The organism is Lysinibacillus sp. LK3 (assembly GCF_001043675.1).
Lineage (GTDB): Bacteria > Bacillota > Bacilli > Bacillales_A > Planococcaceae > Lysinibacillus > Lysinibacillus capsici.
The window spans coordinates 57,672-288,357 of sequence record NZ_LDUJ01000014.1; the positions used below are offsets into that span (position 1 = coordinate 57,672).

Annotated in this window: 233 protein-coding genes, 2 pseudogenes, 3 riboswitches and 2 other annotated features (2 of these 240 only partly in view); of the genes and pseudogenes, 181 read left to right on the forward strand and 54 right to left on the reverse strand. The window is 37.4% G+C overall.

Features of this window, described 5'->3' with window-relative positions:
* From ruvX to mtnN, 11 genes are all read left to right on the forward strand, one after another.
* Positions 1 to 339: the 3' portion of a Holliday junction resolvase RuvX gene (ruvX, locus tag VK91_RS08235; protein ID WP_004226840.1), read on the forward strand. 78 nt of this gene lie to the left of the window's left edge; only the last 339 of its 417 coding nucleotides appear in the window; its start codon lies off the left edge, out of view; the stop codon is at positions 337 to 339.
* A gap of 18 nt (positions 340 to 357) precedes the next feature.
* Entirely contained in the window at positions 358 to 666 is a 309-nt protein-coding gene (locus VK91_RS08240; protein ID WP_004226842.1) for a DUF1292 domain-containing protein, read from the forward strand.
* Between the two features lie 344 nt (positions 667 to 1,010).
* A complete protein-coding gene (locus tag VK91_RS08245) occupies positions 1,011 to 1,538 on the forward strand; it encodes a DUF1292 domain-containing protein (protein WP_048392142.1) in 528 nt (175 codons plus the stop codon).
* A gap of 149 nt (positions 1,539 to 1,687) precedes the next feature.
* Positions 1,688 to 2,815 (forward strand): endolytic transglycosylase MltG, encoded by a 1,128-nt coding sequence (gene mltG, locus VK91_RS08250; RefSeq protein ID WP_048392143.1) that lies wholly within the window; start codon positions 1,688 to 1,690, stop codon positions 2,813 to 2,815.
* A 286-nt stretch (positions 2,816 to 3,101) separates the two neighbouring features.
* Positions 3,102 to 3,734, forward strand: a complete 633-nt coding sequence (locus tag VK91_RS08255) for an O-methyltransferase (RefSeq protein ID WP_048392144.1) — start codon at positions 3,102 to 3,104, stop codon at positions 3,732 to 3,734.
* Between the two features lie 5 nt (positions 3,735 to 3,739).
* Positions 3,740 to 4,672: a peptidase U32 family protein gene (locus VK91_RS08260; protein ID WP_048392145.1), complete on the forward strand. Its 933-nt coding sequence runs from the start codon at positions 3,740 to 3,742 to the stop codon at positions 4,670 to 4,672.
* Positions 4,673 to 4,686: 14 nt separating this feature from the next.
* A complete protein-coding gene (locus VK91_RS08265; protein ID WP_048392146.1) occupies positions 4,687 to 5,967 on the forward strand; it encodes a U32 family peptidase in 1,281 nt (426 codons plus the stop codon).
* Positions 5,967 to 6,605, forward strand: coding sequence for a uridine kinase (gene udk, locus VK91_RS08270; protein ID WP_004226858.1), 639 nt, complete (start codon positions 5,967 to 5,969; stop codon positions 6,603 to 6,605). Before VK91_RS08265 ends, udk begins: the two co-directional genes overlap by 1 nt.
* A 175-nt stretch (positions 6,606 to 6,780) precedes the next feature.
* Positions 6,781 to 7,269 (forward strand): transcription elongation factor GreA, encoded by a 489-nt coding sequence (greA, locus tag VK91_RS08275; protein ID WP_016994160.1) that lies wholly within the window; start codon positions 6,781 to 6,783, stop codon positions 7,267 to 7,269.
* A gap of 143 nt (positions 7,270 to 7,412) precedes the next feature.
* Complete coding sequence (locus VK91_RS08280; RefSeq protein WP_048392147.1) at positions 7,413 to 8,072, forward strand: YrrS family protein; 660 nt, start codon at positions 7,413 to 7,415, stop codon at positions 8,070 to 8,072.
* A gap of 60 nt (positions 8,073 to 8,132) precedes the next feature.
* Positions 8,133 to 8,825 carry a 5'-methylthioadenosine/S-adenosylhomocysteine nucleosidase gene (mtnN, locus tag VK91_RS08285; protein WP_016994157.1) on the forward strand — a complete coding sequence of 231 codons (693 nt, stop codon included), beginning with the start codon at positions 8,133 to 8,135 and terminating at the stop codon, positions 8,823 to 8,825.
* 330 nt (positions 8,826 to 9,155) lie between these two features.
* On the opposite strand, the gene sigK is transcribed toward mtnN, so the two are convergent.
* On the reverse strand, positions 9,156 to 9,863 hold the full coding sequence (gene sigK, locus VK91_RS08295) for an RNA polymerase sporulation sigma factor SigK (protein ID WP_004226867.1): 708 nt from the start codon (positions 9,861 to 9,863) through the stop codon (positions 9,156 to 9,158).
* Between the two features lie 86 nt (positions 9,864 to 9,949).
* Complete coding sequence (pssA, locus tag VK91_RS08300; protein WP_048392670.1) at positions 9,950 to 10,450, reverse strand: CDP-diacylglycerol--serine O-phosphatidyltransferase; 501 nt, start codon at positions 10,448 to 10,450, stop codon at positions 9,950 to 9,952.
* A gap of 136 nt (positions 10,451 to 10,586) precedes the next feature.
* Between pssA and VK91_RS08305 the strand changes: the two genes are divergently transcribed.
* From VK91_RS08305 to VK91_RS08360, 12 genes are all read left to right on the forward strand, one after another.
* The gene (locus VK91_RS08305) at positions 10,587 to 11,369 is read left to right on the forward strand and encodes a phosphatidylserine decarboxylase (protein ID WP_048392148.1); all 783 of its coding nucleotides are present in this window, start codon (positions 10,587 to 10,589) and stop codon (positions 11,367 to 11,369) included.
* A 36-nt stretch (positions 11,370 to 11,405) separates the two neighbouring features.
* Positions 11,406 to 11,927 (forward strand): YqeG family HAD IIIA-type phosphatase, encoded by a 522-nt coding sequence (locus VK91_RS08310; RefSeq protein WP_016994153.1) that lies wholly within the window; start codon positions 11,406 to 11,408, stop codon positions 11,925 to 11,927.
* Complete coding sequence (gene yqeH, locus VK91_RS08315; protein WP_048392149.1) at positions 11,924 to 13,027, forward strand: ribosome biogenesis GTPase YqeH; 1,104 nt, start codon at positions 11,924 to 11,926, stop codon at positions 13,025 to 13,027. Before VK91_RS08310 ends, yqeH begins: the two co-directional genes overlap by 4 nt.
* Positions 13,028 to 13,059: 32 nt before the next feature.
* Positions 13,060 to 13,890, forward strand: a complete 831-nt coding sequence (gene aroE / locus VK91_RS08320) for a shikimate dehydrogenase (protein WP_048392150.1) — start codon at positions 13,060 to 13,062, stop codon at positions 13,888 to 13,890.
* 5 nt (positions 13,891 to 13,895) lie between these two features.
* Positions 13,896 to 14,198: a ribosome assembly RNA-binding protein YhbY gene (gene yhbY / locus VK91_RS08325; protein WP_048392151.1), complete on the forward strand. Its 303-nt coding sequence runs from the start codon at positions 13,896 to 13,898 to the stop codon at positions 14,196 to 14,198.
* Between the two features lie 9 nt (positions 14,199 to 14,207).
* Positions 14,208 to 14,798: a nicotinate-nucleotide adenylyltransferase gene (locus tag VK91_RS08330; RefSeq protein ID WP_048392152.1), complete on the forward strand. Its 591-nt coding sequence runs from the start codon at positions 14,208 to 14,210 to the stop codon at positions 14,796 to 14,798.
* Complete coding sequence (yqeK, locus tag VK91_RS08335) at positions 14,767 to 15,339, forward strand: bis(5'-nucleosyl)-tetraphosphatase (symmetrical) YqeK (protein WP_048392153.1); 573 nt, start codon at positions 14,767 to 14,769, stop codon at positions 15,337 to 15,339. The genes VK91_RS08330 and yqeK overlap by 32 nt, the downstream gene beginning before the upstream one ends.
* On the forward strand, positions 15,336 to 15,680 hold the full coding sequence (rsfS, locus tag VK91_RS08340) for a ribosome silencing factor (RefSeq protein WP_004226890.1): 345 nt from the start codon (positions 15,336 to 15,338) through the stop codon (positions 15,678 to 15,680). The genes yqeK and rsfS overlap by 4 nt, the downstream gene beginning before the upstream one ends.
* A complete protein-coding gene (locus VK91_RS08345; protein WP_048392154.1) occupies positions 15,681 to 16,418 on the forward strand; it encodes a class I SAM-dependent methyltransferase in 738 nt (245 codons plus the stop codon).
* A 279-nt stretch (positions 16,419 to 16,697) separates the two neighbouring features.
* Positions 16,698 to 17,324: a helix-hairpin-helix domain-containing protein gene (locus VK91_RS08350; RefSeq protein ID WP_048392155.1), complete on the forward strand. Its 627-nt coding sequence runs from the start codon at positions 16,698 to 16,700 to the stop codon at positions 17,322 to 17,324.
* A gap of 105 nt (positions 17,325 to 17,429) precedes the next feature.
* Positions 17,430 to 17,999 (forward strand): ComE operon protein 2, encoded by a 570-nt coding sequence (locus tag VK91_RS08355; protein ID WP_004226897.1) that lies wholly within the window; start codon positions 17,430 to 17,432, stop codon positions 17,997 to 17,999.
* A 14-nt stretch (positions 18,000 to 18,013) separates the two neighbouring features.
* Positions 18,014 to 20,290, forward strand: coding sequence for a DNA internalization-related competence protein ComEC/Rec2 (locus tag VK91_RS08360; RefSeq protein WP_048392156.1), 2,277 nt, complete (start codon positions 18,014 to 18,016; stop codon positions 20,288 to 20,290).
* 28 nt (positions 20,291 to 20,318) lie between these two features.
* Here VK91_RS08360 and VK91_RS22410 read toward each other — a convergent pair whose 3' ends face one another.
* On the reverse strand, positions 20,319 to 20,456 hold the full coding sequence (locus VK91_RS22410; RefSeq protein WP_004226902.1) for a YqzM family protein: 138 nt from the start codon (positions 20,454 to 20,456) through the stop codon (positions 20,319 to 20,321).
* Between the two features lie 165 nt (positions 20,457 to 20,621).
* Here VK91_RS22410 and holA point away from each other — a divergent pair, with 165 nt between their 5' ends.
* Entirely contained in the window at positions 20,622 to 21,632 is a 1,011-nt protein-coding gene (holA, locus tag VK91_RS08370) for a DNA polymerase III subunit delta (protein ID WP_048392157.1), read from the forward strand.
* 95 nt (positions 21,633 to 21,727) lie between these two features.
* On the opposite strand, the gene rpsT is transcribed toward holA, so the two are convergent.
* Positions 21,728 to 21,976, reverse strand: coding sequence for a 30S ribosomal protein S20 (rpsT, locus tag VK91_RS08375; RefSeq protein ID WP_004226906.1), 249 nt, complete (start codon positions 21,974 to 21,976; stop codon positions 21,728 to 21,730).
* 163 nt (positions 21,977 to 22,139) lie between these two features.
* On the opposite strand from rpsT, the gene gpr reads away from it, so the two are divergent.
* From gpr to lepA, 4 genes are all read left to right on the forward strand, one after another.
* Positions 22,140 to 23,156, forward strand: a complete 1,017-nt coding sequence (gene gpr / locus VK91_RS08380; RefSeq protein WP_048392158.1) for a GPR endopeptidase — start codon at positions 22,140 to 22,142, stop codon at positions 23,154 to 23,156.
* Positions 23,157 to 23,276: 120 nt separating this feature from the next.
* Positions 23,277 to 24,131 (forward strand): stage II sporulation protein P, encoded by an 855-nt coding sequence (spoIIP, locus tag VK91_RS08385; RefSeq protein WP_225340378.1) that lies wholly within the window; start codon positions 23,277 to 23,279, stop codon positions 24,129 to 24,131.
* Positions 24,132 to 24,724: 593 nt separating this feature from the next.
* Positions 24,725 to 26,620, forward strand: coding sequence for an acyltransferase family protein (locus VK91_RS08390; RefSeq protein ID WP_048392159.1), 1,896 nt, complete (start codon positions 24,725 to 24,727; stop codon positions 26,618 to 26,620).
* A 509-nt stretch (positions 26,621 to 27,129) separates the two neighbouring features.
* Positions 27,130 to 28,956 (forward strand): translation elongation factor 4, encoded by a 1,827-nt coding sequence (gene lepA, locus VK91_RS08395; RefSeq protein ID WP_004226914.1) that lies wholly within the window; start codon positions 27,130 to 27,132, stop codon positions 28,954 to 28,956.
* A 108-nt stretch (positions 28,957 to 29,064) separates the two neighbouring features.
* On the opposite strand, the pseudogene VK91_RS23045 reads toward lepA, so the two are convergent.
* A pseudogene (locus VK91_RS23045) lies at positions 29,065 to 29,637 on the reverse strand (site-specific integrase).
* A 337-nt stretch (positions 29,638 to 29,974) separates the two neighbouring features.
* Here VK91_RS23045 and VK91_RS08400 point away from each other — a divergent pair.
* The 5 genes and pseudogenes from VK91_RS08400 (at position 29,975) to VK91_RS08420 (ending at position 34,690) form a co-directional block, all read left to right on the forward strand.
* Positions 29,975 to 30,448, forward strand: a complete 474-nt coding sequence (locus tag VK91_RS08400; RefSeq protein ID WP_048392160.1) for a hypothetical protein — start codon at positions 29,975 to 29,977, stop codon at positions 30,446 to 30,448.
* Between the two features lie 453 nt (positions 30,449 to 30,901).
* Complete coding sequence (locus tag VK91_RS08405; RefSeq protein ID WP_048392161.1) at positions 30,902 to 31,618, forward strand: hypothetical protein; 717 nt, start codon at positions 30,902 to 30,904, stop codon at positions 31,616 to 31,618.
* Positions 31,619 to 32,476: 858 nt separating this feature from the next.
* Positions 32,477 to 32,736: pseudogene (locus tag VK91_RS08410) on the forward strand (hypothetical protein).
* Between the two features lie 485 nt (positions 32,737 to 33,221).
* Entirely contained in the window at positions 33,222 to 33,611 is a 390-nt protein-coding gene (locus VK91_RS08415; RefSeq protein ID WP_036076271.1) for a tautomerase family protein, read from the forward strand.
* Between the two features lie 215 nt (positions 33,612 to 33,826).
* Positions 33,827 to 34,690, forward strand: coding sequence for a GH25 family lysozyme (locus VK91_RS08420; RefSeq protein ID WP_048392162.1), 864 nt, complete (start codon positions 33,827 to 33,829; stop codon positions 34,688 to 34,690).
* Positions 34,691 to 34,821: 131 nt separating this feature from the next.
* Here VK91_RS08420 and VK91_RS23200 read toward each other — a convergent pair whose 3' ends face one another.
* From VK91_RS23200 to VK91_RS08430, 3 genes are all read right to left on the reverse strand, one after another.
* Positions 34,822 to 34,956 carry a hypothetical protein gene (locus VK91_RS23200; protein ID WP_004226973.1) on the reverse strand — a complete coding sequence of 45 codons (135 nt, stop codon included), beginning with the start codon at positions 34,954 to 34,956 and terminating at the stop codon, positions 34,822 to 34,824.
* Positions 34,957 to 35,312: 356 nt separating this feature from the next.
* A complete protein-coding gene (locus VK91_RS08425; RefSeq protein WP_048392163.1) occupies positions 35,313 to 35,858 on the reverse strand; it encodes a GNAT family N-acetyltransferase in 546 nt (181 codons plus the stop codon).
* Positions 35,859 to 35,871: 13 nt separating this feature from the next.
* Entirely contained in the window at positions 35,872 to 36,207 is a 336-nt protein-coding gene (locus tag VK91_RS08430; protein WP_048392164.1) for a hypothetical protein, read from the reverse strand.
* Positions 36,208 to 36,356: 149 nt separating this feature from the next.
* Here VK91_RS08430 and VK91_RS08435 point away from each other — a divergent pair, with 149 nt between their 5' ends.
* From VK91_RS08435 to VK91_RS08465, 7 genes are all read left to right on the forward strand, one after another.
* Positions 36,357 to 37,109: an SMI1/KNR4 family protein gene (locus tag VK91_RS08435; protein WP_048392165.1), complete on the forward strand. Its 753-nt coding sequence runs from the start codon at positions 36,357 to 36,359 to the stop codon at positions 37,107 to 37,109.
* A gap of 58 nt (positions 37,110 to 37,167) precedes the next feature.
* Positions 37,168 to 37,506, forward strand: coding sequence for a cupin domain-containing protein (locus tag VK91_RS08440; RefSeq protein ID WP_048392166.1), 339 nt, complete (start codon positions 37,168 to 37,170; stop codon positions 37,504 to 37,506).
* Positions 37,507 to 37,591: 85 nt separating this feature from the next.
* Positions 37,592 to 38,275 (forward strand): VOC family protein, encoded by a 684-nt coding sequence (locus VK91_RS08445; protein ID WP_048392167.1) that lies wholly within the window; start codon positions 37,592 to 37,594, stop codon positions 38,273 to 38,275.
* A 69-nt stretch (positions 38,276 to 38,344) separates the two neighbouring features.
* A complete protein-coding gene (locus VK91_RS08450) occupies positions 38,345 to 38,755 on the forward strand; it encodes a GNAT family N-acetyltransferase (protein WP_036076278.1) in 411 nt (136 codons plus the stop codon).
* Positions 38,756 to 38,773: 18 nt separating this feature from the next.
* The gene (locus VK91_RS08455) at positions 38,774 to 39,763 is read left to right on the forward strand and encodes a zinc-dependent alcohol dehydrogenase family protein (protein ID WP_048392168.1); all 990 of its coding nucleotides are present in this window, start codon (positions 38,774 to 38,776) and stop codon (positions 39,761 to 39,763) included.
* 266 nt (positions 39,764 to 40,029) lie between these two features.
* On the forward strand, positions 40,030 to 41,052 hold the full coding sequence (locus VK91_RS08460) for a DUF1835 domain-containing protein (protein WP_048392169.1): 1,023 nt from the start codon (positions 40,030 to 40,032) through the stop codon (positions 41,050 to 41,052).
* 50 nt (positions 41,053 to 41,102) lie between these two features.
* Positions 41,103 to 41,531: a GatB/YqeY domain-containing protein gene (locus VK91_RS08465; protein ID WP_048392170.1), complete on the forward strand. Its 429-nt coding sequence runs from the start codon at positions 41,103 to 41,105 to the stop codon at positions 41,529 to 41,531.
* A gap of 80 nt (positions 41,532 to 41,611) precedes the next feature.
* Here VK91_RS08465 and VK91_RS08470 read toward each other — a convergent pair whose 3' ends face one another.
* The 5 genes from VK91_RS08470 to VK91_RS08490 form a co-directional block, all read right to left on the reverse strand.
* Entirely contained in the window at positions 41,612 to 43,309 is a 1,698-nt protein-coding gene (locus VK91_RS08470; RefSeq protein ID WP_048392171.1) for a methyl-accepting chemotaxis protein, read from the reverse strand.
* The gene (locus VK91_RS08475; RefSeq protein WP_048392172.1) at positions 43,293 to 44,936 is read right to left on the reverse strand and encodes a pyridoxal-dependent decarboxylase; all 1,644 of its coding nucleotides are present in this window, start codon (positions 44,934 to 44,936) and stop codon (positions 43,293 to 43,295) included. The genes VK91_RS08470 and VK91_RS08475 overlap by 17 nt, the downstream gene beginning before the upstream one ends.
* Before the next feature lie 336 nt (positions 44,937 to 45,272).
* Positions 45,273 to 46,415 carry an FAD-dependent monooxygenase gene (locus tag VK91_RS08480; RefSeq protein ID WP_048392173.1) on the reverse strand — a complete coding sequence of 381 codons (1,143 nt, stop codon included), beginning with the start codon at positions 46,413 to 46,415 and terminating at the stop codon, positions 45,273 to 45,275.
* Positions 46,416 to 46,437: 22 nt separating this feature from the next.
* Positions 46,438 to 47,025, reverse strand: coding sequence for a TetR/AcrR family transcriptional regulator (locus VK91_RS08485; RefSeq protein WP_048392174.1), 588 nt, complete (start codon positions 47,023 to 47,025; stop codon positions 46,438 to 46,440).
* 132 nt (positions 47,026 to 47,157) lie between these two features.
* A complete protein-coding gene (locus VK91_RS08490; protein ID WP_048392175.1) occupies positions 47,158 to 47,865 on the reverse strand; it encodes a polysaccharide deacetylase family protein in 708 nt (235 codons plus the stop codon).
* A 142-nt stretch (positions 47,866 to 48,007) separates the two neighbouring features.
* Between VK91_RS08490 and VK91_RS08495 the strand changes: the two genes are divergently transcribed.
* The 13 genes from VK91_RS08495 (at position 48,008) to VK91_RS08555 (ending at position 63,253) form a co-directional block, all read left to right on the forward strand.
* Positions 48,008 to 49,207: a DHH family phosphoesterase gene (locus tag VK91_RS08495; RefSeq protein WP_048392176.1), complete on the forward strand. Its 1,200-nt coding sequence runs from the start codon at positions 48,008 to 48,010 to the stop codon at positions 49,205 to 49,207.
* A gap of 103 nt (positions 49,208 to 49,310) precedes the next feature.
* The gene (locus VK91_RS08500; RefSeq protein ID WP_048392177.1) at positions 49,311 to 50,159 is read left to right on the forward strand and encodes a DUF4179 domain-containing protein; all 849 of its coding nucleotides are present in this window, start codon (positions 49,311 to 49,313) and stop codon (positions 50,157 to 50,159) included.
* Between the two features lie 85 nt (positions 50,160 to 50,244).
* Complete coding sequence (gene chrA, locus VK91_RS08505; RefSeq protein ID WP_082148129.1) at positions 50,245 to 51,408, forward strand: chromate efflux transporter; 1,164 nt, start codon at positions 50,245 to 50,247, stop codon at positions 51,406 to 51,408.
* 172 nt (positions 51,409 to 51,580) lie between these two features.
* Entirely contained in the window at positions 51,581 to 52,726 is a 1,146-nt protein-coding gene (hemW, locus tag VK91_RS08510) for a radical SAM family heme chaperone HemW (protein ID WP_048392178.1), read from the forward strand.
* A gap of 89 nt (positions 52,727 to 52,815) precedes the next feature.
* Positions 52,816 to 53,844 carry a heat-inducible transcriptional repressor HrcA gene (hrcA, locus tag VK91_RS08515; protein ID WP_004227036.1) on the forward strand — a complete coding sequence of 343 codons (1,029 nt, stop codon included), beginning with the start codon at positions 52,816 to 52,818 and terminating at the stop codon, positions 53,842 to 53,844.
* A gap of 17 nt (positions 53,845 to 53,861) precedes the next feature.
* Positions 53,862 to 54,434, forward strand: coding sequence for a nucleotide exchange factor GrpE (gene grpE, locus VK91_RS08520; RefSeq protein WP_004227038.1), 573 nt, complete (start codon positions 53,862 to 53,864; stop codon positions 54,432 to 54,434).
* A gap of 75 nt (positions 54,435 to 54,509) precedes the next feature.
* On the forward strand, positions 54,510 to 56,351 hold the full coding sequence (gene dnaK, locus VK91_RS08525) for a molecular chaperone DnaK (protein WP_048392179.1): 1,842 nt from the start codon (positions 54,510 to 54,512) through the stop codon (positions 56,349 to 56,351).
* Positions 56,352 to 56,584: 233 nt separating this feature from the next.
* Positions 56,585 to 57,703 carry a molecular chaperone DnaJ gene (dnaJ, locus tag VK91_RS08530; RefSeq protein WP_048392180.1) on the forward strand — a complete coding sequence of 373 codons (1,119 nt, stop codon included), beginning with the start codon at positions 56,585 to 56,587 and terminating at the stop codon, positions 57,701 to 57,703.
* Between the two features lie 21 nt (positions 57,704 to 57,724).
* Positions 57,725 to 58,666 (forward strand): 50S ribosomal protein L11 methyltransferase, encoded by a 942-nt coding sequence (gene prmA / locus VK91_RS08535; RefSeq protein ID WP_004227050.1) that lies wholly within the window; start codon positions 57,725 to 57,727, stop codon positions 58,664 to 58,666.
* 81 nt (positions 58,667 to 58,747) lie between these two features.
* Positions 58,748 to 59,485 (forward strand): 16S rRNA (uracil(1498)-N(3))-methyltransferase, encoded by a 738-nt coding sequence (locus tag VK91_RS08540; protein ID WP_048392181.1) that lies wholly within the window; start codon positions 58,748 to 58,750, stop codon positions 59,483 to 59,485.
* Between the two features lie 279 nt (positions 59,486 to 59,764).
* The gene (locus tag VK91_RS08545; RefSeq protein ID WP_048392182.1) at positions 59,765 to 60,565 is read left to right on the forward strand and encodes a CsxC family protein; all 801 of its coding nucleotides are present in this window, start codon (positions 59,765 to 59,767) and stop codon (positions 60,563 to 60,565) included.
* A gap of 309 nt (positions 60,566 to 60,874) precedes the next feature.
* Entirely contained in the window at positions 60,875 to 62,356 is a 1,482-nt protein-coding gene (locus VK91_RS08550; protein ID WP_048392183.1) for a BC_2427 family protein, read from the forward strand.
* Between the two features lie 129 nt (positions 62,357 to 62,485).
* On the forward strand, positions 62,486 to 63,253 hold the full coding sequence (locus VK91_RS08555; protein ID WP_048392184.1) for a CsxC family protein: 768 nt from the start codon (positions 62,486 to 62,488) through the stop codon (positions 63,251 to 63,253).
* Positions 63,254 to 63,469: 216 nt separating this feature from the next.
* On the opposite strand, the gene mtaB is transcribed toward VK91_RS08555, so the two are convergent.
* Positions 63,470 to 64,819 (reverse strand): tRNA (N(6)-L-threonylcarbamoyladenosine(37)-C(2))-methylthiotransferase MtaB, encoded by a 1,350-nt coding sequence (mtaB, locus tag VK91_RS08560; RefSeq protein WP_048392185.1) that lies wholly within the window; start codon positions 64,817 to 64,819, stop codon positions 63,470 to 63,472.
* Positions 64,820 to 65,132: 313 nt separating this feature from the next.
* Here mtaB and deoC point away from each other — a divergent pair, with 313 nt between their 5' ends.
* The 4 genes from deoC (at position 65,133) to VK91_RS08580 (ending at position 67,017) form a co-directional block, all read left to right on the forward strand.
* The gene (gene deoC, locus VK91_RS08565) at positions 65,133 to 65,804 is read left to right on the forward strand and encodes a deoxyribose-phosphate aldolase (RefSeq protein ID WP_048392186.1); all 672 of its coding nucleotides are present in this window, start codon (positions 65,133 to 65,135) and stop codon (positions 65,802 to 65,804) included.
* A gap of 135 nt (positions 65,805 to 65,939) precedes the next feature.
* Complete coding sequence (locus VK91_RS08570; RefSeq protein ID WP_004227061.1) at positions 65,940 to 66,167, forward strand: spore coat associated protein CotJA; 228 nt, start codon at positions 65,940 to 65,942, stop codon at positions 66,165 to 66,167.
* The gene (locus VK91_RS08575; RefSeq protein WP_016994107.1) at positions 66,160 to 66,423 is read left to right on the forward strand and encodes a spore coat protein CotJB; all 264 of its coding nucleotides are present in this window, start codon (positions 66,160 to 66,162) and stop codon (positions 66,421 to 66,423) included. Before VK91_RS08570 ends, VK91_RS08575 begins: the two co-directional genes overlap by 8 nt.
* A 24-nt stretch (positions 66,424 to 66,447) precedes the next feature.
* Positions 66,448 to 67,017, forward strand: a complete 570-nt coding sequence (locus tag VK91_RS08580; RefSeq protein ID WP_004227065.1) for a manganese catalase family protein — start codon at positions 66,448 to 66,450, stop codon at positions 67,015 to 67,017.
* Positions 67,018 to 67,068: 51 nt separating this feature from the next.
* Here the strand turns inward: VK91_RS08580 and VK91_RS08585 are convergent, their stop codons facing one another.
* Positions 67,069 to 67,725: a TrkA family potassium uptake protein gene (locus VK91_RS08585; RefSeq protein ID WP_004227067.1), complete on the reverse strand. Its 657-nt coding sequence runs from the start codon at positions 67,723 to 67,725 to the stop codon at positions 67,069 to 67,071.
* A 25-nt stretch (positions 67,726 to 67,750) separates the two neighbouring features.
* Entirely contained in the window at positions 67,751 to 69,088 is a 1,338-nt protein-coding gene (locus tag VK91_RS08590; RefSeq protein ID WP_048392187.1) for a TrkH family potassium uptake protein, read from the reverse strand.
* Positions 69,089 to 69,204: 116 nt separating this feature from the next.
* Positions 69,205 to 69,346: riboswitch (cyclic di-AMP (ydaO/yuaA leader) on the reverse strand.
* 252 nt (positions 69,347 to 69,598) lie between these two features.
* On the opposite strand from VK91_RS08590, the gene rpsU reads away from it, so the two are divergent.
* The 13 genes from rpsU to recO all read left to right on the forward strand — a co-directional run bounded on the left by rpsU (position 69,599) and on the right by recO (position 80,858).
* Positions 69,599 to 69,772, forward strand: coding sequence for a 30S ribosomal protein S21 (gene rpsU, locus VK91_RS08595; protein ID WP_004227078.1), 174 nt, complete (start codon positions 69,599 to 69,601; stop codon positions 69,770 to 69,772).
* 312 nt (positions 69,773 to 70,084) lie between these two features.
* Complete coding sequence (locus VK91_RS08600; protein ID WP_048392188.1) at positions 70,085 to 71,413, forward strand: nodulation protein NfeD; 1,329 nt, start codon at positions 70,085 to 70,087, stop codon at positions 71,411 to 71,413.
* Between the two features lie 3 nt (positions 71,414 to 71,416).
* Positions 71,417 to 72,421, forward strand: a complete 1,005-nt coding sequence (floA, locus tag VK91_RS08605; protein WP_016994103.1) for a flotillin-like protein FloA — start codon at positions 71,417 to 71,419, stop codon at positions 72,419 to 72,421.
* A gap of 25 nt (positions 72,422 to 72,446) precedes the next feature.
* Positions 72,447 to 72,923 (forward strand): hypothetical protein, encoded by a 477-nt coding sequence (locus VK91_RS08610; protein WP_048392189.1) that lies wholly within the window; start codon positions 72,447 to 72,449, stop codon positions 72,921 to 72,923.
* 54 nt (positions 72,924 to 72,977) lie between these two features.
* Complete coding sequence (locus tag VK91_RS08615) at positions 72,978 to 73,238, forward strand: hypothetical protein (RefSeq protein WP_048392190.1); 261 nt, start codon at positions 72,978 to 72,980, stop codon at positions 73,236 to 73,238.
* A complete protein-coding gene (locus VK91_RS08620; protein ID WP_048392191.1) occupies positions 73,228 to 74,340 on the forward strand; it encodes a sporulation protein YqfD in 1,113 nt (370 codons plus the stop codon). Before VK91_RS08615 ends, VK91_RS08620 begins: the two co-directional genes overlap by 11 nt.
* Before the next feature lie 2 nt (positions 74,341 to 74,342).
* Complete coding sequence (locus VK91_RS08625) at positions 74,343 to 75,299, forward strand: PhoH family protein (RefSeq protein ID WP_016994096.1); 957 nt, start codon at positions 74,343 to 74,345, stop codon at positions 75,297 to 75,299.
* A gap of 224 nt (positions 75,300 to 75,523) precedes the next feature.
* Positions 75,524 to 77,644 (forward strand): HD family phosphohydrolase, encoded by a 2,121-nt coding sequence (locus VK91_RS08630; RefSeq protein ID WP_004227107.1) that lies wholly within the window; start codon positions 75,524 to 75,526, stop codon positions 77,642 to 77,644.
* 8 nt (positions 77,645 to 77,652) lie between these two features.
* Positions 77,653 to 78,126 carry an rRNA maturation RNase YbeY gene (gene ybeY, locus VK91_RS08635; protein WP_048392192.1) on the forward strand — a complete coding sequence of 158 codons (474 nt, stop codon included), beginning with the start codon at positions 77,653 to 77,655 and terminating at the stop codon, positions 78,124 to 78,126.
* Positions 78,127 to 78,477, forward strand: a complete 351-nt coding sequence (locus VK91_RS08640) for a diacylglycerol kinase family protein (protein ID WP_048392193.1) — start codon at positions 78,127 to 78,129, stop codon at positions 78,475 to 78,477.
* A gap of 59 nt (positions 78,478 to 78,536) precedes the next feature.
* Positions 78,537 to 78,950 (forward strand): cytidine deaminase, encoded by a 414-nt coding sequence (locus tag VK91_RS08645; protein WP_081011012.1) that lies wholly within the window; start codon positions 78,537 to 78,539, stop codon positions 78,948 to 78,950.
* On the forward strand, positions 78,937 to 79,854 hold the full coding sequence (gene era / locus VK91_RS08650) for a GTPase Era (protein ID WP_004227129.1): 918 nt from the start codon (positions 78,937 to 78,939) through the stop codon (positions 79,852 to 79,854). Before VK91_RS08645 ends, era begins: the two co-directional genes overlap by 14 nt.
* Before the next feature lie 218 nt (positions 79,855 to 80,072).
* Positions 80,073 to 80,858 (forward strand): DNA repair protein RecO, encoded by a 786-nt coding sequence (gene recO, locus VK91_RS08655; RefSeq protein WP_048392194.1) that lies wholly within the window; start codon positions 80,073 to 80,075, stop codon positions 80,856 to 80,858.
* Between the two features lie 24 nt (positions 80,859 to 80,882).
* On the opposite strand, the gene VK91_RS08660 is transcribed toward recO, so the two are convergent.
* Entirely contained in the window at positions 80,883 to 82,283 is a 1,401-nt protein-coding gene (locus tag VK91_RS08660; RefSeq protein WP_048392195.1) for an S-layer homology domain-containing protein, read from the reverse strand.
* An 838-nt stretch (positions 82,284 to 83,121) separates the two neighbouring features.
* Here VK91_RS08660 and VK91_RS08665 point away from each other — a divergent pair.
* Entirely contained in the window at positions 83,122 to 84,840 is a 1,719-nt protein-coding gene (locus tag VK91_RS08665) for an HD-GYP domain-containing protein (RefSeq protein ID WP_048392675.1), read from the forward strand.
* Positions 84,841 to 84,885: 45 nt separating this feature from the next.
* Here VK91_RS08665 and VK91_RS08670 read toward each other — a convergent pair whose 3' ends face one another.
* The gene (locus VK91_RS08670) at positions 84,886 to 86,271 is read right to left on the reverse strand and encodes a glycine--tRNA ligase (RefSeq protein WP_048392196.1); all 1,386 of its coding nucleotides are present in this window, start codon (positions 86,269 to 86,271) and stop codon (positions 84,886 to 84,888) included.
* 427 nt (positions 86,272 to 86,698) lie between these two features.
* Here VK91_RS08670 and VK91_RS08675 point away from each other — a divergent pair, with 427 nt between their 5' ends.
* The 11 genes from VK91_RS08675 to VK91_RS08725 all read left to right on the forward strand — a co-directional run bounded on the left by VK91_RS08675 (position 86,699) and on the right by VK91_RS08725 (position 96,329).
* Entirely contained in the window at positions 86,699 to 87,331 is a 633-nt protein-coding gene (locus tag VK91_RS08675) for a helix-turn-helix transcriptional regulator (RefSeq protein ID WP_004227151.1), read from the forward strand.
* Between the two features lie 15 nt (positions 87,332 to 87,346).
* Positions 87,347 to 88,159 carry a pyruvate, water dikinase regulatory protein gene (locus VK91_RS08680; RefSeq protein ID WP_004227157.1) on the forward strand — a complete coding sequence of 271 codons (813 nt, stop codon included), beginning with the start codon at positions 87,347 to 87,349 and terminating at the stop codon, positions 88,157 to 88,159.
* 206 nt (positions 88,160 to 88,365) lie between these two features.
* On the forward strand, positions 88,366 to 90,198 hold the full coding sequence (dnaG, locus tag VK91_RS08685; protein WP_082148142.1) for a DNA primase: 1,833 nt from the start codon (positions 88,366 to 88,368) through the stop codon (positions 90,196 to 90,198).
* Positions 90,199 to 90,230: 32 nt separating this feature from the next.
* The gene (gene rpoD, locus VK91_RS08690) at positions 90,231 to 91,358 is read left to right on the forward strand and encodes an RNA polymerase sigma factor RpoD (RefSeq protein ID WP_004227165.1); all 1,128 of its coding nucleotides are present in this window, start codon (positions 90,231 to 90,233) and stop codon (positions 91,356 to 91,358) included.
* Between the two features lie 245 nt (positions 91,359 to 91,603).
* On the forward strand, positions 91,604 to 92,170 hold the full coding sequence (locus VK91_RS08695; RefSeq protein WP_004227167.1) for a hypothetical protein: 567 nt from the start codon (positions 91,604 to 91,606) through the stop codon (positions 92,168 to 92,170).
* A gap of 462 nt (positions 92,171 to 92,632) precedes the next feature.
* A complete protein-coding gene (gene cccA / locus VK91_RS08700) occupies positions 92,633 to 92,995 on the forward strand; it encodes a cytochrome c550 (RefSeq protein WP_016993532.1) in 363 nt (120 codons plus the stop codon).
* Positions 92,996 to 93,159: 164 nt separating this feature from the next.
* Positions 93,160 to 93,852, forward strand: coding sequence for a tRNA (adenine(22)-N(1))-methyltransferase TrmK (locus VK91_RS08705; RefSeq protein WP_048392198.1), 693 nt, complete (start codon positions 93,160 to 93,162; stop codon positions 93,850 to 93,852).
* 1 nt (position 93,853) lies between these two features.
* Positions 93,854 to 94,975 (forward strand): Nif3-like dinuclear metal center hexameric protein, encoded by a 1,122-nt coding sequence (locus VK91_RS08710; RefSeq protein ID WP_048392199.1) that lies wholly within the window; start codon positions 93,854 to 93,856, stop codon positions 94,973 to 94,975.
* Between the two features lie 14 nt (positions 94,976 to 94,989).
* A complete protein-coding gene (locus tag VK91_RS08715) occupies positions 94,990 to 95,214 on the forward strand; it encodes a hypothetical protein (RefSeq protein WP_048392200.1) in 225 nt (74 codons plus the stop codon).
* A gap of 112 nt (positions 95,215 to 95,326) precedes the next feature.
* On the forward strand, positions 95,327 to 95,575 hold the full coding sequence (locus VK91_RS08720) for a DUF2164 domain-containing protein (protein ID WP_048392201.1): 249 nt from the start codon (positions 95,327 to 95,329) through the stop codon (positions 95,573 to 95,575).
* 214 nt (positions 95,576 to 95,789) lie between these two features.
* Entirely contained in the window at positions 95,790 to 96,329 is a 540-nt protein-coding gene (locus VK91_RS08725; RefSeq protein ID WP_048392202.1) for an NADPH-dependent FMN reductase, read from the forward strand.
* Positions 96,330 to 96,394: 65 nt separating this feature from the next.
* Here the strand turns inward: VK91_RS08725 and VK91_RS08730 are convergent, their stop codons facing one another.
* Complete coding sequence (locus VK91_RS08730; protein ID WP_048392203.1) at positions 96,395 to 96,574, reverse strand: hypothetical protein; 180 nt, start codon at positions 96,572 to 96,574, stop codon at positions 96,395 to 96,397.
* A gap of 261 nt (positions 96,575 to 96,835) precedes the next feature.
* On the opposite strand from VK91_RS08730, the gene VK91_RS08735 reads away from it, so the two are divergent.
* Positions 96,836 to 97,462 (forward strand): hypothetical protein, encoded by a 627-nt coding sequence (locus VK91_RS08735; protein WP_048392204.1) that lies wholly within the window; start codon positions 96,836 to 96,838, stop codon positions 97,460 to 97,462.
* 73 nt (positions 97,463 to 97,535) lie between these two features.
* Here VK91_RS08735 and VK91_RS08740 read toward each other — a convergent pair whose 3' ends face one another.
* From VK91_RS08740 to VK91_RS08750, 3 genes are all read right to left on the reverse strand, one after another.
* On the reverse strand, positions 97,536 to 98,072 hold the full coding sequence (locus VK91_RS08740; protein ID WP_048392205.1) for a hypothetical protein: 537 nt from the start codon (positions 98,070 to 98,072) through the stop codon (positions 97,536 to 97,538).
* 154 nt (positions 98,073 to 98,226) lie between these two features.
* Entirely contained in the window at positions 98,227 to 99,486 is a 1,260-nt protein-coding gene (locus VK91_RS08745; RefSeq protein ID WP_048392206.1) for a dicarboxylate/amino acid:cation symporter, read from the reverse strand.
* 262 nt (positions 99,487 to 99,748) lie between these two features.
* The gene (locus VK91_RS08750) at positions 99,749 to 100,798 is read right to left on the reverse strand and encodes a TRAP transporter substrate-binding protein (RefSeq protein ID WP_048392207.1); all 1,050 of its coding nucleotides are present in this window, start codon (positions 100,796 to 100,798) and stop codon (positions 99,749 to 99,751) included.
* Positions 100,799 to 100,948: 150 nt separating this feature from the next.
* Between VK91_RS08750 and VK91_RS08755 the strand changes: the two genes are divergently transcribed.
* A complete protein-coding gene (locus VK91_RS08755) occupies positions 100,949 to 102,490 on the forward strand; it encodes a sensor histidine kinase (RefSeq protein ID WP_167444839.1) in 1,542 nt (513 codons plus the stop codon).
* A 17-nt stretch (positions 102,491 to 102,507) separates the two neighbouring features.
* Positions 102,508 to 103,209: a response regulator gene (locus VK91_RS08760; RefSeq protein ID WP_016993520.1), complete on the forward strand. Its 702-nt coding sequence runs from the start codon at positions 102,508 to 102,510 to the stop codon at positions 103,207 to 103,209.
* 47 nt (positions 103,210 to 103,256) lie between these two features.
* Here VK91_RS08760 and VK91_RS08765 read toward each other — a convergent pair whose 3' ends face one another.
* From VK91_RS08765 to VK91_RS08780, 4 genes are all read right to left on the reverse strand, one after another.
* On the reverse strand, positions 103,257 to 104,225 hold the full coding sequence (locus VK91_RS08765) for a 4-hydroxy-3-methylbut-2-enyl diphosphate reductase (protein WP_048392210.1): 969 nt from the start codon (positions 104,223 to 104,225) through the stop codon (positions 103,257 to 103,259).
* 76 nt (positions 104,226 to 104,301) lie between these two features.
* Positions 104,302 to 104,796: a VrrA/YqfQ family protein gene (gene vrrA / locus VK91_RS08770; RefSeq protein WP_004227219.1), complete on the reverse strand. Its 495-nt coding sequence runs from the start codon at positions 104,794 to 104,796 to the stop codon at positions 104,302 to 104,304.
* 161 nt (positions 104,797 to 104,957) lie between these two features.
* Positions 104,958 to 105,665, reverse strand: coding sequence for a response regulator transcription factor (locus VK91_RS08775; protein WP_004227221.1), 708 nt, complete (start codon positions 105,663 to 105,665; stop codon positions 104,958 to 104,960).
* A complete protein-coding gene (locus tag VK91_RS08780; protein ID WP_048392211.1) occupies positions 105,658 to 108,363 on the reverse strand; it encodes a sensor histidine kinase KdpD in 2,706 nt (901 codons plus the stop codon). The genes VK91_RS08775 and VK91_RS08780 overlap by 8 nt, the downstream gene beginning before the upstream one ends.
* Positions 108,364 to 108,736: 373 nt before the next feature.
* Here VK91_RS08780 and kdpA point away from each other — a divergent pair, with 373 nt between their 5' ends.
* Genes kdpA through kdpC form a run of 3 tightly spaced genes read left to right on the forward strand, consistent with a single transcriptional unit; the run spans position 108,737 to position 113,166 of the window.
* Positions 108,737 to 110,431 (forward strand): potassium-transporting ATPase subunit KdpA, encoded by a 1,695-nt coding sequence (gene kdpA / locus VK91_RS08785; protein WP_048392212.1) that lies wholly within the window; start codon positions 108,737 to 108,739, stop codon positions 110,429 to 110,431.
* Positions 110,432 to 110,446: 15 nt separating this feature from the next.
* On the forward strand, positions 110,447 to 112,510 hold the full coding sequence (gene kdpB, locus VK91_RS08790; protein ID WP_048392213.1) for a potassium-transporting ATPase subunit KdpB: 2,064 nt from the start codon (positions 110,447 to 110,449) through the stop codon (positions 112,508 to 112,510).
* A gap of 11 nt (positions 112,511 to 112,521) precedes the next feature.
* Complete coding sequence (gene kdpC, locus VK91_RS08795; RefSeq protein ID WP_048392214.1) at positions 112,522 to 113,166, forward strand: potassium-transporting ATPase subunit KdpC; 645 nt, start codon at positions 112,522 to 112,524, stop codon at positions 113,164 to 113,166.
* A gap of 50 nt (positions 113,167 to 113,216) precedes the next feature.
* Here the strand turns inward: kdpC and VK91_RS08800 are convergent, their stop codons facing one another.
* Positions 113,217 to 114,272, reverse strand: a complete 1,056-nt coding sequence (locus VK91_RS08800) for a 2,3-butanediol dehydrogenase (RefSeq protein ID WP_048392215.1) — start codon at positions 114,270 to 114,272, stop codon at positions 113,217 to 113,219.
* A gap of 293 nt (positions 114,273 to 114,565) precedes the next feature.
* On the opposite strand from VK91_RS08800, the gene VK91_RS08805 reads away from it, so the two are divergent.
* Entirely contained in the window at positions 114,566 to 115,867 is a 1,302-nt protein-coding gene (locus tag VK91_RS08805) for a DEAD/DEAH box helicase (protein WP_048392216.1), read from the forward strand.
* A 12-nt stretch (positions 115,868 to 115,879) separates the two neighbouring features.
* Positions 115,880 to 116,773 (forward strand): deoxyribonuclease IV, encoded by an 894-nt coding sequence (locus VK91_RS08810; RefSeq protein WP_048392217.1) that lies wholly within the window; start codon positions 115,880 to 115,882, stop codon positions 116,771 to 116,773.
* A 44-nt stretch (positions 116,774 to 116,817) separates the two neighbouring features.
* Here the strand turns inward: VK91_RS08810 and VK91_RS08815 are convergent, their stop codons facing one another.
* Positions 116,818 to 117,054: a Nif11 family protein gene (locus tag VK91_RS08815; RefSeq protein ID WP_004227236.1), complete on the reverse strand. Its 237-nt coding sequence runs from the start codon at positions 117,052 to 117,054 to the stop codon at positions 116,818 to 116,820.
* Positions 117,055 to 117,219: 165 nt separating this feature from the next.
* Here VK91_RS08815 and VK91_RS08820 point away from each other — a divergent pair, with 165 nt between their 5' ends.
* From VK91_RS08820 to VK91_RS08830, 3 genes are read left to right on the forward strand one after another with little or no spacing between them, the layout of a single operon-like run.
* Positions 117,220 to 117,966 (forward strand): metal ABC transporter ATP-binding protein, encoded by a 747-nt coding sequence (locus VK91_RS08820; protein ID WP_048392218.1) that lies wholly within the window; start codon positions 117,220 to 117,222, stop codon positions 117,964 to 117,966.
* Positions 117,967 to 117,979: 13 nt separating this feature from the next.
* Positions 117,980 to 118,843 (forward strand): metal ABC transporter permease, encoded by an 864-nt coding sequence (locus VK91_RS08825; protein ID WP_048392219.1) that lies wholly within the window; start codon positions 117,980 to 117,982, stop codon positions 118,841 to 118,843.
* Positions 118,840 to 119,268 (forward strand): Fur family transcriptional regulator, encoded by a 429-nt coding sequence (locus tag VK91_RS08830; RefSeq protein ID WP_048392220.1) that lies wholly within the window; start codon positions 118,840 to 118,842, stop codon positions 119,266 to 119,268. The genes VK91_RS08825 and VK91_RS08830 overlap by 4 nt, the downstream gene beginning before the upstream one ends.
* Positions 119,269 to 119,331: 63 nt before the next feature.
* On the opposite strand, the gene VK91_RS08835 is transcribed toward VK91_RS08830, so the two are convergent.
* Both VK91_RS08835 and serC read right to left on the reverse strand, forming a co-directional pair.
* Entirely contained in the window at positions 119,332 to 119,715 is a 384-nt protein-coding gene (locus VK91_RS08835; RefSeq protein WP_048392221.1) for a hypothetical protein, read from the reverse strand.
* Between the two features lie 279 nt (positions 119,716 to 119,994).
* Complete coding sequence (serC, locus tag VK91_RS08840; RefSeq protein ID WP_048392222.1) at positions 119,995 to 121,083, reverse strand: 3-phosphoserine/phosphohydroxythreonine transaminase; 1,089 nt, start codon at positions 121,081 to 121,083, stop codon at positions 119,995 to 119,997.
* Between the two features lie 395 nt (positions 121,084 to 121,478).
* Between serC and VK91_RS08845 the strand changes: the two genes are divergently transcribed.
* The 6 genes from VK91_RS08845 (at position 121,479) to VK91_RS22425 (ending at position 128,928) form a co-directional block, all read left to right on the forward strand.
* Positions 121,479 to 122,015 (forward strand): hydrolase, encoded by a 537-nt coding sequence (locus tag VK91_RS08845; protein ID WP_048392223.1) that lies wholly within the window; start codon positions 121,479 to 121,481, stop codon positions 122,013 to 122,015.
* 275 nt (positions 122,016 to 122,290) lie between these two features.
* Positions 122,291 to 123,349, forward strand: coding sequence for a hypothetical protein (locus VK91_RS08850; RefSeq protein ID WP_048392224.1), 1,059 nt, complete (start codon positions 122,291 to 122,293; stop codon positions 123,347 to 123,349).
* A complete protein-coding gene (locus tag VK91_RS08855) occupies positions 123,330 to 124,187 on the forward strand; it encodes a diguanylate cyclase domain-containing protein (protein ID WP_048392225.1) in 858 nt (285 codons plus the stop codon). Before VK91_RS08850 ends, VK91_RS08855 begins: the two co-directional genes overlap by 20 nt.
* Positions 124,177 to 125,622 carry a DUF2334 domain-containing protein gene (locus VK91_RS08860; RefSeq protein ID WP_048392226.1) on the forward strand — a complete coding sequence of 482 codons (1,446 nt, stop codon included), beginning with the start codon at positions 124,177 to 124,179 and terminating at the stop codon, positions 125,620 to 125,622. Before VK91_RS08855 ends, VK91_RS08860 begins: the two co-directional genes overlap by 11 nt.
* On the forward strand, positions 125,615 to 126,886 hold the full coding sequence (locus tag VK91_RS08865; protein ID WP_048392227.1) for a glycosyltransferase: 1,272 nt from the start codon (positions 125,615 to 125,617) through the stop codon (positions 126,884 to 126,886). The genes VK91_RS08860 and VK91_RS08865 overlap by 8 nt, the downstream gene beginning before the upstream one ends.
* A complete protein-coding gene (locus tag VK91_RS22425; protein ID WP_082148130.1) occupies positions 126,886 to 128,928 on the forward strand; it encodes a cellulose biosynthesis cyclic di-GMP-binding regulatory protein BcsB in 2,043 nt (680 codons plus the stop codon). The genes VK91_RS08865 and VK91_RS22425 overlap by 1 nt, the downstream gene beginning before the upstream one ends.
* A 32-nt stretch (positions 128,929 to 128,960) precedes the next feature.
* Here the strand turns inward: VK91_RS22425 and VK91_RS08875 are convergent, their stop codons facing one another.
* Together VK91_RS08875 and VK91_RS08880 are read right to left on the reverse strand one after the other, a co-directional pair.
* Positions 128,961 to 129,470 carry a PCYCGC motif-containing (lipo)protein gene (locus VK91_RS08875; protein WP_048392228.1) on the reverse strand — a complete coding sequence of 170 codons (510 nt, stop codon included), beginning with the start codon at positions 129,468 to 129,470 and terminating at the stop codon, positions 128,961 to 128,963.
* Positions 129,471 to 129,549: 79 nt separating this feature from the next.
* A complete protein-coding gene (locus VK91_RS08880; protein WP_048392229.1) occupies positions 129,550 to 131,844 on the reverse strand; it encodes a YhgE/Pip domain-containing protein in 2,295 nt (764 codons plus the stop codon).
* A gap of 195 nt (positions 131,845 to 132,039) precedes the next feature.
* On the opposite strand from VK91_RS08880, the gene VK91_RS08885 reads away from it, so the two are divergent.
* The 5 genes from VK91_RS08885 (at position 132,040) to cyoE (ending at position 135,961) form a co-directional block, all read left to right on the forward strand.
* Positions 132,040 to 132,519: a co-chaperone YbbN gene (locus VK91_RS08885; RefSeq protein WP_048392230.1), complete on the forward strand. Its 480-nt coding sequence runs from the start codon at positions 132,040 to 132,042 to the stop codon at positions 132,517 to 132,519.
* A gap of 100 nt (positions 132,520 to 132,619) precedes the next feature.
* Entirely contained in the window at positions 132,620 to 133,321 is a 702-nt protein-coding gene (locus tag VK91_RS08890) for an O-linked GlcNAc transferase (protein WP_048392231.1), read from the forward strand.
* A 137-nt stretch (positions 133,322 to 133,458) separates the two neighbouring features.
* Positions 133,459 to 134,016 carry a hypothetical protein gene (locus VK91_RS08895; protein WP_048392232.1) on the forward strand — a complete coding sequence of 186 codons (558 nt, stop codon included), beginning with the start codon at positions 133,459 to 133,461 and terminating at the stop codon, positions 134,014 to 134,016.
* 38 nt (positions 134,017 to 134,054) lie between these two features.
* Positions 134,055 to 134,708 (forward strand): alpha/beta hydrolase, encoded by a 654-nt coding sequence (locus tag VK91_RS08900; RefSeq protein WP_048392233.1) that lies wholly within the window; start codon positions 134,055 to 134,057, stop codon positions 134,706 to 134,708.
* A 302-nt stretch (positions 134,709 to 135,010) separates the two neighbouring features.
* Positions 135,011 to 135,961, forward strand: coding sequence for a heme o synthase (gene cyoE, locus VK91_RS08905; RefSeq protein WP_048392234.1), 951 nt, complete (start codon positions 135,011 to 135,013; stop codon positions 135,959 to 135,961).
* 69 nt (positions 135,962 to 136,030) lie between these two features.
* Here cyoE and VK91_RS08910 read toward each other — a convergent pair whose 3' ends face one another.
* From VK91_RS08910 to VK91_RS08935, 6 genes are all read right to left on the reverse strand, one after another.
* Complete coding sequence (locus tag VK91_RS08910) at positions 136,031 to 136,765, reverse strand: metallophosphoesterase (protein ID WP_048392235.1); 735 nt, start codon at positions 136,763 to 136,765, stop codon at positions 136,031 to 136,033.
* A gap of 260 nt (positions 136,766 to 137,025) precedes the next feature.
* Positions 137,026 to 137,475 carry a helix-turn-helix transcriptional regulator gene (locus VK91_RS08915; protein ID WP_009370152.1) on the reverse strand — a complete coding sequence of 150 codons (450 nt, stop codon included), beginning with the start codon at positions 137,473 to 137,475 and terminating at the stop codon, positions 137,026 to 137,028.
* Between the two features lie 138 nt (positions 137,476 to 137,613).
* Positions 137,614 to 138,018, reverse strand: coding sequence for a hypothetical protein (locus VK91_RS08920; RefSeq protein WP_004227282.1), 405 nt, complete (start codon positions 138,016 to 138,018; stop codon positions 137,614 to 137,616).
* A 90-nt stretch (positions 138,019 to 138,108) separates the two neighbouring features.
* Positions 138,109 to 139,443, reverse strand: a complete 1,335-nt coding sequence (locus tag VK91_RS08925; protein ID WP_048392236.1) for a hemolysin family protein — start codon at positions 139,441 to 139,443, stop codon at positions 138,109 to 138,111.
* A 32-nt stretch (positions 139,444 to 139,475) separates the two neighbouring features.
* Positions 139,476 to 139,880: a MerR family transcriptional regulator gene (locus VK91_RS08930; protein WP_369700618.1), complete on the reverse strand. Its 405-nt coding sequence runs from the start codon at positions 139,878 to 139,880 to the stop codon at positions 139,476 to 139,478.
* A gap of 152 nt (positions 139,881 to 140,032) precedes the next feature.
* Entirely contained in the window at positions 140,033 to 140,518 is a 486-nt protein-coding gene (locus tag VK91_RS08935) for a hypothetical protein (RefSeq protein WP_231595623.1), read from the reverse strand.
* 198 nt (positions 140,519 to 140,716) lie between these two features.
* On the opposite strand from VK91_RS08935, the gene VK91_RS23205 reads away from it, so the two are divergent.
* On the forward strand, positions 140,717 to 140,845 hold the full coding sequence (locus VK91_RS23205) for a hypothetical protein (protein WP_255349862.1): 129 nt from the start codon (positions 140,717 to 140,719) through the stop codon (positions 140,843 to 140,845).
* A gap of 757 nt (positions 140,846 to 141,602) precedes the next feature.
* Positions 141,603 to 143,690, forward strand: coding sequence for a methyl-accepting chemotaxis protein (locus tag VK91_RS08945; RefSeq protein ID WP_048392240.1), 2,088 nt, complete (start codon positions 141,603 to 141,605; stop codon positions 143,688 to 143,690).
* Positions 143,691 to 143,750: 60 nt separating this feature from the next.
* Here VK91_RS08945 and VK91_RS08950 read toward each other — a convergent pair whose 3' ends face one another.
* The 4 genes from VK91_RS08950 to VK91_RS08965 form a co-directional block, all read right to left on the reverse strand.
* Entirely contained in the window at positions 143,751 to 144,323 is a 573-nt protein-coding gene (locus VK91_RS08950) for a nucleotidase (protein WP_048392241.1), read from the reverse strand.
* A 12-nt stretch (positions 144,324 to 144,335) separates the two neighbouring features.
* Positions 144,336 to 145,451: a flavodoxin-dependent (E)-4-hydroxy-3-methylbut-2-enyl-diphosphate synthase gene (gene ispG, locus VK91_RS08955; protein WP_004230987.1), complete on the reverse strand. Its 1,116-nt coding sequence runs from the start codon at positions 145,449 to 145,451 to the stop codon at positions 144,336 to 144,338.
* Between the two features lie 96 nt (positions 145,452 to 145,547).
* Positions 145,548 to 145,892 (reverse strand): hypothetical protein, encoded by a 345-nt coding sequence (locus VK91_RS08960; RefSeq protein ID WP_004230996.1) that lies wholly within the window; start codon positions 145,890 to 145,892, stop codon positions 145,548 to 145,550.
* Positions 145,893 to 145,944: 52 nt separating this feature from the next.
* The gene (locus VK91_RS08965; RefSeq protein WP_048392242.1) at positions 145,945 to 146,463 is read right to left on the reverse strand and encodes a DUF1189 family protein; all 519 of its coding nucleotides are present in this window, start codon (positions 146,461 to 146,463) and stop codon (positions 145,945 to 145,947) included.
* A 194-nt stretch (positions 146,464 to 146,657) separates the two neighbouring features.
* Between VK91_RS08965 and VK91_RS08970 the strand changes: the two genes are divergently transcribed.
* The 4 genes from VK91_RS08970 (at position 146,658) to VK91_RS08985 (ending at position 152,097) form a co-directional block, all read left to right on the forward strand.
* Entirely contained in the window at positions 146,658 to 148,289 is a 1,632-nt protein-coding gene (locus VK91_RS08970; protein WP_048392243.1) for a Na/Pi cotransporter family protein, read from the forward strand.
* 62 nt (positions 148,290 to 148,351) lie between these two features.
* Positions 148,352 to 148,831 (forward strand): DUF456 domain-containing protein, encoded by a 480-nt coding sequence (locus tag VK91_RS08975; protein ID WP_004230999.1) that lies wholly within the window; start codon positions 148,352 to 148,354, stop codon positions 148,829 to 148,831.
* A gap of 175 nt (positions 148,832 to 149,006) precedes the next feature.
* Entirely contained in the window at positions 149,007 to 149,612 is a 606-nt protein-coding gene (locus VK91_RS08980; RefSeq protein WP_016995356.1) for a superoxide dismutase, read from the forward strand.
* Between the two features lie 280 nt (positions 149,613 to 149,892).
* Positions 149,893 to 152,097 carry a penicillin-binding protein 2 gene (locus VK91_RS08985; RefSeq protein WP_048392244.1) on the forward strand — a complete coding sequence of 735 codons (2,205 nt, stop codon included), beginning with the start codon at positions 149,893 to 149,895 and terminating at the stop codon, positions 152,095 to 152,097.
* Positions 152,098 to 152,437: 340 nt separating this feature from the next.
* Here the strand turns inward: VK91_RS08985 and VK91_RS08990 are convergent, their stop codons facing one another.
* Positions 152,438 to 152,629, reverse strand: a complete 192-nt coding sequence (locus VK91_RS08990; RefSeq protein WP_009370174.1) for a hypothetical protein — start codon at positions 152,627 to 152,629, stop codon at positions 152,438 to 152,440.
* 243 nt (positions 152,630 to 152,872) lie between these two features.
* On the opposite strand from VK91_RS08990, the gene VK91_RS08995 reads away from it, so the two are divergent.
* The 9 genes from VK91_RS08995 to VK91_RS09035 all read left to right on the forward strand — a co-directional run bounded on the left by VK91_RS08995 (position 152,873) and on the right by VK91_RS09035 (position 161,799).
* Complete coding sequence (locus VK91_RS08995; protein ID WP_004231003.1) at positions 152,873 to 153,847, forward strand: PstS family phosphate ABC transporter substrate-binding protein; 975 nt, start codon at positions 152,873 to 152,875, stop codon at positions 153,845 to 153,847.
* Positions 153,848 to 153,911: 64 nt separating this feature from the next.
* The gene (gene pstC, locus VK91_RS09000; RefSeq protein WP_048392245.1) at positions 153,912 to 154,859 is read left to right on the forward strand and encodes a phosphate ABC transporter permease subunit PstC; all 948 of its coding nucleotides are present in this window, start codon (positions 153,912 to 153,914) and stop codon (positions 154,857 to 154,859) included.
* 1 nt (position 154,860) lies between these two features.
* Positions 154,861 to 155,739 (forward strand): phosphate ABC transporter permease PstA, encoded by an 879-nt coding sequence (pstA, locus tag VK91_RS09005; protein WP_048392246.1) that lies wholly within the window; start codon positions 154,861 to 154,863, stop codon positions 155,737 to 155,739.
* Between the two features lie 12 nt (positions 155,740 to 155,751).
* Positions 155,752 to 156,585 carry a phosphate ABC transporter ATP-binding protein PstB gene (gene pstB / locus VK91_RS09010; protein WP_048392247.1) on the forward strand — a complete coding sequence of 278 codons (834 nt, stop codon included), beginning with the start codon at positions 155,752 to 155,754 and terminating at the stop codon, positions 156,583 to 156,585.
* Between the two features lie 13 nt (positions 156,586 to 156,598).
* Entirely contained in the window at positions 156,599 to 157,258 is a 660-nt protein-coding gene (phoU, locus tag VK91_RS09015; protein ID WP_048392248.1) for a phosphate signaling complex protein PhoU, read from the forward strand.
* 177 nt (positions 157,259 to 157,435) lie between these two features.
* Positions 157,436 to 158,308, forward strand: a complete 873-nt coding sequence (locus VK91_RS09020) for a hypothetical protein (RefSeq protein WP_048392249.1) — start codon at positions 157,436 to 157,438, stop codon at positions 158,306 to 158,308.
* Between the two features lie 77 nt (positions 158,309 to 158,385).
* Positions 158,386 to 159,456: a mechanosensitive ion channel family protein gene (locus VK91_RS09025; protein ID WP_048392250.1), complete on the forward strand. Its 1,071-nt coding sequence runs from the start codon at positions 158,386 to 158,388 to the stop codon at positions 159,454 to 159,456.
* A gap of 39 nt (positions 159,457 to 159,495) precedes the next feature.
* Positions 159,496 to 159,706, forward strand: a binding site (T-box leader).
* A 138-nt stretch (positions 159,707 to 159,844) separates the two neighbouring features.
* Positions 159,845 to 161,230: an anthranilate synthase component I gene (gene trpE, locus VK91_RS09030; protein ID WP_048392251.1), complete on the forward strand. Its 1,386-nt coding sequence runs from the start codon at positions 159,845 to 159,847 to the stop codon at positions 161,228 to 161,230.
* A complete protein-coding gene (locus tag VK91_RS09035) occupies positions 161,227 to 161,799 on the forward strand; it encodes an aminodeoxychorismate/anthranilate synthase component II (protein ID WP_048392252.1) in 573 nt (190 codons plus the stop codon). The genes trpE and VK91_RS09035 overlap by 4 nt, the downstream gene beginning before the upstream one ends.
* 46 nt (positions 161,800 to 161,845) lie before the next feature.
* Here the strand turns inward: VK91_RS09035 and VK91_RS09040 are convergent, their stop codons facing one another.
* Positions 161,846 to 162,328: a hypothetical protein gene (locus VK91_RS09040; RefSeq protein WP_048392679.1), complete on the reverse strand. Its 483-nt coding sequence runs from the start codon at positions 162,326 to 162,328 to the stop codon at positions 161,846 to 161,848.
* Positions 162,329 to 162,331: 3 nt separating this feature from the next.
* Positions 162,332 to 162,784 (reverse strand): hypothetical protein, encoded by a 453-nt coding sequence (locus VK91_RS09045; protein WP_231595624.1) that lies wholly within the window; start codon positions 162,782 to 162,784, stop codon positions 162,332 to 162,334.
* A gap of 150 nt (positions 162,785 to 162,934) precedes the next feature.
* Here VK91_RS09045 and rpmG point away from each other — a divergent pair, with 150 nt between their 5' ends.
* From rpmG to tyrS, 5 genes are all read left to right on the forward strand, one after another.
* The gene (gene rpmG, locus VK91_RS22430; RefSeq protein ID WP_008408521.1) at positions 162,935 to 163,084 is read left to right on the forward strand and encodes a 50S ribosomal protein L33; all 150 of its coding nucleotides are present in this window, start codon (positions 162,935 to 162,937) and stop codon (positions 163,082 to 163,084) included.
* Between the two features lie 112 nt (positions 163,085 to 163,196).
* A complete protein-coding gene (locus VK91_RS09050) occupies positions 163,197 to 163,790 on the forward strand; it encodes a 5-formyltetrahydrofolate cyclo-ligase (RefSeq protein WP_048392254.1) in 594 nt (197 codons plus the stop codon).
* Positions 163,783 to 163,992 carry a YqgQ family protein gene (locus VK91_RS09055; protein WP_004231021.1) on the forward strand — a complete coding sequence of 70 codons (210 nt, stop codon included), beginning with the start codon at positions 163,783 to 163,785 and terminating at the stop codon, positions 163,990 to 163,992. Before VK91_RS09050 ends, VK91_RS09055 begins: the two co-directional genes overlap by 8 nt.
* A gap of 280 nt (positions 163,993 to 164,272) precedes the next feature.
* The gene (locus VK91_RS09060) at positions 164,273 to 166,168 is read left to right on the forward strand and encodes an LTA synthase family protein (protein ID WP_048392681.1); all 1,896 of its coding nucleotides are present in this window, start codon (positions 164,273 to 164,275) and stop codon (positions 166,166 to 166,168) included.
* Positions 166,169 to 166,423: 255 nt separating this feature from the next.
* Positions 166,424 to 166,665: a binding site (T-box leader), on the forward strand.
* Between the two features lie 140 nt (positions 166,666 to 166,805).
* A complete protein-coding gene (gene tyrS / locus VK91_RS09065; RefSeq protein WP_048392255.1) occupies positions 166,806 to 168,020 on the forward strand; it encodes a tyrosine--tRNA ligase in 1,215 nt (404 codons plus the stop codon).
* Between the two features lie 54 nt (positions 168,021 to 168,074).
* Here tyrS and VK91_RS09070 read toward each other — a convergent pair whose 3' ends face one another.
* Entirely contained in the window at positions 168,075 to 168,254 is a 180-nt protein-coding gene (locus VK91_RS09070; protein ID WP_004231029.1) for a DUF2759 domain-containing protein, read from the reverse strand.
* Positions 168,255 to 168,423: 169 nt separating this feature from the next.
* On the opposite strand from VK91_RS09070, the gene VK91_RS09075 reads away from it, so the two are divergent.
* Positions 168,424 to 169,068: an MBL fold metallo-hydrolase gene (locus tag VK91_RS09075; protein WP_048392256.1), complete on the forward strand. Its 645-nt coding sequence runs from the start codon at positions 168,424 to 168,426 to the stop codon at positions 169,066 to 169,068.
* Positions 169,069 to 169,143: 75 nt separating this feature from the next.
* Here the strand turns inward: VK91_RS09075 and VK91_RS09080 are convergent, their stop codons facing one another.
* On the reverse strand, positions 169,144 to 169,386 hold the full coding sequence (locus VK91_RS09080) for a DUF2626 family protein (protein WP_004231035.1): 243 nt from the start codon (positions 169,384 to 169,386) through the stop codon (positions 169,144 to 169,146).
* 117 nt (positions 169,387 to 169,503) lie between these two features.
* Complete coding sequence (locus tag VK91_RS09085; RefSeq protein ID WP_048392257.1) at positions 169,504 to 170,214, reverse strand: metalloregulator ArsR/SmtB family transcription factor; 711 nt, start codon at positions 170,212 to 170,214, stop codon at positions 169,504 to 169,506.
* Positions 170,215 to 170,541: 327 nt separating this feature from the next.
* On the opposite strand from VK91_RS09085, the gene comGA reads away from it, so the two are divergent.
* The 21 genes from comGA to VK91_RS09190 all read left to right on the forward strand — a co-directional run bounded on the left by comGA (position 170,542) and on the right by VK91_RS09190 (position 193,138).
* A complete protein-coding gene (gene comGA, locus VK91_RS09090) occupies positions 170,542 to 171,561 on the forward strand; it encodes a competence type IV pilus ATPase ComGA (RefSeq protein ID WP_048392258.1) in 1,020 nt (339 codons plus the stop codon).
* The gene (comGB, locus tag VK91_RS09095; RefSeq protein WP_048392259.1) at positions 171,536 to 172,609 is read left to right on the forward strand and encodes a competence type IV pilus assembly protein ComGB; all 1,074 of its coding nucleotides are present in this window, start codon (positions 171,536 to 171,538) and stop codon (positions 172,607 to 172,609) included. The genes comGA and comGB overlap by 26 nt, the downstream gene beginning before the upstream one ends.
* Positions 172,610 to 172,619: 10 nt before the next feature.
* The gene (gene comGC, locus VK91_RS09100) at positions 172,620 to 172,958 is read left to right on the forward strand and encodes a competence type IV pilus major pilin ComGC (RefSeq protein ID WP_048392260.1); all 339 of its coding nucleotides are present in this window, start codon (positions 172,620 to 172,622) and stop codon (positions 172,956 to 172,958) included.
* Entirely contained in the window at positions 172,958 to 173,395 is a 438-nt protein-coding gene (comGD, locus tag VK91_RS09105) for a competence type IV pilus minor pilin ComGD (protein WP_048392261.1), read from the forward strand. The genes comGC and comGD overlap by 1 nt, the downstream gene beginning before the upstream one ends.
* Complete coding sequence (locus tag VK91_RS09110) at positions 173,388 to 173,705, forward strand: hypothetical protein (RefSeq protein WP_048392262.1); 318 nt, start codon at positions 173,388 to 173,390, stop codon at positions 173,703 to 173,705. Before comGD ends, VK91_RS09110 begins: the two co-directional genes overlap by 8 nt.
* Positions 173,698 to 174,123, forward strand: a complete 426-nt coding sequence (gene comGF / locus VK91_RS09115) for a competence type IV pilus minor pilin ComGF (protein ID WP_048392263.1) — start codon at positions 173,698 to 173,700, stop codon at positions 174,121 to 174,123. The genes VK91_RS09110 and comGF overlap by 8 nt, the downstream gene beginning before the upstream one ends.
* Before the next feature lie 16 nt (positions 174,124 to 174,139).
* On the forward strand, positions 174,140 to 174,301 hold the full coding sequence (locus tag VK91_RS09120; protein ID WP_225340350.1) for a hypothetical protein: 162 nt from the start codon (positions 174,140 to 174,142) through the stop codon (positions 174,299 to 174,301).
* 20 nt (positions 174,302 to 174,321) lie between these two features.
* On the forward strand, positions 174,322 to 174,837 hold the full coding sequence (locus VK91_RS09125; protein ID WP_004231053.1) for a shikimate kinase: 516 nt from the start codon (positions 174,322 to 174,324) through the stop codon (positions 174,835 to 174,837).
* Between the two features lie 144 nt (positions 174,838 to 174,981).
* Positions 174,982 to 175,074: riboswitch (glycine riboswitch) on the forward strand.
* 248 nt (positions 175,075 to 175,322) lie between these two features.
* A complete protein-coding gene (gcvT, locus tag VK91_RS09130; RefSeq protein ID WP_048392264.1) occupies positions 175,323 to 176,426 on the forward strand; it encodes a glycine cleavage system aminomethyltransferase GcvT in 1,104 nt (367 codons plus the stop codon).
* Positions 176,427 to 176,451: 25 nt separating this feature from the next.
* Positions 176,452 to 177,798, forward strand: a complete 1,347-nt coding sequence (gene gcvPA, locus VK91_RS09135) for an aminomethyl-transferring glycine dehydrogenase subunit GcvPA (RefSeq protein ID WP_004231057.1) — start codon at positions 176,452 to 176,454, stop codon at positions 177,796 to 177,798.
* Positions 177,791 to 179,254, forward strand: coding sequence for an aminomethyl-transferring glycine dehydrogenase subunit GcvPB (gene gcvPB, locus VK91_RS09140; RefSeq protein WP_048392265.1), 1,464 nt, complete (start codon positions 177,791 to 177,793; stop codon positions 179,252 to 179,254). Before gcvPA ends, gcvPB begins: the two co-directional genes overlap by 8 nt.
* A 398-nt stretch (positions 179,255 to 179,652) precedes the next feature.
* Positions 179,653 to 180,420, forward strand: a complete 768-nt coding sequence (locus tag VK91_RS09145; RefSeq protein WP_048392266.1) for a macro domain-containing protein — start codon at positions 179,653 to 179,655, stop codon at positions 180,418 to 180,420.
* A 30-nt stretch (positions 180,421 to 180,450) separates the two neighbouring features.
* Positions 180,451 to 181,398: an ADP-ribosylglycohydrolase family protein gene (locus tag VK91_RS09150; protein ID WP_048392267.1), complete on the forward strand. Its 948-nt coding sequence runs from the start codon at positions 180,451 to 180,453 to the stop codon at positions 181,396 to 181,398.
* Between the two features lie 29 nt (positions 181,399 to 181,427).
* Complete coding sequence (locus tag VK91_RS09155) at positions 181,428 to 181,811, forward strand: SMI1/KNR4 family protein (RefSeq protein ID WP_048392268.1); 384 nt, start codon at positions 181,428 to 181,430, stop codon at positions 181,809 to 181,811.
* 278 nt (positions 181,812 to 182,089) lie between these two features.
* Entirely contained in the window at positions 182,090 to 182,248 is a 159-nt protein-coding gene (gene comX, locus VK91_RS09160; RefSeq protein ID WP_048392269.1) for a competence pheromone ComX, read from the forward strand.
* A 50-nt stretch (positions 182,249 to 182,298) separates the two neighbouring features.
* Positions 182,299 to 184,578, forward strand: a complete 2,280-nt coding sequence (locus tag VK91_RS09165; RefSeq protein ID WP_048392683.1) for an ATP-binding protein — start codon at positions 182,299 to 182,301, stop codon at positions 184,576 to 184,578.
* A gap of 264 nt (positions 184,579 to 184,842) precedes the next feature.
* Positions 184,843 to 187,692, forward strand: coding sequence for a hypothetical protein (locus VK91_RS09170; protein WP_048392270.1), 2,850 nt, complete (start codon positions 184,843 to 184,845; stop codon positions 187,690 to 187,692).
* Between the two features lie 153 nt (positions 187,693 to 187,845).
* On the forward strand, positions 187,846 to 189,147 hold the full coding sequence (locus VK91_RS09175) for a hypothetical protein (protein WP_048392271.1): 1,302 nt from the start codon (positions 187,846 to 187,848) through the stop codon (positions 189,145 to 189,147).
* Between the two features lie 300 nt (positions 189,148 to 189,447).
* Complete coding sequence (locus VK91_RS09180) at positions 189,448 to 190,668, forward strand: MFS transporter (protein ID WP_048392272.1); 1,221 nt, start codon at positions 189,448 to 189,450, stop codon at positions 190,666 to 190,668.
* Between the two features lie 19 nt (positions 190,669 to 190,687).
* Positions 190,688 to 192,103, forward strand: a complete 1,416-nt coding sequence (locus VK91_RS09185) for a M20 family metallopeptidase (RefSeq protein ID WP_048392273.1) — start codon at positions 190,688 to 190,690, stop codon at positions 192,101 to 192,103.
* A gap of 69 nt (positions 192,104 to 192,172) precedes the next feature.
* Entirely contained in the window at positions 192,173 to 193,138 is a 966-nt protein-coding gene (locus VK91_RS09190) for a glutaminase (RefSeq protein ID WP_048392274.1), read from the forward strand.
* A 33-nt stretch (positions 193,139 to 193,171) separates the two neighbouring features.
* On the opposite strand, the gene VK91_RS09195 is transcribed toward VK91_RS09190, so the two are convergent.
* Both VK91_RS09195 and VK91_RS09200 read right to left on the reverse strand, forming a co-directional pair.
* Complete coding sequence (locus VK91_RS09195) at positions 193,172 to 194,509, reverse strand: amino acid permease (RefSeq protein WP_048392275.1); 1,338 nt, start codon at positions 194,507 to 194,509, stop codon at positions 193,172 to 193,174.
* 152 nt (positions 194,510 to 194,661) lie between these two features.
* Positions 194,662 to 194,738: riboswitch (glycine riboswitch) on the reverse strand.
* Between the two features lie 524 nt (positions 194,739 to 195,262).
* Positions 195,263 to 195,649, reverse strand: coding sequence for a rhodanese-like domain-containing protein (locus VK91_RS09200; RefSeq protein ID WP_004231073.1), 387 nt, complete (start codon positions 195,647 to 195,649; stop codon positions 195,263 to 195,265).
* Between the two features lie 263 nt (positions 195,650 to 195,912).
* Between VK91_RS09200 and VK91_RS09205 the strand changes: the two genes are divergently transcribed.
* From VK91_RS09205 to VK91_RS09250, 9 genes are all read left to right on the forward strand, one after another.
* A complete protein-coding gene (locus VK91_RS09205) occupies positions 195,913 to 196,692 on the forward strand; it encodes a biotin/lipoate A/B protein ligase family protein (protein WP_081010955.1) in 780 nt (259 codons plus the stop codon).
* A 200-nt stretch (positions 196,693 to 196,892) separates the two neighbouring features.
* Positions 196,893 to 199,463 (forward strand): vitamin B12-dependent ribonucleotide reductase, encoded by a 2,571-nt coding sequence (locus tag VK91_RS09210; RefSeq protein WP_048392276.1) that lies wholly within the window; start codon positions 196,893 to 196,895, stop codon positions 199,461 to 199,463.
* Between the two features lie 143 nt (positions 199,464 to 199,606).
* Positions 199,607 to 200,392 (forward strand): Nif3-like dinuclear metal center hexameric protein, encoded by a 786-nt coding sequence (locus VK91_RS09215; RefSeq protein WP_048392277.1) that lies wholly within the window; start codon positions 199,607 to 199,609, stop codon positions 200,390 to 200,392.
* Positions 200,389 to 200,865: a hypothetical protein gene (locus tag VK91_RS09220; protein WP_048392278.1), complete on the forward strand. Its 477-nt coding sequence runs from the start codon at positions 200,389 to 200,391 to the stop codon at positions 200,863 to 200,865. The genes VK91_RS09215 and VK91_RS09220 overlap by 4 nt, the downstream gene beginning before the upstream one ends.
* A gap of 1,133 nt (positions 200,866 to 201,998) precedes the next feature.
* Positions 201,999 to 202,925 carry an alpha/beta hydrolase fold domain-containing protein gene (locus VK91_RS09230; RefSeq protein WP_048392280.1) on the forward strand — a complete coding sequence of 309 codons (927 nt, stop codon included), beginning with the start codon at positions 201,999 to 202,001 and terminating at the stop codon, positions 202,923 to 202,925.
* A gap of 423 nt (positions 202,926 to 203,348) precedes the next feature.
* A complete protein-coding gene (locus VK91_RS09235) occupies positions 203,349 to 203,789 on the forward strand; it encodes a LytTR family DNA-binding domain-containing protein (RefSeq protein ID WP_048392281.1) in 441 nt (146 codons plus the stop codon).
* Positions 203,790 to 203,799: 10 nt separating this feature from the next.
* Positions 203,800 to 204,267, forward strand: a complete 468-nt coding sequence (locus tag VK91_RS09240; protein ID WP_048392282.1) for a DUF3021 domain-containing protein — start codon at positions 203,800 to 203,802, stop codon at positions 204,265 to 204,267.
* Positions 204,260 to 204,982, forward strand: coding sequence for an ABC transporter ATP-binding protein (locus VK91_RS09245; protein ID WP_048392283.1), 723 nt, complete (start codon positions 204,260 to 204,262; stop codon positions 204,980 to 204,982). The genes VK91_RS09240 and VK91_RS09245 overlap by 8 nt, the downstream gene beginning before the upstream one ends.
* Positions 204,979 to 205,713, forward strand: coding sequence for an ABC transporter permease (locus VK91_RS09250; protein WP_048392284.1), 735 nt, complete (start codon positions 204,979 to 204,981; stop codon positions 205,711 to 205,713). Before VK91_RS09245 ends, VK91_RS09250 begins: the two co-directional genes overlap by 4 nt.
* A gap of 36 nt (positions 205,714 to 205,749) precedes the next feature.
* On the opposite strand, the gene VK91_RS09255 is transcribed toward VK91_RS09250, so the two are convergent.
* Positions 205,750 to 206,721 carry a DUF1385 domain-containing protein gene (locus VK91_RS09255; RefSeq protein ID WP_048392285.1) on the reverse strand — a complete coding sequence of 324 codons (972 nt, stop codon included), beginning with the start codon at positions 206,719 to 206,721 and terminating at the stop codon, positions 205,750 to 205,752.
* A gap of 112 nt (positions 206,722 to 206,833) precedes the next feature.
* On the opposite strand from VK91_RS09255, the gene VK91_RS09260 reads away from it, so the two are divergent.
* The 13 genes from VK91_RS09260 to accC all read left to right on the forward strand — a co-directional run bounded on the left by VK91_RS09260 (position 206,834) and on the right by accC (position 215,535).
* Positions 206,834 to 207,259 carry a hypothetical protein gene (locus VK91_RS09260; RefSeq protein WP_048392286.1) on the forward strand — a complete coding sequence of 142 codons (426 nt, stop codon included), beginning with the start codon at positions 206,834 to 206,836 and terminating at the stop codon, positions 207,257 to 207,259.
* Positions 207,260 to 207,381: 122 nt separating this feature from the next.
* On the forward strand, positions 207,382 to 207,816 hold the full coding sequence (gene aroQ / locus VK91_RS09265; RefSeq protein ID WP_004231111.1) for a type II 3-dehydroquinate dehydratase: 435 nt from the start codon (positions 207,382 to 207,384) through the stop codon (positions 207,814 to 207,816).
* 2 nt (positions 207,817 to 207,818) lie between these two features.
* A complete protein-coding gene (locus VK91_RS09270; protein WP_081010950.1) occupies positions 207,819 to 208,880 on the forward strand; it encodes a Xaa-Pro peptidase family protein in 1,062 nt (353 codons plus the stop codon).
* Between the two features lie 17 nt (positions 208,881 to 208,897).
* The gene (gene efp, locus VK91_RS09275; RefSeq protein ID WP_004231115.1) at positions 208,898 to 209,455 is read left to right on the forward strand and encodes an elongation factor P; all 558 of its coding nucleotides are present in this window, start codon (positions 208,898 to 208,900) and stop codon (positions 209,453 to 209,455) included.
* 194 nt (positions 209,456 to 209,649) lie between these two features.
* Entirely contained in the window at positions 209,650 to 210,657 is a 1,008-nt protein-coding gene (locus tag VK91_RS09280; protein WP_048392287.1) for a nitronate monooxygenase family protein, read from the forward strand.
* A gap of 90 nt (positions 210,658 to 210,747) precedes the next feature.
* Positions 210,748 to 210,957, forward strand: coding sequence for a hypothetical protein (locus VK91_RS09285; RefSeq protein WP_012295089.1), 210 nt, complete (start codon positions 210,748 to 210,750; stop codon positions 210,955 to 210,957).
* A gap of 5 nt (positions 210,958 to 210,962) precedes the next feature.
* Positions 210,963 to 211,340: a hypothetical protein gene (locus tag VK91_RS09290; RefSeq protein ID WP_016994741.1), complete on the forward strand. Its 378-nt coding sequence runs from the start codon at positions 210,963 to 210,965 to the stop codon at positions 211,338 to 211,340.
* A 12-nt stretch (positions 211,341 to 211,352) separates the two neighbouring features.
* Entirely contained in the window at positions 211,353 to 212,264 is a 912-nt protein-coding gene (locus VK91_RS09295; protein ID WP_004231121.1) for a stage III sporulation protein AE, read from the forward strand.
* 1 nt (position 212,265) lies between these two features.
* Entirely contained in the window at positions 212,266 to 212,409 is a 144-nt protein-coding gene (locus VK91_RS22840; protein WP_004231124.1) for a hypothetical protein, read from the forward strand.
* A 62-nt stretch (positions 212,410 to 212,471) separates the two neighbouring features.
* A complete protein-coding gene (locus VK91_RS09300; RefSeq protein WP_048392288.1) occupies positions 212,472 to 212,891 on the forward strand; it encodes a hypothetical protein in 420 nt (139 codons plus the stop codon).
* Positions 212,892 to 213,446 (forward strand): SpoIIIAH-like family protein, encoded by a 555-nt coding sequence (locus VK91_RS09305; RefSeq protein WP_004231131.1) that lies wholly within the window; start codon positions 212,892 to 212,894, stop codon positions 213,444 to 213,446.
* Between the two features lie 200 nt (positions 213,447 to 213,646).
* Positions 213,647 to 214,153, forward strand: coding sequence for an acetyl-CoA carboxylase biotin carboxyl carrier protein (gene accB, locus VK91_RS09310; RefSeq protein ID WP_004231133.1), 507 nt, complete (start codon positions 213,647 to 213,649; stop codon positions 214,151 to 214,153).
* 14 nt (positions 214,154 to 214,167) lie between these two features.
* Entirely contained in the window at positions 214,168 to 215,535 is a 1,368-nt protein-coding gene (gene accC / locus VK91_RS09315; protein WP_004231135.1) for an acetyl-CoA carboxylase biotin carboxylase subunit, read from the forward strand.
* Positions 215,536 to 215,711: 176 nt separating this feature from the next.
* Here the strand turns inward: accC and VK91_RS09320 are convergent, their stop codons facing one another.
* Positions 215,712 to 216,119 carry a hypothetical protein gene (locus VK91_RS09320; RefSeq protein ID WP_048392289.1) on the reverse strand — a complete coding sequence of 136 codons (408 nt, stop codon included), beginning with the start codon at positions 216,117 to 216,119 and terminating at the stop codon, positions 215,712 to 215,714.
* A 103-nt stretch (positions 216,120 to 216,222) separates the two neighbouring features.
* Here VK91_RS09320 and VK91_RS09325 point away from each other — a divergent pair, with 103 nt between their 5' ends.
* Entirely contained in the window at positions 216,223 to 216,549 is a 327-nt protein-coding gene (locus VK91_RS09325) for a nucleoside triphosphate pyrophosphohydrolase (RefSeq protein ID WP_048392290.1), read from the forward strand.
* A 111-nt stretch (positions 216,550 to 216,660) separates the two neighbouring features.
* Positions 216,661 to 217,071 (forward strand): Asp23/Gls24 family envelope stress response protein, encoded by a 411-nt coding sequence (locus VK91_RS09330; protein WP_004231142.1) that lies wholly within the window; start codon positions 216,661 to 216,663, stop codon positions 217,069 to 217,071.
* A 96-nt stretch (positions 217,072 to 217,167) separates the two neighbouring features.
* On the opposite strand, the gene VK91_RS09335 is transcribed toward VK91_RS09330, so the two are convergent.
* Entirely contained in the window at positions 217,168 to 218,337 is a 1,170-nt protein-coding gene (locus VK91_RS09335; protein WP_048392291.1) for an MFS transporter, read from the reverse strand.
* A gap of 126 nt (positions 218,338 to 218,463) precedes the next feature.
* Positions 218,464 to 219,366 (reverse strand): MerR family transcriptional regulator, encoded by a 903-nt coding sequence (locus VK91_RS09340; protein WP_048392292.1) that lies wholly within the window; start codon positions 219,364 to 219,366, stop codon positions 218,464 to 218,466.
* Between the two features lie 385 nt (positions 219,367 to 219,751).
* On the opposite strand from VK91_RS09340, the gene nusB reads away from it, so the two are divergent.
* The 11 genes from nusB to VK91_RS09395 all read left to right on the forward strand — a co-directional run.
* Entirely contained in the window at positions 219,752 to 220,135 is a 384-nt protein-coding gene (nusB, locus tag VK91_RS09345) for a transcription antitermination factor NusB (protein WP_004231146.1), read from the forward strand.
* Positions 220,136 to 220,166: 31 nt separating this feature from the next.
* Complete coding sequence (folD, locus tag VK91_RS09350; protein WP_048392293.1) at positions 220,167 to 221,021, forward strand: bifunctional methylenetetrahydrofolate dehydrogenase/methenyltetrahydrofolate cyclohydrolase FolD; 855 nt, start codon at positions 220,167 to 220,169, stop codon at positions 221,019 to 221,021.
* Between the two features lie 129 nt (positions 221,022 to 221,150).
* Entirely contained in the window at positions 221,151 to 221,966 is an 816-nt protein-coding gene (locus VK91_RS09355) for an undecaprenyl-diphosphate phosphatase (protein ID WP_048392294.1), read from the forward strand.
* Between the two features lie 230 nt (positions 221,967 to 222,196).
* On the forward strand, positions 222,197 to 223,555 hold the full coding sequence (xseA, locus tag VK91_RS09360) for an exodeoxyribonuclease VII large subunit (RefSeq protein ID WP_048392295.1): 1,359 nt from the start codon (positions 222,197 to 222,199) through the stop codon (positions 223,553 to 223,555).
* A complete protein-coding gene (xseB, locus tag VK91_RS09365) occupies positions 223,552 to 223,785 on the forward strand; it encodes an exodeoxyribonuclease VII small subunit (RefSeq protein ID WP_008179899.1) in 234 nt (77 codons plus the stop codon). Before xseA ends, xseB begins: the two co-directional genes overlap by 4 nt.
* A 3-nt stretch (positions 223,786 to 223,788) precedes the next feature.
* Positions 223,789 to 224,670, forward strand: a complete 882-nt coding sequence (locus tag VK91_RS09370) for a polyprenyl synthetase family protein (protein ID WP_048392296.1) — start codon at positions 223,789 to 223,791, stop codon at positions 224,668 to 224,670.
* Between the two features lie 163 nt (positions 224,671 to 224,833).
* On the forward strand, positions 224,834 to 226,735 hold the full coding sequence (dxs, locus tag VK91_RS09375) for a 1-deoxy-D-xylulose-5-phosphate synthase (RefSeq protein ID WP_048392297.1): 1,902 nt from the start codon (positions 224,834 to 224,836) through the stop codon (positions 226,733 to 226,735).
* Positions 226,735 to 227,553 carry a TlyA family RNA methyltransferase gene (locus VK91_RS09380; RefSeq protein ID WP_048392298.1) on the forward strand — a complete coding sequence of 273 codons (819 nt, stop codon included), beginning with the start codon at positions 226,735 to 226,737 and terminating at the stop codon, positions 227,551 to 227,553. The genes dxs and VK91_RS09380 overlap by 1 nt, the downstream gene beginning before the upstream one ends.
* A 100-nt stretch (positions 227,554 to 227,653) precedes the next feature.
* A complete protein-coding gene (gene ahrC / locus VK91_RS09385) occupies positions 227,654 to 228,103 on the forward strand; it encodes a transcriptional regulator AhrC/ArgR (RefSeq protein ID WP_004231170.1) in 450 nt (149 codons plus the stop codon).
* A 33-nt stretch (positions 228,104 to 228,136) separates the two neighbouring features.
* Complete coding sequence (gene recN, locus VK91_RS09390; RefSeq protein WP_048392299.1) at positions 228,137 to 229,828, forward strand: DNA repair protein RecN; 1,692 nt, start codon at positions 228,137 to 228,139, stop codon at positions 229,826 to 229,828.
* 122 nt (positions 229,829 to 229,950) lie between these two features.
* Positions 229,951 to 230,686, forward strand: partial view of a SpoIVB peptidase S55 domain-containing protein gene (locus tag VK91_RS09395; RefSeq protein WP_048392300.1) — the 5' portion only. 212 nt of this gene lie beyond the right edge of the window; 736 of the gene's 948 nt are visible here — the first part of the coding sequence; its start codon is at positions 229,951 to 229,953; the stop codon falls past the right edge of the window.

Below are 230,686 nucleotides of genomic sequence, written 5' to 3' on the forward strand. Positions count from 1 at the left end.
GGTATTGAAACCGTAAAAATTGATGAAGCTAATGGTGAGTTCGGTATTGACCGTATCGCTGAGCTAGTAAAGGAATATACTATAACAGAATTTGTTGTAGGTTTTCCAAAAAACATGAATAATACGGTTGGACCGCGTGGAGAGGCTTCTGAGAACTATAAAAAGCTATTAGAAGAGCATTTCTCACTACCGGTCAAATTATGGGATGAACGTTTAACGACGATGGCTGCTGAACGTATGCTGATCGAAGCGGACGTGAGTCGCAAAAAGCGCAAGCAGGTCATTGATAAAATGGCAGCTGTGATGATTTTACAAGGCTACTTAGATAGCAAAAATTAATTGATGAGGTGACTATGCATGGCACACGAGCATAACCATGAAGAAGAACTACATGTTCAACACATTACAGTGATTGACGAAAACGGAAACGAGCAGCTTTGTGAAGTGATTCACGTTCATGAATCTCCAGAGTTTGGCAAATCATATGTGTTTTACTCAATGGTAGGCGCAGAGGAAGATGAAGATGGCTCAGTTGAAATCTTTGTATCTTCATTTGTACCATCTGAAAATGGTGAAGATGGTGAATTAACACCAATCGAAACTGAAGCAGAGTGGGATATGGTAGAGGACGTTTTAAACGCTTTAGAGGATGAAAACGAAGACTAATCTTCTAACTCAAAGCTTGGAACAAGGATCGCAGCTTGCAGTCCTTGTTCCTTTTTTATTGAAGCTTTTCTAATGTAGAAGGATTGTTAAATTGAAGAATGAATGCATTGTAGATGTGTGAATTTGATCCACAATTGTTGGGAAACGTTCATAAAGTTTGTGGATTCGCTTAGAAATAGAGTGTAACCGCTCCAAGCCCCACTCCAAACATCGAGAACCTGCTCAAAGGTAGAGAAGAAATGCAGGGAAAACTTGCTCAAAATACGAGAAGCTATTCTAAAGTGTCTAACCTCAAAAAAACGATTTAATAAATGACATCAAATTGTCATAAAGGAGGAAACAGAATGAATGAAGAAACGCAAGAATTTATGATCATTGGGAAAGATGGTAAGGAACAGCAGTGTCGTGTGGTCTTTACCTTTGATGCGGAGGACAAGTCCTATGTGTTATTTTCCCTTCTAGATGAAACCGGTCAAGAAATTCCAGGAGACCTTTCCGCGATGACTTTTGATTATGATGACAATACAGGTGAGATGACAAATTTACAGCCTGTTGAAACAGATGCCGAATGGGAAATGATTAATGAAGTGGTGTTAACATTACTTGATGAATTTGAAGAAGAACCACAGCTAATTACTGTGACAGACGAAGAAGGAAAAGATCAAGTGTGCGAAGTCATTCATACATTTTCATCTGAGCAATTCGGTAAATCGTATGTATTATATGTGCCAGCAACAGATGAACCGATTGATGAGCGTGATATTTTTGCAGCCCAATATATAGCTGGAAATGAAGGCCAGATTGAAGAGTTATACCCGATTGAGTCAGATGAAGAATGGGAATTTGTAGAAGAAGTATTAAACACTTTATAGGATAAACTATTTCTAGAATGCTCAAAAATCTGCTAACGAAAGTTGTTGGCAGATTTTTTACATATGTAATTTCTCCTGAATTGTCGATTTCTGTTTGTCGTGAAAGTTGATTTCTAGTATGATATTGAATAGTGATAGGGGGGAAACCCGTGGATAACGGTTCAAAAAAACAAGAAATGTTTTCAAAAATGCAAGAAAGAAAATCTGAGGTAAAAATGGTGAGAAAAATCGTCGCAATTATTGCCATTGTTTTCGTACTAATAATTGGAGTTGTTGGTTTATTTGGGTACAATTATGTAAAAGGTGCTTTAAAACCATTAGACCCTAATGCAACGAAAACAATTGCAGTAGAAGTACCAATTGGCTCTAGTTTGTCCTCCATTTCAACACTACTAGAGAAAAAAGGTGTCATAAAAGATGCACGTGTTTTTAAATACTATGCAAAATTTAAAAATGAATCACAATTTCAAGCGGGAAATTATGATTTAACACAGGCAATGACATTTGATGAACTCATTGAAAGCTTGAAAACAGGGAAGGTATATCGTAAGCCTGTCTTTACGATGACAGTCCCAGAAGGCTTAACACTTGAACAAATTGGGAAAGTGATTGAAAAGAAAACACCGTACACACAAAAAGAATTTATGGATCTTGTGACGAGTGACACATTTGTTCAGCAAATGATGGCTAATTATCCTGAGCTAGTTACAGAGGCTGTTTTAGCTGACAATATTCGCTATGACTTAGAGGGCTATTTATATCCAGCTACGTATTCTTATTATGAAGAAAAACCATCTTTACAAGCGATTGTAGAAGAGATGATAGCAGCCATGAACAATGTAGTGAAGAACTACAGTGATGTATTAGCTGAAAAACAAATGTCCGTACATCAGCTGTTAACATTTGCGTCATTATTGGAAGAAGAAGCGACTGCTCAAACGGATCGAGAGACTATTGCAAGTGTCTTCTATAATCGAATCAATGAAGGGATGCCACTCCAAACAGACCCAACCGTGCTCTATGCACTGGGTGATCACAAGGATCGTGTTCTATATGAAGATTTAGAAGTGGATAATGCCTATAACACTTACAAAAATAAAGGTCTACCACCTGGTCCAATAGCAGGTGCAGGTAAAACTTCGATTGAGGCATCATTAAATCCAAGTCAAACAGATTATTTCTACTTCCTAGCAGATAAAGAGGGTGTCAACCACTTCTCAAAAACCTATGATGAGCATTTGCAGAAGGTAGAAAAATATTTACGAAAAGAAGAGTAAACGTATAGGAAGAACAAAAATCATATAGCAAACAGATGGATAGAAGGAAAGAAAAATAGCTTTCCTTCTATTTTCATGCTATTATAAAGTGTGATTTTTGATCAATCCGTTCATTTATGCGGGACAAATATGCGTGGTGGCAATTGTTTGAGCATATCGAAGCAATTGCTCATTTTTGTATGGCAAAGTACCAAGACATCACGTTTGGTCTTTTTCTTTTTGTTGATAAATGATGAAGTACAGACAACGGCAAACGCTCGTTGCCTTTTAAATGAGGGTGGAAACAATGGAATTATCAGATGCATATATACAATCATTTATACAGCCACGTAATGAATTGCTTTTAGAAATGGAAGCATTTGCGGAGGAGCATCACGTACCGATCATGCAGCTAGCAGGTATTGATGCATTAAATCAACTTTTGCGTATTCAAAATCCGTCAAAAATTTTAGAGATAGGTACAGCAATTGGTTACTCTGCTATTCGTATGGCAGAGGCATTGCCTTATGTCCAAATTGTTACAATTGAACGTGATCAAGATCGTGTAGCAAGGGCAAAAGCCTATATTAAACGGTCGACTGTATCAGATCGAATTACGGTCATTGAGGGTGACGCTTTAGAAGTGGATGACGAGTCCATTAACACAACATTCGATGCGGTCTTTATTGATGCTGCAAAGGGACAATACCAACGCTTTTTTGAAAAATATGCACCTTTAGTAAAATCAGGTGGGGTATTGTATATCGATAATATGTACATGCATGGTTTGTCTGATTTAGAGTTGAAGGATGTTCCACGTCGTAAGCGAACAATGATTCGCAATTTAAAAAACTTCACGGATTGGATTATGCAGCACCCAGATTATACAAGTGCTTTTTTACCAGTCGGTGATGGTTTATTACTATGTTTGAAGAGGTGACTACTATGAAAAAACCAGAATTGCTTGTGACACCACAATCATTAGAACATATAAAAGCACTTTTAGCCGCTGGAGCAGATGCTTTTGTTATTGGTGAACAACAATTTGGTCTACGTCTAGCAGGAGAGTTCTCCGTTGAAGAAGTAGAAGAAGCGACAAAGCTTATTCACGAAGCGGGTAAAAAGGTATATGTTGCAGTCAATGCACTTTTCCATAATGAGAAGCTAGAGGCACTTGCTGATTATTTAAAAGAAATGCAACGGATCGGTGTGGACCGTTTAATCTACGGTGATCCAGCGGTTCTCATTATTCGCAGAGAGCAAGGTGTTACGATTCCGTTACATTGGAATCCAGAAACGACAGCTACAAACTGGTTTACGGCTAATTACTGGGGGAAACGTGGTGCAACGCGTGCCGTGTTAGCGCGTGAGCTTTCTCTTGATGAAGTATTAGAAATTAAAGAAAATACCGAAATGGAAATTGAAGTACAAGTACATGGCATGACATGTATGTTCCAATCAAAACGCCCATTACTCGGCCATTATTTCTTATATCAAGATAAAGTAATGGCTATTGAAAATCGCCAGGAAAATCGTAATATGTTCCTACATGATGATGAACGAAATAATAAATATCCAATATATGAAGATGTAAATGGTACACATATTTTCAGTCCAAATGATATGTGTATTATTGATGAACTAGGCGAATTATTTGAAGGTGGCATCGATGCTCTGAAAATTGAAGGTGTACTTCAAACGCCAGATTATGTAGTCGCGGTAACAGAAGCTTATCGAAAAGCGATCGATACGTATTTTGACGAATCAGAAGAGGCATATGAAGAAATAAAAGACGATTTATTAGCAAAAATTGAAGATATTCAACCAGCTATTAGACCATTAGATACAGGCTTTATCTTCAAGGAAACAGTTTACTAGGAGGGGACAATAACATGGCATTAGCGTTAGAGCAAAATGACAAAATCCGTGAGATTGTCAACGGTAAACGTGTCATTACTAAAAAACCAGAGCTACTTGCACCAGCTGGTAGCTTAGAGAAATTAAAAATAGCTGTCCATTACGGAGCAGATGCTGTATTTATCGGTGGGCGAGAGTTTGGTCTACGATCGAATGCGGATAACTTTTCAATTGAAGAGATGCGTGAAGGTGTAGAATTTGCCAATCAATATGGTGCGAAAATATATGTAACAACAAATATTTTTGCCCACAATGAAAATATGGATGGCTTAGAGCGTTATTTAAAGGATATTGAATCAGTGGGCGTAACTGGTATTATTGTAGCAGACCCGCTCATTATTGAAACATGTCGTACAGCAGCACCTAAGCTTGAAATTCACCTTTCTACTCAGCAATCATTGTCCAACTGGAAGGCCGTGCAGTACTGGAAAGAAGAAGGTTTACATCGTGTTGTATTAGCACGTGAAGTGGGCGGAGAAGAAATGAAGCTGATGAAGGAAAAGGTCGACATTGAAATTGAGGCCTTTGTTCATGGAGCAATGTGTATTGCCTACTCTGGTCGTTGCGTTCTTTCTAATCATATGACGGCTCGTGACTCAAACCGAGGGGGATGCTGCCAATCATGCCGTTGGGACTATGATCTATATGAATTAGAAGATGGGGAAGAAAAAGCACTTTTCGATGAGAGCCATGCACCATTTGCGATGAGTCCAAAAGATTTAAAATTAATTGAAGCGATTCCTCATATGATTGAGCTAGGTATCGACTCATTAAAAGTTGAAGGTCGTATGAAATCCATTCACTATGTAGCGACAGTTGTTTCTGTGTACCGTAAAGTGATTGATGCTTATTGTGCAGATCCTGATAACTTTAAAATTAAACGTGAATGGCTAGAGGAATTAGACAAATGTGCTAACCGTGATACAGCTGAAGCATTCTTCCATGATGCACCTGGCTTTGAGGAGCAGATGTTTGGTGTGCATGGTCGTAAAACAACCTATGAATTTGCTGGACTTATTTTAGAGCATGATCCAGAGACAAAAATAGTGACAATGCAACAGCGTAATTATTTTAAACCTGGTGACGAAGTAGAATTCTTTGGTCCTGAAATTGAGAATTTCAGTTTAACAATGGGTGAAATTTGGGACGAGGATGGCAATAGCCTAGATGCAGCTCGTCATCCATTACAAATTGTAAAATTTAAATGTGATACACCATTGAAGCCGCATAACATGATGCGAAAGGAGAATAACTAATGGCAGTGAAGCGCCCTGTTGTCATCGGAATCGCAGGTGGCTCATGCTCGGGAAAAACGAGTGTGACGCGCGCCATTTATGATGTTTTCCGTGAGCATTCTGTTGTGGTAATTGAACAAGATTTTTATTATAAGGATCAAAGTCATTTAACATTTGAAGAACGTTTAGGAACTAACTATGATCATCCGTTAGCTTTCGATAATGATTTATTAATTGAGCACATAAAAAAGTTGCTAGTGCGTCAACCAATTGAAAAACCTGTGTATGATTATGTCCAGCATACAAGGGCAGAAGAAGTTATACATGTTGAACCAGTAGATGTTATTATACTAGAAGGTATTCTAGTCCTTGAGGATGCTGATTTACGTGATTTAATGGATATTAAATTATTTGTGGATACAGATTCAGATTTACGTATTATTCGCCGTATTATGCGTGATATTAAAGAGCGTGGACGTACAACGGATTCGGTGATTGAGCAGTATTTATCAGCGGTTCGACCGATGCATAATTTATTTATTGAACCAACAAAACGTTATGCTGATATCATTATTCCTGAAGGTGGGGATAATGAGGTGGCGATTGATTTAATGGTAACGAAAATTAAAACTATTCTTGAAACCGACAACGTATTGTAATAAGATAGAGTGGTATTGACAATATTTACATGCATATTTTGAAAAAGCATGCATACTATTAGGTCAAAGCGTAATTTGAAAACGTTTAAAAATAATAAAATTCGATTAAATGCATCTTCCGTGCATTTAGTCGAGTTTTATGTTTTTATATTGAAGAAACAAGGAGTGAAGGACTTTGGCAAATGAAAAACAGTACCCTATGACAGCTGAGGGAAAACGTAAATTAGAAGAAGAATTAGTAAAATTAGAAACTGAAACACGAAAAGAAATCGTTGAACGCATTAAAATAGCACGTGATTTTGGAGATCTTTCTGAAAACGCTGAGTACGATTCTGCTAAAGAAGAACAAGCCTTTTTAGAAGGTCGTATTTCAACATTAAAATCAATGATTCGCAATGCAGTGATTATTTCTGAAGACGAGACAGATAACAGTGTAGTATCACTAGGGAAAACGGTTACATTCGTAGAAATCATCAATGGTAAGCCATCAACAGATGAAGAATCTTATACAATTGTTGGTTCTGCTGAGGCAGATCCTATGGAATTCCGTATTTCGAATGAATCACCGATTGCAAAAGGTCTACTTGGTCGTGCTGAAGGTGAAGAGGTTGTCGTTCAAACACCTGGCGGCGAAATGAAAGTGAAAATTGTCTCAATTAAATAATATGTATATGTACAAGCAGTTAGCCTTTGGCTGACTGCTTGTACCATTTTTAGCGTGATAACTATGTAGTAAAATAGTGAGTAGAATTATTTTGCAAGTGCTGTCGAACTTGATAGAATATTGCCTAGAGAGGGGGAGACATTATGAGTGAACGACAAACTCGAAGTGGTCGTCATTTGCAGCCATCTCGTAATAAAAAGCTAGATAAACTATTGAATGTTCTAATTGGTGTTGTGGTTGTACTCATTATTATCACAGCAACCTATGTGTTTAAATGGCAAGATGATGCAGATCAAGCAGTGAAAGAGGAACCCGTTCAAGAAGAACAGAGCGGTGATGATGAAAAAGAAGTAGAAAAAGAACCGACGGATGAAGAAAAAGAAGATCTTGCTGTAGAAGAAGATAAACCTTCAGAAGAAGAATCAGAACCTGAGACATCCCAGGAAGAACAAGGCACAGCAGAAGAATCAGCATCAGATAATCCTATTGTTGAGAAGGTCATCACGAATAAAAATTGGCAACCAACACCTACAACTCAAACAGGTCAGCATGTGTCTTCATATGACGACACGTCTGTAGACTGGGCTGAGAAAGTAGCAACAGTATCTACTGTGACAGGTATTGACCAAAGCAATATGATCATCTGGCGTATGCAAAATAATGGTGGTCCTAATTCATCCATTGCAACTGTTTCGACCAATGATAAATCTCAAATGTATCGTGTAAGCATGGAATGGGTTGATAATGAAGGGTGGAAGCCTGTGAAGCTAGAGCAACTAAATACATTAGAAGGCGCCTATTGACGAAAATCACTCTTTTGATTATTTTTAATAGAGTTGATAAAAGAAGGGAAGTAACAGTACATGAAAATTGCAGTAATTGGCGCAATGGAAGAGGAAGTGGAGCTTCTAAGAGCAGCATTAGACGATGCACACAGCACAACGATTGCAGGTAGTGAGTATACAACAGGAACTTTTGAAGGCAAGGAAGTCGTATTATTAAAAAGCGGTATTGGTAAAGTAAATGCTGCTATGTCTACGACAATTCTTTTACATGAGTTTAAACCAGATGTTGTCATTAATACAGGCTCTGCAGGTGGATATGATGAAGCTCTTGAGGTAGGCGCTGTCGTTATTTCTGATGAAGTTCGTCACCACGATGTGGATGTCACAATCTTTGGCTATGAAATTGGACAAATGGCTGGGATGCCAGCAGCATATAAATCAGATGAGAAATTGATGAAGGTAGCTGAGGAGGCTGTAAAGGCAGTTGGAGAGCACCAGTATGGCGTTGGTTTAATTTGCTCTGGGGATGCTTTTATGAATGATCCTGAACGTGTAGAGGCTGTTCGTCGCCATTTCCCTCAAATGAAAGCTGTAGAGATGGAAGCGGCTGCAGTTGCACAAGTTTGTTATCAATTTGCTACACCTTTTGTAGTCATTCGTGCATTATCAGATATTGCAGGTAAAGAATCGAATATTAGCTTTGATGAATTTTTACCAGTTGCTGCAAAACATTCGACACAAGTCGTATTAAAAGCAATTTCCTCACTATAAACTACACAGAATGGTCAAAATGTGTGGTTTATTCTGTGAGAAAAATCACAGTTGATACAAAAAACTAATGCTACACTGACATTAATAAATCTCTTCATAATAGAATGGGAGGCATTCATGATGTTATTTTTAACAGCAGGTGTAGTGATTATTACAACTTTAATAGGTACGTTGATTTCAGCAGAACTCTCTGAATCAGCACACTAGTATGACGGGAAAGCTCCTTTGCGACATAGTCATGTCGCAGGGGAGCTTTTTATATGCCATGAAATAGGCATATTCTTCCGTCATTGAAGGATTGAATTTTTTTCATAACCATTTTACAATATATTATTCAATAGTTTTTTGGTCTCGTTTATATAGTTGATAGAGTTTAATAAGTGCCCGTTTTTCAATGCGAGATACATAGCTACGTGAAATATTTAAGCGTGCTGCAATTTCCTTTTGCGTAAGTGCATCCTGTTGATTTAAGCCATAACGGAGTGTCACAATTTCGAGCTCACGTTCATCGAGCATATGCAAATAGTGGTATAGTTGTGCTACATGCTCTTTATGCTCTAGCTTCTCTGTGGCACTTTCTTCATCACACTGAAGTAAATCGCGAATTTGCAGTGCGTTCCCATCTTTATCAGTTCCAATCGGCTCAAATAGCGAAACGTCTTTTTGCACTTTCTTTTGGGTGCGTAGATGCATTAAAATCTCATTTTCAATGCAACGAGCTGCATATGTGGCAAGTCTAGTTTTTTTATCAGGGGTATAGCTCTCAACGGCTTTCATTAGTCCAATTGTTCCAATAGAAATATAATCATCGAGTTGCTCATGTTTTGGATGGAATTTTTTAACGACATGTGCGACAAGCCTCATATTACGTTCTATTAGATCAAGACGCGCCTGCTCATCGCCACCTAAAAATCGTTCAATACAAGCAGCTTCCTCTTCTTTTGAAAAGGGTTTATGGAATGTTTGCCCCTTTAAATAGCCAAGCAACGCAGGGATTTCAAGCCATAACTGCAACATCGATGTAAAAATTCCGCTCATTGAATGATTTCATCCTTTCCCCATTTTTCGACAGTATATGTTTAAAAGCCGTGGGAAATGAAAAAAGTGCAACAGCAAATGTGCTGTTACACTTTTTTTAACGTAAATGTACTAATCATGAGTAAAGCTAAAATGGGGAAAAGGAAAAGATAAAATGCCGGATGGAACGTATAAGCTGCGAAATACGTTAAAGTTAAGAACGTACCTGCGGCTGTAATTGGTAAACCTGTGAAATAACCGTTCGCTTCGCTAATATTGAAGCGAGCTAAACGCATCGCGCCACAGACGATAAATAATACGGCCATCATCATGCCGACAAAACCAAAATCAACTAGAACAACTTCATACATTAATAATGCAGGCGCCACACCAAATGATATAATATCACTCATAGAATCTAATTGTTTACCTAATTCTGACACTTGTCCGAGCGCTCTCGCTACCTTACCATCGTAGCGATCAAGAAGAGCTGCTATAAAGATAAACAAGACACTATAGCTATAGTATTCATGTAGAGTGGCCATAATAGCCGCGCCTCCAAAGGACATATTACTAATTGTTATGAAGTTAGCTGCGTGCGATTTCATTTTCTTAACCGTGGTATCCACCAACTTGTGATAAAAAAACAAGGGGGATCACTCCTTTGCACTTAAGATATTGTACCATTATACTTCGAATGCGAAAAAATTGACAGTCTAAATTAATGGATAGGGGTTTTACTGTATGAAAGAAAAACTATATCAACGCTTGATAGAACTAACGAATGGTAAGCAATCTTCCCATCTTTTGCAGACAATAGCAAAAGCGAAGTGGAGTAAACGTATAATACCAAGCTACATGAAGTTATACGATATTAACCTTGAAGAAGTTTCAAAAAAACAACAACAATTTTCATGTTTACATGATTTTTTTACAAGAGAACTTATTGAAGAAGCTCGACCTATTGAAAAAAATCCAACTGTCTATGCCAGCCCAGTGGACGCAAAAGTGGAATCCTTTGGACGTATTGAATGGGATATGACATTTCTTGTGAAGGGTAAGCCTTATGCATTACAAGATTTACTCGGCAATACAGAACGAGCTGCACAATATGCAGACGGACATTTTATTGTTTTTTATTTAAGTCCTGCTGATTACCATCGTATCCATAGCCCGATAGATGGAGAAGTCTTACGACAATATACACTTGGTCAGAAATCTTATCCTGTGAATCAGTTAGGTCTTACATACGGTAAAAAACCAATTTCTCATAATTATCGTTTAGTGACTGAGCTGAAAGCAGCAAATAATCAGCATGTTGCATTTATCAAAGTAGGTGCAACCTTTGTGAATTCCATTGTACTTACCAATACAACAACGAAATGGCAGAAAGGGCAGGAAGTTGGTTATTTCTCATTTGGTTCCACTGTTGTGATGCTGTTTGAAAAGGATACAATTAAATTTACGGATAATGTTGTAAAAGGAAGCCCAATTCGAATGGGTGAAGCCTTTGCAAATATGCTATAATGGTCGAATAATACGTTAAGATTAGGGGTCGCTATTTTGTATAATTTTTTATTACCGAACGAATTTGTGACGAATATTTTTGAAATTACGCCGGAAAAGTTACAAGAATTAGGGATTAGAGGAATCATTACGGATTTAGATAATACGCTTGTTGAATGGGATCGTCCAGATGCAACAGAAGAGCTAATCATTTGGTTACGCATTATGAAAGAATCAGGTATTCGTGTTATTATTGCGTCAAATAACAAGGAAGCTCGTGTAAAGCATTTTGCTGAGCCGTTAGGTATCCCTTATATTCACAAGGCGAAAAAGCCACTTCGTAATGCTTTTTATAATGCACTGATTCAACTAGGCTTACGTCCAAATGAAGTAGTAATGGTAGGAGATCAACTCCTTACGGATGTAATGGGCGCAAATCGCTTAGGCTTACACACAGTGCTCGTGAAGCCTGTTGCACAATCAGATGGGCTTGTAACAAAATTGAATCGTTTCATTGAACGTCGCGTATTTAATGATTTGAAACGAAAAGGAATTATAACTTGGGAGGAACAAGAATGATTGAAATGCCAAATTGTATTGGCTGTGGTACAACAATTCAAACAGAAGATAAAACAGCAGTTGGGTATGCACCCCCATCATCATTAGAAAAGGATGTGGTCATTTGCCAGCGTTGCTTCCGTTTGAAAAATTACAATGAAATTCAACCAGTATCGTTAACAGATGACGATTTTTTACGTATTTTAAATGGTCTTGGCACACAGCAAGGCTTAATCGTAAAAATTGTTGATATATTTGATTTTAATGGAAGCTGGCTACCTGGGCTTCATCGTTTTGTAGGGAAGAATCCTGTCCTATTGATTGCCAACAAAGCTGATTTATTACCAAAGTCTGTGAAGCCAAAAAAAGTTATCAACTGGCTGAAACGTGAAGCAAAGGCTCTTGGACTACAGCCTGTCGATGTCCTATTAGTCAGTGCCCATAAAGGCAAAGGGATGGCAGAAGCAATGGAAGCCATCGATGAATATCGTAAAGGACAAAATGTATATGTTGTTGGCTGTACAAATGTTGGGAAATCTACGTTCATTAACCGAATTATTAAGCAGGCAACAGGTGAGGGTGAAGTGATTACAACCTCACATTTCCCAGGTACTACTTTAGACATGATTGATATTCCATTGGATGATGGTAGTGCATTATATGATACGCCAGGTATTATTAATCATCATCAAATGGCTCATCATATTGATGCCAGTGAATTAAAATATATTATGCCGAAAAAAGAAATTAAGCCGAAAGTCTATCAACAAAATGCTGGGCAAACTCTATTTATTGGTGCATTAGCAAGATTTGATTTTATTCAGGGTGATCGTTCTGCCTTTATCATCCATGTGGCAAATGATTTACCAATTCATCGTACAAAGCTTGAGAAGGCAGATGCGTTATATGAAGAGCATAAAGGAGAATTATTGGCACCCCCAACTGCGGACTTTATTGACCAGTTACCGCCATTGGTTCGTCACGAATTTTCCATCAAAGAAGCGAAAACAGATGTAGTATTTTCTGGGCTTGGCTGGATTACCGTTCAACATGCGAATGTAGTAGTAGCAGCTTACGCACCAAAAGGTGTACAAGTTTCAATTCGTCCTTCGCTGATCTAAATGGAGGACATAGTAGAGAGAGGGACTAGGAAATGAAGAAATGGTTTGCAGTTATGGGTGATCCAATTGAACATTCAAAATCACCTGCCATGCACAATGCTTGGTTTGAGGACATGTCAATTGATGCGACATATATTCCTTTACATGTAACGCCTGATCAATTAGAATCTGCTGTTGCTGGTTTGAAGACATTAGGGGCAAGTGGCTGGAACGTGACCATTCCTCATAAAACAGCAATCATTCCGTATCTAGACGAGCTAGATGAGCTGGCACAAAAAATGGGCGCAGTGAATACAGTCGTACGAACAACAGAAGGAAAGCTGAAAGGCTATAATACAGATGGTATTGGATTTGTTCGATCACTGGAAGAAGCCGTTGGGGTTTCTCATAAAGACAAGCCTGTATTACTTGTTGGTGCTGGAGGTGCTGCTCGAGGCATTGCCTTTGCTATGCAGCAACAAGGCTATCGTCATGTAACCATCGCCAATCGTACGGTGACGAATGCACAAATGATTATTGATGAAATGGGTATGGGACGTGCCATTTCATTACAACAAGCGGAAGAAACGCTAGCTGATTTCAGCATTATTGTGCAAATGACATCAGCTGGCCTTTCCACGGGCAATTTTTCAATACCATTTTCATTAGATCGGCTGATGAAAGAAGCAATTGTTGCGGATATTGTGTATAATCCATTAATGACGCCTTTTTTACAAGCGGCTGAAGAAAAAGGAGCAACGATTGTCACTGGCTTAGGAATGTTTGTCCATCAAGGAGCCATCGCTTTTGAACACTGGTTAGGAAACTATCCAAATACAAATTCAATGATTGCGCAACTGAAGGCGCAATTAGGAGGAAACTAATTTTTATGTTAACAGGTAAACAGAAACGTTTTTTACGTGCAGAAGCACACCATTTAACACCTATTTTCCAAGTGGGAAAAGGTGGCGTTAATGATGAAATGACAAAGCAAATTCGCGAGGCATTAGAAGTACGTGAATTGATTAAAGTACGTATTTTAGATAACTGTGAAGAGGATAAACATGAAGTCGCAGAAGCATTAGCCACAGGCGCTCATGCGGAGCTTGTCCAATTAATCGGTCTGACAGTTGTTTTATATAAAGAGTCCCGCAATCATAAAAAGATTGTATTACCAAAAGTAACGAAATAAGGTGAGACGATGAAAAGGGTCGGTTTACTTGGAGGTACATTTAACCCACCACATATGGGTCATCTTTTAATGGCAAATGAAGTATTTCATGCGCTAGAACTTGATGAAATCCGCTTTATGCCTAATGCCATCCCACCACATAAGAATGCACGTTTTGATGCTAGTAATGTTGAACGACTTGAAATGGTAAAACGTGCGATTCGTCCATTTCCTTATTTTTCAGTAGAGTCGTATGAGCTTGAGAAGGGTGGCGTATCCTATTCCTATGAGACACTTTCTGCATTGTGTAGAAGAGAGCCGAATGTGAAATTTTACTTTATCATCGGTGGCGATATGATTGATTCGCTACATACATGGCATTGTATAGATGATTTAGTGAAACTTGTTCAGTTTGTCGGAGTAAAGCGTCCAGGGACAGCCGCGGCAACAGAGTACCCTATACGTATGGTGGAAATACCTCAAATCGATTTATCGTCCACACTGATTCGTGAACGCCTGGCTACAGGAGGAACGGTGACATTTCTACTACCAGAAGCTGTAGAGACGTTCATACGAGAGGAAGGTCTTTATGGAACGCGAACAGTATTTAGCGGCGATTAAGCCAAGAATGCCTGAAAAACGTTATATTCATACAGTCGGAGTGATGGAAACGGCCATCAACCTAGCTCATAAATATGGCGAGGACGTAAAAAAAGCTGAAACAGCAGCTATCCTCCATGATATTGCTAAATATGCTGATATTGAGTGGATGGAGAATATCGTTCGTGATGAAAAATTAGATGAAAGACTAATTGGATGGGGTAGTGAATTACTACATGGTCCAGTAGGTGCATATATAGCACAAAGTGAGTTTGGTATCACAGACGAAGAGCTGTTGAATGCTATTCGTTTCCATACAACTGGGCGGGCTAATATGAGCCGTTTAGAAAAAATTATTTTTGTCGCAGATATGATTGAACCGAACCGTCGATTTGATGGAGTTGATCGTCTGCGCAAAAAAGCACAAAAAAATTTGGATAAGGCGATGAGTGCATGTGTACGCCATACTTTGGCATTTTTAATTGACACAAAGCAGCCGATTTATCCTTTATCTATAGAATGTTATAACGATATGATGAACAGAGAGGATAGTGAAGGATGACTTCAACTTTATTACAAGCAGCGTACAAAGCAATTGACGACAAACATGGTGAGGATATTGTCGTTTTAAATATGCAAGGAATTTCCCTTTTAGCAGATTATTTTATCATTGCTCATGGTAACTCAGATCGCCAAGTGCAAGCCATTGCACGCGAATTACAGGATGTAGCTGAACAACAAGGCTATGAAATTCGCCGTGTCGAAGGATTTGATGGAGCTCGTTGGGTACTAGTTGACCTAGGCGATGTTGTGGCACATGTATTCCATAAGGATGAGCGTGCTTATTATAATTTAGAGCGTCTTTGGGGCGATGCACCGCAACTAGACATGCCAGAGGCCTAAGTGAGTTACGAACGCTTTGCTCATGTCTATGATGAGCTGCAAACGGATATTCCTTACAATCTTTATGTAGATTGGGTTGTACAGCATGCACCAAGCAGCCAGTACCCAAAACTGTTGGATATTGGTTGTGGCACTGGTGTACTTAGCTTGTTATTTGCAAAGTCTGGTTATCAAGTCAGTGGAATCGATTTATCAGAAGAGATGCTGTCCATTGCCGCAGAACGCTTTGCTGGTGCAGGCTACCATGCACCATTATACTGTATGTCTATGGTCGAACTAGATGGCTTTGAGGAAATCGATGTTGTCACAATCACAATTGATTCCTTGAATTATGTGGTAGAGGAGCACTCTGTTTATACGACATTAGAACGTATCTATACGTCGTTGCGTGATGGAGGTCAGCTGTTTTTTGATGTTCACTCGTTATTTAAAATGAATGAGATTTTTTTAGATGGTCCGTTCACGTATGATGATGGTGACATTAGTTATATATGGCATACGGAGCCTGCCGACTTTGAACATTCGGTTATTCATCAAATGACCTTTTATGTACGAGATGACGCAAGTGAATTATATGAACGCTTTGATGAGGAGCACGTGCAACGTACTTACACTATCGAGCAGTATATGGCTTGGTTGCATGCCATCGGTTTTAGTCATGTGGAAATTACAGCAGACTTTACAGATGAGGCACCTGACGAGGAAAGTGAACGCATTTTTATTCGTGCGCTGAAATAAAGAAAAGGGAGCTACACTGTGTAATACGCAGTGTGGCTTTTTTGATGGATAGAAAAGCTAAAGTAGTGGATAGAAAGATTAAAGTAGCGGATAGAACACTTGAACAGGCGGATAAAGAGGCTAAATTGTCGGATAAAACTGGATATAACTAAGAAGATAGCTCTCTTCAACAGGTAAATTGAAACTTCTGACGTTTTTTTATCATTTTCAACCACCCATCCATAGTGTAAGATATATATAACTCCATATGATGACCTTTCGCAAGGAAAGGATGGTACTGTGCTACAATCTTTATGGCAAAAGTACAAAAAAAGTATGTTATTCCCCAGCATACTAGTCGTCAGTGGACTTTGTTACTTCTATTTTTCGAGTTCTGACTCTTCACCTCCCCAAGAAGAGCTCATCGAAACAATCCAACCTATTGAAGAAAAAAATTTGAGTGAATCTGCTGAGGAAGCGGTTATGCAGCAGGTATTTGTGGAAATAAAGGGTGCTGTAATGTATCCAGGCGTTTATGAACTTGAGCAAGACCAACGTATAAAAGATGTTGTACAGCTTGCTGGTGGCTATACAGAGGATGCTGACACACAATTTATCAATCATGCCCAAAAGGTACAGGATGAAATGGTAATCTATATTCCTCTCAAAGGCGAACAGCTAGAGGAAGGAGCCTCTTCTCTGTTAACGCTACCTACTGAGACTAATAAGGAGCAAAAGATTAATATCAATAAAGCTGATGTAGCAACGTTAGCAACATTGCCAGGAATCGGTCCTTCTAAAGCACAAAGTATCCTTACGTATCGAGAGGAAAATGGGCAGTTTCAAACCATAGATGACTTAAAAAATGTTAGTGGTATTGGTGATAAAACATTTGAAAAGCTAAAGGATGCGATTACTGTAAAGTAATGCTTTTACAGGATGGTATATTGACGCCCCTTTTCTAAAAGGGCTACACTGTAGTAGAAAAGCAAGAGAAAGTTAATTAGTTAGACAATTTTTGGAGGTAGTCATATGGAGCGAATTACTTGGGATCAATTTTTTATGGCACAAAGCCATTTACTCGCATTACGTAGCACATGTACAAGACTAGCTGTAGGAGCAACTGTTGTACGGGACAAACGCATCATTGCAGGTGGTTATAACGGTTCCATTACAGGGGACGAGCATTGTATCGAAAAAGGGTGCTATGTGGTTGATAATCATTGCGTCCGTACCGTGCATGCTGAAATGAATGCCTTACTGCAATGTGCTAAATATGGAACACCGACAAAAGGTGCTGATTTGTATGTAACACATTTTCCATGTTTACCATGTACAAAATCTATCATTCAAGCTGGCATAGAACGTGTGTATTACGCAACGGATTATAAAAATAATCCATATGCACAGGAGTTATTTGCAAAAGCTGGAGTGGAAGTAGTTCATGTACCCTTTGATGAACGTAAAATTGATTTTTTACGAGATGACAAACTAGCTTTGTATACAGAAATGCTGCACGAGCTTCGCGAGAGTGGGGTATCTGCTGAAAAATTGCTCCCATATGAACAGAAGGTGAGTGCATTATTTGGCATCAAGCTTTAAAGCATAGATGGATTATGGTAGCTCTTGCTGTATTGATAGCTGCTATTGCAGTATACAAATCAGCATGGCTACTCATTTTTTTACTGCTACTAGTCCTGTGGCTCACCATAAAAGGTGAGTCACGTTTTCTTGCAATTTTTGTGCTAACTAGTGGTCTACTAACTTATTTTTTCCTTTCTATCAATCATCTGACGGAACCTTCCCCTTTACCGTCAACCTTCCCTATAACTTGGTCAAGTGACTATAAAATAAACGGGCAAAAACTCCGTGGGTTTGCTACAACAACAAATGGCCAAAAACTTTACGTAGTTTATACCTTTTCCTCGGAACAAGAGAAAAATTTTTATGAAAATACCTCATTAACTGGAATGACGTATTCTGCAAAAGGTGAACTCGTGACTCCCTCTCCATCTGCCCATGCTTATGCCTTTTCCATGTCAAACTATTTAACGAGCAAAGGAGCAACAGGCGTTGTTGAAATCACGAATTGGCATTATGTAGGAAAACGAACCTCCATCTTCACTATTCTTGCCGAAGTAAGACACAATATGAAAAAGCATATAGAGAGGACTTTTCCAAAATCACTTGTAGCAGAGGCTCAAGCACTTTTAATAGGGGTGCAAGATCAGATGGAGGATGAACTGCAGCGTGCCTATCAAAAGCTTGGTATTACCCATTTATTTGCAATTTCTGGGCTACATGTCGCGCTGATGTCTTGGCTCTTTTTTGAAGGATTACTTAGAATAAGAGTTCGCAAGGAAATGGCTACTGTCGTGCTATTGATCCTCTTACCGGTTTATGGAGTCATTGCAGGGGGAGCACCTTCCGTATGGCGTGCTGTTTCTGTAGTAGAATTGATGATGTTACTGCGCTTTTTTAAGTGGGTTCTTTCGATCGATGATGCATTAGCTATTAGCTTTATAGGCTTTGTTTTGCTTGAGCCAGGTGTTATTTTCCAAATTGGTTTCCAGCTATCCTATTTAGCAACCGCTAGTCTTCTTTATTCTGGTATTATTTTTAAGCAGACAAGAACTTGGCTAGGTCGTTCTTTTTTTATCACATTCGTGTGCCAACTGCTCGTTTACCCACTATTACTCCATCATTTTTATGAATTATCTTTATCCTCGTTTTTTGTCAATATTGTTTTTGTTCCACTGTTTTCCTTTATTATATTACCCTTTAACATGATTGCCTTTGTGCTATCTTATCTTTCTTTACCACTTGCTAATGTCCTATTTGCTGGCTATGAACCACTACGTAATTGGCTGACCGAAGTAATCTTTTATATGCAAGAGCTTCCTTGGCAATTATGGTCACCAGGCAAACCATCTATTTGGCTGAGTTGCGTGGCGATGATAAGTGTTTTAGTAAGCTTCTATTATTTGGAAATAAAAAGGTTCAGGAAAGCTATTTTGATCCTTGTCATCCCTGTTATTTGGATTCATTTGGCACCCATGTTGTATAACGAAACAAAGATTACCTTCTTAAATGTAGGGCAAGGAGATAGTATTGTCATTGAATTGCCTTTTAGACGGGCTGTCTATGTTATAGATACAGGTGGAGTATTGCGCTTTGAGCAGGCATCGTGGAAGAAAGCAGATAGTCCATATGAGGTAGGGAAGCAAGTTGTCGTCCCATTTTTAAAAGGCAAGGGAATACGAACTATCGATATTTTTATTGCTTCGCATGCAGACGCAGATCATATTGAAGGAGCAGAGGAAGTCTTACAAGAGATTAACATGAAGGAAATACACGTTACACCTGGTTCATTGAATGAGCCTTTAATGGATGATTTATTGCGAGAAGCAAATAAGCGACATATTCCTATTAAAGAAAAAATGAAGGGGACATCGTGGCATGTAGGGGATACAGATTTTTATTACTTATGGCCTGATGACGCCTTGTATGAGGGAAATGATGATTCTCTTGTCCTGTACATGCAGCAAAAGGCGTTTACAGCGTTATTTACAGGGGATTTGGAGCAATATGGCGAACAACAGCTGATCAAGCGTTATGGACCTTTATTGGCCAATCTCACATTGCTGAAGGCAGGGCATCATGGGAGTAAGACATCAAGCACAGAAGCTTTTGTCGAGCTGCTACAGCCCCAATTAACGGTTTTTAGTGCAGGTCTCCATAATCGTTATGGTCATCCACATGAAGAAGTAGTACAACGTTTTGTCAGTAGAGATTTAGTGACATGGACAACAGGGGTGAATGGATCAATCGAAATACGTATTCGTGATAATCGCTGGTCCGTTAGCGTAAATGAAAAGGGCCTTGTCCAATGACCAAGGCCCTTCTCCTGCATAAGTCCAATTACTGTGATACAAATTCTACTATAGTTGCAATAATAAACATAAGCGTGAAAACGCCAAATGATACACCGAAGCCAACACCAGAATCGATGGCATCGTTACGTCGACATTGTATGTTTTTTCCTTCAAATGGATTCATTGTTATCCCTCCAATTCTGTTATTTATTATAAGACAACATGGTCATAAAAGCTATATCGAAAAGGTGATTTCCCCGTCTGGCAAGGAATCGACACAATTCGGTCAAAGACACAAAGGACTATGAAATCATGTATACTAATAGTATTGCTAGATGGAGGGGAAATTATGATTTCAACGGTTTGGAATACAATAAAAAAAGGTGAGCTTGCACCAGTATATTTGCTTGTTGGTGAAGAAAGCTATTTTATAGATGAAACCATTAAACGTTTAAAAGAGGCATTGGGTCCAGAAGAAGATCTGGAGATGTCGACATTTGATTTAGAAGAAGTACCAGTAGATGCAGTCATGGATGAAGCAGATACCATTCCTTTTTTCTCAGAACGTAAGCTTATTATTGCTAAAAATGCTTCATTTTTAAAAGCAACCGAGAAAGGGAAGGAAAAAATCGATCATGATGTGAAACGATTGGAAACATGGTTGTCGAATCCTTCTGATTTTTCCGTAACGGTTTTTATTGCTCCTTATGAAAAATTGGATGAGCGCAAAAAAGTGACTAAAATGATGAAAGAGCATGCATTATTTGTACAAGCAGAAACACCAAAAGAGCAGGATTTAGCCGTATGGATTCAAGGCATTGTCAAAACACAAGGTAATAGCATTACACAAGATGCTATTGAATTGCTTGTTACAATGGTCGGAGCCAACATGCTACAATTACAGATGGAAATTGACAAGCTAACCCTTTATTTAGGTGATGGTGGCGAAATTACAACTTCTTTAGTGGAGGATTTGGTGGCAAAAACATTAGAGCAAGATGCCTTTAAAATGCTTAACGCATATTTGGCAAATGACTCTGTCGGAGCCTTGTCTATCTATCATGATTTATTGCGACAAAAACAAGAACCTATTATGTTAGTGGGCTTGCTAGCATCCAATGTTCGTACCATGTCAAATGTTTTTTATTTATTGAAAAAAGGTTATCACCCTCAACAAATCGCTAAAAATTTAAAAATTCATCCGTATCGCGTCAAACTTATGATTGAGCAACGGCATCGGCCTTCAGAAGAAAATTTGCTACGGGCATTATATCAATTAGCAGAGGTTGATTTACAGCTAAAATCGTCTGGTGGAAATCGAGAGCGCTATCTAGAGCTATTTTTATTGCGCCAACTATAGGCAAAGAAAGCTGTCCAATAAGGGCAGCTTTTTATGTTCTCTATAAAATTAAAAAGATCAGCTACTCCTAATAGAGTATCTGATCCTTTAAACAATTACGCTTTTTTAGCAAGGCGAGACTTTTTACGAGCCGCCGCGTTTTTGTGGATAAGTCCTTTTGAAGCTGCTTTATCTAAAGATTTGAAAGCTGCTTGTAAAAGTTCTTGTTTGTTTTCAGCGTTAGCAGCAACAGCGTTTTCAGCTTTTTTCACTGTAGTACGCATTGCAGATTTAGCTTGAGAATTAGCAATGTTAGCTTTTTCGTTAACTTTTACGCGTTTAATCGCAGATTTAATGTTTGGCATATATTTCACCTCCTAAATTAGGTACGAGATGATATCTTCTCATTGATTTCTTGTGTCAATACAACAAAAATCATTTTAACAAACGCTTGGCCAAATTGCAATAGATAAATGCAAAGAATATTTACTTGACAGTTTGAACAAACTACAGCTTGAGGTGAACTGTATGCAAAATTTTAATTGGCAACGAACAGATTTAATCGATGAATCAGAAGAGGTAGTTGTCCATCAGACCAAAGAGCAAAAAGAAAAGCTTGAACAATCAAGTGGCATTCAAATTGAAGATCGGAATGCTGGTAGAGTAAAAATTACAGATGTTCTTGTAGATGCTGAAGGGGAAAAGCAAATTGGTAAAAAAGAAGGGCAGTATATTACCCTTTCTGTCCCGACACTAACATTAGAAGATCAAGAAGGCTTTGCACAACTTGAAAAAGAATTGCTTGTAAATTTCAAAAAAATGCATGACGCACTTTCTTGGCAAGAAGACGATAAAATTTTAATAGTCGGTTTAGGAAATCGCACTATAACACCCGATGCAATAGGTCCATATTTAATTGACCATTTGCATAGTTTAGATGTCATTGATGAAAAATTTGTCATGTATGCTCCTGGTGTAACAGGACAAACAGGCTACGAAACAGGTGAGTTTGTGGCTGCTATTGCTGAACGTTTGCAACCGAAATTAATCATTGTAGTAGATGCACTTGCTACAAGAGCGAGTAATCGACTCTGTAAAACGATTCAATTAACAGATACAGGCATACATCCAGGTTCAGGAGTAGGCAATCAACGGCAAGAGATTTCCTATGAGATGCTTGGCATTCCCGTAACAGCAATAGGGATCCCTACTGTAGTAGATGCACCTGTATTAATTGCGGATGCGGTAGAAACTATGCTACGTTCGATAGCTGCTCGTGTGGCTGAACGCAGTAAACCGTCATCAAAGCTTTCATTATCCTCATGGCAACCAGATATCAACAAGGAACTGGATATGACATTAGTACAACCTATATTTGGAGAATGGGCGACATGGACGAAGGAGGAGCGGCAGCAGCTGTTTGAGGAAACCTTCGCTGGCTCACACACACAACTGATGGTTACACCAAAAGAAGCAGACTATTGGATTGATCGCTATGCAAAATTAGTGGCTTCTATGCTAATGAATTGGGCAAGTGATTTATAAAATAATGAAGAAACAACGCAAAGAGTAGTCCTTCTAAAACACGCTTATTTATGCGTAAAACAAGAAATTTATTTTCGTTCTAATTAACATCCCCCCTCCATACGATATGGGGAGGAGGGTGTGACTTTGCTAAAAAAACTACAATGGTCATTTGGTATATTATTGTTCTTTTTCGTATTACCTGTCATTGCTGGGCAACTTCCGTTCAACAAGCAAGCATCGACTCCGATCAAACAATCAGAAGATAAGCAAGTCGTGTTTGCTGCTACCAATTTAGCTGAACAAAGTGTACTGGAACAAACGAAAGAACCTGAACCAGATCAAGCCCTAGACCCGGACCCATTTAAAGTGTTAGTGTTATTTACCCATACGCATGAAGCATATGAACCTATGGTGAAAGCAGTGAGTGGTAAGGTAGCGACTTCTCATGAAACGGTCAATATTATGAGCCTGAAGGATAAGATTGTGAATCATTTTAATGTAAATGGTTTAAAGACGGATGTTCTTGATGTAGATATTATGAAGAAATTACAAGAAGAAGGTAAAGGCTATCATGAATCTTATAATGTGATGAGGCCATATTTAAGTAAGCATTTAGAAACAAATAATTATGATTTAATAGTTGATTTACATCGTGACTCATTAAAACATGATCTTACAACGATCTCATATAATGGGGAAAATTATGCGAAAATCGCTATTGTTGTTGGGGCAGAACATGCTAATTACCGCTGGAATACAGCCTATGCTGAAAGTTTATCATCCACACTAAACGCCATTGTTCCGAAAATTTCCAAAGGTGTTATTTCTAAAAGTGGTGATGGGGTTGATGGGCGATACAATCAGGATTTAGCAAAGCAAATGATGATTATTGAGATTGGTGGAATTGGTAATACTGAGGAAGAGGTTAATCGTACGATTGCTGTAATTGGTAAGGCAATATCAAAAGCGTTTGTCAATGATTCAACAAAATAGACCAATCATATTAAAAAGTGGGACTCTTGTGGGCTCACTTTTTTAATATTGTATGATAATAAAATTTCCAGAAATAATTCTCATTAATTGTCTTTCCATTGCTCCATTCTTGTCTTATAATTTTCAAGTTGGCTCGCGAATTTCATGATAAAACGTTAAATGAAGGCATATGCAAATAAAGCAAACTTACTTTTGGAGTATATACCATTTTTGGGAATGCCTCTATAGCAAATATACATATGATTTTTTAGAAGACTAAAAATGATAACGTTTCATTTTTCTCTCAAACTTTTATCGTATTTCAATCGTCAAACATATAAGTGAATAAGCAAAAATAATAGAGAGGGGATGGTTATCAATCCAAAAGGTTCTATTACGTGACAACAGGTTTTATCTTGATGCAGAAGGGAATACCTTCAAAAAGCGATACTCCTTGTAGCATTTGGATGTAACTAACATCATTTAACCAAAGCCGTGTGCGGTTATTACAGATTGTGACAGCGCTTTTAGATTGACTTCTACTTTGTACAGCTAGAAAAAACCAACACATTATACCGAAACGAAATTGAGAGATTATTGAAGGAAGGAATAGTATGTCAGGCAAGTCATTAAATCATCGTTATATTCCTGGACTAGACGGGATTCGAGCATTGGCTGTATTAGCAGTTATTGCTTATCATTTTAACTTCAGTTGGGCTAGAGGTGGCTTTTTAGGAGTAGATATCTTCTTTGTATTATCGGGCTATTTAATCACCTCTACCATCTTACCTTTAAAGGGCAATCAATTAACAGTCAGCTTAAAGAAATTTTGGGTGGGACGATTTAGAAGGCTACTACCAGCTGCCTACGTTATGATTGTTACATCATTTGTTTGGGCAATGCTCTTTCATAAAGAGCTTCTCCATACTTTGCGCGGGGATGCATTGTCCTCCATTTTTTATTCAAGTAATTGGTGGTTCATTTTTCATAAACTCTCTTATTTTGATAGTTTCGGTTCTCCATCACCTTTAAAAAACCTATGGTCATTAGCTATTGAAGAACAATTTTACTTGATATGGCCATTGCTCTTAATGATTGGACTTTTTGTTGTTAAAAAACAAAATAAACTAGCAAATATCATCTTTTGTGGTGCCCTTTGTTCAGCATTCGTAATGGCGTTACTCTATCAGCCAGGCGCTGATCCTAGTCGTGTTTATTATGGAACGGACACACGTTGTTTTGAATTATTAATAGGCTGTTGGCTAGCACTCGTTTGGCCAATGAAAAGATTATCTTCTCAAAAATTATCAGCGAACCATGTGAAGAAACTAAATACGATGAGTTTCATTGCACTTACTATTTTTTTAGTAAGCATAGTGTATGTGGATGAATATCAATCCTTTCTTTATAGAGGAGGCATGTTTTTATTTTGCTTGAATGCTGCTGTTTTGATTGCATGTATTTCTCATCCAGTCAGCATACTAGGAAAAATATTAGCATGGAAGCCATTAAGTTGGATAGGCTCTCGTTCCTACGGCATTTATCTATGGCATTATCCTGTCATGGTTTTAGGGACACCTATTCATGAAATTGGAAATCCTTCCTATTGGCGAATATTCCTGCAGCTTTTACTAATCCTGATGATTGCAGAGCTATCCTATCGCTTCATTGAAATGCCCATCCGGAAAGAAGGGTTCCGAGTCTATTGTCAAAAATATCTGATTTGTAATAAAAACAAGTGGGGAAGCCTTACTTTTCCACGAAAAATATCAACGGTTATGGTTCCTCTTTTTCTGCTTGTATTTTTCACAGGCATGACAGGTGTAGTGGGTGAAAGTCAGCAAAACCCATCTAAAACGCTGCCAACAACGATAAAAATTAATGGCGAAGAGCCTACAGCCAATCTGAACAAGCAGGACAAACAAGCTGAAGCCTCTACCGACAAGCCTTCTCAAAGTAAGGATGAGGGAGTAGAGGATGTTCAAAAGATAGAAACACCTAAGCAAGAAGAAAATAACACCATTATAGAGCCTGAAAAGGATGAGTTTTATCGTGGCATACTAGCCATTGGTGACTCCCTAATGATTGATATTGCACCGAGCTTACATAATATGTATCCGACTATTACAATCGATGGAAAAATAGGCCGTCAAGTTTCGCAAGCTGTAAAACTTGCACCAAATTATGCAAGTTTTAATCAACCTAATCATGCTGTCATTCTACAATTGGGGACAAATGGTTATTTTACGACTGACCAAATGGATGCACTCCTTGAAGCTTTTTCAAATGCCGATATTTATCTAGTGAATACACGTGTGCCGCGATCTTGGGAAGCAAAGGTGAATGAAGCTTTACTGCAAAAAGCACAGGAACATGAGCGAATAACACTAATTGACTGGCATGCAGCAGCAATCAATCACCCTGAATACTTTGCCCCTGACGGTGTACATTTAGAGAAAAAAGGGATAGAAGTTTTAACAAAGCTCATTCAACAAGCCTTAAATAAATAAAATAAAAAAGGTCAGTATACACAGTTTTGTCTGCGTAGCTGACTTTTTCTATATCTTAGAAAGGGAGCTATTTGCTCTACCTCTATTAGTTGTTCCTGTATGGTAAGCTTGATATTTGATCTGTTCCATTATATGGAAGATGGTGCGATGTCCATTCTTTCTTTTACTAATCATAGTTTAGGTTTATAAAAATGGGATTGTGTTCACGCTTTTTAGCAATATGGATGATGATATCTTTTGGAGATAGCGTGCTTTTCTTGGTTGATCAGGCGAAGATTCATCCATCGAACCTCTCCTCATGTCGAGTAGACGCATTTTCATTTCAACTGCTACACATCGAGTACTACTATAGCTGATTTGTCTGCATTTATATACTTAATACTGTAAAATTTAAAAACGACATGAAACACTGAAAGTATTGATATTATAGGCTTTCAAGTCTAGTTGCTGTTGTACTTTGCGTTATGTTCATAGTATAATTCATTATAGTTTAATTAGGAGTGGAAAAGATGAACCGAGAAGCACGTTTAAAACGACAAGAGAATATACGAAATTTCTCTATTATTGCACATATTGACCATGGGAAATCAACGCTTGCTGACCGTATTTTAGAGCAAACAAAATCTTTAACTTCCCGTGAGATGAAGGCACAGCTCCTCGACTCAATGGATTTAGAGCGTGAGCGAGGCATTACAATTAAGTTAAATGCAGTTCAATTAAAGTACGAAGCAAAAGACGGCGAAGTGTATACATTTCATTTAATCGACACACCAGGACACGTCGATTTCACATATGAAGTATCACGTAGTTTAGCTGCTTGTGAGGGTGCCATATTAGTTGTGGACGCAGCACAAGGTATTGAAGCACAAACACTAGCAAATGTTTACTTAGCACTTGACAATGATTTAGAAATTTTACCTGTAATCAATAAAATTGATTTACCTGCAGCTGACCCTGAACGTGTACGTCAAGAAGTAGAAGACGTTATTGGATTAGATGCATCTGAAGCAGTATTAGCGTCTGCGAAAGCAGGTATTGGTATCGAGGATATTTTAGAGCAAATCGTAGAGAAGGTACCAGCGCCAACTGGTGATCCAGATGCACCACTACAAGCTTTAATTTTTGACTCTGTTTATGATGCTTATAAAGGTGTTATCATTTCGATTCGTGTCATCAATGGTACTGTCAAGCCTGGCGATAAAATTCGTATGATGGCAACAGGTGCGGAATTCGAAGTTATTGAAGTTGGGGTACATACACCAAAAGTTGTGCCACAGGCTGAGTTAACAGTGGGTGATGTAGGTTATTTAACCGCATCTATCAAAAATGTAGGGGACACACGTGTAGGGGATACTGTAACCTATGCAAATCGTCCTGCAGCTGAGCCATTAGCTGGTTATCGCCGTTTGAACCCAATGGTCTACTGTGGTTTGTATCCAATTGATACAGCCAAATACAACGATTTACGTGAAGCGTTAGAAAAGCTAGAGTTAAATGATTCTGCTCTACAATATGAGCCAGAGACATCGCAAGCACTTGGTTTTGGTTTCCGCTGTGGATTCTTAGGATTACTACATATGGAAATTATTCAGGAGCGTATTGAGCGTGAATTTAATATCGACTTAATTACAACAGCACCTTCCGTAATTTACAATGTTCATATGACAGATGGTACTGAGCTGAAAGTCGATAACCCTTCCTTTATGCCAGACCCGCAAAAAATCGATCGTGTCGAGGAACCATATGTGAAAGCAACAATCATGGTACCAAATGATTATGTGGGAGCGGTTATGGAACTTTGTCAAATGAAGCGTGGTAATTTCATGACGATGGATTATATTGATACATCGCGTGTAAGTATTATTTATGAAATGCCATTATCAGAAATTGTCTATGATTTCTTTGACTATTTAAAATCAAATACAAAGGGCTATGCATCATTTGACTATGAACTTATTGGTTACCAGCCATCGAAATTAGTGAAAATGGATATTTTATTAAATGGTGAGCAAGTCGATGCCCTAAGCTTTATCGTACACCGTGACTTTGCCTACGATCGAGGTAAAATCATCGTAGAAAAATTAAAAGAATTAATCCCACGCCAACAATTTGAAGTACCAATTCAAGCAGCAGTTGGACAAAAAATCGTGGCGCGTTCAACAATTAAAGCCATCCGTAAAAACGTATTAGCGAAATGTTATGGTGGAGATATTTCCCGTAAACGAAAACTTCTTGATAAACAAAAAGAAGGTAAAAAACGTATGAAACAAGTAGGCTCAGTCGAAGTCCCTCAAGAGGCATTCATGGCTGTGCTGAAGATGGATGATTCGAAGTAATATTGATATAACAGGGTTTATAGGGGTTTTTAATAATTGATTTTATATCAATTTGGTGGGGTTCCCCACCAATTCCCCACCATAAAAAATAAAATAGAAATTCTTTTCTTATATATCTTGAGCAAATGAGTCAAAGATGTTCGCAGCATCTCTAGCCATTTTCTCAGTGAGGTGGACATAGCGATCTTCTGTTACAGTAGCTCGACTATGTCCTAATCTTTTTTGTCCTGTTTTAACAGGTGTACCATTTTCGATTAAAGTTGTAGCATGTGTGTGGCGTAAGGAATGATAGTTAAAACTAATATTTAACTTTTCGCTTATTTTTCTAGTATTATATTTAATTACACTTGGCGTACAATGTTCGCCATTTTTTTTTTACATACATAATCATGTTCAGAATCCTTTTGATAAAACTTACTATATTTTAAATTGATTTTCTATTTGTGCTTTTTTAATACGTTTTAGCATTTCTGCGAGCATATTACCAAATGGAATTGTTCGATAACCAGCCTTTGATTTTGGAGGTCTAGGTTGCCATTGTGCTTTCCCATTTTCATCTTTAATACCAACTAATTGTTGTTCAACCTCCAATGTCATTTCTTCAAAATTTATGTGTTTCCATTCAAGTCCACAAACTCCTCCTACACGCAACCCGCAGTGGAAATGGAGATTTAAAAGGATTAGAAATTATCATTGCACAACGTAGCGCTTAACAGTAGGGGCCGGTTACCTTAATTGGTAATGGTTTTTTTTTACAAACATAGAATCAAATTATGCAGTCCTACTTAATAAAAATACTGATGTTATCGATACAGTATATAATCAAAAAGAAAAGAAATTGAAATGGTTAAAAAGCAATTGGCAGTACCAAGGAGATATTAAGTAAAAAAAGCACTACGGGAGATCCAGTATAAAGGTAATTCATATATAACATTACAACAATCCATGGTATAGTCACTGTGGATTGTTGTAATTTAGTTAATATAACTATTGCTAATAGTGTAAAGGGGTTTAAATTATGGCTTTATTAAAAGATTATAGTGATCAACCTAATTGTGAAGTTGAAATAAATTTAATTTTAGTTAATGAATCTAGTGTGAAATTTAATATTCTATTTCGATCAGGTCATAGTTTTCCTGAAATAAGTTCTGAAATAGTTTGTATGAGAAGAGACTTTTTTAAATTATTAGAAGATCTAAGACAAATTGATACTAAACATCTAAGTATGTTAGAGGTCCATGATCCTGGTTTATGTATTTATCATATCCCACTATTTGGTTCTTATTATTACCCTGGAAATGGTTTTCTTCAAGTACCTGAACATGAAAGAGACGAATGGGAACCTTATTATAGACTAATTTTTGTGTTAGATGCAGGGGAGAGAAATAATCATAGTGCATCAGAAACTGGGCCTGCACTATGTTTAAAAGTGAAAATGGAGCAAATTAACGAATTTGTAGAGACCTTAATATCAGAGGCAAATAGATTTTGAGTTTATAATAAAATCAATGTAGTAGGATATTTAACTAATAGAACATAATAAAGCCTTTAATATAAAAGTTGAATAATTTTTAATCAGTGACCAAAATAAAGACCAGGCGCTCATTTGAACTGCACCTCCAATTGTTGTATGTGTCTAACAATTGGGGTGCAGTTCAAATGGGTGGTCTTAAATTTTTCCCCATCAAACCTAGAGCAAGGCTGGGGAGCGGTCTAATATGAAGTCTAATCATGCATTTCATATAAAAGAAACCCCATATAAAAAACGTTCAGTACCTTTTTATAATTGATTAAATATAAGTGATAGTCTTCCAAAAAATATAAATAGACCTAATTTGGAGAATTGGCTTTTATAATAAATGGAAATAGTTATCCAAATAAACTTTATTTGAGGTATTATTAAAAGAGTTCGAACAAAATTGAACTAGAGGGAGGAGTATGTAATATGAAAATACAAAGCGTTATTATAACAATTGTCGCACTTTTATTTGTAATTATTGCAGGGTGTAGTTCAGAGACAGAAGAAGAGTCTATGGGCGAAGTTGAAAAGGAAATTCATACGCAAGAACTAGTAGAGTCTATGTTCAGTGAGGACAGCCTGGAGGCAGCGAAAGAAAGAATAGAGGAACGGGGCGGCTCAGTTTATATGATTCCACCACCTGAGCATACTGCTATCGGAGAAAATCAATCAACTGTAGTAGAACTTAAAGAGTCGGACATTTTAGACGGAGAAGATTCTAGTTTTGAAAATTATGACAACGTAGGAGAAATACGTCTTGATACGTTAGAGCTGGACTCTACTTTTGAGGAGCAAGATACATATATTAATGTCATGCTTACAGAATTAGGAATGGAGAAAGCTTATTATGCAATGCGTAAAACTTTATTGTGGACAGCCGGTAATCCTCCAGATGGACTCGAAAAACATAGTGATGGCACTCTATCTTTTTATCTAAGTAAATACTCTGAGCTTATAAATTGTCACTTTCAGAGCGCTAACCCTGACGTGAAAGAAAAAATTATCAGAAACATGCAGAACGCTTATAAAAACAATACACCTATAATTGTCTATGGAGAATTTGAGGAGTTTCTAGACGAAGAAGGATACTCTGGCTATCGTCTTATCATACATCGAATAGGCTTTAAAGAGGTCATAAATTAATAAAAGAATTTGATAAAAATCTTGAATTATTCATGGAAATGATGTTTAGAAACCTGCCAATTAAGACCACTCTGTTATGGGGGCTTGAATGTTTTCTTCCACCTTCATGTCACAGTGTTCAGAGCCTACTAAGAGATAAAGAAAAATATAATGAGCATTTCTGCGAGCTTATGAAAATGGTAATCGGTAATATGATAAATGCATATAAAAAAGAGGAACTTCGGAATAAAATTTGGTGCTTCCTTTGATTCCAAAACAACCATTATTTAACTATTCAAAATGGTATAATACATACACAACGTAGTAATTAGTCATAATAATGCCCAGTTACTTGTTTTTATTGAGTACTTGGGCATTTTTTGTTTTGGCTACTATCCTCTGCTTTTTTTCAGAAAGTTTACAGTGAATGTTTTCGAAGGTCTCGAATCTCCTACTTTTAATTAAGTTATTTTTCCTTACTTTTTTCTTTTTCAATTTTTCTAAATAATAAATAAACTATTGAAATTATCATATAAAGTATGACAAAATTTAGAAGCACGCTATTTTCACTTTTACTGGCTATATATACGTATAACCCTATTACCACCGCTAATATGAATGATTTGTTTATTGAAATCATATTACTTCCACCTTTTCTCAATATTAGAAATAATTTTATAGTACTTTCATATAATTTTATATTAATAGCCCTTTGTAATTGCAATCTATTCAATTTTTAGAAAAATCAAATTATTAGCGAAGTGCAATTTAAAGATTTTACGAAACGCTCCGTAGCTACTTGCTTTGAAATATGGAATTCAAAATCCCTAACAATACATTCATCTAGATTATTTCTATTACTATGTAGGAGTTTATGACATGACTATTAAATGGAACAGAGAAGAAATACTTTTCGATACTCTATATGAAGCTGACACCCGGGCAGATTCAATTGCAAATGAAATATATGGAAAAATTTACAACGGATATGATACTCCAGATTACAAAATAGCCTATTCGCTGCTTTTAGATCAGCTTCTATAAAAGAGTGTAGAGTTTATACAGAAAATAGTATTGAAGGTAGATATAAAGTTTGGGTATTTTTGAAATTGAATAGTAATGATGAGGTGCTTATTTAATATTGAGTAGTTAATTTTTAGTAATTTAAGGTTCTTCCTTTTCATTTATTTAAATGTAGTGGTGTAGAAACTAACGAAGCAACAGTATGTCCTGAGCTTCTCTCACTCTCTCTTTCATTTCCTGGAGCTTTAAGGTATATAGGCACCCACAACTTCAAAAGTTAGTTTGTCATCAACAATAATATATTTTATATCTATTTCTTTATCAGATTGGAACAACAGAATGTGTACTATTTGGATAACTGTTTCTACCTGAGCTTGCAGCGTATTGCAGTTAATTATGGTCACAGTTAAGTAGAGTTATTACTTTGGGATTGTTGGTTTAAATAGTTCACATTTGTTTCATGAATAGATTGGGTGATTGTTTAAATGAAACCAAGCATAGAATTAGCTTGATGGTCATGTTGAAGAATTTTATAATATCGTTATAGAACAGTATTTGGTAGTTGAGTTTAGATTAGTAAGTCAAGAAAGGTGAGAGGTCGTTGGGACAAATTAAAATTTATGGTGTTAAGGGAAGGTTAAATCCCATTAAGGAAACATTATCGAATATTATCCATTCTTGTATGGTGGACGCACTTGAATATCCATTAGATAAGAAATTTCATCGCTTTTTTCCTATGGACAAAGAGGATTTTTATTTTGCAAGTGAAAGAACTGAATCATATACAATAATAGAAATTAGTATGTTTGAAGGTAGAACGATTCAAGCTAAAAAACAATTAGTAAAGCTACTATTTGAACGCATAAATAACAAATTAAATATTTCACCTCAAGATGTTGAAATTACAATTTTTGAAACGCCTAAACATAATTGGGGAATAAGAGGGTTACCTGGGGATGAATTAGCACTTAATTACAAAGTAAATATTTGATATAAAGCTGCTAATTTTTTAGAGTTAATTCGACTATGTGAAATGTGCTCTGTCTTATTAATTATCTGACCACTAAAAATCGGTAAATGAAGAACCTATAAGGACTAAAATAATCTACATAACTTTATTTAATGAATGATTCTAAATAATGCTTGAAGCAATGGGTTTGTCGCTATTCACAATTTATTTACTATTTTTAGGGAGGAGAAAATTGTATGAGTTATATCATAGACATTTCACATCATCAAGGAGATATTGATTGGTCTGAAGCGGTTAAAGATGTTGATTTGGCTATCATCCGCACTCAATATGGTACAAGCACAATTGACCGTAAATACGTTCAAAATATAGAAGCTTGTATGAAGTACAAGGTACCTTTTGGTGTTTATATTTATGTTACCTTTAAAAATGGTACTGAGGCATTGGAACAAGCAAAAGACTTCTATAACAGAGCAAAAAACTATAATCCGCTATTTTATGTTGTAGATATCGAAGAAAGCTTTGGTGCTAGTGTCCAAAATATCGTACAAGGCACACAGGTGTTTATTGATTATTTAAAAAGTAAGGCTGTAAAAGTCGGGCTATATACAGGCCATCATTTTTACAAACCTTATCTGATGGATACCGTTAAAAATTATGATTTCCTGTGGATTCCTCGCTATAGTGGCTCTAGCTCACCTGGACTAAAGCCAAACTTTGCCTGTGACTTATGGCAGTACACAGACAAAGGGATTGTAGCAGGTATTAAAGGAACTGTAGATTTAAACCAATTAAATGGATCTAAGTCTTTATCCTGGTTCACAGATACTGATAAGAAGAAGGAAATATCATTGTCTCAGTATGAAGAATTAAAGAAAGAAAATAAACAACTAAAACAGGAACTTACTGAAATGAAAGAGTTATTAGTTGGGATAAAATCAAATGCTATGGTATCACCAGCACATAAAGAAGATTGGGAGTGGGCCATTGAAGAGGGAGTTATACGAGGCGATGGCAAGTGTATGAATCCTACAGATCCACTCACAAGACAACAAATGGCAACGATGCTCAAACGTTTCTATGATAAATTTATTAAATAATAGCATTTTCTCGCCCATAAGTACCTGAGAACTAGCAGCAAAATATTTAGCCTAATATTGAGTGTATTCGTCATAAAAGGAATCACTATTTATAGTGATTCCTTTTATAGTGCGACCAACCTGTTTGAAATTTAGTGAAACAATAGGAAAAACTTGGCTAATAAAAAAATGGGGACTCCTACAATTATTACGCCTGCAAAGAAATAACAAAACAACATAAAAACATCGAAAACCGCACCAGCTAAATCATCAATGAATTTTAACATTTCATTCCCCTCCAAACATAATAAGTATTAGCATTTATAATCTCTTTATTGCTTATCAATCATCATCCTGATCCAAAGTCTTTTTTAGAGTCTTATCCCACATATCGAGAGTCCCGTAAATTGTTATTAGGATATTTTCACCAGATGGTAACACTTGAAAGCTAAGTGGAAATCATACTGAGTATTCATTGTAATTTGTCATACCCTAAACCACGAACCTTATGTGTAATTCCTAATAACACCCTGTAAATCATTTGGGAAAGTGTTTTATATTGTATGCATAAAGCATGTTATTGACTAAAGATTTGTTTTTTACATTGAGGTTCTTGTGTAATCTGATAGAGCATTTTTTACTTCTATATTCGAAATGGTAGTGTTCGTTTCCATATCATATGGTGACTATTTGCTCCCCAATAGTTTTCAAGGACAAAATCAGGCTGTCCAAATTTCTTCTGCCAGATCATTTGCGCTTGTTTATATCCACTATCTAAACAAAAACTAGGAACCCTTCGATTTTCTAACGTTAGGAGCATTTTCTGTAGTAGCATGGTGCCGATCCCACGATTTTGATAGTTAGGATGAACAAAAACGGTACCGATTTCTAGACAATTGAATAGTTCCTCTTTGATCGTTTGTTGAATGATTTCGTTGGCTGCACCGCATTCGATAGTGCCTATTATGTCATTGGTTTCATCATTTAAAGCTAACCAGAAAAATCTTTTTTTGCCCTGGCTTTCTAAGTCCATTGCTACATACTGTTTTTTCGTTTCCCATTCATCCTGTTGATCGTCCACTAGCTCGGCAATTCCTTCTTTTTTATAAGTATCCCGAATGACAAGATCAAAGAATTCGTGTAACGCCTGGATGTCCGACTGTTCTGGACGTCTAATAAGTAATTTCATGATTGCTTGCTCCTTATAATGGATGTCGATGGTGGTTTAGTAGGGATCGAGCTCGTTGCACATCCACATCTAGTAAGTCATTTATATCTTGCTGTACTGCGGTCAATCGATCAAGTGCCAGCTGTAACCAATGATCGGAGGCATCATATTTTTCAGCGTGCCATAGCAACTCTCCATAACAAATGGCAGCACGAATAAATGTGATATGGTCATTCAGCAGATTTGCCAAATGGGTGGCTTGTTTGAGACATACTTCCCCTTGTTTTACCTTGCCATAATCTAAATAGCGAAGTGCTTTCAAAAATTCCGTGTTGGCTTGCTGTAATATCTGTTCATTCGCATGTTGCATGACAGATCGCTCCCATCCGTTATTTTTGTTCACGTTATGCATACTACCAGTCTATTTTAATGATTATAACATGTTCCCCTTATTTGGTTAATGATGGGGTATGTTAAAATGCAAGAAAGACACTTGGTCATCAAAAGGAGAGAATTCCATTGAAAGATTTAGAAAAGAAAGTCGATGCAGTATTACAGCAAATGCGTGATTTTATTGATGAGCTTCAGGAGCGGGAGTCAGCCTATCCCATGGTTTTTTATCATCACTCAGAAAAGGATATTAGCCAATTTGTGGATGGTAGGTGGTCATTGCCAGCAGAGTATGTTTATTTTTTGAGACATTATGTTGTTGAAAGGGTTACATGGGCTACAGGTGATTATATTAATCTAAATATCTATGGCGCAAGAGATTTAATACGTGGGCAGGAGGGCTATAATTATAATCCAGTGACAGATGAGATGATTGAGGATTGGCCACATGATTATTTAGTCATTGCAACAGATGAAGGCGATCCCTATTGTTTGGATCTATCAAGAGGTGATACGGCTGTTTTTACCGCTCCCCATGGGACAGGCAATTGGCATTTTTCAATGGCTTATGACAATTTAATTTTGTTCCTTGAAAGTGTACTGATTCCACCTAGTTTAGAAGAAATGTTGCCTGAAGAAAGTTCTGTAGCATACTATGAACTAACTATTACTGGGGACGGAAAAGATAAACTAAAGACATTATTGTTGCTAAAAAAATTATTATCTTATGATTATTCACAAGCGAGAAAGGCTTTAGAACAGCCTCCGCTAGTAATTTATAGGGGAGTTGAAGCAGGTGCCTTAAAGTTAGAAGCCGAGTTACAGGCTATCCGTGCAGATTTTCAAAAAAGGAAAATTAGCTTAGCTGAATTTATTGAATGAGGGAAATTAACAAGAATGATGGATATCCCTCCTCTAAAGCAGGAAAGGAAGTGTAAGGATGAAAATTAACAAAGCATTAGCACAACACTATCAATGGGGTGCACAGTGTGATGGCTGGCATCTTGTACAAAATAGGGAGCTTAGTGTGATACATGAGCGGATGCCTGCTCAAACAGCTGAGGTAAATCATTATCACCATCATGCACAGCAGTTTTTCTTTGTTCTTTCAGGCACAGCTACAATAGAACTGAATGACCAAAGAATTGAGTTAAAGCAACATGACGGAATTGAAGTACCACCAAATTTACCACATCAAATGCGAAACGATTCACAAGAAGATGTTGAATTCCTCGTGATATCGCAGCCAAATAGCAGGGGAGACCGAGAGCTGCTTTAACTATACGAAAGTAAACTCATTCTTTTGCATGAAGCCATTCTTATCAGCTACTTGTATAGTAGGGAGTGTAAAGGGGTGCTTAAAGATGAAGATTACGAAGGTAAAATTATATGTCCATGATATGCAAAAAATGGAGCAGTTTTATGTTGATCTGTTAGGTTTTACATTGTTAGAAAGAACAGCTGACTATTTTACAATAGCCGTGGGAGAAAGCAGGTTGACATTTGAAAAGATGCCTTCTAAAATGCCAAAGCAGTATCATTTTGCATTAAATATTCCTAGTAACTTATTTCAACAGGCAAAGATTTGGGCAGAAGAGCATGTAGGCTTGCTGGATTCAGAGGGGCAGGATGAAGTCTATTTTGAGTTTTTAAAAGCATATGCATGCTATTTCTACGATCCAGAAGGCAATATAGTAGAGCTTATTGCAAGACAGGAAATAAATCCGAAACATGCTGAAGTTAATTTTTCTGTAGAGCAAGTGTTACATATTGGAGAAATCAATTTAACGTCAGATGACATTCAAACAATTGCTGAAAAATTAAAGAAGTATGCTATAAACCCTATAGCAAACAAGGAAATTCAACTGGATGGCCTTAATTTTCTAGGAAACTATGAAGACGGAGCCAATATCCTATTAGGACCGAGTGGACGTCTGTGGTATTTTTCTGATAAGAAAGCAGTTATCAGCCCGATTAGTATTGAAATAGACGAAGCTTTACAATTAAATATGGATGAAGAAGGGCAATTAAAGCTTCTGCAACTCTAACATCATAAACTTATTGTTGATTAAATATGTGTTATTTTGTATATTTATTCAAAACAAGGAGGGTGTTATATGTATATAATCAAAGAAACAAATCCGACGATAGACTCGTATAAAGCATTGCACCAAACAACTGGCTGGAATGCAAAAGGGCAGTATACGTATGAACAATTATACAAGGCTATTTGTAATAGCTGGTTCAGTACATCTATATATGATGAAGGCAATCTAATTGGCTATGGACGTATTATCTCTGATGGTATCTATCAAACATTTATCTGTGATGTGATGGTGCACCCTGATTATCAACGAAAAGGAGTTGGCACAATGGTGATGGATGCTCTTTTAGAGCAATGTCAGAAAGAAAATATAAAATGGGTTCAATTATTTTGTGCCAAAGGTAAACAACCTTTCTATCAGAAGCTTGGATTTAAGGAACGTGAAATAGATGCTCCTGGTATGATGTTGTTCTATACAGAATGAATAAAGGAGCTAGAATCGTTGAAAGCAAAATGCCTAAAAATTTATGAATTTGGAAATCCGCAAGAGGTTGTAAGGCTAGAGAATAAAACAATCGAGCCTCCTCAAGGTCAAGAAATTCTTGTTCGCATGCTAGCCAGACCGATTAATCCCTCAGATTTAATACCAATATGGGGGAAATATGCTCATAGAATCACTTTACCAACCATCCCTGGCTATGAGGGAGTAGGAATAATAGAAGCTGTTGGACCGCTTGTTTCACCAAGGCTTATTGGTCAGCGCGTATTACCGTTACGGGGAGAGGGAACTTGGCAGGAAGTAGTGAAAACGCAAGCAGATTTTGCAGTGACTATTCCTGACACGATGAATGATTTTACAGCATCACAAATGTATATTAATCCAATTACAGCCTTCGTAACATGCTCAGAGGTACTTAATTTACAATCAAACGATGTCTTATTAGTAAATGCTTGTGGCTCTGCCATTGGACATCTCTATGCTCAACTTGCGAAATTGCTAGGCTATCAACTTATTGCTGTGACACGAAGTAATCAGCATACTGAAGAATTACTGCAACTTGGTGCAGCTTTTGTCATTGATACCTCTCATATGCCACTTTACGAAACCGTTATGGCATTAACAAATGGTAGGGGAGCAGATGCAGCAATTGATTCGATTGGTGGAGAGGCTGGCAATCAGCTTGCCTTCTGCGTAAAGCCCGAGGGTATTTTTTTAGCTATTGGTCTTTTATCGGGTATTCAGGTAAATTGGACAAACATTGTGAAGGAAGCAAAGGTACAAGCGAGGATGTTTCATTTACGCCATTGGCAACGTCAGACGTCAATTGAAAAATGGCAACAAACGATGCAACAACTTATACACCTTGTACAGGAAGGCTCCTTAAAAATGATGAATGTACATGCTCGTTTTCCATTATTGGCTATCCATAAGGCAATCGATGCTGTTGAGGGAACTAAAAAAGGAAAAGTATTTTTAACGAATGTTGATTAAATAACATACTACCGTCGTAGTTGAGCTACTACGTGTAGTATGTTTTTTTATCGGGACATGAGTGTTTTTAGCTCTGGAGAAAATAGTTCATACATTGTCCTGCCCCAAAAAGTGAGCAAGTCGCTCAAAAGAAGTGAGCCTCCGCCCAGATTAAAGAATTCACTAGCAATAGTAGTAACATATCTTTAAAACTAACTAAATTAGTAATTTGAGGTAATAAAGAGGTATGATAAGGTTAGGTGTTTTTAAATAAAGGAGTACAGATGATGGAGAAGATCAACCAACTAAAACAGTCAATACAACGATTGAGTGAAGCTGATGCGAAGTCGATGCTTCTTTTAACTTTAATAAATGAACAGTCAAGAGATAGCATGTTACAGTTTTTATTACAGCAAGCTAAGGAGCAGGATCCTTCAAAGGTACAAACGGTGCATATTGTATTCGGTCATTCACCTGGGGGGAGCTTGAAAGCAGCCTTTCGTAATCCTGACTATGCTAAGTCCGAGGAGATTATTGTTGTGCCAGGTAATTTTTCTGTTGGTCCTTTGAAAGATGTACATACAAGGGACGGAATTGAAGCTCGTTTTCAATGGTTGGAACAGCGCTATCTAATAGAAGATGATGGATTGATCATATGTGAGAGGGAGATGAAGGAAGCCATAGAGAAAATTAAAAATATCCCCCCTCATCAGGATATACTGATTTGGACTTGTCAAAATGCTCATGAGCAAATAGGGCTTCGACTCGTTTTGGCGATGCTCGAACAGAAAACAAATGATATCTATGTATTAGATACTTTTCAGTTATTTCATGAGTTATATACTTTACCACAGTTAGCAGAGGATCATTATCCAAGATCGACTGGAGAGGTCAGCACAGAGGATTTACTTTACTTTTATGAACATTTCCAAAGATGGCCATTAAAAGAAGCATTGAGGCACTCCCTATGCAAAGAAGGGCTAAATCTGTTAATGGATGATTACGATTGCATACATACATGGAAATATCATGAACTTTGGGGAAATAATAATGAGGATAGAGAGGATGACTTGATCATTACCTGTGCTAAACGTTTACAGGAAGAACAAGAGGAAATTCATTACGAAGTTGCAGCTAGGTTAATTGGAGAGGTACTGGGGCATATGGAAGAATTGAGAGAGGCTGAATGGATTGACTATCGTCTGCGTCAATTAATTCAGCAAGGCATTTTTTCTTATGAAGGTGAGTTAAAGGGAATATTACACTATAAAGTAAAGTTAGCAGATGCAACGAACTATAATCCTTCATGATTTTTATGATATAATTTTTTTGATATAGACGGTTAGAAGGAGTGAGATCATTGTTAAAAACAGAAGTATTTGAACAATTAAAAACGGCAATGAGAGAAAAAGATACGTTAGCGAAGGGTGTATTATCTCTTTTAAAGTCAGCATTAGATTCAGCTGAAAAAGAAAAGGGAGAGGCTTTAACAGCTGACGAAGAAATAGCTATTATTAATCGAGAGGTCAAACAAACAAATCAGGCTTTAGAAGGTGCACAAACGGCTGGGCGAGCAGACCTGATTGAAAAAGAGGAAGCCAAATTGACACTTTTGAGATCCTTTTTACCAAAGCAATTATCAGAAGAAGAAATTGCAGAGAAATTAGTGGCAGCGGGTGTTGGAAAAGGAATGAACATGGGAGAAGCCATGAAAATTGCAAAACCATTGCTGACAGGTCAGGCTGAAGGTGCCGTTATTTCAAAAGTTGTGAAAAATATTATTGCCTAAACTTTTACATTTTGGTAGGAGAGTTTTTATGGAAAGAAGAATCCGCTATGCCAAAAATGTGCATAGCGGATTTGTTATTTTTATAACTGGAATTTTTGAATGATATTGCGGAGCTGTTGAGCCATTTCAGCTAAGTTATTAGAGGAAGCTGTTATTTCTTCGATACTTGCAGATTGCTCCTCAGAGGCAGCAGCTACGTTTTGAATATTGCCTGAAGCTTGAACAGCTACGACCCCCACTTGTTCAACAGAACTAGCAATACTGCTAACACCTTCATTGATATTGGACATCACGTTATTGACATGGTTCATTTCTCTCGTCAGTGCAGTGACTTGGGTATAAATTTCAGCAAATGCCTCTCCGGATGCATTGAATGTTGTTGAGCTTTCGGCAAGATTACTGCTACTGATAGCCATTGATTTGACGGCTTGTGCAGATTCTTCTTTAATCGTTTCAATGCGTGTACGAATACTGTTAGTTGCCTCTAAAGATTGATCGGCTAATTTACGGACTTCCTCCGCTACAACTGCAAAGCCTTTACCGTGTTCGCCTGCACGCGCTGCCTCAATCGAAGCATTTAATGCAAGTAAATTCGTTTGATCTGTAATTTGGGTAATCAATGTCACAATATCCCCAATTTCATTTGTGTATGTGCTTAAACGTTCTACTACAGCTGCTGACTCTTGTATAGCCTGAGATGTTACGGCCATTTTTTCAGTAGCATCTTGGATTGTTGTGTTGCCTTTTTCTGATATAGCAGATGCTTGGAATGCCTTATCTGTTACATCGGTTACACTTGTCACTACCTCTGACATTTTGTTAGAGATGGTTGTAATATGACTATCCACTTCTTCAATCGAAGAAGTTTGCTTTTCTGAACCCGCTGCAACCTCTTGCATAGAAGAGGTTATTTGCTGAATGGATGCACTTGTCTGTTCAGAGCTTGCTGTTAATTCCTCCGACATTGCGGCCACTTGTTCAGCATTTTGAGCGATTTGTTTAATTAACGAACGTAAATCTTCCGTCATGTTTTCAATGCCTGATGAAAGCTGGGCAATTTCATTGGAACCTTTTATGTGAAGAGGTTCAACAGCCAAATCTCCCTGTGCAACTTGACCAACATAACGTGTCATTTTTTTTATTGGCTTTGTAATGCCTACACTAATAAAGTAAGCAACGATTATACCAAAAATTACAAATACTATCGTTAAAATAATACAAATCCAAAGTGTTTCCGTTTGAAGCTTAGAAATGAAGGAAGCATCCATATCTAAACCGAAAATAATATCTGTATCTTTAAATGGGATAAAAATGGATTTATGGATACCATATTCATCCTTATAAATATCACTTGTTTGTGTGTTACCACTAGCTACGGCTTCATGCATTTCTTCACTAAATACATAATCTTGCTGATGATTGTCGGTATTACTTAGAGCGACGATATGTTCCTTACCATTTGCTTTAGAAAGGATATAGGCGTTTTCAACATCATATTTTTTAACCGTTGCATTCAATTGATCTAAAAGCTTTTTGTATTTGTCAGGGCTACCATTATCCGCTGCCTTTACATCATTTTTCTCAATATCTTCAAAAATCGTTGTCGATGTAATCTCTAAAGTAGATTCAAATTGTTTAATAACAAAGTTGTCAATAATGCGGTAAGAAACGGCAAATAACACAATACTAAAGAGCAAGGAAATAATCGCTATTGGAATGGTGAAACTGGCAATATATTTGTAGAGTAAAGAACTCTTAAATTTAGTGACGATACGCAATGTGGGACGCCTCCAGTACTTTAAGCTTTTGCTGTAAGAAATGAATCATATTAGAGATGTGTTCTGTCTCCGTATAAGGTGAGATAGAGAAAAATTTTGCCGCTGCAACTGGTACTTGTTGTGTTGTATCACTAGTACTAACCGTGCAAACACGCGTTGTGTCACCAAAGAATACTTCGTCTCGACCTTCTCCAATAATTTCAAAGAATGAAGCATTGATACCGTTTATGTGTTCTATTTGGTCTTGTGTATAGTGACCAGCTTGTTCAGCTTGCCAATTCATGCCATCTGGATATAAACGAAACGCTGTGACTGGCCCAATATTGGATTCATTAACCACCTGTAGCATTGGCGTTTTCGCAGCTAATTGAGCACGGAATGCTAAATTCACACGTACATAATTAGCTAATAGTTGTTGATAGCCCTCTTTGCCGAATGCCTGCAATGCAGCAAAAATAGCAATGGAGCTACCCATTCGAGAGCATTCTAATGTATAGCCAGTATGATAAGAGCCATAACCACGATTGCCTACATATGGCGTATCAAAGTCCTCAATATCTAGTAGCTGTAAACTTTTACCTTCCTTAATTAAAAATAGACTAGTTAAATAAGGTGTTTGGCCAAGCTTTTGGAAATCAAAGCATAGGCTATCCGCAATGGCTAGATGTTGCATACGTTCATGGATTTGTGCTAATCCCTGTAAAACCTCTGACTCGAATTGGAGTGGGTTTTTATTAAAATCATAATCATTGAAGAAGGCATAAAAACCACCTAAAGCCGAATCAGCATGAATATGTACTGGTTGTAAGTTGTATTTCTTCTCAAGGGTTGTTGTGACTTCTTTGATAGCTTGGACATCATCAATACCAAATTGATCAGTAGCACCTGTTGTCGCTACTACATAGACAGGAATACCACCATTTTCGATGACGTCTGTCATACGTGCACGTAAGTCTTCTACATCCATCGAATGATCTTTACCTGCTTTTACACGCACTAAATGTTTACTGCCGATACCCACGGCTTCTACTGATTTTAAAAGACTGTAATGGGCATTCTCTGAAGCAAAGCAATATAAATTAGTAGGAACACCATCTTCTTTTGCTTGAGGGAATTGTTTTGCAATGGCAAGACGAAGTCCACTAAAAACAGCACCTTGTCCACCCCATGTAGTATAGCCAAAACTTTTCGTATAATCATAGCCTACTAATTTAGACATCATTGCTACTACTTTAACCTCACACTCAGCAGCAGCAGGACCATAAACATCCCATAAATTATTGCCATTCAATAGCGCATTTGTAAACTGTCCTAACACTCCAGGAATACTTGCCATCGGTAAAACATTTGTTACAAAGTTACGTGTATGATAAGGGTGTCCTTGCATTAAATGTGTCAATTCTTTTACAACTTGATCTAGTCCGATCCCAGTTGTTGGCACTTGATGCTCTTGCATAAGCTCTTGATAAAAATTAGCAGATCGCTCTTTCATTGGACCAAGAGTTGTCTTATTTGGGTTCTTTAATTCATCTAATGAGGAAACAATTTTCTCTAATAGGGACAAAAAATTCTCTCTTTGTTGGATATTTCCATCTTCGCTCTGGAATAATTGTTGGATATTTTGCATATTCATCATCCTTTTGTAGTTCATATTTCCTCTATTTTTACTTTGATAAAAATAGGACATTATACTAAAGGTATAATAGCATATTTTAGCAGAGATGGTGATTATATTTTACTGAAAAAATATTTATAGACATTTCTGAAAAATCTAAGTTTTATTGACAAATTCTAACTATGTTACTGTAGCTTGATTTTTAAAGAAATATCTTAAAATGAAAAAGGATGATGATATTATTATAAGAAAAACTTTAAGAGCTATTACTTTTTATCTATTTGACTAGTTAAAAGAAAAAATCTGCACAAAGAAAGTGCAGATTTTAAGAATTTCGTTATAGTTTGTTTATTTTGTGGTTTCAAAATTATAGACATGCTGTGCTTGTTTTTGAATCATTACTTGGGGTGTTAATTTTAATAACTTATTTCTCAGGCTAATTAAAAAACGATTATTCATCTGAGCCATTTTGCCAATATTCCATGATTGCTTAGAGATAGTATTTACTTTTTCTTTTCGATGGGCATTGTAGTTGGCAAATGCTTGAGTGATATTTTCATACTTATTAAGATATTCTGCTAATATTCGTGCGTCTTCGATTGCTTGACATGCCCCTTGCCCCATGTTGGGTGTAACTGCATGCGCAGCATCCCCAATAAAAACGGTACGATGATGATAGAACTTATCCATTGGTACAATATCAAACACATCACGGTGGATCATTTGATGTTCATCCGTATTGTTTAATAAAGTTGGTATTGGAAAATGATATTCTTTAAAATGATTAAATAAATCAGTGGTAGTAAATTTTATATAATTAGCATCATTGGGCTTTGCATTGACAAGAGCATACCAATAGACTTGATCATTTGGTAATGGAACTATCCCAAATCGCCCCTGGGAGCCCCATGTTTCGAAAAATGATTCCTTAATATTGGGTATTCCTTTTGTAGCCATTACGCCACGCCAGCATGTGTAACCAGCATAGCGATACGAACTATTGGGAAATAGTTGCTTGCGAATAGGGGAATGAATCCCATCAGCAGCAATTAAAATGTCGCCAGTCACAATACTATTGTCTTCGAATGTCACCTGTACGCCTTGCGAATCCTGTATGACATGTGAAAAATTTTTGCCCCAATTAACAGTGTTTGGCCTTAATGCTGACAATAGAATATTATGTAAATCCTTTCTGTGGATGGAATACATGTATTGATAACTAGAAGGAATCGTAAGTTTATTAAGCATCTTTCCTTGCTCTGAAAGGATATGGAAGCCATCACTAGGTTTGCCTCTTTCCTTAATTGTTTGAGCTATCCCGAATGGCTCTAGAGCTTTTAAAGCGTTTGGTGCAATGATAATACCAGCTCCTGCAACAGTTGGTTTTGAAGCCCTTTCATAAACTGATACATCCATGTCCATTTTCTGCAGAGCTACAGCTACACTTAAACCTGCTATTCCACTGCCTACTACAATAATTTTTTTACGCATTCTTATCCTCCATTCTTTTAAATTATTTACTAATGCCTTTCCAAACAATGTCTAAATGTTTTTCAAACAAAGCTTCTATATCTTTTTCTTCACTGTGCTGTAAAGACCAAGATAATAATGTGTGGAAATATGTGCTGATGATGGAAGAGGCGATAATAGGTGTTTCGTGCTCACTTTGTAAAGTGCCATTTATTTTTGCTTGTTCAACAATGCTTTCTATACTTTTTTGTAACTTTTGAATACTGTTGTATTCGTTTTCAACTAAATAGGAGGATTTCATAATTTCCATAACAACTAGCTTCATTAACTCACTATGCTCTGTAAGCCTTTTCAATAAATCACCCAATAACACTAAAATGAGCTCTTTAGGGTTTTCTATATAGTGATAATGATTTAATTGTTTTGTTAATTTTTCTAATTGTGATGTACCTAAATAAAGTAAAATGTCATCTTTCCTTGAAAAATAATTGAAAAAAGTACCTTTAGCAATGCCACATACCGAAACAATTTCCTGAACGGTTACAGCCTCATAACCTTTTTCCTTGAATAATTGAATAGCCTGTAGAAAAATTTGCTCTTTTAACTCTTTTTTACGCTCTGCTCTTAGCATTTCTGAAACGGGCTCCTTTATAAAAAAATGACCAAAGTCAAAATATGACCATGGTCAATATAATATTTAATATTACTTTTTGCAATAATATGTCTAGCTTATTCATAAAGTTTTCAAAAACATGAAACAATCTCATGACGCTTTAAATTTGAACAGGTCATCTATCGTGACAAATGTATAGCCCTCATCCGTAAGGGACTGAAGAATTCCTTCTATTGTCTGTAGTTCGTTGTCAGTTTGATCATACATAGGGTGCAATAAAATAATGGAGCCTGGTTGAATGTTTTCCTTTACATAATTTATTTTATCCTCTGTCTTTGTAAAGAACGTGTCAGGCTCTAAGTTCCATGTAATGGTCTCGCGTTGATGTTTATTTAAGTAATAGGGAAAGCCGATTAACTTTTTACCATATGGTGGTCTTACTACGGGTGTTTCTTGATAGCCAATATTGGCAATAAGGGCATCTGTTTTTTCTATTTCATTTTTAATAAAGGAGGGGCTTTTTAATACCATACGTTTATGAGAATACGTATGATTACCAATCTGGTGTCCTGCTTCCACTATTTTTTTAGCCTCTTCTGGATGTTCTTCGATATCCTGTCCAATTAGAAAAAAAGTGGCTTTTACTTCGTAGTCCTCTAATAACGACAGAATAGAGCCAGTTTTGTCAGTTGGTCCGTCATCAAATGTCAATGCAACCACCTTTTCTTGAGTTTCAACCCGAGAGGTAATAGGACCAAATAATTGATAGTCACGTGCATTCATTAATTTATAAGCTGAAAATGCTAATGCAAAGATCAAAATAAATCCGATTCCACTATAAGCCAGTTTCCTTTTCATTCACTGTGTCCTCCCTTTCACCCTAAAGATGTATGGTTTTAATGTATGTTATCTGAAAAACAATATCAATGTTGTTACGTATTGAACCTCGTTAGCTGTTTGAATACCAAAAAAATACCCATACTACAATCGAGGTGAGAACATGTATAAATTATTATCACATAACGATTTAGACGGAGTAGGGTGTGGGATTTTAGCCAAGCTTGCTTTTAACGATAAGGTGAAGATACGCTACAATTCCATTACAGCACTTGATCGCGAAATCGAATTCTTTTTGGAGAATGATCAACAGAAAACATTTTTGTTTATTACAGATCTTTCTCCAAATGAAGAGAATGAAAAAAGGATTCATGATTATTATCAGGCGACTGGTAATGTGCAATTGTTGGACCATCATAAGACAGCACTCCATTTCAATCAATATGAATGGGGAAAGGTATTAATTGAGGATGAGCAAGGCTTTTTAACGTCAGCTACATCTTTATATTATCAATACCTGGTTATCCATGGACTATTAGAAAAAACAGAAGCCGTTTCTGAATTTGTAGAGTTAGTAAGACAATACGATACATGGGAATGGGAAAAGAACGGCAATTTACAAGCGCAAAGATTAAATGCACTCTTTTTTCTAGTGTCTATTGAAGAATTTGAAGAGAAAATGCTTGAGCGTTTAAAAACAAGTGATCACTTTGACTTCGATGATTTTGAAAAGAAAATTTTAAGCATGGAAGAAGAAAAAACAGAGCGTTACATTCGGCGTAAGAAACGGGAGCTTATTCAAACTACTTTGGGAGAATACTATGCTGGGGTTGTCTATGCAGAATCCTATCTTTCTGAGCTTGGTAATGAATTGGGAAAGGAAAATCCGCATCTTGATTATATTGCGATGATTAATATGGGCAGTAAAAAGATATCCTTTCGAACAATCCATGATCATATTGATGTGTCAGCTATTGCCGCCAAATATGGTGGAGGTGGACATCAAAAGGCTGCTGGCTGCTCATTAACAGAGGAAGCTTACAAGCAGTATGTAGTGGCAACATTCCATATAGAGCCTATTCCAGAGGATGCAAAAAGAAATCGTTATAATGTAAAAGGGTCTACGTTTGGAACTTTCTATAAAAATCAGCAAGATGAAATGTTTATGCTCTATTCAAACGATGAGGTTGATTGGATAATTGAAAAAAATAACATGCTACTGACACAATCCTTTGCGAGCTTTAATGAAGCGGAGTGGTTTTTAAAGCGAAATAAACAAGCATGGCTAGTAAGAGATGATCTCTTTGTGGACTATTTAATGCGTGAAGTCAATAAAGGTCGTCATCTACATAAAGGGATGTAATATCCTTTTATACATAAATGAATCTTCAACATAGAAGGTTATATAATGCATGATTGAGCACTACAATGAATCATAATGATTTTTATAAAAATGAGGTGTACGGTTGTCCAATGATATGATTCGAGTTGTGGATTTGGATAAGGAAAATCGGAGAAGTAAGAAGTGGCTTATTGTTGTGATCCTTTTATTAATGATTGCTAGTGGATCGACGCTGTATTTGTGGTGGGATCAGGATGTGAATTTTGAAGCCTATAAAACGGATGTAGGGAAAACAGCTAGCAATAGCTTAGGACGGTTAACATTAAATGAAGTGATTATAGATGACAATCAAATTTTACTGAATGCAACTTTCGAACCTGGAAAAGAGTTTAAGCCAGACCATCAAGTATTTTTCTTTCCGCAAATTCTTGTCAATGGGCAAGATTATATGGTTCGTAATGGAGGACAGTCCATAGCAAAGTCTGCCAACGTCTATACGATATACAATAGTATTAAAATGGATGATTTTCCGGCTGATGAACAATTAGAATTAGTTATTCGTTATAAAGATTGGAATGTTGAAACACCAATTGAGAAGCCTTGGGAATTTCAGGTAGATGCTTCACAAGAGCAATTACAACAAGATCGTGAAATCTTTTCCATTGATAAAAAAGTGAAGCATGTTGATCAGCAGGAAATAACCATAGACAAAGTTGTCTCCACACCTATTTCCACAACGATTTATTTTCATGCTGAGGAAAGTGTTGTCAATGATGCGTTACACTTTAAAATCCAATCAAAATCTGGACAATCATGGGATTTTGCAGCACCCTATCCATTAAATAAAGAGGGTACAAGGTGGGGAAGTCGTGTAGATGCACTCTATCTAACAGAAAAAAAATACACTTTAATTCCAATCAATAAAGAGGGTAGTAAAGTAGGTTCTGCAATTAAAATAAAGAGAGATGAATAATGAAGTAAATTTTACAAACTCTTAATCTAAAAAAAACTGCTTTCCGTGTAAGATGAAATAAAAGATATGGAAAGTAGTTGAGAGTTTGCGAAGGCTTTGGGAGATTTTTTTTGTTGCTTTAAAATTGGGCTGTACCTCATTTGGAGGCCCAACAGCTCATCTAGGTTATTTTCAACAGGAATATGTACAGAAACGTAAATGGCTTTCTGCACATGATTATGGTCAACTCGTTATGTTAAGTCAATTTTTGCCTGGTCCTGCATCTAGTCAGGTGGGGATGGGGGTTGGTTTACTTAGAGGAGGAGTACTAGGAAGCTTTCTATCATTTCTTGGTTTTACCTTACCATCAGTTCTGATACTTATACTTTTTGCCTATTTCTCCAAGTATACAGAGTTTAAGATGGATTGGATTCATGGTTTGAAGTTAGTAGCAGTGGCGATTGTCGCTCATGCTATTTTTGATATGGGCAAAAAACTACTCTCGACAAAATGGCATTTGTTGATTGCTTTATTGACATTGATAACAGTATTGACATGGCTAAATCCATTGGCACAAATCGTAGCAATATTGATCGCTGCTTGTTTAGGCTTTCAACTACTGAAAAAAAGTGATGAGGGTAATACCTCAAAATTAGTTCATATACCCATCTCAAAAACCACGGGCATTGTTTTACTAGTACTTTTTTTCGTGCTACTCCTAGGTTTACCTATATTAGCTGCTTTATGGCATCATGAGTGGATTTCTATGATAGAGAAGTTTTATCTTGCAGGTGCCTTAGTATTTGGGGGCGGACACGTTGTTTTACCTTTACTGGAAACACAATTTGTTCAAAGTGGTCAAATAAGTACCTCAGATTTTTTAGCTGGCTATGGTATGACACAGGCAGTTCCAGGACCTTTATTTACATTTGCTGCATATATCGGTATGGTCATTGCTGGCGTTCCGGGAGCTATTATTGCTACTTTCGCAATATTTTTACCAGCGTTTTTGCTAGTGGTTGGAGCGCTACCATTTTGGATTAGCCTAAGTCGAATTGCACGACTTAGAGGTGCGATGGCAGGCGCAAATGCGGCAGTCGTTGGCATTCTAGCCGCTGCTTTTGTACATCCCATTGTGACACAAACCATCATCAGCACGTTAGATATTTTCATAGTAGCTGTCTTTTTATGGTGTTTAATTCGATGGAAAATACAGCCATATTTATTGGTGCTGTTAGGAATTGCTGTGGGCGTCATTTTTTATACATGAAAAATCTGCACTTTCGATTGTTAGATTCTAACTAATAATCGGAGGTGCAGTTTGTTTTGTCATTACGGAATCAATATTCATTAAAAGTACCTGTGAGGTTTCATAGCGTTCCTTCTATCGATTCGTTATAATGTAGAAATGGAAAAGACTTAATGCGAAAGAAGGGATTGCTATGGCACGAGGTGTTTACATTCATATTCCTTTCTGTCATCAAATCTGTAATTATTGTGATTTCAATAAATTTTATTTTAAAAATCAACCAGTGGATGAATATATCGAAGCACTTGGAAAAGAAATGGCCCTGACAACCGAAAAACATCCTGAAACATTCCGTAACATCGAGACGATTTTTCTTGGTGGCGGAACACCGACAGCTTTATCTCCTGAGCAATTGGACAAACTACTAACGTCTATTCATACGTATATTCCAATGAATAGTGTGACAGAATTTACATCAGAGGCAAATCCAGATGAATTGTCTGCAGCCAAATTGCAGGTGTTGTTCGACGGTGGTGTTAATCGTTTAAGCATGGGTGTACAATCTTTTGACCAGGGATTGCTACAGAAGATTGGACGCACTCATAGTAATGATCATGTCTATGAAACAATCGACTTGGCTAGAAAAATTGGCTTCCGTAATATCAGCATTGATTTAATGTATGGTTTACCTGGGCAAACGATGGCGCAATGGAAGGATTCATTAGCCAAAGCTTTTACTCTTGATTTGCCACATTTCTCTGCCTATTCTCTTATTGTGGAACCCAAAACGATTTTTTATAATCAGTACGCTAAAGGGAAACTGTATTTACCGACAGAAGATTTAGAAGCGGATATGTATGATGTGCTGATGCAACAAATGGCCTTACATGGGCTTCAACAATACGAAATCAGTAATTTTGCAAAACCAGGGTATCATTCCGAGCATAACAAGATTTATTGGGATAATGATGAATATGCGGGGTTTGGCGCAGGAGCTCATGGGTATTTAGCAGGTATACGCTATTCCAATCACGGTCCATTAAAAAAGTATATGGAAGCTGTTGAGGCAAATAAGCTACCAATTGTCCACGCACATGAAGTATCACAAGTGGAAAAAAGAGAAGAACAAATGTTTTTAGGGCTAAGAAAAACAGAGGGTGTTATGCACTCTATATATGAAGAGAAATTTAAAACACCTATGACTGCGCATTATGATGTGGTAATAAAAGATCTAGTGTCAAAGGGGCTTTTAGAACAGGATGAGCTTGGTGTTCGCCTGACAAGAAAAGGGCGTTTTGTGGGCAATGAAGTATTTCAACAATTTTTGCTAGAAGATTGAGCGATATCGTTGACATAAAATGTGGGATTTGATAACTTAATAATAGTATTAGCACTCCTCTTAGTTGAGTGCTAACAGAGGTGATAATCATGCTAACAAATCGGCAGTTACAGATATTGCAAGTCATTGTAGACGACTTTATTGTGTCTGCGCAGCCGGTAGGTTCTCGCCAAATCTCCAAAAAACAAGGGATTACATTTAGTCCAGCCACTATTCGAAACGAAATGGCGGATTTAGAGGAATTAGGCTTTTTAGAAAAAACGCATACCTCCTCTGGTCGAGTGCCTTCGGAAAAGGGTTACAGATTTTATGTAGATCATTTGTTGAGTCCTCAAGGTATCAATTCCAAGGACATTCAACAAATTCAATCAATTTTTAATGATCGACTAGTAGAAGTAGAGCATATTATCCGAAAGTCAGCCAACATTTTATCAGAGCTGACATCGTATACTTCCATACTTTTAGGACCTGATGTCCAAAGGCATCGTGTTAAACGGTTTTCAATTGTCCCTCTTTCTAGCGACACAGCAGTAGCGATTATCGTGACGAATAATGGGCATGTAGAAAACCGCATGTTCAATCTACCACCTGACTTTACCGCTTCTGATTTAGAGAAAATGGTAAATATCTTAAATGATCGCCTTATTGGAGTTTCATTAGAAGATCTCCATAAAAGCCTTGAGGCTGAAGTGCTAGCAGTGTTACAGCAACATGTTCGATCAGCGGATGATTTTATTCGCGCACTTATCACAGCAACAATGCATAATTCAGAAAGTAAAATTTTCTATGGTGGGAAAACGAATATGTTCAACCAACCAGAATTCCATGACTTAAATAAAGTCCGAATGATTTTGGACTTAATGGAGACGACTAGCCAAGTGCAGTCACTTTTCCATCCGAATGAATCAGGTATTCATATTCGGATAGGCTCAGAAAATAAACAACTAGAAATGGAAAATTGCAGTGTCATTACCACTACCTATTCTATTGGTGATGATCAACAGGGAGCCATTGCTATTATTGGCCCTACACGTATGGATTATAAGCGTGTTGTGGCTTTATTAGACGTAATGCGCTTGGATTTAACACAAGCCTTTATGAAGAATCGTAGTGAATGATAATGAGGAGGATTCAAGTGACGGAAACAACGGAAAACAAAGATTTAGTACAAGAAGATGTACAAGCTGAAACGACAACTGAGGAAGTAGAGCAAACAGAAGTTCAGGAAGAAGTAGAGTTATCAATAGAAGAACAGTATGAGGCTAAGCTGGCTGAACTACAAGCAAAGCTGGCTGACGAAGAAAATCGTCACCTACGTTTACGTGCTGACTTCGATAATATGCGTCGTCGTAATCAGTTAGACCGTGAGGCAGCTGAAAAGTATCGCGCCCAAAGCCTACTATCTGATCTATTACCAGTCCTTGATAATTTTGAACGTGCTTTACAAGTAGAGACAACTTCTGAAGAGACTGCATCGATCATTAAAGGAATTGAAATGGTGTATCGCTCTTTAATTGAAGCAACAGAAAAAGAAGGTTTACAAGTGATTAAAGCTGAAGGTGAGCAATTTGATCCAACGATTCACCAAGCTGTTATGCAAGAACAAGATAGTGAAAAAGAAACGGGTATCGTCTTACGCGAACTACAAAAAGGGTATATCTTAAAGGATCGTGTATTACGCCCAACAATGGTATCTGTGAACGAATAGTCTTTGCACTATTTAGTCAATTAAAATTAGTTAGAAAACGCATCCCTTGCGTTGACATAATAGGAGGAAATTTTAATGAGCAAAATTATTGGTATTGACTTAGGAACAACAAACTCTTGCGTTTCTGTACTTGAAGGTGGAGAACCAAAAGTAATTCCAAACCCAGAAGGAAACCGTACAACGCCATCTGTTGTTGCCTTTAAAAATGGTGAACGTCAAGTTGGTGAAGTTGCGAAACGTCAATCAGTAACAAATCCTAACACAATCATTTCTATTAAATCAAAAATGGGTACGGCTGAAAAAGTAACAGTAGAAGATAAAGACTACACGCCACAAGAAGTATCTGCAATGATTCTTCAATATTTAAAAGGCTATGCTGAAGACTACTTAGGGGAAAAAGTGACAAAAGCAGTTATTACAGTTCCTGCTTACTTTAACGATGCACAGCGTCAAGCAACTAAAGATGCTGGTAAAATCGCAGGTCTAGAAGTAGAGCGTATCATCAACGAACCAACTGCTGCAGCTCTTGCTTATGGATTAGATAAACAAGATCAAGATCAAAAAGTATTAGTATTTGACCTTGGAGGCGGTACGTTTGACGTGTCTATCCTTGAGTTAGGTGACGGTGTCTTTGAAGTACTAGCTACAGCTGGTGATAACAAACTAGGTGGAGATGATTTCGATGACGCAATTATCGAATATCTAGTAGCTGAATTCAAAAAAGAAAATGGCATTGACTTATCAAAAGATAAAATGGCGATGCAACGTTTAAAAGATGCAGCTGAAAAAGCGAAAAAAGATTTATCTGGTGTAACATCAACTCAAATCTCTCTACCATTCATTACAGCTGGAGAAGCAGGTCCATTACACTTAGAAATTTCTTTAACGCGTGCGAAATTTGACGAAATTACTTTACCATTAGTAAACCGTACAGTAGGACCAGTGCGTCAAGCATTATCTGATGCAGGTTTGTCAACTTCTGAAATTGACCAAGTTATTTTAGTGGGTGGTTCTACACGTATTCCAGCAGTACAAGAAGCAGTACGTAAAGAAACAGGGAAAGAGCCTCACCGTGGTGTTAACCCTGACGAAGTTGTTGCAATGGGTGCTGCAGTACAAGGTGGCGTATTAACAGGTGATGTGAAAGACGTTGTATTACTTGACGTAACACCTCTTTCACTTGGTATTGAAACAATGGGTGGCGTGTTCACAAAATTAATCGACCGTAACACAACTATTCCTACTTCAAAATCTCAAGTTTTCTCTACAGCAGCTGATAACCAACCAGCAGTAGATATTCATGTTCTACAAGGTGAGCGTTCAATGGCAGCTGACAATAAAACATTAGGTCGCTTCCAATTAGCAGATATTCCACCAGCACCTCGTGGTGTACCTCAAATCGAAGTAACATTCGATATTGATAAAAACGGTATCGTATCTGTAAAAGCAAAAGATCTTGGTACGAACAAAGAGCAAACAATTGTGATTCAATCTGATTCTGGTTTATCAGAGGAAGAAATTGAACGCATGGTAAAAGACGCTGAAGCTAATGCTGAAGCAGATGCTAAACGTAAAGAAGAAGCAGATCTTCGTAACGAAGCAGACCAATTAGTATTCCAAGTGGATAAAACAATTGCTGACCTTGGTGAGCAAATTACAGAAGACGAGAAAAAATCTGTGGAAGATGCTCGTGATGAATTGAAAAAAGCGCTTGAAGCTGGTGAATTAGAAGGTATTAAAGCAGCTAAAGAAAAACTAGAAGGCGTATTACAGCCACTAGTGATGAAAGTTTACGAACAAGCGGCAGCAGCTGCTCAAGCAGCTCAAGGTGGCGATGCAGGTGCAGACACTGGTGCTGGTAAAAAAGATGACGGTGTTGTAGACGCTGAATTCGAAGAAGTAAAAGATGATAAATAAGAAGTAACACAGTAAAGTGAAAAAGCCAAAGACCGCTTGCGGCTTTGGCTTTTGTCATGATGTGAGGTCACTTCACGTAAATGCACCATTTATGGGATAGTTGCATACGTTAGCTGCTAGGAAGTGAGTATCTTCATTTTTGGAACTTATAGAACCTTTAATCGAAAAAATGAGGCAGTTTTTTCAACTGCATGTTACAATAGATTTTATGCAAACAGAGCGGAGTGTGAATCATGGAGAAACGCGATTATTACGAGGTGCTTGGTTTAACAAAATCGGCTACAAAAGACGAGATTAAAAAAGCATACCGTAAATTATCAAAACAATATCACCCTGATCTTAATAAAGAGCCGGGTGCAGATGAAAAATTCAAAGAAATCGCTGAAGCATATGAAGTATTAAGTGACGACCAGAAAAAAGCACGCTACGACCAATTTGGTCATGAGGATCCGAATGCTGGTTTTGGTGGTGGCTTTGGAGGAGGCGGCTTTGGCGGCTTCGAGGATATTTTCAGTTCATTCTTTGGCGGTGGTGGTCGCCGTCAAGACCCAAATGCTCCACGTAAAGGGGATGATCTGCAATATCGTATGAACATCCAATTTGAGGAAGCTATTTTTGGGAAAGAAACAGAAATAGAAATCCCAAAAGATGAAACGTGTGAAACATGTCACGGTTCAGGAGCAAAGCCAGGCACGCAACCTGAAACATGTTCAACATGTAAAGGTGCTGGACAAATCAATCAAGCAGTGGATACACCATTTGGTCGTATGATGAATCGTCGTACATGCTCAACATGTCATGGAACAGGTAAAATTATTAAAGAAAAATGTACGACTTGTCGTGGAGAAGGAAAAGTCCAAAAACGTAAGAAAATTAAAGTGACGATTCCAGCAGGCGTGGATGATGGACAACAAATTCGTGTATCTGGTCAAGGTGAACCAGGTATAAACGGAGGACCTGCAGGGGATTTATATATTATGTTCCGCGTTCAAGGTCACAAGGATTTTGAACGAGATGGAGACGATATTTACTTCGATTTGAAATTAACATTCCCTCAAGCAGCACTTGGGGATGAAATTGAAGTACCAACAGTCCATGGGAAAGTAAAATTACGTATTCCAGCTGGAACACAGTCAGGTGCTCAATTCCGTCTAAAAGATAAAGGTGTTAAAAATGTTCATGGTTATGGTATGGGTAATCAATATGTGACAGTAAAAGTGATGACACCTGAAAAATTAACGGAAAGACAAAAACAATTACTACGAGAATTTGCAGAAATTAGTGGCGATATCCCTGAAGAACAAGGTAGTTCACTATTCGATAAAATTAAGAAAAAATTCCAAGGTGAATAATTAGAGGAGCTGAAGAGCTACGTGAAGTGGTCAGAATTATCCATTCATACAAAAAATGATGCGGTAGAAGCAATTTCGAATATTTTGCATGAAGCAGGTGCAAGTGGTGTTGTCATCGAAGATTCTGCAGAGTTTGCGAAGCCACGTGAAGATCAATATGGTGAAATTTATGCGCTAAATGAAGATGATTTTCCGAAAGATGGCGTGATTGTTAAAGCTTATTTATCGGAGTCTAGTTTTTTAAATGAAACAGTCGAAGAAATAAAAGCAGCTATCACAAATTTAACGAACTTTAACATTGATATTGGTGAAAATGTGGTATCCATTGTGGAAGTCAATGAAGAAGATTGGGCAACTGCCTGGAAGCAATACTACCATCCTGTTAAGATTTCTGAACGCTTTACTATCGTACCGACATGGGAGGAATACACACCTGTTTCAACAGATGAACTAATTATTGAATTAGACCCTGGTATGGCATTTGGTACAGGTACTCACCCAACAACGGTAATGTGTTTACAAGGACTTGAAAAGGTCATTAAAGAAGGGGATACGGTTGTTGATATCGGTACAGGATCGGGTGTATTGTCTATTGGTGCAGCATTACTTGGTGCCAAAAGTGTGCATGCGCTTGATTTAGATGAGGTTGCTGTACGTTCAGCGCGAGAAAATGTAGCATTAAATAAAGTGGAAGATAAGGTGGCAGTGTTCCATGGTAACTTATTGGATACTGTAAAAGAACCAGCAGATGTAGTAGTCGCTAATATTTTGGCTGAAATCATCATGTCCTTCACAGATGACGCTTATACAATTGTAAAACCAGGTGGATTATATGTCACTTCGGGCATCATCGGTGCAAAACGAGATGATGTGAAAGTAGCACTAGAAGCTTCAGGCTTTGTGATTGAAGAAGTATTATTAATGGAAGATTGGGTAGCCATTATTGCCCGTCGTCCACTATAACATGACTGAGGAAGCGCCAAATCGTGAGCCGTGTGCTTGTGATTTGGCGTTTTCCTTTCTTGCTAGAAAGGACTGTGTGACATGCAACGTTACTTTATTGAGACAGCTATCGAAAATGCACGTATTAGTGGAGAAGATGCACGGCATATTGAACGAGTGATGCGTATGAAGCAAGGCGACAACATTGTAGTTGTTGCACAAAACACTGCGTATATATGCACAATTGAAGGATTTGAAGGGGATGAGGTTGTCATTGAAGCGACTGGACAAACAATCCCTTCCCCAGAGTTACCCATTCAAGTAACAGTAGCATGTGGTTTACCGAAGGGTGATAAGCTGGAGCTTATTACCCAAAAAGCCACAGAGCTAGGAATGTTTGCTTTATTACCCTTTGAAGCTGAGCGCTCCATTGTGAAATGGGACAAGAAAAAAGGAGCAAAAAAGCAAGAAAGATTACAGAAAATTGCTAAGGAAGCTGCGGAACAAGCTCACCGTACGCATATTCCAACAGTTTATGAACCTATATCATTTAAACAGCTAGTACAACAAATAGATCATTTCGATGCCGTTTTTATTGCTGATGAAGAGAATGCAAAGGCTGAAAAGCGCACAAGGTTTGCGGAGAAGCTAAAAAACGTGTATGATAAGAAGTCGAAATCAATGCTTATTATCTTTGGTCCTGAAGGGGGCATTTCTCGTCAAGAATCAGAAGCGCTATTACAAGCAGGCGCTCAAACGATGTCATTAGGACCGAGAATTTTACGAGCAGAAACAGCGCCATTATACGCACTGTCTGCCATATCCTATGAATTTGAATAACAGCTATGTATAATTTATTATCAACATAACTTAGAGAAAACCACTTAATATTATTAAGTGGTTTTTTTACGTAAATCATATTTGAAGGGGGTCTGCGTTAAATCCCTGCTTAAATGGAGTTTTAGCCCATTGTGTAAGATCAACCGGGAAAATCACTACCTCAAACATTCCAAATAAAATATGTAAAAGAACAAGTTCAATGTCCATACATAGATTTAATTGCGACATACTCTAGCGATAGGAGAGCTCACTAATACTATATTGAAATGAGGGAATTTTTTGAGTGAACAATTTAATCAGATTCAACCTTGTCCAGTAACATCAACTGAACAAATACCCTTAACGAATGAGATTACACCACTCGTTACTACACCACTTACGACGCCAACTATTAAAATTCCAGTTGTACTGGCAGAACCAACACTGCAAATCGTTGTCGAGTCGGATATTACACTTAGTCCTGCAGCGACAGAGATTAAACGAGTGAAAAAGAATGTCTTTCTAAATCAAGTGAAATTGGTACCAGTTAGCTTTGCACGTATTGCTAATACTGATTTCTTTAGAGTAACACGAGCTAAATTATTTGTAGCAGGACATATTCGGAAAAATATCGAATATGCTTCATCAGCATGTAATGGGGCCCTTCAGGATAGAATTGCTGATGTTCCGTTTTCAGGTTTTACAGATCTTATATTTCCGCAAACAGCAGGAGGCGCTACACCAATTTTAGGCATTTCTGAGTTTGCCGAAGCGAACTTCCTTAACGAAAGAACACAAATGGATGCTCGATTAGATAAGGCTTTCTTCCAAAATCTCGTTAAATACAATGAACAACCATTTGGTGAATTAGTAGCTGCCAATTTCTTTGAACTTGATTTTTCACCGATTATGGCAGCTCCTGAAGAAGCATTCAGCACATTACGTGAAAAAATTGTATTAGAACTTACTGTAAAAGTATTGCAAGTACAACAAATCCGTTTGGGCGCTGGAAGTAGTGTAGTAACACCTGTTCTACCAGGGCTTACTCCACCAGCAACACCAATTGTTCCTGATATGATTCCGCCTACTGAGCCTTGTTAATTTTTTTATGTAGTGGAGCAAAAATGGTAACAATAATACTGATATAAAATCAAATATGTTGTTGGGCAGTTGAAAGTTCACTTTTACTCGAACTTTTAACTGCTTTTTTTGGCAAGATAAGGACATGCGCCTTCCAATTGTATCTCATAGTGGGACTGTGACAAAAGTAAAAATATTGCATAATATGGATTGTAATTAGTATTGTAGATTTTCAATTGTCCTAACATAATCGCATCAGAAGAATTAGCTAATGGATTAAAAATTGATTGTTATGCTTTTTTTGTCAAATCATTATTTGGGAGTGAATGAATGGCAACTCCATGGATTAATTTTAGAGAGATGAAAAAAATATCCTCTAAACAAAATAAATACACTGAGTGGAGGTATCAAACTAAAATAGATGACGAATCTCCATTTGAACAGACTTTTAATGGAAATAATAATCTGCTTGATGAAATAGAAGATAAACCAATTACAGAGGAATCAACTTTAACAGACCATATAATCTCTAATGAAGAGCTCCCCGAACCTATGGAGCCGATTATTGAGGAAGGAAACGAACATCACCCAAATTTTGAGAACTTCAGGGAGGATGCTAGCTTAGCAGAGCTATTAGCATCTAATGAAGATCTACCTATATCTAAAGAAACAAATGTTGAGCAAGAAAACGAACATCCTCTAGATATCGATGAGAGTCACACAAAAGTGACCTTAATAGAGCAATTAGCGTCCATACCCATACCTATAGAAGCGAATGTTAAGGAGAACGAAGAAAATTTCCGACATATGGATGAGAACCATGTAGAGGAATTAACTTTAGACCAGATAGCATGCAATCAAAGTGTACCCAGTCCAACAAAGGTAGAAATTGACCATCTACTAGATAGTGATGAGAACTCCCTTGAAGAACAAAATTCAACAGCCCAATCAGACAATAATCCAAAATCTTTCAATAGAGCTCTGTCAGAGGCTGAAAATAATATGCATTTGGATGATATAGCAGAAAAGGAGAAAAACAATCCTCCAAATCGTAATAAAGAGATTGCAAAGTCTTTACAAGGAGAAGTATGCACCATTATCCAAAAAAGTCCCTTTTCTACTTATGTAGAAATTAACGATTTTCTTCATGCTCCTATTTATGGTGAAAATGTTCAAAATACAATATTTGATTTTCTTGATTTAAATGATAACCTATCTCCCCAACTTCAGACGAAGCTACTCCAAACGATTTCGATTTACCCTGAACAACCAGATTGTCGTTTGGTTAGCTCCAACATTAATCAAATGATTTCTTTAATGAGAACGGATACTAATAAAAAAAATGGTAGTGAGCAGCATCCGTTTAAATCAGTAGTAGTTCCCTTACATAACTCACAAGCAATTAAAAAAGGAGAAATTAACTCCTCTGAGCCATTTATACATATACGAGTTCCTGTTGTGCTAGGGGAATACAAAATAGAAATATGTATGGAGGAAAAAATTGCTTTTGATAGAGGAATTGAAGAGGTTAAAGAGATCACAAATGAGGTAGTACTATCCGATTGTAGATTTGTACCTACTCATAGATCCCAGTCATTGGGAAATGGAACAAGAACTGTATTAAAGGGGAATTTATTTATAGAAGGCTACATACAGCATAATATTGAGTATAGGGTATCTAATACGCAAAATAAGTCAGCCATTCATCCCAATCGATTGTGTCAAAATATAGTATTAGAATTAATTATCCAAATGTTACAAGTACAAAAAATTAAAGTACTGTTTGACTGGCAAGGTAATGGAGGATTATAGAAATTTATTCCTTAATTCAAATAAAATGAATATAAAACTAATATATACGTCCATGTATAGATTTAAATGCTACATATTCTAGCGATAGGAGAGCTCTCTAATACTAAAAAAATGAAATGAGGGAATTTTTTGAGCGATCAATTAGAAAGCCAATTTCAACCTTGTCCTGTAACATCAACTGAACAAATTCCATTAACGAATGAGATTACACCAGTAGTCACTACACCAGTTACAACGCCAACTATCAAAGTTCCAGTTGTATTGGCAGAACCAACACTGCAAATCGTTGTTGAGTCGGATATTACACTTAGCCCTGCTGCTACAGAAATCAAACGAGTGAAAAAGAATGTCTTCCTAAATCAAGTGAAACTTGTACCAGTTAGCTTTGCACGTATTGGTGTTACTGATTTCTTTAGAGTAACAAGAGCTAAATTATTTGTAGCAGGACATATTCGGAAAAATATTGAATATGCTTCGTCAGCATGTAATGGGGCACTTCGAGATAGAATTGCTGACGTTCCGTTTTCTGGTTTTACAGATCTTATTTTCCCACAAACACCAGGAGGCGCAACACCAATCTTAGGCATTTCCGAGTTTGCTGAAGCGAACTTCCTTAACGAAAGAACACAAATGGATGCTCGATTAGATAAGGCTTTCTTCCAAAATCTTGTTAAATACAATGAACAACCATTTGGTGAATTAGTAGCTGCCAACTTCTTTGAACTTGATTTTTCACCGATTATGGCGGCTCCTGAAGGGACATTCAGCACATTACGTGAAAAAATTGTCTTAGAACTTACTGTAAAAGTATTGCAAGTGCAACAAATCCGCCTTGGTGCTGGCAGTAGCGTAATAACGCCTGTTCTTTTAGGACTTACACCTCCTCCTAGTCCTTGATAAATGCTAGTTTAGAGGACAGTAGAATATTATAATATATTAACAAAGCTGGTAGTACAGATGGATATTTTGTTTGTACTACTAATTTTCTTATAGGAGCTGTCAATCTTTAAAAGCATTTATCAATATTATGAAAAATCAAATACAAGTGAATGATTAGCTTCATTAAAAGGAAAAAGGGTTGCCATATAAAATGAGCAACCCTTTTTTCACTATTTATTTCACTGTTTCTAAAACGCGTACAAATTGTCCTTTTGAGTGAGGGTAGCCTGCTTGTGTAATTTTTACTTTTACAAGTTGTCCGATTAGACTTTCTGGACCCTCAAAAACTACTTTTAAGTAATTGTCTGTATAGCCTGTTAGAAGGCCTTCTTCTTCACTGTCATCATGCACAAATTCTTCAGGGATAACTTCTAGCACTTGATCTTCAAAACGAGAAGCATACTCTTTTGCTAGCTGATCGTTTAAAGAGATGAGTCGATGCACACGCTCATTTTTAATGTCTTCATCAATTTGATCTTCCATACGTGCAGCAGGGGTTCCTGTACGAGGAGAGAATGGGAAAACGTGTAGCTCAGAAAATTTATGATCGCGAATAAAGTTATATGTGTCCATAAACTCTTCCTCTGTCTCACCTGGAAAACCAACGATTACATCAGAAGTAACAGCTAAATCAGGTAAAGCCTCATGTAATTTTGTTAAACGTTCACCGAAGAACTCCATTGTATATTTACGACGCATACGTTTTAATACCGTATCAGAACCAGATTGAATAGGGATGTGTAAATGATTCACGACAATCTTTGATTCACGTAGTACTTCAATTACTTCATCTGTTAATTGACTAGCCTCAATAGATGAAATACGAAGACGCTTTAAGCCTGTTACATTGGCCTCTAAATCACGTAGTAATTGAGCAAGATTATAATCTTTTAAATCCTGACCATAGCCACCTGTATGAATACCAGTTAAGACAATTTCAAGATAACCAGCATCTACTAATTGCTGTGCTTGATGTAATACTTCTTGTGGGTCACGAGAACGCATTAAACCACGTGCCCATGGAATAATACAAAATGTACAGAAATTGTTACAGCCTTCTTGGATTTTTAACGAAGCACGTGTACGGTCTGTAAATGCTGGTACATCTAATTCTTCGTATACTCGGTTTTTCATAATATTACGTACAGCATTAATCGGTTGTCGTTCCGCACGATATTGTTCAATATAACCAAGTAATTTCGTACGATCTTGTGTTCCAACAACAATATCAACACCAGGGATTGCCATAATTTCTGCAGGGGATGTTTGTGCATAGCATCCTGTTACACAAATAACTGCATCCGGATTTTGGCGAATTGCTCGACGAATAACCTGACGTGATTTTTTATCTCCAGTATTCGTAACTGTGCATGTATTAATGACGTAAACGTCTGCTTGTTGATCAAATTCTGTTCGATCATAGCCTTCTTCTTTAAACAGCTGCCAAATTGCTTCTGTTTCGTAATGATTTACTTTACAACCTAGAGTATGAAAACTCACGATTTTTGATCGCTCGTTACTCATGATATATATCATCCTTTCAATTCACATTACCTTGTGTTTCCAAACATTTAATAAGTTTTTCGTTGTACATATTTTAGATACGTGATTTATGATAACATAATCCTTATAAAATCAGTACATATAAGATTTTTTTGTGAAATAATTAAGTTATCAATTTCTATATAATCTTTTGAGGACTTCAGATATACATGACTCTTTCTGTAATGTTTATATTTGGGTGTTCATTATATAGAAAGAAATTAGACGCCATCGCGAAAAAATGATATGATTCGAAGAGGTACGTACATCTTATTTAATGAAGGAGCGTTCAACAATGGAAAAAAATTTTGCACGTATGATTGATCATACATTATTAAAGGCTGAGGCAACAAAAGAACAAATTGAAAAATTATGTGCTGAAGCTAAACAATTTAACTTTGCTTCTGTTTGTGTAAATCCAACTTGGGTAAAGCGAAGCAGTGAATTATTACAGGGTACAGACGTGTTAGTTTGTACGGTTATCGGCTTCCCACTTGGTGCCAATACACCAGCAGTCAAAGCATTTGAAGCAAAAGACGCCATTGCTAACGGTGCAAAAGAAGTAGATATGGTTATTAATATCGGTGCGTTAAAAGATAAAAACTATGACCTTGTACAAGCAGATATCGCAGCAGTGGTAGAAGCAGCTAAAGATAGCGCACTTGTAAAAGTCATTATTGAATCATGCTTACTAACAGACGAAGAAAAAGTGAAGGCATGTGAGTTAGCTGTAGCAGCAGGTGCTGACTATGTGAAAACATCTACAGGTTTTTCTACTGGTGGAGCAACAGCAGAGGATATCGCGCTTATGCGTAAAACTGTAGGTCCAGAACTTGGTGTAAAAGCATCAGGTGGTGTTCGTAGCTTAGAGGACATGAAAAAAATGGTAGAGGCAGGTGCGACTCGTATTGGGGCTAGCTCTGGTGTAGCTATTATGAATGGTTTAATTGCCGACTCCAACTATTAATATTATCTTTTTATAGTGCCATAAGCTCATGTGTACATTGACATGAGCTTATGGCTTCTTTGTGTTTAATCAGCATAATAATTTTCTATGCACATATACTCCACTGATGAATGTAAATACAGAAAGGAGGATGTCATGTTTACACAGTATAAGTCTTGGAGGCCCTATATTAGCCCCTTTGATCCTTGTAAGCCTATAGAAGTTAAGTATTATGCAACACCCCCACAACTATATATGGGTTTTCAACCACCTGGACTTCCACAATTTCCAACCGCAAGAGAAGCGCTAATGGCAGGAACACTATGGCCACAGTTGTTTAGCCCATACCCATTTCCCCTAAAAGGAGGGAGGAAGCATGACTAAAAAGATGCCGCCCGAATTTTATAAGCAATTAGAAGAAATACAAGCAATTGATTTCGTCATTGTTGAATTAAACCTCTATTTAGACACTCATCCACACGATTATGACGCCATTCAGCAATTTAATGAAAATACAGAGAAAAGTATGAAACTTAAAATTGATTTTGAGCAAAAATATGGACCACTCATGAATTTTGGGAGAAGCTATTCGAATTATCCTTTTAACTGGATTGATACACCATGGCCATGGCAAGTCTAAACAAAAGACTAGGAGGAAAAATCTTTGTGGTATTATGAAAAGAAACTCCAGTATCCGGTAAAAGTTAGTACATGTAACCCAATGCTTGCAAAGTTTTTAATTGAACAATATGGAGGAGCGGATGGGGAACTGGCAGCAGCTCTACGCTACATGAATCAGCGCTATACGATTCCTGACAAAGTAGTAGGGTTATTGACCGATATAGCAACAGAGGAATTTTCACATTTAGAAATGATTGCCACGATGATTTATAAGCTAACAAAAGATGCAACACCAGAAATGCTGAAAGAAGCTGGATTGGGTGATCATTATGTAAATCACGATCGGGCTCTATTTTATCAAAACGCCTCGGGGGTACCATTCACAGCAACCTATATTCAAGCAAAGGGTGACCCTATCGCGGATTTGTATGAGGATATAGCAGCCGAAGAAAAGGCACGTGCCACATACCAATGGATTATTGACTTATCAGATGATACGGATTTAAATGATAGCTTGAAGTTTTTACGTGAACGGGAAATTGTTCATTCCCAGCGCTTTAGAGAGGCTGTTGAAATTTTAAAAGATGATAGAGATCAAAAGAAAGTTTTCTAAGACAAAAATGGCAGGCTGTATCAAGGTGAACTTGACACAGCCTTTTTGCGGTTACTGAATATTTGAGAATAAGCTAAGATCTTTTCGATGACCAATCATTACTAATAAATCTTCCTTTTCAATAATTTGCTCAGGAGAAGGGGAGATAATAATTTCACCTTCGCGCACAATCGCAATTACACTGACGTTATATTTTGCGCGCAAGTCTAAATCCCGAAGGTTTTGTCCAGCCATTTTGGAAGGAATCATAATTTCTTCAATGCTGTATTCCTTTGATAATTCGATATAATTCAACATATTTGGGGATAGGAGTTGATTAGCTACACGTTCACCCATATCTCTTTCTGGGTAAATAATCCAATCAGCTCCTACTTTATCTAACACTTGCCCATGTCTTTTACCAAGTGCCTTTGCGATCACTTTTTTGATCCCTAGCTCTTTTAATAAAGAGACGGTTAAAATACTAGATTGCATATCATTACCGATCGCTACGATAACACAATCGAAGTTACCAATACCAATCGATTTTAAGGCTTTTTCTTCTGTTGTATCTGCAACCACAGCGTGAGTCACATAGGGTTCGGCATCCTCTACTCTTTCTTCATTTATATCAATTCCTAATATTTCCTGTCCAGCTTCATGCAATCTGCGAGCGACGCTTGTTCCGAATCTACCTAAGCCAATCACAGCGTATTGTTTAATGGTCATAGCGTTCTGTCTTCCTCTCATTTGGTTATCCAATCATAATATTTCCTTTTGGGTGGCGGAAACTCTCTTTTTTTCTTCGTTTTGCAATGGCAAAAGCAATGGTTAGTGGTCCTACTCTTCCTGCGAACATTGTAATAATCAGAAGAAGACGACCAGCAGGTGTTAGCTCTGGAGTTAGGCCCATCGAAAGACCAACAGTACCAAACGCAGAGGTAGCCTCAAATAAGTACATCATAAAGCTATGATGCTGTTCCGTGATACTGAGAATAATCGTCACGACTACAACAATTAATCCTCCACACATTGTAACCGTCAAAGCCTTTAAGATAGTTTCAGTAACAATTCTACGTTTAAAGAGAACGACATCTTCTTTTCCACGAATTTGTGACCACATAGTAGCTACTAAAACAGCAAAGGTTGTGATTTTAATACCTCCAGCAGTCGACCCAGAGCCTGCCCCAATAAACATGAAAAGAATCATTAAAAATAATGTAGAATGCGTTAAGTCCCCAATAGCCAGTGTATTGGAGCCAGCAGTTCGTGGTGTAACCGCTTGGTAAAGGGAACCTAATACTTTACCCCATTCGGATAATGGTCCAAGTGTTTTTTGGTTGCCATACTCAAACAAAAATATCAAAATGGTTCCGCTAACAGTGAGCAAAAGTGTCGTTACTAAGACTATTTTTGAATGGACAGAAAGCCTTTTAGTTACACGATATTCATACAATTCATTCATAACAATAAAGCCTAATCCACCGATTGTAATAAGAGCACAGATGGTGAAAACAACAAAGGGGTCATCAACATAGGCAGTCATTCCGTTAAAGCCACCCATTAAATCGAAGCCCGCGTTGTTGAAGTTGGATATGGCATGAAAAAATCCAAAATAAAGGGCCTTTCCAATAGGCATATCAAAAGAAAAACGAATCGATAGAATTAGACCACCGATTATTTCAATACATGCTGTAAAGAGCAATATTCTTTTCACTAATCGAACAAGACCAGCAATGGAGATATTATTAAATGCTTCTTTAAGCAGCAGTCTTTCTTTTAATGAAATTTTCTTTCCAAGCAGTAAAAATAATAATGTGGCAAATGTCATAAATCCTAAACCGCCAATTTGGATTAAGAATAAAAGGACCACTTCGCCAAAAATAGAGAAGGTATCACCTGTATCAACTACAATTAAACCTGTGACACAAGTAGCTGATGTAGCAGTGAATAAAGCATCTAAAAAGGGCAAACCCTTCCCATCCTCAGTAGAAAATGGCATTGTTAAAAGAAACGTACCTATGGCAATGATGAGGGCAAAGCCCAATACAAGAACTTTGGGAGGATTTAATGCTCTTTTAAAATTGTTCATTTAATTTTTCCTCAATTCTGAATAGTAAACAACTGTTTGTTAGATGGCATAATAAAAAGACCTACGATTAGAGCATGAAAAGGGTAGAAAGCATGCTAATAATGGTGGTCAATAACGACCTCCTTCGCTTTAGCCGACGAAGTTAGCTGACGGGTAGGATGGCGAAAGAGCTTTCTCATCCCTTCTGCTAAAGCAGAATTAACCCCAAAAGATTGGTTCCTCCGTTCTCAAATAGTTGAGATTTGGCCGATATGAAATTGAATGTGATTATTCTACGCCCTTATTCTATTTTTTGTAAACCCCTTAATTGTTAAGAAAATGTAATTATTTTTATTGTGGGCGAATTGTGTGTGAATAATTCGAGCAAAAATAAAACCAAAAATTCACTTGATAATTTCGCATACTTTCTATTGACCATTATTAGACAATACGATATAATTTTTTAGTACACAACAGAAGGTGATTTGCCTAATTGTGTATTGACGTGTGTTCGGAGGGAGGGAAAGAGAGATGTCAAAAACTGTCGTTCGCAAAAACGAATCGCTTGAAGATGCTCTTCGCCGCTTCAAACGTACTGTATCAAAAAGTGGTACAATTCAAGAAGTTAGAAAGCGCGAGTTCTACGAAAAACCTAGCGTAAAACGTAAAAAGAAATCAGAAGCTGCACGTAAACGTAAGTGGTAATTTAATTTCCCATTAAAAATCCCTACGTTCATAACACGCAATTGTATGATTCACTGAGCAGACAAAGTTATACCTGAAATTAATCACATTTTTGATTAATTTCAGGTATTTTACATTGCTCAACTTTACGTACATATGAAAAAGCCGAATGAAATCACTTTGATTCATTCGGCTTTTTTGCACATACTAAGTGTTAGTAATTGGCATTAGATCGAATGATAAATAATTAATAAATTTTTTAAGATTTGTGAAACTTTTCGCATGATTGACCGTATATACAGAGGAGAGGCATGTTAGAAGGGAGGGAAAAAGATGCGAAAACGGAGAATCCTCAGCTATTTACTAGTGATATGGATGACTTTTTTGTTAGCGTTTCCATTAACTTCGGCTTTTGCCAGTAATAAGGTTTATCATGTTCCGATTCATAATGAAGTAGAGCGAGGACTTCATGCATTTTTAGAACGAGCTTTTAAAGAGGCTGAAGAAAACAATGCAGAGGCGATTATCTTAGAAATACATACGCCAGGCGGTTTTGTGAATGCAGCAAGCGATATCGCCATGCTTATGGATGCAACGCAAATAAAAACGATTGCTTATATTAATAAGGATGCGCACTCAGCAGGAGCGTTTTTAGCCTTACATGCGGATGAGATCTACATGGTTCCAAATGGAACAATCGGTGCAGCGGCAGTTATCGATTCAGCAGGTAATGCAGCCGACCTAAAGGCCAATAGCGCTTGGCTTGCTCAAATGAAAGCAGCAGCAGAAACGTCAGGGCGCGACCCTAAGTATGCATTAGCAATGGCAGATACCAACTATGAACTACCAGAATACCGTGCTGGCGGAAAGAATTTGTTAACCCTATCAGCCTCAGAGGCAGCAAAGGTTAAATATTCTGAAGGGACGGTTAAAGATTTTCAAGAGCTTTTAGAAGTAACCAACTTGAATGGTAGTGATGTTGTTCCCATTGAACCAACCTTTTCTGAAAAGTTAGCTCGTTTTATTACAAATCCCATCATTGTACCTATTCTATTGTCTATCGCTAGCTTAGGACTTGTGATGGAGCTTTATTCGCCAGGATTTGGTGTTCCAGGTATAATGGGCTTATCAGCACTTGGTTTATTTTTCTTTGGACATATGGTGGCCGGCTTTGCGGGATATGAAACATTATTGTTATTTATTGTTGGCTTAGCCCTTTTAATTGCAGAGTTTTTTGTCCCCGGTGGAATTGTTGGTATTTTAGGTGGTGTCTTAATAGTACTAAGTCTGATACTGGCAGGTGCAAATATGATGCAAATGATAGTAGCAATTCTCATTGCGCTTGTGATAGCGATGATAGGAATGGTGATTCTGATGAAATTTTTCGGAAAAAAACTGCATGTCTTAAACAGGCTTGTGTTAATGGATGCAACCACGACAGAAGAAGGGTATGTATCCAATGTGAATCGCACAGAACTGTTAGGAAAAATTGGGAAAACGCTTACACCACTTCGTCCATCTGGAACAATGGTACTTGGTAGTGAACGCATTGATATTGTATCAGAAGGTGGCTATATCGATGCCAATCAACATGTAGAAATTATTAAAGTTGAAGGCTCACGCATTGTTGTGAGACAAACAGATAAAGAGATGGAGGAATAGAAAATGGGTTTTGATTTAGCTTTGATTGGTCCTATTGCTGGACTAGTTATTTTATTCATTGTGCTTGCGGTATTTTTTACCTTTGTACCCGTTGCATTGTGGATTTCTGCATTAGCAGCAGGTGTACGTGTGAGCATTTTTACATTAATTGGGATGCGATTGCGTCGTGTAATCCCTTCTCGAATTGTTAATCCGTTGATTAAAGCACATAAAGCAGGTTTACCTGTAACGATTAATCAGTTAGAGAGTCACTATTTAGCAGGTGGTAATGTTGACCGTGTAGTGAATGCCTTAATTGCGGCTCACCGTGCCAATATTGAGCTGTCATTTGAACGTTGTGCAGCAATCGATTTAGCTGGGCGTGATGTATTAGAAGCTGTTCAAATGTCTGTTAATCCAAAAGTTATTGAAACACCTTTCATTTCAGGTGTAGCAATGAACGGGATTGAAGTAAAAGCAAAGGCTCGTATTACCGTGCGTGCCAACATCGAGCGTTTAGTCGGTGGTGCTGGTGAAGAAACAGTTATTGCCCGTGTAGGGGAAGGGATCGTTTCTACAATTGGTTCGGCTACTAGTCATACAGAAGTATTAGAAAATCCAGATATGATTTCACAAACAGTTTTATCTAAAGGTTTGGATTCAGGAACAGCCTTTGAAATTTTATCCATTGATATTGCGGATGTAGATATCGGTAAAAACATCGGGGCTGAATTACAAATTGAACAAGCACAAGCTGATAAAAACATTGCGCAAGCAAAAGCTGAGGAACGTCGTGCAATGGCTGTAGCAAACGAGCAAGAAATGATTGCACGTGTTCAAGAGATGAAGGCAAAAGTAGTAGAAGCAGAGGCGGAAGTACCACAAGCGATGGCTGAAGCCTTACGTTCTGGTAATCTTGGCATTATGGATTATATGAACTATCGCAATATCCAAGCAGATACAGCGATGCGCGACTCTATCTCAAAAGTAAGCAATGATAAACCAGAAAAAAATGAACCCAATGCTTAATAACGGAAAGGAGCGAAACTAACATATGGAACAGTTAATAATCTTCGCCATAATTGCCATAGTCAGCTCTATTTTCGGAAAATCAAAAAATAAAAAGCCTCAGAAGCAGATGCCTCCTTTTAATAAAGACACCGTGGTGGAGCCTCCAGTTACGGAGAAAGCACCACATCGTACTGGGAAAGCACAGAGTTTTGAAGATTTTGCACGAGAATTTATAGGAGATTGGATTCCAGAAAATGAGAAAGTCGAGGAGCCTAAAAAATTTGTTGAAGAACAAGTGAAAAGGGAAATACCAAGCTATGTTGTTCCAGCTGTCATTCCAGCAGATATCCCTAGCCGTTCTTCTAATCGAGAAGGTCGAGGACGATTAGCTGCTGGAAAAAAAGAAGTGCAATCAGTTGGCACAAATTCGACTTTACAACTACCTCAATCTAAAAATGATCTTATGCAAGCAATCGTGATGGCTGAAATATTAGGGCCACCGAAATCAAAAAGAAAATAACTAGCATGTCCTCCTTTTTCGATGCATATATTGCCGAAGAAGGAGGCATTTTTTATGAAAAAATTATTTCAATTAACGCCACTACTTGAGTTGTTAGAATACGAATCATTAAAAATTATTGGACCCTACCGTTTTATTCATGCAGATGCGACGACCTGTTCGTTTGTCTATGCAGATTATCATATTACTGTCAATGCGGATTCAGTGACAATCAATGCGCTCAAAGAAGAAATGCTACATCTCACTGTTGACAATCTACAGGAGCTTCATATGAAAATGACAAAGAATATGGGTGTGAGCAAAAATGTGGAATAATCGGCCAATTATTATACGTATAAAGCGCCATGAAAATGTTCATCCTTTTATTCAAGCATTGCACGCTCAACATGTCCCATTAAAGCGTGTTGTCTTTCGTGAGCAGGAAGTTTCCTTTGAAACAACGATGCATTATCTACCAAAAATTCGCCGTGTACGAAGACGTTTTCGCTTAAAAATGGCTGTATTTTATGCAGATGAGCTTCAAGTTTTTCGAGCGCAAATTTGGACTTTATTGGGCTTAGCCTTTATGATTGCTATTCCAATTCTTTGTGCACAAGTCATATGGCGAGTGGACATAGAAGCTGCAACACCAGAACTAGAGCAGCGTTTAGGTAAGACCTTTCATGAAACCTTTCAATTAGAAACCCCTTTATCTCAAAAAAAGTTACCTTCCAATACGGTTATACGACAAAAGCTGTTAGAGCAACACCGAGAGCTATCATGGGTTCATATTGATAAACATGGCGGACGAGTAATTTTGAGACCACAAGAATCACCTAAACAAACAGAGCAAACAACTGATAAATTAGCCTCCCATATAGTAGCAACGAAAAGTGGTGTCATTACACACTTTAATATACAGCATGGCGAGCGAAAAATTTCAGTAAATGATACAGCCTACGAGGGTGACGTCCTCGTAAGTGGTGTATTAGAAAGTGGCACAGATCAAGTTTTTGTAGGGGCGAAGGGAGAGGTTTATGCAGACTATTGGCTTGAATGTTCATTTAAAATTCCAACAAAAATTACCGTGGAAACCTTGCAGCAAAAGCAATGGCGAGTGTTGATAAAGGGTATACATGAGGAAAAGGTGGATTATGTACAAAGAAAGGATTTACCGAATTGGCTATCTCCCTATGTTTCAATTGTAGAGGAGCAACAGACGAAAACGATGCAAGTAGAGTTGGATGAATCGAAAATTGAGTCATTGCTGATTCCTTTATTGCATGAAAAAGTATTACGCTCGTTACCTGCAAAAACAATCATCAAGAAAGAAAACCTTTTACAGGCAAAGTGGGGGAATGGTACAGTTGAAGGGAAAGTTCTATTTTTAGTCAATGAAAACATTGCAAGTCCAATACAAGGCCTACAAGGAGAATGATTATGTCAGAACAGTTAACTGTATTACAGGTGGATAATCCAAATGAAGCGGTTATGCTACTAGGTATTTCCGATGCAAATATGAAATTAGTTGAAGAAGCGCTTAATGTTCATATCATTACGCGTGGTGAACAAATTCAACTTGCGGGTGAAGAAAATGCTAAGGAACAGGCAACATTTCTTCTGCATGCTTTATTGAAGGTCATTCGCAAAGGAATTAATATTGATCAACGTGATGTCACAACAGCTATTGAAATGACACAAAAAGGAACAATCGAGTATTTTGCAGAACTATATGATGAAGAAATAGCACGCACAACGAAAGGTAAGTCAATTCGTGCAAAAACAATTGGTCAACGAGAATACATACAAGCAATCCGTCATAAAGACGTTGTTTTCGGTATTGGTCCAGCCGGTACTGGGAAAACGTATTTAGCGGTAGTCATGGCAACACAGGCACTTAAAAACGGCCATGTTAAGAGAATTATTTTAACTCGCCCTGCTGTTGAAGCTGGAGAGTCTCTAGGCTTTCTTCCAGGAGATTTAAAGGAAAAGGTTGATCCATATCTTCGACCTCTCTATGACGCTTTAAACGACATCTACGGCTCAGAACAAACACAGCGGCTAATTGAACGAGGAACGATTGAAATCGCCCCTTTAGCCTATATGCGTGGCCGTACATTAGATGATGCCTTTGTTATTTTAGATGAAGCACAAAATACAACACATCAACAAATGAAAATGTTCCTAACTCGTCTAGGCTTCGGCTCTAAAATGGTCATCACAGGTGATAAAACGCAAATCGACTTACCCAAAAATACAGAATCTGGCTTGATTGTAGCAGAACGTACATTAAAGTATGTTAAATCTATTCATTTCCAAGTACTAGAACAAGGCGATGTCGTACGTCACCCAATCGTAGCCAAAATCATTCAAGCCTACGAAGAACAGCAACTTTAGAATTGCGTAGCAATTCTAAAGTCTGCCCCGAAAGCGAAGCGACAGGGGTAACGAGGTTTAAAACATCCGTATAGTTAAAACCTAAACCACGAATTTAATCAAAATATGGAAAAAAATGTGACAGCTATGCGAAGATGCATAGCTGTTTTTTGCTTTCTTATACATTTTTCGAGAAAAATGTATGTTGAATTGGTATGATAGTAGGTAGATAGAGGAGGTGCCAGATGGAGAAACAACTTCGAAAATTTACAGAGCTTATCGGTTTTCGCTACTTTCTTATCATCATTCTCATTTTAACAGGTGGCCTACAATTTGGGTTCATGTATGGCAATGTTAAAGGAGTTACATATGATTTCAAACCATTACAGCTTGCGCCTGAAACCGTACGATCTACTAAAACGATTGAAGACACTTATAAAACACAGCTAGAGCGAGAAAAAGCTGCCAATGCAGTGGATTCAGTCTATCAATTTTCGGAGGATGTCGCCAAGCAAAGAGCAGCGATTGTAACATCATTATTTGATTATGTTTTGGAAGTGAAAAAAGATGTTGCAAATAGTAAGGAACCTATTCCTATTGCAGACCAGGTTACACAGCTTCGAAAAAAATTTGAATCCATTGACGAAGACCAGATGCCGTTAATTTTTACAGATTCTCAGCTAGAAGGTCTATTAGTACAAAGTGAAGATGATTTAACTAGAACAAGTACGCAATTATCTAAATTTGTAGAGGAATATTTACAAAAATCCATCCGACCAGAGAACGTCTTTGTTGCACAAAATGATTTTGAAACAAAGATTCGTGGACAACGAGGATATCCTGATAAAATATTCAATACAGTCGTGTTAATAGGACGTACAAGCATTATTGAAAATGAAACAATTAACGAAGAACAAACAAAGATTCGAAAACAGCAGGCCAAAGAAAGTGTAGAGCCGACACGAATTTTACAAGGTCAGATTATTGTTCAAGAAGGCCAAATTATTGACAATGAGGCTTTTAGACAATTAGAGCTATTAGGGATGGTTAGTAATAAAGCCTCCTTTAAGCCGATAGCAGGGCTTATTATTTTAACGCTACTGCAAATGATGTTTATGTATATTTTATTTGAGCGTTGGGAGACGAACGAACGAAAAAAACGTAATGCACTGTTAGTGACAGTGATTGTTTATAGCTTGTCTATTTTGCTAATGAAATTTATTAGCTTAGTTTCTAGTGGCTTTGATGTGACGATTGCCTTTTTATTCCCGACAGCACTAGCAACGATGCTTGTACGATTGCTAGCAGATGAGCGAGCAGCCGTATTAATTACAGTTATGACGGCTGCTTCAGCAGGGGTAATTTTTCAAGAAGGCTATTCTTCAGTTATGCAAATGGAAATTACGCTGTATATCATATTCGGAGGGTTTGCAAGCCTATTCTTTTTGCGTAGTGTGGAAAAACGCTCACATATTTTACATGCGGTTGGTGTGATTTCCCTTGTAAATATGGCATTTATTGCGTTTTATTTGTTAATGACACAATCATCCTATGGCTTACCAGAATTAGCATTTTACTTAATAGCGGCGATGTTATCAGCCTTGCTTTCAGGGGCATTAACGATGGGACTTTTACCATTCTTTGAATCGGCGTTTAGCTTGCTTTCGTCTTTACGCTTAATTGAGCTATCCAATCCCAACCATCCATTATTAAAAAAATTATTAATGGAAACTCCAGGGACATATCATCATAGTGTGATGGTAGCGAACTTAGCGGAAGCTGCGTGTGAAGAGATTGGTGCCGACGGTTTATTAGCACGTGTAGGTTGTTATTATCATGATATTGGTAAAACCAAACGACCTTCCTTTTTCATCGAAAATCAGATGTCGGGCATCAATCCGCATGATTCTTTACCACCTGAAACAAGTGCAGAGATTATTATCGCCCATACGACAGATGGTGCCAATATGTTAAAACGTTATAAAATGCCTCAAGAGATTATTGATATCGCTTTACAGCATCATGGCACAAGTTTGTTAAAATTCTTCTTGTTTAAAGCAAAGGAAGAAGGAAAAAATATTGATGAGGCAAAGTTCCGATACCCAGGGCCCAAACCACAAACAAAAGAAGCAGCTGTTATAAGTGTTGCGGATAGTGTCGAGGCAGCAGTACGTTCTATGAAAGAGCCAAATGCAGAGAAAATTCAGAAGCTAGTACGAGCGATTATCGATGATCGCGTCCAAGATAATCAGTTTGATGAATGCGATATTTCAATAAAAGAGTTAAAATGTATAGAGAGAGTACTTTGTGAAACGTTGAATGGGATATTCCATTCACGTATTGAATATCCAAAGGCAGATAAGTAGGAGGATCTATGATTTTAACAATTGATTTTACGGATGAAACAAATGAAGTGGGAGCACAGCATATCGAACTTGTTGAAAAGCTATTACAGCATGCTGCAAGTGTAGAAAATATTGAGCCAGAAACAGAGGTTTCGGTGACGTTTGTTACGAACAAGGCAATTCAAGATATTAATCGTGAATATCGTGGCAAAGATCAGCCCACAGATGTTATTTCCTTTGCACTAGAGGAGCTAGGGGAAGGGGAAATGGAAGTTACTTTTGAAGGTATGCCACGTGTATTAGGTGATATCATTATTTCGACTGATCGTGCAAAAGAGCAGGCAGAGGAATATAATCATTCCTTTGAGCGAGAATTAGGCTTTTTAGCTGTACATGGTTTTTTACATTTACTTGGTTATGACCATATGGAGCCAGAAGAAGAGAAAGTGATGTTTGCAAAGCAAGATGAGATTCTCCAAACTTTTGGCTTAGGTCGAGATTAGATGAATTTGCGAAAATACTTGCGATCTTTTGGCTATGCTTTTGAAGGCATCATAACTGCAAGTAAAGAACAAAATTTGAAATCACATATAGTAAGTGCAATCATTGTTATACTGGCTAGTTATTTGACAGGTTTATCTCGTATGGAGTGGTATATTGTGCTACTATTAATAGCACTAATGTTTGCGCTGGAAATGATGAATACAGCTATCGAACGGGTAGTCGATTTAGCTTCCCCTGAGATACATCCGCTTGCTAAGCAAGCAAAAGATATTGCAGCAGGTGCAGTGCTTGTATTTGCGCTATTCAGTGCTATAATCGGATTACTCATCTTTCTGCCAAAATGGTTTTAATGGAAATGAGTGTCTTCTAATTGAAAATAAACCATAAATGTGAGGGAGAATTAGTATAGATGACAATGGATATGCATGCATTATTAGAAGAATCAAAAAAGGCACGTGAAAAAGCCTATGTTCCTTATTCAAAATTTAAAGTAGGGGCAGCTCTACTAACTAAAGATGGAGAGGTTATTCACGGTTGTAATATTGAAAATGCAGGCTATAGTATGACAAATTGTGCTGAACGTACAGCGTTTTTTAAGGCAGTATCGGAGGGGATTTACGAATTCGAGGCCATTGCCATTGTAGCTGATACGGACGGACCATGCGCCCCATGTGGAGCATGTCGCCAGGTCATGATGGAGTTTTGTGCTCCAACTATGCCTGTTTATTTAACGAACTTAAAAGGTGATGTGACGGTAACGTCAGTGGGCGAATTACTACCGTTTGCATTTACGACGGAGGATTTAGAGAATGCAGGAAACTAAAAATGGCTATAAATCAGGCTTTATCTCCATCATTGGTCGTCCAAATGTTGGCAAATCGACATTTTTAAATCGTGTCATTGGCCAAAAAATTGCGATCATGAGTGATAAGCCACAAACAACACGAAATAAAGTACAAGGCGTACTAACAACAGATGATAGCCAAATGATTTTTATTGATACACCAGGTATTCACAAGCCAAAACATAAACTAGGCGATTTCATGCTGAAGGTTTCTAAAAACACATTGCGTGAAGTAGACGTTATTATGTTTATGGTTAATGCTGAGCAAAAACTCGGTAAAGGTGATGAATTTATTCTAGAAATGCTAGCAGGAAACCCAACACCTGTCTTTTTGGTCATCAATAAAATTGATGCCATTCATCCAGATGAACTAATGGGAATTATTGAGAGCTATAAAGAGCGCTATGACTTTGCGGAGATTGTACCGATTTCTGCGCTACAAGGCAATAATGTTGAAAATTTATTAGTGACATTGGCGAAGTATTTACCAGAAGGACCTCAGTATTACCCAGCTGATCAAGTGACAGATCATCCTGAACGATTTATTATATCTGAACTTATTCGTGAAAAAGTCCTACATTTAACGCGTGAAGAAATTCCCCATTCTATCGCGGTGGTAATTGATAAAATTCGTCGTGATGAAGAAAATGAGGATAAAATTCATGTAGCGGCTACAATTATTGTGGAGCGTGATTCTCAAAAAGGGATAGTTATTGGAAAACGTGGAGCCTTGCTAAAAGAAGTAGGGACACGTGCGCGAAAGGATATCGAAATGCTTCTAGGGTCTAAAGTTTATTTAGAGCTATGGGTAAAGGTGCAAAAAGATTGGCGTAATAAAGCTACACATTTACGCGATTTTGGATTCCGTGATGATGAATATTAAGTTTTTACTGGCTTAGCCAATGAATTGTAACGTTGACGAACATGGCCCGTTGAATCAGGAATAGACGCCAAATTTTGACGTGACGGTTTTAGGTTAACTTCTTCTTGTAGGCACAAAAGGATCTAGAAGTATTTGATCATTTTTATTTTTGAGCTGTCCAAAATTATTTTGGGCAGCTCTCTTTGCATGGATAGTTCTTTTATGAAAGGAGGGGGATTATGCTTCATAAATGGGAGGGGATTGTATTAAAGGTTCGCGCTTATGGGGAATCTAATAAGATTGTTATTTTGCTAACTCGGGAAGCTGGTAAAGTGGCTACGATGGCTAGAGGGGCAAAAAAACCTTCTAGTAGATTGGCTTCCATCACGCAACCCTTTACCTATGGGATGTTTATGGTACAACATCATACAGGCATGGGAACTTTGCAACAGGGAGAACATTTAAATTCAATGCGCCATATTCGTGAGGATATTATGGCTACTGCTTATGCTAGCTATATTATGGAATTAGTGGAGCGAGTTGTGGAAGAAGGAAAGCCAGAGCCATTTGCGTTCGATGTTTTACTACATGCACTACAAGCAATTGAGGATGGCTACGATCCTGAAGCTATTACGCTATTTGTTGAATGGAAAATGTTGCCCTATACAGGTGTACAACCTATTTTACATGCCTGTGCTGCGTGTGGCGCAGTAGATGGGGAATTCGCTTTTTCCTTTGCTCAAGGAGGATTCTTATGCCATCGCTGTTATCAGCATGACCCCTATATCATTCGCTTAACGCCAACACAGCTGAAACTTATCAGGATGTTCTACACTGTTCCTATCGACCAAATTGGAAAAATAGAACTAAAAAAAGAAACAAAATATTTCATTAAAAAAATTATAACAACCATCTATGAAGAACAAACCGGTATTCGGTTTAAGACGAGAAAATTTATAGAGCAACTAGAACGTACCCCTGAACTGCAAATACGCTCGAAAGACAAAATGCCAGATGAATCATAATGTTCATCTGGCATTTCACGTTATTTAAAATTCATCCTCATCCTCTGTCACTAAAAAGGCCCACTGTCCAGCAATTTTTTTACTTTCAATATAAAGGTATGATGTTTCATTGTTTTTACCTGTTAAATGGAGAATCGCTAGACCTTCAGCTTTTGGCGTAATATGTAGTTGCCCGTCAAGAATTGTCGCTTTTACAGGCACTGGCTCAAAACCAAAGCTTTCGAGTGCTACATGTGTTGGTTCGAAAGGTAATTCTTGCGCTGTCAGTATTAATTCATCTGTCAAATGATATAAATCAATGCTGCGAACAAAATCATAGGAATACACATCTGCGGCCATCTTTTGTTGTTGCGTCCCATCTGAAAATCTAACAATGTATTGTCCATTTTGCGAGATGGACAGTGTTTGATCTTGTTGATTAAAGTTATAGAAATTTGAAGCGAGTGGCTGTCCATTCGCGTTTTGAACCGTCACCTCTGTTGGTATGAATGGTAATTTGCTCTCAGACAAATCGAGTGGTAAATTTTCGATATAATCATCTTCTTCTACTTCTTCAAGTGTTACCTTCAGCTTACCATTTACATTTTTGACATGTACTAAATAAAAAATGTCAATAAAGTCCTCTGAATCATCAGTCAATCCAGTAATCACTAATTTACCCGTACCTTCTTTTATAGGGGTAATTGTGATAGACTCTGTCATATCTTCCTCTTCATTCCATGTGAAAATATCCTCTGCTGGCTCAAGACCACCATAAGAAGCAAAAATATAGTCCTGTTTAAATTGACTTGCATAGACGGTTGCATTGCCTAGCAACTTTTCAGCTCGTACAACAAAAGCAGCCAGCTGAGAGCGCTTTACATTGCTTTTTGGGCCGAAAGTGGTTGCAGATGTTCCTTTGGTAATCCCATTTGCAAACAATGCTTTAATATGAGGCTCAAATTCATTCCCCTTTTTAACGTCTGTAAATGGTAATTGTGTGTTACTCGTACTTGTTAATCCAAAGCCTTTCGCAATCATTTTAGACATTTGCTCGCGAGTTATATTTTGAGTAGGGTAGAAATAACCATTTGCACCATTAATAATGCCAGCATTTGCTAATGCTGCAATGGCTCCGTAGTTTTCATCGCCAGGTTTGATGTCTTTGAATTGGGGATTTTTTACGTGAACTGTATCTAACTTTAAAATACCTGCTAAAATCTTCGCAGCCTGTGTACGTGTAATAGGATTAGCGGGTTTAAATGTCCCATCCATATAGCCTGAAATAATGCCACGCTCTGCTAATTGAATAATAGCCTTACCTTCTTCATTGGTTGGGTTGATATCAGGAAAAAATGATGCTGCGTGTGCGGGTGGTGCGATAATAATCGCACTTGTTGCTAAAGCAGAAGCCATAGCTAGTTGAAATAAACGTTGAGACTGCAATTAAATTCCTCCAAAAAGTACAATAGAAAATTTTATAGTATATATATTTCTGGTCAGACCTTCCTATGTATCAGTTCAAACTTCCGGACGAATGAATGTTAAAAGGTGATGTGTCTTTAGCCTGTCAATTATTCATTATTTAACAGCTAATACTAACTATAATAACTTATTTATACCAAAAAGATGGAACAACGCATAGAGGGAATTTCATCCATATCATGCCTGTTCGGTAATCGATTATACCTTATGTAAAAAGGGGGAGCTAAAACTAATTAACTTGCATAGCACAGAACTCGCTTCATTTTATCTTTTAAATAAAAAGAAATACCTTTGATTTTATAGGAGGATGCAACTAGATTACCTTTCTTTTTAATGAATAAATTTCAATTTTTACAAAATAAAATTATTGCGTAAATTTAATTTTATTTGTTATTTTTCCGTCTTTAAATGAATAATATGAAGTCTTATTTATCTATATTTTTATTTATTTATATATTTATAAGTATTTTAATAGGTAAAAAGATTTGTATTTTTGTTTAGTTTTCATTATATAAGTGGTAGAAACTGTTCATTCGAGACCCATATACTAGTTGAAAAGGCATTTTAACCTATGATATTGTAAATGGTATAGATAATGGTAATTATATTTTTTAAATATAATTAAGTCGTTTAATCTCCATCGAAACTGATGTACGCTAGATCACTTTAGACATGCCTATGAAATATAAAAGCCTCTATCAGCAAAACGTATTGTTATACGTTTATCAGAATAGCGCAGTCCTATGGAAGAAGGAGGGAGTCACATAGTGCTTAGTACATTGCGTATGTGGCAAAATATATGCTACGAAAAGTAACCTTAAGTATTCATGAAGTTGAAGCAAATGATATATTAGCAGAAGATATTTTTTCAGAGTATCGTTTATTGGCTAAAAAGGATTTAGTTTTAACGGAGCGAATTATTGCCTTACTTAAACTTCGTAAAGTAGATGAATTATCTGTCTATTTGCCATCTAATTCAGTTCGAGTTGTACATGATTTAAGTGCTCAACGAACAAGAGAATATGAAGATCTATTTGCCCCATTAATTGAAAAAAGAGATCCTGTGGATGATTATAAAGAGACAGTTAGTCAGCTTTTTATGACAACGTTGGAGAATGTCGTGCACGAATTACGCTATGGACAAATTCTTAAAAGCATACAGGATACGGCTTATGTAAGAGGTGTTTTTGAAAAGATTTTGGAAAAAAAACATCGCTATGAGCTACTTATGCGTTTAAAGGAATGGGACGAGTATTCATTTGTCCATTCATTTGATGTGTTTGTATTAGGTACAATTTTTGCTAGATACCTAGGTTTAACAGATATTGAAACATTAGCTAGGGGCTACCTGTTCCATGATATCGGGAAGGTTTTTATACCCCAAGAAATATTAAATCTGAAACGTAAACTCTCTGAAGATGAGTTCGATATTGTAAAGACGCACACAACAAAAGGCTACGAGCTACTCATTGAACATAACGAGGAAGACATTGCCTATTTGGCACGAGATCATCATGAACGTTTTGCGGGAAAGGGCTATCCAAATCAACTTTGTGCGGATGATATGAGTGAGGGTGTACAATTATTACAAATTGTTGATGTATATTCAGCGATGACATCCAAGAGAGTCTATCATGTTGGCTATGGTGCTACAGATGCTTTAGCTGTCTTATACAGAGATCGACATTTATATAATGAGAGCTTTATGCATAAATTTGTAGAGTGTTTAGGGATTTACCCAGTAAACTCTGTTGTTATGTTATCCGATAATCGCAGTGCACAAGTAGAACTTGTTTATGATTTATTTCCTACATTACCAAAAGTAAGATTGTTAGATGAGCAAAAATCAATGAATCTTCCTTTGAACTATAGTGTGAGAATTACGAAAATGATCGACTATCGAGCTAATAGCTTTGAAGAGATTTTCAACTTATTTGTAGAGCAATTAATCCGCTGTGACGAAAATAATCTGAGAATTCATTTTAATAAATTAATTGACCATTTACATCCTAAAGAAATTGTCTTAAAAATTTTTCTGCCAGCCTTTCGTATTTTACGTTTACTAACAAGGGAAATCCAAACGGATATGACAAAGTATCGCAATTCTATTGGTATTTTAAAATCGCTACTAGAGGAGCAATTAAACGTTTTATATATGGATTATCAACATGAGCAAACGACCATATTAGTTGTGGAGACATCGTTGCGTGAAAATTTCTTCATTAAGCTTGTTCAAAGTATTTTGTATATTGATAAAATTGTGCCATTCTTTATAAACCCAGGTGATGATCAACGTATTACACAATTGATGGAACATTGTGATGTTAATGTCGCTTACTTTATTGAAGATGAACTAACTTTTGACAAACGGGTTCGTCCAATGCGAGAAGGTACATTCCTTTATTACTCACTAGCGGATATTGAGGAGCTATTAGTGAGCTTAATAGGTTTGAGCATGAAAAAGTTTTCATTCGAGGAAAAAATGCAAGAGCGCTTATTTTCAACATTTAAAGCATAAGAAAGAGGGAGTTGCCTGCTGGCTACCCCCTCTTTTTTTAAGTGATTAGAATTGTAGGTGTTTTTCAATATATGCTTTTACTTCAGCAATAGGCATACGAACTTGTGTCATAGAGTCACGATGACGTACTGTTACTTGGCCATCCTCTTTTGAATCAAAATCATATGTGATACTGAATGGTGTACCAATTTCATCTTGACGACGGTAACGTTTACCAATTGATTGTGATTCATCAAAATCAACAGGGAAGGCTTTACGCAGTTCAGCCCAAACATCTGTAGCTTCATCAGATAATTTTTTAGAAAGTGGTAGCACAGCAGCTTTAAATGGAGCCAGAGCAGGGTGGAAACGTAAAACCGTACGTTTATCATCACCTTCTAGTTCCTCTTCATCATAGGCATCACACAGGAAAGCTAATGTTACACGATCAGCTCCTAATGATGGTTCAATACAATAAGGAACATAACGTTCATTTGATACAGGATCAATGTAAGTGAAATCTTCACCAGAGTGCTCCATATGTTGTTTTAAGTCGTAATCTGTACGATCTGCTACACCCCAAAGCTCTCCCCAGCCAAATGGGAATTTGAATTCGATATCTGTTGTAGCGTTAGAGTAGTGAGATAGCTCATCATCCTCATGGTCACGAAGGCGCATCGAATCTTCTTTCATGCCTAGGTTTAGTAACCAATTTTTACAGAATTCTTTCCAATATGCATGCCATTCAAGGTCTTCACCAGGTTTACAGAAGAATTCAAGCTCCATTTGTTCGAATTCACGTGTACGGAATGTGAAGTTACCCGGTGTAATTTCGTTACGGAAAGATTTACCGATTTGTGCGATACCAAATGGTGTACGTTTACGCATAGAACGTTGAACGTTTTTAAAGTTCACGAAAATACCTTGTGCCGTTTCTGGGCGTAAATAAATTTCATTTGTAGAGGATTCCGTTACACCTTGGAATGTTTTAAACATGAGGTTGAATTGGCGAATATCTGTGAAATCAGCCTTTCCGCAATCAGGGCATACTACGTCATATTTAATCATTGTTTCTTTCATTTGGTCGAATGTCATACCATCAACAATGATTTCATCGCCTTTCGCTAATGCAGCGTCTTCGATAATTTTATCTGCACGGTGGCGGGCCTTACATGATTTACAGTCGATCATTGGGTCATTGAAGTTTCCTACGTGACCAGAAGCAACCCAAGCTTTTGGATTCATCAAAATAGCAGCATCAATACCTACATTGTATTCAGATTCCTGAACAAACTTTTGCCACCATGCTTTTTTAATATTATTTTTTAATTCGACACCTAGTGGACCATAATCCCACGTGTTTGCTAAACCTCCGTAGATTTCAGAACCAGGGAAGACAAAGCCTCGATGCTTCGCTAAAGATACGATGGTTTCCATTGATTTGTTAGCCATAAAATAGCCTCCTTTAAATTTTTAATACGTTGTTTTAGCGGTAAAAACGCCAAAGTTTTTTCATTCAGTTGCAACTAAATGAAAATAGCACCCGTCTCCGGGCACATTGTATGCCCAGGGACGAGTGCTAATACCCGCGGTTCCACCCTGATTGTTTTAAACGAGTAGTTTAAAACCTCTTTTCAAAAAGTTAGCTCAGGGAGTGCCTTTTCTCTGTTGCTGTGTAGACTTTCACCATCTTCTACTCGCTATAGAATGGAACAGATACTTTTTTCCCATCATCGCCTGTATAACGCAATTTGCTCGAAAATACTGATAGAGCAAGCGTATGTGTCAATATTGTAGCATGTAGTTCTTTAATTCGCAATAATTATTAAAATAGTATATAATAATTGAGCATAAGTATAACACTATTAGATTTGAGGCGGTGAGTCCAATCGAACTCAATAAACGTCAGGAAGACATATTACAAATTGTGAAAGAAAATGGCCCTATTACGGGGGAACATATTGCCGAACGTCTCAATCTGACAAGAGCAACTCTAAGACCAGATTTAGCAATCCTAACAATGGCAGGATTTCTGGATGCAAGACCAAGGGTTGGTTATTTTTATTCAGGTAAGAAGGCATCTGTTACATTAATAGATAGTATTCACAATTTAAAAGTGAAGGATTTTCATTCAGGGCCAGTAGTTGTCCCTGAAACAATGACGGTTTATGATGCAATTTGCTTTATGTTTTCAGAAGATGTTGGTACACTCTTTGTCGTAGATAAGAATGAGTTTTTGACAGGCGTACTATCTCGCAAGGATTTACTGCGTACAAGTATTGGCACGCAGGATTTAAATAAAATTCCAGTACATATTATTATGACGCGTATGCCAAATATTTCGTACTGTGAAAGATCAGATTCTTTAATTGTTGCAGCGAACAAACTTATTGAACGTGAGGTTGATTCACTACCAGTAGTTGAACCACAAGAGGGTGGTTTAACGATTGTTGGTCGTCTTACAAAAACAACGATTACACGGGCTTTCTTATCTCTTGCACAAAATGTCTAAATGAAGGAGAGCTGCATGAAAAGACTACGCGTATTTGTTGTATCTGATTCTGTCGGTGAAACTGGTGATCAAGTTGCAAAAGCGGTTATTAGCCAGTTCCGACCGGGTCTTGAAAATACTGTGATTCGTCGATTTCCACATATTCAATCAGAGGAGCTTATCCGTAAAATTGTTTTTCTTGCTTCGCAACAGCGAGCATTTATTGTTTATACACTTGTTCGCCAAGAAATGCGTAAATTATTACATGATTTATGTGAACAAGAAAAAATTCAGGCTGTTGATATTTTAGGGCCAGCCTTACAATCAATGGCAGCTTTTATGGAAGAAAATCCATTAGAAACGCCTGGTATTGTTCATCTGCTGGATGATGATTATTTCAAAAAAATTGAAGCGATTGAATTTGCGGTAAAATATGATGATGGTAGAGATCCAAGAGGATTATTACAAGCTGATATTGTACTAGTTGGTGTATCACGAACTTCTAAAACACCACTATCACAATATTTAGCTCATAAAAAATATAAAGTGGCGAATGTACCTTTAGTGCCAGAGGTAGAACCACCAGAAGAGCTATTACAGATAGACCCTAAAAAATGCTTTGGATTAATTATTTCCCCTGAGAAGTTAAACTCAATTCGGAAAGAAAGGTTAATGTCTCTCGGCTTGAATGATGATGCTATCTATGCACAGCATGAAAGAATTCTTGATGAGATTCAGCATTTTGAAAAAATTGTCGGTAGAATAGGTTGTCAAGTTATCGATGTGACAAATAAAGCTGTTGAAGAGACAGCAAATACGATTATCGAACATATTTTGACCTGTAAATAAGGATAGAATTTTAAACCACCTCGGTTAGTAGAGGCGGTTTTTTTGAGTGGATTTTGAAAATGGTATAGATAAAAACTAATTTTTGTTTTATAATAATAAAATTGTGGTAAAAATATTTATAAGAGAAAAATCCTAATTTTTTGTCGAGAAATAAAGGAATTTTAAAACGAATAGCGAATTGTGTTTCTAGAACGCAAATATTAAAGATGGTGATGGATTTGGCAGGGAAGATTCCAGAAGAAGTAATTGAGCAGATTCGCACACAATCAGATATCGTTGATGTTATTAGTGAATACATGCAGCTTACTAAGCGTGGGCGAAATTGGTTTGGTCTCTGTCCATTTCATGGAGAGCAAACACCGTCTTTTTCTGTATCTACAGACAAGCAAATTTTTCATTGCTTTGGTTGTGGTGCAGGGGGCAATGCCATTACTTTTGTAATGGATATTGAAGGCATTTCTTTTCCTGATGCAGTTGTGAAACTTGGGGAACGTGTTGGCATACACTTAGATGTTGAGCCAAGTTTCCCTGGAGGAACGAAAAAGATATCTAAAGCGGAAGAAAGGATGAAAGAAGCACACGCTTTTGCAGCAGATTTTTTTCATCATTTACTGTTGAATACAGAAGATGGTGAAGAACCTTTAAATTATTTGCTAGAAAGAGGATTTACAAGGGAACTTATCGAATCTAATAACATTGGTTGGTCTCTCCCAAGCTTTGATGCATTAACAATATTGCTTGAAAGAAAAGGTTATAACTTACAAGAAATTGCCGAAAGTGGCTTAATCATCAAAAGAGAGGGAGAAGAGCGTTATTTTGATCGTTTTAGAGGACGTATCATGTTTCCTATTCGAGATGAGAATGGTAAAATTATTGCCTTCTCAGGACGTGTTCTTTCATCCAATGGTGAGGAAGCAAAATATTTAAATAGTCCAGAATCACCAATTTTCCAAAAAAGTGAAGTGCTGTATAACCTAGATAAAGCACGAACTTCTATCAGAAAAAATCGTCAAGTAGTATTGATGGAAGGATTTATGGACGTTTTAGCAGCCAACTCTGTAGGTGTCATGAATGTTGTTGCGACAATGGGTACTTCGTTAACAAATCAGCATATCACAAAGCTAAAGCGCTTAGTAGAGCAAATTACGATTTGCTATGATGGTGATAATGCTGGATTTGATGCAGCGAAACGAGCGGCGCAGCTACTGCATACAGAGCGAATGAAAGTCGATATTGCCGTGTTGCCAGAAAAATTAGATCCTGATGAATACATTCACACTTTAGGTGGACAAGCATTTAAGGAACAAATTTTGGAAAAACCTCATGCGTATATTGCTTTTATGATGATGCATGCTAGACGCAATAAGAACTTTCAATTTGAAAATGATACGCTTCAATATATTCAAGAAGTTCTTGAGCAGCTAGTGGGAAGATCTTCACCAGTTGAACGAGATTTGTATATACGACAGCTATCAAATGAAACAAACATCTCGGAAGAAGCCATTTATGCCCAATTCCGAAAACTGGAGGCTAATCAGGTACGTTCTGCTAAAGTAGAAATGCCTACACAGATACCTTCAATGCCAGTCACGCAACAACAAAAGCCTATGGACGCAGCCGAACGTGCCGAACGTTTATTACTGGCTCATATGCTTCATAATATAGATGTAGTGGACAGGGTATTACGTAGTGAGCAAAAAGAGCCATTTGTACGAGATGCCTATATGGCAGTTTTTGTTCGCTTAGTTGGATTTTATGAGGAGTATGGTCATCCTGATTATCAACGTTTTGTGGAAATTTTGGATGACGCTGAATTACGAAAAATTGTCATGGAAGCGGCTTTAGTGGAGCGAGATCCTGATCAAGCAGAGGCAGAGGTTATGGACTCTATCCGTCAGCTTCAAAAATATAGAATTGAGCAAGAAATTTATCAAAAGATGCATGAGTCAAAGGAAGCGGAGAAGATGCATGAGTATGCACGTGCACTTGAAATCGCCCAACAGATTATTCATTTAAGAAAATCGTTATCGGCGATTTAACCCGATTCGGTTGTTTAGAAGGAGGAAGGTTTATGGCGGACAAGTCAGAACGTTCAAAAGAGATAGAAGTAGAAATTACATTAGATGATGCAAAAAAATTCCTACAAGAAAAAGCAAAAACAGAGGGTGAAATTTCAATGAAAGAAATTTCAGAGAAACTAACACCTTATGAATTGGAAAACGAAGAAATTTTCCATTTTGCTGAGGATCTTGAAAAGCATAAAGATATTCAAATCATTGGAAAAGAAGAATTTGAAGAAGAAAGTCTAATGAAAGAAGAAGCGAACGAGGAAACTTTCGACTTAAATGATTTGAGTGTGCCACCAGGTGTTAAAATCAATGACCCTGTACGTATGTATTTAAAAGAAATCGGCCGAGTAGATTTATTATCTGCTGAGCAAGAAATTGCACTTGCTGAACGTATTGAGCAAGGGGACGAGGAAGCGCGTAAACGCCTTGCGGAAGCAAACTTACGTCTAGTTGTATCGATTGCAAAACGCTATGTTGGTCGTGGAATGCTATTCCTTGATTTAATTCAAGAAGGAAATATGGGTCTTATTAAGGCTGTTGAAAAATTCGATTATCGTAAAGGATTTAAGTTCTCGACTTACGCTACATGGTGGATTCGTCAGGCGATTACACGCGCAATCGCTGACCAAGCGCGTACGATTCGTATTCCTGTTCATATGGTCGAAACCATTAATAAATTAATACGTGTACAACGTCAACTTTTACAAGATTTAGGTCGTGAGCCTTCTCCAGAGGAAATTGGAGAAGAAATGGATTTAACACCTGAAAAAGTACGTGAAATTTTAAAAATTGCACAAGAACCAGTATCTCTTGAAACACCAATTGGAGAAGAAGATGATTCCCATTTAGGAGACTTTATCGAGGATTCAGAAGCACAATCTCCTTCCGACCATGCAGCCTATGAACTGTTAAAAGAACAATTAGAAGATGTACTAGATACGTTAACAGACCGTGAGGAAAACGTACTTCGTTTACGTTTTGGGTTAGACGATGGTCGCACACGTACATTAGAAGAGGTTGGGAAAGTCTTTGGCGTAACGCGTGAACGTATTCGTCAAATCGAGGCGAAAGCACTAAGAAAATTACGCCATCCTTCTCGTAGTAAACGTTTAAAAGACTTCTTAGAATAAAATTTAAAATAGCTGGAGCTATCCAAGTAGTGAGAAAATGACTAATTGGTATAGCTCCTTTTTTATAGAATTGAAAAGTCAACAAAAAGAAATTAGCCCTGCTATTCACCTATCGATGTTAGGCAATCATAGATAATTAGAATGAGGGAAATGCTAGATTTGCGACTTTATACAGATGTGTTTTCAAATAGTGTGAGATAAAATTGTAATACAACCATTATTAAGCAATGTTTGGAGCTAACACTATGACAAATCCTCGCAAAAAAATAATCCTTAATGAAATTTTGTTTTGGAAGCAAAATAAACTTTTACCTGAGCACTATTGTGACTTTTTAGCAGCTCTTTATACGGAGGGGGCTGACATAGAGGAGTTAGAACCAGTGCAACATCCTAAACAAGCGGTCTTGCCATCAGAGAAAAGAAAAATGATCCTATTGGTAGTGGGTCTATGTATCGCCATAATGGCTGTTTTGGCACTCTATTTTACAATGCAATCTTTAACATTGATTTTTACAGTAATCGTGGGAGTAGGCGCATGCATCCTATTTATTGCTGCGTGGCAAATGGCTCGAAAAAAACATCTACTAGCTCCCATTTTTCATGTACTAGCGGCCATCCTGTTATTTAGTATGTCGATCCGCATTTGTACTACATATTTTAGTGGAAATAATACGGTTTTATTTTGCTTGATTGCAGCAAATTGTGTCATTTGGCTGTTGTCAGGTATTAAAATGAAACTTCTATATTTCACAGTCTCAGGTGCTTTAGGATTAATAGCACTAGTTGGGTACTATATCATAAATTTATCCTGATTTAGCAAATGGTATTTCTATCGATGTACAAGGAACTCCATCTACTAAATCAGGTTAGAAACTTAATTGAACTTTAGTGTTTATATAAAACCATAATTTGTGACAATTTATCTATAATAGGGTCAGTATCATGTTAAAGTTTTTACCTCAGAAGATTCAAAATCTGTACGCTAATTAAAAACGTACAGATTTTTTAATTTTGGGTATATCAATGAGTGAAAAGGGTATGATAACAGCATAAATATAATGAAAAAGAAATTGTATAAAAGGATAAATTTGACCAATTTTGGATGTTGGCAAGACATATTTTATCCAATAGATACAGAAATGTCGAATTTGTTACAAACAAAGGAAAACTTAGCGAATAGGGCTTTTCGTTTCTTTGTTAATGAAGTACAATATTAGATGTTGACTGATTCTATATTATAATAGAAGTAGACTTAAAATGAGGAGGGGAAACTTATGAAAAACAATCCAGTCGTTCCTTACATCTTAATTCTGGCATTTGGTATTGGTCTTATTTTCTTCATGTCTTTACAAGGTGCAGATAACAAGAAAGAAATTGCTGCTGAACATGAGGGTGGTGGCGAAACTACTACAGAAACAACAGATGCAGAAGCTGATGGTTCAGCACTAGTACAATCTTGTATCGGTTGTCATGGTGGTGACTTAACTGGTAGTATGGGTCCAAATCTACATGGCTTAGATGAAGCACATATCGTAGAAGTTTTAACAAAGGGTATCGAAGGTACTCCAATGCAACCAAACATGAAAACTGAAGAGGAAGCAAAAGCAATCGCTGAATACATTTCTACTTTAGAATAGTAAAACTGACAAGTAGCTGTACTGAAATAGTACAGCTACTTTTTAGATTTAAGCATCATGAAGATGGGGTTGTCCACATAGAAATGTGAGACAACTCCATTTGTTTTTTTTCACGACATCATCCATACTATTAATGGACTCTATTGAAGATAGGCGGTATAAAAATGAACGCACAAAAACTTTCAAAGCGATTAGAAGCAGTAGCGAAATTTGTTCCTACAGGAGCAGTCATGGCGGATATTGGTAGTGACCATGCCTATCTACCATGCTATTTAATTCACAAAGGGACTGCCTCATATGCCATAGCAGGGGAAGTTGTAAAAGGACCCTATGAATCGGCGGTAGGACAAGTACAGAAGGAAAACTTAACTGAAAAAATTACAGTACGCCTTGCAGACGGTTTAGCAGCGATAGAAGAAGCTGACCATGTGGATACGGTGACAATAGCAGGCATGGGTGGACCATTAATTGTTTCCATTCTAGAGAAGCATCCAGAAAAGCTTCAAGGTGTCACACGTCTAATCCTACAGCCAAATATTCACGCCAAGGTTATCCGTGAGTGGGCTTTAGCACATCAATGGGCGATTCTTGATGAAGAGATTTTAGAGGAAGATGATAAAATCTATGAAATCCTTGTGTTACAAAGAGGGCAAATGGAGCTCTCTACAGCAGAGATTTTGTTTGGACCTAAGCTAAGCCTGCGTAAATCGCCAGCATTTACGAAAAAATGGTTGCGTGAAAAAGACAATTGGCAACGTGTACTACAATCCATTGAAGGAGCAGAACAAACACCTGAAATTGAAGAAAAGCGTGCAGAGTTAACGGCTCTGATACATTTAGTAGAAGGAGTTTTGTAAGATGAAAACGGTAAATGGCCAAGAAGTTATTCAAGTGTTCGAAGCATGGTCGCCCAAAAAACTAGCTTGTATGGACAATGATCCAATTGGACTAGCGATAGGGACCCTCAACAAACCTGTAAGTAAAGTTTTGGTGACGTTAGATGTCAATGAAGCCGTGGCAAATGAGGCAATAGAAAAAGGCTGTGAGCTGATTATCGCACATCATCCACCAATCTTTAGACGCCTAGCGAATATCCGCACAGATCATCCAGCAGGGCGCTTATATGAAAAGCTCATTAAACACGATATTGCTGTATATGCCGCTCATACAAATTTAGATGTAGCCGAAGGTGGGGTAAATGATTTATTAGCAGATGCCCTACAGCTAAAAAACCGGTCAATATTAGAAGAAACGTATGCTGAGAATTTGTTGAAGCTGGCAGTCTTTATACCAACTGCTAATGCCCAAGCATTACGTGAGGCGCTTGCAAAAGCTGGGGCGGGTCGTATTGGCGACTATGAAGCATGTAGTTATACAACGACTGGAGAAGGTCGGTTCCGTGCATTAGCAGGAGCTAATCCGTTCGTTGGCTCTGTTGGTGAATTACATGTGGAGGAAGAAGTAAAGGTAGAAGTTGTTTTTCCTGAATCCATTAAAGGCCGCGTGTTAAAGGCCATGCTTACTAGTCATCCTTATGAGGAGCCTGCCTATGATGTGATACGTCTTGAGCAGCAAACAAATGTGATGGGATTAGGGCGTGTAGGTTACTTAACAAAGGACATGACGTTACAACAATTTGCTGAATTCGTTAAACAGCAACTAGATGTGCCAGCTGTGCGTGTAGTGGGTGATTTACAATCGAAGGTCAGCAAGGTTGCGCTTGTTGGTGGAGATGGTAATAAATATATCTATGCGGCAAAACGTGCAGGAGCTGATGTTTTCTTAACAGGCGATATGTACTTCCATACAGCTCAGGACGCACAAGCCATTGATCTGCAAATAGTAGATCCTGGTCATCATGTAGAAAAGGTAATGATTGCAGGAGTAGCAAAAAAAATGGCTGAACTATGTGAGGATAAAAAATATTTGGTTGAATTCATCCAATCAACGATCCATACAGAACCATTTTTATTTGTATAAGTGAGGGAACTAATATGGCTAATGAAAGACCAGCTGGTAATAAAGCAGGCAAGCTATGGATCATGATTGGTTTATTCATCGTTGTTTTTGGTATTGGTATGACGGTGATGACCAATATGGTCAATGATAAGAAAATCGATGCAATGACACAGCAATGTGAAGATGATGGTGGACAAGCAATTGTAGCAAAGGAGAAAAACTTTTTATCCACTAGCTACTCATTTGAATGTAAACAATGAGATGGGGCTGAACGCTAGCAGTACTAGTGTTTCAGCCTTTTTGAATGCAAGGAATCTATGAACAGTGATAAGATGTAGATAAAATTGATTAACAGAAGTGGAGAGAGTTGTCTTGTTTATTCGTTTATCTAAAGATCAGCAGGAAATGATTCTTGCTGATATTCAACGTTTTTTTTATAATCAGCGTGATGAAGACATTAGTGAATTCGAAGCTGAACGTATGTTAGATTTTATCAAAGAGCATATTGCCCCCTATATTTATAATGCTGCCTTGTCAGATGCCAAGTATGTTGTGGAAAGACAATACGCCTCTATTGAAGAGGAATTAGAGGCATTGGAGCAGCCCATTAAAACAAAATAATCCTCTTTATCCCTCTAGATTAAATATTTGACAGGAAAGAATGGTTGATGATACCTTAATCTTGAATTAGAGATAATTCAATTCTAACTATTCAGAGCTAATTAACGGGTGATGAATAAAGGGATATTTTTCTGACCAAAATGGTTACGAGTGGCGAACACGTACGATAAACCGTGATGGAGTCACAAGAATGGATGATAAGAGGAGGCGTCATATGTTAAAAATCGGTATTATTTTAGGAAGTACGCGAGAAGGTCGTGTAAGCCCACAAGTTGGAGCTTGGGTAAAGGAAGTTGCGGAAAAACGTCGTGATGCGGAATATGAAATAATTGATATCGCTGAATTTAAATTACCATTTTTAGGGGAACCAGGTGGAGATACTTCTGGGGTAGCTGCATGGTCAGAAAAAGTAGCAGCTTGTGACGGCTTTGTCTTTATTGTTGCTGAGTACAATCACTCCATTACAGGTGCATTAAAAAATGCATTAGATTATTTACGAGTTGAATGGAACAATAAAGCTGCTGGTATCGTCTCTTATGGTTCTGTTGGAGGTGCGCGTGCAGCAGAGCATCTACGAGGAATTCTTGGAGAATTGCTAGTTGCAGATGTTCGAGTACATCCAGCATTATCATTATTTACTGATTTTGAAAACGGCTCTGTCTTTAAACCAAAAGAGGTGCAAGCAGATTCAGTTCATCAAATGTTAGATCAGCTTGTGCCATGGTCAACTGCTTTGAAAACAATTCGATCCTAAACTTAAAGCTTTGATTCAGACGGCCGCTTTCAGAAAGCGGTCGTTTTTTGATGAGGTAAAATCCATTAATGTTTGATTTCTTCAAGGACTTTTTCCTTTAAATCATTCTCCATCGAAGATAGTTTTACTTTATTGGTGAGGCGCTCTTTTAGTTCTTTATCTGTCATAATGCCACGTTCCTCTAAGATTTGTACAAGCAGATTTAATGTCAGTATATTTTTAATATCCGCTGCTTTTGATGCCATTTAAAACCCTCCATAATGATAGAATTACTACTTCTTAAGTGTACTCCTTTTTGAGAAGCATGACACAGAAAGGACAAAACAAAGCAAATTTATTTCGCATCCCGGAATATATAGGGAAAAATAAGCGATACAAATTCCATTATGAAAAGTGGAGATACTGTATGGACACTGCATTTTAATATGAAAAGTATGTGCTGTTTCAAGCTAGAAAAGCGAATATTGTAGTAAAAGGGGACATACCTTCCTATCAGGAGGGATTCAATGGGTAAACGGTTTGGGCTTGTCATCGGACTGTTGGTAGTCATTATATCTATGTTGGTCCTATTTGATAGATTTGCAGGAGAAAAAAGGTCAGAAGCAAATAAAGAGGCTCAATCGCTTATAACAAATGAAGAGTTGAGTCTGGCTCGATTGAAGGATAAGCTACTTGAAAAGTATGTCGGCATTGACGTTAAAACGACGGAAGAAAAGGAATTAGTAATCCAAGTTGTAGGCGGAGAAGACTATTTCCAGTCAATTAAAAAAGATATGGAATCCATAGCAAAAAATGCTTTAAAAACGTCTCCCTTAAAGGACTATCCCATAGTTTTTGAAAGATGGGAGTTTACCTCCTTGCTTGATAACAACAAGATAATGGGGGATGATATGAACCTTTTGATGGAAGATTTAATTGCGGGCTTAGAAGCTTTTGACGTATATGAATATTTAGTTATTGAAAATCGAACAACCATTACCATACAAACAACGATAAAGGGCGCTACGCATGAGGCACTTGAGTTAGCTTTAAGGATGGAAGAAGCCATCAAGAAGATTGTACAAGCAAAAGCATCACAAAATGCTTCCTATGTTATTAACATATTAAATGCCCAACGAGAAAAAATAAATTAGCTGTGTAGAAAAATAACATAGGATTAAGGCATCGAGATTTTAATGCTCGATGCCTTTGACATGTTTAAAGCAGCTATGTAGTTGTTGCAAAGAGAGCTTGATAAAGAGTTGCTAGGAGTGCAACAAAGCGCATATCATCCGCATGGAAAAGCTTAAACTGTATACCTATCTGTACTAGCTCAGTCTCAATAGAGCTTGCACTCGCAATCTTTTCATCATTGCAATATAAATAAGCAGTAGAGGTAAAATCCTTTTCAAAACGAAATTCTAAATCGTCCATTGTAAATGAATAAGAGGATTCTAATAATTGCACTGTTTTCCGTTGAATGGGTATCAAGCTGCCATCAGGCATAACAATTTGATGGCTGACTCCTTTTGTTAACAGGGTAGATTGTACTTGAAAAAGTGGTGCACCTAAAGTAGTTCGTGTCTCATAACGGTACGGTAATGTTTGCTGTGCAGCTACCAGCAAGACAGCATTCAGTACTTTACCAGCAGAGGTACGCTCCATTTTTTGAAGTACACATACTGTTTCGTTCTGTTCATTCACGATTGGAATATCAGTGAAGCTTTTAAAGCCCTTCGGATAGGTAAGTGTAAAAGTTGTCATAAAGAAACCTCCAGTCATTATTTATACGAGTAGGTAGTCGATGAGGTTTCAAGAAACTAGCTCTACGGTGTTTTTTATCTACTTGCCTCTTTATAAATAAAAGAACAGGCTGCTGAAGTAGCAAATTATTTCCGCTTTCAGCAGCCTGTTCATTTTATGACATTTGGGTATGACCGGATAGAGCACGCTTTTCCTGCTCTGTATCAAATTCTTTTTCCATTTTTGACACGACCACTGTAGCTACACCATTACCAATTAGATTTGTAACTGCACGTGCTTCTGACATGAAACGATCTACGCCGATTAAAAGGGCAATCCCCTCTACTGGGATCATCGGGAAGGCTGCTAATGTTGCTGCAAGTGTAATAAAGCCAGAGCCTGTTACACCAGCTGCCCCTTTAGAAGTAAGCATTAAGATGGCTAATAGCGTAATTTGATGCCAAACATCTAAATCCACACCATAGGCTTGCGCAATAAAGATAGCAGCCATTGATAAGTAAATGGATGTTCCATCTAAGTTAAATGAATAGCCTGTAGGAATCACCAGCCCAACCACTTGCTTTGAACAACCATAGTTTTCAAGCTTACGCATCATGGAAGGTAATGCAGATTCAGATGAAGATGTTCCGATAACGATAAAGATTTCATCTTTAATGTACTTGATAAATTTAAAAATACTAAAGCCAAAGTAATGGGTAATCAATCCAATGATCACAACAATAAAAATGAACATTGTAATGTAAACAGATAGCATTAAAAATCCTAAGTTTCCTAATGATTTAAGTCCAAAATTTCCGATTGTATAACTCATGGCACCAAACGCACCAATAGGAGAAATTTTCATCACCATGTTAACGATTTTAAAGAAAATATCTGCAACTTGCTCGAAAAATTTAATAACAGGTTTAGCTGGTTCTCCAATCGCCGCCGCAGCTAGTCCAAATAAAACAGCTGAGAACAAGACTGGTAATAATTCACCATTTGCTAAAGCACCAACTACATTTTCAGGAATAATTTGCATAATAAATGCTCCTAAACCATGCTCTGCAGCCGCCGCGTCTGTATATTGTGAAACATCAGCACCGCTTGCTGCATCTGTATTAAAACCTTTACCTGGTTGAACAATATTGACAACGATTAAGCCAATTGCAAGGGCAAAAGTTGAAACAATTTCAAAATAAATTAAAGCTTTTCCACCAATTTTACCAACCTTTTTGACATCCCCCATGCTACCAATGCCGATTACGACTGTTAAGAAGATAATTGGTGCTATTAACATTTTAATAAGTTTAATAAATATATCCGCCAAGATTTTGAGCTTTGCCCCGAATTCTGGGAATGTTGCTCCGACGATAATCCCTAGTACAATGGCAATCAATACTTGTACTGTTAAGTTTTTAAAATTTATCCGCATATAGTTCTCCCCCTACAACATCTATGAATATTGTGTGAACGCTTTCATGTGGTTATCATAGCTGAAATTTTCCGACAATAGTGTTTATGACCGTAATGGTTGTATTGTTCATTTTGTTCATTCTGAGAGAAAGGGGTATTAAGGCTAGTAATATCAAGGGTTTTAAGCTGTTTTATAGTAGTTGTGAGATTCGTGAATCTATTATAATACAATAGAAAAATCCTTACGTTTTGTAAGGATTTTTCATTAATGAACAAAAGTATTAGGGATCAACGATTTTTTCAATCTCTGCTAAGATTTGATCGTTTTGAATATGGGCTCTATAAAAATCATAAACAGGTGCAAGTTGTTCCTTAAAGCGCTGTCTTTCTTGGGGACTCATTGTATACACATCAAAATCATCTAGCTGTTTCAGCTTGTCCATATCTTGTTCATTCATAAGTTCAGCCTGCTCAAATTGCCAATCGGTTGTTTCTTTCATAGCATCCAACAACTGATGCTGAATTTTGATAGGTAGAGAATTCCAAAAGGTTTCATTCATTAACACAGCATAGCCTAAAATCCCATGCTGAGTGATAGTCATATGCTTTTGTACTTTGTAAAAACCCTTTGAATAGATATTAGAAGCGGTATTTTCTTGTGCGTCTATTGCATGCTTCTCTAAATCCGAAAAGACCTCACTAAAAGAAATAGGTATAGGTGTTGCTTTGACCACTTCAAATTGCTTTTCTAATGTTTTACTTGGCATCGTACGCACTCGTAAGCCCTGTAAATCTTCAAAGTTATGAATAGGCTGCTCAACAGAGGTTAGATGCTTAAACCCATTGTACCAAAAGCCAAGCCCTTTAATATGGAACGGCTCTAGCTCATTAACCAATTGTTCACCAATAGAACCCGTTAGGACTTCCTTTACTTCCTCATTTGTATTAAACAGAAAGGGTAAATCAAGCACCTGCCAATTAGGAACATAAGCTGTCATTTTAGAAAAAGTAGGGATGATCATTTCCACTTCTCCCTTTTGCAATGCCTGAAATTCATTTTCATCATTAAATAAAGAGGAGTTGGAGTAGACATGTACTTTGACCTTCCCGTTTGTTTTTTCTTCTACTAGCTCAGCAAATTTGTTGGCAGCTTGGCCTTTAGGGGTATTTTCAGCGACGACATGACTTAAATGAATTGTTATCTGTGTGTCTAAACCCTTTTGCTCATCATCATAGGGAAGTGGCTTGGCGAATAGTAATCCTTGTTGAACACTGATAGTGAGGATTAACACAAGCACAGTTATAATCGTACCAATAATAAATTTTTTCATTGTATACACCCAATTAATTCGTATTTTCTGATGTTTTTGTTATTCTAACATATGGAGTAAGCTAAAATATAGTAGGAGGGAGGCGGTCAGTTGAAATTTCAGAAGTTATCCATGCAAAGAAAAATTATGTCTCTGACTTTTTTTATTCTCATGCTTTCCTTTAGCATTGGCGGTACTTTTTTGTTAGGTTTTGTCATGAATGAGCAAAAGACCAAACTAAGTGATCAAGCACTCCTTGTAGCAAAAACCGTCTCTCAGCTTCCTGAAATAAAAACATATATTGCTAGTGAAAATTACTATGATGCCGTACAGCATATTAATCCTGTTGTAGAGGAAATCCGTGATATCAATGGGGCAAAATATATTGTTGTTCTTGATATGCAACGACGAAAATATTCCCATCCTAATAGCCAGGAACTTGGTCGAATATCTCAATCTGGAGATTTAAACGCCGCTTTTTCAGAGCATTACTATACGTCGATTGCACGTGGAGAACACGGTAATATGGTTCGTGCGTTTGTTCCGATTATGAACCATGAAGGACAACAAATAGGTGTTACAGTAGTAGGGTACAGTGTTCTTACGGTAGTGGAGTTACTGCAAACAATGCAAACCGAACTAATGGTTACTGTTCTATTATCGTTACTATTTAGTGTATGGGGAGCACGAACATTGGGGCTTCATATGAAAAAGCAAATGTTTGGGTTAGAGCCGCATGAAATTGCCAAAATGTATGTAGAACGTACAGAAACGTTTAATGCCATGCACGAAGGCATCATTGCTATCGATAATGATTTGACCATTACGATTTTTAATGAAAAGGCCTGTGATATCTTAGGCGTTTATGAAAAACCCTCTACATTGATTGGACAGAAAATCTTTCATGTCTTGCCAGATACACGACTTCCTGAAATTTTAGAGCTGGATCAGCCGTTATTTAATCGTGAGCTGTATATTAATAATCATAGTATTATGAGTAATCGAATTCCGATACAGGTTAATGGCGAAACTGTTGGGGCAGTGGCCATGTTTAAAGACCGTACGGAAGTGAAAAAGCTTGCCGAAGAATTAACAGGCGTTAGAGCATTTGTCCAAGCCCTTCGTGTACAAACACATGAACATAAAAATAAACTGCATACGATAGCGGGTCTTTTACAGCTAGGTCATCATGAACAGGCACTTTCTTACTTAACACAAGTGAAGGAAGAGCATGATGAAATCACTAACTTTTTAAACGAACGAATAAAAAATGAAAATATTTCTGGGCTATTGCTCAGTAAAATTTCCTATGCGAAGGAACAAGGAATTCGATTGGAAATTGACCGTGAAAGCCGATTTACATCATTTCCAGCTAATTTGGATCATCATGATTTCGTCATTCTCTTTGGTAATTTGATAGAAAATGCGTTTGATGCATTAAAGGATGTACAGGTCGAGGAGAAGGTGATTCATGTTTCTGTGGATGAAGATGATGACGTATTAGCCATATTAGTAACCGATAATGGTGTTGGCATGACGGAAGAGGTCAAGCAGCACATTTTTGATAATGGTTATTCTACAAAAGAGAAAAACTACCGTGGAATAGGGTTATTTTTAATAAAGGAAATTGTCGAAAAAGGGCAGGGTGACATCGAAGTCATCAGTGAGCCTAACAAAGGAACAAGTTTTTTAATCACCTTTTATTATTCATAATGGATGGAGGGCTAGCAGTGGCACAGATTAGAGTATTATTAATTGAGGATGATCCAATGGTACGAGAGGTAAATCGTCAATTTATTGAAAAGGTAGAGCATTTTCAAGTGGTTGGACAGGCACCTAATGGGTTAGAAGGCATTACGCAAATTTGTCAACTGAAGCCTGATTTAGTTTTTATGGATATTTTTATGCCAGAGCAAGATGGTATTACAAGCTTACGCAAAATACGTGAGCTCGATCTACCAGTAGATGTTATTACCGTGACGGCCGCAAATGATATGGAGACAGTGAAACAGATACTGCATCTAGGTGTTTTTGATTATATTATGAAGCCTTTTTCTTTTGAACGTGTTAAAGGGACACTTGACAATTATTTACGCTTTAACAAGCAAACTCAAACAGAACGAGAGCTCACACAGGGAGAATTAGATCAGTTATTTCATTATCGTGATGGACAAACTATGTTGGATCAATCTGTTACATTGAAATCCGAAAAAAATCTCCCAAAAGGTTTTAATCGTACAACACTTGAAAAAGTTGTGCACTTTTTACAATCGGTGGATGGTGCCTCAGCGGAAGAAGTAGCCAGTGGAATTGGCATTGCCCGCGTAACAGCTAGAAGATATTTAGATTACCTTGAAAAACAAGAGGAAATCACAATGGATGTCCATTATGGTGGCATTGGTCGTCCTATAAACTATTACTTTAGTAAATAAAGAAAATCCTGATTGTCATAATAACAATCAGGATTTTTTGTGATTAACTAATAGGGCATGATTTTATCAACAGGTGTTGGTGTCTTAATCTTTGGCAGAATTTTATCTAGTGTTACTGTACGCTTAATCTCGTGTGTAGATGGATCATTTTCATCAAATTGATCAAGGAAGTTAATAACCTCTTTTACAATTGGTGTTGGCGTAGAAGCACCTGCTGTTACAGCAACGATGTTGATACCTTTTAACCATTCTACTTTTAGCTCTGAAACATCTGCAATTCGATAGGATGGTGTTCCTGCAATTTCTACAGAAACTTGTGTTAAGCGGTTCGAGTTATTGGATTTAGGATCACCTACAACAATAAGTAAATCCGCTTCACCTGCTTGCTGTGCAACAGCCTCTTGACGTACTTGTGTAGCTAAACAGATCTCTTTGTGTACCTCAATATGTGGGAATTTTTCTTTTAAACTATCCATTAAATGGGCGACATCCCATTGGCTCATTGTCGTTTGATTTGTGACAAGTAATTTATCATTCGTTAATTGTAAAGCATCAATATCGTTAGAAGACTGTACTAAGTGGACATGATCTGGGGCAACGCCAATAGCACCCTCTGGTTCGGGATGTCCTTTTTTACCAATATAAATAATGTCATAGCCTTCTGCTGATTTTTCACGAATTAAATCGTGGGTAACTGTTACATCAGGACATGTAGCATCAATGGACACTAAGCCTTTTCGCTTCGCAATCTCACGAATTTCCGGTGAAACACCATGTGCTGTAAAAATGACAGTACCTGTTTCAACTTGTTCAATAATTTCTAGGCGGTTATCACCATCTAACGTGATGATCCCATCCTCTTCAAACGCATCTGTGACGTGTTTATTATGCACAATCATCCCTAAGATGTAGATAGGTCTTGGTAATGTTTTATCAAGTGCGGCGTTACGAGCGATCACCATCGCATCCACAACACCGTAGCAATAGCCACGTGGATTAATTTTTAATACTTGCATGGTGGTTGTGACTCCTTTCAAGCTTACCTATCTACATTATAACGGACAGTGACAGTGAATACAAAGAAACGTTCATTTACATTGGTGGTTGGAAAATACGTGGTTTAGATGGAAGTGGCTCGGGAGGCGTAAATGATGCACTTTGCCTAGATGACCGTCTACTTCCAGCAGCCTTACTATCGCTTCCTGCTGCTTCTGTTGCTCCACCGCCAGCGGAAGGAAGTCCTTGGAATCCTTTATACAATTTTAAAAGTGATGGAATATTTTTCACCATCGGCATAGCTTGTTGGATATAAGGGGTATAGGTTTTAGCTGTATTAAATAAACTGTTGGCTTGCTGTAAAAATGAACCGACTTTCGAAGCTTCTTGCACAGGTGGCATCGGCATTTGCCCTCCAAATGAACCTATTCCATTAGCCATTGGAAAGCCGCCTGGAATTCGTGGTTGAACAGGGAAGCCTCCAGGCGGGAAAAAGGACTGTGGCGACATCTGTGGAGGTGTTTGCATGGGCATGGGCATTCTCATGCCACCCGGATACATTGGGTATGGATAAGGTGGTCGAAATACCATAATGATCTCCTTTCTACTTGTTTTTCATTGATGACATACCTGACTATAGCTATGATATGCAAAGGCTAATAGGAGGGTTCAATAAAGCTACATAAAAGCAAAATGTAATATGGAATTTGTAAAGTAGAAGTCCAAATACAGCTAGACCTTAGGCTCCATATTCATTCATCCTCTTCATGATAGCGAAGCATTCGATAGCCTACCCGTACATGTGTCTGAATAAGTTTGGGCTGTGCTGGATTAACTTCTATTTTTTTTCGAAGTGTAGCCATAAATACTCGTAAACTTGGAACATCTGATTGAAGAGCGTTTTGCCAGATTTCCTTTAAAATATAATTATGTGTTAGAACTTTCCCAACATTTTTGGATAAAACAATTAAAAGCTTATATTCAATCGGCGTCACATGTATTTCTTTTCCATTTACAAATACTGTATGATCAACATAATTAATTTGAAGATAACCATTTGTGAAAATGGGATTCTCTTTTTCAAGTGGTTGTTCATAGGCCATTCTTCTTAAGGCAACCCGAATTCTTGCTAATAATTCTTCCACACTAAATGGCTTTGTTACATAATCATCTGCACCTGCATCCAAAGCATTAATTTTATCATGTTCTTCTCCACGAGCACTTACGACGATAATTGGTGTTTGATTCCAACTTCTAATTTTTGTGATTAGTTCTACGCCATCTATATCTGGTAGACCTAAATCTAAAATAAAAACGTCAGGTTTTATGGTAAGAGCCTTTTGAAGGGCACTATTACCATCACGTGCAATGTCGAATTCATAATGGTTTGTCGCTAATGTCATTTTAATTAAATTGGCAATTGCTACATCGTCCTCAACTACTAGAATTCTTTTACTCATCAAATTTCATTACTCCTTTTTTCAGCGAAAAGTTAAAAATCGTTCCTTGTGGTTTATTATCTGAAACGTTTATGCTGCTACCATGTAATTTTAAAATTGTTTGACAGAGTGCTAAGCCTAAACCAAGACCACGTCTACTATCACTGCGTTGTACTTTTCCAGTTGTAAATGGCTCAAACAAGCTACTTTTTAAAGCGTCATCGATTCCAGGCCCATTGTCAGAAATACTAAAACTTACGAATCCATCTGATTCTTTCACTATGATCGTAATGGCACTACCTGGTGGGGTGTAAGTCAATGCATTATCGATGATATTAATGAAAACTTGTATGATGAGTCGAGCATCCATTAAAGCAAATAAAAACTCAGGTTTAATTTCATAAGATATTTTATGTGTATTGTTTTGACGAATAACATGGGAAAGTGCCTCTTGAATAATATCTTCTACTAGTTCAATTTGCATTTCTAACGCAAATTGCCCATCCTCTAACTTAGATACAGCTAGTAAATTTTCAACCATTTGTACAAGCCATTTTGAATTTTTATAAATATCTTCATACAATTTATTTTTTTCAATCTCTGGTATTAATGCTGCATTGTTGAGTAAGATATCTGCATTTCCAGAGATAGCAGTGAGTGGTGTCCTAAGGTCATGAGAGATTGCACGTAAAAGGTTAGCTCGCATCTGTTCCATTTCAGCTTCTCGCGCTACTTCCTCATTAAGTTTCTGTAAATACCATTTATCCAAAGCGAATGAAAAATCATTAATAATTGCGTGCAAAATATTGCGCTCAAATGCAGGCAATGGGGAAACTTTAGATAGGGCAATACCTATAACACCCTTCACATCTCCATTAGAAATAACAGGTATATAATAAGCGTTCACTTCTGGAAAGATGTCTGTAGATACACCTGCTACATGCCTATTATTTGTAACCCAACTAACAACACCACATTCATTTGGATTATCGAAAAGTACAGCTATTTTTTGATTTTCACTACTAGACATTGTTTCAGTACGAAAGAAAGATGATTTCTCAATTACCTGGTTATTTATTTCGAAAAATTGTACAGGCTTTTCTACTAATTTAACAATTTGAGACATGCCTTCAACTATTATTTCTTCAATAGACTTAGCATGTTGAAGCCTACGATTTGTTTCAAGGAGCACCTCCATTCGATAAGATTTACGAATGGCTATAATGGTTTGCTCCTTTATCTTCTTTGTTAAGCTACTCGTAATTACGCCAGAGATAAACATGATAAAAAATGTCATTGGATAGTCACGATGATAAGCATCAAATGAAAATCGAGGCTCTGTAAAAAAGTAATTAAAAAGTAAGACAGCAATAATGGAGTTAATAATACTCATCATCGATCCAGTTGACCAAATAGCAAGGATGAGGACCCCTAAAATGTAAATTGTAATGATGTTTGACTCGCTTATACCTATTGAATATAGATACAAGCCGACAATTGATATGAAGCAAAATACGATAAACATTTTGAACAAATCAAGCCATTCAAATGATAATTTATTACTTATAATAGGAAAATAAAATGGTTCATTTTCTTGATCTGGTACTATGTGTAGGGCTAAGTTCGGAACAAATTCATTCAGGCGGTCACTTATTTTTGTGCTTGGTCGCCACCATTTTTTCCTCATACTTGTTCGTCCGATAACAAGTTTCGTGACCCCACTAATTTGAGCATAATTAGCAAGGGCTGCTGCTACGTCGTCTTCTTGAACGATGACGACATGGCCGCCAAGCTGTTCCACAAGTTTAATGTGTTGTTGTAATCGTTCTGAATTTGCACTACTTCCTTCTTGCTCCTGCAGGTTTTGTACATAAAGAGCAGTAAATTTACCGTGTAATGCTTGTGCAAGTCTTGCAGTGGTTCTAATAACTTTTGCATTTGTAGGAGAGCTACTGATACCAACTAGTAGGTGTTCTTCAATTTGTACAGGGTGTTTGACAGATTCATGGTTGTTTATTTGTTTATAGTTGATTGTATCCGCTGCTCTACGTAATGCGATTTCTCGTAATGATACTAAATTTTGTTTACGGAAAAAAGAATGCAGTGCTTTTTCCGCTTGTTGTTTTGCATAAACTTTACCTTCTTGTAGGCGTTGTATTAGTTCATCTGGTTCAATATCTACAACTTTTATTTGAGATGCTTGATCAATTAAGTAATCAGGGATACGCTCTCGTACTTTAATGTCAGTAATTTCTTCTACTAAGTCATGAAGGCTTTCAATATGTTGAATATTTACAGTTGTATAAACATGAATTCCCTTTGACAGTAGTTCTTCAACATCTCCAAAACGCTTCTTGTGCCGCATTGTTGGTACATTGGAATGTGCCAATTCATCGATAAGAACAATTTCTGGTTTGCGCTGCAATACGGCATCAATATCTAATTCATAAAAAGCTTTTCCTCTATAGGTTATTTTTTTCGTCGGAATTTGCTCAAGCCCTTCTAGTAAAGCTAACGTATCTGGACGAGGATGTGGTTCTACATAGCCAACCACCACATCTTTACCTAATTTTTGAGCTTGATGTGCTGCATCTAACATTGCGTAAGTTTTACCTACTCCAGCAGCATAACCGAGAAAGATTTTTAAATTCCCTAAAATTTGTTGCTCCTGTTGAAGTCTTGCTAAAAACATCTCAGGAGTTGGACGTGTATTTTCCATCCTCGTTCACCTCATTTGTATTATAGCGTTAACTCCCATTAAGAAAGTATAAAGATTTTGCCTCTTTATGCTTTCTTAATAGAAAAGTAGATTTCCTAACACTACATTAATTTGAAAGTCAGTATGATGAGAACAACCTAAATGAAGGAGGGGTATTTTATTGATGGACTTTTATATGGTTGTATTGTTACTGATAAGCTTCGGAAGTCTTTTGTCATTAACTACATGGTGCTTCAAACTAGTGGACGAGCAATAAGGAGGAGATAGGAATGTGGATTTTTATCGGGATTGTACTTGTATTCTTGTTTGGTTATCTAGGGCATGCATTACTTTGTCCTGAAAATTATTAAAGGCTGTTAGGAGGTAATGCACTATGTGGCAAATAGCCATAGTATTAATTATTTATTTACCGCTCGTTATCTTAACTGGGCATTATCTATATCGGGTAACATTACATCAAAAAACATGGCTTGATCCTATTTTAGACAAAGTTGATGCAGTAATTTATAAATTGTGTGGCATTAAACAAGTAGATATGAATGGTAAAGAATATGTACTTTCATTAATACTTTCAAATGCAATTATGGTTTTTATTGGATATTTTTTGTTGCGCATTCAATCATTCCTGTTTTTAAATCCAAATAATATTAGCAATATGGAAGCTACACTTTCATTTAACACAATCATTTCTTTTATAACCAACACAAATCTTCAACATTATAGCGGTGAATCTGGACTCAGTTATTTATCACAGATGCTAGTTATTATCTTCATGATGTTTACATCTGCAGCTACTGGTTATGCAGCTTGTATGGCGTTCTGTCGTCGCCTTGTTGCGAAAACAGATACTATTGGGAATTTCTTTATTGATTTTGTTCGTGTTATTACGCGTATTTTAATGCCTATCTCCATCGTTGTTGCCATTATTTTAGTATCTCAAGGGACACCACAAACCTTAAGTGCAAATAAAACAGTACAAACGATCGAAGGAAAATTACAAGATATTGCACTTGGACCTGTTGCTTCTCTAGAATCGATTAAGCATATAGGTACGAATGGTGGGGGCTTTAACGGAGCCAATTCAACAACACCTTTTGAAAATCCAACCGTTCTCTCAAATATAGTGGAGATGTTATCGATGATGCTTTTGCCGGGCGCTTGTGTAGTTGCCTTTAGTTTGATGATTGCTTATAGAAAAAAGAAAACTATTTTTGGAAAACAAGGTTTAGCTATTTTTGCAGCAATGAGTATATTGTTTCTACTCGGATTAGTGACTGTGTACATAGCAGAGAAGGCTGGTAATCCAATTATAAGTGAACTCGGTATAACACAGGAGCTAGGGAGCATGGAAGGAAAAGAAATGCGTTTTGGAGTAGTACAATCAGCATTATTTACCACTGTCACTACTGCGTTTACAACAGGATCTGTTAACAATATGCACGATACATTGACGCCTCTTGGGGGTCTAGTACCGATGTTTAATATGATGCTAAATGTTGTGTTTGGTGGTAAAGGGGTCGGCCTGATGAACATGATGATGTATGTTCTACTAACAATTTTTATTGCCTGTTTAATGATTGGGCGATCTCCTCAGTTTTTAGGTAAAAAGATTGAAGAGAAAGAAATGAAATTAATTGCTCTATGCATTTTGATTCATCCGGCTATTATTTTGCTATTTTCAGCACTAGCAGTTGTAACACCAACAGGAATAGCAGGCATAACGAATCCAGGTGCTCACGGATTATCACAGGTTTTATATGAATTTGCTTCAGCCTCTGCCAACAACGGCTCAGGGTTCGAAGGGTTAGCAGATAATTCCACATTTTGGAACGTGACAACAGGACTTGCAATGTTCTTTGGACGATATTTAACCATTATCATTCAACTTGCGATTGCATCACTACTTGCCAAAAAATTTTGGCACAGTGATTCAATAGGGGCATTAAAAACGGATAATACTACTTTTACTTTTTTACTAGTGGCTATCGTTTTAATGATTGGTGCCCTAACATTTTTACCAGCTTTAGCACTTGGTCCAATTACAGAGCATTTACAACTTTATTCTTAATGGAGGAGTGAGCATATGGAAACAGTAAGAAAGAGTTTTTTGACAAGTAAGATGCTGAAAAATGCAATGATAGACGCTTTAAAAAAGTTTAGTCCCACTTATATGCTAAAAAATCCTGTTATGTTTGTTGTAGAAGTAGGATTTTTGTTTGTGGTGCTATTAGTTCTTTTTCCAAATATGTTTGGGAGTGTAGTAGAAGAACATGCTCGATTATACAATGGAATAGTTGCTATCCTACTTTTTGTTACAATTCTATTTGCTAATTTTGCAGAGTCAATTGCAGAAGGAAGAGGTAAAGCACAAGTTCAAACTTTAAAAAAAACAAAGACAGTGACACAGGCTCGTGTGTTGCTTCATGATGGTACGGAAATCCTTAAACAGGCCCATGACCTAAAAAAAGGAGATATTGTATTAGTTCAAGCTGGAGAGGTAATTCCAAATGATGGGGAAGTCATTGATGGCATTGCTACTGTGGATGAATCGGCAATAACAGGTGAATCTGCCCCTGTTGTAAAAGAACGAGGTGGAGATTTTTCATCCGTTACGGGTGGTACGACGGTTACGAGTGATTGGTTGATGATTGAAATTACTTCATTGCCTGGCGAATCATTTCTGGATAAAATGATTACGCTAATTGAAGGGGCTAGCCGTAAAAAAACACCAAATGAAATAGCCCTTAATACACTTCTAGTAAGTTTAACAATTATCTTTCTGTTAGTGGTAGTGTCCCTCTATCCAATGACTATGTATTTGAATGTGCCAATTTCTATCGCAACATTAATAGCACTTACAGTTTGTTTAATTCCTACAACGATTGGTGGATTATTATCCGCAATTGGTATTGCAGGTATGGATAGGGTAACACAATTTAACGTCATCGCAATGTCTGGGAGAGCGGTGGAAGCCTGTGGAGATGTGGATACATTAATCTTAGATAAGACTGGCACGATAACATATGGCAATCGAATGGCAGCTGAGTTTCTACCAGTAAAAGGAGTTGCCAGGGAAGAGTTAATGCAAGCTGCATGGCTTAGTTCTCTAACAGATGATACACCTGAGGGAAAATCTATCTTATCGCTTGCTTGCGAATTAGGGGTGAATACGGACGGTGAAAAAAGCATTATCCAGACAAGTAAACATATTCCCTTCACTGCACAAACACGAATGAGTGGCTTGGATAGGGTGGATGGCACAAAAATTCGAAAAGGTGCCTATGATACGATAAAAAGAGAGAGTTTGAAGGCAGGGTACAGTATTCCTTCAAATCTAGAGTTGCTGGTTCAACAAGTATCTACAGTAGGGGGGACGCCTCTGGTCGTAGCACTGAATGATAAAATTTTAGGCGTTATTTATCTAAAGGATATTGTCAAGGCTGGACTAAAGGAACGTTTTGAACAGCTTCGTGAAATGGGGATTAAAACCATTATGTGTACAGGAGATAATCCACTTACAGCAGCAGCCATTGCAAAGGAAGCTGGAGTAGATAGCTTTATCGCAGAAAGCAAACCTGAGGACAAGATTCAAGTCATTAAGGATGAACAGGCACAAGGGAAGGTAGTAGCAATGACTGGTGATGGTACAAATGATGCACCAGCGTTAGCGCAGGCCAATGTTGGGCTTGCAATGAATTCAGGTACAAATGCAGCAAAAGAAGCAGCTAATATGGTTGATTTAGATTCAAATCCAACTAAAATTATTGAAATTGTAGAGATAGGGAAGCAGCTTCTGATGACACGTGGCGCTTTAACAACATTTAGTATCGCTAACGATATAGCAAAATATTTTGCCATCATACCTGCTATGTTGATGGTGGCTGTACCTGAGATGAGCACATTAAACATAATGAAACTTAATTCTTCAACAAGTGCGATTATTTCTGCCTTAATTTTTAATGCAGTCATTATTCCCTTGTTAATTCCAATTGCAATAAAGGGAGTAACGTATAAACCAATGAGTGCTACAAAACTTTTGAATAAAAATTTATTAGTCTATGGTATAGGTGGTATTATAGCTCCTTTTATTGGGATTAAGTTAATTGACATACTAGTTGGTCCACTATGTCGTAGTTTTGGGCTATAGGAGGAAGGTACATGCGAAAACTATTTATGAACTTAAAGCAAGCAATTCTGATTACAATAACAATGTTTATACTGTGTGGGCTAATCTATCCTTTTGCGGTGACTGCTTTAGCTCAAGGATTACTCCATCATCAAGCAAATGGTAGTTTACTAGAAATCAATGGTAAAGCTGTTGGTTCAGAACTGATCGGTCAATCCTTTTCAGCACCATCATATTTCTGGGGACGTGTTTCAGCCATTCATTATAATGTTTATACTGAGGATGATACGGTACCAGACAAAAATGGTCAGTTAAATTATAGTGGTGTGACTTCTGGAACTTTTAACTATGCACCATCTAATCCAGAATTGAAGAAGCGAATTGAAGCAGATATCAAGAAGTTTCTACATGCAAACCCAACAGTAAAACGCCAAGATATACCTGCAGATTTAATGACAGCTTCTGGCTCAGGGCTGGATCCACATATTAGTGTGAAGGCTGCAAACATTCAAGTGAAGCGCATTGCCCTAGCAAGCGGTCTTTCAGAAGAAGAGATTGAAAAAATCATTGAAGAAAATACGGAGAAACGAACACTAGGAATCTTTGGAGAAAATAAAGTGAACGTTCTAATGGCGAATTTAACTATCATGAAAAAAATGGATAATAGACAAGAATAATAACTATAAAATCAGGTAGAGAAATGCTTTATTCTCTACCTGATCGTATTTTATGCTTGAGAATTTACAAGAATTTTAATATGATTACGTTCCTTCATTAATGCCTCAAAGCCTTCTGTTACCACTTCATCAAGAGCAATTCGTTTCGTAACAAGCTTGTCTGCAGGGAAGTAACCTTGGGTCATCAGCTCCATTACGGCTGGGAAAATATCGCGGTAGGCAATAATTCCTTTGACTGTTCGCTCTGATAGAACGATATTGTTCGGTTGGATAGCAGCTGTAGACTCCCAAATCGACACGATGATTGTTTCACCTTCAAAAGTTGTTGAGTCAATAGCTTGTTGTAATACCACAGGAACGCCCGTTACTTCAAAGGCAACATCTACACCACCATTTGTTAATTCATGTAGACGCGCAACGGCATCTTCCTCTTTAGGATTAATGACGGCTGTTGCACCAAGTTCTAAAGCTTTTGCGGCACGCTCTGCTGAAAGCTCTACAGCATAGATTTCTGATGCGCCCGCTGCACGTAATGCTTCAATGACAAGTAGCCCGATTGGTCCTGTTCCAAAGACGGCAGCTTTGTCACCGGCTTTTAATTTACTTTGACGCACAGCATGTAAAGCGACTGCTGCTGGTTCAACAAGTGCTCCTTGCTCATAAGAAAGCCCTTCTGGCATTTTGTGAACCATTTTTTCATCTACCATTGTATATTCGGAGAATCCACCGCCACCGCCTGAAAGACCGTGAAAACCTAAATGTTTACAAATATTATATTTACCTTTTTTACAGGCAGCACATTCGCCACATGCAAGGATTGGTTCTACTACTACAGGATCACCGATTTTAACAGATGTAACACCATCGCCAATTTCAACTACTTCACCTGAAAATTCATGTCCCATTACAATAGGTGCTATGTCTTTACTTACATAGTGAGGTTGCTCCACTGGAATAAAGATTGGCCCAGCTGCGTATTCATGTAAATCACTGCCACAAATCCCTGTCCAATGTACTTTGATTTTTACTTTTCCAGGTGCGATGACTGGTTCTTCAATGTTTTCTACACGGATGTCTTTTGCTTTATACCATCTTGCTGCTTTCATAATCTACCAACCTCCCATAATATCTTACAGCTCTATCATAACATGTGGGGAATCTGCTAATCATTAGTTCCCTATAAATTGACATAAAAATTACATATTACAAGCGTTTTCGAACATTGTTACAGCGCTTTTATGATTGCATATTCTGCGTATTTCAAGTACCTTTGATAAGGGCTTTGTTACGGTGATAATAAAACATTAAAAATATGTTTATGCTAGTAAGAAATAGGACGTAAATATACCTTAAAGTTCGAATCATGGTACAATGAAAAAGATGTTAGGAGGAACGAATGATGTCAAAATATACTGATTATAATTTTCAGCCATTTTTGCAGGACGCCATTGCAAATCTTGGCTTTACAGAACCGACACCAATTCAAAAAGAAATTATTCCGCTTTTATTAAAAGGGAAAAGTGCTATTGGACAGGCACATACAGGAACAGGGAAAACACATAGTTTTTTAATTCCAATTGTTCAACGTATTGATGTAGAAAAACAGGAAGTACAGGCCGTTATTACTTCTCCTACACGAGAGTTAGCACAGCAAATTTTTGATGCATTAAATCAATTAATAGAAGGAACAGCTATTCAAGCAAAACTATTTATTGGGGGTACGGACAAACAACGCTCCATTGATAAATTAAAAACACAGCCACAAATTGTTGTTGGAACACCAGGACGTATTCGTGACCTTGTTTCAGCACAAGCGTTATTTGTGCATACAGCACCAATTTTAGTTGTCGATGAAGCGGATCTAGCTTTTGATATGGGCTTCATTGAAGAGATTGATGGATTTGCTTCACAGATGCCCGAAAAGCTTGAAATGTATGTTTTCTCTGCAACAATACCAGAAAAACTTCAGCCGTTTTTAAAGAAATACATGGAAGCACCAGTGCATGTCCATATGAATGATAAACGACCAGTGGCAGAAGGTATCGATTTTGTACTTGTACCAGTGCGCTCAAAATCTCGTAATAAACGTTTATTAGAAGTCATTGAGGGCATTAATCCCTTTTTAGCTGTTATCTTTACCAACACACGTAAGACAGCAGAACACGTTGCTGGCTATTTAAATGAGCATGGTATCCGTTGTGGCCAAATTCACGGTGATTTAAGTCCACGTGATCGTAAAAAAATGATGAAGCAAATCCGTGATCTTGACTACCAATACATTGTAGCAACTGACTTAGCTGCTCGTGGTATTGATATCCAAGGCATTTCTCATGTTATTAACTACGAGATTCCAGAAGACTTAGAATTCTTTATTCACCGCGTTGGTCGAACAGCGCGTGCAGGCAATAAAGGGACAGCCATTACTTTATTTGAGCCATCAGATGAGGATGCAGTAGTTCGCGTAGAAAAAATGGGCATTCCTTTTGTACAAAAAGATGTAAAAGATGGCGAATGGTCAGAGTTAAAAGAGCGTCATGCCCGTAAAAATCGTGTGAAGCAAGAGAATGAAATTGATGTGAAAGCAAAAGCGTTGGTACGTAAGCCTAAAAAGGTAAAACCTGGCTATAAACGTAATATGAAGTGGGAAATGGAAAAAATTAAAAAACGTGAACGTCGCTTAAAGGCACGCGGTAAAAAATAAGGGGGCTTTTACATGTTACTTGGCTCACATGTTTCGATGAGCGGGAAAGAAATGCTACTTGGCTCTAGTAAAGAGGCACTGTCATACGGAGCCAATACATTTATGATTTATACTGGAGCACCGCAAAATACACGTCGCAAAGCCATTGCTGACTTAAACATTATGAATGGACTCCTGCATATGAAAGAGCATGGGATGACCAATATTGTTGTACATGCACCTTACATTATTAATATTGGCAATACGGAAAAACCAGAAACATTCCGTCTCGGTGTAGATTTTCTACAATCGGAAATTGAACGTACTGCTGCACTGGAGGCAACGCAAATTGTTTTACACCCTGGTGCCCATGTAGGAGCTGGTGCTGATGCCGGTATTGCTAAAATTATTGAAGGTTTGAATGAGGTATTATCTCAGGACTATCCCGTTCAAATTGCATTAGAAACCATGGCAGGGAAGGGGACGGAATGTGGACGTTCCTTTGAAGAACTTGCTAAAATTATTGATGGTGTAACGAATAACGAGCGACTTTCTATATGCTTTGATACCTGTCATACACATGATGCTGGCTATAATATCGTGGAAGATTTTGATGGTGTATTAAACGAATTTGATAAAATTATAGGCGTGGAACGCATTAAAGTATTGCATATCAATGACTCAAAAAATGTGCGCGGTGCAGGTAAGGATCGTCACGAAAATATTGGCTTTGGTCATATTGGCTTTGATGCCCTTAACTATGTAGTACACCATCCACAATTAATGGATGTTCCTAAAATTTTAGAAACACCCTTTGTCCCTCTCAAGAGTGACGCTAAATCTAAGGTAGCTCCGTATAAAGTGGAAATCGATATGTTACGAAGTGGTACTTTTAAACCTGAGCATATTGAAGCTTTAAAAGGCTAACAGAAATAACCCGAAATCAGGCTAGTTCTGATTTCGGGCTTTTTTTATTTTGTAAACAAGGCGATGAGTTGACGAGAGCGCTTTCTTCCTAAAACGGCCTCCACTTCAACGAGAATATCTTTAGGAATCCCTAAAAATAGCCAAGAAAATGAGAATTGCTCCAAATAAGGTCGAAGTTTTTTTACTTCAGAAGTCGTAATGCTAAAGCCTTCTTCACGAGCAATCGCGACAATTTCCTTATCCGTGCTTTGTGCTAATTGCTGTAAAAATTGAATACTCAAAGTCAATCCTCCTTTATCTCATTAATTTTCACGAAATCATTTATACACTTGCAATCAGCTATTCGAAAAAGCATCCATCTTCTTTTCTTTACAAAAACTGCACTTTCCTTTATACTTACAATTTGTAAATCGTAATGATTTTGAATTAGAAAGAAGCGATCATGCATGAAAACAACACTTATTGACATTGAAAATGTGTCATTTCAATATGACTATACGCAAGTTTTAAAAAACATTTCTTTTCGTGTAGAAGAGGGAGATTTTTTAGCACTTCTCGGCCCAAATGGTTCGGGAAAATCAACATTATTAAAAATTATTTTAGGTTTGCTGAAACCTTTATCCGGAGAAATAAAATTATTTGGTGAACCAAGTGCAAATTTTAAGCACCGTGAATGGATTGGCTATGTCTCGCAAAAATCCAATGCCTTTAATTCTGGGTTCCCGGCAACCGTGCAAGAGGTCGTGAAAAGTGGATTAACGAAAAAATTAGGGCTTTTTAAAAGACCTGGTCGAGATGCCAAAGACAAAGTTCAAGAAGCTTTAAAGGCAGTTGGCATGGATGCTTATATGAATCGCAACATTGGAGAACTATCTGGTGGACAACAACAACGTGTTTTTATTGCAAGAGCTTTAGTCAGTAATCCCAAATTGCTCATTTTAGATGAGCCAACTGTCGGCATTGATCACGAGAATGTGCAGTCATTTTATGATATGCTGGCGAAATTAAATCGGGAACAAGGAATTACGATGATTCTTGTCACACACGATGTCGATACGGTATCGAATCGTATCAGCCATGTGGCATGTTTGAATCAAACTATTCACTTCCACGGCTATAAAAATGAATTTGATAATATTTCTCAGGATGCGCTAGACGCTTGGTATGGCCATTCCGTGAGAAAGATTCATTAGAAGGAGCAGGCATATGATTGAAGCAATTTTACATTATGAATTTTTACAAAATGCCTTTTTCTCTGGATTATTAATTGGCATACTTGCGCCCCTGCTGGGTGTGTTTATTGTTGTACGTAGGCTATCCTTGATTGCGGATGCTTTGTCACATGTAACACTTGCAGGAATTGCTGGGAGCTTATACATTAGTCAATCAGTGACAGCCTTAGCAATGCTCAATCCTATTTATCTAGGAATACTAGCCTCTGTGAGTGGCTCTGTCTTGATTGAGCGTTTAAGGCGTTTGTATAAGCACTATGAGGAGCTTGCCATTCCAATTATCATGTCAGGTGGTATTGGGATTAGCGCCATCTTTATTTCACTTGCCAGTGGTTTTAGCACAGATTTAATGAGTTATTTATTCGGCTCGGTTTCTGCTGTATCTCGTCAAGACTTATGGGTAGTGATTGGCATTGCTGCCATTGTGATTATCTTTTTGTTTTTATTTTTTAAAGAATTATTTGTTTTGTCTTTTGATGAGGAATATGCAAAAGCTAGTGGACTTCCGGCTCGTTGGGTTCATCTTTTATTTATGATTGTAACAGCACTTGTCATTGCGGCAAGTATGCGCATAGTTGGTATTTTACTTGTATCATCTCTGATGACATTGCCTGTTGCAGCAGCAATGCGCTTGGCAAAGGGCTTTAAACAAACCATCATTTTTGCCATTGTTTTTGGAGAAACAGCTGTACTAATTGGTCTAATTAGCGCATTTTATATGGATTTAGCGCCAGGAGGCACGATTGTTGTCACTTCTATTCTGATTTTGTTACTTGTAATCCTAGGGAAGAAAGTAGCACTTAAAATGGCTGCAAAGCAGGGGGAGGTAGCGCAATGAATATTTCAAGAGCGTGGGAAATATTAAAGGAAAATGGCTATAAAAAAACAGATAAACGGGAGTTAATATTAGATATGTTTGCAGCAACAGATAAATATCTAACAGCCCGTGATTTATTGGATGTTTTAAAAAAAGATTTTCCGGGAATGAGTTTTGATACTATTTATCGTAACCTTGCTACTTTTGTGAAACTTGGGATATTAGAAGAAACAGAGCTATCCGGGGAACGTAATTTCCGTATGCACTGTGAATCTGCGCATCATCACCATCATTTTATCTGTATGGACTGTGGCAACGTCAAAGAGCTTAATCTTTGTCCAATGGAAATGTTAGGTGAAAAATTGCCTGATTATGAAATTGAAAATCATAAGTTTGAAATATATGGTAAGTGCCCTGATTGTAAGCATGACACTCTGTCACATTAAATGTTGACAGAGTTTTTTCTATGTAAGAAGAGGGTGCCTATAGAAGGCTACCCTCTAAAAGGATTAAGCTACTGCCACTCGACGAATCGCAACAATTTTATTGCAATCTACGATTAAAGGAGAAGCAGCTGCTGCACCTGGCTCAAGGAAGTATGCACAGCAATTTCTTGGATCGAAGGAAATGAAAGTCACACCTAAGAAGCTAATACCTCCAGATAAGAAGATATCTAGTGTAGTAGCTAGCTCTAATTTTCTTAATTGGTGACAAATACAGCCTCTACAGTTGCTGCTCATTCTTGGTGTACATTTTTCTTCTTTTTTACAATGACATTTTTCCTCTTTTTGGCAATGACATTTTTCAACTTTACGTTGACAGCATTTTTCCTCTTTTTTAGGACATTTACAGCCTTGCCAGTTCATATGTGACATATATCTTTTATCTTCCATTGTCTAGACCTCCCTTCCTCTAGTTTCGTAAGGGTAACCCTTACAGTAATAATCTATGTTTGGTGCATAGCTAGAGGCTGGCGATATGTCCGATAGGCTGCTTAAAAATCTATATTTTTCTCAAAAACTTTTGCAATGTGTAAAGCCCTAAGCTGAGATATTGCTATAAACATCTAATCAAGCTAATGGTATGGGGATAGATTTCTTATTTCCTTCTACAAGCGCGAAAAAAAGATGAGTCTTTACATTTCTGTAAAGATTCATCTTTTAAATAGAAGTTTATTGATGTTTTTGTTGGAAATCTACCATGAAATCTCGTAAAGCTTCACATGCCTCAAGGGGCACTGCATTATAAGTGGAAGCACGACAACCACCTACAGAACGATGTCCATTTAGCCCAACAAAACCTGCTGCCTTTGCCTCTACAAGGAATAGTTTTTCCAGCTCCTCATCTGCAACACGGAATGTAATGTTCATTAAAGAACGGCTATCTGGTGTGGCATGGCCTTTGTAGAAACCATTACTATTGTCAATGGCATCATAAATGACTTTGGCCTTTAATTCATTATGTTTCTCAATTTCTGCTACGCCGCCTTTAGCTTCAACCCATTTTAACACCTCGCCTAGCATATAGATCCCAAATGTTGGAGGTGTATTATAAAGTGAATTACTATCAGCATGTGTTGTATACTTTAGCATCGTCGGAATATTTTTATTGGCTTTTTCAAGTAAATCTTTGCGAATAATTACGACCGTTACACCTGAAGGACCAAGGTTTTTTTGAGCACCAGCATAGATGATTCCGAACTTTTCAATATCAACTGGTTTTGATAGGATGTCACTTGACATATCTGCCACTAATGGAACATTTCCTGTATCAGGGTAGTTTTTCCATTGCGTACCATATATCGTATTATTGGATGTGATGTGAACATATGTATCATCTTCATTGAATTGAATATCTTCTAAAGCAGGAATATTGCGGTATTGGTTTTCTTTTGTGCTTGCAGCTTCAACAGGTGTCCCAAATAATTTAGCTTCCTTAAAAGCTTTCTCAGACCATGAGCCTGATAATACATAGCTAGCTTTTTGCTCAGTTGTTAAGAAGTTCATAGGCACCATTGTAAACTGAAGGCTTGCTCCACCCTGTAAGAATAGTACCTCATAGTTTTCAGGAATAGCATAAAGTTTTTTTAATAAAGTAATGGCTTCGTTATGTACTTCATCAAAAATGGCACTACGGTGACTCATTTCCATAATGGACATACCTGAATCACGGAAGTTTACTAATTGCTGTTGAGCATTTTCTAATACTTCTTGTGGTAGAGCAGATGGACCTGCGTTGAAATTGTATGCACGTTGTGTCAAAGTGGTACACTCCTTGTTTGGTTAATAACAGAACTTTACTGGATTATAACCTAATTTTCAAGAGAAAAAATAAAATTCTTAATATTTGAGCAGAATGGAGACAGACTCGCAACAAAATGTACACATTTAAGCAGGGATTTTTCATTAAAAACGAACAAATAGGAAGTTATTTTTGAAATTAAGTGATATTTTCCGGATATTAAATATTTTTTATTACCATAAAAACGATAATGTTCGTGTTTTAATTTACAGGTATTTCCTTCTTGGGAGTGTGAAACCTACAGGCTAAAGCAAAACCATTAAAATCGATTGTTAGAGAAAACTCCTTATTACTTTACGAGAGATAAGCAGGTTTTTGTATAGTATTATAAAGAAAAGAAAAAGAGGTGTTCAGGATGTTTACAGTAGAGAAAGCTTGTTTAGTAGTTGTAGATGTGCAAGGAAAGTTAGCAACAATTGTAGATGACAGTGAAATGGTAATTGAAAATGTGGCAAAGCTCGTACAAGCAATGCAGGCACTGGAAGTACCTATTTTATGGCTAGAACAAAATCCAAGTCGTTTAGGCGGAACGGCTCTTGAGATTGCTCAGCATTTAGAAGGGCAACCGATTCCTAAAATGGCCTTTAGTGCGTGCCAAGAAGAGGCATTTGTAGAGGCTATGAAGGAAAATGGACGTACTCAATTCATTGTGACAGGTATTGAAACACATATTTGTGTGTACCAATCGGCTAGACACCTGAAAGAACAAGGATTTGAAGTAGAGGTTGTTGTAGATGCAGTATCTTCTCGAACAAAGGCAAATAAAGAAATTGGGCTTACAAAGATGCATGCGCTGGGTATTTCCCCAACTAGCACCGAAATGATCTTGTATGAGCTACTACAACGTGCAGATCATGAACATTTTAAAACCATTTTGAAGCTTGTTAAATAACGCAAATTAAAATTGAAACAATTGGTATGTTTATTCCATTCATTGTAATAACAATTTTGCTTTCAAGAGAAATATATACAAAGAAATTGGGTTAGATTGAATAAATGTAGATGTCTAACGGGTCTATAGACCTTTATTGGGCATCTTTTTTATTTTAGGGCTATATTATGTGTGACATTACTCATATAAAAACTTAGCCATTCCATTTGTTGTATACTATAATTAAAAATCGGGAATTCGTTATGGGTAAATAACTTTTAATTAGGATGATGACTATGAAAAAAAATGTGAGATGGTTACTGTTAATAGTTAGTGTCGTTCTTATTTCAATAAGTTGTACAGGTAAAGAAGTAGCTCTACAAAAAGAACCCCTTTCACCAACAGAACAATTTGTTATTCAAAATTTACTGAATGATGAAGGGTTAATAAGCACGGATTTAACAAGCCAGAAAGATTTATTTTTATCGGAATCAGTAGGACTATGGCTTGCTTACTTATTAGAAAAAGGCGATCGTGCTCGTTTCGATGCCCAGGTCAATGTTCTGAAATCCTACTTTTTAAAAAGCGACTTTATTGTCTGGCGACTAGAAGGCACAAAAAAAGCCACAGTTAATGCCCTCATTGATGATTTGCGAATCATCCGTGTTTTACTAGAAGCAGGTGAAAAGTGGCATGAATCAACGTATGTCCAACTAGGAAAAAAAATTGGCGAAAATTTGATCCTACATGGAATGAATGAAGGGTTATTTGTGGATTATGTAGATGTTTCAAGCCATGCACAAGCCAACACATTGACAATGAGTTATCTAATGCCTTCCGCTTTTTATACAATGGAAAAACATGGATTATTGTCTCAACAGCAAGTCCAAGATCAGTTAGCTATTTTACAAAATGCCCCTCTCGCTGAAGAAGGATTCTATCCAAAGTATTATGATATTCCCTCTAAAAGTTATAGATTTGATGAAGAACTGCACATGATTGATCAATTATATGTAGCCTATCATATGGCTTCTATTGATGGAGATACTGAACCTTTTAAACGCTGGCTGTTAAATCTGTTGAAAAGAGACGGGAAATTATATGGGCGTTATAATGCACAAACGAATCAACCAACCGTGAGCTATGAGTCTCCTGCTGTGTATGCAATGGCAGCTCGATATATGCTCGTTTTAGAAGAGCAGCAAAAAGCACAGATGTTCATTGAGAAAATGTTATCGCTAAAAGATCCTACTACAGGTTATGTTGAAAAAAATACACAATCAACGCATAGTTTTGATAATTTACTACCACTATTAGCAGAAAGGGAGGTAGAAAATGCGATTAACAATGAATAGAAATAGAGCAATTTTGATATATGGGTCAATTTTAATCTTACTATTACAAATACCTGCCTATTTTTTATTGCGTCAGGATGCAGAAGGTTATTTACTTTACTTGTTTTTAATGCTTCTAATAGTGCTTACTCTTTGGAGAGGCATGGTATTTGGGCTTATTAGCAGTCTCATCTTTATTTTTATTACAGGTTCAACATTGCTCTATACGGGAATATCGGGAACAATGACATTTCTAAACCCTTCATTTTCCATGCAGTTTTTTTTCCTTTATGGCATCGTACTATTACTACTCATACTTTGTGCAGGAAAAGTGCATGAATTAATGACTGAACAGGCAAGCTACATAAAAAAATTACAAGAAGATGTTAGAAACTATGTAGCAATTGATGTGGAAACAGGGTTTGATAATGAAACACGTATGCGAATAACTGTGAATGAAGAGATGCGTAGAGCAGATAGGCATAAGCACACTTTTGTCTTTATCATTTTAAAACTTGAGAATTATGATCAATTTCAAAGGCTTTACGGGGCTAAAGAAGTACAACACTTATGGCAACAACTTTCTCAAAGGATACATCAAACGGTTAGACAAACAGATAAAAAATTTCGGTTTCGCGAAAATCATATTGGGTTATTATTAATTGATACAACAGACCAGTATATGGAAGTTATTTATAATAAACTAGACCAAGCCTTAAAAAACAATCAATTGTTAAACGGAAAATGGGTAACGCTAAATTATAAAACTAGTTTCTATACGTATCTTCCACTAACGGAGTCGACGTTCGATGAAATTTTATCGGATCTGGAAAGAGAGATGAAAACAAATGCGCTCTAATTATAGCTTTTGGATCGCCATTGGATTGCTTTGTTTTTATATGTTCACTATATGTGACTCTGTACTAGCAGCCGAAAAAAATAGGGACACTGCATTGATTTATGTCACAAGTTCCAACCAGCCTACTATCGATGTATTGGCATTACAAGACATGCTTGAAAATTTTACGTCAGTAGATGTTTTATCCATAGAAGATGTAAACGAACAGATGCTTCAAACTTATAAACGCCTTGTTGTTATGAATAACTATCCAACTAGAATTCCTCCAAATGCCTTGTCTGCAATAAATCAATTCTCAGGATCAGCCATTTTGATTGGTGAAAATGCATTTCAGTTTGCTCCTTTTTCAAAATGGAAGGAGGGCCCCATAGTGGAACTTCGAGCTATTGGGGGAGAAGTATTAAATAATCCTATAAAATGGAAAAGTGTAATACCATCAGGGGATTTTGACATAGTAGAGAGAGCTACCTCTTTAAATAAGACATACCCTTTTATCGTCAAAAAAAATAATTGGTCTTTTATAGGTGATTTTATTAATAAAGATACAATGCAATATCAGTGGCCAGCGATCATGGGGGAGCTTTTGCAAATAGCAAAGCCTCAGACACATCCCGCTTTTATTGTTTTATCAGATATTAATATGAAGACAGATATGCAAAAGTTAAAAAAGCTCGTGCTGGAGTTTTCAGCAAAAAAATTACCGATTGCACTTGAAGTGACACCTATTGTAGTAGATGAAAGCGATAAAAGATCCTACTATTTGCACGAAAATAAAAAACTATTAAGTTATCTACAAAAATTACAAAAGGAAGGTTATGTATTTATCCTTTCTTCTTCTAATTCAACTGAAAAAAACCTTGAGTATTTAGTGCTACGTAAAATCTATCCTACTATCAGTCAGGGGGATAGCTTCCTTTTTACCAGTAGTATCCAGCAGGACGGTCAGCAATTATTTATGACACAAAGCGAAGATAACCATACAATTTATCCGATTACAGCGGGATCTATGGCAGATATAGAAACATATTCTTTCTATCCAGTAAAACAAAAGATAAACCTTTTATTAAAAGTTCCTAGTTCTATCATCGGTATTCAATATCCTGCCTATTTTAATGCTTCCTATGTTCAGGAGCTTGCCGCTTATTTAAGCGAACATCCACAAATTGAACTACTTAATCTCAGACAGACGAAGCAACAAGTAATATCCAAAAATGTTTCGATTAAGCAACATGAAAATGGTGAACAAACAATACAATTAGCATTTGCAAAAATCGAACGTTTAAAAATATTATTTGATGAACGACCATTTGAATTAATTTTATGGGCGCTTGTCTTGATTGTTTCGCTGTTTGTCACATTATTTTTTATTAGTACCTTGCGTTTACGTATTACCTTACGTAAGAGATTATTTGAGGAGAGGAAAACAAATGGCTAATACCTTATTTTTTATATCACTTTTCCTCATTTGGATCATGCTGCTATATCATATGTTTTTAATGGAGGGTGGTTACTTACACTTTCGTACTTTTGAAAAGCCAATTGATGACTGGGCTAAAAAAATGGACAAGGTTCCCTCAGTCAGTGTCTTTATACCAGCGCACAATGAAGCACTTGTGATTGAACAAACACTACGAGCCATGTCACGACTATATTATCCGAAAGATCAACTAGAGGTAATTGTCATTAATGATAATTCTTCAGATGAAACTGGTGCTATTGCAGCGCGGTACGCAGAAAAGTTCCCATTTATTCGTGTCATTGAAACAGTAGAGCCAAACAAAGGGAAGGGGAAATCCTCTGCCCTCAATTCGGCACTAGCTGATTCCACAGGGGATATCGTTGTTGTTTATGATGCTGATAATACACCTGAACGGATGGCCGTTTGGTATTTAGTGATGGGTCTCATGAATGATTCAAAAGCGGCTGCCACTGTGGGGAAATTTCGCGTTATTAATGCGGCAGAAACATGGTTAACTCGTTTTATTAATATCGAAACGATTTGTTTCCAGTGGATGGCCCAAGGCGGGCGTTGGAAATGGTTTAAGGTGGCAACTATACCTGGTACCAATTTTGCAATCCGACGGACAGTTTTGGAGCAATTAGGCGGTTGGGATGTAAAAGCATTGGCTGAGGATACAGAGCTAACCATCCGTGTTTACAATTTAGGCTACCATATTCGTTTTTTCCCAAAAGCCATTACGTGGGAGCAAGAACCAGAAACCTTAAAAGTATGGTGGAAACAGCGCACTAGATGGGCAAGAGGTAATCAATATGTAGTGCTGAAGTTTTTAAGTCAATTCTTCACACTAAAAAGAAAAAGTATCATGTTTGATTTATTTTATTTCTTTTTTACGTATTTTTTATTTTTCTTTGGTGTCATTTTATCCAATGCCCTATTTATTATTAATTTATTTTATGATATTGGATTGACCGTTGGCGACATTGCCCTTGTTTTATGGGTTTTAGCCTTCTTACTGTTTCTAGGTGAAGTAATGATAACCTTAAGTATTGAAAAAACAGAAATGAATCGGAAAAATTTCTTTTATGTCATACTTATGTATTTTACCTATTCTCAAATGTGGATTGTGCTAGTCGTTTGGTCGTTACTATTAGAAATAAAGCGCATGTTTACTGGTCAAGAAGTTCAATGGTATAAAACAGAGCGTTTTTCCAAGCAATCAGATAAAGGAGCAGAATAATGAGAACCAAATTCTTCTATTTGTGCTTATTTTGTATTGGTTTTTTTAGTTTTGCTAACAATGCAGTTGCAGCTACCATTACCGTAGATGACAACACAATTGTAATAGAAGGCAATCAACAGCAGAAAAAGCCCTTACTAGCACAGCCAATCGAATTACTGGGACCTTCTTCGTCAAGAGATTTTTATTACAATCTAAACGAGGATGTCCCATCCAATAACCAGCAAGTGACATTTCAAATCCAGCATTCTGAGCTACTTATAGCACCATCCTCCTTCACAGTGAAAGTGGATGATGTAGCAATTAAAACAGTTCCATTGAAAGCAGATTCATTAAAACAGACTGTTACCGTTAACCTTCCAAAAGAAGCACTACTAAAGGGTTCTCATAAAATCACAGCTAGTTTTTATGGAATTCTTAAGGAAGGAATTTGTGTGCCTCCTGGCAACGCAGGTAATTGGCTACGTATTGAAATACTATCGTCTATATCAGCATTTAGTGAGGAAAGTGATGCTTGGTCATTAAATAGCTATCCTGCTGCGTTTTTAGGCTATGAGGGATATGCTACGACGGTTATTGTACCAAAGCAGACCTCTGAGGCCACTTTAAACAGTGCATATCAGCTCGCTGCCTTTTTATCCGAACATGGTGACACAGATGTACAGATTGAGCGTGAAGATGCTATTAATAAGATAAGAGGTCCTATTATCATTGTAGGGGCAAAAAAGGAATTTAGTACAAGCCTATTAAAAAAGATGTTAGCAAACATAAGCGTTGAGCAAGATACTATGACACTTACGATGCAGGAGCTACTGAATACAAATTCGAATCGAAAAGTACCTCTTTTAGCTGTAACCTCTTCAAATGGCCAAGCTATTGAGGAGCGACTATCTTTTTTAACCGAAGCAAGCTTATTCGAGCAATTAATTGGTGATACATTAGCGATTAACGATGTTCCTAAAATAGAAGAGTCATCTGATACGACGATTTCATTTAAGCAATTTGGCTTTGAGGATCGACTTTTATCCAGCCAAGCGACAATGACACCTCATTATTATGTGTCGTTGCCAAAGTTAGAGGCAAACAAGGAAGCTTTTATGCGCTTGATCGTTAAAAAATCAGCAACAATACCTGACAGTAAAGAGGATGAGGATCGAAAATTAGAATTGATCGCGTATATCAATAATGTTCCACATGCAGTAGATTTACGAAAATTAGAACAGACTACAACAGATATGTATGAGGCCATTATACCGATCCAAACAAATGTGCTCAACAAACTTTCAATGACCGATATTCAGTTTGAAGTGACAGGCTTTCAACTAGAGGATCCTTGCGAAACAACCAATGAACGCTATTGGATTTACATTGATAGTGATAGCACATTATCGATTACAAAAGATGATGCTGAACCAACGTTTACCTTACGTGATTTTCCTAATGCTTTTCATGAAAATACGTTAATCGTTATACCTGATAATGGAGGAATTGACGATACAACTATGGTATCACTTTATAAATCGTTAATGACGAATGGTAACATGGCAAAAACCTCGCTGATGAAGGATAAAAATGTGACAGAGGAAGCTTTACAAGGGCATGCAGTTATTTTTATGGGAGAAATGGAACAGCTAACATGGCTTGCCAAGCAATCCTCAAAAATCCCTCACACATCTGAGCAGCTTATCTCACAAGGGTTTTTACCTGAGGCAATTGGCCAATATGTGTTCATAACGAAAAATTTCTGGCAGCTTAAAGAGCCTTTATTATGGATTCATTCATTAGAAAATGCCTCTGTAAAAGGTAACTTTTATGCTCACTTGAAAGAGACGAATTCACAGACAGACGCTGCGATTGAAACAAAAGAAGGGCAATTTGTTGTAGCCATAAATCAAAATGCTGATAAGGAAGACGGTAAAGTAGCTAAAAAAGGTGAAATATCCTATGTTTTAATTGCAGAATTTGTTGGGCTCATCCTTGTCATTGCAGTTATCCTGTATATCATCCTTCGTAAACGAAAGAAAAATCAACTGAAACAATAAAAGCAAAGTCGCGAATGTGCGACTTTGCTTTTTTATGCAGGCATGTCCGTTGGTGTTGGTTTTGCATAGCCCTCTTTATACGTGTCATCAATGAACTGACGAATTTCTTTTAAGCTCTTGCCTTCTTTGTGCAGTTGTGCTGATTGGACAGCAATCTCTAAGCACACTAAACAACGCGTCCCATGATCATCCCAAACAATCGAACCATCCTCACGTTTTTCCTGAATAAAGCAATTTAAATTACTTTTATGGCCGGCAGATTCCCCGCAGCCGCAATAGCATGGCATCCATTCGAGAATCTCTGTTGATTGTCCAGCGATTTGATAGACTAAGCGTATATTTTCTTGTTTGCCCTCTAAAAAGGTTGGTAGGACGTCTGCAGAAGCTGTTTCTTCTTGGATATCACCAGATGCCTCTGCATGGTCATGACCTTCATGTGAAGCGTCATTTGCTTTAGGAGAGGTTTCAGCACTGTTTTTATCTCCACAAGCACTTAATAACAGTAACGCCAATACAACAAAAATAGTAATCGATTTCTTCAAAAATAGCGCCTCCTACATGTTTACAATACTTCCATTATAACATCGTTTTCATAAACATTTACAGACGCCTCGTTGAAAATCAGTGAAATATATCTAATCCACGTGTTTTGTTCATGAAATGTTCCATTTTCTCGCTCAATAATTTTTTTAAGAAGAATCCGAACAGGATAAAAATGAACCAGAAACCAAATAGGAAGATGAGGTCCATCCAGACTGTTGACCAAATAATTCCACCGACAGCTTCACGCATCATTTCAATCGCATACGTAAATGGTAAAAAAGGGTTGATTATTTGGAAGAACCTCGGCAATAACTCGACAGGATAGGTTCCGCCAGAGCCTGCAATTTGTAACACAAGCATCACAATTGCTAGTGCTTTTCCTACATTACCGAAGACGGATACGAGTGTATAGACAACCGTTACAAATACGAGACTAATAAAAAGTCCAAATAAGATAAAGTAGGCAGGTGCTTGAATGGAGCCGTCTACTAAGAAAATATCTCCAATGGTAATAATGAGAGTTTGAATAAACGAGAAAGTTGCAAATGTTAAGAGTCGACCAAAGTAAATTTCTCGAATACTATAAGATGTATCTCCATGGAGATTCACAGACAATAATGAAATTAACAGTAAACAGCCTACCCAAATAGATAGTACTGTGTAAAACGGTGTCATGGCTGTTCCATAGTTCGCAATAGGGAATACGCGATGTTCCTTTAATTTAATAGGCTCCTCAAAGAAATCACGTTCGGCGTTGACATCATTTTTTAGTAATTGCACAATCTCTGCTAGATCCGCTTCTTCTTCTAAAGTTCGTAGCTTATTCGCTAATTCTTTGATTTTAGCACTTAAAGTTGGAAATTCAGTTTGTATTTTTTGAATAGCTTGATTTGCTGTTCCTAGCGTGTTTTTGGCCTGTGTCAATTTATCTGTTGCCTGAGGTATGAATTGTTTTACATTTGTCAGCATGGTAGAAGCGTTAGTTAAAGTTTGCTTCGCACTGGTAAGGGTAGATCGAATTTGTGGCTCTAGACTTTCGTTATAATAGGATAAGAATTTTTGTAAATTAGCTGTAGCATTTTGTGCGATTTGCTGAATAGCTGTAATGTCTTGCTTGATAACATCTTTATCAATTGGCTTTAATTGATCCACTTTATTTAGTAAATCGTCATGTAGAGTCTGTAATTGTTGTAATGAGTTAAGCGCATTTGACGTAGAATCAATGAAGTTTGGAGGATGTTCCAAAGCTTCGCGAATGGCTGTAAGCTGTTCGATGATTGGTTGATTCGCTTCTGCATTACTTTCCTGTAAAGAACCAATAATGGTTGTTAAAGAGTCTTCTAATTGCTTACGAGTCGAAGCATCTGCCTGAATTAATTTTTGCAGTGCCTCAAGCGTTTGAATACTCTTGTTTATGTTGTCTTTAGAAGTTGACAATTGATTTTTAAGTGCCTCTTTCGTTTGCGTAATGGAGGCAGGGTCAAAATTTATACGATTGAGCTTATTGATGATCTCTGTAAAATGTTGGGCAATATTTTGAACAGTTGTGACATCCTTTTTGATGATAGGGGATAGTTCATTAAATAAAGCATCTGCTTCATTCACTAAATGTAAACCCCTTTGAATGGTAGTTAAACCATCTGTTGTTAGTTGTTCCACCTGTGGAACTTGTGTCAGTGCCTGATTAAGTAATTGATTTGCCTCTTTTCCTTGAGTAGAGGCTTGCGTTAAAAATGAATTAATATCAGGTAAATGCTGTTCGATAGTAAAAACATAATTTTCGAATTTGCGGAAATCAGGAATGTCACGTTCCATTTCAATTCCAATTGTATTAAAAATAGAAAAAAGTGTCCCATTGACGGTGGATACAAATTCATTCGAAACCTGCTGTGTAAGTACACTCGCTCCTTTACTTGTAATTTTAGGGGCAATAGGATTCTTTTTTTCATTTACATAATAATCAATATGGGCCTTCGTTGGTTGGTCGGTTAAAATAGAGGTTAGTTTTTGCGAAAAATCATTTGGAATGATTATGACTGCAAAGTAATCACCATTTTTTAATTGTTCCTTAGCTTTTTTCTCTGTTTCGAGCTTCCAAGTAAAGCTTTTATTCGTACGTAAAGTCTCAATTACTTCATTCCCGACATTAATTGCTTCATCTCTTACCGTGGTTCCCGTATCTTCATTGACAATCGCGATTTTCATATTAGAGGTGTGAGCGTAAGGGTCCATGGAGGCATAAATATTTAGCCAGGCATAAAGAGATGGAAGAAAAATTAGTCCACCTATAATGACAGCTACGACCCAGTTTGTGACAATATTACGGATATCTTTTGTATAAATTTGAAAAACATGCTGGAACGAGTTTTTCATCATAATCACCCCACATTCAAATTTGCATGAACTCTCACTATGTATGTTCCCAAATATACTTGAAATTATGTTATAAATGTGAAATATCTTCATTTAAAGGCGAATTAGTTTACTAGGTTTTCAAAACAATTTATAATCAATCGCGAATGCACTAAAACTAGGGCTTTTAGTGTAAAAAAGGAGGTCACTACTTTAGTGAAAAAATTATTAATTATTGGTTCAGTGATTGTTGTTTTATTTGCAGCAATTATTGTGCTTACCAACGTCTCAAACAAAAGTAAATTAGAAAGTGCAAATAACCCTTATGGCGATAAAAAGCTAAAACAAGAAACAATTGATCAATTGGATGATGAAAACTATCAAAACATTATGTTACCAGACGAACTAGAAGCTAAAATTAAAGCGGGTGAACCGGTCAATGCTTACTTCTTCAGTCCAATCTGTGTACACTGTCAAGCATTTACACCAGTATTAATGCCAATTGCCGATGAGCTTGGTGTTGATATTGCTCAATTGAATGTCTATGAATACGATGATCTATGGGAAAAATATAATATTGAAGCAACACCAACATTCATTCGTTTCGAAGATGGTAAAGAAGTAAATCGCTTTGTAGGAGCTCTTAAAGAAGAAGATTTACGAACGTTCTTAAATACGGTTGTGTTAAATAAATAGAAAAGGAAGAGACTGTATCATAATTATTTAGATACGGTCTCTTTTGTTTTTGTAGTGTATACTAAAAATACTGAATAGTTGTACACTGGAGGAATTCTGAATGTCAATGGATGATTATTTTTATAATGGTGAACTGATGAAATGCTATGAATTAGCGAAGCAGGTGACAAACGAAGAGGACAAAGTATTGGCACAAAAATATATTCGATTATTAGAAGAATATGAATATGATCGTTATCCAAAGCCAACTGCTCATATCGAAGTACAGCATGTGGAACGAGCTGATGAAAGCTATCCAGAATCAGATCTAGTTGTAGAAATACGAGCAATAAAAGATGAAGAGGCATTTGCGAAGCGTATTCAGCAATTGGAGGAAGTCGCAAAAACTGGAACATCAGCTGACAAAGCGCAATCCTTTTTTACACAAGGAGAGCTGTTCTTATTCGCACATCATTACAATGAAAGTGTTCACTGTTTTCAGCAAGCAGTAAAGGAAAACCCAAATAAGGCTGTCTACTGGGGGATCACAGGGCAGACGATGCACCGCTTTGGCTGGATGCCATTTGATGCCCTCGGTTATTTGGAGCAAGCGATTCAGCTAGATCCAACAAATCCTCGATGGAAATGGAATAGAGCCCTCGTACTTATTCAATTGGCAAAAGATTTGCAAATGGCTCCATTTATAGCGAATGCTGCACTGACATTGGAGAATGCGCTAGCTTCTTGTGGTGAAGAGCAAAAATCGTTGAAAGCTGCTATTCAAAATACAATCGACAATATGGATAGCTATGTTTTCTCATAAGATAATTGGATGTCTCCAAAGTATATGGAGTCATCCTTTTTACTTAAAAATCAAGTGAGCGGGGTTCGTTGCCATATTTCACAATCATGGTATGATAAGAAAGAAAATGATTTGTAGATATAAAGGACTGATTTTTTATGGCACAAGAAGCGGCAAATAAGTTTATAGAAAACGTATGTAATCATTTAGTTCGCAATATGAATATTACAAAAGTGGAAGAGCATTTTAAAGAAACAATTACTATGCAGCGACAATCAGCCGCAACATCTATGGACTTTTGGGACATGTTGATGATTAATATGCTTTATTTTACTGAGAATGAACAGGCTTGGGAGCAGGAATTTCTAAATATGCTTCAAGCTAAGGAGTGGCTAAAGCCATCAGCTCTTGAAGAGGAATTATTAATGCATCAGATGCGAATTCGTCAACAAGTGTCAGAGCAATTGGATGCTGCAAAGGATTTATTCCATAAGCAATATGAGACAGAAGGCATGACAGAGGAAGCGATTATTTATGACTATGCCTATAGCTCTGCTGGGCATTCCATGCGTATGGATTTATTAACCGTGCTTGTATCCACGCCAGAGCAATCAAAAATACTCTTTGATGCAGATCCACAAGAAACGATACGAATTGTCAATGGCTATATTGCCTACCATACAGATGGATTAATTAATAAAACAAAATTACACTAATTTTGTTACAAAGCTTCACGCGAAAGGAATTTGATTAAATGAATACACCATTTACTTTTAACCATACACAACCAACAAATATGGACCCTACGAAGAAGTACCCTGCTATTTTTTTGCTTCATGGCATGGGCAGCCATGAAGATGATTTACCACAATTAGTGCAGGATTTTCAAGAGCAATGTCATATATTTAGCTTACGAGGGCCAATTACGCAACATCCCGGCTATGCTTTTTTTACCATTCAAGAGGTGGGGCAACCAGATCGTGCAATCTTCGATAAAGTGTTGATTGCATTGCAACGATTTATATTAGAGGCTATCGAAGAATATCAAATCGATCCTCATAAAGTTTTTGTTTTAGGCTTTAGCCAAGGTGCGGTTTTAGCACAATCACTTGCCTTTGTGATGGGGAATTTAGTGACGGGTATTGTTGCATTAAGTGGCTATACGCCAAAGTTTGTGACGGAGGAGTATGCTATTCGTTCTGTAGACCATTTACATGCTTTTATTTCGCACGGTGATTATGATTATGTAATACCTTCTCAATGGGGAATGGAAAGCAAGGAGATCTTTGAACAATTTGGTGCCAAAGTGACATTTAAACAATACCCAGATGGACATGGTGTAACACCTGATAATCTACGTGATCTAGTAGCATTTTTAGCGCAGCAACTACAGGAAGAAATTCAATAAAAGGAAATCCGAGGCAAAAATTTGTCTCGGTTTTTTTGGCTATCGTAATTCAAATTATTTTTCTCCAATAGTGTTTGGAAGAATCGAGGCAAGAAGGTTCAAATTCACGTCAGTCGGTGGTATCATAGTAGATGTTGTGAATGAACGGGCTTTGTTAGATGAAAAACATGTACTTTATGTGAAAAGAGAGACAGAACAGATCTAAAAGGGGTAAAATAATAATTTGATGTGCTAGATGCAAATTTTGTCGCTTTCTATCGATGAAAGCGTGTAGAAATTATGGAGAAAAGGAATTAAGCTGAATGGAACAAAATCTGAAAACGGAGCATAAACCACTATCCTCCGAAAAAACAAGAGGGAAGTCATCACGTTCTTCTATTTTAGCGCAAACCGTCAAGACAGGGATTATCAAATCCAATTTAATACCTATGTGGGCTGGTTTAACGCTAGGCATGTACAAAAATAAAATGACATTTGTAGACAATATACCAGAAATTATTTTTTCAACAATTGGTTCCGCCCTTGTCATTGGAGCTGCGGGGGCCTTTAATAATGTCTATGATCGTGATATTGATGCAATTATGCCTCGTACACAAAGCAGACCAACTGTAACAGGTGAAATGTCAGCAAAATCTACTTTATCATTAGCTGTTGTAATGTTAATTATTGGCGTAGCTGTGCTGGCACTTGCTTCACCTTTAGCAGCGGCATTTGGATTATTAGGTGTATTCCTATATGTAGTCCCTTATACAATGTGGACAAAGCGTCGTACGATATATAATACAGAAATCGGTAGTATTAGTGGTGCGGTGCCACCATTAATAGGTTGGTCTGCTGTATCTACAGATATTACACACCCAGCGATACTTGGTTTATTTTTTGTTATGGTCATTTGGCAAATGCCTCACTTTTATGCTATTGCCATTCGCAAACGTGTAGACTATGAAGCAGCCAGTGTACCCATGCTACCAGTTATCAAAGGGATGCGTCGAACGTATTATCAAACCAATTTCTATTTAATACTATTGATTCTATCAAGCTTTTTATTTGGCTCGCTAAGTGTAGGCATCATGCTTGTGGCATTGATCTTAAGTGTTGCTTGGCTAGTGATGAGTATTTACGGTTATCATAGTAATACAGATCAAGTGAAATGGGCTACCAAAATGTTTGTTTTTTCCCTATTCCATATGACTATACTATTCACAACTGTTATTGTGTACTCGCTAGTAGGAGTTATTTTTAAGTTATATTAATTTTTCAAAAATTGCCCTGAAAAAAATAAAGTTGTGCGAAAACAATTACGAAAATAAAAACCAACAAGTTTACTCGTCACTTGTTGGTTTTTTATTGTCGACAGAAATGATTTGGCGGCTAGGCCACTCGAATGCATGTAACTGTCCGCCAAACACAGCTCCACCATCAATGCCAATAATATTATTTTCTCCGAAATAAACACGATAATCAGTTGGATCATGATGCAGGTTATACGTAGGGGTATGGCCGAAGATTACTGTTTTTTCCCCTTGATAGCCTGCGTGGAATTCCTCACGAATCCAAAGTAAGCGCATGGGGTCAGTTTCGGCTATTGCAGCACCTGGCACAACGCCACCGTGGACGAAAATAGCATCTTCTAACTCAATATATATTTCAAATGTCTCGATTAACTGTAAATGTTCTTCAAGCTTAGGGAGCGTTTTAATAAAGCTAGGCAGAGTATTACATTGGATGGCTTCCTCAAAGTCTGCCAACTGATAGCCATAGCTTGCTAATGTTGCCTCACCACCACAAAGCCCTACCCAATGGTTCCATGGCTTAGCAAGACCTGAACGGCATGCATTGAGCATGATCGCCTCATGATTGCCTAGTAAAACTCGTGCACCTTTTGTCTGTAATTCACTCACTAAATTTAACACACCACTAGAAGAGGGCCCTCTATCAATATAATCACCAAGAAGAAAAAGCTGGTCGTTCATTGGGTCATAGTTTGCTTTTAATAATAATTCTTCCAGTAGCCCTAATTCTCCATGTATGTCACTAATTGCTAGTATACGGTTCATTTACGAGCATCCTTTCTAATAGTACAGCTTTACCCTTAAGTATAGAGAATTATTCTACAAGTTTCGACTTTTCTAGCTTCTCCTAGCTTTTTTCATAGAATTTTTAAAGAAACAATTCTCTTACTACTATGTTTATCATATGAAGGATGTTTTTATAGCTTTATTCATTTGTCTAGAGAAGATGGGTGATGAGAGGAGGGAAATGCTTGAAACGTAACAGCAGAAGCAAATTGCTATGCTCCTACTGTTTGGCTTAAAAATTATATCTGTAGTTTTTCCCATGCTTGCTTAGCTATTTGTTCATCAAATGTTGAAATGAGGCGAAAATTATTGCTGTCTAAAATACGATAATGCTGACTGATGACGTTTTGCTGTAGTCGAAAACCACCATACTCCTGAATGTTTTTCCACCATATGTATCCACCCATTGTTTTCTCTTTTGGCTGCAATGTTCCATTATTTGCGATTAAATCTACAACCTCTAATGGATCACCACCAAGCTCATGCTGTAAAATCGTACTGTCTCTACACAATGTGCAAACTGTAACAGTGGTTGTCCAGCCAGCTAGTATACGGCCCTTTTCAATTTGGACAAGTGTTTTTTTTGATAATCCTAGTAAATCACTCATTTGATCCTGTGTGAAAGCTTTTTCTGTACGGATTAATTTCAGTTTTTCTGAAACGAGTGTGATTAATTGTTCACGATTCATCCTAACACCCCTTATTTTCAGATTGTTAAGTTCCATTATACATGAAAGTAAAGAAGCGTGTTTTTCTTTCACCTTGGGAAGTGGCAGAGGTCGCGTAAAATTAAAACAGACTGCCCCTAATGGACAGTCTGTTGGATGTTAGATTTCATATTTTTTCGTATCCGAGATCACCCTGAAGTGGATGCCTTTAATCTGTGCGCTGACTTTATGGCGGAGTGTATCAATATCCACAAGCTCCTCTTTATTTTTGACACACACAGCAATCTCTTGTAAAAGCTTTGTAAAAGATTCTTTAAATAGAGAGCGCATATTATCGAAATCTAAACTACGAAAACTCCCATCAATATCGAAAGCTTCAACTGAATTTAATTGCTTGGAAGCTCCTGCAAACCGATCATCGTAGACTGTGTAATTTTCATCTGTTACCACGATAATAAATAGAACTTCTCCCGTGATTGTTTTTAACTCAATATTTGTTTTGTGTTTTTTTACATCAGTAATAATGTGAATACCATCTGAATGATATAGCTTAAATAATGTCATGTGTATGGCCCCCTGCAACTAAAATCATTTTCTCTATTCATTATATAGTGAAATGGCTAATAATGGAATAAGGAATACTGTTTCCTACTGTTACGATTGAACCTCTGTTTTAAGAGGTAGACTTTTTCGAAGAGGACGAACCTCTATATAATGAATTTGATGACCTTGTTGCTCATAGATGCTAAAAATATAGGAGCCTAGCTCAATATTTTTTGATGCTTTAATGCCGTTATTCACAGTTAAGAACCAACCACCTAATGTTTCCACTTCTTCAGCATCCAGGGTAATGTTTAATAGATTTTCTACATCTTCCACAAGCATTTTTGCATTTAATAAATAGTGATGATCTGTAATTTTTCGAATATCCGCAATTTCATCATCATCAAACTCATCTCGAATTTCACCAACAATTTCTTCTAAAATATCTTCAACCGTTACAAGACCAGATGTACCACCATATTCATCCATTAGGATAGCCATATGGATTCGTTCCTTTTGCATACGTACAAGTAATTCTTGAATGGGCATTGTTTCAATTACGCGAATGACAGGATTTATGAAATCTTCTAGAACTAAGGAGTCGTCTGTAAGTTGTTCAAGTAGACCCTGCGTTAATAGTTCTTTCGCATTGATGAAACCTAATATATTATCTCGGTCCCCATCATAGATCGGGTAACGCGTATATTTTTCAGAAGCGATGTAATGAATAATGTTTGTAAAAGATTCATTTTGTTCAATTCCAATAATTTCTGTTCGGGGAACCATGATTTCACGAGCAATACGTTCATCAAATTCAAAGACGTTATTGACATATTTGAGCTCAGATTTATTGATTTCACCACTCTTAAAGCTTTCAGACAGTAATAATCGCAATTCTTCCTCTGTATGAGATAGCTCATGTTCGCTAGCAGGTTTCATTCCGAATAAGCCTACTAACACGCGTGCAGAACCGTTCAAGAACCAAATAAATGGATACATGATCTTATAGAAAAACATAATGGGTTTTGCGAAAAGAAGTGTAATGGATTCAGCTTTTTGAATGGCAGCTGTTTTTGGGGCTAATTCGCCGACCACTACATGTAAAAACGTAGCAATGGCAAAGGCTGTTCCAATTGTAAAGATCGTCATATATTTATCAGAAATGCCGATTATTTCGAATAGCGGGTGAAGCATAAATTCAAAAGTTTTTTCACCAACCATCCCGATACCAAGAGCGGTTACAGTAATCCCTAATTGACACGCTGATAAGTATTCATCTAAGTGTTGAACAACATGTTTAGCAGCAACTGCTTTTTTATTGCCTTCTGCAACTAGCTGATCGAGTCTTGAGGAACGTACTTTTACAATGGCAAATTCTGTTGCCACGAAAAAGCCTGTTAAAGCTAATAGAATGGTAAAAATCGATAGGTTTATTATGGTCTCCAAATAGTCGTTCTGTAAAAACAGAACGTCACCTCCTAATTATGAATGAGTAATAATAAAGATTGCATTAATGCAACACTTTCGGGTGAAACATTTTTCTTAATCGTTTCAATTTTTTTATCATCTTGCTTGTTCATTTGTGCGAGCAGAGATGTAACATCATGCTCTAAATCTTGCATTTTTAAACGAAGCACCTGTACATCGATTTCTTCATAGGGTGTGATGTTTAACTCATGTTGGATTTGTACAAGTGAAAGCCCCTGTTGTTTGCGCTGTTCAATAAATTGAAGCCGTTTAATCATGGCTTGGTCATAGTAGCGATAATTTGCTGCAGAACGTTCTGCATCTAGCAAACCAATATTTGTATAGTAATCAATTGTTCGTTTAGTAATGCCTGTTTTTTCTGCAAGCTCGCCAATCTTTAATTTTTCTGTCCCAATGCAAACACCTCCAAACCATCACGTGATACTTTGATTATAACGTGATGGTTTTAGTTTATTCAAATGATAGCCTTTGATATTTCGAAATTATAAGATTTTTTACAAAAAAAGAACGTTTCTACCATGATTAAATGGTAGAGACGTTCCTAGGTTTAAGGAAGTAAATAAGTATCGTATAGGTGATGGAGTGCTTCCTCACCATTTTTTTGTAAGAGAATTTCATCATTATATGTAAGTGTTATGCTCGTTTGTTGGCTATCAATTTTGTCGTCAATTATTTGACAGGTAACAGTCACAAAGCCTGATTCAGTAAGCTTTTCTTTCATATCGTCACTCCACGCCTGATCAGAAAATAGTGGAGGCTGCCAAGTACCTCTCACATGTAGCTCATTTTTTTCAAGGTCATAATCCCAGCGTATGTCACGTAAAATAGTTTTAAATAGGTCATTAACCGTAAACGATGTATCTTTATAGTTAATGTCTAGTGCACGTATTGCATGGACATCTCGGCTAACTGCACTAGCTGCGGAATTAGCAGCTGAATTGATGCCTGAGGCAGCATCTTTAATTTCTGAAAATCGACCACCACATCCAGAAAGTAGTGCGCAGATGCATGTGATACAAGCAACTTTTGTCATCCATTTCACAAGTAGTCCCTCCAGTCTAGTAAGTTGTTATAACTATCTTAACGAAAAGAAAAATATGAAGAAAGGGCATGAAGGCGGTAGTTTGTGACGGTTTTGCAACGATGCGACCTCCACTTGATTGTTCGGCATTTGAGAATTATATAAGTCTGAATATTTAGTAAAAAAACAAAAGAATGGGAGCGGTTTGTGATGAAAATTAATGATGAAATGCTTGATCGATTAGGAACATATTTTGTTTATCATGCTGTTTATGATACTTATGGGATTACGTTTGAAAACTTTGTGGAGCGTTGGCTACGAGGCATACTTGACATATAATGAGCTGTACTTTAAAAAACTCCTGGAAACAGGAGTTTTTATCTATAAAAAATACATATTTACTCTTAAACGAGATACTTTACTCATGCCTAATGATGCTATAATTAGCTTAATTGGTTACGTATCTATTACTTTCTATCTAAAGGGGATGATGCATATGAATTTATTGGGGAAAATTCTCACAACTGTCATTTGAACAGTAGGTATTCGCAGTTCTAACAGCTGTGAATATTTATCAAACAAAAAATTAAATGATTGAAACAGCTCAAAAAATGGCACAAGCAGAAACATCTAATAACGCGTACCAGATTCAAAATTTAATAAACAAGCACTTGATGTCATCTTACAACATATCGTTGTTACTGTGGCGCAAATTGACGAAGTGACAACTGCCTCTCTTTTAATTTAAAAGGAAACGGTAGAGGTAGTGTGGGCAGTGGAAAAATATGACGGCTGTCAGCCAGCAATCCTCAGCAGAAACAGGGGAGCTATTAGCAACGATGGAGCAGCAAAATCCCGCGGTTCAAAAAATATGGCAGAAAGCTTATCAGGTATGACGAACTCCTTACAACAAACACTAGCAAAATTCCATTTTTAGTAGAGAACTAAGGCTTCGTGTCATCTTCTGTACAACGGGATGACATACGGCTAAATTGTATGTTAATTACCATTAAAAATATTTTTCTGAATATTTAGTTATTTATTGACGCATAAATGCTATTATTTATTTAGTTGCTATAGGCAGGAGCTGGTACATATGAAATTACTACATAAAATTTTACTGACAACGTTATCTACAATGATGATTGTGTTCATCATTATTTTAAGTGTCAATATTGTAAAAACTAATTCATTAGCAGTGGAGGATGCACGACAGCTTGCTCAATCGCGGGCGTCCGAAAGTGCAAATAAAATGCAAATGGAACTTGATTATGCGATGGATACAGCAAGGACAGTAGCCTCTAATCTCCAAGCAATGGTAGCCAATCATAAGGGAGATCGTGATTTAGCAAACGAGATGCTCAAACAATTACTCGAACACAATGACACCTTTCTAGGGGTTTGGACGATTTGGGAGCCAAATGCCTTTGATGGACAAGATGCTCATTTTGCCAATTTGAAAGGGCATGATGCATCAGGTCGTTTCCTTCCATATTGGGCACGCAGCAACAACGATGTGACGCTTGCTCCTCTAGAAGACTATGAAACTAGTGATTATTATGTATTACCTAAAACGTTGAAACAAGAGGTTATTTTAGAGCCGTTAACTTACCCAGTTGACGGTCAGGATGTATTGATGACTTCCACAGCTATACCTATTCAAATAGATGGAAAAGTCGTTGGTCTTGTGGGAATTGATATAAGCTTAGAGACATTGGTTGCCATTAATAATGAAATTGTACTCTATGATACAGGGTATAGTGCCATTGTGTCTCATAAGGGGACATTTGTTTCCCACCCATCTCCTGATTATGTTAATAGACCAGTGACTGAAATGGAAAAATATAAAAATACGGATAAAATTTTGTCTGCTGTTGAACAGGGCAAACCCTATCTAGTAGAGGATTATTCATCCTATTTACAGGAAGCTTCCTTTATTGCTGTCTCACCTATCCAAATTGGTCAAACGTCGACACCGTGGGCATTGCAGGTAATTATTCCATCTGATGAGGTAATGGCAGCCGCAAGTGAGGCAATGTGGTTATCAATACTACTAGCTATTATTGGTATTATTGTATTAGTTGGTGCCATTACTTGGATAGCTCAACGGATCGTCAAACCAGTAGTTCAGACAGTGGAACAGGTCAAAACCATTGCTAGTGGAAATTTAGCAGTGGAGCCGTTACAGGTTCGTTCGAAGGATGAAATTGGCGAGCTTGCACATGCAATGAATCATATGACAGACAATATGCGTGAGCTGTTACAAGCGGCTACACATATTTCCAATCAGGTGAATGTATACAGCGGAGATTTACGTGCTTCTACCAATGATATGAGCATCAGTATCGAACAGGTGTTAACAACAACAAGTGAATTGGCGACAGGTGCTACCGTACAAGCCGAACAGGCGTCTACCACATTAGGCGTTACACAAGAGGTTGAGCATAAATTGCAAGCAATTCAAATGGCAATTGAAGAAATGCTTCAGGATTCTCAGCTTACAACAGCGTCTTCTAAACAAGGTTTAATTCATGCAGAGCAGTCTATTCAAGGGATGGAAGTGATGTCTGAAAAAGTGTCACTGACAGCTATGGTCGTCCAACAGCTCAGCGACCAATCAACAGAAATTAATCGTATTTTACAAGTCATTAATGCTATTGCAGGTCAAACAAATTTATTAGCATTAAATGCGGCGATAGAAGCTGCTCGTGCAGGTGAGCACGGCAAGGGCTTTTCGATTGTGGCAGAGGAAGTACGAAAGCTTGCAGAAGAATCAGCCAAATCAACAAGCCAAATCGCCTCCATTATTGATATGGTTGTGAGGGAAGCAGCAAAGGCTAGTGATGCTATGCAAAGTGTTGTCTTAGCTGTGGAAAACAATACGCAATATATTGATGCCAATAAGCAGGCACTTGATGCGATTTTACGCCATATTGTCGATACAGTAGCGCAAATCGATAATGTGACAGCTGCCTCCAGTGTCATTCAAAGGGAGACGCAGGAGGTTGTACGTGCAGTGGAAAATATGACAGCTGTTAGCCAGCAATCCTCAGCAGGAACAGAGGAGTTATTGGCAACGATGGAACAGCAGAATTTAGCGGTTCATGACATCAATAGCAAAGCCCAACAATTAACAGCTATGACGGACTCTTTACAGGCAGCACTAGCTAAATTTCAATATTAAATTAAAAGAGCTGTAGGCAAGGTGAAATTTTCATCCAACCTTGCCTACAGCTCTTAATACTTATTTGAAAAATTGTGTAATAAATTGATTCGCTTCCTGCCAGTTATAAACCCTCACAACATTATTAGGAACGGCAAGACGATTATAAGGTGTATCAAATAACACAACAGGTATTTTTAATTCCTCTGCCAGCATCACAGCATTATCATGCTTATCCTCAAAGAAAGCTTCTACACGATGTTTTTTTGCAGCGGCTAGTTTATCATGGCTGCCGAGAAGCTCAATATGGTCGTAAGGTATAGCTTGCGATTTAAACCAATTGACAGTGATGTCTGCTACATTTTCACCTCGTGCAGAAATATAATACAGCTCAAAATTATTTTTCCAAGCGCTTAGAATATTTTTTGCATCTTTTGCCACCTCAGAGACTTCGTACATATAAGGTTCATTTTCCTTAAACCAAGTATTAAAGGCACTTCGGTCAATAGGGTGTGGGAAGGCAGATAAAAAATCATATTCACAAACATCATCTAGCGTAATATTTACATTGTACTGTTTATTAATATGTGGAATGAGTGTACTTGGACATGTCACAGTCCCATCAATATCAATACCAAAGCGGGGCTTTTTCATGCTAGCACCTCCTTAGGCATTCGCTTTTTGAGCTTCTTCCGCTGCACGTTTTTCTTCCATTTCTGCTGCTAATTTATCAATTTCTTTCTTCAGTTCTTCCACCATTGTTTCTTCTGGCACTTTACGGACTGTTTTCCCCTTCATGAATAACAAGCCTTCACCACGGGCACCAGCAATACCGATATCTGCCTCACGCGCTTCTCCAGGACCGTTTACCGCACAGCCTAGAACAGCTACTTTTAACGGTACATTTAATTTTGAAATATATTCTTCTACTTCATTTGCAATAGAAATTAAATCAATCTCAATACGTCCGCATGTTGGGCAAGAAATCAAAGTTGCCATATTAGAAGCGAGGCCAAAGGATTTTAATAGTTCCCGTGCTACTTTAACCTCTTCTACAGGGTCAGCGGAAAGGGAGATACGTAATGTGTTTCCTATACCTTTTGATAGGATGGCTCCAAGACCTGCTGCTGATTTTACAGTACCAGCAAATAATGTTCCTGATTCTGTAATCCCTAAATGTAGCGGATAATTAAAGGCTTTAGACGCCTTTTCATAGGCTTCAATGGCAAGGTTAACGTCAGATGCCTTCATTGATACGATAATATCGTGGAAGTCCAAGTCTTCCAAAATTTTAATATGGTGTAGAGCAGATTCTACCATACCATCAGCCGTAGGATAACCGTATTTTTCTAAAATATGACGCTCTAATGAACCGGCATTTACACCAATACGAATTGGTATACCTTTTGCTTTGGCTGCATTAACAACAGCTTCCACTTTTTCTTTACGACCAATATTACCTGGATTAATACGTACTTTATCAATACCATTTTCAATGGCTTTTAATGCTAATCTATAATCAAAATGAATATCAGCTACTAATGGAATATGAATACGTTTTTTGATTTCGGCAATCGCGTCCGCTGCACGTTCATCTGGTACAGCAACACGAACAACTTGACAGCCTGCTTCCTCAAGACGAAGAATTTCTGCAACTGTTGCTTCTACATCATGTGTTTTGGTTGTACACATACTTTGAATGAATAATTCATTACTACCACCAATTGTTAAGTTACCGACACGCACAGGACGTGTATTTGAACGGTGACAAATTTCACTCATTAACTTTCTCTCCTTTTCGGGCCACTATTTTCAGCCGTCACTGTCATTTATTTTAGCAGTGTAAGAAAATAAGGACAAGGAAGAAACGCTAACTTTTCATTTTCCGCATTTGTTTTCAAGCTCAAATGAGAGAGGAAGCTTGATATTTTCACCTGGAACTAGTGCTTGTAATTGTAAGTGTGGGTTTAAGTTGTAAAAAAGTTGTAAGCGTTCTGGAAAGGTCATGGGAACTTTAGCAGGGTGTAGAGCAAATAAACTATGAATGGTATCTCCTTCAATCGTTTGTACAGTAATATAATTTGGCTCACGCTGTTGTTCACAAAGTCCGTTTTCTGAGCTCTTTGTGGATAAAGCCGCAAGTGGGATGGACCCTTCTGTTAAATCTACTTTGACGACAAAGGCAATTACGATGATGATAGTTGTTAAGATGAATGCTCGCAAAAAATCCCCTCCTTTTCTACACTATATTGAGAAGAGAGGGGATTCATGCACATTATTTTATATTTGGTTGTTTTGGATATTTTGTAAAGGCCACAATTAATAGAGAAATGGTTAAAAATAAAGATAGTACAGTGATAACAGTACTGCTAACGGGCATATAGTCTGCTAACATCGAAAGTAACGTAGCCCAAGTGATCGCAAAGGTAGTTGTTCTCCAGATATGGCGATACTCACCCCGACGCTTCATCGCCTTCAAGATAAATAAACCTGCTAAAGCATAAAGGGCAATTTGTGCAAAAATAAGCATTGTTGTCACGACGAAAAGCATTAGGAAGGTGAATGGATATAAGAGCCATTTAATGCCCTCTATGTAATCTGTTAAACCAGTTAAACTATCCATATCGAATGTATCAACGGACATACCTGCTGCAAAACGACCTAAAGAGAATACGGACACAATGGTAATCAGTAGAAAAGTATATTGAATAACCTTTCCAATAGGTAATAAACGATAGGCTGCTAGTTTTTTAGGATGTATAAGACTATCAATAAAAAGCTGTGAGTGTTTCATGCTATATCTCCTCCAATCGATATTTTAACATGTTCAATGAGGACAAGATATGAAAGAAGTATAAATGAGGAGGGTCTTGATGTTAAAATGTTAACATTATGTAAAGAAGTTAAAGGATTTCTTTACTTTTTGTTTGGAATCATTTAATGATTAGAACGAGGGTAGTAGAGATGTAGGAATTGGAGCGAAAACAATTGACAATAGATTGGCAAAGCATTCTCTTTCAGTTTTTAGGCGGACTAGGGGTCTTTTTATTTTCCATTAAATTCATGGGGGATGGGCTTCAAAAATCAGCGGATGATCGGTTACGTGAATGGTTAAATCGCTTTACCACAAACCCTGTTATGGGTGTCCTGGTAGGTATATTTGTAACAATTTGCATACAATCAAGTTCTGCCACAACAGTCATCACTGTAGGGTTAGTGAGTGCTGGTTTTTTAACACTGCGTCAAGCAATCGGCGTCATTATGGGGGCAAATATTGGTACAACTATTACAGCATTTATTATTGGTATTAATATTGGACTCTATTTTTACCCTTTATTGGCAATTGGGGCAGCCTGTTTATTTTTCTTAAAGAAAGCAACGTATCAACATATTGGTCAGATTCTATTTGGCTTTGGCGGTTTATTTTTAGGGCTAGAGTTGATGAGTGCTAGTATGCAGGCGTTACACCAGCTTGCAGATTTTGCATCGTTAACGCTTCATTTAAGCAATCAACCGATATTAGGCATATTTTTAGGAACCATTTTCACATTACTTGTGCAAAGCTCTACCGCAACGGTGGGGGTATTGCAAGGTTTATATGCAGAACAATTAATTGGTTTAAATAGTGCCTTACCGATATTGTTTGGGGAAAATATTGGCACGACCATTACAGCTGTTTTAGCTTCTCTTGGTGCTTCTATTTACGCTAAGCGTGCAGCAGCGGCTCATGTATTATTTAATGTGATTGGAACGATTATTTTCATGTTATTGTTCACACCGTTTATGCAATATGTACAGTGGATCAGTGGCGTATTTCATTTAGAGCCTCGCATGCAGATTGCCATTGCTCATGGCTCATTCAATGTCTTTAATATGATGATCCAACTACCATTTATTGCTGGACTCGCAGCCTTAGTTACAAAGCTATTGCCGGGACATGATGGCCATATCAATGTAACAACTAAGCATTTAGATCCTTCATTCATTGATTCCTCTCCTGCTATTGCGCTAGGTCAAGCTAAAGAAGAGGTATTACGCATGGGTGAACATGCATTGCGTGGGTTAGAAGAAACGTTTTTATATATGAAATCTGGAGAGACAGAGCATATTCCAACGGTGCTACAGCTAGAAGTCGGGCTTAATCATCTAGACAATGAAATTACTGATTATTTAGTAATGGTGTCTAAGCAGCCTCTTTCCCGTGCAGACTCTGTAAGACATCATACTTTATTGACAAATGTAAGGGATTTTGAACGAATTGGGGATCATTTTGAAAATATATTAGAGCTTTTACAGTACAAGGATCACCACGAGGTAAGCTTAAGTAAATCAGCGCGACAGGACTTAATAGGTATGTTTAGTTTAGCCATAGAGGCAGTGCGCAAAAGTATAGAAGCATTAGATACCGCTAGCTTAAGTTTAGCTCAAGAAGTAACAGAGCTAGAAAGCCTGATTGATGATATGGAAGATAAACTACGTCAAAAGCATATTGCCCGATTAAACACAAATGAGTGTAGTGGGGCTGCAGGAATTGTTTATATGGATATCGTTAGCAACCTAGAGCGTATAGGAGACCATGCAGTAAATATTGCAGATTCTATTTTAGGCATTCGTCATTAATGAAACTTTTCACTTTGTTATTTCGTATGAAAGGCAATGCACGTTAAAAGGAGAGAATCTTTATGGAAGTTGTTGGCTGGATCTTAGTGATTGCCTGCTTTATTATTTCATTTATTGGTTTAGTATATCCAATTATTCCCGGAGTACTGTTTTTAGTCGGTGGGTTTTTGCTCTATGGCTTATTTTTCTCATTCGCAGAGCTAAGCTGGTGGTTTTGGGTCATTGAAATACTATTTGTCGTGTTGTTATTTGGGGCAGATACTGTGGCAAATGCGTTTGGTATCAAAAAGTTTGGTGGTTCCAATGCTGGCATGTGGGGGAGCACCATTGGGTTATTAATTGGTCCATTTGTGATCCCTGTGGCAGGGATTTTAATTGGACCATTTTTAGGGGCTGTGATTGCGGAACTAATCGTTGAGAAACGTACATTTAGTGAGGCAGTGAAAAGTGGTGTAGGTTCTTTAATTGGCTTTTTGACATCTACTGTTGTCAAGGCTGTTATTCAAATTGTTATGATTATTGTATTTTTTATCGCCATTTAATGCCTTTCTTTTAAGGTTTAGTGTGTGAGAGAAAAGGGTAAGATAGTAAACATATCGGTATTTCGGTCAAAAGGCTGAAATCTTCAAATTGAAGTATTTTTCGTTGAATGGTTTGACCAATTTTGATAATCTAAGGATGTACTAATTATTTCTTATTTTAGGGAGGAACTTAACAATGGCTTACGAATTACCACAATTAACTTACGCTTATGACGCATTAGAACCACATATCGATGCAAAAACAATGGAAATTCACCATTCTAAACACCACAATACTTATGTAACAAACTTAAACGCAGCAGTAGAAGGTACTGAATTTGCAGAAAAAGACATTAACGACTTAATCGCAAACCTAGATGCTCTTCCAGCTGACAAACAAACTGCTGTACGCAACAACGGTGGCGGACATGCTAACCATACATTATTCTGGGAAGTAATCGCTCCAGGCGGTTCAAATACACCAGTTGGTGAAGTAGCAAAAGCAATCGATGCTAAATTCGGTTCTTTCGACGCTTTCAAAGAAGAATTTGCTAAAGCTGCTACAACTCGCTTTGGTTCAGGTTGGGCTTGGTTAATCGTTGATGGTGACTCAGTTGCTGTTACGTCTACTCCAAACCAAGACTCTCCAGTAATGGAAGGGAAAACACCAGTTTTAGGCTTAGATGTATGGGAACATGCATACTACCTAAACTATCAAAACCGTCGTCCAGATTACATCGGTGCTTTCTGGAACGTAGTAAACTGGGATGTAGTAGAAGCTAAATTCCAAGCTGCAAAATAATAACGGATAAATGGCTGTGCCTAAAGTGAGCAATCACGGAGGCATAGCCTTTTTTTGTTGGATAAAACAGCAAATTAAGGGATAGAATCTGAAAATATCAGGATAATGAAGACGAAATATAAGGAGAGCGTGAAATAGGGCAACCTTTCTCCATAAAGTACCGTCAAATAAATGATGTTTTACATAAGAAATCGAAAGTGCGTGCTTTTCTGTCATACCTTCGAATGGTATACTAGGTATCGTGTATTGAAATGATCAGAAGATGAGGAGGGGAATACATATGCGCAAAGCACCTGGAAAAAATCGCGCGGCGAGTGTTAAAGCAAAACATCATTCTAACTTAACATTTCGTATGAATATCCTTTTCTTTGCAATATTTATCGTATTTTCAATGTTAATTTTTAGACTTGGCTATATGCAAATCGTCAAAGGGGAAGATTATGTACGTATTTTAGAGCGTACAGAAGAAGTTCCTGTCAACACAAGTGTACCAAGGGGACGCATGTATGATCGTTACGGTCGTATTTTAGTGGATAATCACCCGGAAAATGCCATTACGTATACGAAAATGCAAACGACCACAACAGAGGAGATGCTTGATATCGCGAAAAAGCTGGCACAGTTAATTGAACAGCCAACAAAGCGTGTCACATTGCGTGATAAACAGGATTTTTGGATATTACAAAATCACGATGCTGCCTATGAAAAAGTCACAGAGGCAGAAAAAACAAAAATTAATGCACAAGAAAATATTACAACAAGTCAAATTAATGCAGAGATTGATAAACTGGTACGGGAACGTATCACAAACGAAGAACTTTTACAATTAACAGAGGCAGATTTAGAGGTATTAGCGATTTATCGTGAAATGGTATCTGGCTATAATCTATCTCCTCAAATTATTAAAAGTGAAAATGTATCAGCTGATGAATTTGCTCGTGTATCTGAGCGTTTAACTGAACTACCAGGTGTTAATACAACAACAGACTGGAAACGTGTCAAATTATCATCTTTATCTATTCTTGGACGTACAACGGTCCCAACAAAAGGGATACCTAAAGAGAAGCTCAACTACTATTTAGCACGTGACTACTCACGTAATGACCGTGTGGGAGAAAGTTACATTGAAGCACAATATGAAGAATTATTACAAGGTCAAAAAACAGTCGTCAAAAATATTACCAATAAAAAAGGTCAAGTAGTCGATACAGTCACAACCTATGAAGGGGAGCCAGGTAAAGACTTAATCCTTTCATTGGATAGTGAGCTGCAGGCTGAAACGGATAAGATTGTAGAAGAAGAACTGCTTAACTTAAAGGCACTTCCAGGCTCCTATTTATTAGACCGTGCCTTCCTTATTATGATGGATCCAAATACTGGCGACATTTTATCGATGGTAGGTAAGAAAATAGAAAAAAATCCCGAAACAGGGCAAAATGAAGTCATTGACTATGCATATGGATCGTTTACAACAGCCTATGAGGCAGGTTCATCTGTTAAAGCAGCAACAGTTCTTACTGGCTACAATCAGGATGTTATTTCGATGGGTACTTCAATGGGAGACGAGCCGATTATATTAGCTGGCACGGACCCGAAAACGTCTATTTTTAACAGGGCTGGATATATCCCGATGAATGACTTGTTAGCATTAGAACGTTCTTCCAACTCCTATATGTTTAAAATTGCGATGCTGCTTAATGGAACCCCTTATAGTTATGGTATGCCATTACGCTTAAAGGACGATACGTTCTCAAAAATGCGTAATAATTATGCGCAATTTGGTTTAGGTGTGAAAACAGGCATTGATTTACCAAATGAATTTAGCGGAGTGCGTGGTCCATCAGGTCCAACAATGGGTGGTAAAACACTTGACTTGGCGATTGGTCAGTATGATACGTATACACCACTTCAACTTGCACAATATATTTCAACAGTTGCCAATGGTGGCTATCGTATTCAGCCACATGTTGTGAAAGAGGTTCGAGACCCATCACAGGATGGGAAGCAATTAGGGCAGTTAGTAACAGAAGTAGGTCCAACTATTTTGAATCAAATTGATAATCCTAAAGAAGAGATCGATTATGTAAAGCAAGGGCTACGTCGTGTATATACTGGTTCACATGGTACAGCACGAGCACAATTTGCCGATACTCCATATACAGCTGCAGGGAAAACAGGGACAGCAGAGGTAGTGTATTATGGTCCGTTACGTGAGCACTACGGCACAAATACGATTAATTTAACGCATGTTGGCTTTGCCCCATATGAAAATCCTGAAATTGCCTATGCAGTTGTGATCCCATGGGTTAATACAAATTTAGCGCCACACTACTATCAAAATAATGTCATTGCTAGACGTTCTTTAGATAAGTATTTTGAATTAAAAGCTAAATATCAAGCTGAAAAAGTAACAGATAGTAATGTGAAACAACCAATTTTACCAGCGATTACGGAAGAAAAAATTGGAGAGAATGAGCAGGAATAAAGGGTATTGGATATGCGCTAATACAAAACGGATTTGGAAAATTTATTTTCCAAATCCGTTTTATTTTTACTTTTTTATGAATTTTGAATGATGTTACGCTAATCCTTAAGTAAATATGGAATGTATAGCTTGTTTTGGCAATAATAAGGTATTGAAATACGAGCTGGGTGATTTCTATTCATTTTCAAAAATCCACTATAGCGATCGTTGAAACTGTGCGCAATTCAGAGGTACTTGTCAAAATTGCTGATGAACTGAATCAGTTGTGAAATTTAAACTTAACTAAGTAGTGAAAGGGGCGTTTGCATAGCAAAACGCCCCTTTCAGATATTTAGTGCCTTTATGCGGATAATTGCTGAATGGCTAATTCAAATTGCTCTCTTGGTTTTACCCCATAAAGTTCTATATTGTTATAGAAATAAGAAGCAAGCATAAAATCAATCGCCTCTTGAAGTGTGTAGTCCCGATGTTCCATTACTAATGATAAATATGTTTTAAAATAATCGACATTTTGTACTTTTGCATGTTTCATGACAAAGGTCAAACTCTCCTTATCATTAAAATAAATATTTCCTGACACAATTGCTTATTATAACACCTTTCCTATAGGAAGCAAGTTTCCTCTATTGTAAATTCATCTTTACAAACGTTTACAAAGCATTACATTCCTTTACATCTCTTTTACGAACCGTTTATACGACTTCAACAATCAGTCATTATAGTAAAGATTGTAAGACAAATAACTATAAAACAGTTCATGACGGAGGCAAATGAGATGAAAAAGTGGAAGTACTTAACGATGACAGCGGTAATGGGTTCTGCATTAATGCTAGGTGCATGTGGTAGCGATTCTGCACAAAACGGAAACAATACAGAAACGAACGCACCAGCAAGCTCAGGACAAGAAGCTGCTGATGAAAAGCTACAAGGGTCTGTAGCTGGAGATGGCTCATCAACAGTAGCACCAATCATTGAGGCAGTTGTTGAAGAGTATGCAGGTACACAACCAGATGTCAAAGTATCAGTGGGGGTTTCTGGTACTGGTGGTGGTTTTGAAAAATTCATCGCAGGTGAAACAGACTTTTCAAATGCATCTCGTAATATAAAAGATGAAGAGAAAGCGAAATTAGAAGAAGCGGGCATTGATTTTACAGAGCTAGCTTTAGCATATGACGGTTTATCAGTAGTCGTGAACCCAGAAAATGATTGGGCGAAGGACTTAACGGTAGAACAACTACAAAAAATTTGGATTGAAGATGGGACAGAGAAAAAGTGGTCTGATATTGATCCATCTTGGCCAGATGAAAAAATCGTTTACTATTCACCAGGTACTGATTCAGGCACATACGACTACTTTGATGAAGTGATTTTAGATGGAGCAGATCTAGTAAGCTCAGCAACATTATCAGAGGATGATAATATGCTAGTGCAAGGTGTAGCTGGTGATAAAAATGCGATTGGCTTCTTCGGTTATGCTTACTACCTTGAAAATAAAGATAAATTAAACATTGTCAAAGTAAATGGCGTAGAGCCAACAAATGAAACAATTGAAGGTGGCGAATATACACCACTTTCACGTCCATTATTCACATACGTAAAAAATAGTGCAATGAAGGACAATGAAGCAGCATATGACTTCATTAAATTTACACTTGAAAACGCAGGCGATATGGCTGAAGCAGTGGGCTATGTTCGTTTACCTGAAGAAAAATATACTGAAGGCTTAAAAACTTTAGAAGGCTTAAAATAAGAAGACATGCATAGAGGGGAAGAGATGTATGCTCTTTCCCTCACTTATTTGAAAGGAGCTCCCAATGGTTTCTCAAAAGGAAGATAAGACATCATCTGTGCAGCAATTAATTGCAAATTCGCGCAACCAAAAAACAAAGAAAATAGTGGAAAAAGCCATGCCAGCTCTATTATTTTCTGCAGCTATTATTTCGATATTAACAACATTTGGCATTGTTTTCACCCTTATTTTTGAAACGTTTGAATTCTTTAAACGTGTGTCGATTACGGATTTCCTTTTCGGTACTAAATGGTTACCGTTTTCAGGTAACGAACCGTTATTTGGGATACTGCCATTAATCGCTGGTACATTAAAAGTGACACTTATTGCAGTTGTAGTAGCTGTACCATTTGGAATTGCTTCAGCTATCTATTTAAGTGAATATGCAAGTGAGAAAACACGACGTACAGTGAAACCAATTTTAGAGGTATTAGCAGGTGTGCCAACAATTGTTTATGGCTTCTTCGCTTTAACATTTGTCACACCAGTTTTACAAGAAATTGTACCTGGACTCAAACTATTTAATGCATTAAGTCCTGGTATTGTTGTAGGGATTATGATTTTACCAATGATTACATCTCTTTCAGAAGATGCTATGTCATCTGTACCAAATAGTATGCGTGAAGGAGCCTTAGCTCTAGGTGCGACGAAATTTGAAGTAGCAATCAAAGTAGTATTACCAGCTGCGCTTTCAGGGATTGTCGCTTCTGTTGTGTTAGCTATTTCCCGGGCAATTGGAGAAACAATGATTGTATCGCTAGCAGGTGGTTCAACACCGAAATTTGACCTCAATGTGACAGACTCTATTCAAACAATGACTGCATACATTGTACAGGTTTCAACTGGTGATGCGGGTTATGGTACAACCATTTATTACTCAATTTATTCAGTAGGATTTACACTATTTATCTTTACTCTAGTAATGAATTTACTTGCTCACTATATTTCGAAACGCTTCAGGGAGGTTTACTAGCATGCGCTATATGGATGACACAGTCGTCATGAAACGAATGACAAAGCGTATTACAGCAAATAAAGTTTGGAAAACTCTCTTTTTCTTAGCTACTACGTTTGCACTTGTTGCTTTAGCTATTTTACTGTACCGCATTGTGACACAGGGAATTGATTACTTAAATATCGATTTCTTGACGAATTTTGCATCACGATTTGCGGATAAGGCAGGTATCAAAGCTGCTTTAATCGGTTCGCTTTGGTTAATGGCAGTTGTAGCACCAGTATCGATTATTTTAGGAGTTGGTACTGCGATTTATTTAGAGGAGTATGCCAAGAAAAATAAAATAAATGACTTTATTCGCATGAATATATCGAATCTAGCAGGTGTTCCTTCCATTGTTTTTGGATTACTTGGATTAACTATTTTTGTACGTATGATGGGTCTAGGAAAAAGCATTTTAGCTGCTGGCTTTACAATGAGTTTGTTAATTTTACCTGTTATCATTGTAGCGGCTCAAGAGGCTATTCGTGCAGTGCCAAACGAACAACGTGAAGCTTCATATGGCATGGGTGCAACGAAATGGCAAACGATTTTGCGTGTTGTATTGCCAGCTGCCATTCCAGGTATTTTGACAGGAAGTATTTTAGCCTTGTCTCGTGCCATTGGAGAAACAGCTCCACTAGTTGTAATTGGAATTCCAGTTATCCTCCAGTTTTTACCGAATGGTTTACTGAGTCAATTTACAGCATTACCAATGCAAATCTATGATTGGGCAAAACGACCACAAGAAGCCTTTCAATACGTAGCAGCCGCAGGTATTTTAGTGCTTATGACAGTGCTGCTATTAATGAATTCGATTGCCATCTATATCCGAAATAAATTCCAAAAACGTTATTAATGAGGTGACCTTATGGTATTAGATTTTAAAGAGGAAAAAACAATTGTCAAACGGAACCAGGCAACGACTAAGCCTATAGCAGATGTGGCGAAAAATATTGTCTATGATACACGCAATTTAAACTTATGGTATGGTGATCATCATGGTTTAAAAGATGTTAATTTAAGCATCTATGAAAATGAAGTAACGGCTATTATTGGACCATCTGGCTGTGGGAAATCTACGTATCTAAAAACATTAAACCGCATGGTTGAACTTGTACCAATCGTACGTACATCAGGAGAAATTTTATATCGTGAGCGAAATATTTTAGATAAAAACTATACGGTAGAGGAATTAAGAACACGTGTAGGTATGGTATTCCAAAAGCCAAACCCGTTTCCAAAATCCATTTATGATAACATTGCCTATGGACCAAGAATTCATGGCATTAAAAATAAAAAAATTCTCGATGAAATTGTGGAGAAATCATTAAGAGGGGCAGCCATTTGGGACGAGGTAAAAGACCGTTTGAATCAAAATGCCTACGGATTATCAGGAGGTCAGCAACAACGTATTTGTATTGCACGTTGCTTAGCGATTGAGCCTGATGTCATCTTAATGGATGAGCCAACATCTGCCTTAGATCCGATTTCTACGTTGAAAGTGGAAGAGCTGGTTCAAGAACTGAAAAAGGATTATTCCATTGTCATCGTGACACATAATATGCAGCAAGCGGCACGTATTTCTGATCGTACAGCATTCTTCCTAAGTGGAGAGGTTGTCGAATACGATAAAACGGATGTTATTTTCCAAACACCAGCAGATCAACGTACAGAAGACTATATTTCGGGACGTTTCGGCTAAGGAGGAGCAATGAATGATCGTACGTGAACGTTTTGAACAAGAGTTAAAAGAGGTACAGGGACAATTTCTTGCAATTGCCAATAGCAGTATCCTTGCATTAAAAACAGCTTTTGAAGCATTGGTAGAGCAGGATTTAGAAAAGTCTTTGAAAATTTTGGAGGACGATTTAATCATTAATCGCCTTGAAGAAGAAATTAATGACCATGTGATCCTAATGATTGCCAAGCAACAACCAGTAGCAACAGATTTACGCCGTCTCATGGTTCTCGTAAAGGCAGCTTCAGATATGGAAAGAGTAGGGGACTATGCGGTTAATATAGCTAAAGAAGCAATTCGAATTGGTAAGGAGCCAATGATATTCCCAATAACAAATCTCCAAACCATGTGCAATAAAACAGTAGAAATGCTAGAGAGCATCATGAAGGCCTTTACTGAGGAAGATACGGTACGCGCTAAAGAGATTGCAGAGTTAGATGATTACGTGGACGATTTATACGGGGCAACGATCACCCTTTTACTCCGTGCTGGGGTAGAAAACCCCTCCCATATTTCACAGATTACACACCTAACATTTATTTGCCGCTATTTAGAGCGTTCTGCTGATCATGCTACAAATATTGCTGAACATCTATTTTACTTAGTAAAAGGCAAACATTATGAATTAAATAATTAAGAAAGAAGAGCTGCGTTTTAGCTCTTTTTTTCATTTGCAGAAAAAAATCTCCTGAAGCAGCAACATTGTCTTTGGTTGTAGCGTCTTTATAGCAAGCGTTTTTGTATTGTCAAAAAATTTTTTTGGTTATACTATAGACATTATCCAAAAAATGTGGTGCTTAGGAGGTGCTGCTACATGAAAGATGCGATTGAATCCCTCATCAAGCAATTTGACAAGCAGTTGACAATAGAACAACTTGACTATTTACGTTTTCTCTATGAAAACCTACATATAGAGGAGTTAAGTGAAGGGGAACAACATTATTTTATCGATTATTTTTTCAAGAGTGAGCCATTACGAAATATGGCAGCATTTGCTCTGGAATTGACGGATATCATGCATGAAATCCAAGAGAATATTCCTGCTATTGAGAAGGCAGAACGCTTAGCAAATGGCAAAGAGCAACGCCAGTATTATGAACGAAAATGGTCAGAGCTTAGACGTCAAAAGCTTAAGCAACAGACAACGAAAAGCGGCAATATTTACTATGTACCCTTTCATGATTATCAACAAGACCCTGGCCCGATGATTATTTGTTTAGAACAAACGACAGGAATGGCCGCTTATTCTGAGATTTGTAAAAGTATGATTTTAGCGTTATTTATGAGTGCACATCGAGAAGGCCGTGATTTATACATTGTACCGTATGATCGGCAAATTCATGTCCACTACCGCTTTGAAAATGGTCATTTAAATTTAGCTGATTTTAAAAGTTTTATCGAATATAAGGCAAAGGGAGAGGCAGCCATTTTACCTGTTTTACAATTTGTGAAAGCATTGCTACAGGAAAATCAATTAGGTACAGAAGCAGATGTCATTATTTTTACAGAAGGAGCACCTATTGATGGGCAGCATCTCGTTGGCAAGCAAGCAAAAATGATGCTAAAGGAAATGAAGCAAAAATATCATGCTGAATTTTCGGTAATTGCCATGCATGAACATAACTTTAATAAACAGCAATTTTGGTTTGCTAGTAAGGCTTTTTTTGCAGATGATGCCATACAATAACAAGAACGGGGCTAACCATTACTGAAGGTCGGCTCCTTTTTGCTGGCGATACATAGGTAGTTATAAAGGAGAAATAAATGGATTCATTACATTGGTTATTACCTAAATTTACAGTCCCAACCTGGCTAGATGGCTTAATTGCTGTCATTATTTGTTTAGTCGGGTGGCTTATTCAACGATTCATCATCAAAAAAATTATTCATCGTGTTGTGCTATTTTTAAAAGATCGTCAGCGCAATTTCCAAGCAAATGTACTGGCTCAATTTAGTAAAGCAATTGGCTATGCCTTTATGACGACGGTCATTGTGCTAAGCTTATCTTATTTAATAAAAGTCCCTTTATTTACACATCCATCAACAAAGAATTTTGTATTGTCTATTATGGTGTTTTTTGCTTTTAAAGGGATTTACGATGTTTTGAATTTTTATACGAAACAACCATTTGAATTAACAAGCGAAGAGGATCAGAATGTTTTACTACCGTTTTTTCTACGAATCGGTAAAGTACTTATCATGATTTTTGCTATGTTTACGATTGCTTCCTTTTGGGATTTTAATCTGAATGGCTTTTTAACTGGAATCGGCTTAACGGGTGTGGCGATTGCCTTTGGGATTCGCGATACACTAGCGCATGTATTTGGTGGCATGTCCGTAGCTTTAGATAATCCATTCCAAATAGGAGATTGGATTGCGACAGAGGATCAAAAAATTGAAGGAACGATTGAGGATATTAATTTAAGAAGTACGTTAATTCAAACAGGAGACAAAGGACTTGTGTATGTGCCGAACTCCTATTTAGTGAATCGCCCACTTTATAATTTATCTAAACGAGAAAAACGGAAATGTGAGCAATTTTTATATATCGCTGCTGCTAATAATGAGGAAGACATACGTAGCGCTTTAACGGCCATTCATAAGGAAATTTATTTACATGCTAAAACAGAGAAAGACATGATTCATGTATTTATAGATGAATTTCATCATGATTCGTATCGCGTGCTTGTTCGATTCTTTGTTGCCACAAATGATACCGCTGTTATGCTGGAAGTGCGGCAGGATATTTTATTTGCCATTCGTCAAATAATGGAGGAGCTATCGATTACATTAGCTAGCCATCCTGAAGAAGAAAGTCTGCGAAATAAAAAATAAATTGAATTGTAAGATAGTTTGCTTTACAATATTACCAAGAAATCAGCTTTGATGAAGAGTAGTAGCTAGTACAATTTGTTATAGAGAGCTAGTGGTTGGTGAAAACTAGTACAAATGTTTAGTGAATGGACTTCGGAGCTCTAATCCTGAAAAAAGTACGGATTAGCGGATGCCTACGTTACAAGGCTTAGAGAGGGTTTTCCTATCAGGAGACCAATGAAGGTGGCACCACGGCTTTTCCGTCCTTTTGTGATGGAAAGGCCTTTTTATATTTTTTTCTTTAGACGGCAAATGTTTTAGCTGAATGAAGAGAAAGCCTTTAGCAGATTTCTGCTGCTAAAGATAGATGAGGTGTAGATGAGCAGAGCTTAGAGAAGGAGAGAAGAGTATGACAGTTGAGCTTAGAAAGTATGCTATGAAAGTATTACATGGGGATATGATGACCCCGATCTCTGTGTATCAATCACTGAAAGGGCAGCATAAAATGTTGTTCGAATCCTCAGCGAAACATGAGGAAAGTGGGCGATATTCCTTTATCGCCATCAATCCAGTGGCTGAACTAAAAGGAAATAATGAAGAATTCGTGTTTTCAAAAGGAGCAGAAAATGACAAGGCTAGAGGCAATGTGCTTGATCGATTAAAAGAACTAATACCCTTTCATAAAGAAAGCTATCCTTTTGCTTTCTTTGGAGGAGCTATAGGTTTCTTTGGCTATGAAACAGCATTTTACACAGAAAAAATAGGTGACTATTTACAGGATGGTTTAGCTATGCCTGATGTTCATGTTTTTTTCTATGATACATTTATTGTTTTTGATCATCTAACACAGGAAATTACACTAGCTTCGATTGATCTATTTCAGGATGGGCGTTCATTAGAGGAGATGGAAGCTGCTATTACAAGGATGGAGCAACAGCTTTGTGCAGGTACGACCTTTGAGGTATTAAAGGTGGATGAGCTACAGTTTAAGCCTATGATTTCAAAGGAACGATTTGTTGCTTTGGTGGAACGTGCTAAGCAGCATATTTTGAGAGGTGATATTTTCCAAATTGTGTTATCGCAACGTTTTTCTGCGCCGTTTACAGGTTCGCCGTTCTCGCTCTATCGTCAATTGCGCACGTCTAACCCATCACCCTATATGTTTTATATGGATTATGGTGACTATATTATTTTAGGAACATCTCCTGAAAGTCTTGTAAAAGTAAAAAATCGAAAAGTGACAACCAATCCTATAGCAGGTACAAAGCCGCGTGGCACGACAATAGAACAGGATGAAGCCATCGCAAATGCGCTATTAGTGGATAGCAAGGAAATAGCTGAACACCGTATGTTAGTGGATTTAGGGCGCAATGATCTTGGACGTATTGCAAAAGTGGGTTCTGTCAAGCTAACCAAATACATGAAAATTGAGCGCTATAAATATGTGATGCATATGGTATCTGAGGTTATTGCCGAATTGCGAGATGACCTCCATGTACTGGATGTACTTCGTGCTTGTTTACCTGCTGGTACAGTGTCAGGGGCACCAAAAATTCGGGCCATGCAATTGATTAATGAATTAGAACCAGTAAAACGTGGGGTGTATGCGGGAGCAGTAGGCTATATTTCGACAACTGGTGATATGGACTTAGCCCTTGCGATTCGCACGATGCTCATTAAGGATCAGAAGGCACATGTACAGGCAGGAGCAGGTATTGTTTATGATTCGATTCCATTGTCAGAATATGAAGAAACACTGAATAAGGCACGTGCCCTATTGGAGGTAAAAAAATGATTCTAATAATAGATAACTACGATTCTTTTACCTATAATTTATTTCAGCAAATCAGTATGCTTGGAAAAAGCGTCAAGGTCGTACGGAATGATACCATTACTATAGAAGAAATTCAAAAACTGTCGCCAGAAGCCATCATTTTATCACCAGGACCAGGAACGCCAAATGAAGCAGGGATAACGATAGAGGTCATCAAGGAACTCTATCAAAAATTCCCTATTTTAGGTATTTGTCTAGGGCACCAATCGATAGGTCAAGCTTTTGGCGCAAATATTGTGCAGGCAAAAAATATTATGCATGGAAAGCTGTCCCCATTACAATACGAGCAAACAGGTTTATTTGCCCAATTAGATGGGGATATCGAGGTTATGCGATATCATTCACTTATTATTGAAGAACAAACTTTACACAAGGATTTTAAAATACTCGCCACAGCGGGTGATGACGGAGAAATCATGGCCATTCAACATAAAGAATATCCACTTTATGGGCTGCAGTTTCATCCTGAATCAATCGGCACAAAAGAAGGTAGTATGATGATGCAAGCCTTTCTAGAAAGTATAGCGTAATAAAAAAGCTGTCGCCTCATATATGAATGGGCGACAGCTTTTTATGTTATTGTTTCTTACCTGTAATTAAATTAGCTATTTCTTCTAAAGTCATGGCAGAATTGACTTCATAGGAGCCGATTTGTAAGCTTCTAGCATATTTAGGGTTAGCGAGTAGTAACTCCATTTCAACACTATTGGTAATAATGCCACCGTCTTCAAGTTTTTGGGCCACACTATAGGGTGTGATACCACTATAGATTTGCAGAGACATCGTTGTTACATCTGTATCTGCTTCTTCATCAGCTTGTTCAGATGCATCTGTTGTAGAAGTTTTTTCAGTCGTATGTACTTGCTTTAATTGATCCTTTAACGAGGCAATTTCCTGATTGGCCTTACTTAATTTGTTTTGTAGTTCTTTTACCTGTTGTTGATTGGAAAATTCCTTAGTAGGAAGACCAATATTTACATCGAAGCGGTTTGCTAGTGCAAGCAATGCCCCAACAAGAAAAATGGCTATACCAAATGCACGAATGGCAGACTTATTCATCAATCAACGCCCCCCGTTTGCAATCACTTGCCGAACTTGCTCTTCTGTTAAATTTGAGCGAATACTAATATCTGCTACAGAAAGACCCTGTTTATTTAATTCAAGTACCTGACTAATAATAATTTGATGAATCGGTTTTGCTGGTGCTGTTGTTTGTCCAACTTTTGAACTCTGTGCAGCCTGTTGAACGGCCTGCATGACTTGGTGCACTTTAGGATCTTGACCTTTTGGAGGGATACTTGATTTTGATTTCACTTGGAACTCTGGCTCTAGTAAAAGTTCTTCCTCCACAATCTTAAGGCGACGTTTTAAATTATTCGTTTCTTGGAAGATGGAGATAGATAATTCTTCGACATCTTGTTCGATTTTTTTCGAGCTATTTTTGAAAAAGAACGAAACGATGATCAGAAAAATGCCAATACTCATTAATACGATGGATAAATCCAATAGTTTCACCTCAATGTAGTATGTAATTATAAGATATTTTACCATATGCAAACTTAATATGAAATGAAGGTAGATTTTTTTTCAGTTTATGTTATAATAGGTTAGTCGTATAAATCATGCTCAAATTTAAATTCTTGATATAGAGTGGGAGGGTTAATGATGCGCGTAAATATTACTTTAGCTTGCACAGATTGCGGCGAACGTAACTACATTTCTAAAAAGAACAAGCGTAACAATCCAGAGCGTCTTGAACTTAAAAAATATTGCTCTCGCGAGAAGAAATACACTCTTCACCGTGAAACTAAGTAATCGCTCATTAAGCCAAAACCACAAGTGGTTTTGGCTTTCTACATTTTATCACATCATTCAATGTAACAATTCCAGGAGGATATGAAGTTTTACGATATAGGAGGTAGCCTAGATGGATAAAACAACTTTACGAAACACGGTACGCCAAGCCCTTGCAACTATGACGGATGAAGACTATCATCGTCAATCATTAGCTGTGTTAAACAAGGTGCTACAGGAACCATATATAATAGAAGCAAATACAATTGGCATGACCATTTCAAATAAGCCAGAAGTCGACACAATTCTTATAATTGAGGAATTATGGAAACTAGGTAAAAAGGTCGCAGTTCCTAAATGTCACCCAAAAACAAGAGAAATGTCATTTTATGCCATTGAATCATTTGCACAGCTTGAAACTGTATATATGCATTTGCGTGAGCCCATTCCAGCAAAAAGTGAGTTTGTTGACGCAAATGAGATGGATATCATTGTTGTACCAGGCGTTGTTTTTGATCCATACGGTTATCGAATCGGCTATGGCGGTGGTTATTATGACCGCTATGTATTAAACTATAATAAGGGTAAGCTGATGTCGCTGCTCTTTGATGAGCAAATCATTGATTGTGTTCCTACTGAAGCACATGATTGCCCAGTAGATATCATTGTGACGCCCACAAAACGTATTGACTGTGTTGCACAACGAGGAGCGAATGAAAATGGATAAAATGCTAGATATTTATGAACTCTTGAAAACATATGGTACCTATATTTATACACGTGATCCTATTGGCGATTTGATGTTGATGGAGGATGAAATACGTGAGCTCTATAAAGCGAATGTACTAGATATAAAAGATTATCAAATGGCTCTACTGCTTATTCGACAAGAAACAACAAGACTTCGTATGGAAGAGCATAAAAAGTAATGTTTGAAATATAATGTAATTGGGTATTGTAAAATTAATGTAACATGTATGTAATATTCTTAAAAACAGTGGGTTTCCGCTGTTTTTATGTTTTTACGAAACTTTTTACAATGCAAAACGTATATATAGATATCTGGTGCATAGAAAGAGCAGGGAGAAAAAATTTTCCCTAAGATATGTGTTGATTATCTGTTAAAAAAGGATTAAGATATATTTTGTTTCCGTAACAAAATGTAAATAATTATTATTTTTTTGTAAGGAAGTAGGGAGGATGTTAGGAATGAAATCAATAAAGTGGCCTAAACATTCATTTATGATACTAGCAATTATAGCAACTTGGATCAAAACGGTCATTGTTTACCACACAAGCTTTGAAATGAAAATTGAAAATGCAATGCAACAATTTATTTTATTTATTAATCCATTAAGCTTCTTGCTATTTACGTATGGTTTATCACTATTCTTTAAATCAGCAAAAGCTAGAAATCGTTATTTGATTACGGTCAGCGTTATTTTGTCCATTGTTTTATACGGAAATGTAGCGTTCTATCGATTCTACAATGATTTTATTACGCTACCAGTATTATTCCAAACAAGTAACTTTAGTGACTTAGGAACATCAGTAGCAGCCATTGTTGAGCCTTGGGATGTATTATATTTCGTTGATGTCGTTATCTTAATCTTAGCGAATAAATTTTTACCAAAAATGAAAGATGCATTTAAAGTGAATATTGAATTCCGTCGTGCATTTTTTGTGCTTGCAATAGCAATGACATTCTTAAATTTAGGATTAGCAGAAACTGAGCGCCCACAATTACTAACACGTAGTTTTGACCGCGAATTATTAGTAAAAAACATTGGTACGTACAATTACCACTTGTATGACATTTATATTCAATCTAAATCATCTGCTCAACGTGCGTTAGCCGATGGTAGTGAATTAGTAGAAGTGAACAACTATATACGTTCTAATCAGGCTGCTGTAAATCCAGAGATGTTTGGGAAATATAAAGGTCGTAACCTGATTGTGGTATCGATGGAGTCATTACAAAACTTTGTCATTAATAATGACATGAATGGTCACGAAATTACGCCATTCTTAAACTCTTTAACAAAAGATAAAGATACGTATTATTTCAGTAACTTCTATCACCAAACAGGGTTAGGAAAAACATCTGACTCGGAGTTTATTGTTGAAAACTCACTGTTTGGTTTAGGTCGAGGTGCTGTATTCTTCACGCATGGTGGAAATACGTATAATTCAATGGCTGAACGCCTTGGAGAAAATGGATACTTTACAAATGTCATGCACCCTAATAATAAATCATTCTGGAATCGTGACATGATGTATCAATCGTTAAAAATTAATAAATTCTACGATATAGATTCATATACTGTGGAAGAGGGGCAAGCTGTAAACTGGGGAATGAAAGATGTTCCATTCTTAGAGCAATCAGCTGCTTTAATGAAAGATATGCCTCAGCCATTCTACTCTAGACTTATTACTTTAACGAACCATTATCCATTTACATTGGATCCAGAAGATATTATGATTCCTGAATATGATTCAAATTCAGGTACATTAAATCGTTACTTCCAAACAGTACGTTACATGGATGAGGCTTTAAAAGACTTCTTCCAACAGTTAAAAGATCAAGGTGTCTATGATAATTCTATTATTGTGATGTATGGGGATCACTATGGTATTTCTGAGAACCATAATAAAGCAATGGCACAATATTTAGGAAAAGATCAAATTACACCAATGGATAATGCAATGCTTCAAGAAGTACCTTTATTCATCCATATCCCAGGAGCGGGCGATGGAAAAGAAATGACTGAGATTTCAGGACAAATGGATTTACGTCCAACGATCTTACACCTTCTTGGCGTTGAAACGTCAAAAGATATGCAAATGGGTGCAGATTTATTTTCTCCAGAGCATGAGGACTTTGTAGTCTTCCGTGATGGACGTTTTATTACAGATAAATACGTCTATGCTGGTGAAGCTTGCTATGACAAAGCAACTGGCGAAGAAATAGATGGTGAGCCATGTCAGTCTTATGCTGATCGTGCTACAATGGAGCTAGAAAATTCTGATGCCATCATTAATGGAGACTTACTTCGCTTCTATGACGAAAAAACAGGTAATTTAAAGCAGGATTCAGTTAAATAATCAAAGAGAGATCTCGTATAGGGATCTCTCTTTTTTATTGCTGATAAAAAAGAATTAGTCTCAAGCACTATTCATAAAATTTTTTTGTGAATCCTATGCTAAAGAAAACACTTTTCGCAATGTTTTACAACACTATGCAACGTGAATACACTTTATTGAACATTTCTTTTTATTGACAAATAGCAAGATACGATTATAATAAGTGTAAATATCTGCATAACGAAGATTTGTTTTTCGCATTTCGGAGTATAAGAGTGAAAGGCATCGAAAAGAACGAGTAACTTTAATGGAACTGACAGAGAGTAGCCGGTTGTTGAGAGGCGCAAGGGGATATTAAAGTGAATACATCTTGGAGCTGCGTACCGAAACTATAGTAGGTTACGACGGGGTTGCATCCGTAATCATTGCAAAAGTATCGCTATGGCTGTACTTGTTGAGGAGAGCTATGTGAATAGCTCTTGAAAAAAGGTGGTAACACGTTTATCTACGTCCTTTAGGAATTTCCTAAAGGCGTTTTTTTATGCCTTCTAAGCAAAAACGTGTAAAGCTATTAAAGCCTTGTAAACAAAATTGGTACCCCATTTACTCTTATAGAACTTGCAATATTAATATTTAATATTACAAGGAGATGTTTCGTATGTTTTTAACACCAAAGGAGCAAATAGCGATTATCAAGAAGGGTGCTAACAAGATCGTTGATGAACAGGATTTATTTGAAAAATTAGAGCGATCGTATAAAGAACAGCGACCTTTAACGATTAAGCTAGGGCTCGATCCGTCCGCACCAGATATTCATTTAGGTCATGCGGTTGTTCTACGGAAAATCAAGCAAATGCAAGATTTAAACCATCATGCAGTTATTGTTATCGGTGATTTTACAGGACGAATTGGCGATCCTACAGGTAAAGCTAAGGGGCGAACAGCCTTAAATGACGATATAGTGAAGAAAAACGCCCAAACTTATTGTGAGCAAATTTTTAAAGTACTAGATCCGAACAAGACAACGGTTCGTTTTAATAGTGAATGGTTAGCGAAGCTGTCCTTTGAAGAAGTCATCAAGCTAGCAGCCACAACATCTGTTGCTCGACTTCTAGAGCGCGAGGATTTTCAGAAACGTTACCAGCAGCACATCCCAATTGGTATACATGAGTTTTTCTACCCACTTATGCAAGCATATGATTCAGTAGAACTTGAGGCAGATATAGAGTTAGGTGGAACGGATCAGACGTTCAATATTTTAATGGGACGCACCTTACAAAAGCATCGAGGATTAGAAAAACAAATTGCTATTTTTATGCCCTTACTAGAGGGGTTAGATGGTATTGAAAAAATGAGTAAGAGTTTAGGTAATTATATTGGCATCAATGAAGCACCTGAGATTATGTTTAAAAAGGTGATGGAAGTACCAGATACTTTAATTATCAAATATTTCGAATTAGCAACAGATGAGCATCCACTACAAGTGCAGGCTATTCAAGATAGACTACAAAAGGGAGAGAATCCCCGCGATTTGAAATTCCTATTAGCAGAAATTATAACGGCTTTATACCATGGATCTACAGCAGTGGAGGAAGCAAGAGCTTATTTTGAAGCAGCATTTCAAAAAAAGGAAATACCAAAAAACATTCCTATACTGCTCTTAGAAATTGATAAGGAAAGAATCGTGGATATCATTCCACAACTAGTGGCAATGGGTTTTATTCAAAGTAAGAGTGAGTTTTTGAGGTTAATCAAGCAAAAAGGAGTATCCTTGAATGGAGAAAAAATGGCGATGGATGACATATCACAAGTATTAATGAATAATGATGTACTACAAATCGGCAAGAAGCGGTTTCTTCAATTCAATAAGTAATAATAGACAAAAAAGAGCAATCTCCGAAGAGACTGCTCTTTTTCTGTCTGAATTTTAGTGTAATTTTGGTGGGTAACCGCTGTGAACAATCGTCATGATGACGAACCATCCGAATACAGCAGCACTTAATAAGTTGAAAACAACGCTTAATAGGTTCTTTTCTTTAATTGCTTGGAATGTACCAAATACAGCTAAAATCGCTACTAGACCAAAAATAACCATTAATAAGTTCATTAAAAATAGACACTCCTTTCGACATCAGAAAATGAATGTCGCAAACAATATTCCTCCTTAATTGTAAACGTTCTACTTGTTTTTGTCGAGGACTAAAATACTGTAAACTATGAACATTTATCGTCAAATTGTGGCAAAGCCTGTATAATAGGAAGTTGAGGTGATAACTATGATGAACGTACGAAGTTATTCTCTTGGTCCCGTCCAAACGAATTGCTATATCGTATCGAATAAAGAAAAAGAATGTATCGTATTTGATCCAGGTGAAGAGGCGGAGCGTCTAATTAAAACAATCCGTAGCAACGGCTTAAAACCTCTTGCTATCTTTTTAACACATGCCCATTTTGATCATATAGGGGCAGTAGATGCAGTGCGTGAGGTATTTGACGTTCCTGTATGGATTCATGAAAAGGAAGTTAGTTGGCTAGCAGATCCAACGAAGAATGGCTCTAGTAAATATCCTGCATTACCAGATTATAGGGTAGCCGCACCAGCGCAAGATACAATCATCAAAAAAGAACAGCAAATTGAAATGAGTAATTTTGTGTTTCAAGCTGTTTTTACACCTGGGCATTCACCGGGGAGTATTTCTTATATCTTTGAAAACGACGGTTTTGCCATCGTGGGAGATACGTTATTTGAACAAGGTGTAGGACGTACAGATCTATTAGGTGGATCAACCAAAATTTTATTGGAATCTATCCATAATAAACTGTTGACATTACCTGAGGATACTATTATCTATCCTGGACACGGTAATTATACAACGGTAGGTGCAGAAATGGAGACAAATCCTTTTTTAAATGGATTTTAAAACATGGACAATAAACTGTTTTAGCACATAAAAAAGCGTATCTCACCGAAAGTGAGATACGCGATTTTGTTTGTATTAATGACCGCCACCAGGTACGTGAATGAATGTTGTATAGTACGTGAAGCCAGCGAAGAATACAGTTAAATATGCTCCGAAAATGTACATGTACATACGTTCTGAAAGGTTTAAGAAGCCTAATAATAAGAATAAACCTGTATTACCTAAGAATAATAGCGATACCTCGTTCATACCTCCAAGGTAGAACATAACGGCAAAAATACCTGTCCAGAATGCCATAACTTTATACATATTATCCATGAAATTTCCCCTCCTTTTGCCCACGACACAATAATCTCTTACTCATTATAAATGATATGAAAGGTGTCTGTAAACTGGAACTTCTCCATGTTTGTGACAAACAAATGGATTTTTAATCTAGCTATCGATTTCTGTCACGTTTATTTCATATTTACATAAATCGCAATTATGTATCATACTTTCCATTTGCACAAATTCATTGTTCGTAAACAATGCATCTAATTGCCCTTTTAAATAGGATTCATGTAATGAACAAACAATTTCAGAATAGGCTGTCAGTTGCTCCTGGAATGGACAATTGAAGATAGAGAAGATAACTTTTTTTCCTTGCTCAGTTTGTTGAATCTGTGGAATATAGCCAATTAAAGCGGCATTGTCCGTTAATAGCTGAAGTTTTTCATCGAAGGAAAGAGAATTACTTAATGTCAGTTCAGCACTCATATAATTTTTCATTTGCTGGTAGCCGTCTTGGTAGCTAATTTCCTGGCACTTTGTTAATGCAGATGGACCAAAGTCTTCAATTAATTGTATTGTCCATTTTAATAAACGATCTTCATCACGTCTTGGAAAAGTAAGAGATACGCCTTTTTCTGAAGCTTTATAAACACGTCCGGGTCTGCCACCTTTACCTGTTTTTACATAGTCAGCTGTAATAATATTTATTTCTGAAAGCTTCGTTAAATGAAGTCGAGCAACGTTTGGATGGATACCGAATTTATCAGCAATATGTTGTACAGTAACTGTTTTTTTCTCTTGCAATATGTACTCATAAATAGAGTATCTTGTTTCATCCGCTAGTGTACTAGTAATTTTTAATGGATGGATCATGAGCTTCACCTCTTTAATTAATTATAAAAATTATGTTCGTCTACCAAGTGTTAGGAAAATAATCATGTTGATACTATTATATTGTATTATTGAAAAAGATACAGTTCATTTCGGCATAAATATTAATTTTTTCATGTATTTATATTCTTTTTTAGTGGAAAATTGCACTTTATCCACATTTTTATAGCAAAAAACATTATTGGCAGAAAATTAACTTATAAATTTTTATTTTCTGAAAAGGGCTTTTCTCGTGGCGAGTTCCTCCTTATACTAGGAAATAACGAATAGAGCGGTCATATTCGAATGAACTAAAAGAGAGGTGCATATATGCAGAATTTTGAAACAGTTGTCGAACAAAAATGTGAGCAACTTTTACTAAAGGCCTATCATTTTGGAGCATCCGATTTATTGCTAGTTCTAGGAAACATAAAGTATCGGATCTATTTTCGAAAATATGATAAACTTCTCCACGCTGGTGAGCTACCTCATGAACTTGCAGAAAGAATGATCTCTTACTATAAATTTCTTGCAGAATTAGATATTAGTGAGCGTCGTAAACCTCAAAGCGGTGCCTTTCAAAAGGCAATGGAGCAAAATTCTTATTCGTTTCGTGTATCCACACTGCCTTCTGTATTTTTAAAAGAAAGCTTAATTATTCGTTTACTTCTCCAAAATCATGCATTTCCACTAACTTCCCTAAGCTTTTCCAAAAGCGCAGCTTACAAACTCATGGAGCTGGTACAAAACCGACAAGGTCTTCTGTTTTTTACGGGAGCAACCGGCTCTGGCAAGTCTACTTCACTTTATTCCCTCATCCACTACTGTTCCACAGAATTGAATCGACATGTGATTTCTTTAGAAGATCCTGTAGAAAACAGCCAAGCCAATTTACTTCAAATTCAAGTCAACGAGCGAGCAGGCGTTACATATGCTGCAGGATTAAAAGCCATTTTGCGCCATTCACCTGATGTCATTATGATTGGTGAAATTCGCGATAGAGAAACAGCAAATATTGCCATCCAAGCCTCTCTAACAGGGCATTTAGTTGTCTCCACTATTCATGCAAAAGACTCCATTAATTGTCTCTATCGTTTAATGGATTTAGGTGTGTCGATAGAGGAGCTTCGTCAAACGGTTATCGGTATAGTTGCCCAAATGCTTGTTCAAACCTCAGCTATACATGAAGAACGTCGAGCTATCTTTGAGATATTACATGATGACCATCTATCAAGAGCCATCACCGCTATCAAAGATAAGGGCAATTACAAACTTCCTTATGATTTAACATTAATGGGACAAAAAGAATTAGTGGAGAGCCTATATGCAGTTACAAACATACATCGATAAAATTGTTCTTTTTTATAATCGGGCTACGAAATGGCGGGTAAAGGAGCAAGCTCAGCTTTTCAATCGTTTATGTGTATTAATGCAGGAAGGATATTTATTTCCCCAAGCTATTTCCATGCTACTACCTCATCATATTGAAGCACATGAGGATATACAGCAGCAAATTGATGAAAAGCTCAGACAAGGAGTAGGCGTTGCAGGGATATTTGAAACATTACAGCTAGGGAATCATTATTTAATGGCAATTAAGGTGGCGGAAAACAATGGCCACATGATAGAAGCGTTTAAAGGTGTAGCTAAACAGATAACAGTAAGTGAAAAGACTAAAAAAAAGTTAATCAAGCTGCTGATCTATCCTGTCACACTGATTATCTTTTTATTGTTATTATTTTTTGTGTTTCGTACATTTTTTTTGCCGAACATTGAAAGAATGGTCGGCAGTCGTACCTCTGAAACAGAAGAGACAAGCATTGCATTGTCCAATCTGTTATTGCATGTTCCAGATGTAGTTATCTCGACCATGTTCATAGTAATAGGTAGCGTATTCCTTTTTCGATTCTATCTTAAACGACAAGCTGTTGCTCATCAACTTACAGTCTTATTAAAAATCCCCTTTATACAACGCTATTTTAGGTTGACTTTGACAAGGCAATTTGCTGCTTATTTAGGAAGCTTACTACAAAGTGGATTTTCATTACAAGCAAGCCTACAGCTATTAGAGGAACAGCAACTACAACCATTTCTTCAAGTTCTTTCACAGCGTATAAAAGATAGAGTCATCTTTGGGGAATCACTCACACACGCGGTAACGATCATGGCCGTTTTTCAAAAGGATTTTCCGATGTTCGTTGAGCATGGCGAGCACAGCGGATATTTAGGAAAAGAGTTAGTATTGTATAGCGATTTATTAATGGAAAAGCAGGAACAGCTTTTGCAAAAAATATTAGCTTTTGTGCAGCCAAGTTTCTTTATCCTTATAGCTGCTTGTATTATAGCGGCTTATATCAGTTTATTATTACCCATCTATCACATGATTGAATTAGTTTAGGAGGAAGATGATGAAACGTCTTAACCAACAAGCTGGTTTTACTTTAATTGAGATGCTTATAGTTTTGTTAATTATTTCTATTCTTATTTTAATTACAATCCCAAATGTTACAAAGCATTTCGCCACAATAGATAAGAAAGGCTGTACGGCTTATATAAGCATGGTACAAGGTCAAGTAGAGGCGTATCGTGTAGATTATATGGCTTATCCTACCTTAGAGGATTTAGTGGCAAAGGGCTATTTAAAGGAAAATGAAACAACCTGCCCAAATAAAGAAGAAATAGTGATTACTAATGAGGGAGAGGTACGTCCAGCCAATGTCAACTTGGAAACAGGTACGGATAGCTAATGAATGTTCATAAAAACGGTGGTTTTACAATTCTTGAAATGCTGGTTGTCTTATTTCTTGTTATGAGTTTAACAGCGATTGTTAGTAAATTCTCATTGAAAATAGCAGAAACCAAGGAATTAGAACGATTTTTTACGCAATTACAACTGGATATTCAATATATTCAAACCTATAGTATGAGCCAACGACAATATATAGCCCTGAAAATGGAAGGTTCAACAAATCGTTATACTATTCAAAAAGATATTTATACTCATTTATATGAACGCTCTTTTCCAAAGGGGGTTGAATTTTTGCCAGCTGAGAGTTCAATTCAAACACTTGTCTATAACTATAGCGGCAATGTGATGACAGCAGGCACCATGGCATTTAAAACACCACAGGGCAAGAAAAAAGTAATCATAACATTAGGGCGAGGGAGAGCTAGGATTGAATGAGTCAGGCTATTCTTTTGTAGAAACTATTTTAGGTGTGGGTATTTTGATGCTGCTTTGTACCTCGTTAATCCCCATTACCTATACGATGAAAACAAATCTTGCTAATAAAAAAATGGAGCTAATTGCAGCTGAAACAGCATACGAAGGTTTAAAACAGTACCATGCTATACGAGTAACAGAGGGCTCTCGGACCATTGAACAGGTTGCTTATCATTGGATAGTTGACGAACAACAAGTTTGTGTCCAATTTCAAAATTTACAGGAGTCACGCCAAAAATGTATCCAAGTGACAGGTGAAGTGCATGAATGAGAAAGGCTATACATTAATAGAAGCTATGTTTCAATTAGTCGTTTTTGTGCTTATTTCTCATTTTTTTGTCCTTATAATACTTTGGTTTGCTGAAATGAAATCAACTATGCTAATAGATGAACAAACAAAGTGGGAACTATTTGTTTCTGACTTGAACCTCTCTCTAAAAGATATTTCCACCTTTTCCATTCGTGAAGATCAAAAAAGAATAACTTTCCAAACAGCTAATACGCTCCATCATATTGATTGCTACTCGAATATTATTCGTGAGCAGGTAAAGGGTGGACATGTTCCTATGCTAATAGGAATCAATAAATGTCAATTTAGCTATTCCGAAAATAAGCTGACGGTAGCTGTTGAAATGGCTAGTGGTATTCAAAAGGAGCGAACCTTTTATGTGCCAATTATTGAAAAATGACAGAGGGGCTATTTTTTTGATCGCAATTGCATTATTATTTTTTGTAACTACTTTTGTTCTTGCGTATTATATGTCTTATGAAATGCAGTATCGAACATATGATGGGCTAGAAAAATTGAATGTTCGAGCTACGATAAATTTATTGGGACAAATTTTGTCAGACAGTGTAGAATCGTAGTTATAAGAAGGTGAATCGAATTGCGAAAAATATATTTAGTTGGTTTTATGGGTAGTGGAAAAAGTGCATTAGGAAGACGTTTAAGCTATTTATTGAAGATGCCATATTATGATATGGATCATGAGATTGTGCGTCAGCAGGGGATGACAATTCCACAGATTTTTGAAAAATACGGTGAGGCCCACTTTCGAGAAATAGAAACAGAATTTTTGAAAAATTTTAGGGACGAGGCCTGTATTATTTCGACTGGTGGTGGCGTTGCCATCAATGCTGAAAATCGAAAAATTATGAGGCGCAGTGGACTGGTGTTTTTTTTAGATGCGTCGTTTGAGGATATTTATAAACGAGTTCAGCATGATCCAAATAGACCCATTGTACAGAGCTCTACAAAAGAGGAGCTAGAAAGTCTGTATCACTACAGAAGGAAGTTTTACCGTGATGCAGGCCATATTCAGGTACTGACAGAAGGTAGGACGATTCGCCAAATTCTAGAGTATTTAGTATTTCAAGTGAAAAGATTGAAAAACGAACGATGAATAGCGTATATTTATTTAATGTTCGTGTTTTATTATCTTTTAAAAAATGATTGCCTTTCCAATGCATTTAATGTTAGGATATAGACAAATAAGTAACTAAATGTTCATTGAATACTAAATAGTACCAAGATTTATCTTGGGCGGATGATTGTGCGGGGAGAGAGCGTGTAGACGCCACCGAAGGAGCAAGTAGCAATGGGCTATGAATCTCTCAGGTAAAAGGACTCGTACAAGACGCAACTCTGGAGAGAGCTGTAGTATAACAATAACAGCCACCAAAGGGGAAAGCCGACTGATTGGCAACGGTAAAGCTTGCGAGCCAGTCTGGTGTAACTTTCAGGTGCAAGGACAGAGAATCCCGAAAAGGGGTTCGTCTGTCTTTTTTTATGTCTATAGCACGTTTTACTTAATTGACTGTAGGAATACAAAAAGCAGACGAACTACTACCAGTAAAAATGTAACTAACAATAAGGGGGCAAAAAAGAATGTCGAATGAATTAAAACGTACACCTCTATTTGAAGAATACGCGAAATATGGTGCAAAAACAGTTGACTTCGGTGGATGGGAATTACCTGTTCAATTCTCTTCTATTAAAGAAGAACATGATGCAGTGCGTAATCGTGCAGGCTTATTTGATGTATCACATATGGGAGAGATTTTAGTAACAGGTCCCGATGCATTAGGTTTTTTACAAAATCTTTTATCAAATGATGTATCAAAAATTGCTGACGGTCAAGCGCAGTACACGGCAATGTGCTACGAAGATGGTGGCGTTGTTGATGATTTATTAACATATAAATTAGCTGACAATCACTATTTATTATGTGTCAATGCAGCTAACATTGAAAAAGACTATGATTGGATGATGGAAAATCAACATCAATATGATGTGACGATTGATAACCAATCGGATGCCTACGCACAAATTGCTCTTCAAGGACCACTAGCAGAAGAAGTTCTTCAATCCCTTACTTCGACTGATGTAAGTGCCATTAAATTTTTCCGCTTCCAAGAGAATGTGGAGGTTGCAGGACATAAAGTATTAGTTTCTCGCAGTGGCTACACAGGTGAAGATGGCTTTGAATTATATGGCGCTCCAGAAGACATCAAAGCGCTTTGGGGTAAAATTTTAGAGGCAGGTCAAGAAAAAGGTGTGGTTCCAGCTGGACTAGGATGTCGTGATACACTTCGTTTTGAAGCGGGGCTACCACTATATGGTCAAGAGCTATCAGCAACAATTTCTCCTCTAGAGGCTGGTATTGGTTTCGCTGTGAAATTAAATAAAGAAGGCTTCATTGGTCATGAAGCATTAGTAGCTCAAAAGGAAAATGGTCTACCACGCAAACTTGTAGGCATTGAAATGATTGATAAAGGCATTCCACGCCATGGCTACAAAGTGTTTAAGGATGGTCAAGAAATCGGTGAAGTGACAACTGGTACACAGCTTCCTTCATCAAAACGTAATGTTGGTCACGCATTAATTGACAGTCAATTCGCAACAATCGGAACTGAACTAGAAATTGAAATTCGCGGTAAACACTTAAAGGTAATAACAGTAGAAACACCGTTTTACAAGCGTTCAAAATAATAGTTGAAAAGAGGGACCTACATTTATGAAACATCGTTATTTACCTATGACGGAGCAAGATCAAAAAGAAATGTTAGACGTAATCGGTGTATCCTCAGTCGATGAGTTATTTGAGGATATTCCTGAGAAAGTCCGTTTTAAAGGCCTTTATGATATTAAAGAAGCAAAATCAGAATCTGCGTTATTAAAAGAGTTAACGGCACTTGCTGCTAAAAATAAGGACACAAATGCCAACGTATCATTTTTAGGTGCAGGTGTTTATAACCACTATAAACCAGTGATCGTAGACCATGTTATTTCTCGTTCAGAATTCTATACAGCTTATACACCATATCAGCCAGAGATTTCACAAGGTGAGCTACAAGCCATCTTTGAATTCCAAACGATGATTGCTGAGCTAACGGGAATGGATCTTGCTAACTCTTCTATGTATGACGGTGGTACAGCATTGGCAGAAGCGGGTATGTTGGCAGCTGGTCATACGCGTCGCAAGAAAATTTTAGTGTCAGAAGCAGTGCACCCAGAATATCGCGATGTTGTTGCTACATATGCATATGGTCAATCCATTGATATCGTGACTATCCCGCAAAAAGATGGTGTGACAGATGTGGATGCATTAAAAGAGTTAATCGATGACAACACAGCAGCTGTTATTGCACAATATCCAAACTTCTTTGGCCAAGTGGAAGATATCCAAGTGATCGGGGATATTGCACATGCTGCAAAAAGCTTACTCGTTGTATCTTCTAACCCATTGGCATTAGGAATTTTAACGCCTCCTGGCAAGCTTGGTGCTGATATTTGTGTAGGTGATGCGCAAGTATTTGGTATTTCTGAAGCCTTCGGCGGCCCACACTGTGGTTTCTTTGCAGTGACAACAAAATTGATGCGTAAGGTACCAGGACGTCTTGTTGGTGAAACAGTGGATGGTGAAGGTCGTCGTGGATACGTATTAACACTACAAGCACGTGAACAACATATCCGTCGTGATAAAGCAACTTCCAATATTTGCTCGAACCAAGCACTACTTGCACTTGCAGCTTCTGTAGCAATGACAGCTCTTGGGAAACAAGGAATTCGTGAAATGGCTACTCAAAATATCGCGAAAACACGTTATGCAAAAAATGCCTTTGAAGCAGCAGGCTTTACAGTAGCATTCCAAGGCGCACACTTCAATGAAATCGTTGTGAAAACGAATAAATGTGTGAAGGAAATCAATAAAGGCTTAATCGAAAAGGGTATTATCGGTGGCTATCCTTTAGGTCAAAATTATGACTCTCTTAAAAATCATGTGCTAATCGCAGTAACTGAATTACGCACAAAAGAAGAAATTGATGCACTTGTTGCAGAAATGGGGGCTCTTAATGCATAACGAAAATCAATCACTCATTTTTGAAATTTCAAAAGAAGGTCGCGTTGGCTATAGCTTAGAAGCACTAGATGTGCCTGAGGTAGACCTAGCAGATTTATTACCTGCAAACTTAGTACGTTCAGAGGCAGCAGAACTACCTGAAGTGTCTGAGCTTGATATTATGCGTCATTATACAGCACTTTCTCGTAGAAACCATGGAGTAGACTCTGGCTTCTATCCGCTTGGCTCTTGTACGATGAAATATAATCCGAAAATTAACGAAACAGTTGCACGTCTTTCTGGCTTTGCAAATGTTCACCCATTACAGGATGAATCAACAGCACAAGGGGCAATGGAGCTTCTTTATGATCTTCAAACTTCTTTAGTGGAAATTACTGGGATGGATGAAGTTACATTACAACCAGCAGCAGGTGCTCATGGTGAATGGACAGCGTTAATGATGATTCGTGCCTTCCATGAAGCAAATGGTGAAGGTCACCGTAACAAGGTAATCGTTCCTGATTCAGCTCACGGTACAAACCCAGCATCTGCGACAGTAGCAGGCTTTGAAACAATCACTGTTAAATCAGATGAAAATGGCTTAGTTGATATCGAAGACCTTCGCAAAGTAGTAGGTTCTGATACAGCAGCTCTAATGTTAACGAATCCGAATACACTAGGGTTGTTTGAAGAAAACATTATCGAAATGGCAGAGCTAATTCACTCTGTAGGCGGTAAAGTGTACTATGATGGTGCGAACCTCAATGCTGTAATGAGTAAAGCACGTCCTGGCGATATGGGCTTTGATTGTGTGCATTTAAATCTACACAAAACATTTACAGGCCCACATGGTGGCGGTGGTCCAGGTTCTGGTCCAGTAGGTGTAAAAGCAGATTTAATTCCATTCCTACCAAAACCAGTATTAGTAAGAACTGAAGAAGGCACATACCACTTTGACTACGATCGTCCACAATCAATCGGACGCGTAAAACCTTACTATGGTAACTTTGGTATCAATGTTCGTGCTTATACGTACATTCGTACAATGGGTCCTGATGGTTTAAAAGCTGTTACAGAATATGCTGTATTAAACGCCAACTACATGATGCGTCGCTTAGAGCCATTCTACGATCTACCATATAACCGTCACTGTAAACATGAATTTGTCTTATCAGGTCGTCGTCAGAAGAAACTAGGCGTTCGTACATTAGACATCGCAAAACGTCTGTTAGACTTTGGCTACCATCCACCAACAACTTACTTCCCATTAAATGTGGAAGAGGCGTTGATGATCGAGCCAACTGAAACAGAATCTAAAGAAACGTTAGATGCATTCTGTGATGTAATGATTCAAATTGCGAAAGAAGCAGAAGAAAATCCATCAATCGTTCAAGAAGCACCTCATACAACAGTCGTATCTCGTCTAGACGAAACTCGTGCTGCTCGTACACCAGTGCTTCGTTATCAAAAAGCATAGTCTACAAAACCGTTCACGTTTATGTGAGCGGTTTTTTTTGCATCTTAAATTACAGGCTAAACGAATCTTCAATTGATTATGAAAATCTGAGTATCTTACAAGAGAAGTGCCAAGTAATGCAAAATTAAAAGTTGATGGAAGTTTCGTTGATAAGTATATAAGATTGGTGTTAAAAGACTCTGATCTTGATTTATTTCCATTAAACGATTTAAACTGGGTAGATACCTGTTTTGTTCAGAAAAATTTAAATCTGTGAAAAATTCCATCTTAAAGGGATTCAATTTAAGGACTTAGAGTTAGTGCCTAACTATCTACAATCGAAAGTATAATTAATAAAATCTTTGCACCTTATTAAGCACAAGATAGGGTTAGGTTGGTTCTATTAAGGGGGGAAAGTGATGGAAGAAGATATCAAGTTTGGTAATAGTCTATTATACTATAAATGTGATAATATTGAATTTTTAAAAGGTTATGGTCAATTATATACAGAATTTGATGATGGCGTTGCAACTAGGCAGATCAATATAATAAAAAACGATATGTACTGTTCTTCATCATTGCACGATTGGAACGAAGATATTGGATTTTTATTATATGACGGACATATCGATAGTTTAGATGTAAGCGATAGTGTACCTATTACAAGATTAGATTTTGAGAAAAAATGGCAGGAGGGAATTGTAGCTAACAAATCTCCAATAAACTACTTAAAGGGCGATGCATCTCTTCCTTTAGAAGAACATACACTCATTATTCATGTAGTCAATATTTTAGGAAAATGGGGAAAAGGCTTTGTTTTATCTTTATCAAAGCAATTCCCTATTGCTAAAAATGATTATGTAAAATGGTCGAAGGATAAAGAAACTTTTGGGTTAGGAGAGGTTCAGTTTGTATGTGTAGACCAGCAGAAAGCTACTTTTGTTGCCAATATGCTTGCACAGCATGGTGTGAGGAAAAATGATAAAGATCGTACAACCTATATTGATTATGATGTGCTTCGTTTATGTTTAAGAAAAGTTGCGAGGTTTGCCTTAAAAAATAGATTATCGATACAGATGCCTAAAATTGGTTCAGGTTTAGCTGGAGGAGATTGGAGAGAGATCGAAAAAATAATAAATGAGGAATTGATTTATTATAAAATTAAATGTACTGTTTTTGAATTGTGATAAATTAAATTAAAGTTAGGGGTGGCATCTATGGTAGATACAAAATTGAGGGAGCGGGTGTTTGACACTTTATACGGTGGGATTATCGGTGATCTAATGGGCGTACCTGTTGAGTTTAAACAAAGAGGGACTTTCCATGTGCAAGATGTGATGGGGTACGGTACTTACAATCAGCCACCTGGTACTTGGTCTGATGATACTTCTTTAACACTCTGCCTGGTCGAGAACATTATTGAAAATGGGAATACCAAAACATTAATGAATAAATTTGTACAATACATGGAGCAGGGCTATCTCACACCATTTGGCGAAATGTTTGATATTGGAATTACTACAGCTGAAGCCGTTTCGAACTATAAAAAAGGTGTTCCGCCAGCAAAATGTGGTAAAACGGGCGAATTTGATAATGGCAATGGTACGTTAATGAGAATTGCTCCTTTAGTATTCGTGGTAATGCATGAGTTAGATTTTATTAAAAGAAAAGAATTAGTTCATCAGTATACAGAGATTACTCATGGTCATCCGCGTTCCATAGTAGGGTCCATCATTTACATTGAACTATTATTAAGCTTATACCGAAATAATTCACTAGAAGTGGCCTTAAAAGAGGTCTTTGAACTACTCCAAAATAATTTACAAAATGAAATGAAAGCAGAGTTAAATGCTTATGCAAGGATTTTTCATGAAAACTTTTTAAATACGCCTGAAGACGAGATTCAATCGAGTGGCTATATTGTTCATTCGTTAGAAGCGGCTATTTGGTGTGTAGGTAATTCTACAACATTTAAAGAAGCGATTCTGATGGCAGTTAATTTAGGAGAAGATACGGACACCGTTGCAGCAATTACAGGATCGATCGCGGGAATGTATAAACAGTTGGACAATATTCCGGAAGAATGGTTAGGTAAAATTGTCAGTAAACAAAAGGTTGATGCCTTAATCCTGGCGTTTTATGAATTTTGTGCAGCGCAGACGTAAAAAAGTTTATTGGAAAGGACGGTGACGACATGTTACCTATACATAATAGCTATACAGTAAATCCACCTGCAACAGATCACCAAATTGTACACATAGAACATAGGCTGAATTGCCAACTTCCGAGTGCGTATACACTTGTATTAAAGGAAAGTAACGGTTTATCGTTAATGAATGGCGTAATCATTTATGGTACAGAGGAAGTGATAGAAAGAAACCAGACTTGGGAAGTGGAGGAATATGCAAAAGGCTATATTGCAATTGGTGATGATAGTGGAGGAATGGTCTTTTTAATGGACATAAAGGCAGAGGATTATCGTGTTTTAGCAGTAGATAGTGGTGATATGAACCCAAAGCATGCAACATTGATTACTTGTGATTTCTACAAGTGGCTACAAGAAGGGTGTCAGTATTAGCAAAAGAGAAAAATGAAAAGCTTCTTCCTACTAGAAGGAAGGAGCTTTTTCATATTGTTTTCTATGTCTACTTTTGGTGAAAAAAATTGAAAATAAAGCAAAATTATTACGTAATCTATTATTTTTTGAATTTTTTAGAAAATTATGTTGAATTATTGGAGAGAGGTAGTATAATGAAAATATAGTTACATAAATGGTTAATAATTCCTTATTAAGAGGAATTATTGGCAAAAAATAGTGACTATAAATTAAAAAAATGAAGAAATGAGGCGATTTTAATGATTAACATGATTCAATATTTAGAGCAAAACCCGACGTTGGTGACATTGTTAAAAGAAAAAAAAGCTTCTCTCATTGGAGTAACAGAACTTGAACAAAAAGCAATATTAGATTCTTTTGAAGAAAAGTTAGGTCCTGAGTGGGGACTGTGGAACTAAAATTAAAAATAAAAGAAAAATGGTTTTTGAGTGCTATAAGTATCTATTTAATGTTGGGTGTTTATTTATTATTTATTACTTATAGCACTTCATTTTTAGGTATAAAAATAAAAAAAGAGAATGAACAATGGCTTGTAACGGATTTTTATTATAAAGACTGGGCAGCAGAACGACAAATAACTCCTGGAGATAATGTAGTAAAAATCGATGGAAATAAAATAAACGACATTCCATTTATAAAAAGTGAATATATTATCAGGGAAGCAAAGAGTTTAACCATAAGGCAACCTAATGGGAATTTGGTTCACATCCAAATAAAACCATTAGCTATTCCTGAGTATTTTTATTTTGTATTTATAGTACCAACGTGTTACTTTTTCTTAACTTTAATGATTTCATTGTATTTATATTTTAAACAAAGAAATACGCCATTATTGGATTTATTGATATTGTTTATATTAACTGTATCATTAGCATATGTAAGCTTAGGTGCCTCTGGTATCTTAAATAATTTTGGAATTATTGTTAATCGCGGTAGTATGCTACTCTGCCTAGTTCTTTTATTACATTTTTTAAAAGAGTATTTTAGCTTTCTGAATATAAAATGGCCGTTGTTAAAAAATATTAAGGTATTATATATACTTCCTCTAACTGTAGTAATTCTAAGTATCTTCGGTATAGTCTTTGACGACATTCATTCTCTAGTTTCAAGTATTATTTTGGGCATATTTTTCTTATTACTAGTAGCCATTCTTAGCATTATGATTATTAGTTATATTATATATAGAGTGCCAAAACTTAAAATACTTATTAGTAGTATTATTATTCCATTTATACCTTTCTTATTTCTATATGCGTTACCTGAGACTTTTTTTCATAGGCAAATTCTTTCGGCAGATATAAGTTCCATATTTCTTTTACTAATTCCATTCAGCTTCATTTTTACACAACTCACTGAACGTATTTTTGATATGGAGTATTTCATTTCTCGATTGCGTTATTATTTTAATTTCTCATTTGGCTTTACGATATGGCTGTTAATCGGTTTATATTTATTTGCAGATTTATCAGTTTCGCACATGACAGAGATTTTCTTTTTTGCCTTTCTATCGTTAATGGCGTTGTTCTACATTAAAGAGCGGATTGATTATCGTAAGCGGAAAATTTTATTTTCTACAAAAGGCGACTACATCCACCGCTTGTATACGACCGTTGAGAGTATTGGTAGAGTGGTGAAGATTGAGGACTTATTGGAGAAATTTGTACAAGAGGTTGTGGTTCAGCTTGAAATGGAAAGTGTGTATGTGCTCACATATGATTTTCAAACACATCAAGTTACCTTAACAAATAAATCAAAAGAATACACGCAGCATCAAATAGATGAGGTACTAGTCGAACGATTAGGCTTGGGAGATATAAAGAAGACAGATCATTTCTATATCGCCTTTATTCATCAGGATGTGAACTATAAACGAATCCTTGTTGTGGATCATAATAAAACGATTTATCTCAAGGACGAGGAACTGCTATGGCTAGAATTATTGCTGCTCTATTTAAATAATTTTATCGAAAACACAAAAATGGTTGAGGAGCTTTTAAATCAGTTAAAGCATATGAAAGAAGCTGATAATCGACAGCTACCATGGCTCAATAAATTACTCTGGCTAAGGTTCGAGGAAGAAAAATATCAGTTAGCGCAGGAACTTCATGATACGATTTTACAAGAACAACTGCACATTGCAAGGGAAATGGATGTCCTCATGCATACCAAAGAAAAAGAGGAGATCCCATCTAAACTTATAAAGCTTCATGAACATATGATTATCTCTCTGAATGATTTGAGGGGCTACTGCGAAAACTTAAAGCCACCTCTATTAGATACATTGGGCTTAAATGCAGCCCTTGAAAAATTAATACAGAAAATTCATAAACGGGCTAATTTTGTTTTGATATATACGATTGACCGCCTCTATTTAGAGGATGAGCGTTTAAATTTAATGATTTATCGACTGTTTCAAGAATTATTAAACAATGCGTTAAAACATTCCTATGCTAATACAGTTGAAATACATTTACTGGGCACCGAAGAGGGATTCCAAATTTTGTATAGCGATGATGGTGTTGGTTGTAATATAGATGATATTCTACTTGCCGATTCTATGGGCATACAAGGCATGCAGGAGCGCGTTCAAGCTTTTAATGGGAAATTCGCATTAGATAGCAAAGTAGGAGAAGGGATGACGATTCGTATCCAAGTAAGTGAAACCCAACATACGAATCCCTATACCTATAAGACCCTGACCCGACCAACTTATATGATACGAGGATAACCAGATGAAGCGGAAGCATAAGTGCATATATTTTTTTAACACCTTTTAATCTCTTCGTAGAGGCTACGAATGTGGGTTAGAAGGCTTTTGTTTGAAAAGTATTTATTTATAATCAAAAATGATAAAACGTTATCAAAAAAATATTATTTGGTAAATAGTAAATCAGGAAAAAATACACTTTTTAGAGTATTTACCTAATATTCAAGGAAATTATGGCCATATGACCGATATAATTCAGGAGAAGGATTGAGGAGGTCAATAGATTTGAATAAAAAATTATTTTTAACAGCAGCAGCTATTCCTGTTGCACTTATCGTTCCCACTGTAGCAGGTGCGGCCGAAACAGTTTCAGTCACTGGAGAAAATATTGTCAATGCAACATTAAAAGTGGAAAAATTACCAAATGATACAATCGTCAATGCCTATCAATGGTATTATCTAGAGGAAATTACTGGTGAAGAGGGTTCAACAAATAAGCCCATCTCTGGAGCAACATCTATTTCATTAAAAGTGCCTGTTGAAGCAGCTGGAAAAAGCATTTTTGTGGAAGCAACTACGACAGATGGTAAAAAATTTAAAAGTGCACCGCGCACTATTCAGCCATTAGAGCTCGATATCACCATTCCAACGTTAGAAGGTCAATCCGCTGGTTTTGTAGCACCGGGAGAAACAGTGAAAGTGGCTGGTATTACTGTAACTGATAAGAATGGTGCAAAATTGCAAAGTGATCAAATTACATATAGTTATCAATGGTTTTATAAATTAGGCGATAACTCCTTTACTATCATAGAGGGAGCTGCAGGTAGTACATATACGATTCCGAAGGATGCCATTGAAAAGGATATTAAAAATATTGCTGTTACTGTCAAAGCAAAAGTGGGTCTTTCTTTTGCGGAATCTAAACTATCTGATACCATCACAGTCTCTAAACAACCCACTGATACTTTAACGAAAGAGATTAAAGCTTTACTGGTCAATGATAATAAATACAATGTATCAAGCTTAGCAGAATTTAGTGCTAAAGTTGCGGAACTAGAAAAAAACTATCAATCCTTATCAGCGGCAGCTAAAGGTAATGTGTCTAATTATGATGTCTTAAAGCGAGCACTTGCTGATGTTGAATTAATAACTAAGTTAAATGAAAAATGGAGCAAAATAGAGACTAGTAATGAAAAAGAAATAAAGGAACTAGAAGAGGCTTATAATAAGCTAGATCTGTTACAGCGTAGCTTAGATGTAGATGAGACCCTATATACGAGCATTAAAAAACTATTAAACGAGCCAAATGATCTTGAAGAGATAAAAGAAGTCAGAAAACTCAATCAAGCTATTATTAATTTATTATCTTATGAGAATTCACTTGTGAAATATGTAGCTTCGGATGTTGATTCCTTACAAGCGAGCGTGAAGACAATCGAAGCGGATATTGAGAAATTATCACAAAGCTACCGAGCCGCTGTTCAAAACCAAGCAATTTTGTCTGAGGCTAAATCGGATATTAAAAAGGTCGAGCAATTCATTAAATCATTTGATAAATTAGCTACAAATAGTACGCCTAATAAACAAGTGACGACTGCTAAATCAATCCGTACAGCCTATGAAAAATTAACGTATAAACAATTAAAATTAGTGCCAGATGTGTATGTGCAGCGTTTGACTACAGCAGAACGTGCAGAAGAAAGTCAAATTATAAATTTAAATAATGTTATAGATAGCTATATTAGCGATGATGTTTATCCGTTCAATCCGTCTGCTGGTTCATGGCAAAGTCATGTCAATAATGTTAATCAAATGATCAAGGAATATAAGAGCTTAACAAAAGCCTCCGCAGCACAAATTAATGGCTACGATAGTCTTGTTACCTTACAGAAAGATTTAAAAGCAGCTGAAAAAGTAATTAAAGATATGGATGCCTATCAAAAATTATCTGCAACAACTGGTGTAACGGAAAGTAAACTTAATTCAAGCTATACAAGTACTTTAAAAGCTTATAATAATCTTACAAATTTACAGCAATCACTTGTATATAATGCTGAAGAATTTTTACTAAACACGCCAAAGATTTCAGTTGATGGCAATGGTAAAGTGCCTACTGATAAAGCAGCAGCAGAGGCGTTAAAGGCGGATATAGCCAAATTTGCGGATGTTACGAAATATTCATTCAATCAATTAGAAACCGCTGTTAATACAGCTTCTGAATCCTATAAAAAATTGTCTTCAGCTGCAAGAAAATACGTGACAAATTATTATTTATTAACAGCAGCAAATAAGGATATTACAGGAGTAAAATCATTCTATAAAAAAATACAGACTGCTAGAGAAGAAACAGATGCTGCGAAAAAGGCTAAAAAAATTGAAACAGTGCAAAAAGCTTATGCGAAATTACCTGCGAATCAGCAGCATTTAGCAAAAGAACAATATGAAGCTTTATTAAAAAATCAAAATATAGATGAAAATGCATCGAAAATTACACAGCTAAATAATGGTATTGCCACAATTGTTTCCAATAATCTCTATGTCGTAACGATTGAACGTATTAAAAATCTTTCTACACAATATAGTAGCCTTAGTTCAAGTGAGAAAAAACTGATTACGAACTATGATATTTTAAAAACTGCGCTTGCAGACGTGAAAAAAGTGGAAAGCTTTATGAAGACCTATGAGAAATCCTTTGCTTCAAATCCCAGCACTGTGATCAAGGCATATGAAAAGCTTACATCTAAACAAGTGAGCCTGATTGATGCAGGAACTAGACAATTGATCATTGATAAGCAAAAAGGACAACAGCAAACGAATGAAAATGCATTGTCATTAATTGAATCCATCAATTCACTTCTTGTAAAAGGTGAATATATCAATGGTTTACAGGAGAAAGTAAGTGAAATCCGTAAAGCCTATGATGCTCTGAGTGATGCTGATAAGAAGGTTGTTAAAAATTATTCGAAGCTCACACAAGCAGAGGGTGATTTGAAGAAGGTTGAAGAGGTGCATGCTATATACGAACCAGCAGGGAGCAATAATGATGCTGCACGTAAAGCATGGCAAACAGCCTATGGAAAGCTCTCTAAAAGATTAGAGTTACTCTATACAAACATGTATCCAACCGAGCAATAATTGTTACTTCCAGATGGCCTCGAACAGTTTTCGAGGCTTTTCTTTATACATAAGATTTGTCTAGTAATTTGATTGTCCGCTATACTATGTACAACAAAGGAATAAATTTTTTACATAAAGATTGTAGTTTCACAAAGAAGGTAGGAACAAAAGATGTATAAAATAGGTGTTGTTGGTCCCATTCAATCCGTTGAAAGAATTATTGCCTTAGCACGAGAAATCGAACAGGATATGGAATTTATTCCGTATATATATGAAGTGGCGACGGAAACAAAGCATCTTGTGGAGACACATAATCAGGCTGTCGATTTCTGGTTGTTTTCTGGTTACATCCCTTATAAGCTTGCCAGTCAAACGAATGTATCCAAAGATAAATTGACCCATATTATTTTTTCCGAAGCGGCTATTTATCGGGGTTTTTTAGAGCAATCCTATCAGCAAAAAAAGTTTATAGAAAATGTTAGTATCGATATTATTCCTTCGCCTTCTCAAATGGCTTCAGAAAGTCTTGCAGAGATTCAGCATAATGTCCATCATATGTATTTAAAGGAATTTGATGTCGCTATTGATCCACAAGAGCTATTTGATTTCCATTATAGTCTTTGGCAGGCGAGCAAAATTGATTTTGCGATTACTTGTTATCCCTCTGTTGATGAAGAGCTGAAGAAACGAGGCGTTCCATCTTATTGGGTTTCCCCGACAAAAACAGAAATTTATCATACAGTTCAGCTTTTTACAGAGAAGATCAAAACGTCCTACTATAAAGAGACACAAATTGGTGCAGTCATGCTTGAAATTAAGGACTTTGATTCATTAAAAGAGCGCATGAAGCAAGGCTATCGTATTCAATATTTAGAATTGCGTACGAAGGAAAATCTACTACAGCTCTGTGAACAGATTGATGGCTCTCTTATTGAAGAGGGGAATGGTAAATATACGATCTTTAGTACAAGAGGTGCGATTGAAGGGCAAATACGATTTTTACAGGAAAAAATGTATCAGTTGTCGATTGAAATGGAGACGAAGGTGACAGCAGGCATTGGCTTTGCTCAAACAGTGTTCAATGCTGAGTTACATGCTCACCGAGGACTAAGACAGACGAAGGAAAACGAGGCTATTGACATCGTGATGATACAGGATGATGGCACCATTATTGAATCGGTAGGGAATGTAGAAGAGCTATCCTATTCCTACCGAGCAGAAGACCCTTATATTTTAGAAAAACTAAAAAAAGGGAATATTAGTATTAAAACCTATATGAAAATCCATGCACTTGTACAAAAAATGCATTGGAAGCATTTTACGACAAAGGATTTGGCGTCACAACTGCAAATGAGCGAGAGAAATGCCCAACGAATCGTAGCAGATTTATGTAATGTAGATTTAGCGAGAATTTGTGGGGAAGAATTACAGCATACTCGAGGCAGACCTATTAAAATGTATCAACTTGTCTAAAAACAAAAATGTCCCAAACCAATAAATGGTGTGGGACATTTTTTTATGCTTTTTGAAGCCTTAAATACTGATAAATTAATGAATTTAGCAGTTATTTAGGTAAATAATATGGATTTACGAAGACGATTATCTATTAGAAATTTTCAAAAAAATATTGTCTTTTTATTGAACTTTGATTATTATACGAATATATAACGAAAATGTCGTTATATAAAAGGGGATTTACGGACAAGGGGGCAAGCATATTCAAGAATAGTCGTGGCAATAAAGAGAGGATTTCTATATATGGGAGGGATATGAATGACAACAAATGAAATAACTAAGAAATCTAGAAATGTCATCCTTGCACTTTTATTTTTAGGCTGGTCTTTAGGGAATTTAGATCGCTATATTATGAACTACGCAGTAGTTTCGATTACAGGGGATTTGCAACTAGATGCATCTTCAACGGGTATTATTTTAAGCGCTTTCTTTTTAGGCTATGCCATTATGCAAATACCGGGTGGCTGGCTTGCCGATAAGTTTGGCGCAAAACGAGTTTTATTGATGGCTGTTATCACGTGGTCTATTTTTACTGGCCTAACAGCTATTGCTTGGTCTTTAACAGCGATGATTGTGATTCGTTTTTTATTTGGCATTGGTGAGGGTGGTTTTCAGCCATCAAGCTCTAAAATTATTGCTACGATTTTCCCAAAAGAGGAAAGAGGTAGAGCGATGTCCATCATGCTTACTTCTGGTGGCATTGTTTCACTCATCGTCCCTTTGCTAGCTGCTTATTTATTAGGAACGATTGGCTGGCGCATGATGTTTATCATCATTGGGGCCATTGGGGCAATAATTGCCTTTATATATTGGAAATACATTCAACTCCCGAAAGATGAGGCAGCTACAGCTGGAACAGAAAATACTACGAACAAAGTGAATTTTAAAGAGTTACTGAAAACACCCCTAATGTGGAATTTAATCATTGCTTATTTTTGTATTTATGCAGTGAACTGGGGATTAGTTTCTTGGATTCCAACATATCTTCAAAAAAATCGAGGCTTGGATTTAATGTCCATTGGTTGGGCGCAAACAATACCTGCGATTACAACGATAATTGGTGTATATGGTAGTGGCTATATCATTGATAAGCTACCAAAAGGTATGGAGAAAGTGTTAGGCTCCATCTCCTGCGCAGTCATTGGTCTTTTATTGTATTTAATGTTTACTGCCAAAACAGTGACGTTATTTATTGGTTACCAAACAGTCGTTTCGATATTTATTGCGTTTGTCATTACATTACTACCTGTTATTGTACTCAAGAAATTACCTTCTTCTATCACAGGTTCTGCAATGGGGATTGCCAATACAGGGGGACAATTAGCAGGGTTTGTTACACCGATGGCAATTGGATTTATGGTGGATGCCTTTAATGGCTCCTTTGATGCAGCCTTTTGGATGTTAATTGGCTTTGCGCTTATCTGTATTGTGTCGCTTGTCACACTAAACGACCAAAAAGGAACATTGTTAAAAGCATAATGAATTTGGAGGGACAAATATGAGTTATCATGAGAAAATTTCAACGTTAATTGAAGCAAAACAGCAAGCTACAGTAGCATTAAGCGATGCGATTTGGGCTGTGCCTGAGCTTCATTTTCAAGAAAAGAAATCGATGGAATATATGAAACAGGCACTAGAAAAAGAGGGTTTTCAAACAGAAGTCGGTGTTGCGGGTCTTGAAACAGCGCTTGTTGGAACTTATGGTTCTGGCAAGCCTGTAATTGCCTTTTTAGGTGAATATGATGCGCTTCCAGGCTTGAGTCAAAAAGGTGGGGCGACACAACATGAGCCTGTTGTGGATGGTGGAAGTGGACATGGCTGTGGTCATAACTTATTAGGTACTGGCGCATACGCAGCTGCTGTTGCTGTAAAGGATTATTTAGAGCAAAATCATCAGTCAGCAACAATCCGTTTTTACGGTTGCCCTGCAGAGGAGAATGGATCTGGTAAAGCTTATATGGCAAAGGCTGGCCTTTTTGATGATGTTGATATCGCGATCTCTTGGCATCCAGGTACGTTTTCGACTGTGATGACGTGTAGTTCTCTAGCAAACTATGCCGCAACGTTTAAGTTTACGGGCAAAAGTGCTCATGCCGCAGCTGCACCACATCTTGGACGAAGTGCTTTAGATGCTGTTGAGCTTATGAATGTTGGGGTAAACTACTTACGAGAACACATCATTCCAGAAGCGCGTGTGCATTATGCCATTACTAATTCTGGTGGAACCTCGCCAAATGTAGTTCAACCATATGCAGAGGTAACGTATCTAGTTAGGGCACCTAAAAAGCAGCAAGTACAGGAAATTTATCAACGCGTTGAGAACATTGCAAAGGGTGCCACAATGATGACAGGGACGTCAGTGGACATCGAGTTTGAAGGTGCTGCTTCGAATCTTATTACAAATAAAACACTTTATGATGTGATGTATCAACAAATACTTGAAATTGGTATGCCAGACTATACAATAGAGGATGAACAGTATGCGCAGGCTATTTTCAATACGTTTACACCAGAAGTACAAGCAGCTTCATTAGTAGGCTTACGTAAAGAAGATGCCAAGCTATTACAAGGAAAAGTGATTGCTGATCATGTTCCAGGCATGCTACCTGAATTTATTATGGGTGGCTCTACAGATGTTGGAGATGTTAGCTGGAACGTACCAACCGTACAGTGTACAACTGTATGCATGGCATTAGGAACACCATTACATACATGGCAGGTAGTGTCTCAGGGAGTGACCCCAATAGCGCATAAAGGAATGCTACAGGCTGCTAAAATTATGGCTTGTACAGCCTTAGCGTTGCTGGATAATCCTCTATACATTGAAAAAGCGAAAAAGGAATGGCAAGAGCGTCTAGATGGTGAAACATATCAATCTTTAATTCCAGAGGGAACACAGCCACCTAAGCGCTAACAGGATAGAGTCTTCATAGGAGAACTATGAAGGCTCTGTTTTTGCCTCATTTTGAAAGGAGAACGCGACATGTCAACACAACCCAATCATCAGCATCATCTTCTAGCACAGTGGGTATCACAGTATCGTGCAGCTACCAAAGAAGGGCAATGTGCTAATTATATCCCTGCTTTAGCCAAAAAAGATCCTAATCAATTAGCTGTGGCGATTGTTGGGACTGAAGGCCACGAAATCAAAGCGGGAGATACCGAAGAACTATTTACCCTTCAAAGCGTTTCCAAGGTTATTACCTTTATTTTAGCCTGTATGGATCGAGGCTTACCATATGTTTTAGAAAGAGTAGATGTTGAACCAACAGGAGATACCTTTAACTCAATTATTCGCTTAGAAAGTCATCAGCCAGGTAAACCCTTTAACCCGATGATTAATGCTGGGGCTATTACGGTATCCTCCATGTTGGCTGGTCATTCTCCACAAGAGAAGGTCACAAAGATTCTACAATTTTTAGAACAAATCATAGGCAAGCAATTGAGTATCAATGAAGAAGTATTCCAGTCAGAGTGGCAAACGGCTAATCGTAATCGAGCATTGGCCTACTACTTAATGGATTCAGGGTTTTTAGATTGTCCAGTAGAGGCGGCGCTTGAGGTTTATTTGAAGCAATGTGCAATTGAAGTCAATGTATCAGATTTAGCCATGATTGGCCTAGTTATTGCGAATGATGGCTATCACCCACTGTTAAAGAAACAGCTATTCCCAAAACAAGTGGCAAAATTAGCGAAGGCTTTGATGGTAACGTGTGGTATGTACAATGCCTCAGGGAAGTTTGCAGCATTTATTGGTCTCCCTGCCAAAAGTGGTGTATCAGGTGCGATTCTTGCGGCTGTTCCAGGACATGCCGGCCTACACTCGCCGTTTCCTACTGGCTGTGGTATCGGAATTTACGGCCCAGCGATTGATCCAATAGGAAACAGTGTTGCAGGTGTACAGTTGCTGAAACAGCTAGCAACAGAATGGGATATGACTATTTTTTAATAAGTGAAGATGATTTCAGCGCTTAGTCTGAAGTCATCTTTTTTTCATTTTATAAATAATAAATAAAACGATAAACCAAATTGGTGTTAACAGCAGTGCTGTACGTGTCGCCTCAGAAATAAACATCACTATTAATAAAAAGGCGAAAAACGCAAGCACAACGTAGTTGATAAAAGGTGTCAGTGGTGCTTTGAAGATTGAAGCTTCATGTAAAGCACGTTTTTTTCGTTTGTAGATAATGTGCGAAATGATGATAATGCTCCACACCCATATAAAACAAATTGCACTAATCGTCGTCACAACACTAAAGGCGTTCTCTGGCATCAACTTACTTAACAGAGCACCAGCTGATACAACAATAGTAGAAATAACGAGTGCATTACTTGGTACACTGTTTTTGTTGAGTTTGGCGAATGCTGGAGATGCCTGTTTATTGTTACCAAGATTATAGAGCATCCGACTTGTGGAGAATAACCCACTGTTACCTGCTGAAGCCGCTGAAGTAAGCACAACAAAATTTATAATACCAGCAGCAATCGGTATACCTGCTAATGTAAACACTTGGACAAAGGGGCTGCTTGAAGCAGACATCTCATACCATGGGTTAATACATAAAATGACAAATAATGCCCCTACATAGAAAAGTAAAATGCGAAATGGAATTTTATTAATGGCAGAAGGAATATTTTTTTGAGGATCTGCTGTTTCAGCTGCTGAAACCCCCACTAATTCCACACCAACAAATGCAAAGACAACCATTTGGAAGGCCATTAAAAAGCCGTATATTCCATTTGGGAACATGCCTCCATGTGCCCACAGGTTTTCAACTGATACTGTTCCTGAGCTAGTTTGAAAGCCAGTTACTAGCATAATAAGACCAATAATAATAAGTGCTACAATTGTAATAACTTTAATAATAGCGAACCAAAATTCTAGCTCACCAAAAAGCTTAACAGTTAATAGATTTAGTAGTAATAACAATACAAGGCAACCAATGGCTGGCACCCATTGTGGGATATCAAACCAATATTGTGTATAAACCCCCACCGCAATAATGTCTGCCATCGCCGTCATAATCCAACAGAACCAGTATGTCCAACCTGTGATATAACCTGCCCAAGGCCCTATGTATTCGGATGCAAAATCCGTAAATGAAGTGTAGCCTGCATTGGATAGTAACAATTCACCTAAGGCACGCATCACAAAAAATAGCGCTGTCCCTACAATTAAGTAGGCCAGGATGATCGAAGGCCCTGCTAAGGCAATAGCTTTTCCAGAGCCTAAAAATAAACCAGTCCCAATTGTTCCACCAATGGCAATAAGCTGTACATGGCGATTTTTTAAATCTCGTTTTAATTGTTGCTGTTCCACGTTAATCCCCCTCAAAGATGCATAAAAAACTATGACTGGAAAAATAAAAAGAGACTAGTTGTGACACTAGTCTCGGAAAAACGTCAGAATAACAAATACCATTTATTCGCAGATGTCTACATGAAATGGTGTAGCATCGCTTATAAAAGCTGTATTACTCCTCTGTCCTTTTGCCTGAGATAGTGAACCCTTCGGCGACGCAATGTGCGCTCTCTCCAGAACTGCTCCTGCTATAGTTTGATCCATAGCATTCATAGCTTATTAACTTGATAATCAATTATTATTGTAAGATATTATACATCCTAACAGTGCTTCTAAAATTATTCAACAATAAATTTTAACTATTTTCAGAAAAATAGAAGAATAGGGTTCGTAACTGGCATATCTCTAACGAAAAATAGTATTTTTGGTCATACAAAGTGTTTCGTGAAGGAGTTTTTAAATATGAGGTGGTTTATTGGAAGATTGTTCAACGTAGCTTTCGAAGTGCTCAAACATAAGTGAAAACCGCTCCAAAAAGACATCAAAGCGCTCATTTTTATGAGGATCCGACTCAAGTAGCGAACTCGTTCAAAGTAGATTTTGTATCAAATTAGGGGACTATAATGCGTTTTGTTGCTTTACTTTTTTATTTTAATGACATGAAGCTCGTACAGCATCATTTGAAATAGATATAATATAGTAGAAACTCTGAATTTTTTAAAAAAGAAGCCGTCTCATAGTACTTTGAGACGACTTTTTTTGATGAGAGCATTAATATTTTTTTGCTTTTATTTTACCTGTCCAAGTTTTGAAACCACCTTGAAGTTGGTAAATTTGGTTGTACCCACGTTTTTTAAGAAATAGTGCAGCACGTGAGCTACGGCCTGTATTTTGACAGTATAGATATACTGGTAAATCTGGGCGGATTTCTTTATAACGTTGACGTAGTGTTGTCGAAGGCACATTTCGTGCACCAAGAATGTGACCAGCATCAAATTCTTTTTGCTCACGAACATCGATCAGCTGGGCTTTACGATAGCCTTCTATGAATTGCTCTTGTGTTAGGTTGGTTACGGCTTTTTTGAGTCGTAGTGCATTAATTCCGATATATGCAATTGTGACTACTAAAACGACACCGATTGTGATAAGTATGTCCAAGATTTTCTTACCCCTTTCTATCTTCTCTATTATTATAAAAGATGCGCTAGCGATAGTCCAATGAGTTTGATAAAATTAACTAGGTTGTAGCGAATTCGCTTTTTTCGTTACACAAGCAATCGTTCGCAATTTGAACTGTAGTATAATATTCGTTAAAGTTGACCCACAGGTGGGGCCTGATGGATCATTTTATATTTGTAGGAGATGAGCATATGACAACTTGGTATTTTTTAAATTCAGGGAAATGTAGTCCTTCTTTTAATATGGCACTAGATGAAGCCTTACTTGATTGGCATAGTGAGGGGTTAATTCCACCAGTAATTCGTTTCTACGAGTGGGAGCCTGCGACATTATCCATTGGTTATTTTCAACAAGCTAAAAGAGATATTAATTTAGATGCTGTGCGTGAACAAGGCTTAGGTTTTGTACGTCGACCAACTGGTGGACGAGCTGTCCTACATGAACATGAGCTAACTTATAGTGTTATTGTGACGGAAAGCTATCCGAATATGCCAGAATCTGTGACAGAGGCATATCGTGTGTTAAGTGAGGGAATCTTGCAAGGTTTCCATAACCTAGGTATGGATGCCTATTTTAGTGTACCTGATACAGAGGAGAAAAGAGCGGACCTGAAGAGTCCAAAAAGTGCTGTTTGCTTTGATGCACCAAGTTGGTATGAACTTGTCGTAGAGGGGAAAAAAATAGCTGGAAGTGCTCAAACACGTCAAAAGGGTGTCATTTTACAGCATGGCGCCATTTTATTAGATTTGGATCAAGAGAAATTATTATCCGTATTTAATTTCTCCAGTGAAGAAGCGAAGAATCGTATGCGTAGAAAGCTACCAGAAAAGGCTGTTGCCATCAACAGTCTTGTAAAAGAGCCAGTGACAGTTGAACAATGTGTGACAGCTTTTAGAGATGGCTTTGCAAAATCGTTGCAAATTGAATTAAAACCATTTACACTTTCTGAGGAGCAATTAGAATATGTCCAAGCTTTAGAAGAAAAAAAATATGCTTCAGATGAGTGGAACTTTAAAAAGTAAAAAATGGTATGAAAAAAATATTTTTTAACGTTCAATCCTAGTCATAACAAGTAGTTCTGAATCTATTAAAAAAAGCAAGAGTTGAATTAAAAAACTATATATAGTATCTTTTTTAAAGACATATACACAATATGTAGTGTTTAACGACACAAGATATTGTGTATTTATTTTGTAATGAAGAAAACAAGGGAGGCTAAACGATGGTACTCACAAATCATCAACCCGAAGTAAACAATCAATTTGAACAGTTAAACAAAGATATTGAACAATTCCCGCAGGTACACCCCGTAACATCTGATATGCATATTACACACAAAGGTGTATCAAGACTTGTCATGATCGATCGCTATTCGTTTAAAGACACAGAAAAGAAAACATTGAAAGCCGGCGACTTTGTTGTATTAACGGTAAAAGCTGATCCGAAATTTCCTGCACGTGGTTTAGGGACAATTCAAAAATTGGACATGTCTACAAAAACAGCAGAGATTTTGATTGAAGAGGATTATCGTAGCGCATTAGACGATCCGCAAGAGCAAGAAACGGGTGTGATTACGCGTTCAATTGACGTGTTAGAAAAGCCTCTTGAGATATTTTATGAACAAATTGCAAAACGAAATGCAACGGGCCTTGCCGCTGTTGAAAAAACACCAGAAAAACGTCAAGAATGGTTTGAAAAATTTTATGAGCAATTAGTATCCTTGAAATTCATTCCAGCTGGACGAGTGATTTATGGAGCTGGTTCTGAAACAGATGTAACTTTCTTTAACTGTTACGTGATGCCATTTGTCGCTGACTCTCGTGAAGGTATCAGTGATCACCGTAAGCAAGTTATGGAGATTATGAGCCGCGGTGGAGGTGTTGGAACAAATGGTTCAACATTACGCCCACGTAACACATTAGCTCGTGGTGTAAACGGTAAATCATCTGGTTCTGTCTCATGGTTAGACGACATTGCTAAATTGACACATCTTGTGGAGCAAGGTGGATCACGTCGTGGCGCACAAATGATTATGCTAGCAGATTGGCATCCAGATATTGTGGAGTTTATTATTTCCAAAATGCAAAATCCACGTATTCTGCGTTACCTGATCGAAAATACAACGGATGAAACAATTATCCGTCTAGCCAAAGAAAAATTAAACTTCAAGCCACTTTCTATGCAAGAAGAAGCGATGTATCAAGGCATCGTGAATTATAAAAACATTGAAGGCTTAGGTGGATTTGATACAGCGATCATTCGTGAGGCTGAAAATAAATTACGTGATGGTGGCACGTACACTGTTCATAACCCAGAGTTTTTAACAGGTGCCAACATTTCTGTGACATTAACAAAAGAATTTATGGAAGCAGTTGAAAAAGATGCTGACTTCGAGCTTCGTTTCCCAGCTGTTGAAGAATATACAAAGGAAGAAATGAGCGTTTACAACACGAAATGGCATGAAGTTGGTGATGTTCGTGAATGGGAGAAAATGGGCTATAAAGTCCGCACATACCGTACAATTAAAGCAAAAGAGTTATGGAATTTAATTAATGTATGTGCAACATACTCAGCAGAGCCAGGTATTTTCTTCATTGACAACGCCAATGACATGACAAATGCAAAGGCATACGGTCAAAGTGTTGTAGCGACGAACCCATGTGGCGAGCAACCACTTGCACCATATTCTGTGTGTAACTTAGCTGCTGTGAATTTAGCACAGTTTGCGAATAAAGAAAATCAATCAGTTGATTACGAAGCACTACGTGAAACAGTTCGTGTTGGTGTTCGTATGCAGGATAATGTGATTGATGCGACACCTTACTTCTTAGAAGAAAACCGTGTACAAGCTCTTGGTGAACGTCGTGTTGGATTAGGCGTTATGGGCTTAGCCGATTTGCTGATTTACTGTGAAAAAGAATACGGTTCAGAAGCAGGTAATGCGTTAGTCGATGAAATCTTTAAAACAATCGCTGAAACTGCGTATGAGGCGTCTACAGAGCTTGCGAAAGAGCGTGGTAGCTTCCCATTCTTAGTAGGTGCTACAGACGAAGAAACAGCTCGTTTACGTAAAGCCTTTACAGAGACAGGCTTTATGCAAAAAATGCCTGCTCATATCAAAGAGCAAATTTTAGCGACTGGAATCCGTAACTCACATTTATTAACGGTTGCACCAACAGGGTCCACAGGAACAATGGTAGGGGTAGCAACAGGTCTTGAGCCATACTTCTCCTTCACGTACTATCGTTCTGGTCGTCTAGGTAAATTCATTGAAGTAAAAGCTGAAATTGTCCAAGAATATTTGAACCGTCATCCAGAAGTAAATGAGCAAGAGCTTCCAGAATGGTTCGTTACAGCAATGGAGCTAAAACCAGAAGCGCATGCGGATGTGCAATGTATTATTCAAAAATGGATCGATTCATCTATTTCTAAAACTGTAAACGCACCAAAAGGCTATACAGTACAGCAAGTTGAAAAAGTGTACGAGCGACTATATAAAGGTGGCGCTAAAGGTGGTACGGTCTATGTTGACGGTAGCCGTGATTCACAAGTACTTACACTAAAAGCAGAAGAAAATGATATGGATCAACTTTCATTTGAAGAGGAATTGGTTGAAGAACATACAAAACGTCCAGTCGTATTAGTAGATACGATTCAAGCGTTAGAGTCAACAACTGTTATTGGCTCAGACGTTGGGAATACATGCCCAGTATGCCGTAAAGGCACAGTCGAAGAAATGGGCGGCTGTAATACATGTACAAACTGTGGCGCACAGTTGAAATGCGGTCTATAAATTAAATTTAATAACAGTTGTAACTTTTTACCCCTTTAGATAAGATAATCTAAAGGGGTATTTTTGTATAAATGGAAATAAATACCTATTAATTTGGGTACGAAGTGTTAAATCGAGAATAGATGTTTAGGGGGGATGGAAGTATGGATGTTTCACAAATAGTTGAAAGAATTGATGAACTTTTTAATGTAACAAATAAGGAAATCTATGCTAATGAATCTGGGGTTACATACCATGCAGATAAAGAAGTGAATAAAATAGGATACTGTGTTAACCTAACGCTTGAAACGATAGAGGAAGCAAGAATTCATGGAGTGGACATGATGATAACACACCATGATGCATGGGATGAAATCTATGGATTAAAAGAGGCATGCACTGAAAAACTAGCAGCGTATGGTATAAGCCATTACTATAATCACTTACCACTTGATGACTGTAACTTTGGCACAAATGATAGCTTAATAAAAAAATTGAATTTAGAGATTATTAAAAGAACCCATGAATGGGAAGGACTATTCTTCGGTAGAATTGCTCAATATGAGAAAGAAATTGAATTTAAAGATTTCGTAACAAAACTTGAATTTTTACTTGAAGAACCCGTTAGATTTTGGCAGTTCAATGACAAAATGGTGAATCGAGTAGGCTTAGTCTGTGGAAATGGAGGCACAACAGCTTGCCTGAAGGAAGCGGTTGAAAATAAATGTGATGTATACATTACAGGAGAATGTAATTTATATACAATTCAATATGCTCAATTTAAAGGAATAAATCTTATCATTGGAAGTCATACCTTCACAGAATTCTTTGGCATTCAAAGTTTAGCATTAAAATTGAATGACAATAAAAAAGAACTTGAAGTAGTGAGACTAAATGAAGAACATTATGAAGCGAATATTAGAATAATGCTTAAGGAGACAAGCATATGACGTTATATTCTGTCCTAGTGGCGAACAGTGCTTTACAAACAGTTGATTGTACAGGAATTGCTGAAATAACAGTAAGAGAATTAAAAAAATTATATCCAATTACAGAGAGTACACCAACACAGTCGTGGCATTTGATGGATGATGATGCACGAGTTTTACATGCAGCAGATGAATCAGCTTTTGAAAATTTGAATATATTTGAATGGAATAATCCACCTTATGACTTAGGGCTTTATAATGAAAAACCCTTTGTATACGGCATCGAGGGAAATTGGGGTCCTCAATTTTTAGAAGATTTTTTAAGTTATTTGAAGGAACATATACAACCAGAGCAAGGTGCTGAATTAATTAGGTTCTGGGCAGGGGATTATGATAAAAAATTAAAAATCCGTCGTATTACGATGGATGACCTTGAATTGCATCACCTTGAAAGCTTAAAGAACGAGGAATACATACGTGTCGCTTTTGTATAGCTACCTCTGAATGATGGAACTCCACATAATAGACAAGCAAAAACATAAAGCAATAGATGAAAAGGCAAATCAAGCACTATTTCCAAATTCAGAAGATGAGGTAGAAATTTTATCAAAAGAAGTAGATGAATTATTTCAGGATAATTAATCTTAACTATCTACATGTTAGCAAGACAAAATTGATTAGCCCCATTCATAGAGTGGAAGAGGTTAGAAAATGGGATAGGTATAGTTACTCGCCATTATCAAATCCACCTCCATTAATATAGCGGTAGTTTGGAGGGGATAGATACCCAATCGAAAGCTGTCATTTTGTTTCAAAACGGCAGCTTTCTTAGTGTTGAAAAATAAAACAGTCAATTGAAAGGTAGAAATGGATTTCCGTTGCAAGCTACTTGCTTTCCTGTGGGCGACCGCCAAGCCGCTTCCTCCGCTACCGCTCCGTTTAGTGGCTCGCCTGTCTCTCTATCCCACGGGAGTCAAGTAGCCTTCCACTCCAACCCACCAAAGTGTTACCTTTTTATAGAAAGTTTTTTAGTAAATTGAAGGTGTTCACTACTCTTTATGAAGTGGTGTTGTCAAGCATCACATCTCCACATTGAAAATAACCCTCTAAGAATATAGATAATGGGCGATTTGATCGCTCCACTACTATGAAAAAAGTAAAGACATTTTGCAAAATAGTTGATTGGAGTGGAGCCAGCGTCACTCCTAGGGGATTTAGCGTCACAGATGAGACCCTAGAGCGAACGTAAGTGAGTGAAGCGGCTCATCGGACGCCCCCTGGAAAGGACGCTGGCGGAACGGAAATCAACCTCTCACCTTGCAAAGTTACTTTTTCTGCTGTTGACATCATCTTTTTTCAACAACAAAGCTGTCATTTTGTTTCAAAATGGCAGCTTTTTATATACAGCACAATCAATGCTCTTTACATTTAGGGATTACAACAGGAAGGTCTTTTTATTTGATGATAGATTTTAGAAGGAGTATTCTTCAAAATGTGGAATTAAAATAAAGTTCGCTAAAAAGATGCATTTTACTATTGTCGATACTCAGTTTTAGTGGTTTGGCACATCACTTTATTAATCATTACATGTTTGGAAACAGAATGAACAATAAAAGGAGAGAAAAACATGAGTATAGAAATTTTTAATGGAGAACGATCTGTAGAGAGTGTGCAATTTGAAAAATTATTGTTTTCACAAAGTAATAAAAAGAGCTTTTCTAGTATTGAAAATGCTCAACAATTTATTAAGCAAAGAGGAACAGAAAATATTCACCCCTATGTGATTGGGGAGGATGTCAATCTTTTAAGCGCTTTGAAGGAGCAAACTTTCGAGGATATGCAGGTTTTTATTTTAAATGACCAAAAGTCTTCATCACAAATGGTGATTCTTTATATACATGGTGGAGCTTGGACGAATCAACCTTTAAATTTACACTGGTTGTTCATGGATAAAATGGCACAAGCCTTAAATGCAAAAGTTATTGCGCCTATCTATCCAAAAGTCCCTCATTTTAGCTATCAAGATACGTACCCAAAGATGCTCAGCTTATATAAAGAGATTCTAGTATCTATTGAAAGCTCCAATCAATTAACCATTATAGGAGATTCAGCAGGTGGAAATATAGCACTTGGTCTAATTCAACTGTTGAAGCGAGACGGTCTGCCTCAACCACAAGATATTATGTTATTGTCGGCATGTGTTGATATGAGTTTAGAAAATCCACTTATTCAGGAATATGAAGAAAACGATCCCATGTTAGCTAGTGAAGGAATGGAAGTCATAACAAAAATATGGGCAGCTGATAAAGCTCTAAAGGATCCAATAATTAGTCCAATTTACGGCGATTTTCAAGGAGTTGGCAAGATAACTCATTTTATTGGGTCCCACGAAAGCTTATATCCAGATGCAATACAGTTTGATGAGAAGCTAACAGAACAAGGCGTTGCAATCAATACCTTTGTTTATCCTAAGATGAATCATGTGTTTGTTGTGATGCCGATCCCTGAGGCAGTGGATGCGCAACAGAAGATTATCAATATCCTAAGTAAATAATTCACAGAAAAACGTGTTTTGAGCCATTCAAAATACGTTTTTTTCTATGTACATTTTTAGCAAGGTTTATTTATCTGTAGATGTTTGAAAAATAAAATTTGTGAATTGCAGAAATCGCAGAAGGATTTGTCAAAATTAGTTGGTGTTTCAAAACAATCAATCATTAGAGCTTACCCCCAATATTTTAAAAGCTCCCGAATATGGTGGGTGATTTTACAGCCCTACTAGTAAGTAAAAAAAGATTCTAAGTAAGCCAAATTGTACGTTTGACCCCTTTGAATAGACCTATCTAAAGGGTGTTTTTATTGTTCGCCAGAATCTTTGAGATTACCACTTATTCCTTGATAACGACCAGTTGTCGATAATCCATTTACAACATGTATGGAAAAATTTATAGTGAGGCGTAGAAAGGACAGTGATCATATGAAGGTGGAAATATCGATTGACCCTACATATAAAGAACCCAAAGTAATCATTCTCACAGATAAAATGACTGATGACATTGAGCATCTTATGCAAATTATTACTACGACAGCGGAAAGCACTTTATTAGCTTTCTCCCATAAAGGCGTTGAATTGATCGATAGTAAGGAGATCGTGCGTATTTATACAGAGCAAAAAAAGGTTTGTGTCCAGAGCATTCACGGTGTTTATACGGTACGTTTGCGTCTTTATGAGCTGGAGGAAAAGCTCAATCCTCAAATGTTTCTCCGTATTTCAAATGCTGAAATAGTCAATCGCTACATGATCAAGCATATGGACATTAGTAGAACAGGTACAATCGGAGTTGAATTGAAGAATGGCACGAAAACATACGCTTCTAGGCGTTATGTAAGCAAAATTAAGAAGCAATTAGGAATCTGAGGTGATAAATATGCGAAAAGACATTTTAACACGTATTATTGGTGGATTTTTGATCGGTATAGTGATGGGACAAATTGTGCAATTCTTTGTATCAATGGGCATAGGGCAAGGAAAATATGTTTGGGTGGTACCAGAATTTCGTGCTTACTTTACAGATGAAATAAGTGCAATAATTACTCAAATTCTATTAACGGGTGTTATTGGCATTACCTTTGCTCTTGCTGCACTTATTTTTGAAATGGCTAGCTGGGGAATGTTGAAGCAATATTTCGTCCACTTTTTCATAACGGCAATGATTTGGATACCGATTGTAACGCTACTATGGATGCCAAAAACGATGGCTAATATTTTTTCTCTCGTAGCCAGCTTTCTTGGAACTTATATTGTGACATGGGTTTTACAATATAGATTTTCACAACGTGACATAGAAAAAATTAATGCGATTCTTACCAATCGAGGTGAAGAGCAGGATGATTAACATAAGAGATTTAACAAAGCTTTATAAAGAGCGTGTAGTCGTTAATCAATTAAATTTACAAATCCATCAAGGTGAACTTTTCGCTCTTTTAGGACAAAATGGTGCTGGCAAAACAACCACAATCAAAATGTTGTGTGGGCTCCTTTCACCTACAGAGGGGGATGCCACAATAGATGGAAAAAGCATTGTGCAAAATACACAGGCTGTAAAACAAGTTATTAATATTTCTCCTCAAGAAACGGCCATTGCGCCTAATTTAACGGTATATGAAAATCTATTATTATTCAGTCAGATTTATGGCTACGAAAAAGAAAAAGCACAACAACAAGTATATGACAAAATGGCCTTATTCGGACTGACTCCACATCAGCATGACAAGGCTAAGACACTATCTGGCGGCTACCAGCGTCGTTTAAGTGTAGCAATGGCTTTAATGTCAAACCCAAAGGTATTGTTCCTCGATGAACCGACTTTAGGGATGGACATACGGGCAAGGAATGATGTATGGAACATATTGAAGCACTTAAAAGGACATGTCACGATTATTTTGACCTCCCATTATTTGGAGGAGATAGAGGCTTTAGCTGATCGTGTAGGAATTATGCATCATGGGCAAATATGTGCACTAGGCACGATCCAACAATTGATCAGTGAAACAGGCAAGCATTCTTTAGAAGAGGTATTTTTGGAAAAAACAGAGGAGGCGTTATTGTGAGGGTAGCTGCGTTTGCAACAAGGAATCATAAAGAGATTGTCCGTGATCCAATCACTTTATTATTTGGTATAGGCTTACCAATTCTTTTATTGGGCTTATTTTCTGTTATGCAAAAAAATATGCCATTTGCTTTATATACAATGAATAACCTAACACCGGGCGTCATTGTATTTAGTTTTTCTTTTCTCACACTGTTTTCAGGAATGTTACTAGGAAAAGATAAAAGTTCATCCTTTTTAATGAGGATTTTTGTTTCTCCTTTGTCTGCCGCTGATTACATTTTAGGGTATATGATACCTTTACTACCAATAGCTCTGCTACAAATTTTTGTTTGTTTAGCTACCGCCATGTTTTTAGGGTTGCCATTTAATAAGTCTATCCTCTTTATGATTCTTGCACTTCTAATAATTTCACCACTCTATATTAGTTGTGGATTATTATTTGGGACATTATTTACAGATAAGCAGGTAGGAGGGATATTTGCCATCTTTGTTAATGTGACAACTTGGTTAAGTGGAACATGGTTCGAATTAGATATGATTGGTGGACCATTCCAAAAGATTGCGCAGCTTTTACCTTTCATGCACGCAGTCAATGCAGCTAGGGCTATCTTACATGCAGAGTATGCGAATGTGTTTTATTCACTTATTATTGTCATTGGTTATACAATAATTATGACAATTCTCGCTATCTTTATGTTTAAGCAGAAAATGCAAGGCAGTACAAAATGAAAAAAAGGCAGCTCCGACGTTGGGCTGCCTTTTTTATTAATCATGATTTAATGTCGCAGCGATTTCAGGTTGCTGCTCTACTTGGCGTAGCATATTAAAGGAAGCAATCGCTACTTCTACTTGATCGTCCTTCGGTTCACGAGTTGTTAGTAATTGGAGCCATAAGCCAGGGTAGCCAAGGAAGCGTAACACTGGAATATTACGGCAGGCATTTGTCGCTTGTAAGACTTCAAATGAGATCCCCAGAACAACAGGAATTAATAGAATACGATCTAAAATACGAAGCCACAGTGGATCTGTAGGCACAAAGAAATATAAAAACATCCCAACGAACACTGTGAATAATATGAAGCTACTGCCGCAACGATAGTGTAGGCGTGATTGAGCTTGAACATTTTTTACGGTAATGTCTAATCCAGCTTCATAGCAATTTATCACCTTGTGCTCTGCACCATGGTACTGAAATACTCGTTTAATGAGGGGTGTTAACGAGATAAAATATAAATAGGCTAGCAGTAACAATAATTTAATACCGCTTTCCAGTAAAATTTGTCCCGTTTTTCCTTCAATCCATTTTGAGAAAAAATCAGCTATAAAAACAGGAATTAATGTAAAGGCAAATTTTCCAAATAGAAAGGAAAGAATACCTACTACAGCAACGCCCAGTATCATTTGAAGTTTAGAGCCTTCTTCTTTATGATCTTCCTCTTCACCAGGTGTCACATCATAGCGATCCCCAGCAAATTGCATGTGACGAGAACCTAAGCCAGCGGATTCAATTAGCGCGACAACGCCTCGTACAAATGGGATTTTTTTAAGCTTTTGTAACAAAGGTTTTTGTACTTTTTTGAAATGATAATAATCAATGGAATCATCGTTACGACGAATGGCTGTAACAGTATGTTCCTTTCCTCCGAACATCACACCCTCTAATTGTGCTTGTCCCCCGTATACAGGTGAATTGCTCAAGGCTAACACCACTCTCTTTATATATTTCAACTGTACCATTGTACTAAATTTAGTGAAAAACCTCTACCGTTACGCATAGTAAATTTTCTATATGGCTACACTAATCGTACATTTTAGGAAATAATTAGTGTGCATAAAGGAGAGGTATAGGGTGAAAGTAGCGACAATTACAGCACTTGTCAATGCGCTTGTTTTAGCGCTGTGCTTAAAAGGTTTACATTATTTCCATCTCATTAAATGGCATCCGATAGGGTTTTATAAAAAATGGAATTGGTTTGAAGAAAGCTCCAAATTATTTCAATGGACCTTTTTTATTTTTCTACTATTTATTATCGGCTTATTTTTATACATGACTATGCGCTATGTATATATCATCCCAGCTGTTTTTTCTTCCCTTTTATTAGGTCTTTTGGTGACCATCTCATTGGAATGGATTGCTTTAGATTTACCATTACAGCTTACGTCTTTTAAAAAACTGTCGATTCCCTTTATGGTGACCGTTATTTGTTTATTACGTTTCTTGCTTGAAACCGCCAATTTCCATCAGAAGGAACATACAGCACAAAAACAAAGTTGAAGGTACAAAATATCCCCTTCGTTTAAGGGGATATTTATGGCACCACTAGTTGAAATTAGTTGCTGAATGCACGGTGTATGATAAAATAAATGGCAAGTACATAGAAAGAGGCGAATAGAAGCGTGAAGTTATTATGTTTGAATGGACCGAACTTAAATCGACTTGGTAAACGAGAGCCACATATTTATGGACATGAAACATTGGATGATGTTCGAGAAAATGTTCAAAATCTTGCGGCTTCTTTAGGTGCTACAGTTGAATTTCGTCAATCCAATCATGAAGGGGTACTAGTAGATTGGGTGCATGAAGCAGAGGACGAAAAATATGATGGTATTATCTTTAATCCTGGTGCATATACCCATACAAGCATCGCATTGCATGATGCGATAGCAGGTATTTCTGTGCCAGTTATCGAAGTACATATTTCCAATATCCACAAACGTGAGGCTTTCCGACATCATTCCTATCTTGCTCCGGCCTGCCTTGGTCAAATTTGTGGACTAGGTACGAAAGGCTATGAACTGGCACTACGTACATTTATCGAGAGGGAGAATTGATTATGTTGAAATTACAAAAGCTACGTAAAGCACTTCAAGAACAAAGCATCGATGGTATTTTAATTACGAATGGGTACAACCGTCGCTATATGACAGGTTTTACAGGGACAGCAGGCGTAGCAATTGTGTCTCAAAATGATGCTGTATTTATTACAGATTTCCGTTATACAGAGCAGGCTGCTGCACAAATTCAGGACTTCCGTATTGTCAAGCATGAAGCCACAATTATTGAAGAAATTGCTACTCAAGTAAATAATATGGGTATCAAATTATTGGGCTTTGAGAAAGATACTGTAAGCTATGGCACTTATGAACTGTATAAATCGAAGATTCAAGCAGATTTAGTGCCGATTTCTGGGCTAATTGAAAAAATTCGCTTGATTAAGACGGAACAAGAGATTAATATTATTAAGGCTGCGTGTGAAATTGCAGATCACGCATTTACACATATTTTAGGCTTCATCAAGCCTGGTAAAACCGAGCTTGAAGTTTCGAATGAATTAGAATTTTTCATGCGTAAACAAGGAGCAACTCAGTCTTCGTTTGACACGATTGTTGCGTCTGGTCTTCGTTCAGCATTACCACACGGCGTTGCAACGAATAAAGTGATTGAAAAAGGCGACTTTGTTACATTAGACTTTGGTGCGCTTTATAATGGCTATATTTCGGATATTACACGTACTGTGGCTGTGGGAGAACCATCTGAAAAATTGGTAGATATGTACAATACAGTCCTTGCTTCTCAACTGTTAGCACTTGAAAAAGTGGGTCCTGGATTAACAGGTATTCAAGCGGACGCGATTGCACGTGACTACTTAAAAGAAAAAGGATATGGCGAAGCATTTGGTCATTCTTTAGGACACGGTATTGGTCTTGAAGTACATGAAGGCCCTGGCTTATCGATGCGTTCTGATACAGTGCTAGAGCCAGGTATGGCCGTGACGATTGAACCAGGTGTTTACTTACCTGGAATCGGTGGTGTCCGTATCGAGGATGATATTTTAATCACAGAAACGGGTAATGAACTACTAACACATTCGTCAAAAGAACTCATTATTTTATAAACTTTGGAGGAACACAAATGATCTCAGTAAACGATTTCCGTACAGGTCTAACAATTATTGTTGATGGCCAATTATACCGCGTGTTAGATTTCCAACACGTAAAACCAGGTAAAGGTGCTGCGTTCGTACGTTCTAAATTACGTAACCTACGTAACGGCTCAGTGAATGAAAAAACATTCCGCGCTGGTGAAAAAGTTGAAAAGGCACAAATCGATAATCGTAAAATGCAATATTTATATGCACAAGGTGACGAGCATGTATTTATGGACTTGGAATCATATGAGCAAACTGAACTAGCTTCATCTGCTATTGAGTATGAATTAAAATTCCTTAAAGAAAACATGGAAGTGCATATTCAATCTTACCAAGGTGAAATGTTAGGTGTTGAATTACCAAACACTGTTCAATTAGAAGTAACAGAAACAGAACCAGGAATCAAAGGTGATACAGCTTCTGGTGGTACAAAACCTGCTACTCTTGAAACAGGTTTAATCGTACAAGTACCATTCTTCGTTAACCAAGGTGACGTTTTAATCATTAACACGGATGAGGGTTCTTACGTTTCACGTGCATAATGATCAGCCTACTCTTTTCAATAAAGAGTAGGTTTTTATTTTTTTCTTATACATATACTGTCAAATCGTTCATTTAATGTGATAATAGATAGAAGCACTATTTAATTTTTATTGAGGTACTATCAAGTTTCTATCATCAGATAGATGGTCATTACTGGTAGAATTGTTTACAATCAGAGTAAGGAGTGAAAGGTATGCTACAAACAACATTTGATATGCGATATCCAATTATACAAGCACCAATGGCAGGCGTGACATCACCTAAATTTGTGGCGGCTTGTGCTGAGGCAGGCCTATTAGGTTCAATTGGTGCAGGTTACTTAGATGGTGAACAAACAAAGCAGTTTATTCAAGAAGTGAAGAAATTAACGACAAAGCCCTTTGCGGTCAATTTATTTGTGCAAGAAGAACCCAAAATTGATGTCGAGGTTTTACAACAAGCCAGAATGGCACTGCAACCTTTTTACGATGAATTAGGATTATCCCCTGTACAGAGCGTAACATCAAAGGAAGTTTTTGCAGGACAGGTTCAGGCTGTGATTGAAGAAAAGGTAGCAGTTTGTTCATTTACATTTGGGTTGCCATCTCCAGCTGTTCTTAAACAATTAAAAGATCATGGCGTCTATACGATTGGTACTGCTACCACATTAGAGGAAGCCATACTGGTGGAGCAAGCAGGAATGGATGCGGTTGTATTACAAGGGGGAGAGGCAGGCGGTCATCGAGGCTCTTTTACTGACCCTCTGCAATTAATTCCATTGCATGACTTACTACAACAAGTAGTGGGAAAAGTTGCGATTCCAATTATAGCTGCGGGAGGCCTTGTAACCAAAGAGGATATTCAAAAGGCACTTGAAAGTGGGGCACAGGCAGTTCAAATTGGGACGGCTTTACTAGTGGCAGATGAATGCGAAATTTCGCCACTCTATAAAAATGCTGTATTGGCATCAAAAGAACAACAAACGACGATTACGCTTGCATTTACTGGTAAACCAGCAAGAGGTTTAGCAAATGATTTCACGAAACGTATGGAGGATGCGACAGTAGCACCCTATCCACTACAAAATTATCTAACGACTACCATTCGTAAGGAAAGTGCTGAGCAAGGTAATGCAGAATATTTATCCATGTGGATGGGTGAAAATAGTCACCTCATACAGCAAACGGATACGGTGAAAAACATTGTGAGCAAACTATTATAATTTTTTATCGTAGAAGATCTCTATACATCTGTATAGAGGTCTTTTTTTTTGAAGAGCGACATATATTGCTGTACACGAGGGGGCGTAGGAATGGAATTACAAGACGTATTAAGAGTTGCTGGAGTGGGACTAGTCGTTGCGCTTCTTCATGTTTTCTTTGATCAAACAGGGAAGAAGGAGTTTTCATTTTTCCTCTTTTTCATTGCTTACTTATATATGACAGCAGAATTACTTCGATTTTTACGTCTATTCTTTAATGAGATTTTAACCTTCTTCCAATGGCTTACCTCATCCGGGTAATGTGAATGGAAATTGTCATCGTCGCTGTTGTCATGCTGCTTTTATTATTGCTGATAAAAGAAGTTATACAGCCACTCCATGCGCTAATCAGTGTGATGTTTTCTTTTTTGCTTTTTGGCATGTTGTTCTCGACGCTTTTATTGCCTTTCGCCAAACAATTGTTAGAAACACTTGCGTTTTTACCTTATGCGAAGGCTATTTTAATCAGTGCAAGTATGTTCTATGTCGGGCAGTGGGTGGCATTGCTTTTGGCAGAACATAATTATAAAGTGCTCGGGAACATCGTTTTTGCTGCGGTGAAAATTGTGATTTTGCTGTATTGGTTTAAAGAATTTCTGGCTGTTCTACAGGAGGTGTCGGCCATTTTAAAAAGGCTAAACTAAGGAGCGAAGCCATTGCAGGAGCAAATATTATCGTTTTTAATCGACCCATTCTTTCTCTTGCTCAAGATGACGCTCATGCTTTGCAGCTACGTCATCATCATTTTGATTGTGAACATGCTATTACCAGAGTTTGAAAAAGGGACAAGGATACTTTTTTTTCTTATCGTTTTAGCAACAATCGGTCCTGTTGTTGTCAACTCCTTTACATTAATTGATGAAATTGCACAAGGACTAGCCCATCTATTTACGGCATTTTATCCGATTCTTACATCAAGCTTTTTATTATCCAGTAGTATTACAGCGATTGCTTCCTGGCAGCCTTTTTTACTGTTTTTTGTACAAGTCCTCACCATTATCAGTAGTAAGTGGCTTATTCCTGGCGTGCTTTTGGCCATTGTCTTTGATGTATGCAGTGTGATCGTAAAGGAAATATCCTTTACTCGAATAGCTGAATTGATTCGCTTTACAATTATGAGCATCGTGTCGGCCTCAGTTATTTGCTATGTCTTACTGATGACCGCAAGTGGTGTAGCAGCATTTAGTGTCAATGCGGCTGTAGCAGAGCCCGTCAAAAAATTAATTGAAGAAAATATTCCAGTTGTTGGTTCTTTTATTGTGGATAGTTTTTCGATGTTTCAGCATATGACTCAATTTACATCTTCTCTTACAAGTATTAGCGCCTTTATCGCCGTCATTACGGTGTCTTTTATCCCAACCGTGCAGCTTGTAGTTAGTGCCTATTCTTTGAAAATGCTCGCTGCTATTTTAGAACCGATTGCCTTTGATGATATTTGTAGACTACTAGATCAAGTTAGCAAATCACTATTTACTTTATGTGCTGTATCATTTTTAATTGCTTTTTCATTTATGTTTTCTTGTTTTTTCCTCATTGTGTTCGTACAAGTCATGGCAGGGGGGAGATAGATTGATTCTTTTATTGGCATTGCTGTTTGTCTGTCAGATTTTTGTGTTTCTAACGGATGATAAGGAAATAATTTCACTGACAAAGTTGGTCATCACGTTAGTATTTTTGCAATTGCTATTAAAGATTCCATTTATCAATTCATAGGAAGAAACAAGCGTACATACACTTGAAAAAGAGAAGATGAAAGGAGGCAATGTACAAGTGATGTGGAAAAGACACGAAAAAAAACAACGTCATTGATGGTTTTAATTTTGATAGCTGCCTCCGTGGGAATTTTCATCATTTTACCTATGTATCAAACGAATTCAACAAGCGACAATGGTTCACCGCTCACGAATGAAGAAAAACTTGAGCAAACCCTGAAGGCAATGGAAGGTGTTGGGAAGGTTAAAGTCTACTTTTATTATGGAGAGATGACAGATGATCAGAATGCCAATAAACTATTCAGCCAATATTTTCGAGGGACTGAACAAGGCACGAAAAACGTGACGGGAATGCTCGTTGTTTCAGAGGGTGCTTCCGATATCTTTGTGAAAAATGAAATTCGTGCTGTCGTCAGTCAAGTGATGCAATTACCGATTCATCGAATTATTATCGTTCCAATGGAAAATAAGGAGGAAAAGTAAATGCGCGTACGTAGAAGAACAGTTTGGTTTATGACATTATTAAGTTTAGTAGCAGTCATTTCAGTGTATTATTTGGTAGATCCAGCAAAGCAATTCAATGGTCTTACTATTTTTACAGATGATACACTGCAACAAACAGCTGTCACAGGTGTTACAGATCAGGAGGCAACAAATGATATAACACAAGAAGTATCTTCACCAAGTCACTTATTTGAAGAAATGCGTATGCAGGTTAGTGATGAGAGAAGCCAGCTTCGTGAGCAGTTAACACAAAAGATTGCCTCAGAAGAATATTCTGCCGAAGAAAAAAATGAAGCATATAATGAAATGGATGGCCTTATTAAACGTGAATCAGCTGAAGCTATGCTTGAGATGCTCGTAAAATCATTAGGCTACTCTGATGCGTTTGTTCGTGCTGAGGGAGAAAAAGTGTCGGTGACAGTGATGGCAGAGGAATTGTCAAAAGCCCAAGCAAACGAAATTATTTATTTGGTAAAAACAGAGATGGAAGGCGCAAATGATGTGCAAGTCAAGTTCAGTGCAAATAATTATTAAAAAATAAAGAAAAAAATAAATTTTTAGTTAATTTATAAAAGGTTGTTATATATCAGCTTCATGAAAAGGCTTTCGCTTAGTAAAGGAAAGCCTTTTATTTTGTTCATATTTACTTAATTTTCATTTAACTATTTCAAATTGATACGAAAAAATATAGAATAGTTATTGTAGTAGATTTTAATTCATAAGGAGAGTTAGAAATGTTCAAAATTCAAGAAATTCGTGAAATTATCAAATTAGTGGATTCTTCTTCTATTGACGAGTTTGTGTATGAAGTAGATGGCGCAAAAGTAAAACTTAAAAAGAATAATGTTGTTGTTACAGAAACTGTAGCACCTAAAAAAGAAGTAGTAGCCCCTGTTGTACAACAATCTGCACCAGCAGAAGCTCCAGCAGTAACACCTGCACCAGCGAAAGAAGAAGCGCCAGCACCAGCTGCAGCGGCACCATCAGTTAACGACCCATCGTTACATAAAATTGTATCTCCAATGGTCGGTACTTTCTATCAAGCACCAAACCCAGATTCTCCTGCTTACGTAAAAGTGGGTGACAAAGTAGGGGACGAAACAATCGTATGTATCGTAGAAGCAATGAAATTATTCAACGAAATCGAAGCAGAAGTGCAAGGGGAAATCGTTGAAATTCTAGTTAAAGATGGCGACTTAGTAGAGTACGGCCAACCATTATTCCTTGTAAAAGCTGAGTAAGGAGTGCAAAACAAATGAAAAAAGTTTTAATTGCAAACCGCGGCGAAATCGCTGTGCGTATCATTCGTGCTTGTAAAGAGTTAGGCATTCAATCGGTTGCTGTGTACTCTGAAGCAGATGCTGACGCATTACATGTGAAGTTAGCAGACGAAGCTTATTGCATCGGACCGAAGCTATCAAAAGATTCTTATCTTAGCTTCCCAGCGCTACTTAGCGTAGCTGAAAAGACAGGTGCTGATGGCATCCACCCAGGATATGGCTTCGTATCAGAAAACGCTGATTTTGCTGAAGCTTGTGAAAACGCTGGCATTAAATTTATCGGTCCATCATCTGATTCTATTAAAATTATGGGCATCAAGGACGTTGCACGTACAACAATGGAAGCAGCAGGCGTTCCACTTGTTCCAGGTACTGGTATTGTACCAGATATCGAAACTGGTAAAGAATGGGCTGCTAAAATTGGTTACCCTGTCATCATCAAAGCAACTGCTGGTGGTGGCGGTAAAGGAATCCGTGTAGCACGTACAGAAGAAGATCTTGTAAAAGGTATTGAAATTACGCAAAAAGAGGCTGCTGCAGCATTCGGTAACCCTGGCGTATATTTAGAGAAATTTATCGAGTACTTCCGTCACTGTGAAATCCAAGTTTTAGCAGATGGCTACGGTAACGTGGTGCATTTAGGCGAACGTGACTGTACGGTTCAACGTCGTATGCAGAAGTTAGTAGAGGAAGCTCCATCTCCAGCCCTATCCTCTGAGCGTCGTGCTGAAATGGGTGCAGCTGCAGTAAAAGCGGCACAAGCATGTAACTATGAAGGTGCTGGCACAATCGAGTTTATCTATGACTATCAAGAGGACAAGTTCTACTTCATGGAAATGAACACTCGTATTCAGGTTGAGCACCCAGTAACAGAAATGATTTCTGGTGTAGATCTTGTACAACAACAATTAAAAATTGCATCTGGTGAGAAGCTTCCATTCACACAAGATGATATAAAATTAAATGGTTGGGCGATTGAATGCCGTATTAATGCAGAAAATGCCTATAAAAACTTCATGCCTTCAGCAGGAACTGTTGATACGTATATAACACCAGGTGGCTATGGTGTACGTATTGATTCTGCTGTCTATGCAGGCTATACAATCCCACCATATTACGATTCAATGGTAGCAAAACTAATTGTTCACGCGGATACACGTGAAGAAGCGATTGCAAAAATGAACCGCGCCTTAAGTGAATTCGAAGTATCTGGTCCTGGAATTAATACAACCATTCCATTCCACCAAGCACTAATGAACAATGACGTTTTCAAATCAGCACAATTCAATACAAAGTTCCTAGAAGAGAACGATGTATTGGGTGTAGCAGAAAAAGTGAAGTAAGCGTTCGCAAGTTTAAACCTCCTAGCTATTATTAGTTAGGAGGTTTTTTATGTCTAAGCATAACTAGATAGAAGACTTACTTGCAGGTAGGAAGATCAATCATAGAAGAAAGATTGACCGTTATAGAAGCTTAAACCGTTACTAGTTGAAGTTTGGTGAAAAAGATTATAAAAGTTCTATTTTATAGATAGAAGATCGTTATCTGGTGTTAACATACCATTCTTTGTTGAATAATCTCCTATGTTTCTGTAAAGCACAGCTGTCTTTATCGCATGGCCTTCTTTCGCAAATACAAGAAGGAAAATATCTTCCCGTACATCTAATCCACTAATACTACCTTTAAACTGTATGTTCATTGTTTCTTCAATCGCATCTTTCGTTGTATAAGGTCCAAAAATTTGCGCTTTTTCCCAATCAAAATCCGTTAATTTATTTAGTGAAACTACAGTTGTACTATTATTTGCTTTTTCCATTATATTTTTCGCAAGCAATGTATCTTCACTAGCACTATTCCCCAAAAATAAAAAAAACATTGTAAACATGAGGACAACCCCACCGATGCCAAACAACCATTTTTGTAACATACTCTACCTCTACTTTATCTCAAATCAATTCTATATTATAGAAAGAATACTATATAATAGAAGAAAGAAATAGTCATCCCCCTGAAAAGGAGTGAAACAATGGATGCCAATATACAATAAGCTAGTGAGGGATAAAATTTTAGAAGTAATTGAAGCGAAGGGTTTATCCTATCATGCACGCATTTTAGAACCTAGTGAGCTGGTAAAGGCAATAAAGGCTAAAATGATAGAAGAAGCTACAGAATTTTACGAAGCCCAGCATAAAGAAGATAGTGTTGAAGAGCTCGCAGACATACTGGAGCTCATTCATATGGCTATCGGTGTGCTAGGTGTAAGCTTTGAGGAGCTAGAAGCGACCCGTGTACACAAGAAGAAAGCTCGTGGGGGATTTGAAAAGGGAATTTATTTAATCGATGTCGTGGATCAGTAAAGTCGGTTTTAAATTAAAACGGCTTTCGACAGCCAAACCTTCCTTTTTATAGTATAATAAATGTAAGTACAGCACTTGTTTGTGATGTGTAAGGGAAAGGATGATATTTGTATGGCAGAGAAAGTAGGACAATCTTTCGTACAACCAACACCTTCTGGGAAAGAAGAGCTTGGAAAAATTGAGGTAGCGGCAGAGGTGATCGAGGTTGTGGCTGGGATTGCTGTCAATGAAGTAGAAGGCATTGCTGCAACTCGTGGGAATATTGCGACGGGTGTCGTGGAACGTTTCGGTAAAAAAGTACACAATAAAGGCATTAAATCAGGTGTAACGGAAACTGGTGAAATTGCGATTGATGTATTTTGCTCTGTGAAATATGGATATGCCATTCCTAAAGTAGCAAAAGAAGTTCAAACGCAAATCCGTCAGGCTATTTTTAATATGACGGCACTAGAAACAGCAGAAGTAAATGTGCATATTACAGGTATTCACTTTGAAAAAGAAGAAACAGTAGTGCATGAATAAAAAAGAAAAGGATTGCCCAATGATGATTCGTTCATCAAAGGGCAGTCCTTTTTATATGGATTTCTCTAGGATGTTCATGTGGATGTATCGCTATTTTTATAATTCTATATGCTTTGGCTTTCTCCAGAATAACGCAAGTATGACGCCTAGCACCAATACGATTGTAGCAAAGTAGTATGGATAGTTCAGATTGATATCGAACAATACCCCACCTAGAATTGGGCCAAAAATATTACCAAGACTTGTAAACATAGAGTTCATGCCACCAACAAATCCTTGTTCATTTCCGGCAATTTTCGATAAATACGAAGTAACAGCAGGTCGAATTAAATCGAAGCCTACGAAAATAAAGAATGTCACGAATAAGATGGCAAAATAATGACTCACGATCGTCATGGCGAATGTTAATACTGCTGAAAGGATTAGTGAGTAACGAATAACATTAATCTCACCCATTTTCTTTGTCAGCCAATCAAATAGTATTAATTGAGCTAGTGCCCCAACAATACCACTTCCTGTAATAATTATGGCAATATCCGATGGTGTAAACGCAAATTTGTGATCGACGAATAAGCTAAACAATGATTCGAATGCAGCGAGGCCAAATGATAACACGAAAATAAGAATGAATGGTATGAAGTAGAGTGGACTAAACACACGCTTGACACTACCTAACATGGATTGTGCTACTTCTTCATTGTCTGTAGCACGTGTTGGCTCTTTTAAAAACAGCAATGACAGGATAGCTGCGAACAGACCAAGTACCCCAGCTGCATAAAATGGGACACGTGTACCAATTTCAGCTAAAAAACCACCGATCCCAGGGCCGATAATAAAACCTGTGCTAATGGCTGCACTCATATAGCCAAGTGCCTTAGGGCGCTGTGCCAATGTCGTAATATCAGCTATATAGGCGGTTACAGCTGGCATAATGAAAGCGGCACTCACGCCACCTAACATACGAGAGACAAAAAGAATTTCAACAGAACGACCAAACCCAAATAAAAACTCAGAAAGTCCAAAAATAAAAAGACCTGCAACAATCATAACTTTGCGGCCAATATTATCAACAAGCTTACCTGCAATTGGTGATGCAATTAATTGTGTAATGGCAAAGGCTGCCACCATATAACCAACAACAGAGCCAGAAATATGTAGCTCATTCATGATGGTTGGTAAAACAGGGATGACTAAACCAATCCCTAAAAAGGCAATGAAAAGATTAGATAATAAAATAGCTAAGGTTATATTTTGTTTCTTGCTCATAAACTTCTCCTTCTAATTGTTCGCGATACATGTTTTCAATCTACTAGAATATTTCCATGTAATACGATAAACCCTATAGTAACTATAGGGTCAAAAGATTTGTTTTTATTTTTAAAAAAATTTTTATCAGTTTGGGAGTTCTGGCTGAGAGTTATACGAATGCGCCACTACTTTTTTGGAGGAATTTTGTGTCTCTTGTTTTTGCCTAATCTTTAATTCTACTATAAATTTCTTTTCTTGTTCCATAGTGAGCGTTGCTGGCATGTATAGCTCATACACTTGCGACTCAAATAGTTCCTGCTGAGCTAGTACATGATTTCTCAACTTTTCATAGAATGAAAAATAAGTATCAGGATCGTAAATAAAGGCGATGCATACATATTTACCCCCAGGAATAATGGTTTGTTGTATGTTTGGTGAAAGCTGCGAAAATGTGCGCTCCGTTAATAGGGGAGTGAAAATAGCATCATAAATGATGTCATTGACATCTTTATAGGGCTCTAGTGGATAAATACAGCCATAACGACTGTTTAAGACACTGCCTTCCTTTTCGATGATTTTAATTAAAGTGGCATAGTATGTACTGGTGCTCGATGTTGGTGTTAATTCAGTAGTGGTTACTTGAAGAACGGGCATTGCTTCCTCTATTTGCACATAAATCTCACCGAAGACTGGGATATCAATTTGCTCTTGTAATTGCTTTTTTGTTTTCAGTAAGGTATTTTTTGCTTCGTTTAAACGTGAAATTTTTTCATTGATGCGTAGCTCCTGCTGAGCTAAAAAATCAAGCAATTCCTCAGAGGTTAATCTAAGTGCTTTTTTTATATCATCGAGCGTCACGCCGATATATTTAAGGGACTTTATAATGTCTAAATAGAATAGCTGATTGCCTTTATAATACCGATAATTGGTGAAGGTATCGATATAAGCAGGCTTAAATAAATCAATTTGATCATAATAACGTAATGTCTGAACCGATAAGTTTGAAAGTTTGGCAACCTCACCTATCGTATAATAATGTTCCTTCATAAATGGCCTCCACTAATAAAAGCTAAAAAAGTTTCGAATGGCATCAAAACGAATTTTATGCTTGCATCCACCCAGTAAAATAGGTGAAATGTACGTTCCTTCATTTGTTGATATTGTTCTTCACCGTCAACCATTTTAAATGTTTTTTGCAGCTAAGACATATAGCTTCAGTTTGCATTGTGACACCTCTAACGTTTTTCTTTATTATACCATTACGAACAGGAAACATTCATTTTTGGAATACCACTATTTCGATGAGAAGTGGGCTTAAACAAAAAGTTCCTTGAAAAAGGTTCAGATTATTGAAAACTTGCTTGAAATCGTGTTTCTCATGTGATTTTATGCTATTATAAACCTTAATGCCACTTAAGAAGGAGAGCTTTACATGAAACGACATGAAGCACGCGAAAAAGCGTTGCAAGTTTTGTTTCAGCTAGACAATACGGATCTAACAGTTGAAGAAGCAATGGGCCATATTAAAGGTCAACCTACCAATGCCTTCTACGAAAAGATCGTAAATGGAACAGCTGAACATTTGGAGGAAATCGATGCTACATTAGAACAGCATCTTGAAAAGTGGTCACTTGCCCGTCTACCCAAAATTGAAAGAACGGTTTTACGTTTAGCTGTATATGAATTGTTATACATGCCAGAAACACCAAAAAGAGTAGTACTAAACGAAGCAATCGAGTTATGTAAAACATTTGGCGATGATAGTTCATCTAAATTCGTCAATGGTGTACTTTCTAAATTTACAGAACAAGAATAATGTGTTGAATTGGAAGGAGTAACGAAGGTTTATGTCAAGTGCAATTATTAATGGTAAAGAGATTGGTCAAGAAATTCGTAATGCTGTAGCAGAGCGTGTCATTCGTTTAAAAGAGCGAGGATTGACACCTGGTTTAGCGGTTGTGTTAGTTGGAGACAACCAGGCATCAGCTACATATGTGAGAAATAAACAAAAATCTTGTGAAGCGATTGGTATGTTTTCAGAACTCATTAAATTACCCGAAGAGACAACGCAAGAGGAATTACTAGCACAAATTGAGCTTTTAAATCAACGTGAGGATATTCATGGTATTTTAGTTCAATTACCACTCCCAAAACATATTGATGAGGATACAGTCATTGCAACGATTGCTGTCGAGAAGGATGTCGATGGATTCTCACCTGTAAGCGTTGGGAAAATGATGCTTGGCCAAGAAACATTTTTACCTTGTACACCGTTTGGCGTGATGAAGCTTCTTGAGTATTCAGGAATTGAAATCGTAGGAAAGCATGCTGTAATCGTAGGTCGTAGTCATATCGTTGGTAAACCAATGGGACAACTACTTTTACAAAAGGATGCAACGGTAACCTATACACACTCTAAAACGCCAGATTTACCTTCATTTACAAAACAAGCAGATATTTTAATTGCAGCAGTTGGTCGTGCAAACTTTATTACGAAAGAGCACGTGAAAGAAGGGGCTGTTGTTATTGATGTAGGCATTAATCGCGATGACAACAATAAATTATGCGGTGACGTAAACTTTGCAGAAGTAGATGGGATTGCGTCTCATATTACGCCTGTACCAGGTGGTGTAGGACCAATGACCATCACAATGTTACTATTCAACACAGTGCAAGCAGCTGAAAATACGCTTGCAAAATAAAAAACCTTTTGAAGAAAGTCATCTCAACATTGTGTGAGGTGACTTTTTTGTTGTGTAAATTCAGAACTTTTCTCCGATTATGTCGTCTAATGTAACGTTTGGGACATACATACTGAGGAGGAGGTTTTTATGGAAAATATCGATATTATGTTAATTGTCAAGCATATCATTATTGGACTTGTCCAAGGTTTTACAGAGCCAATTCCTGTATCGTCGAGTGGACATGTAATGATTGCTAGCGAAATGCTGGGACTAGGTGAACAAGGTTTTACTTTTGCCATCTTAACCAATACAGCTTCGTTACTTGCTATTATGTATATTTATCGTGAGGATATTGTTCGTCTAATCAGTCATTTTTTTCTTTACTTGAAAACTAGAGAAAAGCGGTATAACGCAGATTTTCGCTTTGCGCTCTATATTGTCATCGGTTCAATTCCTGCTGGCGTTTTAGGGGTGTTATTAAGTGATGTTATTGCAGATAACGTAAGTATGACGACGATTGCGCTCATGCTATTTGTGACAGGGACTGCATTATGGTTAATTCGTAATATGCGTGGCAAGAAGAAAGATGCAGATTTACGTGCTAAAGATGCCATCATTGTAGGGCTGGGGCAAGCAGTTGCTTTAACGCCAGGCATTAGCCGTTCTGGAGCTACGATTATTTCCGCCATAGCAGTAGGGATGAAGCAGGATACAGCCTTACGTTTTTCCTTTATGCTTTATATTCCTGTAAGTTTGGGTGGGGTAGTCCTTGGCATTACAGATTTTTTAGACGAGCCGAATAAAGGTGCCTTAGCTCTTCCATATGCCGCCACTTTCTTGGCAACACTCATTATGACTTATTTTGCGATGCGTTGGTTTATGGGCATTATGAAAAGTGGCAAACTTAGCTACTTTACGTATTATTGTTTTATTGTAGGAACTCTTTTATTACTATTTTATTAAAATATAAAGTCTCATAACGTATGAAGTTATGGGGCTTTGTTTGTTATTTGTCATAATATACGATTTCTAATAGTGAGAACGTGTAGGAATGTGTTATAGTTGTTTTTCGATAGAAGAAAGACAGTCATTTTTTCTATCGAAACTGCATTTTGGCACGTCAACGACTGCAAAAAATGTTATGATAGGTGTAGTTTTGTGAAAAACTTGATTTTAGTAAAGGAGCCGAAAACATGTCCTCTGCTTCTTATTTAACAGTAAAAGCGTTAACAAAATATATTAAACGAAAATTCGATGCAGATCCACATTTGCGTGAAGTGTATGTAAAAGGTGAATTATCAAATGTGAAAATTCATCAATCCGGCCATATTTACTTTACATTAAAGGATGATGGTGCCCGAATAGCTGCGACGATGTTTAAAGCAGCGGCTACCAAATTAGCGTTTGAACCAAAGGAAGGTATGCAAGTATTTATCCGAGGGGATGTAAACGTTTACGAAGGCTATGGAACCTATCAGCTATATGTACAGGAAATGCAACCGGATGGCATTGGTAGCTTATTTGTTGCCTTCAATCAATTAAAAGAGCAATTACAAAAAGAAGGTCTTTTTAAACCTGAGTGGAAGCAACCGATACCAAAATTTCCTGAAAAAATTGGTGTGCTCACGTCAACAACTGGTGCAGCTATACGGGATATTTGTTCAACCTTAAAGAGGCGTTACCCACTTGCTGAAATTTTGATTTATCCAACACTTGTACAAGGAGCTCAGGCTGCACCGAATATTGTGCAAAATATTCAACGTGCTAATCAAGAGGCAAGCTGTGATGTGTTGATTGTCGGGCGAGGAGGAGGCTCCATCGAGGATTTATGGGCTTTTAATGAAGAAATTGTGGCAAGAGCTATTTTTGAAAGCCGAATTCCTATTATAAGTGCGGTTGGCCATGAAACAGATACAACGATTGCCGATTATGTAGCCGATTTACGTGCACCTACTCCAACAGCTGCTGCTGAGTTGGCTGTGCCCGATCAAGCGGATCTCTACCAACGCGTGCTTACGCAGAAATCACAGCTACATCAAATTGTTAGGTCGCAACTTATGGCAGAGCGACAACGTCTAAATAAGCTCCAGCAGTCTTATCCATTGTCAATGCCAGAAAGACTTTATCGACCTTTTACAGAAAGATTGGCACAGCTTGAGTCAGGATTACAGGCAGCAATGCAAGTGAGCTTGATGAAAAAAGCTGCACAACTTCAACAATTACATAGTACGGTGGAGCAACATTCACCCAAAAAGGCACTTGCTTTTCATCAGAGAGAGCTTGAAGCGCGCGTTCAACAATTATCACGTGCTACAACGTATTATGTGGCAAAAAAGCAACAACAATTTGAGTCAACCGTTAGAACATTAGAAGCTTTAAATCCACTGTCCATTCTAACAAGAGGATTTACAGTAGCATATAAAGATCAGCAAATGATCAAATCATCCACTGAGGTGCAAAAGCAAGATCAACTGACACTGACTTTCCATGATGGAAAGGTTGTGGCTAACGTGACGAATATCTTGCCAAAGAATGAGGGGGAATTGTTGTGACTGAAAAACAACAAACATTTGCAGAAGCCATGACGGCACTAGAAGAAATCGTTCGCCAGTTAGAACAGGGTGATGTGCCATTGGAAAATGCGATTGATTTATACAAGCAAGGAATGGAGCTATCAAAGTTTTGCCATAGTAAGCTGCAACATGCTGAGGAGCAGCTTGTATCAATTGTCCAAGAGACTGGTGAAACAACAGCATTTGATCCACTAAAGGGAGAGAATTAGGAAATGAATGAGCCATTAAAGTACTTTATTGAAAGCAATACACCACAAATTGAAGAGATGATGTTTGCACTTGTTGAACAAATTGATGCACCAGCAGATTTAAAGGAATCCATGCTTTATTCATTAAAGGCAGGGGGTAAACGAATTCGTCCGCTTTTTGTGTTAGCGGTACTAGAGCTTTACCGTGAAAATCTTCAGGACGGTTTGATTGTCGGTTCGGTTATTGAAATCATTCACACATATTCTTTAATCCATGATGATCTACCAAGCATGGATAATGATGATTTTAGAAGAGGCAAGCCAACAAATCATAAAGTTTATGGAGAAGCGCTGGCTACGCTTGCTGGTGATGCATTAAACACACTGGCATTTGGCATTTTAGCACGCATGGATATCTCTGCTGAAAAGCGTATTGAGCTAGTCCAGTTGCTAAGCGTTGCAGCAGGTGCAGAAGGCATGGTTGGTGGTCAAGTACTAGATATGGAAGGGGAGCAACGTCAGCTTAATTTAGCTGAATTGGAACAAGTCCATGTCAATAAAACAGGTGCTTTATTGCGTTTTAGTATTGAAGCGGGAGCCGTACTTGCAGATGTATCAGCACAAGACCGTGCTACATTGAAAGAATATGCGCACCATATTGGTTTAGCTTTCCAAATTCAAGACGATATTTTAGATATTGAGGGAACGACTGAAGAACTAGGAAAAACAGCTGGAAAAGATGTCGCTAGTGATAAAAGCACTTATCCAGCACTCTTAACCCTAGAGGGAGCAAAAGAAAAGCTTTCTGAGCATTATCAACATGCCATTAACGCACTCGATCAATTACCAATAGATGTCAGCCTATTACGTGACTTTGCTGCTTATATAGTTCATCGTAAAAACTAAGAGAAAATCAAGGCGTTGAAGGAAAAGAATATGCTAGAATAGGTGGGAACGTTTGCAATATGTAAACAATGAAGTGCTCGTACTTTTAGCATATTGATAACACTGCTATAATGGTGGAAACACAATTGCGGTGAATATTTTATTGAAAAGGTGTGTGAGAAAGGTGGATTTAAATAAAATAACTAGTCCATCCTTTTTAAAAAACTTAAATAAGAAGGAGCTTGAGCAGCTTGCCCAAGAAATTCGTACCTTCTTAATCGAAAAATGTTCTGTCACAGGTGGGCATATCGGGCCGAATTTAGGCGTAGTTGAGTTAACGATGATGCTGCATAAAATGTTTGACAGTCCTAAAGATAAGTTTTTGTGGGATGTTGGCCACCAAGCTTACGTGCATAAAATTTTAACAGGTCGTGCGAGTCAATTTGACACACTACGTCAGTTCAAAGGGCTTTGTGGATTTCCGAAGCGCGTGGAGAGTGAACATGATGAGTGGGAAACAGGTCATAGCTCGACATCTTTATCAGCAGCCATGGGTATGGCAGCAGCACGTGATATAAAAAAAGAAAACAACTTTGTTATCCCTATTATTGGTGATGGGGCTTTAACAGGTGGTATGGCACTTGAGGCATTAAATCATATTGGCCATGCAAAAACAAATATGATTGTCATCCTCAATGATAATGAAATGTCGATTGCACCAAATGTTGGCGCATTACACAATGTTTTAGGTCGTCTACGTACAGCCAAGGAGTATTCAAAAGCCAAGGAAGAGCTGGAATCACTTATTAATAAGATTCCAGTATTAGGTGGAAAGCTTGCCTCTACTGTTGAACGCGTAAAGGATAGCTTAAAATATTTAGTAGTATCTGGTGTGTTTTTTGAGGAGCTAGGTTTTAAATATCTTGGTCCAATTGATGGACATGATTTTGAAGCGCTTGAAATGACATTATCACATGCGAAAAAAGTAAAAGGGCCAGTCCTTGTTCATGTTATTACGAAAAAAGGAAAGGGCTATAAACCAGCCGAGGATGATACAATCGGAAATTGGCATGGAACAGGTCCTTATAAAATTGAAAATGGTGCCTTTGTGAAGTCTGAGACTACTGGACCAGCTTGGAGTAGTTTAATTGCTGAGACGGTTCGTAAAATTGCTCATGAAAATGAGCGAGTGGTAACGATTACACCTGCCATGCCTGTAGGTTCAAAGCTACAAGGTATTCAAAAGGACTTCCCAAATCGTTTCTTTGATGTAGGGATTGCGGAGCAGCATGCGGCAACGATGGCTGCAGGATTAGCTACGCAAAAGATGAAGCCATTTTTAGCGATTTATTCTACGTTCCTGCAACGTGCATATGACCAAGTATTGCATGATATTGCTCGCCCGAATTTAAATGTCTTTATTGGTATTGATCGGGCTGGTTTAGTGGGAGCAGATGGGGAAACACATCAAGGTGTATTTGATATTGCTTTCCTTCGTCATATTCCAAACATGACAATTATGATGCCAAAGGATGAGAATGAAGGGCAACATATGGTAAAAACAGCAATTGATTATGATGGTGGTCCTATTGCACTTCGTTATCCACGTGGTAATGGAATTGGTGTGCCATTAGATGATGAGCTTATAGCTTTACCAATTGGTAGCTGGGAAGTTTTACGTGAGGGGAAAGATGCATCTATTTTGACATTTGGAACAACTATTCCAATGGCAATGGCTGCTGCTGAAATGCTTGCGCAACAAGGAATCGATATTGAAGTGGTCAATGCTCGCTTTATCAAACCGATGGATGAGGATATGCTACACCGTATATTATCTAGTCAAAAACCGATTTTAACAATTGAAGAAGCTGTTCTACAAGGTGGATTTGGAAGTGGTGTATTAGAGTTTGCTCATGACCACGGCTATTTAAATGCACTAGTTGATCGAATGGGCATCCCAGATCAATATATTGAGCATGGCAACGTAGATCAGCTACTCGCAGAAATTCATATGACAGCAGAAGATACGGTTGCACGTATGCATGTATTACTTCAACAAAAACAGCAAGTGGGTTTGAATAAATAATGACAAAACAACCAAAAGAACGTGTAGATATTTTACTTGTAGAGCGTGGACTATGTGAAACAAGAGAAAAAGCAAAACGGTCCATTATGGCAGGCCTTGTCTTTTCAAATGAAATACGAATTGATAAGGCAGGCGAGAAAATTGCCGTCGAAGCACCGCTACAAGTAAAGGGCTCAGATTTAAAATATGTGAGTCGTGGAGGCCTTAAATTAGAAAAGGCGCTACAAATTTTTGATATGTCTGTAGAAGGGAAGCTAATGCTTGACATTGGCTCCTCTACAGGTGGCTTTACAGATTGTGCCTTACAACATGGTGCAAGACATTGCTATGCACTAGATGTTGGCTCGAACCAATTAGCATGGAAAATTCGCTCTGATGAACGAGTGACAGTAATGGAGAAAACGAATTTTCGCTACACCACGGCAGCTGATTTATCAGAAGGTTTACCTGATTTTGCAACAATCGATGTTAGCTTTATTTCGTTATCACTGATTTTACCAGTATTAAAAACATTATTGCTGCCAGGCGGGGATGTTATGGCATTGGTGAAACCTCAGTTTGAAGCTGGGAAAGATAAAGTAGGTAAAAAAGGAATCGTTCGTGATAAAAAAGTACATTTAGAAGTTTTGGAAAAAACGGCTGCAATGGCAACTGAGGTTGGTTTTGTAGTAAAAGATGCTTCATTCTCTCCAATCACAGGTGGAGAAGGAAATATTGAATTTTTATTCCATTTAGTGAATCCTATTGGACAAGAAGTGCTACCTGCATATACAGCTTTTAATGCACTCGTTGAAGAAGCGCATAATTCATTAAAATAACACGTGCTCGCTTATAGAGCCGTGTTTTTTCTTGTGCTTTTTTGTTGAAAATGGTAGTGTGATTATACACATATACAATTATTTATAAGAGGTGATTTCGTTGAATAAGGGACAACGACATATACGAATTCGGGATATTATCGCCAATCATGAAATTGAAACACAAGATGATTTAGTCGATTTTTTAAAAGAAGCAGGCTATAATGTGACACAAGCTACAGTATCACGAGATATTAAAGAGCTTCATTTAGTAAAAGTACCATTACAGGATGGGCGTTATAAATATAGCCTACCCGCAGATCAACGTTTCAATCCAGTCCAAAAATTACATCGTGCATTAGCGGATGCTTTTGTAAGTATTGATGGGGCATCACATTTTTTAGTCATGAAAGCTCTTCCTGGGAATGCGAATGCCATTGCTTCCCTACTTGACCATTTAGATTGGCCGGAAATTTTAGGTACAATTTCTGGAGATGATACCATTTTAATTATTTGTCGAAATGAAAATGAGCGTGAAAATACAAAAAATCGTTTATTAGACATGCTATAAAAAATGGTTAATTTGATTTAGAGGTGACAATTTGTGTTAAGAGAGCTTAGTATTCGAAACTTTGCCATCATTGAGGATTTGACTGTCAGCTTTTTAGAAGGCTTAACAGTTCTCACTGGGGAAACAGGTGCCGGAAAATCTATTATCATTGATGCGGTGCATTTACTTGCAGGAGGACGAGGCAACACTGAATTTATTCGTCATGGCGCAAGAAAAGCAGAATTGGGTGGCTTATTTCAAATTTCGAGTTCAGTTCATCCTGTTCTGAAAAAGTTAGAAGAAGCAGGCATTGAAATAGAAGAAGATACAATTATTTTACGTCGTGATTTGAATGATACCGGTAAAAGTATTTGCCGAGTGAATGGTAAGCTCGTGCCTTTGTCGGTACTAAGAGACATTGGGGCAAGTCTCATAGATATTCATGGCCAACATGAAAATCAAGAGCTAATGGATGAAAAGCAGCACATCAATTTGCTTGATCAGTTTGCAGAAGAAGAGCTGTCGCCGATTCAAAAAAACTATCGCGCCCAATATGATGAATACCGTTTGCTCAAAAAAGACTTAGCTTCTATATCCATTGATGAGCAGTTGATGGCACAACGTATCGATTTGTATCAATTTCAAATTAAAGAGTTGGACGAAGCTAATTTAAAGTTAGGTGAGGAAGACGAGCTTCTAGACGAACGCCGTCGTTTGATGAATTTTAATAAAATTTTTGAACGTTCTAGTGCAGCCTATGAAGCCATTCAGGGCGAAACGAAAGGGCTTGATTGGATCGGAACAGCAATGGGTGCTTTAGAAGATGCTGCAACGGTTGATGAGCAATTCAAAGAATCATCTGAGGCAGTGACAACTGCGTTTTATGCATTACAGGATGCAGCCTATCAGGTCAAAAATGTGTTAGATGAATTGGAATTTGACCCTGCACGTTTAAACGAGGTTGAGCAGCGTTTAGCGTTGTTGCAAACTTTAAAACGCAAATATGGTACGACAGTGGAAGAGATCTTGGCTTATTATGAAAAAATTAAAAACGAGTTAAATGAGCTGTTGAATCGTGATGAGATTTTGCAGGTGAAAGAACGACGTGTGATAGAGATGGAAGCTGTACTCAATGAGCTGGCTAGTGAACTTTCAACTGTACGTAAAGCTGCAGCACAACAATTGAGTGAAGCAATTATGGCAGAGTTACGTGAATTACATATGGAAAAAGCAAAATTTATTGTCAATTTCGATGAATTACCCTATTTTGATGCCAATGGGAAAGATCAAATTATCTTCTACATTTCCACAAACGTTGGGGAACCACCAAAGTCTTTACCGAAAATTGCATCAGGTGGAGAATTATCACGAATGATGCTAGCGTTGAAAACCATTTTCTCTTCTTCCAATGGAATTACTTCCATTATCTTTGATGAGGTGGATACAGGTGTCAGTGGTCGGGTTGCGCAGGCGATTGCAGAGAAAATTGCCGCGATTTCTGTTAATTCTCAAGTTTTATGTATTTCACATTTACCTCAAGTTGCAGCGATGGCTGATCATCATTACTTCATTAAAAAAGAAGTCGAGCATGATCGAACGTTTACTTCCTTATCAGAGATTGATCAAGATGCTCGTATAGAGGAAGTTAGCCGTATGATGTCTGGAACGGAAATTACAGCGTTGACACTACAGCATGCCACGGAGCTTTTAAAAATGGCAGATGAACGAAAAAAACAAATGCGTTAACCATTATTCCAGAAACAGTTTCAGCTGTTTCTGGCTTTTTTCATTTTGCGCAAATATTTACCGCTTATAAGAACGTCACAACAACACATAGTAAAAAGACAAAAATGAAAAGGAGGTGTCGTATGAATCGTCATTGGCGTCAATTAGTCATTTTGCCTATGCTCATCTTTTTATTAGTGTTGCCTATACAAGCTTTAGCCGCCAAAAAGCTTATACCAATGGGCGAAGCAATTGGAATTCAACTTCAATTGTCCCATGTATTTGTCGCACACGATGTACTGTTAGCTTCCAATCAGTGGATGAAAGGAGGCGCTGTTATTGAAAAAATAAACGATATACCAGTAAAATCTCTTGCTGATGCCAAGCAGGCTGTGGCAAAAGATGGCCAACAGACATGGACGATCAATAGTGAAGGCCAACAAATTACATTGGAATTACAAAACCAAGAAGCAGAGCATGTCATTTCCTTTTTAAAAGATGAAACAGATGGAGTAGGAACACTGACTTATATTGATCCAGAGACAAAAAATTACGGTGCACTAGGTCATCAAATTGTCGATTCAACCCTACAAGAAGCCCCTGTTTTTAGAGCTGGCTCCATTTTTTTAGCTTCTATTCAGCAAATCCGAAAAAGCACACCAGGCCAACCTGGCTATAAAATTTCCTCCATTGAAAAGCATCAAGAACGTCTAGGTAGTATAGATAAAAATACTATTTATGGTATTTTTGGCCGCTGGGAAGACGGTTATCAACAAAGATTACCCAAAGCGATAGAAATTATGCATGAAAAAGATATAAAAACGGGGAAAGCTGAAATCTATACAGCCATTGAAGGCAGTAAGGTGGAAACCTTTTCAA

Bases quoted from the DNA above. Each gene is read 5' to 3' on its own strand.
- VK91_RS08845 (WP_048392223.1), top strand. From the start codon at position 121,479: ATGTTTACAGTAGAGAAAGCTTGTTTAGTAGTTGTAGATGTGCAAGGA.
- VK91_RS08440 (WP_048392166.1), top strand. From the start codon at position 37,168: ATGAAAATTAACAAAGCATTAGCACAACACTATCAATGGGGTGCACAG.
- VK91_RS08995 (WP_004231003.1), top strand. From the start codon at position 152,873: ATGAAAAAGTGGAAGTACTTAACGATGACAGCGGTAATGGGTTCTGCA.
- VK91_RS08305 (WP_048392148.1), top strand. From the start codon at position 10,587: ATGAAAGAAAAACTATATCAACGCTTGATAGAACTAACGAATGGTAAG.
- VK91_RS08280 (WP_048392147.1), top strand. From the start codon at position 7,413: ATGAGTGAACGACAAACTCGAAGTGGTCGTCATTTGCAGCCATCTCGT.
- VK91_RS08400 (WP_048392160.1), top strand. From the start codon at position 29,975: ATGGCTTTATTAAAAGATTATAGTGATCAACCTAATTGTGAAGTTGAA.
- cyoE (WP_048392234.1), top strand. From the start codon at position 135,011: ATGGAACAAAATCTGAAAACGGAGCATAAACCACTATCCTCCGAAAAA.
- VK91_RS08245 (WP_048392142.1), top strand. From the start codon at position 1,011: ATGAATGAAGAAACGCAAGAATTTATGATCATTGGGAAAGATGGTAAG.
- VK91_RS08330 (WP_048392152.1), top strand. From the start codon at position 14,208: ATGAAAAGGGTCGGTTTACTTGGAGGTACATTTAACCCACCACATATG.
- yqeH (WP_048392149.1), top strand. From the start codon at position 11,924: ATGATTGAAATGCCAAATTGTATTGGCTGTGGTACAACAATTCAAACA.
- VK91_RS09235 (WP_048392281.1), top strand. From the start codon at position 203,349: ATGAAGGTGGAAATATCGATTGACCCTACATATAAAGAACCCAAAGTA.
- VK91_RS08945 (WP_048392240.1), top strand. From the start codon at position 141,603: ATGAAATTACTACATAAAATTTTACTGACAACGTTATCTACAATGATG.
- ispG (WP_004230987.1), bottom strand. From the start codon at position 145,451: ATGAGTGAAATTTGTCACCGTTCAAATACACGTCCTGTGCGTGTCGGT.
- VK91_RS08590 (WP_048392187.1), bottom strand. From the start codon at position 69,088: ATGAACAATTTTAAAAGAGCATTAAATCCTCCCAAAGTTCTTGTATTG.
- VK91_RS08485 (WP_048392174.1), bottom strand. From the start codon at position 47,025: ATGCTAAGAGCAGAGCGTAAAAAAGAGTTAAAAGAGCAAATTTTTCTA.
- VK91_RS08405 (WP_048392161.1), top strand. From the start codon at position 30,902: ATGAAAATACAAAGCGTTATTATAACAATTGTCGCACTTTTATTTGTA.
- gcvPB (WP_048392265.1), top strand. From the start codon at position 177,791: ATGCATAACGAAAATCAATCACTCATTTTTGAAATTTCAAAAGAAGGT.
- accC (WP_004231135.1), top strand. From the start codon at position 214,168: ATGAAAAAAGTTTTAATTGCAAACCGCGGCGAAATCGCTGTGCGTATC.
- VK91_RS08935 (WP_231595623.1), bottom strand. From the start codon at position 140,518: ATGACAAAAGTTGCTTGTATCACATGCATCTGCGCACTACTTTCTGGA.
- VK91_RS08255 (WP_048392144.1), top strand. From the start codon at position 3,102: ATGGAATTATCAGATGCATATATACAATCATTTATACAGCCACGTAAT.
- VK91_RS09220 (WP_048392278.1), top strand. From the start codon at position 200,389: ATGACGTTATATTCTGTCCTAGTGGCGAACAGTGCTTTACAAACAGTT.
- VK91_RS08730 (WP_048392203.1), bottom strand. From the start codon at position 96,574: ATGGCATCAAAAGCAGCGGATATTAAAAATATACTGACATTAAATCTG.
- comGB (WP_048392259.1), top strand. From the start codon at position 171,536: ATGCAGTTACAAACATACATCGATAAAATTGTTCTTTTTTATAATCGG.
- accB (WP_004231133.1), top strand. From the start codon at position 213,647: ATGTTCAAAATTCAAGAAATTCGTGAAATTATCAAATTAGTGGATTCT.
- VK91_RS08830 (WP_048392220.1), top strand. From the start codon at position 118,840: ATGAATATTTCAAGAGCGTGGGAAATATTAAAGGAAAATGGCTATAAA.
- VK91_RS09175 (WP_048392271.1), top strand. From the start codon at position 187,846: ATGTATAAAATAGGTGTTGTTGGTCCCATTCAATCCGTTGAAAGAATT.
- VK91_RS09040 (WP_048392679.1), bottom strand. From the start codon at position 162,328: ATGAATAAGTCTGCCATTCGTGCATTTGGTATAGCCATTTTTCTTGTT.
- VK91_RS09330 (WP_004231142.1), top strand. From the start codon at position 216,661: ATGGCAGAGAAAGTAGGACAATCTTTCGTACAACCAACACCTTCTGGG.
- VK91_RS08710 (WP_048392199.1), top strand. From the start codon at position 93,854: ATGAAAACGGTAAATGGCCAAGAAGTTATTCAAGTGTTCGAAGCATGG.
- VK91_RS08495 (WP_048392176.1), top strand. From the start codon at position 48,008: ATGTATAAATTATTATCACATAACGATTTAGACGGAGTAGGGTGTGGG.
- VK91_RS08805 (WP_048392216.1), top strand. From the start codon at position 114,566: ATGTCAAAATATACTGATTATAATTTTCAGCCATTTTTGCAGGACGCC.
- mtaB (WP_048392185.1), bottom strand. From the start codon at position 64,819: ATGAGTAACGAGCGATCAAAAATCGTGAGTTTTCATACTCTAGGTTGT.
- VK91_RS09025 (WP_048392250.1), top strand. From the start codon at position 158,386: ATGGATTCATTACATTGGTTATTACCTAAATTTACAGTCCCAACCTGG.
- VK91_RS08240 (WP_004226842.1), top strand. From the start codon at position 358: ATGGCACACGAGCATAACCATGAAGAAGAACTACATGTTCAACACATT.
- VK91_RS08825 (WP_048392219.1), top strand. From the start codon at position 117,980: ATGATTGAAGCAATTTTACATTATGAATTTTTACAAAATGCCTTTTTC.
- vrrA (WP_004227219.1), bottom strand. From the start codon at position 104,796: ATGGTATTTCGACCACCTTATCCATACCCAATGTATCCGGGTGGCATG.
- folD (WP_048392293.1), top strand. From the start codon at position 220,167: ATGTCAAGTGCAATTATTAATGGTAAAGAGATTGGTCAAGAAATTCGT.
- VK91_RS08740 (WP_048392205.1), bottom strand. From the start codon at position 98,072: ATGACAACTTTTACACTTACCTATCCGAAGGGCTTTAAAAGCTTCACT.
- nusB (WP_004231146.1), top strand. From the start codon at position 219,752: ATGAAACGACATGAAGCACGCGAAAAAGCGTTGCAAGTTTTGTTTCAG.
- VK91_RS08445 (WP_048392167.1), top strand. From the start codon at position 37,592: ATGAAGATTACGAAGGTAAAATTATATGTCCATGATATGCAAAAAATG.
- VK91_RS09035 (WP_048392252.1), top strand. From the start codon at position 161,227: ATGATTCTAATAATAGATAACTACGATTCTTTTACCTATAATTTATTT.
- VK91_RS08705 (WP_048392198.1), top strand. From the start codon at position 93,160: ATGAACGCACAAAAACTTTCAAAGCGATTAGAAGCAGTAGCGAAATTT.
- VK91_RS09055 (WP_004231021.1), top strand. From the start codon at position 163,783: ATGGATAAAATGCTAGATATTTATGAACTCTTGAAAACATATGGTACC.
- deoC (WP_048392186.1), top strand. From the start codon at position 65,133: ATGGAAAAAAATTTTGCACGTATGATTGATCATACATTATTAAAGGCT.
- VK91_RS09335 (WP_048392291.1), bottom strand. From the start codon at position 218,337: ATGAGCAAGAAACAAAATATAACCTTAGCTATTTTATTATCTAATCTT.
- VK91_RS09380 (WP_048392298.1), top strand. From the start codon at position 226,735: ATGACAAAACAACCAAAAGAACGTGTAGATATTTTACTTGTAGAGCGT.
- VK91_RS22425 (WP_082148130.1), top strand. From the start codon at position 126,886: ATGAGAACCAAATTCTTCTATTTGTGCTTATTTTGTATTGGTTTTTTT.
- VK91_RS08540 (WP_048392181.1), top strand. From the start codon at position 58,748: ATGCAACGTTACTTTATTGAGACAGCTATCGAAAATGCACGTATTAGT.
- VK91_RS08715 (WP_048392200.1), top strand. From the start codon at position 94,990: ATGGCTAATGAAAGACCAGCTGGTAATAAAGCAGGCAAGCTATGGATC.
- VK91_RS08920 (WP_004227282.1), bottom strand. From the start codon at position 138,018: ATGACATTATTTAAGCTATATCATTCAGATGGTATTCACATTATTACT.
- VK91_RS09085 (WP_048392257.1), bottom strand. From the start codon at position 170,214: ATGATCCATCCATTAAAAATTACTAGTACACTAGCGGATGAAACAAGA.
- VK91_RS08950 (WP_048392241.1), bottom strand. From the start codon at position 144,323: ATGAAAAAGCCCCGCTTTGGTATTGATATTGATGGGACTGTGACATGT.
- VK91_RS08355 (WP_004226897.1), top strand. From the start codon at position 17,430: ATGGAGCGAATTACTTGGGATCAATTTTTTATGGCACAAAGCCATTTA.
- VK91_RS08460 (WP_048392169.1), top strand. From the start codon at position 40,030: ATGGAGAAGATCAACCAACTAAAACAGTCAATACAACGATTGAGTGAA.
- VK91_RS08880 (WP_048392229.1), bottom strand. From the start codon at position 131,844: ATGAAAAACTCGTTCCAGCATGTTTTTCAAATTTATACAAAAGATATC.
- ybeY (WP_048392192.1), top strand. From the start codon at position 77,653: ATGATTTTAACAATTGATTTTACGGATGAAACAAATGAAGTGGGAGCA.
- VK91_RS08665 (WP_048392675.1), top strand. From the start codon at position 83,122: ATGCTACGAAAAGTAACCTTAAGTATTCATGAAGTTGAAGCAAATGAT.
- VK91_RS08360 (WP_048392156.1), top strand. From the start codon at position 18,014: ATGGTAGCTCTTGCTGTATTGATAGCTGCTATTGCAGTATACAAATCA.
- rpmG (WP_008408521.1), top strand. From the start codon at position 162,935: ATGCGCGTAAATATTACTTTAGCTTGCACAGATTGCGGCGAACGTAAC.
- VK91_RS08600 (WP_048392188.1), top strand. From the start codon at position 70,085: ATGCGAAAACGGAGAATCCTCAGCTATTTACTAGTGATATGGATGACT.
- VK91_RS08630 (WP_004227107.1), top strand. From the start codon at position 75,524: ATGGAGAAACAACTTCGAAAATTTACAGAGCTTATCGGTTTTCGCTAC.
- sigK (WP_004226867.1), bottom strand. From the start codon at position 9,863: ATGAGCGGAATTTTTACATCGATGTTGCAGTTATGGCTTGAAATCCCT.
- VK91_RS09165 (WP_048392683.1), top strand. From the start codon at position 182,299: ATGTTGGGTGTTTATTTATTATTTATTACTTATAGCACTTCATTTTTA.
- VK91_RS08420 (WP_048392162.1), top strand. From the start codon at position 33,827: ATGAGTTATATCATAGACATTTCACATCATCAAGGAGATATTGATTGG.
- VK91_RS08585 (WP_004227067.1), bottom strand. From the start codon at position 67,725: ATGACCATTAAACAATACGCTGTGATTGGCTTAGGTAGATTCGGAACA.
- VK91_RS08975 (WP_004230999.1), top strand. From the start codon at position 148,352: ATGGAAGTTGTTGGCTGGATCTTAGTGATTGCCTGCTTTATTATTTCA.
- VK91_RS08990 (WP_009370174.1), bottom strand. From the start codon at position 152,629: ATGAAACATGCAAAAGTACAAAATGTCGATTATTTTAAAACATATTTA.
- kdpB (WP_048392213.1), top strand. From the start codon at position 110,447: ATGGAAACAGTAAGAAAGAGTTTTTTGACAAGTAAGATGCTGAAAAAT.
- comGF (WP_048392263.1), top strand. From the start codon at position 173,698: ATGAATGAGAAAGGCTATACATTAATAGAAGCTATGTTTCAATTAGTC.
- VK91_RS08615 (WP_048392190.1), top strand. From the start codon at position 72,978: ATGAAAAAATTATTTCAATTAACGCCACTACTTGAGTTGTTAGAATAC.
- VK91_RS09075 (WP_048392256.1), top strand. From the start codon at position 168,424: ATGATGAACGTACGAAGTTATTCTCTTGGTCCCGTCCAAACGAATTGC.
- VK91_RS08575 (WP_016994107.1), top strand. From the start codon at position 66,160: ATGACTAAAAAGATGCCGCCCGAATTTTATAAGCAATTAGAAGAAATA.
- pstB (WP_048392247.1), top strand. From the start codon at position 155,752: ATGGTATTAGATTTTAAAGAGGAAAAAACAATTGTCAAACGGAACCAG.
- VK91_RS23205 (WP_255349862.1), top strand. From the start codon at position 140,717: ATGAAAATTAATGATGAAATGCTTGATCGATTAGGAACATATTTTGTT.
- gpr (WP_048392158.1), top strand. From the start codon at position 22,140: ATGCAAAATTTTAATTGGCAACGAACAGATTTAATCGATGAATCAGAA.
- era (WP_004227129.1), top strand. From the start codon at position 78,937: ATGCAGGAAACTAAAAATGGCTATAAATCAGGCTTTATCTCCATCATT.
- pstC (WP_048392245.1), top strand. From the start codon at position 153,912: ATGGTTTCTCAAAAGGAAGATAAGACATCATCTGTGCAGCAATTAATT.
- VK91_RS09230 (WP_048392280.1), top strand. From the start codon at position 201,999: ATGAGTATAGAAATTTTTAATGGAGAACGATCTGTAGAGAGTGTGCAA.
- kdpA (WP_048392212.1), top strand. From the start codon at position 108,737: ATGTGGCAAATAGCCATAGTATTAATTATTTATTTACCGCTCGTTATC.
- VK91_RS09370 (WP_048392296.1), top strand. From the start codon at position 223,789: ATGAATGAGCCATTAAAGTACTTTATTGAAAGCAATACACCACAAATT.
- hrcA (WP_004227036.1), top strand. From the start codon at position 52,816: ATGCTAACAAATCGGCAGTTACAGATATTGCAAGTCATTGTAGACGAC.
- VK91_RS09050 (WP_048392254.1), top strand. From the start codon at position 163,197: ATGGATAAAACAACTTTACGAAACACGGTACGCCAAGCCCTTGCAACT.
- cccA (WP_016993532.1), top strand. From the start codon at position 92,633: ATGAAAAACAATCCAGTCGTTCCTTACATCTTAATTCTGGCATTTGGT.
- VK91_RS09355 (WP_048392294.1), top strand. From the start codon at position 221,151: ATGGAAAATATCGATATTATGTTAATTGTCAAGCATATCATTATTGGA.
- VK91_RS08735 (WP_048392204.1), top strand. From the start codon at position 96,836: ATGGGTAAACGGTTTGGGCTTGTCATCGGACTGTTGGTAGTCATTATA.
- rpoD (WP_004227165.1), top strand. From the start codon at position 90,231: ATGGCGGACAAGTCAGAACGTTCAAAAGAGATAGAAGTAGAAATTACA.
- VK91_RS08965 (WP_048392242.1), bottom strand. From the start codon at position 146,463: ATGAAACACTCACAGCTTTTTATTGATAGTCTTATACATCCTAAAAAA.
- VK91_RS09320 (WP_048392289.1), bottom strand. From the start codon at position 216,119: ATGTTACAAAAATGGTTGTTTGGCATCGGTGGGGTTGTCCTCATGTTT.
- gcvPA (WP_004231057.1), top strand. From the start codon at position 176,452: ATGAAACATCGTTATTTACCTATGACGGAGCAAGATCAAAAAGAAATG.
- VK91_RS09145 (WP_048392266.1), top strand. From the start codon at position 179,653: ATGGAAGAAGATATCAAGTTTGGTAATAGTCTATTATACTATAAATGT.
- VK91_RS09070 (WP_004231029.1), bottom strand. From the start codon at position 168,254: ATGAACTTATTAATGGTTATTTTTGGTCTAGTAGCGATTTTAGCTGTA.
- VK91_RS09290 (WP_016994741.1), top strand. From the start codon at position 210,963: ATGGAAATTGTCATCGTCGCTGTTGTCATGCTGCTTTTATTATTGCTG.
- VK91_RS08890 (WP_048392231.1), top strand. From the start codon at position 132,620: ATGTCAATGGATGATTATTTTTATAATGGTGAACTGATGAAATGCTAT.
- VK91_RS09020 (WP_048392249.1), top strand. From the start codon at position 157,436: ATGAAAGATGCGATTGAATCCCTCATCAAGCAATTTGACAAGCAGTTG.
- xseA (WP_048392295.1), top strand. From the start codon at position 222,197: ATGTCCTCTGCTTCTTATTTAACAGTAAAAGCGTTAACAAAATATATT.
- VK91_RS08670 (WP_048392196.1), bottom strand. From the start codon at position 86,271: ATGGCTAACAAATCAATGGAAACCATCGTATCTTTAGCGAAGCATCGA.
- dnaK (WP_048392179.1), top strand. From the start codon at position 54,510: ATGAGCAAAATTATTGGTATTGACTTAGGAACAACAAACTCTTGCGTT.
- VK91_RS22410 (WP_004226902.1), bottom strand. From the start codon at position 20,456: ATGAATCCATTTGAAGGAAAAAACATACAATGTCGACGTAACGATGCC.
- lepA (WP_004226914.1), top strand. From the start codon at position 27,130: ATGAACCGAGAAGCACGTTTAAAACGACAAGAGAATATACGAAATTTC.
- VK91_RS09215 (WP_048392277.1), top strand. From the start codon at position 199,607: ATGGATGTTTCACAAATAGTTGAAAGAATTGATGAACTTTTTAATGTA.
- VK91_RS09325 (WP_048392290.1), top strand. From the start codon at position 216,223: ATGCCAATATACAATAAGCTAGTGAGGGATAAAATTTTAGAAGTAATT.
- efp (WP_004231115.1), top strand. From the start codon at position 208,898: ATGATCTCAGTAAACGATTTCCGTACAGGTCTAACAATTATTGTTGAT.
- comGA (WP_048392258.1), top strand. From the start codon at position 170,542: ATGCAGAATTTTGAAACAGTTGTCGAACAAAAATGTGAGCAACTTTTA.
- VK91_RS08680 (WP_004227157.1), top strand. From the start codon at position 87,347: ATGAAAAGACTACGCGTATTTGTTGTATCTGATTCTGTCGGTGAAACT.
- VK91_RS09080 (WP_004231035.1), bottom strand. From the start codon at position 169,386: ATGGATAATATGTATAAAGTTATGGCATTCTGGACAGGTATTTTTGCC.
- VK91_RS08800 (WP_048392215.1), bottom strand. From the start codon at position 114,272: ATGAAAGCAGCAAGATGGTATAAAGCAAAAGACATCCGTGTAGAAAAC.
- phoU (WP_048392248.1), top strand. From the start codon at position 156,599: ATGATCGTACGTGAACGTTTTGAACAAGAGTTAAAAGAGGTACAGGGA.
- trpE (WP_048392251.1), top strand. From the start codon at position 159,845: ATGACAGTTGAGCTTAGAAAGTATGCTATGAAAGTATTACATGGGGAT.
- dnaG (WP_082148142.1), top strand. From the start codon at position 88,366: ATGGTGATGGATTTGGCAGGGAAGATTCCAGAAGAAGTAATTGAGCAG.
- VK91_RS08695 (WP_004227167.1), top strand. From the start codon at position 91,604: ATGACAAATCCTCGCAAAAAAATAATCCTTAATGAAATTTTGTTTTGG.
- VK91_RS08775 (WP_004227221.1), bottom strand. From the start codon at position 105,665: ATGAGTAAAAGAATTCTAGTAGTTGAGGACGATGTAGCAATTGCCAAT.
- VK91_RS08980 (WP_016995356.1), top strand. From the start codon at position 149,007: ATGGCTTACGAATTACCACAATTAACTTACGCTTATGACGCATTAGAA.
- VK91_RS09185 (WP_048392273.1), top strand. From the start codon at position 190,688: ATGAGTTATCATGAGAAAATTTCAACGTTAATTGAAGCAAAACAGCAA.
- VK91_RS08645 (WP_081011012.1), top strand. From the start codon at position 78,537: ATGACAATGGATATGCATGCATTATTAGAAGAATCAAAAAAGGCACGT.
- VK91_RS09280 (WP_048392287.1), top strand. From the start codon at position 209,650: ATGCTACAAACAACATTTGATATGCGATATCCAATTATACAAGCACCA.
- tyrS (WP_048392255.1), top strand. From the start codon at position 166,806: ATGTTTTTAACACCAAAGGAGCAAATAGCGATTATCAAGAAGGGTGCT.
- yqeK (WP_048392153.1), top strand. From the start codon at position 14,767: ATGGAACGCGAACAGTATTTAGCGGCGATTAAGCCAAGAATGCCTGAA.
- VK91_RS09190 (WP_048392274.1), top strand. From the start codon at position 192,173: ATGTCAACACAACCCAATCATCAGCATCATCTTCTAGCACAGTGGGTA.
- VK91_RS08910 (WP_048392235.1), bottom strand. From the start codon at position 136,765: ATGAACCGTATACTAGCAATTAGTGACATACATGGAGAATTAGGGCTA.
- VK91_RS08620 (WP_048392191.1), top strand. From the start codon at position 73,228: ATGTGGAATAATCGGCCAATTATTATACGTATAAAGCGCCATGAAAAT.
- VK91_RS08915 (WP_009370152.1), bottom strand. From the start codon at position 137,475: ATGAATCGTGAACAATTAATCACACTCGTTTCAGAAAAACTGAAATTA.
- VK91_RS09060 (WP_048392681.1), top strand. From the start codon at position 164,273: ATGAAATCAATAAAGTGGCCTAAACATTCATTTATGATACTAGCAATT.
- VK91_RS08265 (WP_048392146.1), top strand. From the start codon at position 4,687: ATGGCATTAGCGTTAGAGCAAAATGACAAAATCCGTGAGATTGTCAAC.
- kdpC (WP_048392214.1), top strand. From the start codon at position 112,522: ATGCGAAAACTATTTATGAACTTAAAGCAAGCAATTCTGATTACAATA.
- hemW (WP_048392178.1), top strand. From the start codon at position 51,581: ATGGCACGAGGTGTTTACATTCATATTCCTTTCTGTCATCAAATCTGT.
- VK91_RS08480 (WP_048392173.1), bottom strand. From the start codon at position 46,415: ATGCGTAAAAAAATTATTGTAGTAGGCAGTGGAATAGCAGGTTTAAGT.
- VK91_RS09155 (WP_048392268.1), top strand. From the start codon at position 181,428: ATGTTACCTATACATAATAGCTATACAGTAAATCCACCTGCAACAGAT.
- comX (WP_048392269.1), top strand. From the start codon at position 182,090: ATGATTAACATGATTCAATATTTAGAGCAAAACCCGACGTTGGTGACA.
- VK91_RS08850 (WP_048392224.1), top strand. From the start codon at position 122,291: ATGAAAAAAAATGTGAGATGGTTACTGTTAATAGTTAGTGTCGTTCTT.
- VK91_RS09240 (WP_048392282.1), top strand. From the start codon at position 203,800: ATGCGAAAAGACATTTTAACACGTATTATTGGTGGATTTTTGATCGGT.
- VK91_RS23200 (WP_004226973.1), bottom strand. From the start codon at position 34,956: ATGTTAAAATTCATTGATGATTTAGCTGGTGCGGTTTTCGATGTTTTT.
- mtnN (WP_016994157.1), top strand. From the start codon at position 8,133: ATGAAAATTGCAGTAATTGGCGCAATGGAAGAGGAAGTGGAGCTTCTA.
- VK91_RS08450 (WP_036076278.1), top strand. From the start codon at position 38,345: ATGTATATAATCAAAGAAACAAATCCGACGATAGACTCGTATAAAGCA.
- VK91_RS08985 (WP_048392244.1), top strand. From the start codon at position 149,893: ATGCGCAAAGCACCTGGAAAAAATCGCGCGGCGAGTGTTAAAGCAAAA.
- rpsU (WP_004227078.1), top strand. From the start codon at position 69,599: ATGTCAAAAACTGTCGTTCGCAAAAACGAATCGCTTGAAGATGCTCTT.
- VK91_RS08755 (WP_167444839.1), top strand. From the start codon at position 100,949: ATGCTTTCCTTTAGCATTGGCGGTACTTTTTTGTTAGGTTTTGTCATG.
- VK91_RS08835 (WP_048392221.1), bottom strand. From the start codon at position 119,715: ATGGAAGATAAAAGATATATGTCACATATGAACTGGCAAGGCTGTAAA.
- pssA (WP_048392670.1), bottom strand. From the start codon at position 10,450: ATGAAATCGCACGCAGCTAACTTCATAACAATTAGTAATATGTCCTTT.
- VK91_RS08895 (WP_048392232.1), top strand. From the start codon at position 133,459: ATGGCACAAGAAGCGGCAAATAAGTTTATAGAAAACGTATGTAATCAT.
- aroE (WP_048392150.1), top strand. From the start codon at position 13,060: ATGAAGAAATGGTTTGCAGTTATGGGTGATCCAATTGAACATTCAAAA.
- VK91_RS09205 (WP_081010955.1), top strand. From the start codon at position 195,913: ATGGCACTAGATGAAGCCTTACTTGATTGGCATAGTGAGGGGTTAATT.
- VK91_RS09340 (WP_048392292.1), bottom strand. From the start codon at position 219,366: ATGAAGGAACATTATTATACGATAGGTGAGGTTGCCAAACTTTCAAAC.
- VK91_RS09270 (WP_081010950.1), top strand. From the start codon at position 207,819: ATGTTGAAATTACAAAAGCTACGTAAAGCACTTCAAGAACAAAGCATC.
- udk (WP_004226858.1), top strand. From the start codon at position 5,967: ATGGCAGTGAAGCGCCCTGTTGTCATCGGAATCGCAGGTGGCTCATGC.
- VK91_RS08430 (WP_048392164.1), bottom strand. From the start codon at position 36,207: ATGCAACATGCGAATGAACAGATATTACAGCAAGCCAACACGGAATTT.
- VK91_RS08390 (WP_048392159.1), top strand. From the start codon at position 24,725: ATGTCAGGCAAGTCATTAAATCATCGTTATATTCCTGGACTAGACGGG.
- VK91_RS08810 (WP_048392217.1), top strand. From the start codon at position 115,880: ATGTTACTTGGCTCACATGTTTCGATGAGCGGGAAAGAAATGCTACTT.
- comGD (WP_048392261.1), top strand. From the start codon at position 172,958: ATGAATGTTCATAAAAACGGTGGTTTTACAATTCTTGAAATGCTGGTT.
- VK91_RS09210 (WP_048392276.1), top strand. From the start codon at position 196,893: ATGGTACTCACAAATCATCAACCCGAAGTAAACAATCAATTTGAACAG.
- VK91_RS08780 (WP_048392211.1), bottom strand. From the start codon at position 108,363: ATGGAAAATACACGTCCAACTCCTGAGATGTTTTTAGCAAGACTTCAA.
- recO (WP_048392194.1), top strand. From the start codon at position 80,073: ATGCTTCATAAATGGGAGGGGATTGTATTAAAGGTTCGCGCTTATGGG.
- VK91_RS08475 (WP_048392172.1), bottom strand. From the start codon at position 44,936: ATGCAAAATATCCAACAATTATTCCAGAGCGAAGATGGAAATATCCAA.
- comGC (WP_048392260.1), top strand. From the start codon at position 172,620: ATGAAACGTCTTAACCAACAAGCTGGTTTTACTTTAATTGAGATGCTT.
- VK91_RS08425 (WP_048392163.1), bottom strand. From the start codon at position 35,858: ATGAAATTACTTATTAGACGTCCAGAACAGTCGGACATCCAGGCGTTA.
- VK91_RS09245 (WP_048392283.1), top strand. From the start codon at position 204,260: ATGATTAACATAAGAGATTTAACAAAGCTTTATAAAGAGCGTGTAGTC.
- pstA (WP_048392246.1), top strand. From the start codon at position 154,861: ATGCGCTATATGGATGACACAGTCGTCATGAAACGAATGACAAAGCGT.
- dnaJ (WP_048392180.1), top strand. From the start codon at position 56,585: ATGGAGAAACGCGATTATTACGAGGTGCTTGGTTTAACAAAATCGGCT.
- VK91_RS08550 (WP_048392183.1), top strand. From the start codon at position 60,875: ATGGCAACTCCATGGATTAATTTTAGAGAGATGAAAAAAATATCCTCT.
- VK91_RS08570 (WP_004227061.1), top strand. From the start codon at position 65,940: ATGTTTACACAGTATAAGTCTTGGAGGCCCTATATTAGCCCCTTTGAT.
- rsfS (WP_004226890.1), top strand. From the start codon at position 15,336: ATGACTTCAACTTTATTACAAGCAGCGTACAAAGCAATTGACGACAAA.
- VK91_RS08900 (WP_048392233.1), top strand. From the start codon at position 134,055: ATGAATACACCATTTACTTTTAACCATACACAACCAACAAATATGGAC.
- VK91_RS08860 (WP_048392226.1), top strand. From the start codon at position 124,177: ATGCGCTCTAATTATAGCTTTTGGATCGCCATTGGATTGCTTTGTTTT.
- rpsT (WP_004226906.1), bottom strand. From the start codon at position 21,976: ATGCCAAACATTAAATCTGCGATTAAACGCGTAAAAGTTAACGAAAAA.
- VK91_RS08745 (WP_048392206.1), bottom strand. From the start codon at position 99,486: ATGCGGATAAATTTTAAAAACTTAACAGTACAAGTATTGATTGCCATT.
- VK91_RS08765 (WP_048392210.1), bottom strand. From the start codon at position 104,225: ATGCAAGTATTAAAAATTAATCCACGTGGCTATTGCTACGGTGTTGTG.
- VK91_RS09285 (WP_012295089.1), top strand. From the start codon at position 210,748: ATGGAATTACAAGACGTATTAAGAGTTGCTGGAGTGGGACTAGTCGTT.
- gcvT (WP_048392264.1), top strand. From the start codon at position 175,323: ATGTCGAATGAATTAAAACGTACACCTCTATTTGAAGAATACGCGAAA.
- VK91_RS09150 (WP_048392267.1), top strand. From the start codon at position 180,451: ATGGTAGATACAAAATTGAGGGAGCGGGTGTTTGACACTTTATACGGT.
- VK91_RS08260 (WP_048392145.1), top strand. From the start codon at position 3,740: ATGAAAAAACCAGAATTGCTTGTGACACCACAATCATTAGAACATATA.
- VK91_RS08625 (WP_016994096.1), top strand. From the start codon at position 74,343: ATGTCAGAACAGTTAACTGTATTACAGGTGGATAATCCAAATGAAGCG.
- VK91_RS08855 (WP_048392225.1), top strand. From the start codon at position 123,330: ATGCGATTAACAATGAATAGAAATAGAGCAATTTTGATATATGGGTCA.
- holA (WP_048392157.1), top strand. From the start codon at position 20,622: ATGATTTCAACGGTTTGGAATACAATAAAAAAAGGTGAGCTTGCACCA.
- VK91_RS09180 (WP_048392272.1), top strand. From the start codon at position 189,448: ATGACAACAAATGAAATAACTAAGAAATCTAGAAATGTCATCCTTGCA.
- VK91_RS09255 (WP_048392285.1), bottom strand. From the start codon at position 206,721: ATGGTACAGTTGAAATATATAAAGAGAGTGGTGTTAGCCTTGAGCAAT.
- VK91_RS08820 (WP_048392218.1), top strand. From the start codon at position 117,220: ATGAAAACAACACTTATTGACATTGAAAATGTGTCATTTCAATATGAC.
- floA (WP_016994103.1), top strand. From the start codon at position 71,417: ATGGGTTTTGATTTAGCTTTGATTGGTCCTATTGCTGGACTAGTTATT.
- VK91_RS08750 (WP_048392207.1), bottom strand. From the start codon at position 100,798: ATGAAAAAATTTATTATTGGTACGATTATAACTGTGCTTGTGTTAATC.
- VK91_RS09305 (WP_004231131.1), top strand. From the start codon at position 212,892: ATGCGCGTACGTAGAAGAACAGTTTGGTTTATGACATTATTAAGTTTA.
- VK91_RS08725 (WP_048392202.1), top strand. From the start codon at position 95,790: ATGTTAAAAATCGGTATTATTTTAGGAAGTACGCGAGAAGGTCGTGTA.
- VK91_RS08865 (WP_048392227.1), top strand. From the start codon at position 125,615: ATGGCTAATACCTTATTTTTTATATCACTTTTCCTCATTTGGATCATG.
- VK91_RS08490 (WP_048392175.1), bottom strand. From the start codon at position 47,865: ATGAAAAGGAAACTGGCTTATAGTGGAATCGGATTTATTTTGATCTTT.
- VK91_RS08640 (WP_048392193.1), top strand. From the start codon at position 78,127: ATGAATTTGCGAAAATACTTGCGATCTTTTGGCTATGCTTTTGAAGGC.
- yhbY (WP_048392151.1), top strand. From the start codon at position 13,896: ATGTTAACAGGTAAACAGAAACGTTTTTTACGTGCAGAAGCACACCAT.
- VK91_RS08610 (WP_048392189.1), top strand. From the start codon at position 72,447: ATGGAACAGTTAATAATCTTCGCCATAATTGCCATAGTCAGCTCTATT.